This window comes from Paenibacillus sp. FSL L8-0494, assembly GCF_038003695.1.
Lineage (GTDB): Bacteria > Bacillota > Bacilli > Paenibacillales > Paenibacillaceae > Paenibacillus_AQ > Paenibacillus_AQ odorifer.
Genome location: NZ_JBBOPQ010000001.1, coordinates 1,730,145 through 1,960,830, shown reverse-complemented (window position 1 = coordinate 1,960,830; position 230,686 = coordinate 1,730,145). Strand labels below are relative to the sequence as shown.

Below are 230,686 nucleotides of genomic sequence, written 5' to 3'. Positions count from 1 at the left end.
CCAGCCCTTTCGATGAGCGTAAATAGCCAACTGGGTACGGTCATCAAGCTCGCATTTCATCAACAGATTGCTGACATGCGTCTTCACTGTCTTGATGCTGATATGCAGCTCCTCACCGATATCCTTATTGGTCTTGCCCTCAGCTATAAGCAGCAGGACTTCCTTCTCACGCTCTGTTAAACCGGAGGAATCACCTTGCACGGTGCGCTGGCGTATACCACGGGTCAGCGCCTGTGACACATCACCCGTCATGACGGGCATGCCGCGGTAAGCCCCTTGCAGTGCGTAGATTAACTCTTCTGCCGACACTGTTTTGAGCACGTAGCTGACAGCACCAGCCTCTATAGCATCTACAACAAGATCATCCTCCAGAAAGCTGGTGAGGATCACGATTTTGAGGCCAGGAAATTCAGCCAGCACTGCTCTTGTGGTCTCGGCACCATTCATCACAGGCATCATCAAATCCATCAGCACGAGGTCAGGCAGACCTTCATGTCCACCAGCACGCAGCATCTCCAGCGCCTCTTGTCCATTCGCCGCCTCACCGATGACCTCGAATGTAGGCTCCAGCATTAGATAAGTTTTGAGGCCCATCCGTACCATATCATGATCATCTACGAGCAACACTTTTATGACACTCATGCTCTACTCCTCCTCGTCCTGTGTATCTGTTCCTAACGATCTATTCTGCTCTAATTCTGGGTTCCCTTGAACAAACTTAGGAATATGTACACGGATCGTCGTTCCCGCACCCTTGCGGCTAATAATCTCCACTTGCCCACCCAGTTTCTCCGCGCGTTCGCGCATGGTGGTGAGACCGTAGGAGCCTTGTTTTTGCTGCACATGTTCAAAACCTTGACCGTCATCACTAATACTCAGCACAACTTGTCTTGATCCTTCACGCAGTGATAGGCTGACCAGTCTAGCTTCAGCATGCTTCACAATATTCGCCATCGCCTCTTGAATAATTAGGAACAGCTGATGTTCGATCGCTTCCGATAACTCGCCCTGAAGTTCGAGCTCCTTCATTCCTTTTAAGCCATTCTGGCGACAATAATCGGGAAACCATTTTTCCAGCGCCTCGAACAGATTTCGACCTTCCAGCTCCACTGGACGCAGTTGTGCAATTAATGCTCTCATTTGTTTTTGTGCCATCTGAGACATTGTAATCAACTGGTCCATGACCATTTGACCTTGAGCTTCATTGACCTTCAGAACTTTAGGCAGCGAAGAAGCGGACATATGGATGGCAAAAAGCTGTTGGCTCACCGTATCATGCAGATCCCGGGCCATACGCCTTCTTTCCTCCAACACCGCACTCTCCGCTGCCTGTTCCTTCTCAATAACCTCTTGTTCACCCAATCGCTGTAGAAGCTGCATCTTATTCTCAACCGTATCCATCATGACATTAAACTCGTGATACACTCGGGCAAAAGACTGATCGTCACTTTCTGGCATCCGTACGGACAGATTTCCTTTGGCTACCTGCAGCATATTCAGATCCAGATGATCAATCCGGCGCTGAATCCGCTGGCCTGCCATGTAGCCGATAACTACAGTGAACAACACAATCCCGAGACATAAGTACAGCCACATCCGATAATCCTTCACTTCGATATAACCAAGGCAAGTGCCTGCATACATCAATCCAGCGCTTACCGCTCCAGTGAGCAAAAAGTAAAACAACAGCAACCATTTGGTATTACTGAAGATTGTCCCCATCTAACCCACCGTTTTAACTTTAATGTCACCTATAAATGCACTTACATTTATACGGACTTTTTTGCCTGCTTCTTTATAATAAGGAGTCTTGCACTGTACACTGCTCATAAACCCACTGCGAGACTGATCCAGAACTTCCATATCCCCGATAAAAGAACTGCTGTTCACCGAGATGCCAAGATCCATATCATTCGGAATGTACACTTTAATGTCGCCTATAAAAGCGGAAATATTAATCCTCGTTTCGCCATAAGCAATTTGTGCATTCGTCAGATCCAGTACGGTATCGCCGATAAACTGCGAGATATTCGTGTTCTTCAGTTGGAAATGCTCGCGCCCCATGTGGACATCTCCGATAAAAGCAGAGCGATTGGTCGATTCCTTTTGATTATTTGATTCATGGAATTCCTCATGCCATTCACCATGTCTACGAGCATGACGCTCATGACGTTCCTGACGTCTGCGCTCGTGTCGTTCCTGCTTCTCTTGCCAACGTGCTTCAGCGCCGGACTTATAAGATCCTGTTTCGTCCTCATCGTCTTCTTCATCTTTTTGAAGATAGTCCTTCCAGTCGCGTTGACCAGAAGCCTTGCCGAATTTTTGCTCAAATTGTTCATCAAGTGTGGAATCCAGCGGTTTGGGCGGCTCCACATCTAGTGAGCTTTTTCCTGAAGGAAAGTGATCTGGTGGTGACGGTGGAGCTGGTGGCACAGGTGGTACTGAACCGCGTGGTTTAAAAATCACATAAAGTCCGCCGCCAATCAACATGACTGGAATGAACATTTTGAAAAAATCCCCGGCCGAAATATCAAACCAATCTAAATTCCGTCCAAGGAAAAACACTCCGATCGCCAGAAAGAAAAAGCCGCCGATAGGTGAAGAACCTTTTGATTGCTCCTCCCCTGTACCTAAAAGCCGTTTCATTCCCATTAGGATCAAGATAACCGGCCAATAATTCGAAATCAGGTAACCTAAGCTGAAATCAGTGTAACCCAATTGTCTCAGTAGAAACATAGCTCCAATCCCTATCAGGATCAGGCCGCCTAAAACCTGGCTGGTGAACCTTCTTTTCATGACTCATTTCCCCTTTAAAGTAGTGGAACGCTCTCTTCTTCAATCTTATAGCCTTAGTCTACAGGAATGAAGTGCTGAGAAACAGCGGCGAGAGAAGGAACTTCCCCTCAGTCTCTAGACTGAGATGAATGGGATAAAATTCTATTTACTTCATTATATATGAAAAAAGACTGTCCCTCAGTAATTAACTGATTTGGACAGTCTCTTTTTTTCAGCAGTCTTCTGCTTCAGTTAGCGCATTATTGTTGCGGTTTCTGAGCTGGTTTAGAAGTATTTCCACTTTGCTTAGTAGCGCCGTCATTCTCAACAGCAAACTCAGCATTGTATTTTTCATTTGGTGTTTTGTAATTTTCTTGTACTTTAGATTTCTTGTTATTGGCCACGGAATTCACCTCCTTTTCTCTTATGCAGCATAGAATATGCTTACTAAGAGAACATCTCGGAAGAGGCAATTGCTTTGCCCCAGTCCGTATTATGGCAAGGTGATGTCACTATTATGCATGACCAAGTGAAAATAAGTTCAATCCCATTAAATGGATTCTTCGAGCAGGGATTGCGGCACTGCTTTGTAAGTCTCAATCGCTTGGCTCAGCTTCTTCAGCATGACTTCCGTGCAAGTCCCGTTACCACGCTTAATGAGTTGAACTACAACCGATTTTTTGCCCCATTCCTTATACACCTGTTTCGTAGTAGCAAAATACAGATCAATTTTCCGCCCTTTAATAGCCGAGCCCGTATCAGCAACTATGGCGTATCCATAGCCCGGTATATAAAGAATACTACCCAGCGGCAAAACCTTAGGGTCAGCAGCAATGGTTGAGACTGTATTCTTATCTCTGCGCACTTTTACACCTGAATAAGTGATTCCATATTCGGGATGCTTAGATGTTTTACCTGTAGATTCATAACCCGCAGTATAGCCAGTCGCCATTACTTTCATTGAAGTAATAATCTGGTCTTCCGCGGGAGCGGCTACAGGAATAGAATTTGGTAACTGTTTTGAAGATCCGCTGCCACCATTTGTTTTAGTGGTTGGAGCTTTGGTGCTCTGCGGTGCCTTTGTCGCTGCTGGTTTATTTTTTGTTGTTGCAGGTAATACAGGTGCGACGGAATGCGCCTCGTTTGACATTAGTGTGGCGCGGCCAGTCGCAAGAACGACCTTATCATCTGTGGTTCTCATAAACACAGAATTAGCCTTGGTATATTGCAACTCGTTCGATAGCGTTTTGTTAATACCCGTGTGCTGTAAAGTGTCTCCTGTCCCAATGGCCCCTACTGCCTGTTGCTTAGATTCTGGAATGATTCCAGCAGCGGTCAATAGCAAAACGATGGTGACAAAAAGACACCAAAACCTCTGAAATATGCCCATTTTGTTCATGTGATAAACCTCCCCCTTATTAGCGAAGGTTTCCCGATTCACAAAATTTTATACATGAAGATCAGAAGTTGATCCTCATGGGCATATAACAGAGGTCTTATTTAGACGTAATTTTGGTGTTGTTAATTACAAGAAATTAGGAAATCACACGATCAGCAATTTCCTGAGACAAGAGCTCAATCACTTCTTGAAGCGGCTTAGCTCCAATGTCGCCTTCCCCGCGTTTACGGATGGAGACCGTCTGAGCGTTCATCTCATTCTCGCCAACTACGAACATGTATGGCAGTTTCTCAAGCTGAGCTTCGCGGATCTTATAACCCAGCTTCTCATTGCGGAGATCTGCCTCAGCAGAGATACCACGGCGACGCAGCTTGTCTGTAACTTCCTTGGCATAATCGTCGAACGCTGTCGATACAGGAATTACTTTAACCTGCTGTGGAGATAACCAAAGCGGCAGCGAGCCCGCAAAGTTCTCTAACAGGAAGGCAACGAAACGTTCCATAGTACCCAAGATTCCGCGGTGCAGAACGACTGGACGGTGTTTTTGACCATCATCACCGATATATTCCAGTTCAAAACGTTCAGGCAGCAAGAAGTCGATTTGTACAGTAGACAGAGTCTCTTCTTTACCTAATACAGTTTTAATTTGCACATCAAGTTTAGGACCATAGAATGCAGCTTCGCCTTCTGCTTCGTAGAACGGCAGTCCTGCTTCCTCTACTACCTCACGCAACATCCGCTGTGCAGTTTCCCACATTTCGTCATTCGCATAATATTTCTCTGTATCCTTAGGATCACGATAGGACAACCGGAAACGGTAGTCATTAATACCAAAGTCACTGTATACCTGTTTAATCAATTCGATTACACGAATGAACTCGCCTTTAATTTGGTCCAGACGGCAGAAAATATGGGAGTCATTAAGAGTCATCGAACGTACACGGTGTAAGCCAGTCAATGCGCCTGACATTTCATAACGGTGCTGGATACCAAGCTCAGCAATACGGATCGGCAGATCACGGTAGCTGTGCATCGAGCTCTTATAAATCATCATGTGATGCGGGCAGTTCATTGGACGAAGAACAAATTCTTCATTGTCGATAGTCATCTTAGGGAACATATCCTCTTGATAGTGCTCCCAGTGTCCTGAAGTTTTGTACAGTTCAACATTACCCAGAACTGGTGTGTATACATGCTGATAGCCAAGACTTGCTTCCAGATCTACGATATAACGCTCCAGAATACTGCGCAATTTGGCACCCTTAGGCAACCAGATTGGCAAGCCTTGTCCTACCAATTGATTAAATGTAAAGATTTCAAGCTCTTTACCAAGCTTCCGGTGGTCGCGTTTCTTCGCTTCTTCAAGCAGGCGAAGATGCTCATCAAGCTGAGCTTTTTTAATCCAAGCTGTGCCGTATACGCGTTGAAGCATCTTATTCTTGCTGTCGCCGCGCCAGTAAGCACCAGCTACATTCATCAATTTAAAGACTTTGATCTTGGCAGTCGACGGCACATGCGGTCCGCGGCATAGATCGAAGAATTCACCTTGTTCATAGATAGAAATCACGCTATCTTCAGGCAATGCCTCGATCAATTCCAGCTTGTAAGGATCACCTAGCTCACCGAAAATTTCAAGTGCTTCCTTGCGGCTAACTTCTTTGCGCACGATCGGCAGGTTCTCCGAAATTATGCGGTCCATTTCCTTTTCGATTTTGAGCAAATCTTCAGGATTTAGAGGATGTTCCAGATCCATATCGTAGTAGAAGCCATCTTCAATGACCGGACCTACACCAAGCTTAACTTCTTTTGTTCCGAACAAACGTCTGACAGCTTGAGCCATCAAGTGAGCTGTACTGTGACGCATAACCTCCAGACCTTCAGGTGAATCCAAAGTTACGATCTCTACCAGTGCGCCCTCTTCAAGGGGAGTAGATAAATCTACAACGATACCGTTCATTTTCCCCGCTGCTGCATTTTTGCGCAGGCCACTGCTAATAGAAGCTGCTACATCATCAATACTGCTACCCTCTGCGTATTCACGGACAGAACCGTCCGGAAGCTTAATACTTACTGACATTGCTAATTCCTCCTTCATATAATTAAGCCTAACGGCCCTTTAACCTTTGCGGAACAATAATATCCACGCACACAAAAAAACGCCCGTCCCGCAAAGGGACGAGCGATTACACCCGTGGTTCCACCCAAATTCGATTCTCTCTAGCCTCCCTTGAAACCTCAAGCGGAGTGAAGATAGAATCCTTCGTAAGCATGGAGTAACGACCATGAACCGGCAGTTCTTACTATCCCATTGCAGGGAGTTCAAAACGGCAGCTACAAAGGGGTAAATCGAAAGCAGGATGCCGGAGGAAATTTCAGCCTAAGTTTCCTCTCTCTGAACGGTCCAGAACAATCAACTCATATCTTCGTCAATGCTGTTAACGTGAATTATGGAGTAATTATAAATCTGTCCTCTCTGACAGTCAAGTCAGAAAAGGGTCCAAAATGATAGAAACTCAGGCAGAAGACACACATAAGGACTGTTCTGGCAGCCAATACATGGATACCGAAACAATCCTTTTGTGGTTATTCCTCTCGCCGTTTTTTTTCAGGTAAGCGGCCTGCACGTTTCAAAGACTCACGCAACAAGTATTCGATATGTCCGTTTACGCTGCGAAATTCCTCTCCCGCCCATCGTTCCAGCGCCTCATGCAGATCCGGATCGATCCGCAGTGGAAAGCTTTTCTTGGCCGCCATGATGCACCGCCTTAGTACAACGAGCCGGCGTTAATGACCGGACTCGCTCCGCGCTCCGACACGATCGCAACCATCAGATTATTGATCATCGCCGCTTTGCGTTCCTCATCAAGCTCAACTACGCCACTCTCTTTAAGCTGTTTAATCGCCATATCGACCATGCCCACGGCGCCTTCAACAATGATTTGACGAGCGGACAGAATTGCAGATGCTTGCTGACGTTGCAACATTGTACTGGCAATTTCTGTGGAATAAGCCAAGTGTGTAAGCCGCGCTTCAATGACCTCGACACCAGATATCGACAAACGTTCTTGCAGCTCGGTTGCCAATTCTTTAGCAATCTCATCTGCATTGGCCCGCAGGGACATGCCCGATTCATTGAAGTTATCATACGGGTATTTACTGGCCACATGACGCAGCGCTGTTTCACTTTGAATTTCCACAAACGCCATATATTTATCTACATCAAAAAGCGCTTTTGCAGAGTTAATTACCTTAAATACGATAACTGCAGCAATTTCAATCGGATTCCCTTCCACATCATTAACCTTCAGCTTGACACTGTTAAAGTTACGCACGCGGAGGGAAACCGTCTTGCGCAAACTGAACGGAATGACTGCAAACAAGCCACTTGTCACGATAGTCCCTACATATTGCCCGAAAAAGGTAACTACGACCGACTTATTGGGCTGCACAACCGTAAAACTTGTACATAGAACTCCAGCTACAACGAACAGAATGACTGGCACTGCGACATACTCCTGAACAGCACCATAAATTCCTCCAGCTAAACAAACTGCAATCAATGCGAGAACCCAAAATCCACTGACAGGACGAAGCGTTTTCTCTTTCATAAAAGCACCCCCACTAGATATTCTTTTGATATGATTATGATATCACTTTTGGATAATAATGTGAATAGGTAAAAAGAAATTAAAAATGCTTTTCTGTTCATATTTCATATACTGCAGCTCTATCGGACCCCACAGTCGCTATTGCGCTAAAAACCAGCCTATATGAGGCTCTTTTCAAGGATACCGTCGCTGGGGTCGAACACCTGCTCAAAAGACGCTGAATTTACGAATAAGGTCCACTGGGTCCATACGCCTAACGGATGATATAACAAGCGAAGATTCAGATGTGTTCTGCAATGAGGCTTGCTAATGATCGTGATCCTAACCTTACAAAAAAACGCTTGATGCTCATTAGTCCACTGAAGGATTAACAAGCATCAAGCGTTGATTAATTAATATATATTAGTTCTGCATTACAAAATCATTATCAATCTTCGCATTAGGATCATCGAACACCCGCAGAATATCATAACGTGTATTCCGCTGCGCTGGAACTTTGCCTGCTTCGCGAATCAGCTGAGTAATCGACTCGATGTTTACCTTGTAAGTCGCACCCGCCGAAGATACTACGTTCTCTTCAATCATTGTGCTGCCGAAATCGTTGCAGCCATATTGCAAGGAGAGCTTGCCGACCTCTGGTCCCATAGTGACCCATGAAGATTGGAAGTTCTTAATATTATCCAGCACAAGGCGACTGATCGCCACCGTCTTCAGATACTCCTCAGGCGTTTGTCTGTCCAGCTTCAGGTTGGTATTGTCCGGCTGGAATGTCCATGAGATAAAGGCCAAGAAACCTTCAGAATCATATTTGTTGGCAATACACTCATCCTGAGCCTCACGCACACGTAGTAAGTGCAAAGCACGTTCCTCCATACTTTCCCCAAGCCCAATCACCATTGTCGCTGTGGTATTCATACCCACTTTATGTGCCGTCTGCATTACATCCATCCACTCGCGCCACGAGCCTTTTAGTCGGCTGATTTTGCGGCGTGTACGGTCATCAAGAATTTCTGCGCCTCCGCCTGGCAATGAATCCAGACCCGCAGCATGAATTTCACGAACCACTTGTTCCAGTGGTAATCCTGATACTTCTTTCATCTTCATAATCTCCGCAGGAGAGAAGGAGTGCATTGTAATCTCAGGGAACCGTTGCTTAATTCCGCGCAGTATATCTGTATAGTAGCTAAATGGAAGGTTAGGATTAGTTCCACCTTGCATAAGAATTTCTGTACCATTAACAGCAATTGTTTCAGCAATTTTTTGATAAATCGCCTCATCTGGCAGCACATAGCCTTCATCCGAGCCTGGTCTGCGGTAAAAAGCGCAAAAACGGCAGTACACATCACATACATTCGTATAGTTAATATTACGGCCAATTACAAAAGTGGCTAACGGGTCCGGGTGCCAGCGTTCCATAATAGTGTTTGCAGCAGCACCCATTTTCTCAATTTCGTTGCTCTCGAATAGTCGGATGGTATCTTCCAATTGGAGACGGTCGCCCCGCAGGGCTTTATCCAAAATAAGATCTATCGCACTCATCGTTCGCATCCTCCTTTTAAACCCTTAGGGATATGGTAGATTCACAAAATCACAAGAAAAAATAACGTTGTCGTCCTTTAGAGATAACAACCGTTTCTCGTAGTAACATAAGGATAAAGTATAGTATGTAACTTATACCTTATATTTTAATAAATGAACAGTTCATTTCCTCATCGTATCACAATCTGAACAGCTTGAAAAACTTTTTACTTTCTCAGCAAGATACCATCCAGCAGAAAGAGTCCTTACATTGCTGCCTGCACCCGTTGAATCAAAATTCCCTGAGGCTGTCGGACACAGATGACGTTATTTGCAAGTTTTTAGCCTTTAGAGCATAGTTATGGACTCCATGGACCTCTGTCAAGAAAGTGGACAGTCACGCAACAGACATTCTAGTCAATTGCTCAGCAAAACGAACTGGAGAAAGATACCCCAGCGCGCCATGCATTCGCTTGCGGTTATAATAAAACTCAATATATTGAAAAAGTGTCTGGTAGGCTTGCTCCTTAGTTTTGAATCGTGGATTACAATAAATGAGCTCCTTTTTCAAAATGCTGTGCCACGACTCGATACAGGCGTTATCATAACAGTTACCTCTGCGGCTCATGCTGGACTCCATGCCATACGCTTTCAACTGCTTCGTGTATTCATGAGAAGTATATTGAGAACCTCTATCGGAGTGATGTAATAGACCCTTTTCCGGTTGTTTAGCTTCGTAAGCATCTTGTAAGGCGCCCGAAATCAAGCTAGTTTCCATATGGTTCTCCAAGCGCCACCCCACGATTTCACGCGTGCAAAGGTCCATCACACTAGCCAGGTACAAGCGCCCTCCCCGGCAAGGAATGTACGTAATGTCGGTAACCCATACTGAATTGGGTTTGAGTATTTTAAATTGCTGGTTCAGCGTATTCGGGGCAATCGGATGGTCATGATTGGAGTCAGTGGTCTGTACGCGATACGTTTTGGAGACAATGGAGCGAAGCTTCATATGTCGCATGTACACACTCACCGTGCGTTCGGTAACGGTATGACCTTCTTGATGTAACAGGCGGGTGATCTTCGGACTCCCATACCGCTTTTGATGGTCTGCAAAATGATACTGAATTCGCTTCATTATCGCAGCCTTACGAAGCATATGCGTACTGTTTTTTTCTGTCCGCCACTTGTAGTACCCGCTCCGTGACACATGTAGGGTCATGCACATCTTCTCCAAGAGAAACTCGGAGCGATGTTTTTCAATAAACTGGAATCTCAGTTCCTTGGTTTGCTGAAGATGTGCACTGCTTTTTTTACGATCGCTAATTCCTCTTCCACATCGGCAATCTTGTTATCTTTTTCTTGAAGTTGACGGCTCATTTCTTTCAACTGTGCCTCGAGTTCCCGTACTCGATCCACGCTAGCTGCCGGTTCATTCTTTAGTTCTCGATACTGGCTCATCCATTGATGCAGGGTACTTTTTGGGATGTTGAGCTCTTCCGCCAAGTCGCCCACTGTCTTTGTTTGCTCTTGAATGAACTGCACTGTCTGTTTTTTAAATTCTTCGTTATACCGTTGTCGATGTTCTCCCATGTGAACACACCTCCGTGGACTCATTATCGCCAGTCTGTTAACTACTGTCCACTTTTTATTCTAGCTTCACCAGTGATGCTATTCCATGAAAAGAGCCTCATGAAAGCTGGTTTTAGCGCAATAGCTGCTGTGGAGGCCGTTAACATTCCAAATGTGTAATAATGCTGTGTCTAAGGTCAGCTGTGTCCAATAGCGAAAAGTCCAAAAAGAAGAGCTATCCCAGCAGCCAATTCCCGGCTTATGAGACAGCTCTATTTCATCCTCAGTCTAACACCAGCTCTAAATCAACGGTGAGATAGATCCTCGATATTTTCCAGCAATTCGGTGCCGATCTGGGTTGCCGTTACTTTTACTTCGTTTCGATTTCCGCCCGCGCAGCCTCCAAAGCATGACCCAGATCAGCAATTAGATCCTCCGCATGTTCAATGCCCACCGAGAAGCGCAGCAACCGATCATCTACACCCACCGCATTCCGAATTTCCACAGGAATGTCCGCATGCGTCTGTACTGCAGGATAGGTCATTAACGATTCAACCCCGCCGAGGCTCTCCGCGAAGGCTATAAGCCGGATATGACGAAGCAGAGGTTCTACGTATCTGGCATCTTTTAATTTGAAAGAAAAAATTCCGGTATTGCCCGAGGACTGGCGACTCTGAATTTCATATCCCGGATGATCCGGCAGGCCTGGATGGAACACTTCCGCAATCGCCGGGTGCTCTTGTAGATAGCGGGCAATTGCTAGTGCATTACTCTCGTGCCGTTCCATACGCAGAGCCAGTGTCTTCATGCCTCTCATCAGCTGATAACTGTCTGTTGGCCCAAGCACAGCGCCAATAGAGTTATGTAGAATCGCTATTTCAGCGGATAATTCAGCCCCTTTAGATACAATAAGACCAGCAAGTACATCATTGTGTCCGCCCAAATATTTGGTAGCACTATGGACTACAATATCCGCACCTAATTCCAGAGGACGCTGGAAAAATGGAGTCAGCAGTGTATTGTCTACAATTGTGAGCAGCCCATGATGACGAGCCCAAGTAGCAACGGCTGCAATATCCGTAACCATCATCAAAGGATTCGTTGGCGTTTCAATAAATATCGCCTTTGTATTTGGAAGACGGGAAGCCTCAAGCGCATCCAAATCATTCGTATCTACATAGGAAGCAATGATTCCAAACTTGGACATAATTCGTTCCAACAAACGATAGGTCCCGCCGTAAAGATCCAGCGAAACGATCAAGTGATCGCCTTGCCCAAACAGGGTAAATATGGTTTGAATAGCCGCCATCCCAGAGCTACAGGCAAAACCTGCATCACCAGACTCCAATTCCGCAGCCGCATTCTCCAGTACGGAACGGGTCGGACTTTTGGTACGGCTATAATCGAAACCTGTGCTCTGCCCAAGCTTCGGGTGACGGAATGCCGTAGCATTATAGATAGGAAAATTAATGGCTCCGGTAGCCGGATCTTCTTGTGAACCTATTTGTGCCAGTCTGCTTTCAATCCTAAGTTTGTCGTCCATGATAAATGCCTCCTAAATTATAATGTAGCGCTGATCTTAATAAACAATCGGGTCGATATCGTAAGGTGTCTCTTGATATACATAGTAATTGAGCCAATTAGAGAATAATAAGTTGGCATGTGCACGCCACACTGCAGGAGGTGTCCGTTCTGGATCATCTTTAGGGAAATAGTGTTTCGGCAAGGCCATCTCCATGCCCCTCTCCAAATCACGATCATATTCCCATTTCAGGGATAGAGGATCGTACTCGGAATGTCCGGTCACAAATATTTGTTTGCCGTCGGTCGTAGCTACTAGATACATACCAGCTTCTTCGGATTCTGCCAGAATCTGCAGATCTGGATTGCTCTCAATATCTTCGCGGGAGACATCGGTATGACGGGAATGCGGTACATGGAATACCTCGTCAAAACCGCGCAGCAATTTAATGTTATTTTGATTAATCGTATGGGAGAATACACCAAAACATTTTTCAGGCAATGCCACTTTACGAACACCAAAATGATGATACAACCCTGCCTGTGCCGCCCAACAGATATGCATGGTCGAGGTCACATTATCCTTGCTCCATTCAAAAATCTCTTTTAGCTCTTCCCAATAGGATACTTCCTCAAACTCCATTTGCTCTACGGGTGCTCCTGTAACAATAAGGCCATCCAAACGGCGGTGGCTGATCTCGTCAAAAGTTTTGTAAAAGCTTCTCAAATGCTCAGCAGAAGTATTCTTAGAAGTATGTGAGCGTGGATGCAGCAAGGTAACATCAACTTGCAGCGGTGAATTTCCTATTAAACGCAGCAATTGAGTCTCCGTCGTTTCTTTAGTCGGCATGAGATTCAGAATAGCAATCCTTAGTGGACGGATATCCTGATGGAAAGCCAAACTTTCATCCATCACAAAAATATTTTCTCCGGATAGTACTTCTTTTGCTGGTAAACTGTCGGGAATTTTAATTGGCATTGTCTTTCCACTCCTTAACTGTATTTAGGTTATGTTGTCACATCGCGGCTTTCTGAACAATAAAAAGACCTTTCTCGGAAAACGAGAAAGGTCATATCTACAGTCATATGCGCCTCTCTCATCTGCCAGAAACTTTTGGACGGGGTTTAGTCGTCAGCAAAGTTCCGCAAGAATTAGCACCGTGCGTTCACACGCCGGTTGCCGGGTTTCATAGGGCTAGTCCCTCCACCTGCTCTTGATAAGATTTAGCTGTATTCAATTAAATTTCTTTAAAATTTACTTTAAATCATGAACCTCCTTTTCGTCAAGTCCATACAATGCTGAAGTAGCCTTAAAGTAACAATAAATTTGCTTGAAAGAGGCATACTCCGTTGTTATACTAGACAAGTATTTCATACCTGAACGAAAAGAAGAGGTGAGAAGAAGAATGGAAGGCGACCCGAGCTCGCAATTAAGTGTACAAAATGAGCAACCACACAGGATAATCATCAGCTTGCCGGCGGCGGGAGCAGTTCTTCTTCATGCCCTCGAATCGTCATTCGGCCTCTTGTATTGATTGTAACGCCGGCCAAGCTGATTTTTTTCTCTGTGCTTAATTAGCAGTCCCTGGTGAAGACCCGGGGATAGAAGGAGTGGAATCAGATGAAAATCCGGCTGGTGAATGCAGGGGTTTTTACACCTATTGATGAAATTGATGAAACATTGACACCCCCAACAGAAGGGTTCTATTGGATTGATGCAGATGTGGAGGATTTGGAGCTGCTTCAGCCCCTGTTCAACCTGCATGATCTCGCTGTTGAGGATTGCCTTAGTGAAGAGGATCAACGTCCAAAGATCGAAATATACGAAAGTCATTACTTTATTGTTGTAAACAGCATCCGCTTTGATGATGAGGAAATTTTCCTGCGGGCACTCAATATATTCTTGGGCAGACATTATATTATTACTGTAACGAAACAAAAGATCCACGAGCTGCGCATCCTGAAGCCCATGTTATGGGAGCAAGAGGTTAGCGAACCCGACCAATTCCTTTACCTGCTTATCGACCTTGTCGTAGATAATTATTTCTCCGTAGGTGACCGAATTGAAGCCCGGATTGAGAAGCTTGAAGAGGATATTTTAATGCATACCAAGAAATCTCATCTGAGTGAGATTATCGGTCTGCGAAGTGAGATCTTATGGTTAAAGAAGATGCTGGGACCACAGAAAGAGGTTATCAATACCCTGAACAAAAAAGACCTCCGTCTGATTGATGATCAGCTGCAGAAGTATTTTAGCGACATTTATGAAAATGCAGTTAAAATATCCGAAACCTTTGAGACGTACCGCGATCTCATGGGCAACTTACGTGAGGCCTACCAATCCAGTATCGCCAACCGCGCCAATGAAATTATGAGAGTATTTACCGCGATTACAACGATATTCATGCCTTTGACCGTAATTACCGGAATCTATGGGATGAACTTTGATCATATGCCTGAGTTGCATACGAAATACGGCTATTTTGCCGTTATAGGTCTAATGTTGACGTTAGGCTGTGGGATGCTGTATGTATTCCGCAAGAAAGAATGGCTATGAAAATAAACGGACGAATAGGCAAGACGAAGGCCCTTTAACCCTATGGTGTAAGGAAGCCTTCGTCTTTTTGATATGAGGAAAAGCTACTAGAAACTGGTCGCCACGCCCACTTTAGGAGCTTGCTCCCGCCGGAAACGAATGCGGATCAGCCGCAGACGTTCATAATAGCTATCCAGCCCTTCTGCTGCTGAAAAATCCTCCCCATACACCTTATGCAGCACTGGCTTTAGAAAAAGATCTCCTGCCTCTACATAGGCATTCCATATCGCTTCCTGTTCATTCTGCGGCATATTTTTCAGTTCTACCTCGATCAGTTTCTCCACGCAATAACCTTCTCTTTCCAGCTCCTCTACCGCTTCAATCAGTTCGCGACGGTTCACTCCACTGTTCACCTTAAGCTGTTCTAACCCTAACCCATTCTCGATCCCTTGCAGCAGAATTCGCCGTAATCGCAGTCTTTCTAGCTGTTTCTTATATTTGACCTCTTTCTGTTTATAGAGCCAGGATACAAAAGAATCCTCCTCAATTTCTTGGTGAACCCAGTTCAAAGGGAAGGAATGTTCCCTTGCAGCCGTAGAGGTTATAGCCAACCAATCCGTGCCATATTGGGCTACCTTTCCTTCCCCTACACCAGGGATCTGCAGCAGCTCCTCTGGTGTATGCGGCAAGAAAGTGCTTATCAAACGTAACAAACGATTGCTGGCAAGAATGTAAGGGGCTTTCCGTTCACTAGAAGCTCGGCTGCGGCGCCAAGCACATAACTCCTCATAAATAGCTTCGTTCCCATTATATTCACTGTAATATTGCAGCCTTAGCTGCTCCTGATTGCGCCCAGTAAGGCCGTCTTCTTCATGAAATACGCCATCAATCAACGGCCGATAGCCATCCCCCATCTTCACCGCCAGCTCATGCCTGTAAACACAGAGCATTTCATTCCAAGAACCACCCGCATACCACAAATGCTCCTGCGTCTCCTCACCGTCTGAAAAATCACGCCAGCCCAGGCTCCACACTCCTTCTTCCTCTCCAATCCATAGCTGAGCGAACACCTCTTGATCCACCCCAGATATTCTGGATAAGCGATTCATAAATACAATTTGCATATTCATCCCTGCCTTTCTAGTCTTCAGCAAGCACTATACCTACCGGGTCTGAACTACTCTTCGCTGGTGTGAATCCCACACTGTCAGACTCGGAAAACGCAAAAAAGCACCACTCTCACGATAAACGTGAAAGAGGTGCTCCCTCATTAAATGCTATACTGTTAGATCCTACAATACCATATATTTCCTAACAGTCAATATCTTTTTATACTAGTTTCTTGCCAAAGCTAAGGTTGCCAGTCCAATCGCACCTGCAAGTCCTGCATTATCTCCAAGCTGCGGTGGCACAACGTAATTATCAATATCGGTATTGAGCGCTGGATGCTGAACATAACCTTTAAGCAGCTCCTGCAGCTTGGTACGGATTAGCGGGAACAAGTGGCTTTGCTTCATGACCCCACCGCCCATTACGATTTTTTCGGGAGACAGAATCAGCACGTAATTCATAAGTGCATGTGCAAGATAATGAGCTTCCATATCCCAAGCTGGATGGTCAACAGGCAGCTCGCCTGCTGGTTGTCCCCAGCGTTTGCCAATCCCCGGACCTGCGGCTAACCCTTCAAGGCAATCGCCATGATAAGGGCAGTAGCCCTCAAACGTGTCCTCTGGATGTCTGCGAACTAGAATATGTCCCATCTCAGGATGAGACAATCCATGCACCATCTGACCTCCAACAACTGCTCCCGCTCCAATACCTGTCCCAACCGTAATATAAAGGCAGCTGTCCAGACCTTTAGCCGCTCCCCATTTACTTTCCGCAAGCGCTGCACCATTCACATCCGTATCAAAACCGATCGGCACGTTAAATTGCTCAGCCATTGTACCTACCAGATTATATTGTCCCCAGTGAGGTTTTGGTGTCGTTGTTATGTAACCATAAGTAGGGCTGTCCAGCACGGGATCAATCGGTCCAAACGATCCAATACCAAAAGCTTCTACATTCTTCCCATTAAAATAGTCGATTACGAGTCCCATCGTTTCTTCCGGTGTTGTTGTCGGAAAGCTAACTCGGTCCAGAATGGTACCGTCCTCATAACCAATCCCGCATACAAACTTCGTTCCGCCTGCTTCAATCGCTCCCAATAACTTCATAGCAACTATCTCCCTTCTCCAATAAGCAATAATCCGCCATCCAGTGTGAAAATAAAAAACAATATAAAATAAAACAATCAACAGCCCTTATTATACGTTGGATGAAGCGCTATCACAATAATAAAACTCCCTTCATGCTATTTTGCATGAAGGGAGTTTTATTATTGTTTAATTATTTAAGTCATCAAACATAGAGCCTTTTACCGTAACCTCAATTTGATCCAGCGGCTTAATGCCGACAAGCTTGCCCAGTGATTTGTATGCGTTGGTACTCTTGGAGAGCTCCACATCTGCCAACCAAGCCTTAACATAGTACTTCCCATCTGGCATTTCAGCTGTAGTATAGACAGGAATATGGTCCTTATTAATCGTAATCGTCACCGTAGACTTTTCCGTGATCTTGTACATATTCTGATTCAAGCCCACATATTCACGGTATTTGAAATTGTCGAAGCTTCCCAGTGTACTAGACTGTGAGTAACCCTCTAATATATTCTTCCAGAATTCATGGGTGCCATTATCACTTTCTCTTTCTTGTGAATATGGGATCTCTTCCACATCTTTAGTAAAGCTGTTCTCCACCGTCAACAATTTCGCATCATTCACTCCGGTGTTATCCTCTACGGATAAAGCTGCTGGCTTTCTTGCAAAGTTATTCCCGTTTTTGCTCAGTGGTTCATTCCGCAGATTGACCGCAACTTTATCATTATTGATATACATAAGATCAGTTTCATATCGGAAAGAATTCGTAAGTTCCTCAACAAGATCCTTATGGTCCTTCGTGTCTTTATCCGTATCTTTAAACGTAACTGTCTCCAGTGTAAAGGTATACGTTCCAACAGGATTAAAATAATATCCGGATTTAATCGGATAATCATACCCTTGAAGTTGCTTATCCGTCGCAAACACGGCGGTATCATAATTAGATTTGTCGTTAAGCATTTTTTTAGCGGTAGCTCTGGCTTTCTTATAAGCTTGAGCCATGCTATTCTCTACCTTCCAACCGATGTCTCCGCTTGCCTGTTGTGTGAAGATTCGTTCGAATTGCCCCTTTACTTTCGTCCAATCCTGTAAGTTCTTATTCTCATCTTCATGAGCCATCCAGCGGATTACATTATAATTGTAAGGCTCACTTGTCCAGAGGAGCTTTCGAATCAAAGAATCCGCTTTATTCTTGTCTATTGAATTCTTGTACAGCTTAGGTGCTATTTGTTTGGCCCCGTTATAAATATAGGTCCGAATGGTTTTGACATCCTCACCTGGTGTAAACGGAGCTGAAGTGCTGCCGCTCTCCGTATACGTTTGACAAGATTCAACATCTTTACCTTGCCCGTTCTTAGTTGTGCTGCACACCTGATAATTACGAGTGAAATTTCTGCTCACAGTACCCTGGAAACTGATATTACCTGACTTTTGATTAGGTGTATACGGAGCCGGATTAATGTACCACTTACCGTTAACAGGATCATCACCAAAATCAGGACGCTGTAGACTAGCTATGATGTCAGGTTGCCTAACTATAGTACTGGCGGCATCGTTAACCAGCGGATTATTCTCCACACGGAAATAACGATAGATAGTATCCGAATTATTGATTACTTCCAAAGCGCCTGTAGCATTCCCACTCCAAGTAAAATCAGAATATTGCGGTTGTAGAACAGCCTTTATAGCAGCACCATCGGCTAACCCGAATTTCACTTTTTTCGATAACACATTATAATCCAGATCGAAGGAGCCTTTAGTTGTTGGCATCGAGTTGACCTTCTTAATCCATCCGTAAATCTCATTATTTCCGTAAAAGACTTCATTAGGTGACTTCAACCTGTTCAGATTAAACTGGATGTATACGTCCTCATCAGGCATTGTAAATGTCGCGAAAAGAATATTGTCAGCCGTATTAGCCGCAAGCATAATTTCACCTGCTAACGTTGACGCATGACCATGGTATCTTACAGGGATTTCCTTTCCGTTACTCGTGATCTTCCAAGCGTAATCTGTTGTTTTCTGCGTGGCGAAGCTGGATCTGAGTCTGATTCCAACGGTTACCTCTTGTCCAGCTACCGCGCCGGTTGGCAAAGTTTCGAAATGAGGGGATAAATCATTTACCTGCAAAATAAACGGTGCGATAGGAATGCCTAAGTAAGTAATATTTCCGTTGGAACCTTGGATGTAAATCCTGCCTGATCCCCAAGACAGATAGGTAGGCGGTTGCAAGACGTGAACATAATCTATCCATCGCCCTCCCTTAGACGGTGTAGTATTCTGAGTGTATACAACCCTGTCTTTATACTCCTTGTCTTGATTGTTATAGATGAACCGTTCATATTTCTTACCGGCATAGCTCAGGTTTAGTCCAGTAAGAATCGCCTGCTCAAAAGTCCCGCCGGAATTTGCTAGATACTCAATATCCCGACCTACAAATGCATCAAAATCATTTTTTCTAATTTTGTAGCTTGATTTTACGCCAGAGTCCTTCCAAGGTTCCTTTATCATATTAAAATTCTGAATTTGAATCCCGCTCCATCCAGCATACCATGGAGCTCCCTCAGTTGAGACCGAGTCCCCATCAATCGAATACCCGGAAAAAGCAAACATATTGCTATGCTCCAGCCATTCATGATTTCCACCATAGACAATCTCAAAATTACTATTGTTAGATTTTATCTGGTTTTGTAACAAATCCTCTCTTAACTTTCCTTTATTAGTCTCCATTGTGTAATAATTAGATTTTTTATAGAGCTCCGCCATATCTTTATTGATCTTCTCGATAACAGCTGTCGCTGTTTTTGGAAGATTGTTAGAAGTATCATTCACTGACTCTTCAGAGAAAACTGAAGAAGCTATAGATTGGAATAAGAATATTGTCACTATACTAAGCCATATCGATTTTTTCATACCTTCACCTCTCCTACTTCGGCCATACTGCGATTCCTATATCCCCCATACCAGGAGAATCTACATCAATTTTATAATCTTTGCTTTGGAAGACTTTATAATCTAGCTCATCCATTCTTTTTGTTTTTGTTCTAACATACTTCATAATCGAATCTACGACATCGCCCTCAATGTTTTGTCTAAGAATATTCTCCGCTTCCTTCGCTTCCAGTGCAGGGTCAGAGCCTATATTAGTAAATGTAATTGTAATTTGAAAAAGATACTGACCTGCTTTCCGATCATCATTGTTGTATACTGTCAGCTGTGAATCGGTAATATAAGTCGACTCTAGATTAGCCCCCAGATGGGTATACGGGATTTCAAACCCATGAATCGTTACCGTCTTCGCTCCATTCGTTGATTCTCCCGTAGCAGGCTTATCAGAGGTAGCTATTTCACCTGAAGGAGTAGTGATGTAGACCGTCTTCACAGCATCATCCCATTTCACGTTTACACCGAGTCCTTCATATACAAATCGAAGTGGGACAAAAGTTCTTGACTGTTTGAACAATGCTGCCGTGTCCATTTGTTTTGTTTTTCCATTGAGCTCATAACTCTTTTTCCCGATATAGACACCCATTGTTTTGCCTTCAAGCGAGATTGTTGCCTTTTTGGCCTTACTGTCCCATAACACCTTAGCTCCAAGCGCTTCACTTATAAAACGCACGGGTAGCTGTACTCTTTGCTGCGCATCGATAAAAGGCTGGGCGTCTGGAAAAATAACTTTTTCTCCATTTACTACTACCCTCAATGGAAGACTTGCTGCAAAACCTGAGAATGTAGAAGTCATCAGGGATACCATTAGTAATAAAAGTAGAGAACTGATTAATTTTTTCATATAATTACTCCTCTCAATTTATCTTTCTATTTCCTGATATAATTAGTTAAGATGTATTGTGGTAGTACTTGCACGGGCAGCTGCAACAATTTTGGATTCAATCTCTCGATATTTTGTAACTGTGTATCTTAAACCTGCAGTTTTTCCGTTAATCGCTGTTGTTACACGATTTTTCTGTGTCCGGACTTCATTGCTTAAACGTTGAACTTCTCTTAATTGAGCTTGAACATAAGATTCACTGTAATTCCTGCCCACGTTAGAACTGACTCCTGAAGCTATAGATAATATCCTCTCGACGGCTTCAGCAATGCTCTCTTCCTTACGCACCAGACTTTTCTGCAGACTCTCCAGTTTATCCATATTCGCCAAAATCTTGGCTCCTTGAATGACACTAGCAGATGCAACTGCAATCTTCGTTATGGTTTTCGTTACGGTCGATTTGACTTTGCTGATCGCTGAATCTTTAATCGTGCGTACGCCAACGATAAATTCTTCCTTAGTTTTCTTAATTTTAGATTTTACACTTTGGAATATATCCCCCATTTTCTTCATTGCTTTGTCTTTTACACTAATCCAATATTCCTTCTGAGCTTCAATATACTGAATGGCATTCTCTACAAAACGATTAAAGCCCTCTTTTAATTTCGTCATAAAATCAGAGACTGCGTGCTTTACCTTTTGTGAAAACTCCTCAATTTTATCACCGATCAAATTAGTCACTCGGACAGCTTCTGTGACCATATTCGTTACAAATTCAACACTTTGATTATAAAAGGAGACCACTCTCTCCTTGATATCCTCCACCTTTTGCTCAATCCAGGGAATCACACTGTCAATTACAAAACCAATCACATAAAGCGCAACCAGAGCTTTTATAGTGATAACGAGCGCAGCTAACGCTGCAGTAATCGCCGCAGTAACAACTGCAACGGGCCCAACAGTCACCATTAAAAGCCCAACTACGGCTATTCCCGCAAACGCTAATGGTCGCAGATCTACTTCCCCATCCAATACTTTAAAAATCCCTTCAACCAATGCTTCCTTTAGTGGCCCCGGCACAATTTCTAAACCAACTGTAATATTATGCACAAGGTTAGGAACCAAAGCCCGAGTCTGTGACTCTGAACGTTGAAAGGACTCATTGTTCCCGTCGATCTTCAGTGAGAATAAGGAATGATGTGGCAGCACGGTATTCCTTTCAGATTCAGTGTCAATGTAAATACCTGCTGATGGATTTTGAAATAAGGCCGGAACGATGTCATTTTTATTTCTGAACTCTTTAATTTTGTCATTCTCATTCAATTCATCTATAGTGGCCCTGTGTTTATCAAGCAAGGTTCCATTAAATCCCGGTGCATTAAACGTTGATGCGGAAGTTAGCTGATTCCGTAAATTCTCAGGTAATATAAAAGAGGAATATAGGGCTAGATTACCTCCTAGCGAGTGTCCAGTCAGAAACAATTCATAACCCGCATCTATTTTGAAATTATCCATATATTCTTTAGCTTCCGCCTGTTGTAAAGATTCAAGGGCATATGCAGTTGTTCCGTTGTTTTTCCAGTCATTATGGTAAAGCGGGTTATCCATTGGTTCACTACCCCGGAACGCCGCTACCTTTGCCCCGTTCTTGGTATCTACTGTAAATGCAACAAAACCTGATTCCTCTTTTTTATTATGAGAGACGATATTGGAGATTTCCCAATTCTGATAATCAGATATATTCATCTGCTCTATGAGATCATTCCACTGCTTGTATTCTTTGACTCCGTTAAGATCGTCAGGAAAGCGTTCTTTTAATTGTTGCTGACCTGCGGGAGAAGCGTAGAAGTTGAGAACTTCGCCGAGAGTGATTTTTTTATATAATGCATATGTTTTTTCCAAATCCTTAATGTTGAGTATATCTAAATAAACAAGTTGCGAGATCTGCTTTAACTCTACCTCTGTAAGCGTATCGTCCATTACAATCCCCCTCTTTGTTCCATTCTTTTTATTCTGTCCTCTTTCCATATATCAAAGAATTCTCTAATCTTGTCTTGAGATTCTACAATCTTTCCATCAACTCCTAATTTGAATCCAGCCATTGTAACTATATTAATAATTCCTGTTTTTTTAGTTTCGTCACTAAAATATATGTCAACACTTTCCTCTGCCTTTTTGACCTCTTCTAATCGACCATAGGCCTCTGGAGTGAGGTATCCTATCCCTATCAGACTACTCACATATTTATTTTCTGCTAGTATTTTTGCAAAATCCATATATTTTCTCATTTCTGCCTCTTGGTCCATATCTCCATTACCATCAACATAGTTATCACTATTTAAATAGACTGAAATCACCAGCGTATTCGTTGGATATAACTTCAGAAATTGCTCGTAGGAAATCTTTGTATCGTTATGCTTGGGGTAAACCAACCCCGTTTCGTTGGCAACGATAATTTTACTGTCAGGCCAAATGCTAGCAGCGATTGCTTGAATCATTGGTTCGTCTTTTTTTGCTACCACCTGGTTTAAATAGTTGTCATACACCTTTTCCAAATCCTTCGTGATTTCCACCCGTACATTAATCGTGTCATCCTTCTTAGGATGCACAGTCGCCTTCAATGTATTGTTGTTCATCGTTCCCCAACCGCCGCCTATGCCATCAAGGATGAATTCCTCGCCATACTTTTCCTGCAAGGAGCTCAAAATTTTCTTTTCACTTTTCTCCTCTCTAGAGCCACATCCCATAAAGCTGAACATTGATAATATCAACATCAGAGTCAACACCTTCCTTGTATAAATCTTTTTCATGCTGGCTTCACTCCTTTTTGATCGCGATTCCAGTTAGTAATCAGAACTCAAAATCCAGCTTCAATTCTGGAAATTTGAGCATTTGATTCATGGTTGTTTCAACCACCTTATCGAGATGTAATGTCATTTGGTTCGTTAGTTTCTCCATACGTTCCATGAGGGCATTTGTCAGTTTATTCAACCATTCCTCTACATGGTCCATCAGCTTATCCCCTACCGGACTGCAAATCAGCAAGATGGATAAGACAGCTTGCGTGATTTCATTAAGCTCTTCTGCTATTCCCGCTGCCTCTAGCATGGCTGCTTCAGATAGTTGTTCAAATTTCGCACGGATGTCATCGAATAAGAAGGATTCCGGAATATTATTCATTTCGGTTCTCCACTCGCTGAACTTCGCATCCAACATTCGTTCATATTTGTGGGCAATTTCAATCAGTGCACCTCGCACTTTTCCTACATCCAACTGATCTATTAAGGTAAATATCACGTAACCCAAATGATCCGATGCAGATTCTGTTAGTCCGACGGTATCCCCAAATCCACTCATAACAGCATCAAAAACAGGCGTATGCTCTTCCGTTAGGATATTAATCTTGGATAGCAAAGCATAGGCATTCCCTTTTTCACCTATAATCACATTCCCCTCAGAGTCAAAGGTATAGCGCTGCCAAAGCGAATCAGGAATTAGAAATTCCGTTTCTTCTATACCCGATTTAGCAAATACAATCTCTTCGTTGTGTTTGCCTAACGCGGATACAAGACTGTTATAAGCCACAATATTTTTAACCTGAAGCTTTCCCCTTTGCTCCGCAGTCAGAATGTTTGCTATACCTGGTGCGTCGAATACCACACCACCAATCCCCTCATTAACCGCTGCTGCATAAAGAGCTAAGGCACCGCCCATGGAATAACCAGTAACCTGGCAATCCTTCTCCCCTTTGTTTTTTAATAAAAATCTTGATGCTTCCTCCGGCATGCTGCTCTGACCGCTTAACAGAGACTGCAGATCCGCAAGCCAATCTTTTCCTTTATATGTAAAGATAATTAATCTATCATCATGCTCATCTCTATAGGCATAGGCTGCTGCACCAGCAAAAGCCAGACTATCCGTCAGTTCGAGACCGTCTGCTGCTTCTACAACTGATGCCAGTGTTATGTATTGTTGTTCGGTCAGCTTCACTTACAGATCCCCCCAAATAAATTCACTTCATACTTACTTAAAATCATACTAACAAGGCAGATAGCTCAAAATCTGCCTTGTTATGTATGCCAGCATTATTTTCCACGCAGTTTACTTGCCATTTCTTGCTCGGCTTGTTGCTTGATGTTAGCAATTTGCGTTAGGTTCTTACTGATGTTCTCTACACAGAGAACCATTTCCTTAAAACTAGGCATAAGTCCATCGAATTGTTGTATAAAAGCAGTTTGTGATTCTCCTTGCCACCAACCGCTAACAGCATGAATTTCAGATTGCAATTGTTTGATAAGAGTATCTGCATTGTTTGCTTTGGTTTTAATAGACTTAGCTACACCTAGTGCCTGATCCGGATTAAATGTAAGATTGTTTCCCGCCACATTATTCACCTCCTTTCAAAGCATTTCTATCTCAACACCCCTGTCATTACTTCTGGCTTTGCTTTTGCTTTTGCTTTTCTAATTGCTTTTGTTTCAGTGCCTCTTGCGCCGCTTTCTCTGCTAGTCTTCGCTTTTCTTCTCTTTCCTGTTCAGCACGGATCACTTCTGAAGCCACTCTTTGGACCCCACTTTCGAGCCTATCCAGCATTGTAAGCAGGGTCTTCATTTCGCTATCCAGCTCGTTGTATTCACTTTGAAATGCTTTAGAAGCCGTACCGGTCCAATAGCTGGCCGATTGTGTATAATCACTTTGCAGTTTTTTTGAAGTACTGTTCACTTCATTGATTAGACTATGGATTTGTGAAGCGTTTCCCCTGATTTCTGATGGACTAACTGACACTAGCTGCACCTCCATCCTAAACTCCTACTCCCGCATTAACTCGATTCTCCTTACTCCATACGGCACATCTTAATCCGGTATATTTATTCTTTACAATGAGATAGCCATCACCTTGCTCCCCATCTTTCTCCTGGCTTCCGTAAGGTAAGGACACATTGTAAAGATTTTGTTCTTTCATTCTACCTAGCAAGATCCCGGTCTGTTCTTCTCGGATAGTCTTGCCCAAGGAATCCCAATTAGAGGTAAGATCATTTGTGTTATCTGCCGCTAGAACAGCTACCTTCATGCCGCGTTCTTGCTTCACAATTCGTTCAATCAGCTCATGCAGCATATACTTGTCTCCGCTCGTAAATTCACTTAGACGATCAATAACGAAGATTATCTGCTTCCACTGTTTCATCAGAGCGCCAACGTCACCACCGGACATTCTGCATGAGAGAAGCTCACTGCGTCTAGTTTCCAATTGTTCTTTGATCCCATCAATGAAATTGTCCAAATCATCCACGTTCGATAAATCCGTTACGTAAGACTGTTGTATCAGTTCATAAATGCCCATAGCAGATGAATCCAGCGCATATACCTCTAGACCCTGCTTTTCGCTCAGCAGCTTCATCCACGATACAAGTAAAGTGCTCTTTCCTGACATAGCCTCTCCAGCTATCATCAGCACTGGTGTTGCAACAAGGTCTATAAACACAGGCTGTAAATCATTGTTGCCCAAGCCTATTGCCAGTTGCTCTGAATTATTATTGAGCTGCCGCAGATCAATCGTAGAAGGCATCACCGGAATTGGTGCGGCTCCAGTTAGATTCAAAGCCTCCATTCTCTTCAAGATGAGCTCGGTAGCGGTATGTTGATATTCAGGAAGCGAAGTCTGAAATTCCAAAGGCGGCTTGCCTCTTACCAATCCTCTGCCTGCAACCTTTGCGGGTTCCAAGCCTTCCGTTCGTCCTACAATACCATCATATTCACTCTTCTCAGTCATCTGGAAGCTGATCGCCATTTTGAAGTTAACCGAAAATTTATATCTGACCAAAGCACTATTGGTTGCTGTAGCGACCATATAAATACCGTATTTAAAACCTTCACGAGCCAGCAGCACCATTTGAGCGTCAAAATCTTCGTAGGTCTCCGATAAAGCAAAGTAGTTGTCAACTATGACTATAAATGCGGGCAGTTTTCGTCCACTTCTACGGTAATCATTGAACCCTTCACTTTCATTATTTTGAAACAGCGTTCTTCGATCCTCCATAACCCTGAACATAAAGCGCATAAATTGGTCAATTTTATCTTCTTGCTCCAGTGTCATTACCCCACCGACATGAGGGAGTTTCTCCATAGCTTTGAGTGAGCTTCCGCCAAAATCCATAATATAGATATTGACGTCATCCGGCGGATACATTAGAGCCAGCGATAAACATAACGTTTTGAGGAACACGGTTTTACCTGTACCCGGCGTTCCATAGATAAACAGATTCCCCTCAGATGCAAAATCTATCTCCAGCGCTTCCTGTCTCTGTCCTCTTGGATCATCCATGATCCCCACTGGCACACTGAGCAGTTTCTGCTGCTGCGGCCATCTACCATCTGCTAAGCTATTCGGCAGCAATAAATCGAGGTAGACTACTTCAGGCAGTGGCGGTAGCCAAGGCCCTTTCATTGGAGAAATCCCATATTGCTTGGCAGTTTCTGTAATGTATTCAACCATGGCATGCAGTTGGGAAGCAGACTCATTTTGGGAGAATTTCTCTTCCTCAAGCGGAAAGATCTGCTCGCTTCTACCATTCAGAGCTACCTTATAGATTCGTTTGGTCTTGTTCTCCTGTTTCTGCAGTTCGCCTTTCGGATCATAATCAGCACCAGAATACGCAGATTGGAACAACTCAAAGATCTCATCATTTCCGACCTGTATATACGCCCTTCCCGGTTCCTTAATCATGGCCGCATCAGGACGTTTAATAACATCCCGACTGTCAGCCTCATCCTGCACTTTAAGACATATTTTAAATTTCGAGTTACTCCATATCTGGTCATCCACTACGCCGGCAGGCTTCTGGGTGGCAAGGATCAAATGGACGCCAAGGCTTCGACCTACCCGGGCCGTACTTACAAGCTCTTTCATGAAATCCGGTTGATCCTGCTTAAGCTCCGCGAACTCATCCGCAATCATAATCAGATGGGGAATGGCTGGCATGTCACCTTTTACATTTTTGCTATAAAATAATTTCTGGTATTTATCAATATTGTTCACGCCATATTCCGAGAAGACACGTTGCCGCCGCATGAGCTCACTTTTGATAGATAGCAGTGCTCTCGTCGTTTGATTCCCATCCAAATTCGTAATGGTACCGACCAGATGGGGCATTCCCTTGAATACATCTGCCATGCCGCCCCCTTTATAATCAATAAGAACAAAAGCAATATCATGCGGATGGTAATGAATGGCTTGGGATACGATGATACTTTGTAATAATTCACTTTTGCCAGAACCTGTTGTCCCGGCTACAAGACCATGGGGCCCGAACCCCGTCTCATGCATATCTAAATATAAAGCTTCTCCACCAGCCCTCACCCCTATAGGTACACTCATGCCCATATAGGTTTTGTTGCGGGTCCAGTTCAACATTACATTTACTTCAGATACCTTTTCGTTCTGTAGCATTTCCATCAGTGTGATGGAGGATGGAAGTGAGAAATTAGCACTTGAATTTTTGATTCGTAGCGGTGCGAGCTTTCTGGCGACTAGATCTAAATCTTTTATATCTGCCTGATCCGGAGTAAATACGATCTTCTCCCCGGTTAATCGATTGGCCATTTCACCGCTTTTTCCGTTTAAATGAATAACCGTTTTACAGTTCATGGGCAAATAAGCGGAATTCTTGGCGATAAAAAGGGTTGATACTCCAAGCTTTACACTGCCGTTGTACAAATATTTACTGATTAGCTCATTCTCAAGCAAGGAAGCGTCCTCTACAATAAAGAGATAATGGGGCAATACACCACCGCTCAAAGACCTCATCTCCCGCTCCTTCAAAGAGCCATAAATCTCGGACAAGGTCTGATGGGCAATGACTTTACCACATAAAAGAAATCTGATATTAAAACCGTCATCCCATAGGTGGGGTACAAATTTCAGCCAATCCCATTTCTCCAATTCATCCTCTGCGGCAAGAACAATAACCCTGACATCGTCATAACCATGATGAGTCACAAGCTGTAGCAGCATCAGCTTTATTAGCACAGCTGTTTTATCGCTTTCACCGGCAATCCCGCATATTTCGGTAGTCAACAGATTAACCGTTATAGGAACGTTCGGGACCTTCTCAAATTCCATGGCCAATCTCTGCGGCTCCATCAGCAGCGGGTCCGTTTCAAGGATGATCGCCTGTTTGGTGTATTTGATGTGCAGTTCCAGGGGTACACTTCCCACCCCGATCCGCAGAGCCAGAAAATCATTATGTGAAGGCGTTTTTTCCCATAGCTTGTTATCCCTGCGCGAGATTCGTTGCACACATTCCGCAGGATCCGGGCTCATTTCATTCATGGCTTTCACCTGTTGTTCGCGAGCTATCGACAATTCGCTGCGGACATCGGTTATAAATTGAAGATATTTTTCTTCCCGTTCCTTCTTCTTTAGCTTATATTTCCGAATCTGAGAAGTTGCTCCTGTCAATGAGCCAATCAGTGTCATTACTGTGGTCGCAACTGAGATCAGTAAATAGATGGACTGTGAAGTCATTGCGATTAATACGGTAATAATCAACATTACGATAGGTGGAAGCAATATTCCGAACCAAGAGATCTCTGGTTTCTCGTTAATCATAGGTGGATTAGGAACATCAATTTCTCCCCGGGGCATATCCGGTAGAAAACGGGGCTGACGACTGAATTCATAGCTCATTATATCTACCTTCCTATAAAGGTTATTGTCTCCGCCTCTCCACCAAATAGAGAGATTCGATGCCATTCACGACCACTGCAAAAATAAAGATCATTGTCCAGAACATGTAAATAGTCCGCGCTTTCCCCAGATATTCGAATACTCCCTCCATGCAATGGATCTACGCGATATATACTGTTGTCATTTAATCGGTTAGCACAATAAATATATTTGTCATCCGTGCTTATACTAAGGGCAACTATATTGTCTACCATAGTTACCGTATGACGCTCCACATCAAGTAGCGTCAAGCGATGTCCATTCTCGGCATCTGAAAAACACAGCTTATTTCCTATCCGAATCAGTAAACTTGTAACCAATTCACTAATCTTTTCACTTGCCTCACCGGATTCTGTGCTCCTCTTAATCCCATTTGGTGTAGCATAGTAGATTTGTCCTTCGTACAAGAGAAAACTCTCCACATGCTCATCAATCAGCCTCATATCACGTTTACCACTAGTAGAACAGCGATATAATCGATGGTCCTCCTCGTGAATATAGTAGATCCAATCTTCATGTCGCTGAAGCTGATAACAAGGTTTGTCTAACAATACTTCTGAATGTTGCTTTACAATATCAAGCTTACAGAGCACATTTCCCTTTAACTGATCACTGTAATAAAGGAAATTGCCAGCCTCATTCATGAACCAGAACAAACCCTCATAATGAATAGGCACAGCTTGATCATTCGCTCTGTCCAAAGAATAGGTTCCTGAATAGTTTTTAATATCCGTAATAAAAAGAGATTCATCAGCCTTTAGGATTAATCCGCCACTTTGCAGGTTGCCATTCATTTCATTGCCCCTTCTCAGATAAGTGTGAGCAGTGCGCCTTGGGCTACACCTTCTTGATCCAAGGTTTTACTATTACTTAATATTCTGCCTAATGGCTCAGCCTGAAGCTTAGCCCCGCTTCTCTCCTTTAAGCTCAAGGACTCCGTTAACATGTCTAACAGTTCTTCTATAGTCACAAACACCGGGACTTTTAGGTCCATTCTTAGACCTGTATCCGTTTGAAAAGTAACCATGATATAGTCCATTCTGATTATTCCTTTCATCAATTCTTAACGGAGAGAATATATTTCCTCTCGCTAATTAACTGATAATCTACTTCTTTGTCTGCTTCTTCAGCGAGCTTTAAGTATCTGGTTTTAAATTTGTATGTTGCCTGTGCTTTCACATTAACTTCTGATACCCATTGGCTGGTTTGGGTGTTCTCTATGTTAGAAAAATCTAAATTTACCGTAAAATCATTGTATCTATCATCATTGGAGGTAAATGTAAGCACGTTGCCATTATCGGTCTGTTCCGATACATTTAGAGCACTTTCGAACGCATCTGAAAAGTATTCTTTGAACCTCTCCTCGTTAATCACCGCATCCAGTCCACGTAGCAGTTCATACTCTAAACTCCGATCCTTGGCTGCCCGGCAAGCATTAGAGATCGCAGTGCTCAGCACTACCTTCTCTCTAAATACAATGCCCATCTCCACCAAAGGCTCCACAACAATTGACACTAGAATAATCAACAATACTCCTACTGCAATATTTTTCACACAAAGTCATCCTATCAATCTATATAGTAGTCCAGATCCTTATAATGTTTCAGGCCTGTCGTTGACATGGAGAAGTGGACCGGAATTTCACGCTCCAGCTTCTTTCCCCATAAAGTGATAGAGAAAGGATATACAGCTTTAATCTCAACCGTAAGCGGTTCGCCTCTTTGCCGATAAGGTTTATTCCATTCGTTCCCTTCATCGTAATATGAGGTTTCATCATCATTTCCAATCGCATTATCATGATCTGCATTAGTGACCGTAATGACAATATCATCGGCTTTATCTCGGTAAATAGGGCGCTCCTGTAATCTCTCCATAACATCCTCATAATACGATTCCTTCAAGTAGTTATCACCAGCTACAATCTGCGAAACACTATACGTCTCTGTGACCAGCGTTAAATACCATGGGAAAAAGAAAGCCAAATTTACAAACAGCAAAATCGTAACCGAGGTCAGAATGGTAAGTAATACTGCCTTTGCTATCCCTTGCATTGTGTTTTCACCCCAAATTAGCTAACCATCTTTCCAATCAAATCATCGAATAAGAATTCCCAAACATCATCGACCCATCCTGTCAGTACTCCACCCTTTAGATAGGTCACTACCACTCCAATTAAAATAATAACGCCAACCGTGATGGCAATTTGCTTGATCCCTACTTCTCCTTTTTCCTCCACTAGCAATTCCTTAAGATCTGTCTTCATTCGTTTATCCCCCTATAAATAAATTTGGCTTATTGAAACATCTTCATTGAACTCAGAATGGTAAACAAATAGTACATAACGATATAAATAGCCAACACTATAATAAGTAGAAACTGGATCCTTGCGCTGCTGCGCTGCCTACTCTCCAGCTCTTCTTCCAAAGCCCTGATTCTGAAGCCATCTAATTCATTCTTGAGATATGCCATCTGAGACACATTATCGTATCCTTTAAGCCTCGTCTCCATAATGTCGCAGAACTTGATCACGTAATGCATCGGAATCCGTTTCTTCAGCTGCTTAAAAGCGAATTCTTCTCCGTAATCAATATTGTCCAGCATCACACCGAGCTCCTCGGCTATATCAGGATTTGCACTAGGAATGTAGTCCTTAAGCACATCTGAGAAATGAATGTTAACCGACTTTATATACTGGTAATAGACCATACTATAAAAGGCTGGGAAATCCAGGGATATATTTTTGTTCTTCTTATCGATAATCTTCTCCAACTCGACCACCGGATAGAGCCAGCCCAGCATGATGAAGATGGCAGAGATACAGCCAAGCAGGATGTTCACCTTCCATAGCAACAACATAATCACAATAGCACTTAGCGTGTACATGAATTGCTCGGTCCGTATTTCCTCTGGAGTCTTTTGTAGATCAAGTCGGTCAATGATTTTCTTGAATCTTAATCTTTCAGCACTTCCCAATAACCCTTTAACATATTTCATTGCAATTCTTCGTTTATATTGGTTGAACTTCTCTTTTAGCGCCGCATTTTTACGCTGCTTGATATATTGACGTGCACGTTTTTTCTGTTTTCTGCTCACAGGCTTGAAGAAGGGGTATAACAATATCTTGATCAAATAAAGGATGGAGAGCATGGCTATCAGCTTAACTAGGAATATCATTTGCGCTCACCACCCATGCCGACGTTCCCTTGGAGTACCTGACTGCGTGCAAAGCTTAAACAAATGACACTAATCAATATCGTGTTGATCAATTTCCCAACATTGCTTTCAAGCATAAATTCTCTAAAATCCTTTACAGTTAATGCGTACAAGAAAAAAAGCACAATGATTCCGGTTTTAAACATAAAATCTCGATTCATCTTTCTAAAAATCCGTTCCTTTTTAGAGTTAATCTCGCGCAGCACGGCATTTTCATCTACAATATCGAGGAAAATGTCTGCCATACCTTTTCTTTCGTTATATTCGAAGACCACTGCTTTTTTTGTGAAATTATCAAATTTGGGACCAAGCTGTCTATTTAATAGCGTAATAGCTTGCTTAAAGGAATAGCCGTTGTTGTCGCAATTATCTATAAATTGCTGAAAATATGGCCTAAGATTAGGACTGATATATTCATCGCTCTCCATCACCTTTTTAATGGCTACTAGTACACCTTCACGGGCTAACGGACAAATCACATCTTCGGCATCCATTATATTTTCAAGCCGTTCTGCTTGGATGGCTCTAGACTGCATCACGAAAAAAGTAAACAATCCTACAAAAATTGAAATCGTAATCACAAGCGAAAGCGTAACGCTTTTCATAAGCAGAACCACTAGCAGAGCTATAATCGCAAAGCAAATGCACAGCATTGAGGTAAAGCTCTCCAGCGTAAACGGCATATTAAAGTCTAAAATCAAACCCTCTACCATTCGATTGTATTTCGCATAAATATTTTCCTTCTGCCTGACGATTCGCTCCTTCTTGATCCGGTCAACATAACGCTTCGTGTTATACTTGCCTAGGTACTCTGCGAGGGTATCCATAACGTCGAGAACATATCTTACAGAACCCTGAAAAAACTTGACCTCAAAGATGGCGTTAAATAGTACAAATGCAGCCATACCAAGAAGTAGACTAATGATTAAAGTTGTATTCATCGAATTCGTACACCTCTGTTTCGCCCTCCAACGGATCCTTGGTAAAGAACTCAAACCTGCTTTTCTTAATTCCGGCCTTGAGCATTAGCTGCTGTACATTCTCCGAGATCTTTCCTACACGTAAATGTCTGCCAACAATTTTGATCATCTTCTTGCCTTCAATCATCTCTTCAATCACATCATCACAATCAAATCTATAGATTTGATTAATCAGTGGATTCAAGCCATCTGAGCCCAAAATCTCTGAAATTGAAGTCACTTTACGAGTACCATCTGCCAGTTTCTCTTGAAAGATTACAAATTTCACAGCACTGCAGATATTTCGTAGAGCAAGTTCCGCTGGCTCATTAGAGGCCATTAGATAGGCCGTTAGAAATCTAAAGATCGCTTCCTTATCCCCCTCTGCATGAAGTGTGGAAAAGAAATAGTGTCCCGTCTGTGCTGCTCGAAGCGCTGTGGCGAATTCACCGGGTGTTCGAAGCTCCCCTGGTCCAATCCAGTGAGGTGATTGTCTCATCGCATTAATAAGCAAATTTTCCATAGTCGCTGGGCTTGAGTCATCATCATCAGGGACCGACTCGTATTGCAACACATCATTCAGCACTCTACCGTGTTCGCTGTTATCTTCTCTTTGAATCAATCTCATCTCTGAAGGATTTTCAATGGTAATGATCCTTGATAGAGGATTGATCTCCTTCACAAGAATTTCATTTAGCGTTGTCTTTCCGCTTCCTGTCGGTCCCACTGTAATCCAGGATAAGTCTGATTTCGGGATCAAAGACAATAATTTATACATGTTTGAGGAGAAGGATTTATTCTCAATGAGCATTTTCGGAACAATACTCTTCTTGCTGAACTTTCGGATCACAAACGCCGGTTGGTCATACGGTGAGATCTCAGCATGAGTGGCATTCACACGATATCCCTCAATCGTTCTGGCATTTACCATGGGTATCTTTGGAATCAGCCGAACCTTGGAGATACCTATAAGCTTGGCGATAATCCGTTCCATATGATCACGATCTGTAAAATTTTGATCCCACTGCAGGCTTCTTCCGCCGCTTTCCACAAAGATTTGATCAGGCCCGTTGGCTCTGATTTCATCTATACTAGGGTCCTCCATAGCCTTGGTAATGGGACCATAGTGAGTGATTTCATTGGTGAGTGCGTTTTTCAACTCTGCTAGATCATAAAATCCCTCGACAGAAGGTTTCTGCGCGTCTACAAATTCATTTATGTATGCCTTAGTCATTTCGCGTTTTCGAGCAGGGTCGTTTTCTCGCCTATAGGCATGTGTCGTTATTTTCGTAATATATTTTTGGCATAACTCCAAAGCCTCATCAAAGCTTATGGTCGTATATTTACTAGCCAGATCCTCCATGTTCTCCTTCGGCCCTACCTGATGCAGTACTTTTTGCTGCATATCGCTAATTTTCGCACGTGTCAGCAAGTCGCTCTCCCCTTTACTGATCCGCCAACCGATCGGCCAGCTTTTGGATCTCTTTTTTAAAATATTTATTAATTAGGGGGTTATCTTTTATGTACAGCCTGCCCTCATGTGCACGAACTACGGCATCCTTCACAAGTGGCAGTACAGAAACTATGTTAAAACCCATGTCCTTCATAACCTTATAATCAAATTCAATATGCTGAATATTCATCATCACCACACTGGTGAACTTAGCCGTACTTATCCCCACCGATTTAGCATAATCCAGCAGCTTCACCATATTTATGGTAGCTTCCATCCTCTCTGTTGCCGTAAAGAATCCTATGTGACAATACTTCATGGCACCCAGACAAAATTCCAATGGAGGGTTGTTGGGAATGTCGATCAGCACAATATCAAACATCTGCTTAAGTGTAGTAATTACACGCTCTAAATTTCCAAACTCAAAATCAAAATACTCCTCCATTAGATCCTGTGGACTAGCTGATAACAGGAACAGCTTCTCGTATTTGGTCCGCTGCAATTCATCTCGGAAATCTACCTTGTCGCTTTTTAACACCTTAATTAATCCTTGCCCCTTCTTATGTGCAGGGACATCTAGAAATTGATATAAGTTCGGATAAAACACCTTAAGGTCAACCACACAAGTATTTAGACCCTTTTGAGATAATAAATATCCTAAGTTGCTTATGAGCATGGCATTATCTACACCATCACAAGCAGGTATAAAACCTACTACACTATAAATCAGATTATTCTCTTGAAGTTCGGCACCGACGAGATCCTTAGATGATATTTTCTGAAAAATGCTGTCGATTCCTAATCCTCTTTTCCGATCCACGATTCCACCTCTTTCTCCAAAGTGGGCAGTTGGTCAATGATGACATCACTACTTTTTCTGCTCAGTATGGTAATCAGAAATGAATTTCCATTAAGTCCTTTGTATTTGGCATAATTGTTAATTTGTGCACTCGTCCCCTCGAGGAGTAATGCTTTAGGTTGAATGTTCTTTAAGAAATCCTTACTCTTCATAACATTTTGTTTCTTATCCTCATCCAGTTTCTGCACCTCTTTATATACTTCGTAGATGGAATGACTACTTGCGTTGAGCATATCCTTCACAACAATGCTTTCAAACAATACTTCAGTTTTTTTGATCGTATTCGTGGACTCGGAATAAATAGCGTTTGGATTGCCACCCGGGGCATCCTTCTCCTCTACCTCATAGGACACACGGATACGAACACGGTCTCCTGGCATTAGAATATCTCCACCAACCTCCAGAAAATTATAAGGAAGCGTCAAGACCTCATTTTCCTCATTCACTTGATACAGCCATTCATTTTTTTGCGGTTTTTCATCCAGCAACTGATCTTTGTAGAGCACGCTGTTTTCTCGAAGATAATATGCGGACAGTTTATCCTTCACCGAATCTATATCTTCAGACAACACCATGTCCTCGGTGTATTCTTTTTTGATAATATTGTATTTCTCAATCATAGGCTCCGTAATGACTACGTAAGCCGGAATACCATCACTCTGCTTGACCCGCAACACCTCTACCACATCGCTGGCATCTTTGCTGGCTTTCGTAATGAACATATAAGAAACCACGATGATCAATAGACTAAAGAGCAATGCTGCAACCCGCTTGAACATTTGCTTATTGGGTGTCGCGTTTTTAAGCCCACTTAAATCCATTAACTACTCCCCTCCAGTAATCTAAGAAGTATATTTCCATATGCCCGCTCATGGTCTTTGTTTGAATATACAAGCGGCACATCGGTTTCAATCTGAGTATCAAAGTCCGTGTCATAAGAGATATGACCTGCCACTTTCATTCCGTATGTAAAGCTTTCTAAAAGACCGGATGTAGCAACTGCACTTACCTTGTCTGGTACGAAAATTTCACCTTGAAATCTGGAACGGTCATTATATTTGGTGACAATTACTTTTGATTTAGCATTCAAATAGGCCGTATTTTCCTTATTCAGTGTCTCTTCCACATTCCTCAGAGTGCTTAAAACAGCATATAGATTATTGGGAATACAGAGGCCAAAGCTGTCGATATGGATTAATGCTTCTCGAAATCTGTCTAATACGTTCAGTGGTAGATCCAATAGGATCAAATTAAATTTGTTTCGGAGTAAGGACAACAGACCGACAAGTTTAGAGCTGGTGTAAAATTGCTGGATTAACTTGGGATCGGAAAAGCTGTAACCCAGTCCAGCCAGCCATAGGTTTTCTTTCAAATGAAAAGCCGTAGTCAAATAATCCTGAGGTCTTGCTAACGTTCGGATGAGAGATGCATTTATATCTTCATCCCGCTTGGTTCGTTCATGAAAGCTGCTAAAATACATATTCGTACTTCGATATTCGATATCCATATCCACGATTAATACATTCAGCCCCCGTTTACTCGCTTCACTTGCAACATTGATAGTTGTGCTGGTAATTCCGCATCCACTATGCCCGGTTATCGCTACAATACGACTAATCCCTCGGCTAATCTTATCAAGCTCCCTAGTAAGGGTATCCGTAGCCTGTAATTCAGTTGGGGCTTTCGGTTTCGGTTTAAAGCGATCCAGAAACGACCCTTTTCTGTCTGTACTCTTTTGGTGATTACTCTTATCGTCGTGAGGTCTGGAATGTTGTTTCAATTGAGGTTTGGTATCGGATAAACGCTCAAGAGCTTCCTGAAATAGTACTGGTGTAATGCGTATGTATTCGTAATTCTTAATTTGGAGATTCGGATATCTATAGCTGAGATTCTCCCATTCTGTATCTTTCCTTATGTACCTGGTGAGGATTAAAATCTTTACATTTGACTTTTGATTAGCTACGAGCCAATTGATTAGGTTATTTAAATCACTCCTGTTCTGTTCCATCCTCAGAGATAATGCATCATCTGTTATTAATATGCTATCTATAGAAGGATTGATGTTTTGCAAAAACTCCAAAACACCTCCAAGGACTAATTCAGACTCGTTCACTACGTCCATGGTCCGACTGCAATAATTACCTACTATCTTCTGAAACTTGTGCGTGACCAAAAGTATCTTCATCTCATCATCACCTACTATGGAAAATAATCCCTATGTATTTCCTTTGAAATTTCATTAAACCAATATCCATGATTAGAAACCTTAATTTGTAATTCAGTAAAAAAAAGACATATATTGATAAATTTCCACATGAATTCGACAACAAAAAAAAGCAGGTCAAGGATAGTAACCTTGACCTGCCATTATGTTTATTCACATTTTCATCAGAAGAGAACCACTCTCCTTAACCCAGATCACCTAACTCAATCTGTACAATTCCCCGTTCGTCCTGCACCTCAGCGATCAAATGCATCAGGCTGCCGAATTCCAGTTCTTGAAATTTACGCGCGGCTGTTTCCCGCTGTAATTGCCATAAAGCTTCTGCCAGCTCACAGACCACAGGCACATCACAACGGATTTCAGCCAGCTCCCTTGATAGATGCAGCATATCTAGGTCGGCTTCAATTTTGGACCGTACACCTTTAGGAAGCAAGTGAAGATTCTCAATTACACCTTCAACTGTACCGTACTCTGTTAACAGCTTCAGCGCGGTTTTCTCACCAATCCCTTTTACACCAGGGTAATTATCACTTGTATCGCCCATAAAGCCCTTCAGGTCAATAACCTGTCTAGGGGTTAGACCTTTATCCTCAAGCAATTCTGCAAGGTCATAAACTTTATAGTTGGAGCGTCCTTTTTTCATAATGACGACTTTAACATTCTCATCAATAAGCTGCAGCATATCATGGTCACCCGTCAGAATGTAAACCTCAGAATTATCGCTGTAACAGGATGCCAGCGTACCTATGCAATCATCTGCTTCATAGCCGGCAAGACCAATGTTTGGCACACCTAGCTCAGCCACCACTTCTTTTACTAGGTCAAACTGCGGAATTAATTCCAGCGGAGCTTCGATCCGGTTGGATTTGTATCCATCATATTTCTCGGTGCGGAACGTTCCTTTGCCCATATCCCAGCAGCATACGACGTGAGAAGGCTCAAACGTACTTACTGCATCAAAAAAATACTGCAAAAATCCATATACCGCATTCGTTGGCAATCCATCTTTTGTCTTGCGAATATATCCTCCATAAGAGGTCGCATAAAAGGCCCGGAACAGCAGAGCCATTCCATCTACAAGCATTACCCGGCCCATTGTTTCTGTTCTCACTTATAAACCTCTCCCTTGATCGTTGTATTGATATTAAACATTAGTCCAAGTATCGGCATATTGGTCTTCTTTGAATCCCACCGTAACTTTAACTCCATCGGTGACAATCGGACGTTTGATCAGCATCCCGTGGCTTGAGAGCAGCTCTAACTTCTCCTGTTCCGTAAGCTGGGGCAGCTTGTCCTTCAGACCTAATGATTTGTATACTTCACCGCTTGTATTAAAAAACTTCTTCAGCTCAAGGCCGCTGTTCGCGAGCAGCTCACGCAGCTCGTCCACCGTAGGTGGCTGCTCTGCGATGTGCTGAAGCTCCAGCTCATGACCTTGTCCCTGCAACCATTTAACTGCGCTGCGGCAGGTGCTGCATTTGGGATATTGATATACTTTTAATTTGCTCATGCTGTGCTCCTTTAATAATCGGCTAATAATACCGTAACTACGGGGAATGTTTGGACTTCCGGCCGCTGTTGTCTACAGATTTCCTCAATTTTACCGTTAAACACGGTTGAAATCCGCAGACAAAGGCGGTCGCTATCGTTCCTACAGTTCCAAACTTCCCCTTCGCCACTCTATCGCCTGAATCATAATTTTATCACAAATTCGCTGTCAGACCTTGCTCCAATATTTTCTCCAAGACTGCCATGTCAGGTGGCAACGGGGCTTCGAATATCATTTCTTGCAGAAGCACCGGGTGCTTGAACGTCAGACGCACTGCGTGCAGTGCCTGACGCGGTATGGAAGCATCGAGTGCTGCAACGGACTCCAACTGCTCGCTTTGCGTTGAAGTAAATTCTGCTAGATTGTACAGCTCATGACGATACATGCTGTCTCCAATCAGTGGACAGCCGATAGAGGTCATATGGACCCGAATCTGATGCGTACGTCCACTCTCCAGCTTTAGTTCAACTCTGGAGCCGGCCGAATACACCTGCTTAACCTCATAGCGGGTTAGAGAAGGATATCCATCCGGTGTCACGATACGCCGATGTGGCTCCTCAGGATCACGGTCGATAGGGCCGTCGATATCACCGGATAGCTCCGCAGGAATCCCATGAACAAATGCAGCGTAACGCTTATCCACAGTACCGGCGATCATCTGCTCGGAAATATGCTGATGGCTGTATGGATTTTTGGCGATCACTAACACACCGGAGGTTTCCTGATCCAGGCGGTGAACAGGCCGGAAACGGAAGCGTTCATTCTTCTGCGCCCAATAATAAACCACGCCATTGGCAAGCGTGTCGGTGTAATGTCCATGTGTTGGATGAACTATAATTCCCGCTGCCTTGTTAACCACTAGCAGATGTTCATCTTCAAATAGAATCTCGAATGGAATCGGCTGCGGTAAAATATCATCCGAAGTCTCCGTTTCCATGCGGATCTGCACGGTATCTCCTGCCTTAACATGCACACTAATGTATACACGTTCACCGTTTAATGTAATGCCTTGTTCCGTCTGCTTCAGCCGGGAGAGTAGCTTGCGTGAGACATCCATCCGTTTGTGCAGGATTGTCTTCAGCAGGAAGTCATCCTCTTCTGGCGGTATGATATAAGTAATGGGTGAATAATAGCTTGTCATATTAGTCTCGAAACACCTTTTTACTACGGATGTATTCTACATCAGTAATCCCTGACCGTGTATTAGACGTTCTAGCCAACGCGAAAAAATAATCCGACAATCGATTGAGATAAATCACCGCTTCTGGGTTTATGTCCGCATTTCGCCCTAAGGTAACTGCCCGGCGTTCCGCACGACGGCAAACCGTGCGGCATACATGTAGAACCGAAGCCAGCTGACTACCTCCTGGCAGGATAAATTTCTCAAGTGGTGGATTCTCCTCTTGTAGAGAATCTATCCAGCCTTCCAGCCGCTGAGCCATCTCACTTGTCACCATATATTGACCACCGTCAGCAAGTTTAACAAATGCTAAATCCGTGCCGCAATCAAACAGCTCATGCTGTATTTCGAGCAATTGCTCGCGGACATCGTCGAAATTATCACTTTCCATCAGGCTTCGTGCTTGCCCTACAAAACAATTCAGCTCATCGATCGTTCCGTAGGCCTCGACGCGGACATCATCCTTGCCGACCCGGCCGCCAATCACTGAAGTCTGACCTGCATCACCCGTACGTGTATAAATCGCCATGGTTTAAGCCTCCTATCCATTCTTGAAATCACATACTGATAGTTTAAGCTTTCTGCTATAAGGAAGACAATAAAGATAGCAAATTAAGAGTATACACAATAACACCGTCATTAGTAAGAGTGAACAACAAAAAGAGGACCCTAGGGTCCTCTCAAGAGCATTCAGCAGCACTATTTTCCAGCCGGACGCCCCTTCATGTACTCATTTATTTTGAGGTCCAATAAACTGCTAATTTCAATCACATTATCCGAAGTGAATGATTTTTCCTGCAGGAAAAGCTGCTCCATCTTGCTGCGGAGTATTCTAATTTCATCTTCCAGAGAGAGTATGCGAGCAGAAGCATCACCCTTGGGGGGTATTTTCCCATTTCCAGAGAAACATTTCCCACCATAGGAAGGTAAGTAATAATCGGCGCTAAGCACAATCATCCCTCCCAAAAGTATTATTGAGCGCGTGCTGCAAAATAGCATGAAAGTTAAATAAAGCAACTTCAAAGCAACGCTTAGTTCCAGAGTAAATGGATCCTTGTAAGTTCTATTATAGGGGCTAATTACTCTCAAAGTAAAATAATACCATAGGATTGTATGATCGGCTATAGTTCAATTTTCACTAATCCGTTCTCTCACGTGTAAGCTTTGTGACAAAAGCACCAATGCGTTCTACTGCTTCGTTCAGTTGGGATACTGATGTGGCGTAGGAACAGCGCAAGTAACCTTCTCCACCTAATCCAAAGACACTTCCAGGCACAGCCGCAACCTTGTATTCAAGCAAAAGCCGCTGAGCAAATTGATCAGAAGTCAGCCCTGTCTTGCGCACGCTTGGGAAAGCGTAGAAGGCGCCCTGCGGCTCATGGCACTCCAGCCCCGCATCGCGTAGGCCTTTGACGATCAACCTCCGCCGTTGATTATAGGAATCTACCATCCGGTCCTTCTCTTCCATACCATTGGTCAGCGCTTCAAGTGCAGCCACCTGTCCCATAGAAGGAGCACACATGACAGTGTACTGGTGAATCTTAAGCATTGCAGCGATAAGATCCGGGTGACCACAAGCATAACCCATCCGCCATCCGGTCATTGCAAAAGCTTTGGAGAAGCCGCTAACCAGAATCGTACGGTCTATCATGCCTGGTAAAGAGGCAAAGCTGACGTGATTAATGCCATAAGACAACTCTGCATAAATCTCATCTGAAATCACTATAAGATCATGTTTCTCTACTACCTTAGCAATCGGCTCCCAATCTTCTCGGGTCATTACACTTCCCGTAGGGTTACTTGGGTAACACAAAATCAGAACCTTGGAGCGCGGAGTGATTTTGGCTTCCAGGCTTTCCGCAGTAAGTTTAAAGTTATTCTCACCAACCGTTTCAATACCTACAGGTATCCCTCCACCAATCGCGGTAATCGGCGAGTAAGAGATATAACAAGGCTCCGGAATCAGAATTTCATCCCCCGGTGAAATCAGCGCACGTAGCGCCAAGTCGATGGCCTCACTTCCGCCAACGGTTGCAATAATTTGATTGGCAGGATCATATTCCACAGCAAAACGGCTGTGTAAGTAATTTGCGATCCCTTCCCGCAGTTCAGGCATCCCTGCATTGGATGTATACCCTGTAAACCCTCTTTCCAGCGAATAGACACAAGCCTCTCTAACATGCCAGGGGGTCTTAAAGTCAGGCTCTCCGACTCCCAGAGAGATGATATCCTTGCTACCTGCAGCCAGATCAAAAAACTTGCGGATACCCGAAGGTTGAATTTGCTGTACCAACGGGGCCAAATAAGAATCCATTGATTTGCTGTCTTCTCCAGTTAGCTGCGATTTATTCGTGATCATATGATTACTTCCTTTATGGAGAGATCATCAGACGGTTGTCTTCTTCATGCTCTTCGAAGATGATCCCGTCCTGTTTGTATTTTTTAAGGGTAAAATTCGTTTTGGTTGAAAGTACTGAATCGATTGGAGACAGCTTCTCAGATACGAAATTGGCTACTTCACGTAAATTCCGGCCTTCCACTTCCACCAGAAGATCATAAGCACCAGACATCAGATAAACTGATTTGACCTGTGGATACAGGTAGATTCGCTCGGCAATTCCTTCAAAACCACGCCCTCGTTCAGGCGTAATCTGCACCTCAATCAGTGCGGTTACCTTCTCATCGTCCACTTTATCCCAGTTTACAACGGCAGCATATTTTACAATGACATGATCTTTCTCCAACTGCTCAATTGCAGTCTTCACATCTTCTTCCTCCGCGCCAAGCAGCGTTGCCAAGAGTGCAGTAGATCTTCTCGCGTCTTCCTTAAGCAGTTCCAGCACTTTCCTCTTAAGCTCGTTCATTTCCTTCATGCCTTCCCTCCGGATAGTTCGCTAATGACGGTACGCTATTAATGCGTCGCCCCGCGAAAAGAGTTTAATACTAATATGACATGAAATGTGCATCTCTGCAAACAAAATAACCCTATAGGAGCTCCCATGAAAGGCTGAGTTTATATAGAGCATACTCACAAATATAGAAAAAACGCCCGTTCTACCGGATTTAACCAGTAAAAACGGGCGTTAGCTCCACACACATGAAGCGATTTGCTTCATTCGCCAACCATCATGGTTACATTAAATGAGAAGGCTGATGTTGTCCGTTAGCCGGAATATGAGCATTCTGAGCGTATGCGCCAAATTGCCCTGTTTTTTGTTGAACGAATTGCCCTGTTTGCTGTTGCATTTGCTGTGCGGTTTGAAGCTGCTTGTCCACATCTTGGCGCAATGCTTTTGCAGGTGCAGGATACATATTCAATTGAGACATATGCGTGTATAAATCACCTTGGAGTTGCAGTGTGTCCATGGTCATAGTATTAAAAACCCTACGAACCGCTGGACATGCTGATTCTGTAGCAGCTGTAGCATATTCGCGTACGGTCCGCTTCAAATCACACAAAATGGTGTTTAGTAAATCCTCATCCGGCATAAATGCTCCAGTATTTTGCGCGTTCATTAAATAACCTCCTTAGAATTAATATTGCAATTATTGTGGGCTTGTTGGCGCGTATTGTTGATGTTGTTGGATTAACTGAGTGAGCTCAGTCATGTGCTTGGTGTGATTTTGCATATGCTGCATACAAATTTGACGAACCTGTTGATTCTGTGTTGTCGCAGCCGTTGCTGCACATTGCTTAAGAAGCAAGTCCTCATTGGAGATGGAGTCAGCGATATATTCCAATTCTTTACCACTTAGCGCTTGCATTTGCGTTGATTGCATTTGTTGTAGTCCCTCCTTGTAGTTGATTCAAACAGGCATTAGTATGCCGCTTAAGCGCGCTATTTATTTGCCGAAAAGCACTAGAGAGTTATGACAGAAATAAGAACACGCTGCGAATGAGTCGATAAATTGCCGCCAATACTAATCACGGCACGAATGAAGGAGCGAACAATTCATGAATTTAAATAGTGGAAACACACCTTGGTCTAGCACTTTACAGAACCCTCCGACTTACCCCACTCTAGAAGGTACTATTCATTGTGATTGTCTGGTTGTAGGCGCGGGAATGGGTGGAGCAATGGCTTCCTATCGTTTGTCCTTAAGTGGAGCGGATGCTGTTCTGATTGAAAAAAAACGGGTCGGTAGCGGCAGCTCGCATGCTAACACAGGGCTCCTGCAAATTTCCAACGATAAATCATTAACCTCATGTATGAACACTTTTGGGCAAAAGAACGGTTTGCTCTTTTATCAGTTATGCCAAGCTGGGGTTAGGAACATTCTGGACCTGCCGGACAAGCTCGATATCGATCCACAGATCATTCCACGCAGCAGTCTTTTATATGCCAGCACATCAGAGGATGTACCTGCATTGCGGGAAGAATATGAGAATCTCGCAGCTAACGGTTTCGATTCTGAATTCTGGGATGAGGAAAAGATTGCAGCTCTATACTCTTTTTCAAAACCAGCAGGACTTTATTCACGTGGGGATGCCGAAGCGAATCCTTATCGAACGGTGCACAGCTTAATCGCCAAGGCAGCGTCGAATGGTGTACGCGTCTTTGAACAGAGCGAAGCGAAACATTATGAGTTTACTAAGGATGGCGTGATTTGCCACACAGAAAATGGCCGGATTATTGCCAAGGATGTTATTTTTGCAATGGGTTATGAAACACAAGAGTTCAAAAAAGACCGGGGCGCTGAGCTGATCAACACGTATGCAGTGATGACCAAACCTTTAAAGGATCTTCCAAAATGGCATGAGCGTAGCCTGCTGTGGGAGACAGCCCGCCCTTATTTATATTTTCGGACAACTCCTGAAGGCAGGATTATTGCGGGAGGCAAGGATGAGCAGCTGACAGACCCTGAACGTCGTGAGGTCCGGGTAATCTCTCAAGGTCAAAAATTGCTTGAGGAGCTTGAGGCCTTATTTCCAGAAATCAAAGGCATTGAGCTGGAGTACTCCTGGGGTGCTGTGTTCGGTTCTACTCGTGATGGACTCCCATATATCGGCCCCCATCCAAAGTTCCCTCACTGTTATTTCATCGAGGGCTACGGAGGCAATGGGACTGTGTACAGTATGATCGCTGCGGAGTTGTTAACGGATACGATTGCCGGCAAACATCGGCCTGAGTTAGATTTATTCTCACTCACCCGGTCAGCCAAACCCTCTCCTTCTAAGAATTTGGACGTGATGAAACAAAGCTGATTAGCATAGAAAATAAAAAAGGGACCCTCCCACGTAGCCGCTCACGGCTTTTGGGACAATCCTGCTTTTAATTGCCTGCTTTAATCGTAAATCCATCATTCCATGAGCTTGCGGACTCAATTGACGTTATTTACATGTTTTTAGCCTTTAAAACAAGGTTTCGGACTCCAGTGATACTATCCTTGGAAAGAGGCCCATATTTAGGCGTTTTTCAGACCAATAGCTGCACTGGAGTCCGATAGCATTCCAAATATCGAATAATGTGGCGCTTAAGGTCGGCTGTGTCCGTTTGCGGGTTACTATGCGCATCCGTCAGTGATTACATATACGCACGCTTTCGACAACGGTCAAGTAAGGTCCAAAAAAAGGAGCACGCCCCAGCAGCTATAAGCTTATGGGACAGCCCCTTTTTTTATATGCTTAACCTTACGCCTGAGCGTTGCTCAAATTGCGTACGAGCTGAATACGATCTTCCTGTGCCAGACTGTGCTGAACATGGAAGCATGAAGGACACACGTAAACATTGAGTGAGAATGGAGCGGTTAATACCGATTTACCTAATGTTGCTGGAGCAGACGGCTCAAAGCTGCTCACAGGCTGCTTACCCGCAAGGATCGTAAGCTCATGGCATTGAGTACATTCCGGAGCCTCCTCCTGAATGGCTAGAATAGCTGAAACACTCTCTTCGTACTTGTTCAAATCATAATCATCGCCGAATTGATTAAGCGTATTATAAATTGGAACTACGCTGTCTTTATCAGGCTCTCCCCAAAGATCATCGTCATTAACAACCTCTTGTTTGGGTTCTTCTACGACTTCCTCTACTTCTTCTTCTTCGATGCCGTCAATCCCAACAGTGACCGTGCGGTATCCGCTAAGCTCATTGTTACAGTGAGGACAATTCTCCTCAGGTCCAAATTCCTCATCCCATACAATTTCAGTATGACACCAAGGGCATACAGTTGTTTCCATCTTTTTAATCTCCTTCATACTTTCACTTTTAAATTTAATTCATCATTAAATAAATAATACCGGCTGCTATAAAAGCAATCGCTGACAGAAACAGAACTCGGGTGAGAATCTTCATGATTTCCTCCTAAGATACCCCACAAAGAGTGGGACTGCTCATTTCAAAGCTTGTCCAGATCATAATCCTTTGCAGGGTGTCCTTATAAGGACGGATTTAAAAAATAGCCGCACCAATTACATAAGACAACGATACCGAGATCAGCATGGCAATAAGTCCAACAGCACGGTTATCCGCAGCGATCTCCTCGTCAATAGAGAATACAGGGGTCAGAAATTCAAATAAAAAATAGGCAAGCAGCAGCAGCAAAAAACCGACGACGGACCACTTCATGGTCTCATAAATTGAAACACCAGCTTCAATGCTGAAACGCAGTACGTTGCAAATCCCGAAGATTTTACCACCTGTGGCCATTGCCACTGCCAGGTTTCCCTTACGTATTTCTTCCCAGCAATTATATTTCGTTACCATTTCAAAAAAAGACAGAAATACAACTAGCCCAAGAATCGCCACTGCGAAGTAGCCAAGCAAGGCACCTAGCGGATGACCCAGCAAAAGATCAATATCTTCTTGCACGCTTTCCCCTTCTTTCTGCCGGGAAATCCCGCTATTGCAGCTCAGCCACAGTTACGCCCGCGCCGCCTTCGTTATAATTCCCGAGCCGATAACTCTTCACATGCTTGTGCTTACGCAAATATTCCTGAATTCCTGTGCGCAGCACACCCGTTCCTTTACCATGAATGATGGCGATTTGGCCCAGATTACCTAAAAAGGCTTCATCGATAAAACGATCTGTCTCCATGATAGCTTCCTCCAGGTTAGTGCCGCGCAAATCCAGTTCACTGCGAATGTTCTCATCACGGGAACGTTTGACGGTTGTCGCATGGCGAAGGGCCGTTGGCGCAGCTGTTGCCTTCGAGGAGAGCAATTCCAAATCATCCAGCCTTACCTTCATCTTCATAATGCCAAACTGCACCAGCGCCTCTTTAGTACCGCTTAGCTCCACCACAAAGCCCTTTTGGTTCAAGCTGTCGACTTTCACTTCATCTCCAGGACCAATTGTCCGTGGGGCCTTGGCAGTCTTGCGGGTAGCAGCCTTCTTGCGCGGTGATGGCTCAGCTTCATCCAGACGTCGCCGCGCTTCAATCAGCTTATGCTCTTTAACTGAAGCTCCTTCTTCCATAGCCAAGCGGCGCAAATCACTGATAATTTCCTCAGCTTCCTTACGCGCTTTGTCCAGGATCGCGCTGGCGTCCTTCTCTGCCTTCTCGAGGCGTTTCTCGCGCTGGCTTTCCAGCTTCTCAAGCTCTTGCTGTTGTCTGCTGCGCAGCTCCTCCACTTCACGGCGGATGCCCTCTGCACGTTCATGCTCCTGTTCCGCTCCCAGCCGATTCTCTTCGAGAGAAGCAATCATATGCTCCACGCGCAGATCTTCTTCCTTCACTTCACCGCGGGCATGCTCCAGAATCTCATGAGGCAGGCCTAGACGCTCAGCAATCGCAAAAGCGTTGCTTCGTCCCGGTACGCCGATCAACAAGCGATAGGTTGGGCTAAGGGTCTGGACATCAAATTCCATACTGGCATTGATGACTCCCTTACGCTCATAAGCGTAAGCTTTCAATTCGCTATAATGTGTTGTTGCGACCATCCGGCATTCGATCCGGTGAATATGCTCCAGAATGGCAATTGCCAGCGCAGAGCCTTCTGCCGGGTCGGTTCCAGCACCCACTTCATCAAGCAGAATAAGGCTCTTAGGAGTCATTCTACGCAGAATGGAGATAATATTAGTCATATGACTAGAGAAGGTACTCAGACTTTGCTCAATGCTCTGTTCATCGCCAATATCAGCATAAATGGCATCAAATACACACATCTGGCTGCCTTCCTCTGCTGGAATAAACAAGCCGGACATCGACATTAAGCTTAACAAGCCGATGGTTTTGAGGGTAACGGTCTTACCACCGGTATTCGGTCCGGTTACGATAATTGAGCTGTATTGATTGCCCAGCTCCACGTCCAGAGGAACCACATGCTCCGCTGGAATAAGCGGATGCCGCCCTTTGCGCAGCTTAAGATAACCGCGGTCATTCATACGCGGCTGAGTAGCCTTCATATCACGAGCAAGACGCGCCTTGGAGAAGATGAAGTCCAGTTCTCCCAGAATATCAATATCGTAGGTCATTTCTTCCGCAATGTCGGCTACAAGTGCCGTCAGCCTGTGTAAAATGATCTCGATTTCCTGTTCCTCACGCAGCCGTGTTTCACGAAGTTTATTATTCATCGCCACAATAGACTCTGGCTCGATAAATAAAGTCGCTCCTGATCCAGACTGATCATGTACGATACCGCCGAAATGGGCACGGTACTCCGCTTTTACAGGAATAACAAACCGATCACCACGAATGGTTACCAGCTGATCCTGCAGCATTTTTGCTACAGAAGACGAACGAATCATCGAATCCAGCTTCTCACGAATTCTGGTCTCTCCTCCGCGCAATTCACGGCGAATGTTAGCCAGCTCAGAACTAGCTGTATCAAGTACATCAGCATTCTCGTCTATACATAAGCGGATGGCATCTTCCACATGTTTTTGCTCCGATAAAACGTCGCTCAGTGAGAACAGGAGCTCAATCTTTTCTTCCTCATGCATAGCTGCCAGGAAACGTTTGACTCTGCGTGCGCCGCCAATGGTATTTCCAACGGCCAGCAGCTCAGTTGTTCCCAGCATTCCGCCTATAGACGCACGTTTTAGTGCAGCTCGAATATCGCTTACCCCGCCGAACGAAGGAATACCCTTCAGGCGGTCCACATTAGCCGCTTCATCCGTGGCTTGAAGCAGCTTCTTCACGCCTTCGAAATCGCCGGAGGGTCTTAGCTGCTCAGCAGCCAATCTCCCCATGGGGGTTTGCGTATATTGCATTAATTTATTTAAAATCTTGCGATATTCAAGCGTATGCAAAATTTTGTCGTCCAATTACAGTCACAGCTCCCTTCATAGATGTTTCCATTATACAGAATTCAGGTCAATTTCGCTATTTGGGTCTTATTTTTAAGCATAGAATCACGTAATAAGGTCACAATAAGAACTGCACATATCCTTAGCATGGGCCAAAGGAGGTTAGTACAGTGAATTTCTTAAGTCATGTTGGTCGTTTTGTGGTCGCAGCGCTTGTTCTGATGGTTGTTGGCTGGATTGTTCCACAGTTCACGGTTGGTGGGTTCTGGAGCGCTCTAATCCTTGCACTGGTGATTGCGCTACTCGGCTGGGTAGTCGAAGGAATCTTCGGCAAAAAAGCAACGCCTTTCGGTCGCGGTATCGTCGGCTTTATTGTCAGTGCGGTAGTTATCTGGGTCGCTCAATTCGTAGTCAGCGGAGTCAGCGTATCCATTCTGGGTGCCATTTTAGCAGCTCTGGTCATTGGGATTATCGACTTGTTCCTGCCGGTATCCACTCCATTTGAGGCCGCTAAGTAACAAAAGCTCTTCACAACACAGAACCCCTTATTCCCGGTTCTTCTCCGGCAATAAGGGGTTCTGTGTTGTTTTTATGCAAAAGACACAATCTCCTCTTTATGACTTTCAGCACAGTTGACCACTCTGTTCTTGCCTTGCTTTTTAGCGGTATAAAGCGCCTTGTCTGTTTTACGGAAGAGAAGCTCTTTCCCATCCCCAAGCTGATAATCACAAATTCCAATGCTAACGGTGATCGGCTTGTTCCCAGCCTGCAAATGTTCAATTTGAGCAATATTTTTCCGTAATTTTTCTACTGCTTCATAGGACTCCGAGAAACTTTTATCTGTAAAAATCACAGCGAACTCTTCCCCGCCATACCTAGCCGCAAAATCATTTAATTCAATCATACCGCCTACCTTGTCCGCTATCACCTTAAGCACAAGGTCTCCAACCCTGTGTCCGTAGGTATCATTCACTTGCTTGAAGTTATCAATATCGAAAAGAGCCAGCTGCAGTTGAAGGTTGTTGCTTTCACATTGCTCCAATAATGAATCCAAATATTCATGAAAGGTTTTATGATTATAGAGTCCAGTAAGTGCGTCAATCTTCAGCAGCTTATCCGAAATAGCCCTCTCCACCATTAGATCTTGGCCCGCCTTCGTTAATCTCTCTAAATTTATACGCGCTTCACGAGCACGAATAATTACTGCAATAGCCATCAGCACAAATACCAAAAATACACACTCTACCATCAAGAATTCAAGCAGCGGTTTATGTAGGAATGGCCGTTCCAACCCAAAATATACCCCAGCATAAAACACAATACTAAATAACCCCATTATGTACAGGAGCTTACGATCAAAATAAATAAGAGCAACCATAATCGGCATCATAAGTGTCATCTGAGCACCGTCAACAAAAGGCTCTAATACAAAATACATAAGGTAGGACACTAAAAAACCACAGCTAACCACCCCATATTTAGGGGACTGTTTACTATAACGCAGCCACAGCTCCGCAGTAATCATAAGGACCACAATTAGTAAATTACAGGCTATAAATAAATGCCACAGGTTCGTGTCCATTGTTGTTTTTATTTGGAGTCGGTCAATATTCGACAAAAACAGCAACTGTGAGATTAATAAAAGAATGACTACCATCCAATAGCCTTTTAAGATTCTACGGTGCCAAACCTCCGTACTTAGCGCATCGTTAATACTTGTAATATGTATCCCCTACTTTTAGACGTTAATGTAATAGCTTTCATTATAATAAATTTTAGTTATATTTTCATCATTTTTTTGCAATTTACGACAAAGTTTGAACAGTCTGCCTGTTCACAGATTTTTCACATTTAATCAAAGCGCTTTCTTAAATTTTAAGTTATGATGTCTACATAATTGTCACATTTTCACTATGCTTGGACTTCTTGGGAGGGGATTTAGATCATTAAAAAATTTGCAATTCTACTTTCAATGGTGTTCGTTATAGCACTTACAGCCTGTGGGAACAGCAATGATAGTGCTGCTGGCAATGCTAACACATCGGAGCCGGAGATCGAGGCAGAAACAGAACTCATAATTACAGCTACGAATTACAGCTTTGATCAGGAAGAATATCATCTAAAAAAGGGTGTGCCCGTCAAAATCATTTTTAAAAATGATGACGGCAATCACGGTATCCTTATTCCTGAGTTCGAGCTGCAGCTTAATGAAAAAAAATCCTCAAAGGTGATCGTACCAGAGGAAGCTGGAACTTTCGAAATGACCTGTTCCATTATGTGTGGCTCCGGACATAGCGGAATGAGAGCTACTATCATCGTGGAATAGATTACACATAAACAGCCGATTATTAGGGATTCTCCCTGATATCGGCTGTTTTTTTTTAATCTGAGCTCATTAATAAAGAGTGCTGACCCGAAATAGATCTCTCTACTCATCAGGTCAGCCCTCTTACTTGCATCCGGCATTCAACTGTCCTGCTCGATCAGTTGAATCCATTCATTATATTCATTTTGCAGCTTGGCATATTCCTCTTTAAGGTTACGATGCTCGTCCGAAAGCTTGTCAAGCTCTTCCTGACGCATTTCAAACTGGACCTGCAACAAACGAAGCTGTCCTTGAACCATTTCATAGCTTTCACCAACTTCACCTAACTGCTGAAGCACCTCGCTACGTTCACGATCAATAGCTTCCTGCTTCATCTCAGCCTCGCCGGCTTCCTGCTGCCAAATGTCGATCTCCTCGCGCAGCTTCGCTTCGAGATCCGTCCACTGCAGCTGCCGATCGGATAGCTCCTCGTACTTGTGCTTCCAAGAAGCTCCGTACGCCTCTGCTTCCTTCAGCACTTCCTGTTGCTCAGCAACAGTAGCAGCGGCTTCACGACTAGCTTCAGACAGCTCTTCTAAGCGTCGTGTTGCCTCTTCTCCTTCTTCCTGCAGCAGTTGATATCTTTCCTGCAGGCGTTCTCCTTCTTGCAGTACATCATCGTATTGAGCAATCAATTCCTCATAACGCACACGAAGCGCAGACAGCTCCTTCTGAACCTGCACACCTTGCTCCCGAAGTGCCGCTGTTTCGCGTTCTGCATCTGTACGAAGCTGAACCTCCTGATCCAGCTGCTGTACTAATCCATCGGCTTGCCCACGTAGCGTGTCGATCTCTTTCTGAAGCAACACGGATTTCTCCTCAGACTCCAGCAGATTCATTTCCAGTTCACCAATATCTTCCATACGTTTATCCGAAAGCTCCTGCCAGTTAGCCGCCTCTGCTGCTGATCCCGCAAGTTCTTCCTGAACACGGTGCAGATTCTCACTCGTCTCCTGTAGAGACGCTCTTAGCTCTGTCGCTTCATTCTGTGACTGTTGATAACGCTGGCGTAACTCTTCCAGCTCCTCATTCAACAGTGTGCCCAGCTCAGTAGCCGTGCGCAGCTCTTCACTGAGCTGTTCTTCACGTTTAACAATCGCTTCATATTGTCCAAGCAGCGTCTGTCTTGCATCTCGCTCACTCTTAAGACTGGCTTCAGCCGCCCGTAATCTGGACTGAAGTTGCCCGGTCCCACCACGAAGCTCCGCCAGCTGTTTCTCCAGCTCTTGAATGCTTTGCTTATGTCTATGCTCTTGAGTGCCTTGTGACTGCCGCAGTTCCTTATTCTTGGTTTGCTCCCGCTGCAGTGCTTCACGTTCTTCCGCCAGCTCTTTGCCCAACTTCGCTTTGGTACTCTCAAGCTCTTTACCTAAGGTCAACTTGGTATCCTCAAGCTCCTTACCCAGCGTCAATCTGGTATCTTCGAGTTCTTTACCTAATGTAGACTTGGTAACCTCAAGCTCTTCCTCCAGTGTTGACTTGGTCTCGGTCAGCTCAAGCTGCAGAGCAGACAGCGTGTCTGTCTTCTCCTTGGTCAGCGTCTCTCGGATGTTCTCCAGCTCTTGCAGATGAGCAGCCTTCTGCTCCTCCAGCTGCTGCAAGCGGATGGCTTCCGCCTTCGCCAGTTCCTGCCGCTGTTGTTCACGACTAGCTGCCCGCTCTTCTTCGTAGCTTGTCCGCAGTTCTTGCAGCTCTATCTCGCGCTCAAGCAATTCTTCTTCCAGCTTCTTGCGTGCAACTTCCACAGCTTGCACTGCCTCCTGAAGCTGCTCCGCATGTACCTTGCGTTCATTCTCCTGAATCTCCAAATGCCGCTTACGTTCTTCCTCAGCAGCAGCAATCAGTCGCCCAGCCTCTTCTTTGGCCGCAGCTTCAAGTCGCTCAATTTCTTCTTGCCGCTCCCGCTGTACCTCCAGCAGGCGAGATACTTCCAATCGCAGTTCACTGCGTTCACCTGTCATCATGTTTAGTTCATTTTTGAAGTCCTGAACCTGAATAGCCTGCTCCGCCATATGTACAGCTGCAAGCACCGCTATACGCGGTGTGTCCAGTCTGGTGTGTGATTTAGAAATCGTGCGCATATGTTCATCAACATAACGGGCCACTTGTTTCATATATTCAGTACTGCTTCCGACGAGTTTATAGGAAGTTCCGTATATCTCCACGGCGACACGTGTCCGGTCCATAGCCACAGTTGTGCCCTCCTTTGTATGTGTGCGGATTCTAAGCTAGTTTCACTTCTTCTATTGTAGCTTTTTTGGTAAGCATTTGGCAAAATCCCTAATATTCAATAGATTATGGCTGATATTCTCCGCTTTGCACTCTACCTAGAAAAAACCGCAGCGAATCTCAGTTTCTAAATGGATTCGCTGCGGCTTTACACAATTCCTGCTACTTTCTTAATTCTGCACCAAAAGTTTGTTGAAGAGATGCTAATACCTTCTCATGCACCTCTCCTACTTCTTCATCAGTCAATGTATGTTCACTATGACGATACAGCAGTGAGATCGCGATGCTCTTCTTTCCACTCTCCAGCTTACCGCCAGTGTACACGTCAAATACCTGTACGGACTGGAGCAAAGTACCTCCGTTATCACGGATGGAAGCCAGCAGATCGCCCGCTGGTACAGCGGAATCCACGACCACAGCAATATCCCGTTCCATTCCCGGGAAACGCGGAAGCTCATTATATTGCAAACGGCTTTGCGCACTTTCATATAACGGCTGCAATAAAATTTCTGCCGCATAAGTATCCACCAGATCCAGCTGTCTTTGCAGATCCGGATGAATCTGTCCCATCGTTCCGATCTTCACATGGCCCTCGTTCCCGAGTAAATATACCGATGCGGAACGCCCAGGATGAAATCCTTCTGGACTGTCTCCCACATAGACGATTTTATCAGTCAGCCCTAAATGAGCAAATACCGTTTCCAGCGCACCCTTCAAATCAAAGAAGTCCACAGGTTGTGCCGAAACATTCCATTGCTTCACTGTTAAGCTTCCGCTAAGCAACAGCCCCAGCACTGGCAGTTCGCGTGGTTGGCGAGTCAGCTGTTCTTCATCCGTGAAGAAGACGTTGCCGATTTCAAACAATGCCAAGTCGCTTTGACGACGATTGGTATTGTAGCTGGCAATATCCAATAGTTGCGGAAGAAGGCTGGTACGCAGTACGCTGCGTTCTTCACTCATCGGCATAGCCAGCTTCACCGCTACTGCTCCTTCTGATAACGCAGGGAACATTGTGCTTTGTTGCGGCTGGATGAAGGAGTAACCCATCACCTCTTGGTAACCGCCATGTGACAATAAGCGGCGCAGTTCACGACGGAGCGCTTGCTTGTGAGTTAGTGCTCCTGGCGTTGTAATTCCTTCAATTAGAGTCGTTGGAATATTGTCATATCCGTACAGGCGGGCAATTTCTTCAATAAGATCAACATCATAGCTGATATCGCCACGTCTGGTTGGGACTTGAACTTCAATCAGCCCTTGTGCGGTATCTCCGCATTTGAAGTGTAGACGGCCAAACAATGTCTTCACTTCCAGCAAGGACAAATCCGTTCCCAGATAACGATTCAGTTTCTCTAAGGACAAGGTGAGAACCTTCTCTTGAACAGCGTCAGTTCCTGCTTGCACGATGCCTTCATGGACCGATCCGCCAGCATAACGTGCAATCAGCACTGCTGCACGGTTCAATGCAGGAATAACTGCACTTGGATCCACTTCCTTCTCGAAACGAAGGGAGGCTTCAGAGCGAAGTCCCAATTGACGCGAGGTTTTACGAATCGTACCACCATCAAACTTAGCAGATTCCAGAACAAGGTTTACCGTCTCAGCAGTAACCTCTGTATCCCGTCCACCCATTACTCCGGCCAGACCTACAGCTTTAACTCCATCAGCGATAACGAGCATTTGCGGCTCTAGCTTACGCTCTTGACCGTCAAGTGTAACCAAAACTTCACCTTCATGGGCAAGACGAACGCCGAGTTCTCCACCTTGCACTTTATCTGCATCAAAAGCATGCAGCGGCTGTCCATATTCCAGCATCACGTAATTGGTAATGTCCACGATATTATTAATTGGACGAACCCCAGCAGCCATCAGACGATTCTGAATCCACAGCGGTGATGGTGCAGGTTTAACACCTGCAATATAACGAACTGCATAATGGCTGCAGTATTCTTCATCTTCAATCTTGACGGAAATGGAATCCGCAGCAGGACCACTGATCTCAATAATTTCGCTTTTTGGATCAGGCAATTTAACTTCACGCCCAAGAATCGCACTTACTTCATAAGCAGCACCAATCATACTGAGGCAATCCGAACGGTTCGGAGTCAGATCGAATTCCAGAATCTCGTCATCTAAGCCGAGGACCTTGGAAATATCCTGACCAATCTCTGTCCCTTCAGGCAGCACAAGAATACCTTCTTGTTGCTCTTTTGGAAGCAATTTATCATTCAGTCCCAATTCTTTGGCCGAGCAGATCATCCCTTGCGATAGGACGCCGCGCAGCTTGGCTTTTTTGATATCCAGTCCTGGCAGCTTAGCACCGACCAGTGCTACAGGTACAGTTTGACCTGCAGCTACATTTTTTGCGCCGCAGACGATTTGTAGATCCTCATCTTGGCCCGCATCCACGATACATACGTTCAGCTTGTCGGCATCAGGATGTTTTTCCTTTGATTTCACATAGCCGGTTACGATGCCGGAAATGCCTTTATTGCGGCGCTCTACGCCGTCAATCTCAATGCCGGCAGCGGTAATCTTCTCCGCTAGCTGTTCGGCGGTTACTCCTTCAATCGATGTATAATCAGCCAACCATCCGGTTGATACTTTCATATCCGCTCACTTCCTTTATGTTTCAGATGTATTTATTTCACTGTCGTTCGTGCTGCTTCCTGTGGGAGAACGGATGAAGTGCACTCAATTTCAGCTACACACTATTAAGGACGGTCCCTACAAGGAAATCAGATGCTCCAAAACCCATTCTCCAGCCACTATCAGCCAGCGCACCACAATAACTAAACGCCCTTGAACTGCTTCACAAAACTCATATCATTACTATAGAAATGACGGATGTCATCGATGCCGTATTTAAGCATTGCAATCCGCTCTACACCCATTCCGAAGGCGAAGCCGCTGTATTCAGCAGGATCATAGCCACCCATTTTCAGTACATTCGGGTGTACCATACCTGCGCCAAGGATTTCTAACCATCCACTTTGCTTGCATAGTCTGCAGCCATCGCCACCACATTTGAAGCAGCTTACGTCTACTTCAACACTTGGCTCCGTGAATGGGAAAAAGCTCGGACGAAGACGAATGCCTGTATTCGGTCCAAACATCTCCTGCACAAATTGTTGCAGGGTGCCCTTCAGATCACTCATTCGAATGTTACTTCCAATGACCAAACCTTCGATTTGGTGGAACTGGAAGGAATGCGTTGCATCATCATCATCACGGCGGAATACTTTACCCGGACAGATGATTTTAACAGGAGCTTCACCGTTCATAGCCTGCATAGTACGAATCTGTACTGGCGAGGTTTGAGTGCGCATTAGCAGGTCATCTGTTAAATAGAAAGAATCCTGCATATCACGTGCCGGGTGATTCTTAGGCAGATTTAGAGCTTCAAAGTTATAATAATCGGTCTCCACTTCCGGACCTTCAGCTACACGGTAGCCCATGCCGGTAAAAATATCCTCAATCTCCTGTACGACTCTGCTAAGCGGGTGAATGCCCCCTTGCTGTAAACGGCGACCCGGTAAGGTTACGTCTACTTTTTCAGCCTGCAAACGTTGCTGGGTTTCCTGCTCTTGAAAAGCCTCCTGCTTCGCGCCGATAATCTCCTCAATAGCACTGCGAACCTGATTCGCCACTTGCCCGATTACCGGACGCTCCTCAGCACTAAGTCCTCCCATACCGCGCAGAACCTCTGTAAGCTCACCTTTTTTACCGAGATACTTCACTCTTAAATCATTTAGTACCTGCGGATCCATAACCTCCTGCAGCTTAGCCAGCGCTTCAACCTTCAATGCTTCCAACTTCTCTTTCATGGCCGTGTACAGCCCCCTTCAATCATTGTCTAGTTCAACAAAAAAAGGCCTTTCCTCCCGGTAAGGGACGAAAAGACCGTGGTACCACCCTTGTTAGACAAGCTGATCTGTTCCCCTTAAGAGCTTCATTCCCTCTTTTGGCTGGACAGATACCTATCTCACTTTATACAGAAATAACGGTCTGTGACCGGTATCCCCTACCCTTCCCTATTAGACAGCTTAAGGAATTCAGGGAACTGCTCCGGAGTGAACTTCGACAGCTCTGCTTCTTAGAAACGCTCTCAATCCGCGGCGTCTCCTCCCTGTAAGTCAGGCACTGTGTACTCTTCTCCATCACTGCATTTCACAATTCATGCTAATTGTCAGGTATCTCTTACTACAAGAGATATGTCTCTTTATTATATGCAAAATCTGTCGTTTTGACAAGCTGGATTGGCATCGGGGCGGGCAGGCGTGATTTTTGGAATGATGCCTGCGAACAAAGCCGCACGACTTCACCCCATTCACGCACTGCGTAACGAATAATGAATGATTAGCTTTCCTGTAGTCATTATGACTAAGGGCAGTTTTTTTCAGCAGCTGTAAGCCGTATCATTTATGGTCGAGTGGGGTAATAGGATCCATCGGTTTGAATATAGATAATTCAATAGGCCCATACATTAAACTTTAAATTTTGTCTTTTGGATTATTATGAGTAAAGATTGCTCTATAAGCAGCACGTCCTATATACTTGATATACTAGAAACTACCATTTACTCACACGTACACTTTCCTATGTTTTCCCACTATGTATACAACACCTCTTTTATTCCCAAAAGCACCTTCAAACATCAGTGACTGAGTTAAATTACGCCTGACCATAGATTGACTTCTGCAGGTTCTACTTAAGCAGCAATAGATTTACTTAATCATCTTATACAGGGAGAAGATGACTGTGGCAGGGTTCTTCGAATTCAAGGTAACACGCAAACTATTCTATGTCTTCGCTGCAATCTCCGTCCTTCTGGTCGGGATCAGCGTGTCCTCGCTACTCTATTTAAATCACACTATTAATAGATTGTCAGATTCTCTTTATGATGATATATATCAGAACTCTAAGCTCATACTAAGCGCCGATCGTGATCTGCATCAAGCTGCTGTAGCCTTGCAAATCGCAATGGGTCCAAACCTAACAGCCGCAGAAGGTGAACAGTTCACTAAGGAGTTTATAGATAATAATCTTCAAGCGCAGGAACGAATAAGTCTAGCAAGAGCAAATATCAACGCTATAAAAAAACCTTACAGTGATATGAAACAAAGTGTAATTATCCTTTCCGAATTAAAAAACGAGCTGCACTCCTTCGAAACTACCATTGTCATGTGGAAAAATTCAGGGCATACGCTAATAACGGAACGGACGAAGAGTAGCTGGAATCCGGATTCATATTCTGCGCTCACCCTAAACTCGCAATTCAATGAAGCTAGAGCACATCTCGATCAAGCAGAGGACTTGATTGGCAACTACGCCTTGCAAGTAACGGACGGTTTTAAGGATAAAAAAAGCGCTTTGTTCTCCCTATATTCGCTCCTCTTACTTGTGTTTCTCCTGGTCATTATTTACCTTGGACGCAAAATCATCTGGCTCCAGAATGAAATGCTGGAAGAACAAACACTTTATCAGCTAATCGGTGAAACCATGTCTGATTTCATTATTTTGACGGATCCTAACGGGTTGATTCTATACGCTTCCCCCTCACACTCCAGTATTCTAGGCTATGTGCCTAAAAAAGGAGATCCGTTATCCAACTACATACGTGAACCGGAGATTGCCTGGGCTAAATTAAAGAGCGTGGTTCAGGGAACCCCGCGCATTTCAGAACTGCGCATGCGCGGAGCAGAAGGCCAATGGGTATGGCTTGAAACTAAGGTGTCACCTGTTCTCGGCAGCCGTAAATTCCCAGCACAATTCATGCTGTTATCTCGAGAAATTACCCAGCGAAAACAATACGAAGAACGACTACATAAGCTAGCCTTCTATGATCATTTAACAGCGATTCCCAACAGGGCTCATTTCAAAATGTATATGGAGAACCTTATCACACAACCCGAAGAACGGAAGCAAAAAATTGCACTGGCCCTGCTGGATTGTGACAGATTCAAGCAGCTAAATGATACCTTAGGCCATCTGGCTGGAGACGAATTTCTTCAGCTGCTCTCCCGTGAACTTCAGCATACAGTCAAAGGAATAGGTCAGGCCTTCCGGATCGGCGGAGATGAATTCGCAGTTGTACTGCATCGATTCACTTCTCCAGAGATGCTTGATGAAACGCTGCAGCGGTTACTTAAACTGTTCAATAAGTCTTGGTCTGTTGATAACGGGTCCAGCTTCCACACCTCCGCGAGTATCGGAGTAGCTTTATTTCCTGAACATGGAAGCAGTATCAATGAACTGCTGCGTGCCGCCGATTTGGCGATGTACCGCTCCAAAGACCATGGTGGCAATAAAGCCAATCTTTACTATGAGCTTGTGGACGAAGAGTTTGCTGACCAGACCATTGTAAAACCATAAAACCAAATAAAAAGCTGTCTCAGGATACAATCAACCCTGAAACAGCTTTTTTTGTATTGCCACTAACTGCTTAACCGAAGATGATCCTCTGAAATTCCATCAATCTCCTGATCACGATCCCGAACTAAGACCTTGGTTAACTCTCCATTCGTAGAACAATCAATGAAGCGGTCTCCGTCTCCATCTTTTTCTTCCCAATCATTAAGCCGCAAAATATATCCGATGGATTGGGTATCTGGCAGCACTTCGATGCGGGCTACTGCACGCCCGTTCTCCATATATCGGAAATCGCATTGTCCATCCTGGATTCCTGTATCCCAAACCCAAAGATTCCAGCCTTGGTAATTCTGATCAGGGCGTTCATAGTGTATTTCGATGATTTTAGAGCGTGGGGCTGGCTCACCACATTCATCATAAAGGACCATCATCGACAACCCTTCCACCTCTACCTCATTGCCTTCGATCCTGCGGAGGGCTTCTGTACCTGCATGGGTATGGTCTACTACTATACTCCACCCGTTAGAAATCTCAGGAAGAGCCACCGTCATTCGATCATTATTAGCATTGAAGATAACGGTTATATTGTTCCAAAGATCGCCTCCTGCATGGCCTCTAAGCAGATACGATACTATTCCGCCATCACATCGCAGAAATTCCAACGAACGTTCAATTTCCTGGCGGCCATGCAGACGAAATGCCGGATGTGTACGCCGCAGCTCGATCAGGCCTTTATAATATTGAAATACGGGCTTAAATACGCTTTTCATATTCCAGCGGATCGAGTTGATCGCGTCACCGCTGCGGTAGCTGTTATGATCTCCAAATTTACTGCGCAGGAGCTCATCTCCAGCATGCAGGAAAGGTATCCCTTGCGATGTCAGAATAATTCCGTTAGCAAGCAAGGAACGACGTACAGTTTCATTACCGAGAATGTTCTCCGGATCTACATTCACGTATGGATTGGCAAGGGCCACTGCATCTTCCAGATCCTCGTTATCCATGTTGGCGATTACCGGAAAATCAGCTTTCTGGCTCCCCCCTTGAACGATAAGCAACTTATCCCATAAATTCAAATTATCATGGGCAGTTACATAGTTCACAGATTCCACAGGCGAGTCCGTAAACTCATGAATTGCTCCTTTAATTCCGGCTGCAATAGCACCTTCTTTGCCGTATTCGCCTGTCACGAACCCTCTTCCGAAGCCATCACTATCCCCTTTGATCGCTGAACGAAAGTTATCGTTGAAGACAGCATAACCCTTGCCCCGTTGTACACCTTTTAGCGTTTTAGTGGCCAGCGGAGAATCTCCACCCGTCCAAGGTTCACCGTAAAGCAACAGATTCGGATTCACTTCTAGACGGAGCTCTTCCGTAATCTCCCGCATGGTAACACTGTCCATCAGACCCATCAGATCAAACCGGAAACCATCGATATGATATTCCGCAGCCCAATAAGATAGGGAGTCTTTAATAAATTTACGGACCATCGGACGTTCTGTAGCCAGCTCATTGCCAACCCCGGAGCCATTCGACAAACGTCCCATAAAATCGCGGCGATAGAAATAATCTGGGACAAGCGGCTCAAAAGGTCCATTCTCCACAGCATAAGTGTGGTTGTAAACGACATCCATAATTACCGCGATCCCGCGGCTGTGCAAGGCCTGCACCATCTCTTTAAATTCACGGATCCGCAAGCCAGGATTGGCAGGATCGGTGCTGTAAGATCCTTCAGGTACATTATAATGCTGGGGATCATACCCCCAATTGTAGTCCACATTAGCTATGGAGGAACCCCGATTAACCACCTTCAGCTCATCCACGGTCTGAAAATCAAATACCGGCATCAGATGAACATGGGTAATCCCTAATTCAGCCAGATGATCAATCCCCACTGTATTTCCTGCCGGATCCTTTAATCCAAATTCGGTAAATGCTTTGAATTTACCCTTATAATACATACCAGAGCTCTCATGTGAGGAAAAGTCACGAACATGCAGTTCATAAATCACTGCGTCGGCAGGATGCTGTAACGGAGGCGCTACATCCTGATCCCAATGTTCTGGATTCGTATCCTGCAAATTAACGATTGCCGATCTTAAACCATTAGCTGATACGGCTGTTGCATAAGGATCTACTGCTTCTGTCACATTACCATCTGCAAAAACAGCACGGTACATATAATATTTCCCTTTTAGATCACCTGATAACTTGGTCTGCCAGACTCCGCCATTACTACGCTGCATATATACAATCCGACCACTGTCCACAACACTCTTATGTGACTCAGCATTCAGTCGATAACCACCTGTTTCGTACAGGACAAGGGACACAGCAAGAGCCGTAGGTGCCCAGACTTTAAAGACACTGTACTCCGTTGAATACGTCAAGCCTAAATCCTTACCCTCATAGACTTCCATCATCAATTCTGCATTTATATAATTTTTACTCATGAATTAACACCATCCTATGGCTCCCCACCTAACCTGTAGGGTTGCTTATAAGTCCATATATTACCAATTCATTACATATTAATACTTGCACAGCGCTGCAAGTCGGCAAATGGAGTATAAACTTTCTATGGATCCTTACTATTATATGTACGACATATTTATAGGTTTGGGTTCCTTATCGACTTTATGCTCATTACTAATACTATCGGTATAGACATCTGCGCAATAAAGAAAATAAACAGTGAACAGGAAATGAGGTCGAATTATAGAAAATTATAAGTTAAAAAACATAAAAAAGCCGACCTCCAGCCATCGGAAGTCGGCAATAGTAGTTGGAAAAACAGTAGAACGCTAAAACGGATTAATGCATGCGTAAAAAGTTACTTAGCGATACTTTGAACAAGTGCAGCTACTTCTTCAGCCGTGCCAAGCTGCAAAGCTTTTGCAGCCAAATCCTTCATGTCGGCAGCCGACAATTTAGAAATTTGACTGCGCGCTGGCAGAATGGAAGTTGCACTCATGCTGAATTCGTCAAGACCAAGACCCAGTAGCAGCGGAATAGCTGTTGCGTCACCAGCCATTTCACCACACATCCCTGTCCATTTACCTTCTGCATGGGCTGCATCAATTACATTTTTGACCAAACGCAGGATGGCTGGATTGTAAGGCTGATACAGGTAAGATACCTGTTCATTCATACGGTCAGCAGCCATTGTATATTGAATAAGATCATTCGTACCGATACTGAAGAAATCAACTTCCTTAGCAAACTGGTCAGCCAGTACAGCAGTTGATGGAATCTCAACCATTATGCCGAGCTGAATGTTGTCTGATACTTCCTTACCTTCTTCCCGAAGCTTAGCTTTCTCTTCGAGCAAAAGATCACGCGCAGCACGGAATTCACCAAGCGTAGCTATCATAGGGAACATAATGCGAAGATCCCCGTGAACACTTGCTCTTAGTAATGCGCGTAGTTGAGTACGGAAAATATCCTGACGATCCAAGCACAGACGGATCGCACGGAAACCAAGGAAAGGATTCATTTCCTTCGGAAGGTCCAGATAAGGCAGCTCTTTATCGCCACCGATATCCAGGGTACGTACGACTACCGGCTTACCCTTCATGTTCTCAAGTACAGTACGGTAGGCGTTATATTGGATTTCCTCAGAAGGCAGCTTATCGCGACCCATGTAAAGGAACTCAGTGCGGTACAGACCTACACCTTCGCCACCATTCTCAATTACACCATTCACATCATTTGGTGTACCAATATTGGCAGCTAGCTCAACATGTTTACCGTCTGCTGATACTGTTGGTTCGTCGCGAAGTTTCTTCCATTCTGCGATTTGCAAGTCGTAAGCTTCCTGCTTGCGAGTGTACTCTGCCACTTCAGCTTCGCTAGGATTGATCAGAACGTCCCCATTCAGACCATCGACAATCACCAAATCGCCAGAATTCACTTCGGACAGAACCGTTTTAGTTCCAACAACCGCTGGAATTTCCAAAGAACGTGCCATAATCGCAGAGTGGGAAGTCCGTCCACCAATGTTCGTTGTGAAGCCTTTAACGAACTTACGATTAAGCTGTGCTGTATCCGATGGTGTTAGATCTTGAGCAATCACGATTACTTCTTCACTGATTTCTGCAGGACTTACATAATGAATGCCCAGCAGGTGGTTCAGCAAACGCTTGGTAACATCACGCATGTCAGCTGCACGTTCCTGCAGATAGGCACTCTTCATATTTTCGAACATTTCAATAAATTGTGTAGCCACTTCGTTTAGCGCATAGTCCGCGTTAACCGATTCCTCACGGATTTTATCAATTACGGGATTGATCAGCTCTGGGTCATCAAGAATAAGCAGATGTGATTCGAAAATCTCAGCCTTTTTCTCTCCCAGCTCTGCCAAAGTACGCTCTTTAATCGTTTGCAGCTCCACTCTTGATTTGGCGAGTGCATCATTCAACTTAGCGACTTCTGCTTCAGTATCACTGATACCTGTCTTCGTAATCGTATAATCCGGATGTTTCAGGATAAAAGCACGGGCTACTGCAATCCCTGCTGAAGCCGCGATTCCTGAAATCTTATTCATGGATTTCCCCTAGCCCTTCTTTAATCATTACTTCTTGAAGAGCGTTCAAAGCTTCTGCTTCTTCGCTTCCTTCAGTAATCAAAGACAAAGTATCTCCAGCTTCAAGACCCAATGACAATACGCCAAGAATGGATTTCAAAGTTACTTTTTTACCTTTAGCTTCTGCAAATGCTTCTGTACCTTTGAATTTTGTTGCTGTATTTACCAAGGCAGTTGCTGGACGTGCGTGAATTCCATCTTCATCGACAATTCTGAATGTTTTTTGCATAATATTATCCAACTCGCTTTCTGTTATTAGAGTATTTTAAATTTATAGTGAAAGCTTCGCTTCCTTGTATGAACAAGGAAGCATCGGCCCTTGCACTTTTACTGAATCGTAATGATGTCTTGGTCTCCTATAGAAACCTTACCCGGCTTCTTCAATGTTACAGAAGAGCCTTCTGGTAAATTCGAGAAAATAACAGGTGAGATTACAGAAGGTGCATGTGCTTTTACATACTCTAAATCCACTTCCATAATCGGTTGCCCAGCCGCTACAAGATCGCCTTCTTCAACTAATACCGTGAAGCCTTGACCTTTAAGCTTAACCGTATTAACCCCAATATGAACGAGCACTTCCTTGCCTCCGTCAGACATAATACCGATGGCATGTTTGCTCGGGAACACGTTAAATACCTTACCGTAAACCGGTGAAGCAATCTTCCCATCTTCGGATAGGAACGCGAAGCCATCGCCCGTCATTTTTTGGGAGAATACTGGATCTGGCACCTCTGTGATATCCAACAATTCACCGTTTACTGGAGATACGATATCTTCCTTGATAATCGCTTCACCAGCTTCACCTGCCTGTTGTTCTTCTTCTGGCTCTGGAGTAACCACTACTGGAGCTGCTGAAGCCGCAGGTGTCTTTCCGTTAATCACATCTTGAATCTGCGATTTAATCGTATCTGAACGTGTGCCAAAAATCGCTTGAACGTTATTACCCACTTCCAGCACACCTGATGCACCAAGTTTCTTAAGACGGTTCTTGTCTACGCCTGCCTTATCTTTAACTTCAACACGAAGGCGGGTAATACAAGCATCTAGATGAGTGATGTTTTCTTTACCACCTAGAGCGGACAAAATGTTCCGCGGTAGATCATCACCGGCTCTGGAGACAGACTCCGTATTCACTTCTTCTTCTTCATTCGTATCTTCTTCACGACCCGGTGTCATAAGATTGAATTTCCGAATTACAAACCGGAAGCCGAAGTAATAAATTAAGGCAAGGGCCAGACCTACCGGAATAACCAGCCACCAAGCTGTACGGTTCGGGATAATACCGAAGAGCACAAAATCGATAAAACCACCCGAGAATGTCATCCCGATTTTAACATCAAGAATATGCATAGTCATAAAGGACAGACCTGCAAACACAGCATGTACAGCGAACAGCAATGGAGCCACGAATAGGAACGAGAATTCGAGCGGCTCAGTAATCCCTGTCAAGAACGATGTCAATGCCGCGGAAATCATCAAACTTCCGACGATCTTTTTATTCTGTGGTTTAGCTTCATGATAGATAGCCAAAGCCGCTGCTGGAAGACCAAACATCATGAATGGATATTTACCCGTAGTAAATGTCCCTGCTGTGAAGTCTACTCCATCGCGAAGCTGCTGCATGAAGATCCGTTGGTCACCACGTACCAATTCTCCAGCTTTATCAACGTAGGTACCAAATTCATACCAGAATGGAGAGTAGAAAATGTGATGCAGTCCAAAAGGAATGAGCGAACGTTCGATCGTTCCGAAGATAAACGCTGCAAGCGTTTTGTTCGTATCAATCATACTTTGTGACACATAGTTCAGACCATGTTGAATAGGTGGCCATACTATTGTCAGTAACAAGCCCAAGATTAGAGCTGTTACCGCCGTCATAATCGGTACGAAACGTTTACCTGCGAAGAAACCTAGGTAAGAAGGAAGCTCAATTTTGAAGAATCGCTTGTACATGGCCGAAGCCAATATACCGACGAGTATACCTCCAAACACCCCTGTTTGCAGTGTTGGAATCCCTAATACGCTGGCATACGAGAAGTCGCCTTGGCTTAGAACGTAATCATTAACACCAATAACTGTACCCATCGTAATGTTCATTACGAGGAAACCGATAATGGCAGCTAGACCCGCAACACCTTCACCCCCGGCTAAACCTATCGCAACCCCCACCGCGAAGAGTAAGGCTAGATTATCAAATACAATTTGTCCTGAATTCATCAATACGTTGGCAACAGCCTGAACAACATGGTTCTCCAGTGCTGGAACATATTGCAGGAAGTCTGGGTTTACCAGCATGTTTCCTATTCCAAGAAGCAAACCTGCCGCAGGCAGAATAGCTACTGGAAGCATCAGAGCTTTACCAACTCTTTGTAAAACACCAAACAACTTTTTAAACATTTAGGTTACTCCTTTCATTAATTTCACTAAAACAGATGCCAAAAAAGGCATGAGCAACACAGTATAGAAGTTGTAATCTAACGCTATCGTTAGATTGCCCCAAGAAGGGGGTTAACAACCAAAATACTGTAATTCACTCATGCCTGATCGAATCAGTTACACGCTCGATATTCTGTTTTGTTGATGACAGTGAACATTGTAGCATCGTTTTTTTTAAGTAGCAAGCGTTTTTTTTGAAACCATGATTTGTTACAACTTTTGCACTTTAAGGAGCTTCACCATTCTTGTCCATATCTTGTTCGTCCACTTTTTTCTGGGCAATACGCTGCAGGTGAATCGTCAAATAACTTACCTCAGCTTGATACACGGGAATTCGCACACGCTGTTCGATAATTTTTGTTAATTTCCAAGCCAACGAATACATCTCAGGATACTCCCGTTTCATGAGTCCATCCAGGGTTGAGGTCTCTTGTACCGCCTCTCCACGGCGTAATCTTTCTAGAACAAATCGCAGATGGGTTACCAGTCTTGAGTAATCAAGTGAATCCCGTGGGATTCGATAGTCCAGATAATTCTCGACTAACCCAACCAGCTCTCCAATCAAGAGAGAATGTTGTCTAACCTCGGAAATTTGCCTATTACTAAGTGCGCTGACAATATGAAGAGCCACAAAACCTATCTCATCCACCGGCAATTCCACGCCCATAGCCTCATTGATCCGTCCAATCGCATATTCTGCCATCTTATATTCCTCAGGATAAATCTCCTTAGTTTCATACAAAAATGGATTATGAATTGGGATATCTTGTTCAAAACGACGGATAGCAAAAGAAATATGGTCGGTAAGTGCAATGTGAATATGCTCATTAAGCGGCTGACGGCTACAATGCATAATATGTAATACTATTTCTTGAACGACCTCAATCAACTTCTCATCCACTTGGGGAAGAAGCTGTTTATATTGTTCCTGCTCCTCCTGGCTACGAAGAATAAACATCTTCTCCACAGAGGATAGATTAATCTGATCACGCAGCTTGCGGTTAAACCCTATCCCTTTACCGATAACTACAACCTCAGAATATTGAGGATGCTGGGCAATGATAACGTTGTTATTTAACACCTTCGCCACTGTTATGCTACTCATTTTTGACACCTCTTTTATTTCTAAACACCTAACTTCCAGCAGCATTCGCAATAAGAAATCGTACGATAAATACAAGCTTTGCTACCATCATAACACCAAGAATTGCATATTAGAAGAACACTCTGTGTCCTTACTAAGCTAGTAGATCAGAGTGAACAGCCTTAAAGGCTTTTATTTTACCTGAAAAAATCTTTAAACACCAGTGAAAGCGACGATGTCCATTTATACAATAATTCCCATGGTATTTCGATAAGCTATAAGCCTTCACCAAAAATCACCTGTATACGCACGAGCTGTTTATCATGTTGTCTGTTTTAGATCAACACATAAAGATTAAGGTATGACCAGCAGCTTTGCCAGTCATACCTTAAGTAAATTAAATCAATATAATTTGCATTAAACTATTTTTCCTTTTGTTCAGGCAGAGAAGTTAAAGTCTCGCTGGCTGCACTGGATGTTACTGATGGCTGAATATAAGTTGCAGGGGCAACTGCTGCGGTTGGTGTAACTGATGCTCCTTTGCTTCCGGAAGCTTTAGTAGTCAGCCTCTTGATCAGTGCCTCTACATCAATCCCTGAGACGCTCTTCAGCATCTCTGGAGCGGTGGACATTAGCTGAGTCACATAATTGCTGACCCGGGCTGCACCTTCCCCATTACCGGTATCTACAACGGTAAGTTTATCAATAGATGCCAGCGGCTTCGCAATTTGGCCAGCCAAATCAGGCAGCATTTTGACGATGATGTCGAGCACCGCTGCTTCGCCGAATTTCTGGAAAGCTTCCGCCAGTTTCTCTTTGGCTTCTGCTTCCGCTAGACCGCGCAACCGGATAACCTCAGCATCCGCTGTACCTTTAGCCAGCTCTGCATCCGCCATCGCTTGACCTTCAAGACGCTTCTGCTCAGATGTCGCTTTTGCTTGCGTTTCAATACTATATTGCAAGGCATCTGCCTCACGCATTCTCTTCGCCTTATCGGCTTCCGCCGCTTGTTCTACTGCATAACGATCCGCTTCTGCTTTTTTCTTCACTTCAGCATCATACTGCTTCTCGCGAACTTGAATTTCTTTGGCTTGCAAATCGATTTCACGTTCCTTACGTACCAGCTCAACCTTCATCTGTTCTTCAACAACGGTCTGCTTTGCACGTGCCTCTTGAATATGATAAGCCTGGTCGGCTTCCGCTTTCGCTGTATCCTGATCCCGTTTAAACGCAGCCACCTTAAGCTGGTTTTCCTTGGAGGCTTCGGCAATATTCGTATCCCGCAGCAGCTCAGCTTTTTGCCCTTGCTCTTCTGCGTTTGCCTTTTGAATTCTCGCATCCCGCACTGCTTCTGCTTCAGCGATCTCTGCATCCCGCTTCACAGCAGCTATCCGCGGTTTACCCAGTGCCTCTAGATATCCATGTTTGTCTCGCACATCCTTGATGGTAAAGGAAACAATTTGCAGACCCATTTTCTTAAGATCACGTGCCGCCACGCCTTGAACCTCTTGCGCAAAGCGGTCACGGTTACGATATACTTCCTCAACGGTCATCGAACCGAGAATGGCCCGCAGATGACCTTCAAGAACTTCTTGTGCTTCGCTCTTCAGTGCTTCAATCGGTTTGCCCATAAATTGCTCAGCAGCTGTCGCCACATCTTCCGTTGAGCTACCCACTTTAATGATCGCTACGCCGTCGGCAATAACCGGAACCCCTTGTTCGGTGTATACTTCCGGGGTCGTCACATCGAGTTTATGAGAAAGAAGCGACATAAATTCAGCCTTCTGAAAGACTGGGAGTATAAAGGCACCGCCCCCGCGTACAATCTTTATTTTACGACCAGAACCATCGTCTGAAATATGATTTTTCCCTAAGAACGACCCCGTTACGATCATCCCTTCATCGGGTCCAACCGTTTTGTAACGTGCCCAGAATGCGATACCTAGCACAAACAAAACAGCAACGACAACAGCAGGGACTAACAAATACTCAGGAATACCGAACATTAAAGATCCACTCCTCTTCTCTTTTCGAATTCTGACACCAATGCAACGCCTTCTCTAACCTCCACTACAACAACTTTAATCCCTGCCGGAAGCAGCTCATGATCAAAGCTTGCTGCCGTATGCAGGCTATTGCCGGCGCCAAACTTTACCATAATCTCACCATAACCAGTGGCGGGAACAGGAATTGTGATTTCCCCGATCTTACCAGGCAGATCACTCATTGAGAAACCATTGGACATTTCGCTTTTTTCCATGGGCTTAACCACCCCTAGATACATAAGTACTCCCAAAAAAGCGGCGGCTAACAAAGACAAAGCAATGATCGCCCCAGCTTCCAGAGCGCTGTACCGGGTTAGAAGAATGCCCGCTCCGCCGAACACGGTTATTCCTCCTGCCAGCACGGTGGGATTCAGAAAATCTACAGATACGAAATCAAAGGCCCCATGCAAGGCATCTCCGATCACATCGCCCACCAGGACGCTGACTATGGCAAATATGACGCCTAGCGCCAAGCAGCCTAAATACAGCGTTTGCATTTTTGTTTCCTCCTGTCTTCAATCAGGACTGTCATATTACATTAAACGTACAAAGTAGGTCCTTGGTTTCACAATCTTTGGATATTCACCCAAATAAGTTCCATTCAGAGGATAAGCATGCGCACATTGACACTGTTTTATTACATACGATGGGGTTGTCCCAAAGCCGTCCAATAGTTGCTGAGGCGCTGATTTTTGTTGGAAAGTTACTTAATCTAAACAGCAAAATTTGTAGTGTCTCTGGTGTCCGAAAACTTGCTCAAAAGGCTGAAAATTCGTAAATAACGTCAGCTGGGTCCGTAGGTAGGGCGTATATTGGAAGAAGAATCAGTCGTGAGGAGATCTCACAAACACTAGTTGGTTGAGTAACACTCTCGCGCGTATGAAGAGGCTATGCTGCTTACGCGCCTCGGCCCATCGGACTCAGCAGACCCTATTCGCCGATTTTTCCGACATTTGTTATGCTATCGGACCGCATAGTCTCTATTCGCATGAAAACCAGCAAATATAAGGCCATTTCGAAGCAATAGTGTCTCTGGTGTCCGAAAACTTGCCCAAAAGGCTGAAAATTCGCATATAACGTCAGCTGGGTCCGTAGGGTAGGCGTGTATTGGTAGAGGAATCAGTCGTGTGGGGATCATACAAACCCTAGTTGGTTAGGTAACACTCTCGCGCGTATGAAGAGGCTATGCTGCTTACGCGCCTCGGCCCATCGGACTCAACAGACCCTATTCGCCGATTTTTCCGACATTTGTTATGCTATCGGACCGCATAGTCTCTATTGGCATGAAAAACAACAAATATAAGACCATTTCGAAGCAATAGTGTCTCTGGTGTCCGAAAACTTGCTCAAAACGCTGGAAATTCGCAGATAACGTCAGCTGGGTCCGTAAGACTCCCGAGGACGGTCGACGGATTAGATTACGGGTGCGAACAGTGATTGATGAGGTGCGATCAGCGGCAATGGGTATCAGTCAGCGGCAGCGGAGGCGCGGGCAGCGGCAGCGGCAGCGCGGGCAGCGGCAGCGGAGTTTACGGTCAGAAGCATAGGAGGCGCAGTCGGCGGTAGCGGAACTTGGGACGTGGGCGAGTGAAGTTGTGCAAGAGGAGCAAGTCACACTAGACCATAAACACAAAAAAGCGGATCCTCCATTAACGGAGGATCCGCTTCTTTGACATTCTATTGCGGCTTCTTGAATAAAGACAAATGGTCTCTTTCCGTAGAAGAGTTACTTACAAAGCCATTTTATAAATTTCAACTACATCTTCACGCTCAAGCTTGCGGAAATTACCAAACGCTCCGAAACGAACAGCCTTGTCAGCCATACTGCCGATCTCGCTGTCATCAATATCATAATCACCAAGTGTCTTCGGCGCACCGATGGAATCCCAGAAATTACGCAGAGCCTCGATACCCTCCAACCCGATTTCTTCATCAGTCTTGCCAGCAGGATCAACTCCAAACACATTTACCGCAAGCTTGCGAAAACGTGCAGGGTTTGTGCTGAGGTTATATTTCATCCATTGCGGGAACAAAATCGCCAAACCTCCGCCATGCGGAATATCGTATACAGCCGATACTGCATGCTCGATATTATGAGTCGCCCAATCTCCGGCAAAACCCATGCTGACCATTCCGTTAAGCGCCATCGTACCGCAGTACATGATGGTCTCACGCAGCTCGTAGTTATTCAGATCTTCGATAAGCTTCGGCGCGGTTTCAATTACAGTGCGCAGCAAAGTTTCACAGAAACCGTCTTGTACCGGTGTATTGCCGTCTGTATGGAAATAGTGCTCCAGAACATGTGACATGATATCCACCATGCCATAAACGGTCTGATCACGTGGCAGAGAAAAAGTGTTCTCTGGATCAAGAATCGAAAATGCCGGGTAGGCATGCACGCTGCCCCAGCCCATTTTTTCCTTAGTAACCTCGTTTGTGATTACAGAGCCGTTATTCATTTCAGATCCCGTAGCAGCCATTGTCAGCACTGTGCCCAGTGGAAGCGCGTCTTGGGCCGCTGCTTTACGCTCTACAAAGTCCCACATATCACCATCATATTTGGCTCCAACAGCAACAGCTTTTGCGCAGTCCAATACGCTTCCGCCCCCTACTGCGAGAACAAGGTCAATATTATGCTCCCGGCACAGCTCTACGCCTTTATGTACTGTGGAAAGACGTGGATTGGGTTCTACTCCAGAGAGTTCAGTCACTGTAGCGCCTATTGAACTCAGCTCAGCAACTACTTTATCGTACAAACCACTGCGCTTGATACTGCCACCACCGTACATCAAAAGCACATTTTTACCGTACTTAGGAACCTCCGTCTTCAAGGCTTCAAGGGTACCCTGTCCAAAAATCAGCTTGGTAGGATTATAAAATTCAAATTTACGCATATGTGTAAACCTCCAGTAGTTAATTCATAATGTCTTACTCCTTCGTATTATAAACCTCTGATTACCCGCATTCAAATTAGGTGGCTGGATTTCGTCATTCCGAATAAAAAAAGATGCCCCAAGCCCATAGGCTTGAGGACATCCTTAAATCTAAATTCACTTACTACAAAGCACCGAAGCTAGTTACAAAACGGCGGAAAGCCGCTTGACCTTCTGGAGTCCGTTTGTAAACGCCAGCGTGTTCAAGAATATGCGTAAACTTGATGCCAACTTCGTTCTGCACAATCTTGAGCGCTTCCTCGTGTTGCAGTGCAGTTCCGAATCGCTCCACCAGCTCCTGAATCCAAGCCGCATGCTGCGCAAGAGAATGACTAGGGTCATTCTTCACCGCTTCTAACAGCGCTTGATCTCCTGCAAGAATACCTGCGATGGAATCAAGTTCTTCCTTCAAACGGCCTGGCAGAATCGCCAGTCCCATAACTTCAATCAAGCCGATGTTTTCTTTCTTGATATGATGCATTTCCCGGTGCGGATGAAAAATCCCTTCAGGATATTGCTCATTAGTCCGGTTATTCCGCAGCACAAGATCCATCTCGAAGCTGCCGTCCTCGGTCCGGCGGACGATAGGAGTAACGGTATTATGAGGTTGTACTTCACCGTCAACCTCACTAAAGGCTAGCACTTCCGCCTCTGGATCGCTGTAGGCTTTCCAAGCTTCATAAAGCGCATTTCCGCATTCCAGTAGAACCGCAGGATCTTCACCATTTAAGCGCAATACGGACATCGGCCATTTTACGATATTAATGCTGACACCCGGATAAGAAGCATGTGTAAATGTATCTTCCTTAGGCGCTTTTTGAATCGGGAACGTGTGGCGTCCGCCCTGAAAATGGTCATGCGTCAGAATAGAGCCGCCAACAATCGGCAAGTCTGCATTTGAGCCAATAAAATAATGCGGAAATGATTCCACGAAGCTAAGCAGCCGCTTCAAGGTATCCTTGGTAAGCTTCATTGGCACATGATCATGATGGAATACAATGCAGTGCTCATTGTAATAAACATATGGCGAGTATTGGAAGAACCATTTTTCATTATTCAGGTTAAGCGGAATGATACGCAGGTTCTGGCGCGGCGGATGATTGATCCGTCCGGCATAACCTACATTCTCACGGCACAGCAGACATTTCGGATAGACTGGCGGCGGGAGCAGCCGAGCCATCGCAATTTCCTTCGGATTTTTCTCAGGCTTGGACAAATTGATCGTCATTTCAATGTCTCCGTACGGCGAATCCTGCAGCCAGTAGACATTCTTGGAGATCCGATCCATCCGAATATAGTTCGAATCAATGCTCAATTTATAAAAACGGTCTGTAGCCGCGGAGATGCCTTTTTCAGCAGTCAGACTATAGAATTCAGCATTTACATCCGAAGGACGGGCCATGAGAAGTCCCATAATCTTGGCGTCCAGCAAGTCACGGTAAGTGTCACTATTCTCTGGGATCAATCCGATTTCAAAACCATAATCAATCAGTGCATCGAGTGGAGCCTGCGGCCCTTCCAATGCACTTTGATCGATGTCACCTACAAGCGGCTCACTGAAACCAAACTGTTCGAGCAGCACATTACGGCTATAATCTTCATCGGATGGAGCTATAAGCTGCTGGCGCAGTGCGAACAGAACAATCTGCTCAATCGCATGTAATGCTTTCTGGCCAGCAGGCGTAATCTTATTCTCGTTGTGCATTTTAATTCTCCTTAAGTAGGGTCTCAAGTTCAAGATAAGCTAACCTAAAGTCCCTTATTCTCCGTATCCTTGCGGATTGGCAGAGTGCCAGTTCCATGCACTTTGAATGATATCTTCCAAATCTGCATGCTGCGGGTTCCATCCAAGGACGCTACGCGCTTTGTCGGAGGAAGCTACCAGCACAGCAGGATCGCCGGCACGGCGTTCTTGAATGACTACAGGAATTTCAAGTCCAGTAACCTTCTTCGCCGTTTCAATCACCTGTTTTACCGAGAATCCAAGTCCATTGCCCAGGTTGAAAATATTGCTGCTGCTTCCGCTGCGCAGGTAAGTTACCGCACGGACATGGGCGTCAGCCAGATCGCTGACATGGATGTAGTCGCGCACACAAGTACCGTCTTCTGTAGGATAGTCATCTCCGAAAACAGCGATACTGTCACGTTGCTTCAAAGCCGTTTGCAATACCAGCGGCACCAAATGACTTTCTGGACGATGGTCTTCACCGATTTTGCCACTGGCATGTGCGCCAGCTGCATTGAAGTAACGCAATGCTACATATTTGATGCCCAGTACTTTATCAAACCAAGCCATCATCCGTTCCATGGTCAGCTTAGTTTCTCCATACACATTGGCCGGTTCAGTGCGATCTGTTTCTTCAATCGGCACCTTTTCCGGTTCGCCGTAGGTTGCAGCTGTGGACGAGAATACGATCTTGTTTACGCCAGCTTTTTGCATAGCTTCCAAAAGACACTGTGTACCATATACATTGTTGTCGTAATATTTTACAGGGTCCTTCATGCTTTCTCCGACCAGCGAGCTTGCGGCAAAATGGATAACCGCTTCAATCTCATTTTCAGCGAACAGCTTACCCAGCAGTTCTTTATCACGCAGATCACCTTCGTACAGCTTGCCACCCAGCAACGCCTCACGATGCCCTGTTAGCAGATTGTCGATGACCACCACTTCTTCGCCACGATCCAGCAGCTCCGCTACAGTATGAGACCCAATATACCCTGCTCCACCTGTTACTAAAATCGCCATCTGATTACACTCCCTTCAATTCTTGGACACCATTACCGATGCCGCAAACGTAGAACTCGCCAACCAAACCAGATCTTGTGGTATAGGCTTCACCAACTTCACGAATGAAACGTTCTATATCATCTTCATGTACCAAAGATACTGTACAACCTCCGAAACCCGCGCCAGTCATACGGGAACCGAGTGTACCTGGGATACGTCCAGCTTCTTCAACCATAATATCAAGCTCTGCACAGCTAACTTCATACAAATCGCGCAAGGACGCATGCGAATCATTCATGAACTGTCCAAACTGCTTCAGATCATTGTTTTTTAATACCTCAACGGAATCCAGCACGCGTTGATTCTCTTCCACGACATGGCGAGCGCGGCGTCTTACAATTTCGTCTGTGATTTTATCTTGATGTGCTTCGAACTGTTCACGATTGAGCTGTGCCAGATAAGCTAGCGAAGGCACTTCTTTTTGCAAAATAGCCAATGCCTCATCACACTGCTGACGACGTTCATTGTACTTGGAATCTACAAGCCCTCTGCGTTTGTTCGTGTTGCCGATAACCAATTTGTATGAACCTGTGATGAATGGTACCAAATTGTACTCAAGTGTGTCGCACATCAGCAGGATTGCATGATCGCGTTTGCCGTTAGCAACTGCGAACTGATCCATAATTCCGGAGTTTACACCTACGTACTGATTCTCCGCACGCTGGGACAAAAGTGCAATCTCAACAGTGTCTGTATCGCCGCCTTCGAGAGTCAGGAACGCATAAGCAGTAACGACTTCAAGAGATGCCGAGGAGGACAAGCCTGCTCCATTCGGAATATCGCCATGGAACAGCAGATCGTACCCTTTGGATACCGGGGTGCTTTTCTTATCCAGCTCAACCATTACCCCAATCGGATAGTCAATCCATTCACCAGTTTTGGACTTGCCAATTTCGCTATAATCAATAGAAGCTTCGTAAGGAAAATTAGTCGATGCAAAATTCACTTTGCTGTCACTACGTGGACGCACAATCAGCGTTGTACCGAATTCCAAAGCTGCGGGAAGTACATATCCGCCGTTATAATCCAAGTGCTCTCCGATGAGATTGACACGACCTGGTGCATAAAACACCTTAGCCTCTTCCTCGCTCACCCCATATTTTTCAATAAATTTGTTGTTAAGTTCCTGCATGCTCATTAATACCACTCCATCCTTTCGCTGCTTCAGCCAGTGGGAATTAGTAAAGCGTTCTTTATGTACTCATTATAATAGATTCACTCATCCTCTGATAATGCAATCATGTGTGTAATGTATGGATAAATGTGACTTCCCATAATATAATAATTACATATATTACTGTTACTCTCTAAACTATAAGCCATTAAATGACATTAACACAAGAAAGGCTGTCCCAAATGGAGCATACTTATTCCGTAGGATCCAATCCCGTGTATTACGATAAACAGAACCTTCATGTACTATTTGCCGGCCAGAGTCAGACACTGCCCATGCATCAAGCTGGACCCAAGATCTATGATTATTATTTGCTGCATTTCATAGAATCTGGCTCGGGTGTTTTCCGTACAGAACATCATAAATATGAGTTGGGTAAAGGAGACTGCTTCTTGATCCATCCGGGACAATTAGTCAGTTACGTCTCTGATAAAGATCAGCCCTGGTGCTATCGCTGGGCAGCATTTACTGGCAGCGAAGCTGACGATCTGGTGCTGCAGACGGGGTTCACACCACAACAACCCGTGGTGACCACAACAGGTGAAAGCCTCATTCCAGGTGCCCTGTCCAGCATCATGCAAGCCTTCAACGCCAACAAAGAAAGTGCCCATCTGACTTCGCTTGGGTATCTCTATCTCATTGTCGGCGAGGCAGCTGATTTGCTCTCTTCCTTCTCCCGTCTTCCCGGAACAGAATCACAGGTTAAGCGTACTGTGAAGCAAATGATCCACTATATGGCTTCTCAATATGCGCACCCGGTCTCTATTGAACAAATGTGTGATACGCTGGGTTATAATCGAGCCTACCTGTCCCGTGTATTTAAGCAAGAGACCGGATTATCTCCGGTGACCTACTTGCTAAAGCTGCGTATTGAAAAGTCCAGACAGCTGCTGCGTGAACGACCGGAGCTGTCCGTGGAACAGGTAGCAGCATCCGTGGGGCTCACCGATGCTTTATACTTCTCTCGCCAATTCAAACGGTTTTGTGCCCAGTCACCGACGGCTTACCGGATGACTACAACGAGACAAGCAGAGAAACCTGAACGTTAGTTTGACCTTTAATTCATAAATCCACCTTACAACAACAGCCCGTCTTCCTTAACTTAAGGAACCGGGCTGTTACTGTGTTCAATACGCTATAGTTCTGTCTTTAGAATCGTTTCAATCCGCTCTAACTCCTCTGGACTGAAATCAGGCTTAGCTAAAGCAGCTATATTCTCTTCAATCTGATCCACTCTGCTTGCTCCAATTAGGGCAGAAGTAACCTTGCCCCCCCGGAGTGTCCAAGCCAGTGCAAACTGAGCCAGACTCTGTCCTCGCGAAACCGCAAGCTGATTAAGTGCGCGAATCCTCCGCTGCACCTCCGGTGTAATCCGGCTCTCATTCAAGGCGGCAGACGGCTTGGCAGCCCTTGATCCCTCTGGAATACCATTCAAGTATTTGTTGGTTAACAAACCTTCAGCCAGAGGTGTAAAAGCGATGCTTCCTACACCACTTTGTTCCAGTACATCCTGTAAGCCGCCCTCAATCCAACGATCGAGCATAGAATAACTAGGCTGATGGATTAAGAGCGGTGTGCCCAGGCTTTTTAGAATGCTGAGGGCTTCAGCCGTCTGCTCCGCATTATAGTTGGATAGTCCTATATATAAAGCTTTGCCAGAACGTACCGCATAATCCAGTGCCTGCATGGTTTCTTCAAGCGGTGTTTCCGGGTCTGGACGATGAGAGTAATAAATATCAACATAATCTAGGCCTAGCCGTTTCAGGCTCTGATCCAGACTAGCCAGCATATATTTACGCGAACCCCATTCGCCATAAGGGCCGGGCCACATGTTATACCCTGCTTTTGTAGAGATCACTATTTCATCACGATAAGGAAACATATCATTAGCAAGAACTTTACCGAACAGCTCTTCTGCTGAACCAGCGGGTGGACCATAGTTATTGGCCAGATCAAAATGGGTAATTCCAAGATCAAAAGCACGAGTGATCATTTCTCTGCCGTTCTCGTAATTATCGATCCCACCAAAATTCTGCCATAATCCTAATGAGATTGCTGGGAGCTTGAGACCTGAGTTCCCGCAACGATTATAACGCATGTTGTCATACCGTTTATCGTCTGCTACATATACCATTGCTTATCCCTGCCTCTCATTACACGCTGTTGTGAGCCTACCTTATCTTTAAACTTCTGAGCGTAATAATAATCTGGCAAGAGAAACCAAAGGACAGCTTTTTCCATCTAGCTTAATAGATCCTTGACACTGCCCATTACTTTTCCAATTCGATCTGTAATCAGCAGATCCGCCCGGTCATCATAAGGTGTGGGATCTCCGTTCAGCAGCACCGTACGTTTGCCCCGGAAATAAGTCACCAAACTGGCCGCAGGCTGAACCGTTAGCGAGGTTCCACCAATAATAAGCATATCTGCAGAGGCAATCGCTGCGACAGAGCCCATAAGCACGGAATGATCCAATTCTTCTTCATATAAAACCACATCCGGCTTGATAATTCCGCCACATTCCGGGCAGCGAGGAACGATCTCAGTCATTTCCAGCAGTTGATCCAGCCCGTAATACCGTGAGCAGTCCATACAATAGTTGCGATGGATCGAACCATGCAGCTCAAGTACACTACGGCTACCCGCCTGCTGGTGCAGGCCGTCAATATTTTGCGTAATCACCGCCTTCAGCTTCCCCTGCTGTTCCAATTCCGCTAGTAGCTGGTGCGCACCATTCGGACGGGCCTCTGGATGAATCATTTTACTGCGGTAAAAATCAAAAAAAATGTCCGGTGAGGACATGAAAAAAGTGCGGCTCAGCATCACTTCAGGTGGATAAGGTGAATTGTGCTGAGTTTGATATAATCCAGCTGCGGAGCGGAAATCGGGAATTCCACTCTCTGTCGACGTACCCGCCCCTCCGAAAAAAACGATGTTGTCACTTTCTTTGATCCAAGAAGCAAGTGTCTGCAATTGATCCATGCTAAGTAGCACATCCTTTCCTTTTATTAGCTGATCAGTAAGTGATCCGAAGCTCATTAAAACCGGAAATGATTACATCTGCGTCTATAAGGTGCTCCCCATCACCACTGGCGGAAATCCCAATTGCGAGGCGAAGCCCTGCACCTTTACCTAATTGCATATCGGCATTACTGTCCCCAATAATAATCGTCTCTTCAGGCGAAAGCCCTAGCTCCCGGCAGGCCAATTCAGCCATTTCAGGAGCGGGTTTTCCGTTTTTTACCCTGTCCCTAGTAACTACCGAATCAAAATAGCCTGCCACATTAAGCCATTCCAAATGCTCACCGGTGGTCTTTGCCCCGTCGGAGGTAACCACGCCAAGCTTAAGGGATGCCGCAGAGCATTGCTCCAAAAAAGAATGAAGTCCCGCTAAAGGCTGTGCCATACGGCGTCGGCGTAATTCATACATCGCGTTTTTAGTTATGCTTTTCACACGGGTCAGCGCTTCATTCCAAGGAACTCCTGCTGCATATAGCTGCCACGCGAGTACACCGTAACTTTCTTCCTCTGTAGCCATAGTAAGCGGCCCCGCCGGGTCGTACCCTATTAACTTCCCTTGCGGATCATGTTGCGTACCCAGCACCTTGCTGCGCTCTACAATAAATCCCGCTCCCATGATCGCTAGTTGATCTTCCAGTCCGCGCAGCACAAGCTCCGCCCAATTCCCCCAGGTGGCTAATAGATCGAGTAATGTCCCGTCTTTATCAAACAATATTCCAGAGCAGGGAACGCATTCATCGTTAATGTGTAATACTGGCATGAATTGTTTCCTCCCTCTGTTGAATGACCCGTAACTACCTCAAATTTCCCAGCCAATCCAACAGGGCACTTACTGTGCGACCCTGCTGCTCTTGCTCGGATATTGTGGCTTCGCCGTCCCCCTTCTGAGGCCCGTAGCTGCCAAATTGCGCATGATTCCCACCTACAATTGAACTATAAACTGTATTATCTGGCAGATAGGAGCGCCCTTTGTTGTAGCTGTCTCTGTCAATCACTTGATCCTCAGTACCCACAACCGATAACACTGACAAAGTAGTCTCTCGTAGACTGCCCTTTTCATCTGGATAAGAGGCTAAGAAAAATACACCTTCCAGCTGGTCCGTATGCTCAATTGCGTAACGTGAGGCCATGACACCCCCAAGTGAATGTCCACCCAGCACAAAAGATTGCTTCGGATGTACACGAATAATCTCTTCTGCGGCATCCCCCTTCGTTACGGCTAAATTAAACGGCATTTTGGCGATGTAGAAGGGATGCCCTGCAGCAGCGACGCTCTTCGCAAGAGGGGAGTAAGCTTCCGGTTTAACCAAAGCCCCAGGATAAAATATAATCGAGGCGCCTTTAGTAATGGAAGGTTCAAACGAAATCCAATTATCATTCTGTTCGACGGTAACTCCACCACTTGAAATCAGTGCGGTTTCGGCTTCTTGAGCCGGTGCATATGGCGTTAAATACTTCCATAACAGCAACCCGGCTACAACTAAAATAATCAATACAAAAATAGCGACGCGACGCTTAGTTATTCTTCTCTTCAACATGTTCCACTCCCAGATGTTAATGCATATAAAAATTATAGTGGAATCCCTCTATTCTAACAACCTTCAACACATCGCCACATTTCGCACACATGATAACGCTTTCTATTGTGACTTAATTCACAATTAAATCAAAGAAAATCTAGTATTTTAAAATTAAATTAATTTGCATACAGCATAATTTGGAGGCTAAATCATGGTAGGGGAAAACTCGCTGGAAACGCGCGGAGAAACCTTTTTTCTCAACCTGCGTTTTATGCTTATTATCACTGTTTTTGCCGGTAATGCAATTGAACCTCTGATTAACAAAATGAGTGGAATACACGGATTATATATGTGGATTTTCAGCTTTCACATGCCACTGTTCGTACTGGTGACCGGCTATTTCGCCAGAAAAAGCCTTGCCGGAACTACCGGCCGCAAAATGCTGCTGCAAATTGGATTGCAATACCTCATTTTTCAAAGCTTATATTCCGCACTCGACGTTTCCCTCTTTCATGTAAGCAACATCCAGCATTCCATTTTCGCACCCTATCTGCTCCTATGGTTTCTGGCCAGTCATGCCTGCTGGCGCCTCCTGATGCTCGGAATGAGCAGATGGTCAATAACCGCTAAGCTCCTCTTCGCTGTAACAGCGGGGGTGGCTGTGGGATATCTCCAGCTGGACGGTGTATGGTTTAGCATCAGCCGTACCTTTGTATATTTGCCTTTTTTCATTATCGGCTATCATTTCTCCTTCGAAACCTTCGTCAAGCTCTATCAGAAATATATCAAAATCTTTGCAGCAGCAGCCTCCGTTCTACTCCTTGCCATCATGGCTACATGGGGAGCAGGATTTCCCTTTGGCTGGTTATATGGCAACATGACCTATATGCAGCTTGATGCCAATGTATGGTATGCAGGCGTATACCGCCTGGGACTGTACGGACTACAAATTGTCGCTTCACTCGCTTTCCTCGGTCTTGTACCTTACGGAGCGAGCCGCATGACCGACTGGGGACGCCGCACGTTGTATGTCTTCCTGCTTCATGGTTTTATCGTTCGTCTGGCTGCCGTTTCTGGGATTTACACCTATATTGGCAATGCTGCTGGGGCAGTAGTCCTGCTGCTCACCGCCGTATTATTCACCGTATTGCTGGCTCAGCCGTCAGTTAAACGGCTCTTTCACCCGCTGGTTGAGCCGTCCGTTGACTGGATGATCACCCTTCAGCGTGCCGCCCTACGCCGCACACTCTGATTTTACATCCAGAACAAACAAAGCAAGGCGGTTCCCTGGATACGAAGATTCGTTTCCGAGGCACCGCCTTGCTTTGTTCATCTCCTAAGCTAAAGTTCTACTTCATCCTGATCCATTGTATATTTTACCTTCATCATAATATGTTGTTCATAATCGCCAAACTGGCGCCCGAACAGGTTAAGTCCACCTTGATGAACTGCATCGGGATTGATTCCAATGCGCAGCCGCAATTTGGGGCTCCGGTTAATCAGAAGATCATTTAAGGAAACATTCGACACCTTCTCCATATCAAGCGTCGTCTTTTCATGGTCAACACGCCAGGTCTTGAGAAACCCGTATTGTGTGGATCCATCCCACCACCAGTTCGGATTCAGCTTGCCCCGCCGGTCACCGAAATCACCGGGACTGGTCCACATGCCGATCTCCGATCCATTCACCCACACGGAAATGTTCGAAGGCCAGTTCTGGTCATAATTCGGAGCTTCCGAACAGATCTCCATGGATAATTCCAGCGATTCAATTTGTGCTCCGGAGGGGATATCCATAGGCAGCAAATATTCCAGGAATCCTTTGCGGAGCCAGATCAGCTGAGCGTTGACATGTTTAGGGTGATAGAAGCTCGACGGTTCATCTTCTTTGATAATAAGACCCTCGCTATTAGCCATTCCGCAAGTAGGAGATACCTCACAGTCGCTATAATGACCGATCGGCATCTCTACTTCATAGACATGAGTTAATCCCTTTGGCATCGGCTCTTTTAAATTCAAGGCAATATGAAGATCATCATAATTCCGGCTGCAAACTTTCATCGCCCCGCGTGAAGCCGGAAGCAATTCTGTATGAATTAACTCTGCTGCTTCTAATACTTTAATATTGCTTGCTACCGTCGACACTGGAAGCTTCAGCCTCTCAGCGATTTCAATAATATTTAAGTTTTTGGAGTTTAAGAGCCGAAGTATATCAACCCTAGAACGGGTTGATAAAGCATGCGTTACTGTGACTAATTTTTCCGGGTCGTTTAAGCTAAGTTCCAGCACAAATCAGCTCTCCTTGTATCCTAATAATTATCCTAATCTTACTTCTTAATGAGATGAAAAACAATTACAACTACAGGCCCTTTCACCTAGAAATGACCTCCGGAAAACCGGAAGCCATCTCGTAGGTCTCTTAGGTTTGTTCGATTCACAATGGCTTAATATCAATGAAATCAATTTCTCCGTAACCTTCGCCTTTGGTAAAACGAAGCTTGTTTATGCCTGCCTTCAGTTGAATCCGGGCTGTGGACAGCCCCCAATTCTCCCACCCTTTATTGGTGATATAGAATGGTCCGGAAGGTCCTGCATTGACACTAAGCTGAAAATTCGACCAATTCCCGCCAGCCGTTCCATTCGCCGTTCGAGCCAAAAGAATATACTCGCCTGCGGCTGCCGCATCAACCGAAAATTCTACGTAACTGTCCGGCGTATCAATATGACCCGCCTTAAGCCCACCCGAGCCCTTGGGACTCGAAGAGGCATAGGCATCGCCGCCAAATGTCCCTTTTTCCGCTTCGTAGCGGGTATGCATGGTTTCACCTGAAGGCAAAGTTATCGGAAGATTAGGGTCAACGGGAATGCCCAGATTAGGTGTATGATCAGCATTCCAGCTGAATTTCTGCATCCGCACCTCGCGGTTCCAGCCAGCGTTATTGTATTTGGCGACATGGTACATGATCCAATCCTCTTGGCCGTCAGGAGACTTAGTAAACGAATGGTGTCCAGGTCCGTAAAGTCCATTGCCCGAGGAAAAGATAGGCTGATTGCGTTTATTCCATGATGCCGGATCTAACAGATCACTGGAGATGTCTGCGGTGATCAGTCCCAGACAATAATCATTGGTCCAGCTTCCACTTGCCGAGTAGACCAAACTAATGACTTCTCCATTTATAATCACCTGCGGTCCTTCATTCACATTTGGGGAATGAATCGTTTCCCAGCTATACGTTGGTCTTGAAATCTCTACGCGTTCGGAATCAATGGTCCAGGGATTACTCATATGCGCGATATAGAGATTCTGCCGCACATTAACATTCCCCTCCCAGCCGGACCAGATAAAATACAGCTCGCCGTTCACTTGCAGCACAGTACCGTCTATAGCCCACTTATTGCTTGAATCTGTGATCTGGCCTTTGTACTGCCAAGTTCCCTGCATCGGGTCTGCCGCTGTGTTCTCCATTACATACATGCGGTGGTTTACGTTATCTCCGTCGTCCATCGCATAGTAGATATACCAAGCTCCGTTTATATAATGTAGCTCAGGCGCCCAGATGCCGCTACCGCCCGTGTTGATAACTTTAGTAGGCGCTGCATCAATAGTGGTCAACTGGGCTGACTTCCAGAGAGTAACATTGCCACCTGTTGTTTTGGTGAAATAATAGAAGCCATCTGTATGTTTATACACCCATGGGTCCGCCCCGTCCTGCATAACCACGTTGTAAAAGTCATTATGATCAGAGACTGCAAGGGTCACCTTCCCCATTGGAAGAATAAGAAGAACACTTAAGGCGACCAGACATTTTTGCCGGAAATTCACTTTCATAATCTATCACATTCCTTTCGAATGAATAGTTACGTAGCGCCTCTAATCTTCAATTGCAGCCTTCCGTGCATTGATGCGGCGGATACGGTCAGGATCGAACTTCGGCTGTCTGTCATAAGTATACAGTCCATTAACTTCCTGCTCCACATCGTACAGCTGGGTATAGCAGAATCCAAACATCAGCGGATGATCTAATAGAACATTCGTCAACCCCTCGTAGCGTTCGATAAACATTTGCTCTGAGGTCGGTCTGTCCCCATACCCCCATGATTTTTCATCTTTCTGCTGTGGGTTCCACCAAATTCCGCCATATTCGCTGATGAAGTAAGGTTGACCTTCATACGTTTGGCGATCCGGGAAGGTATTGAATACTTGGCCGCCATGCTTCATCGGTTCATATCTGTCCCGGAACGTCTGCGGATTCTGGTCATAGTCATGAAGATCGAAGATATCTGTAGCCACATGGAAGTTACCGCTTGTATCAATTACGGGACGTGTTGGATCCATACGTTTTGTTACGTCGTAAACAATCTGTAGCACGGCGTTATGCTGCTTCACACCGTCCCGATCCCAGGTCTCATTAAAAGGGCACCAGCCGATCAGCGCGGGATGATTGAAATCACGCTGCATACCTTCGAGCCATTCCGGCAGGAAGTGAGACAGGCTATCCGCTCCAGTAATATTCAGCCCCCAATTGGCATGTTCTCCCCAGACAAGATAACCTAATTGGTCAGCCCAATAAAGATAACGCGGCTCAAATATCTTCTCGTGAAGTCTCGCGCCATTGAAGCCAAGCCCCATTGAGATTTCGATGTCTCTGCGCAGATCTTCATCAGTAGGAGCGGTATAGATTCCCTCCGGATAAAAACCTTGATCCAGTACTAACCGCTGAAATAAGGATTTCCCATTGATCCGGAATGCCATCCCATCCAGTCGTACCGTGCGGAGTCCAAAATAAGAATGGACCACATCACTCTCCCGTCCCTGACAATGCAAGGACAACTTCAGGTCATACAATCTGGCGTTTCCAACTTCCCATAAGTGAATCTCTGACAGTGGAATCGTAAGTTTTATAGAGGGCCCGGAAACAATCACACTGCTGTCCCCGACGGGTTTGCCGCCATAAAGAGCAGTAGCGCTAAGCGTGTCCCCCGCAACGTTCCCTTGTACCTTCATTTCGAGGTGCACACAGCCATTGTCGGGATCAGCGACAACTTTCAGATTAGACAGATAGGTCTCAGGCACTTGCTCAAGCCATACCGTCTGCCAGATTCCTGTAGTGCGTGTATAGTCGCAGCCGTGCGAATGGAACTGTTCACTCTGCTTGCCCCGCGGCTGTCGCCCCGATCGAACGTCGTCTTCAGCATATACAGTAATCACATTACCGCCCGCTAAAAGATCAGAAGTAATATCAAAGCTAAACGGAGTATATCCTCCGCGATGCGTACCTACAGATACGCCGTTCACCCAGACCTCCGCCATATAATCAACGGCGCCAAAATGAAGGATAACTCTGCCATTTGTCCAGTTCTCCGGCACGGTAAACTCCCTTTTATACCATACAGCAGCCATAAAATCTTTGTATTCTACGCTGGACAGCCTGCTTTCCGGACAGAAGGGCACAGTAATTGTCCCTGAGAGATTATGTTCGTTAACAGGGTATCCGCGTTCCTTCCCACTTTTGCCATGATCAATTTCGAATTGCCACTGGCCGTTCAGATTGATCCACTCTGGTCGAACAAAGTCAGGGCGGGGATATTCAGGACGCGGAAGCGTTGCTTGTTGTGTCATGGTGTAACTCCTTTTAATAAATGTTATTTATTTAATATGCATCATGATGTTGCGGATCGCTTCAAGCGGAGCTTTGGGCTGTCTATCATAGGTGAGCAGTCCGTTGATTTCCTGCTCGACATCCGTCAGCTGGGTATAGCAATAACCTTGGATCACCGGGGAAGTGAACATCGGGTCAACCACAGCCTTGAGCTTCATCAGGAAATCCTCTTCGTTCTCTGCCCCAGAATAACCCCAGCCCTCCCACTCACTTTTCTTGAAGGCAATTCCACCAAACTCGGATACGAGAATCGGCTGGCCTTGATACGAAGCTCCACCGACAAATATTTTGCGGTTGGCCGGCATCGCATTTACAGAAGATTCAGCCGTGGCGTATCTATCCTCCAGCACTTCCTGATGGCTCTCATAGTCATGAATAGTCACCAAATCTGTAGTCATATGCTCCCACCCATCGTTATACACAACAGGTCTCATCTCATCCAAGGATTTCGTTAAATGATACATTGCCAATCCGTGCTGCTGCTGGCGTGTATCAATCTGGACATTGGGAACCCCCCAACTCTCATTAAGCGGAACCCAGGTCACGATACAAGGATGGTTATAGTCGCGCTCGATGATCTCCTGCCATTCCTTCGTGAAGTGGCGGACATACTCCTCGGAATATTCGTAAGCATTGGCTGCCTCACTCCATACCAGCAGGCCGAGCTTATCACACCAATACAGGAACCGGGGATCTTCTGTCTTCTGATGTTTCCTCACCCCGTTAAAGCCCATTTCCTTCGTCAGCTGGGCATCACGTTTCAGCTCTTCGTCTGTAGGTGCGGTTAGTATCCCGTCAGGGAAGTACCCCTGATCCAGCACCAGTCTCTGGAAATATGGGCGGTTATTCAAGCATAGCTTGCCATTTTCAATCGACACCTTGCGCATGCCGAAATAACTCGCCGCTTCATCAATTACTTCCTCATTCCGAAGCAATTGGAATTGAATATCATACAAATTCGGATGCTCAGGGCTCCATAAACGTCCAAGACCATGATCCGCAAAATCCCCCAAGCCGATAGCCCGCAGCTGCTCTGCATTCTTGATCATATATTGATCCTCTGCGATCACTTCACCGTCATATGATACCGTTATGCGCAGCTTGAGCGGATCAGCAGACTTAAATCCTTGCAGAAAGGTCCGAAGCCGGATTTCATTGCGGTCTATATCAGGTGTCATCATAGTTTTACTCAGATGCACTGCAGACAGCGGTTCAAGCCAGACACTCTGCCAGATTCCGGTTGTGCGGGTATAAAAGATGGCAGCAGACTGCTCCAGCCAATATTGCTTGCCCCGCGGCAAGGTGACATCGCGGCTGAAATCCTCTGCGCGCAGTATAATGGTATTATTTCCTTTGATCAGCGAAGGAGTGATATCGGCCTGAAATGGCGTATGTCCGCCTTCATGCACGGCCACCAGCTGACCATTCACCCAGACTTTTGCCAAATAATCAACGGCGCCGAAATGGAGGACAATCCGCTTCCCGTGCCAACCCTCAGGAACTTCGAAAGTTCTTCTATACCACACAACATCATGAAATGAAGGATCTTCAATTCCGCTCAGCTTGCTCTGAAACGCAAAGGGCACTTGAATAACCCGTGAAAATAAACCCTTTACGTCCGCCCGATACCATTGTTCTTCCTCACCGACATCTTCATCATCAAACGTAAAATCCCATTCTCCATTTAGGCTAAGCCAATCCTTACGGGCAAATTGGGGTCTTGGATATTCTGGACGTGGAACGGATGTGCTGCTTGCTTCTGTCAACATGGTGTACTTCACTCCTATTAAATAATTTCTATATAAGATGAACTTGTTTTTTTGCCCGCTATCCTTTAATCGAACCTACGTAAACACCTTTAACAAAATATTTTTGCAAGAAAGGATATACCATTAATATAGGAAGCGTAGAAACGACAATCGCGCAATACTTAACCAGCTCACGGAAAGCCGTCTGGCTCTGGGCGCTATCGATGACTACCCCGCCTGCACTGCCGATCGAGGTTGCGGTTGCATCATTAGCTACTAATATTTCCTTCATTAATAGCTGCAGCGGGAACAGCTGTCTGTCCTTCAACAACACCATCGCATTAAACCATGAGTTCCAGTTCCCAACTAAATAGTATAAAAAGATTACGGCCAGCGTAGCTTTGGACAGCGGTAGAATCACATTCGTTAAAATATGGGCCTGACTTGCCCCGTCAATAGTAGCCGCCTCTTCCAATTCCTGCGGAATGGCTTGAAAGCTAGTTCGTAAAATAATAATGTTCCATGTGCTTAAAGCACTTGGCAAAATCATGGCCCACAAATTATTGTACAAACCAATATCCTTCATTAATAAGAACCAAGGAATCAACCCGCCACCAAAGAACATGGTGATTGTAATCAGGATCATGATAAAGTTTTTGAAATACAAACCTCGTCTGGACAATACATAAGCTCCCAGAATGGTCATGATCATGTTGACTAATGTGCCTAACCCTACATATATAATCGTGTTTTTATAGCCGTTGATCAGACTGTTATCTTTAAACACCAGCTTATAGCCATCCAAAGTGAACCCCAGCGGTTTCAGCAAAATCCCTTTATGAGCAATCAACATGCCGGGGTCGCTGACGGAAGCAAACAGGATATGCAGGATCGGATAAAAACACACCAAGGTTAATGCGGTCAGCAGAGTATAAAGCGTGCCGTCAAACACTCTGTCGCCGATGGATTTATGTTTTCGTCTTTTTTTCGTTTTACGCTGCAAATTATCTTTCATAGCTGTCCCTCTTTCTTACCATAAGCTGACCTCGGACCTGCGTTTGGCTATTGTATTGGTCATCCAGAGCAGCCCGAAGTTAACGATTGAGCTGACCAAGCCCACAGCCGTAGAATAACTAAGACTGGCTTCTCTTAAACCGCGACGATAAACATAAGAGGCAATAACATCCGCCGTATCATAGATCAGAGGATTGTACAGCAGGATAATCTTCTCGTACCCGGATGACATCAACCCGCCGATGGCAAAAATAAACAGAATGATGATAACTGGGCTGATCTGCGGCAGCGTAATATGCCACATTTTTTTAATCCGTCCCACTCCGTCAATTTCAGCAGCTTCATATAATGAAGTATCGATGGAACTCATCGCCGCAAGGTAGATGATGCTATCCCAGCCGATGCTCTGCCAAATGCCGGAGAAGGTATAAATCGGCCGGAAGAACGAAGAGTAGCCGAGCAGTGAAGAGTACTCTTTTCCGGTAATAAATTGCAGGATTTGCGTGATAATCCCTTCATCTGCGGCAAAGATATGAATGATCCCGCATACCACCACCAGGGAAATAAAGTGCGGCATATAGGTGATCGTTTGGACCACTTTTTTAAACTTAACCCCACGGATTTCGTTCAGCATCAAGGACAGAATAATCGGGGCTGTAAATCCAAAGGCAATCCCCCAAACATTGAGGAGAAGGGTGTTTTTAACGACCCGCCAGAAATAAGGCCCTTGGAAAAAATCAATAAAGTGCTTAAACCCTACCCACTCGCTCTGGCCAAACCCCAGCAGGGGTTTAAAATCCTTGAAGGCGATCATAACCCCCCACATCGGCCCGTAGCAGAAAATCAGGAACCATGCTACAACAGGGACGGCCAACAGATAGACAAACCAGTTCTTTTTCAAATCCTTCTTAATCACTAGCTTGGTATTTTTAGGTTTGGCGTCCTGAGGAATGGGCTTTATCGCTCTGTTTTTTCGTAATATTTCCATAAAACAACCACCTATCGTTTGTTATATCGATCTAAGGCTGCCTGATGGATACTCAAAAACTCTTCCAGTCCCATGCTCTGAGCTTCTTTCAAAAATTTATCATAGGCATCTACCGGCAGGTCTCCCATTATGATTTTTGCAAAATACTCTCCGCGCAGTGTCGACAGCTGGTTTCCAAGCTCGGCTTCCCGCGAAGCTTCATCCTTGGTAAAGGAAATAGGTGGCATAGCCATACTGGTGTCCATATTTTCTGTCCAATTCTTGCGAATGTCTCCCGAATAACTTCCTTTGGCAGCGATCAGCGGGTTGGAATGATGCTCATCCCGGATATCCGGCCAGTTGTGCATCCGGTATTTCCATAAGGTTGTCGATACGGGCTGACCTTCAGGGTCTTTAAAGATATAACTGTTCTCTGGATAATAAGGCATTCCCGTGTCATCAATCAGGTGGACCGTGCCGTATTCACCAAAGTTAATCAATTCCCAGCCCTTTTTACTGTAATTAAAATCAAGCCAAGCCATTGCCGCTTCTACATTTTTGCTTTGCGTTGTGATCGCAGCTTCGATCCCCGCTCTTTTGAAATTTTTGTACGTGGTTGCGGACTTATCTCCTTTGTTTAGAACCGGGTTCAGTGCCCCCACAAAGTCGATACCGCTTTGCTCTTTCCAATAACTCCACATCGTATCCGGAGAGTCCATCATCATCGCGGTATCTCCCGAAATGGCACTCGCCATTCTCTGGTTAAAGTCTGCCGTTGCCCAGTCCGGGTTCAGTAATCCTTCTTTGTTCCATTGCTGCATGGTGGTCAAATATTCCTTAGCTTTCGGCTGTGCTGGCCCCCAGGCCACTTTGCCATTCTCATCAAGGAACGTCCAATCCCATACTCCATATGCGCCATTTATGATGCCGGTAAAAATCTGGCCGTAAGTAGAGCCGTAATTAAGTGGTGCTTTGTATCCGACTTCCTTTGCTTTTGTCAGGAAGGTATGCCATTCATCAATCGTATTTGGAACTTCAAGCCCTGTTTTATCCAGCGCCTCTTGCTTAATCAACGTTCCAAACCAAGTCCACTCTGAATATGGGGCGATGCCATAAAAGCCAAGCAGCTTGCCGTCATCCGTGACCGTGGTTTTTCTTCTTGATTCATCCGAATTGCGCCACTTCGTATAGTTCGGAGCATTTTTCTCCATCAGATCTGTCAGATCGATATAAGCGCCGTCATTTACGCCCGCTTCAAAACCTCCCGGATAACGTCCCGGCTCAATGATAATGTCAGGCAGTTCACCGGAGGAGATCATCAGCGTGAAGGCATCCGCTTCCTGGCCGATTGGCGGCGTGATGAAGTTTACTTTGATTCCCGTTAATTGCTCCACCTGCTTCTGGACAGCATGATTGTTCATATCCGGAATATTGGAATTCGCAGGCATCCATACATCCAGAACCACATCACCTTTAACAGGATAAGCTGAGTAATCATTTGGAATGACTTCTTCGAAAACGTCGCCGAGGTATGTATCATTCAAGGAATGATTAACTTCGTCGATTTGCTCTTGCGTTGGGGCTGTATTGCCGCGTATGTCTGCGCTGATATCTGTAAACTCAACCGGGTCTTTGGCTGTGCTCTCGTTCTCTTTGTTGTTGGAGCCACCGTTATCAGCCCCATTGTTTGCACTGTTGCCACTACATGCTGTTACAGTCGAAATGATCAGTATTAACACAAATAAAAGACTAAAAAAACGCTTTGCATTGTTCTTCATACTTAACCTCCCACTATAAAATATTTGCCACAACGCCTTAAGCAAATCCAAAGCTTGGAACCACGCTCCTTTTTGCCCTGTAGATAACTCCCCTTGATTAATACAGTTTTTCTGTATCTCAGATCGAATTATAAGCATCCAAAATCCATATGTCAACGCTTTCATACAATAATTTTGTAATCTTACGAACTTTTCTCAAACAAATATATGGCTACACCAACTACAAACCTATTAAAAAAACGTACTAAACACCCTGTATTTTGGCGAAAAAACCCTTATAACACAGGCGTTTTTCGTCAATTATTATCGACAGCGAATAAAAATATCTGCATTACATGAAAAGGCCATTCATTACAGTTTTTCTGTAATAAATGGCCTTTTCAATCTTGTTTTTCTGTTTTATTCTTATTCTCCCGACGGTACGGTCTGAGCAAGCGTATCCCTACAAGGAACCCCAAAATCCGGTGTCCCATCCACCTTCCACCCAAATTTCTGGATACGGGTTGCTCGCAAAGACACATCCGCTCCAGCGGAAGGAAGCGCATGATAGACTATCCAATCTTCCTTGCCATCAGGAGATCGTGTGAAGCTATTGTGCCCCGTGGCAAAAATCCCGTTCTCTACACTTTTGCAAAATACAGGCGACATTGATTTTTCCCATGACAGCGGTTGCAAAGGATCTGCCGCTTCGCTCATGGTGAGCATCCCTAGTGCATAATCCTCAGACCAAGTCGTACTTGCCGAATAAACCATGAAAATACGATTGTTGCGCCGCAAAATTACCGGACCTTCGTTAATCGCCATGCCACCTTGCTTCTCCCATGACAGAGTTGGAGCGGTAAGCAGGTGATGTTCCCCTTCCAAGGTCCAAGGATTACTCATTCGCATAATGTAAATAGCCGACCCATAATCAGGGAAATGACCATATCCCGCATACAGAAAGTACAGCTGATCCCGCAATGACATTACTGTTCCATCCAACCCTGGGACAGGTGTCTGCAAAGCACCTCTCCATACCCACTGCCCTTCCAGCGGGTTTGCCTCTTCATTCTCCAGCACGCAAATCCGTCGTGAATCGTCGCCTCCTCCGTCATTCGCAGTGTAGTAAATGTACCATTTGTTGTCCAAATGATGAATTTCCGGCGCCCACAGATTGTAACTGTAGCTGCCCCCCGGTTCGGGAGACCAGATCACTTTCTTGTCGCCCTCCGCAAGGCCGGTCAAGGTTCTAGATCTCGTCAGCTCCAGACATTTAGCTTTTGTGGCCATAAAGTAATAATAGCCATCGGTATGTTTGAATACCCATGGGTCTCCTGAGCTTGCTACAATTGGATTTAAATAAGTTGTACGCTGTGACATTCCCTTTCCCTCCTTAGCTTTTCATCCCCGTAAAAACGATCCACCGCGGCGATAATAATACACAAATCCCGATTTTCCAGCACCTCCCATAAAATAATAACTCCCATCATACTCAGCTCTCCTAAAGTTGTCTAGAGTGGTAAATAGATACATCCGAACCCTGATCCATTTTCCAAATAAAGCACTTTCCTTTCGAAAATGAGCTTTTCCTCCACTTCCCACGCTTTGCGTCAATCGACAAACTTCACATTGTCCGGTAGAAAAAACGTGCTCTTTGTGATAGACTCACTAATAACAATGACTTCTCCGTTCATTTTAGGCGGTAACTGTTTATACCAAAACAGCGGCTTTTTTTATAGAAACGGCATCGCTTTTCTTATTCAGGAAGCAGGTCCCCGTTCTTTCTATAAACCGTATATACGCAGGTCTTTGGAGTTCATTGCGTTAATGCGACACTATATTTGATTGAAATTCATTTAGGGGGGAATGTCATTATGGCAGCCAAGAAAATGCGTTCAGACATGATTAAAAAAGGCTTTGACCGTGCTCCACACCGTAGTCTCCTGAGAGCAGCCGGAGTAAAAGAAGAAGATTTCGGAAAGCCGTTTATTGCGGTCTGCAATTCCTATATTGATATTGTTCCAGGGCATGTGCATTTGCAAGAGTTCGGTAAAATCGTTAAGGAAGCGATTCGCGAAGCTGGTGGCGTTCCTTTTGAATTCAATACGATCGGCGTAGATGACGGAATTGCTATGGGACATATCGGCATGCGTTATTCACTGCCAAGCCGCGAGATCATCGCTGACGCCTTGGAAACCGTAGTTTCCGCGCATTGGTTCGATGGCATGGTCTGCATCCCTAACTGTGATAAAATTACACCGGGCATGATGATGGGCGCACTGCGTGTTAACATCCCAACCATGTTCGTAAGCGGCGGCCCAATGAAAGCCGGCGTAGATAGTAAAGGTAACAAGCTCTCTCTGACCTCGGTATTTGAAGGCGTTGGTGCTCACCAAGTCGGCAAAATCAACGATGCAGAGTTGCTTGAATTAGAACAATTCGGTTGTCCAACCTGTGGATCTTGTTCCGGAATGTTCACTGCCAACTCCATGAACTGCCTTGCAGAAGCACTTGGACTGGCATTGCCAGGTAACGGTACAATTTTGGCTGTTGCTGATGAGCGTAGAGAATTTGTTCGCAGATCCGCAACACAACTGATGGAATTGATTAAGCTGGATCTTAAACCAAGAGATATCGTAACTAAAGAATCCCTTGATAACGCATTTGCACTGGATATGGCAATGGGTGGTTCTACTAACACAGTGCTGCACACCCTTGCATTAGCTCAAGAAGCAGGTATCGATTATCCGCTTGAACGCATTAACGAAGTTGCAAACCGTGTTCCATATCTGGCTAAGCTGGCTCCAGCTTCTGATATCTTTATCGAAGATGTGGACCGTGCGGGCGGCGTTAGTGCTGTATTGAATGAACTGCTGAAGAAACCAGGTGCTCTGTTCGGGGAATGTATGACCGTTACCGGCAAAACATTAGCCGAGAACGTAATCGGACACGAGATCCAAGATACTTCCGTAATTCATACTATCGACAACCCTTACTCCGAAAGAGGCGGTCTGGCCGTACTTTACGGAAACCTGGCTCCTGAGGGTTCTATCATCAAGGTTGGTGCAGTTGATGCTTCAGTAGGCGGATATCATAAAGGTCCTGCGATCTGCTTTGATTCCCAAGAAGCTGCACTGGAAGGTATCGCCAACGGTAAAGTTAAAGAAGGCCATGTAGTCGTTATCCGCTATGAAGGTCCTAAGGGCGGACCTGGAATGCCGGAAATGCTGGCGCCTACTTCACAAATCGTGGGTATGGGGCTGGGTGCTAAGGTCGGTCTGATTACAGACGGTCGTTTCTCGGGGGCTTCCCGCGGAATCAGTATCGGTCATATCTCTCCAGAAGCAGCTGAAGGCGGTCCGATCGCTTTTGTTGAGGATGGAGATATCATTGAACTGGATCTCAACAACCGGAAGATTGAATTGCTGGTTGAAGAAGAAGTATTAGCAGTTCGTCGTACAGGTTGGAAAGAATTCGAACCTAAAGTTAAAACTGGTTACCTGGCTCGTTACTCCAAAATGGTTACCAACGCAAGTAACGGCGCTGTGCTGAAGATCTAATCCCTTTAGCAGAAAAGAATATTAAAACAAGCAAGAGCAGTCCCACCTTAGTATTTTACTGGCGGGCTGCTCTTTTTTTAAATTATCCCAACAAAAAAATGTTCCACAACCCATCGCTGGATTGTAGAACATCTCTTTACACGTCCACTGTATAATATTTATCAATAAGATCATGAATCAATTTGTTACTGTCGCACCTGGCATTTCTACTTCCGCAACCGAATCATTAAGTGACAACGATTCTTCCTGTTGCGATTTGCGTTTTTTTGCAGTTTTCGGATGATGAGGCAGCTGTTGATTCATCTTTTTGAGCAGCTCTGAGACAGGCATCAGGATAAGCTTCGGCACAAGGACCTCGCTCCGTTCTTTAAGCCTTGCCCCACCTGCTGGATGAATCACACTTAACAGGATCCTTAAGTAAAATTTGGAGGAACGTGCGAATAAGCCATCCGGCAAATCACGTACGGTAAAGCCGAATTTCTCCGGTCCCCGGTTAATCATGCTGACTCCGTAAAGCGCTTTGGCTTCTGCAAGATCCACATCTTTGGCAATGATCTCAGCAAGAATGGGCAGATCCTTTTCCATTCTGCGGATCATTCGAATCGCTAGTTGAGCGGAAGAACGTGAATGAATTCCTAATTCGAACAACTGTTTATTATCGATGTGCAGCTCAATGACTTTGTCGCCTTTACGCAGCAGTTCTCCACCCTCGAGTTCAACCGGTTCGCCCTGATATTTCCGCATCCGATAATGCAGGAAAGGATCTGACGGAGTAATCGTTTGGAGATGAAAAAGAGCTTGAAATACCTGTTCCCAAGCTAACCAAAGTCCTACAAGCACCCGTTTACCAAAAGATAAGCGCCGGATAGGTGACGTCTCAGCCATCTTAATCATTTCGTCAATCCGAATGCTGCGGAGTCCCCGTTTACGGGCTTCCTCCAGTGTCTGCTCAAGAGCCACCAGCATATTCCCTGGAGCATCCGCATCTGCACCCAGCGTTGTGCCGCTATCATGCAACAACATCACTTCCCCGGGATTTAGACGGGCCAGCATCTTCTCAGTAAGTTTTTCGGCGCCGAGCTTCTCACGCCAATCGCCAAACATTGCCGACCAAAGCACAATTTCAACTTGGCGTCGTTTGGAAATATCAAATAAATTGACAATGCCCCAAGGTGGACGGTAATACGTACTGCGTTCGCCAATAATATTATAAATAATATCATTCGTACGTTGAATCTGCCGGCGGACGGTTGCTGGCCGCATGAGCCAGTTCGTCTTGTGAACATAATTATGAATCCCGATGAGATGTCCCTCATCATGGATACGCTGAATAAGATCAGGATAACGTTCAGCATTAGAGCCTACTACAAAAAAGGTCGCTTTTGCATCATACCTCTTCAGTAATTCCAGCAATAATGGTGTAAATCGAGGATCAGGTCCATCATCGAAGGTCAGAGCAAATTCATTTCGCCCAGTTCCTTTACGAAAGACACGGTAACCAAAAATCCGGCTGATCATACCAGGGATAAAAGCATAAAATGATGAGATGTAAAATAACCAGAGCAGCAAAGTCTGCATATTAATTCCCCGCTTTTCCAGAGTTGACTTTGGCTCGCCTAATGTCTGCAAGCAGAACCTGTGAAACGGCCAAGTGAAGTAGAATAAAAAAAACGTTACCCCCTATTTTAACACATGTATCAAAGAAATAGACGCTTTTAAAGTAAAATCATGTACAATGTAATCAACCTGGCATATCCACTTATAAAAAAAGGGAGTTGTTTATATCTATGCTGCCGTTATACAAAAAATATTGGCGCACATTTTTTGACATCGGATTAATTGTCCTCACGGTTTATTTAATTATGTTCTCCTTTAGTAAACTGTATCAGTTAGCTGCACCTGTATTCCTGTCTTTTTTTGTATTTTTGCTTATAGAACCCTTGGCCCGCTTCTTGAACCGCCGTGGTCTTGGTAAACCTTTCGCCTCCGCTATTTCAGTGTTGCTCTTTCTGATTGTGCTGTTAGGTACATTATTTGGTGCCGGTCTACTGATTACGATCCAGGCCCTTCACTTCCAAGAGAACCTCCCTAAATATACATATGTGGTGCAGCAGCATTTTGTGGAGACCACGACCTACCTGCAGCAAAAAATAGATAACTTGCCACCCGATATTACGAACAAGGTCAACAGCTACTTTAAAGATGCCACGGATGTCCTAACAGGATGGCTGATTACTTTTCTAAAATATATGGCCGGTATTCTTGGCTCCTTCTCCACCTTCATGGCCAATTTCGGGATAGCCATCATTTTGGCATTTTTCCTTAGCATGGAGATCAAAGATTGGCGTAAAATCGCGCATGACAAAATGCCAAAAACTTTTAAGAACGCCTTTGCCTTTTTACAAGGCAATGTTTTTAAAGCCATCGGGTCCTATTTAAAAGCACAACTTATTCTGATCAGCATTACTTTTGCCATAGTTCTGGTCGGCTTATTTATTCTGCGAACCGGCAACGAAATCACAATGGCGTTAGTCTGCGCTGTATTTGATGTTTTGCCGCTTCTTGGCGTGACGACAATTTTAGTCCCTTGGATCATCTATTTGTTCATCGTGGGCAATACTTCACTGGCTATCGGATTAATTATCCTCCTTGCCATTGTACTAATTGTTAGACAGCTGCTTGAGCCGAAGATTACCGGGAATTCGATTGGCGTATCCTCAGCTTTCCTTATGCTGTCGTTCGTCATTCTGTCCACATCTGCTTTCGGTATGGCCGGTCTGATCCTGTCGCCGATTCTGCTTATTCTGATAAAAGAACTGATTCAACAAGGGTATCTTCAGAGCTGGATCTATCTTCCGCAAGAGGAATTTATCGTTTCGCCCTTTGCTGCTAACGGTCCAGCTTCCAATCATACCAGCTCTGCGCCACCACCTGAACCTCAAGCTCCAGAGGGAACCGATGATAGTAAATCCAACACTTGACCAAACAGCTTAACCGCTAGATGTGAACTGTCCGGAGCAACGTTCTCAACCGCTACCGACACAGCATATCTGGGATGATCCACCGGCCCATAGCCGATAAACCATTGATTGTTACGCGGCACACCCTTAACAAGGGTTTGTGCCGTACCTGATTTCCCGGCAACCGGCCATTTCGTACTCTGCAGACTTGTGCCGGTTCCATCCGTAACAACTTTACGCATCCAGGACAGCAGCTGGCGGGCTGTAGATTCTGAGATCCTCCCTGCAGTTGAAGGGGAAAGATGACCCGGCAGATCCTCTAGCTTTTGACCATTTGCAAAGGTCACACGCTGGAGAATTCTTGGCGCTCTCACTTCCCCTCCATGCAGTAACGTCACTACCAGGTTGGCTGCCTGAAGTGGTGTCACTTGCACATCTCGCTGCCCAATGGCCGTCTGCACTCTGGCGCCTGGATCATCCGGCAGCAAAGAAGTGAAGATCGTCCCCTTCTGCTCACCGGATAGTGGCTTAAGAACTGGAAAACCAAGCGTATTCTCCGCTTGCCAGCTAATATCTCTTCCGAGCCCCAGCGCGAGTGCTGTCGCTTGAAGCTGCGCCCCACTTAAGCGCTCTGCCAGCGCAGCAAATACTGTATTACAGGACACGGCGAACCCTTGCGCCAGCGTGAGGGCGCCGTGTCCTTTTCCTTTTAGACAAGATAATCCATATTTCTCATATTGCCCTGAACAATAGAAGAGCTCATCCGCTGAGGTGACCTCGGCTTCTAGTGCCGCTGCTGCTGTGACGATTTTGAAGATTGATCCAGGTACAGCAGCCTGCAGCGCCCGGTTATTCCACTCTCCCCCTTCAGGGGATATCTTCTCTGGGTCGTAAAAAGGTAAAGATACCATGGCTTCAATATCTCCCGTTCCGGTGTCTAACACCACCACGGCTCCTTCCTCCATTCCAGCTTTGACAGCTAACTCCTCTATTTGTTCCTGAAGCTTTTTATCAATCGTTGTATATAAAGACAGCGGATAATACGGATTGCCCGGGGTTCGTACTTGAATGGGACTGCCCGGGACACGTTGCCCGTGCGCATCAACCTGAGCGTATGCCTCAGTATGCCCGACGCCTCGAAGCAACGGCTCCAGGGTCTTTTCTAACCCGTCCGTTCCTGTCATCGGAATTCTCAGCCCCGATGGCGAAGCCTTCCCACCAGTGTTTGGGACCGCTTCCGATAAATATCCAAGCCACTGCCGTCCAGTTGCGTTCCCATCATATCTGCGAGCAAAAGGAAGCACGCCTACGCCCTCGATCCCCAATGCACTCACTTCTTCCGCTTGTGCGGATGTAAGTGCGAGCGGTCCTTTTCCCACTGAGGATGGCCAAAGCAGAGGTTCTTTAAGGGAAGAGCGCTTGTTTAGCAATTGCTCATAACTCACTCCAAGGATAGCTGCCAATCGGTGCATGGACTCAGCTTCTTCGTATACAACCTTCGTCACGGTATTCCTAGCCTTCGCCTCTTGAGGAAAAAAAGCAGCCGTCCAAATGGTTTCCCCGGCAAGGGGTTCACTCTTTCGGTCATACAGGCGCCCCCGCCCAGTATCCAATACAGTCTCCCGTTCGCTTTGAATTTCCGCCATCTTTGCAAGTGTATATTTCGTTCCAGGGACCGTCTGTTCCTTCATAAACAGTTGAATCCACGCCAGCCTAAGGACCAACACGGCTACCACTGAACATAAAATAATCAGTCCGCCGAGTATGCGTCTGTGGACATTATTGTGCAATCCCATTCCTCCTGACTGACGTTCATAGCCTTTATTATGTCCCACCCGCTGGATTATTTACACTCATGCTTAGTTAGCTATTTTATAACCTTTTGAATAGCACAAAGACCAGTCCCAAATAATTGGAGACTGGTCTTTGTATTGAAAATAATTACTGAGGTTATGCAAGGTTACAAATTAAACTTGGACAGTTTTTCTTGCAACTGCCGGGACGCATGCTCAAGCTGCTCAGACAGCTCCACTAAATGATCACTCACACTTTGTTGCTCCCCGCTAAGCGAAGCCACTTCTTGCGAAGCTGCTGATGATTCTTCTGCAATGGAGCTGATATTGCCCATGGAATTTGACAGCACCTTTTGGGATTGGCTCAAGCTATCCATCGATAAAGCAACAGATTCCAAACGTGTAATAAAATGACGCATCTGATCCTGTACAGATACGAAGATATCGCTAGTGCTCTCCACTGAAGTCACCTGCTGATTAAAAAGAGGGGCTACTTCCGAGAGAACACCTACGGTCTCGTTCATATCCTTCATAATGGTGTCTGTTATATTAGCCACCACAGCAATGGAATCTTTGGACTGATCTGCAAGCTGGCGTATTTCATCGGCCACTACCATAAATCCACGGCCGGACTCCCCTGCCCTTGCCGCTTCTATCGTTGCATTTAGAGACAAAATATTCGTCTGCTGTGTAATATTCTGCATAACATCAAGCACCTTCATCACTGATGATGTGGTGTCTTGCAGCTCATTCACTTTCAGCACAAGTTTATTCGTCATATCGCCCGTCTTATTGGTCTTGCCAAGCAGCTCTTTTAACTCATTAAAACCTTCTTCACTAAGCACGCCGATACTATGTGCGGTATGATCCATCTCATGCGTAGCTGAGTTCACTTTGTTCATTTGCACCGAAATTTGCCCCGTAAGCTCGTTGCCCTGGTCCGCCTCCAAAGCCAGGCTGCCTGAACCTCCGGCAATTTCTTCTGTTGCAGCGGCAATCTCTTTGGCTGCCATCGCTGTCTTACGCGATACTCTACTAAGCTCATCGGCAGTTTCCATTACCTTCCGAGCGGTTTCATTAGTATGGATTACCAGTTCTGTGATCCGTTCCATCATCCTATTAAAGGATCCCGACAACTGACCAATTTCATCTCGTGAGGTAATATCCGTGCGTACTCCAAGATTTCCATCTGCCCCCTTAGACATTAAATCTTTAAGCCGGGTCAAGGGCTTGGATACCATTCTGTACATCCAGTAACCAATTAGAATGGCGACAATAGCAGCCACCGCAACAATAATATATGTAGTTTTTAGAATACGAAGGGCGTCCTTCGTAAGATTCTCAGCCGGAACAACACCAAGCAATCTCCAGCTGGAGCTTTCCATCGTCCCATACACAGCTAGTATGGATTTCCCTTTCTCATCCTTCGTTGGCAATGACCCCGCCTCATGCTCCAAACCATGAAGAAGGGTCCCTCCCAGACTGAGATAAGTATCTGTTCCTACTTGCTGGGACGATGCGATCAATTCATCCTTATCCGTCAGCAATTGCATGTAAGAGCTGGGTCCGAGATCAACTTTACGAAGCTGATTTTCTAATTCACTAATTCTAATATCACAGATAATTATGTATCCCGGGCTTTGTGTATCCCCAGCTATCGATTGTGCCAAATGAAACATACCCGAAGTATTTCCTTCTTGTTCTTGTACTGTCCGGGGAATCCACAGTGTTTGTGGTTCCTCTTCAAGCTGCTTGAACCATGATGATTCTCTGAATTCCTTGATAAAAGCGTTGTCTTTTGATCCCGCTGAAGAAGTGGGGACTTCCTGATTCATCGGGATGAGGTATACAGCTTCTACCCCCTTTGATGCGGTCAGCCAGGCATTCAGCTCGGCGCTAATCTGGTTAGACTGCAAATTACGTTCCTCATTACTTGTAGTGGGATTATTCCCTTGTTTGAGTGCATCCTGAATCTCATTGTTGTAAAGAATTCTTCCTAGGCCGTCCTCATAACGCAATAATTCAACATCAAACTTCTCTGCAGCTTGGACGACTGTCTGTTGATTGGCTGACAGCGCGTTATTCTCGATCGTTTGCTCAGCTACGGAATAGGAAATGTAGCCAAGTGAGAGAACGAGCACCATTGTTGAGATGAAGAAGATGAGAAAAAGCCGCACCCCAATCGATTTGGCAGGGTGCAGCTGGAAATGCGCCTTTTCTTTTTTTGCTTGCGACTTCATCAATTGTTCACCACCGTTGTCTTCAGTTATGCCTGCTGGCTTATCTCTTACAAGGTCATGAACAATTCCAACGCCCGATCGGCAAGATATGGTAAATACTCATGACCGTACTCATAATAAACCATAAGCTCTTTGGACGCTAGTATTTTATTGTATGCGGCAAATTGAGTTGAAGGTGGACAAATCGTATCGGATAACCCGGTAACCCACAGTACTTTAGCCTGAATTCTTTCCGCAAGATTCTGAATATCGATATAGCCGAGCCTATTAAAAATCTCATCCTCACGCAAATGATGGGGATCAAAAAACCGGAAATAATAGTTGATCTCCTCATAAGCTGAGGTGGTAATATCCAGTTCCCAAGCACGTTTATAATCTGAAAGGAAGGGATACACAGGCAAGGCTATTTTTAAGCGAGGCTCTAATGCTGCACAAGCGACAGTAAGCGCTCCACCTTGAGATAGTCCAAAGGCACCTACACGCTCAGGATCAACTTCATCCATAGACATCAGAACTCGGGCAGTCTGTGCCGTATCCAAAAACACATTGCGATAATAAAGGTTATCTGGATTAGGATCATCAATCCCTCGAATGATATGTCCACGTATCGTGGTGCCCTTTACGGTAAGATTATCTTCGGAGAGGCCGCCCTGTCCGCGACAATCCATCGCCAAGACGCTAATCCCGTGGGCAGCATAAGCCACCTTCTCCATCCAATCCCCGCTGTCACAGGAGTACCCATGGAACATCACTACACCGGGGCCTTTTTTATGTACGTTTTTCTTCGGTCTTACATATTTGCAATGGATTCTTGCACCGCCAACTCCGGTAAAATACAAATGGAAACACTCCGCAAGCTCACTGACAAACTCCGCCGGCTCCAGCTCATAATCCAGCGGCTGTGCATCCAGATCACGTAATGCCCGCTCCCAAAACTGCTCGAAATCACCCGGCTTTGGACTACTTCCGTTATATTCCTTTAACTGTGACAAATTCATGTCGCTTCCCAAAATATTGTTCCTCCTTAAGTTATGTAACGATATTGTTCGCTTACTGTTCGTAACCGCGAAGCATCGTTACAGTTACTATGCTAGATAGAAACGGAAAACCCAATATGGGTTTTCCGTTGGTGTATGGATATTTGCGATGGGATAGTGGGACGGGATAGTGGGATGGGTTAGTTGCGTTTTCTGCGACTGAATAGTTTAATTGCAGCTCCGAGGCTGGATAGTTGCACTTTGTGCAGCTATATTTCAGCTGAATATGTGTGTTTTCCTCTTAGTTGCACTTTGTACAACTAAAAAACAGTAAAAGGAGCTTTTGGAGGTTACTTGGCTGATATAGTTGCACGAAGTGCAATTATATCGCCTAGCACCCTAGGTATAGTTAGTTTAAGTGCATAGAGTGCAACTATTTACGTCAGAGCCATAGAGTAACTAAGCAACAGACTGACTGAGTCGCCAACAGAGATACTTTTCCCTCTCATCTGCTACTTTCCCATACCTTAACAACTAATCCCAATCCATATACCTACTACCTTCTTATTACCTCCACAACCACTCACATTCCACTTACCCGCTATCTTCCTCTTACCTCTACAACTAATCACAATCCATGTACCTACTACCTTCTTATTACCTCCACAACTACTCACATTCCACTTATCCGCTATCTTCTTATTACCTCCACAACTAATCACATTCCACGTACCTACTACCTTCTTATTACCTCTACAACCACCACATTCCACTTGCACGATACCTTCCTATTGCCTTCACAACACCCACATTTTCCACCTTGCCCATTAACTTCTTTATAATCGGCACAGTAACAGCTTCTGGCTGGATAGTTGCACTTTGTGCAGCTATTACAGCTGAATATGTGTGTTTTCTCTCTTAGTTGCACTTTGTACAGCTAAAAAACGGCAAAAGGAGCTTTTGGAGGTTACTTGGCTGATATAGTTGCACGAAGTGCAATTATATCGCCTAGTAACCAAAGAAATGTTAGTTTAAGTGCACAGAGTGCAACTATTTACGTCTGAGCCATAGAGTTGCACTTTGTGCAGCTATTACAGCGGAATATGTCTTTTTCCCCTTTTAGTTGTACTTTGTGCAGCTAAAAAACAGTAAAAGGAGCTTTAGAAGGTTACTTGGCTGATATAGTTGCACAAAGTGCAACTATATCAGCCAAGTAATCAAAGAAATGTTAGTTTAAGTCCACAGAGTGCAACTATTTACGTTAGAGCCATTGAGTAGCAAAGCCATGGAGTAACCAAGCCACAGAGTAACTAAGCAACAGACTGACAAAGCCGCCAACAGAGACGAATTCCCCCTCACCTGCTACTTATCTATTACAAGCAATATTGAGTTGTTCTGTTGCACATTCTGCAACAGAACGGAGGCCGCACATGGCAACCTCCGCACTGAGCACACTTAACAACACCAATCCCAACACTTCTTTCGAACTCTACGCTACGCAATTCTCCGGACAAGCAAGCTCCCTGCAAATATAGGTCATTAAGTCCAATTAGATTTTGCCTAAACCTGCATCATCGCCAACCTCTTCATGAGTTTCGATGACATAGTTGACGATTTCATTAACCGTTGTATAAGCAACGCCTACATAAGTATCAGCAGCGCCATAATAAATGGCGATACGGCCGGTTTCTGCATCATGCAGTGTGGCACATGGGAACAGGACGTTATTCACAAAACCTCTTTCCTCATACCATTCTTCTGGCGTTAATACAAAGTTTTTCGAGCGATATTTTACTTTCGAGGGCTCATTGATATCCAAAATAACCGCCCCCATGCTATACACAAGACCGTTGCAGGTTCCAGTTACGCCATGGTAGAACATCAACCAGCCTTCAGTAGTTTCAATCGGTGCTGGTCCGCCACCAATTTTGACACTTTGCCACCAGCCTTGACCACCCTTGGTCATTACATGGCGATGTTTTCCCCAATATACGAAGTCAGGGCTCTCACTAAGGAACACATCACCAAATGGCGTATGGCCACTGTCACTTGGACGGGACAACATCACGAAGTTATTGTTGATTTTTCTAGGGAACAGTACGCCGTTCCGGTTGAATGGCAGGAATGGGTTTTCCAAGCTGATAAATGTTTTGAAATCTTGTGTTTTAGCTACACCAATAGCTGCGCCGTAGAAATCTGTACACCAGATAATATAAAATGTATCTTCAACCTTCACCAGACGTGGATCGTAAGCATAACGCGGCTGATAAGGATTACCTTCTTCATCTATAAATCGGATCGGCTCATCATCGATTTTCCAATCCAAACCATCCACACTATGTCCCATACGCAGATGCGGACGAGTCGTGTTATCTTCTACACGAAATACACCAATAAAACTGCCTTCATACGCAGCAACCGCACTATTGAAAATACGGGCTACACCTTTTGCAGGATTTCTTTTGATAACCGGGTTATCATTATGTCTCCAAATCGGATTCTCGTAGCCAGCAGGCTTTTCTTGCCAAGGCATGTTCGGGATGTTAATTGCACTTGCTCCAACCAATTTTACTTCACTCATTAGTTTTCCCTCCAAATGTATGCAACTTTTCAGTATGCTATTTTATCTAGTACTGTTATTAAATTTACTGTTGAGCTCACTTTACAGAACCTTGCGAAAAACCATTGTAGATATATTTTTGCAAGGCGGTAAACACAACCAATGTAGGTATAATTGCGATCATAATCGCCGCACATATTACTTCCCACTGCGATCCATATGGACCTTTAAACTTAAAGAGTGCTGTGGAGATCGTTTGCAGATCTGTTTTCGGCATATAAAGGAAAGGGGTGTAAAAATCGTTATAAATATTAACACCCTTCACGATCACTACAGTTACAATCGCCGGCTTCAACAATGGCAAAATAATTCTCCAATAAATCGTCCAATACGAAGCTCCGTCCAGCATCGCGGATTCATCCAGTGACTCGGAGATCGAATCCAAAAACTGCATGAAGATATAAACAGCGATAATATCCGTGCCCAAGTACATAACGATTGGCGCCCATCTGGTATTAAATAATCCCAAGTGATTGATGATTTGGAAAGTAGCCACTTGTGTAGTTACGCCTGGAATCAGAGTAGCAATCAGGAACATACTAATTAGGATCTTACTGCCTTTAAATTTGAAGCGCGATAAAATATAAGCCATCATCGAACCCGTCAACGTGGCACCCGCAATAGAAATCACAACGATAATGACAGTATTTTTAAAACCGAGCAGCATTTTCCCGTCTACAAAAGCCTTTGTGTAGTTGGAGAAATTCAACCAATTCTCTGGCAGCGTTAACGGTCCGGTAGAAGCATATTCCGTTCCGGTCTTTAATGAAGCGAAAAACACGACCACGATAGGTATCAAAGCTACAAGTGCTCCCAAAATCAAGGTGAGATATTTGAATATACTAGCAGTGGTATATTTTACAGAATGCATAGTTTATTTCTCCTCCTTGATCAGAACGCGCTGCAAAATAGTAACTATGATAACAATACCCAGCAATACCACGGCCATCGCCGATGCCAAACCAACCTTGCTGTATTTGAAAGCTACATCGACCGTCTGAATAACGAATGTACTACTTCCGTTTGATCCGCCTGTCATGACGTATGGAATTTCGAATACCCCAATGGCGCCACTAACCGCAAGAATCAAGTTCAATTGCAGAATACGTTTAATGCTTGGCAAAATAATATGCATAAACTGATGCCATCTGTTTGCACCGTCAATTTCAGCGGCCTCATAGATATCCTTACCGATAGAAGAAATAGCTCCAAGGAAAATCAGGAAGTTCATTCCCATGTATCTCCACAGTGATGCACCTGCGAGCGAGAAGTTAATCAAATTAGGATTCAGTAGCCACTTCTGCTGCAGACTGCCAAGCCCAATCAGATTAAGAATCGTATCTAGCGTTCCATCTGGTTTGAAGAAGAAGAGAAAGATAAAACCGATCGCTACACCGTTTAGCAAGGTCGGGAAGAACAAAATCCCTTTAAACAAGTTTTTCATGCGAACACTAAAGCTCAAGATGGTTGCAAAATACAAGGCAAGTGCCATCTGAATAAAAGTGGTAAAGAAATAATACAAGCTAACCTTAAACACAGAAAAATACTCAGGTTTTGTAAAAATGGTCTTGTAGTTTTCTAAACCGACATATTCCATATTTTTGCTCAATCCATTCCAACTGGTGAAGCTGTACCGAAACATACTGATGACTGGATAATAAGCGAATGTGAGCAGCAATAATATCGGCACTAATGAGAATAAGATGATGATAGCGATTCTTTGATTTTTATAACTCAAATTTGAAAACTTAAACACCCGATACACCTCCAGAAAAAGCATCCTCATTTATTTAAGACTCGTTTAAATGTGAAGGGGGAAATGCTTGTTAGCATATCCCCTCCCACATTCACTACCGCCTATAGCATTTAAGAAGCTTATAGTTGTTACTGTGCTGTGACTTTAGCGCGAGCGGCTTTCCACTTGTCGTTCAGGTCTTTCATGATGTCATCATAGGATTCTTTTCTGTTGCCAATCGCTGCTTCAATAATCCGTTTCTTGAAGTCTGGCTGCCAAGCACCGATCTCAGCTTGTTTGTCGATTTCATCAGACCAGCCTTCTTCACCAGCTTTAGCAGGAGCAAGAGTATCAAAGGTTACATCTGTACCTTCATATTGTTTCAGGATTTCCGGAAGCTCTGCACCGATAGCCGGGCTCATACCGCCGCCTTCAGTTGTAGGGTAATTAGATTCGTTGATGAACCAATCCACCCAAGCTCTAGCAGCTTCTTTGTTCTTACTGTGAATGCTGACACCCAGATTGTAGTCACCAGCAAGCGGCACAAGGATTTTATCCGCATTGGTTGGGAAAGGCATAAATCCAACATCGTCTGGATTTGTAGCCAGGCCTTTGATTTGGCCAATCGCCCAAGATCCAAGCACCATAGTCCCAATTTTTCCGTTGGCTAGATCAGCTTTGGAAGATTCCCAGTCTGTTGTAGTTGGATCTTCTTCAATCAAACCTTTTTGTGCTGCATCGTACAGAATTTTGTACAATTCATAGTGTGGTTGACCCGCTACATAGTTGTCGTCGCTAGCCACTTGAGCAATGTTCACATAATCACGGTCACCAGCTACTGTAGCCAGATCCGCTTCCCATTGTGTCAATGTCCAGCCTGCTGCGTAATTTGTGTAAAGAGGAACAGCTTGTGTTTTGTCTTTAATAGTCTGCAGAGCAGTCAAGAATTGTTCAGGCGTTTTGGGAACCTCTGTAATTCCGGCATCTTTGAAGACTTGTTTGTTATAGATAATGCCGTTAAAGTTGATGGTCATCGGAATACCATAGGCAACTCCGTCTACTGCACGTTCTTCCAGCCCTGTGTATTGTTTGCTCATTTCTTCAAGCTTGCCAAGGGGTTCGAAGAAATCAGGAATATCTTTTACAGCTATGCTAGTAGGTAACAAAAGAACGTCGCCATAATCACTAGTGCTCATACGAATTTTAATTTGGTCTTCGTAAGTAGCGAGCGCTTCAAAGTTCACCTTTACATCAGGATATTTCTCATTGAATTTAGCCGCATACTCTTTGAATACGGTATCAACAATATCTGTTCTTTGCGTTATGACTGTGATATCCCCTTTGATATCCTTGGCTGCTGTACCATCAGCTGGAGCAGTTGCCTCTGCTGAAGAACCATTGTTTCCTGTGTTTTTAGCAGCTTCATTGTTAGTGTTGTTGTTTGAGGAACAACCGCTAAACAATCCCGCCACAAGTGTTAGTGCCATCAAGCCCATCATTGTTTTGCCTTTTTTCATGCTGTTACGACCCCTCTCTTCAATTCAACTCTAGTTTTAGGTAAATAACAAATATAATAACTTTTATCATCGCTTATAACTTGAAAGAGTAGTCATTAATACCGGATTATCTGAATTACTCTTGAAAACAAGTGATGATATCGCTTACAAACCCATTATAAATCTATTTTCGACGCAAAACGATGGTTTCAATTGCTTTTTCTGGTCTTATATTTGTTATTTTTGTTTTACTTATAATAATTTTGTTATCTAATTTATAAAAATATCTACAAAAAAAGAGAGCTTTTCGCCCTCCTAATAAATAGCTTCCTATATATGCCTAAAACTCTCGTTCAATTTTCGGGAATTTACAGCCGCTTTTATAATCCTTAGGTGTCATACCACACATTTTCTTGAACAATTTATTAAAATATACCGGATCGCTATAACCCACCTTCTCGGCAATTTCATAATTCTTCAGGTCAGGATGCTCCATTAGCAGTTCCTTAGCTTTAGAAATTCTAATCCGAATCAGATAGTCTGTGATCGTCTGCCCCGTCTTTAATTTGAACAAACGGCTGAGATAACTCGCATTCATGCCCACCATCTCCGCTAGGCGTTCTAGCTCGAAGTTCTGATCATACTCTCTCTCCAGAATGCTTTTTGTCTGCTCAACTACATAATGTTCCCCACCATCCGCAGCTTGTGAGAAAATCTCCTCATGCTCCGTCACGTTCTTTTTCTTTACATCCTCTACTCTCTTAAGCAGCTCATATAGCTGAGTCTTATCAATCGGTTTAAGCAAATAATCCATCACCCCATGGCGGATCGCTCGACGGGCATATTCAAATTCACTAAAACCGCTAAGGACAGCAATAGGTATATCCTCCATATGGTCTCTAACCTGTTCAATCAGCTTAAAACCATCCATTCTAGGCATTTTGATATCTGTAATAAGCAGATCTATATCCTCTCGGGATAACTTTTCTAAATGTTCCCAGGCTTCCAACCCGTTTCCGTAAGATCCAATTACATGTACGTCTATTTCCATTCTGGATGTGATTTTTTCGAGTCCCCTGCGAATGACTTCCTCGTCGTCCGCAATCATAACATTTATCATTTAAGTAATTCCCTCCAGTTGTATCCGCCAGTTATTATGATTGCGCTATCATCACGAATAGTATCTCCCCATGCATTACGTCAATGTACGATTGCGCCCTTTTATAGTCTTATATTTACTATAACTAAAGTTATTCAAATTTCCCAGCTCCAACTACAAATTGTCCTTGAAATCATCTACGAAAAAGTATATAACTAAATTAAGCTGTTATTATAAACTAACAAAATAATAATAACTATCTAACAAAATTAATTTTGCTAATTTATCTATTTCCATTTGTAAAGTGAGGATCCTCGATGATGTTAAACAACGAATACATTGCAGGCGTAACCTGGGGTTTCTCAGGTAGACGTGGTTCATGGACAACAAAAGAAGCTGAGTGTTCGCTGGAATTAATGTCCTCTGTCACCGGAGCGAACTGGACGGCCATTGCGCTCAGTGCGCTTCAAGCTACCGCTCATTCTACGGAAATTCCCTACTGGGAGGCTCCAACCGTTAGCGACGAAGAAGTGAAATGGGCTATCAGCAAAGCGAAGTCACTCCAGCTAAAAGTATGCCTGAAGCCGATTGTTAATTGTGCTGACGGAACTTGGCGTGCCCATATTAACTTTTTTGATAAGGATGTCCCTTGCGAGCCTAAATGGTCTGAGTGGTTCAGCTCTTATACTAAATTTATTCTGCACTATGCCGCTATCGCTGAGGAAACAGGCTGTGAAATGTTCTGTATTGGCTGTGAGCTTGTACAGACGGATAGACGCGAAGCCGAATGGCGTTCGCTTATTGCCGAGGTGCGGAAGGTCTACTCAGGTATTCTTACTTATAATTGCGATAAGTATCAGGAGGATAACGTAACCTGGTGGGATGCGCTCGATGTGATTTCTTCAAGTGGGTATTATCCAGCTAGTGATTGGGAGGCTCAGCTCGACCGGATTGAGCAAGTGGTGAGCTCACAGAATAAGCCGTTCTTTTTCATGGAAGCGGGTTGCCCAAGCCGGAGCGGGAGCGCTGCGATTCCCAATGATTGGACCTTAAAGGGCGAACCAAGTCAAGAAGAACAAAGTAAATTCTATCAGGCAATGTTTCAAGGCTGTGAGCACAGAGATTGGGTTCAGGGCTTTATGCTCTGGGATTGGCCTACTCATCTTTATCCAATTGAAGAAGCAGCACAGAATGATGATTACTGTATGTACGGTAAGCAAGCCGCTGGGATCATCAACAAATATTTCACCTCAAAAATCACCAAATAATGTGAGGAGTGACTGATTACAATGATTAATTCACCAGAATTATGGTTGACCCAACTTGAGGATGAGCTGCAGGATAATATTCTTAGTTTTTGGATGAAACAGACGAAGGACGAAGTAAACGGCGGTTTTGTAGGTGAGATCGACAATCAGCTGAACATTACTCCTAACGCAGAGAAAAGCCTTGTGCTTAATGCCCGGATCCTTTGGTCCTTTGCGAGCGCTTACCGGATCTACGGTAAACCGGAATATCTGGCGATGGCAGAACGTGCTTATACCTATCTGATGGAACACTTCATTGATAAAGAGTATGGCGGATTATACTGGATGGTGGATGCTGAGGGCAGACCTTCTCAAGAGAAAAAGCAGATCTATGGCCAATCCTTTGCTATCTACGCACTGGCTGAATTCTACCATGCGACCGGACGTCCAGAAGTCTTAGAGGATGCGATTCAATTATTCCAGCTAGTTGAGAAATACGGCTATGATTTTATTTATAAAGGTTATGTCGAAGCTTTATCACGGGAATGGCAAATCACTGATAACCTCAGTCTCAGCAGCAAGGATATGAATGAAAAAAAATCTATGAATACCCATCTGCATGTTCTGGAAGCGTATACCGGTCTCTATCGAGTATGGAAGTCGGAGGAGCTAAAGAGCACGCTAACTGAGCTAATCGAAACGATGCTGGATCATATCATTGATCAGAAAGGCCAGCATTTTCATCTTTTCTTAGATGAGGGATGGAATGTGAAATCAGATATTATCTCCTACGGACATGACATCGAAGGAAGCTGGCTGCTGGTGGAAGCTGCTGAAACCCTTGGAGAAGAGCTGCTGCTGCAGCGTGTGCGAACAGTCGCTGTCTCCATGGCAGAAGCCGTTCTTGCGGAAGGTATAGATAGCGATGGTGGGATATGGAATGAAGCTGACCCAAGCGGGCTGCTGAGCAAAGATAAAGATTGGTGGCCGCAAGCTGAGGCGGTTGTTGGATTCTATAATGCTTATCAGCTGACTGGTGACAGCAAATTTAATGAGGCTGCCCAAGCCTCCTGGACTTTTATCGATAAATACATGGTGGATCACAAGCTCGGTGAATGGTACTGGGGCGTGGACGAGAACCTTCAGCCCCTGCCTCACGGATCAAAGGTTAGCGCCTGGAAATGTCCTTATCATAACAGCAGAGCCTGCTTCGAAATGATCGCACGACTGAAATCAACTATAAAGGAGACTGTCTAATGTCATCATTATTCCAAGAACGCAAACAACAATTAACAGAACGTTATGAAGCCCTGATCGCCCGCAAGAACGAAAAGCTTCCTTATGGAAACGGCATTTATGACCGTTATACTCATCCACTGCTAACTGCTGAGCATGCGCCCTTAATCTGGCGTTATGATTTTAACCCAGACACCAACCCTAATTTTGCCGAAAGAATTGGCGTCAACGGCGTCTTCAACCCGGGTGCTATTGCACTGAACGGCAAATTCTATCTTGTTGCTCGGGTTGAAGGCAATGACCGCAAATCTTTTTTCGCTGTAGCAGAAAGCGACAATGGCGTAGACGGCTTCCGCTTCTGGGATCATCCAGTTGTGCTGCCTGAGACAGAAGTTCCTGATATCAACGTCTACGACATGCGCCTCGTAAGCCATGAAGATGGCTGGATCTACGGCCTCTTCTGTACAGAACGCAAAGATCCAGAAGCTCCACATGGTGACCTTTCTAGCGCAGTAGCACAGTGTGGTATTGTTCGCACCAAAGATCTGAAAACCTGGGAACGTCTGGCGGATCTCAAAACAGGCTCTGCTCAGCAGCGTAATGTCGTGCTCCACCCTGAATTTGTAGATGGAAAATACGCCTTCTACACTCGCCCACAAGATGGCTTTATCGATGCAGGTTCCGGTGGCGGTATCGGCTGGGGACTCTCGGATACAATTGAAGATGCCGTAATTACTAGTGAGACCATCATGGATGAACGCCACTACCATACCATCAAGGAAGTTAAAAACGGCCAAGGTCCGGCTCCAATCAAAACTGCAAAAGGCTGGCTGCATATTGCTCATGGTGTACGCAACACAGCTGCTGGACTCCGATACGTACTATATGCTTTCTTGTCTGATCTGGATGAGCCAAACAAAGTCACTCATTCACCTGGCGGTCATTTCATCGCACCAGATGGTGAAGAACGTGTCGGCGATGTCTCCAATGTCGTGTTCTGTAATGGCGTGATTGCACGTGATAACGGTGAAATCTATATTTACTACGCATCCTCCGACACTCGTATCCACGTGGCTACAACTACCGTTGACCAAATGTTAGATTATGTGCTGAACACTCCAGAGGATCCACTTCGCTCTTATGCTTGTGTACAGCAACGTATTGCTCTTATTGACCGTAATTTAGCATTGTAAATAAGGTTTCATAAACCCTAGAAATCAACAGAGCAGCGATTCTCCTATTATTGGAGGATCGCTGCTCTGCGTTTTAATCATTCACTGTTTGCTTCAAGCGAATATCAATCATCTAAAGTATCTTAAGGACTCAGATGACGCTATTCACATATATTTAGCCTTTAAAGTATGTTTTCGGACTCCAACGACGCTATTCCCTGAAAAGAGGCCCATTTGGGGCGTTTTCTAGGACGATAGCTGCTCTGGAGTCCGTTAGTATTGCAAATATCGGATAATACTGCATATAGGGTCAGCTGTGTCCGTTAGCGGGTTACTATGCGTATTTGATTGCGTATTTGATAGTATTTGCAGTTTGCCTTTTCGACACAAAAAGCCATTTACATGACGCACATCCATACTTTTCAACCCATTCATGAGTAATTCCTATAGATTAAGCTCAAAATAGCTCAGTAACCCCTAACCTCAAGGAGGCTGAGATATTAATGTTCAAACGTATGGATGAAATCATGATCGAGATTCCTGAAGTTGAGAAGCCCGATCCCAATGCTGCTGCCGCTGTTCAGGAATTGCTTGGCGGAAAGTTCGGAGAAATGTCGACCCTTAACAATTACCTCTTTCAATCCTTTAATTTCCGTTCAAAAGACAAACTGAAGCCCTTTTATGATTTGGTGATGAGCATAACAGCGGAAGAGCTTGGCCACGTCGAGCTGGTTTCGCATGCCATCAACAAATGTCTTCGAGGGTCAACAAGTTATAAAGAGCCCGATTCCACCCCTCTAGGGTCCGCAAAAGATGCGCGTCTATCCTATCACTTTCTGGCTGGTGCACAAGGGGCTATGCCTTTTGATTCAACGGGGAACCCGTGGACCGGAGCAAACGTATTTAATAGCGGCAACCTAGTGGAAGATCTGCTACATAACTTCTTCCTCGAATGCGGAGCCAGAACACATAAAATGAAGGTCTACGAAATGACAGACCATCCAGCTGCACGCGCTGTAGTCGGATTCCTTTTAGTCCGTGGTGGTGTCCACGTGGTCGCTTATGCCAAAGCAATCGAAGTGGCAACAGGTGTTAATGTAACTAAGCTCGTGCCGATTCCTTCGTTAAATAATAAATCATTCAGTGAAGCAAAAAAATATGAAGAAAAAGGCGTGCACACCAAGCTATACACCTGGAGTGAAAGTGACTTCGGCGCCATCGATCAGATTTGGAAGGGAACCCACCCGGAGGATAATCTTCCGCTTGAAGTCATTCAGGGAGCCCCTAAAGGTTTTCCGATCCCCGTTGCTCCGGCAGTCGAAGAGGAATTCGCTCCAGGAATCTCCCCCGAAGACTTTAAAGAAATTGCCAAACGCCTCAAAATGGCTGGAAATATTACAGACTAATATTCATAGTGAATCTGGTGAGGAAGTTACTTACAATCTTCCTTACCGTAGATTCACTTTTTTTAATTGTACAAACTGCGGAACTCCTCCTCAAGCATGGACATCAGAATCATGTTATGAAACTCTCCGTCTACATAAAGAGCATCCCGCTCCACACCATCGCGTTGAAAACCAAGCTTCTCATAGACATGAACGGCTCTGGGGTTAAAAGGATATACGCCGAGATGGATGCGGTGCAGCTTCAAAGTTTCAAAGCCATATCGTAGCATTTGAGTCATAGCTTCAGTACCGTAACCCTTACCCCGATGTTCATGTCCACAAATGCCGATTCGGATATTTGCACTACGATTGTCCGGATCTATTTCATTTAGTACCACTTCTCCAATGAGCTCACCCGTGTCCTTTACTATAATCATAAGATCTACACGATCCTCGGCTGGAACACTAATCTTACGAATCCAAGCTGCTGTTTGCTCACGGGAGAAATCTCCTTGTGATCCTGTTAATTGCCCCATCTCAACATCAAGCAAAAAATTATAATAAGCCTCCAAATCGGATACTTGTACACCTCGTAGTTGAATCTGTTCGCCTTCAATCCTTGGCATGACAACTGGTTCTGTCATAGCTAAGCTCCCCCTTACTCAAGCAAATCACAACATAGTTCTAGTCTCGCGGCTTATCCACAGAATCACGATGAACAATGTCCGCTGCGATAAGAATTTTCTCAAGCGGCGCAGAAGGATTATGAATACGGCTCAGAAGTTTCTCCACTGCGGCTCGGCCCATCGCTTCTTTAGGAACATGAACAGTTGTAAGCGGTGGAACTCCTCTTAAGGCATCCTCAATATTATCAAAGCCTGTAACTGAGATATCCTCCGGAATATTAAACCCTTCTTCCTTAAGAATGTCACTGACCGAAAGGGCTGTGGAGTCGTTAGCGCAGACCAAGGCTGTCGGGAGTGTTTTGGCTTTTTTACGCTTATTCACCCAGCTTTTAAAATCCTCCTGAAATAAGTCTTCCTCCACCCCTTCCAGAAAAAGATTCGCATCATCTTCCAAAGGCAGTCTTATTCCGCTCTCCTCCAGCGCACTCCGGAAGCCAATCCACCGGTCGCGGAAACTGCGTGAGAATCCAATATTGCCGATAAAATGCATTTGGGTATGGCCTGTTCCCATCAAATGATTCGTAAGTCGAGCCATGGAATCCACATTATTTGCAAACACGGTATCACTTGGAATTAGCGGATCTTCATGGTCAATCAACACCATCGGCAGACCAATACGATGCACCTCAAGCAGTAAGGAAGTAGAGATTTGTCCCACACCTACTAAGCCAAGGATTCCATTTGGATTCAAAATATTGACGAAATTATCCGCACGATTCTCAGAGATAATGACCATCCCAAGCCCTTCCTGATCCAGCGCAATAGCAATACCATCCACAATTTTCCCCCAATACAAGGAATCCTGCGTCTGAGAACGAATATTCGGCATTAACACCAGCACGGATTGCTTATTCCGATCACCGCCACCTACCGGAGGGGTGCGTTTTATGCCTTGGACAAAAGCATTTTTTTGCGTAAAATAACCCAGCTGCGATGCCGCTTGAATCACTCGTTCTCTTGTCGTCTCATTAACGCCGCCTTTACCCGAAAGTGACTTGGAAACAACGAATTTGGATACGCCGAGATGATCAGCGATTTTTTGCATAGTGACCTTTTTAGCCATATATAACCCTCCAGAGAATGTCATCAAATTTATGTAGTACTAACTTTAAGGCTGAGAAGTTTCTGATGTTCCTGCCCGCGCTTCCTTCCATTTTGCATTCAATTCGTCAAAAGCCTTTTGTAAATCAGGCGCAGCCAGTAACTCCTGAATGTAATCCCCGGACCAAAAGGACAGCTTGGCTCTATTCGCCAGATCGATGAACGCATCACTTTGTACGGTAGCATCAAGTAGCTTAGGCTTATAAGATAAAAACTCACGGTACTGCGACATAGAGGAATTCAAGCTTCCATCAGCCGGAAGGAATCCCCAGTCATCCCGATAGGAAGTCTCCTTTACAAAAAAATTCAACCACGCCATAGCAAGCTCTTTGTTCTTGGTGTATTTACTAACCCCCATGAACCAATCTGGATTGATCGGTGCATAATGAGTGCTGCCATTATCATAAGGAAACGGGAAGAATCCTATATCATCCGGTTCAGCCCCCACATCAAGGACTTGTCCAATCGTCCAATTCCCCAGTAAATACATTCCTGCTTGACCTTTAGCTAGCCTAGTCTTTGATATCTCCCAATTGTTCGAGAATAGTTCATCTTCTACGTAGCCTTTACCAATTAAGGTTCGAGCAATGGAAATTGATTTCCCCCACTCATTATCAAGCTGCCATGGGCTATCCTCATTTACCATATTATTTAGATACTCTGGATTGCCTGTCATATAGTTAACCAGACTGTTCCCCCATTCACGTAAAGGCCAGACGGCCCCATAATTCATATATAGGGGGATAATACCCGCTTGTTTTAATTTCGCACAAGCTTCGTAGAATTCATCCAGTGTCTTCGGAACAGTAGTTATCCCTGCTTTTTCGAATGCCCTTTTATTATAGACAATCCCAACCGTAGTAGTCCCAGTGGACAGCCCATAACGTTTCCCGTTATACGTAGCAAAAGAAGTGAAACGCTCACTAGCAGCGGTTTCTTCATCCAGCGGTTCGAAAAAATAATCCAGCTCCTTTGCTGGAAGATTCACCGGAAGCAGCAGTACATCACCGGCATCTTTCGTGGACAGCCGTACCAGAATATCCGTTGCATAATTGGACAAACCTTCAAATTCCACATTGGCTTCGGGGTATCTCTGTTTAAACTGGTCCGCGTATCCTTGAAAAGTTCCGTTCTCAATCAGATCTATTCGATTGGTCATCATGACTATGGTGCCGGACAAGTCAGACATCACCTCGTCTCCAACTGGAGGCGGAGTGGATTGCGCCTGCTTATTGTTATTGGCACAGCTACTACTCAATAACACCAAGAGAAGTAACAGTATGGTTCGCAAAGTCCATTCTAATTTCAACCCCTTCAACGGACAGCCCCCTCTTATTTCGTTACTCAGGTAAGCCAATCATTTCCGGCTCCAGTAATGGCAGCGACAAAATAACATCGGTCCCTCGTCCAAGCTCACTATATACCTGGATCCCAAATGCCGCTCCATAATGAAGACGCACTCGCTGCTGTACATTTTTCATGCCTATGCCCCCGTTAATGCTTTTCTTAGGAGGACTTTCGTTCTGCAGCCCATCATTCAATTTCTCCAAAGTCTTCTCATCCATTCCGATACCGTCGTCTTTGATATGAAACAACAGCATTTGCTCTGTAATCTCACAGTGGATGCTTAAATGCATTTGCGGCTTATTATCATCTAAGCCATGATAAGCAGCATTCTCAATGATGGGCTGGAAGACCAGCTTGATAATAGAGTAATTATCTAACGCCTTCGGCACATCAATATCCAGCAAAAACCGGTTAGGATAACGATAGTTAAGCAGCTCAACATAATTACGCACATATCCAAGCTCTTGCTTCAATGTCGTATTACCGCTCAGATCACTTGTACTATACCGTAGCAGTTTGCCCAGAATAGAGATCATATCCGCAGCTTCGACATCATCATTCAGCTCAGCGGTCATTCGGATGGACTCCAGTGTGTTATAGATAAAATGAGGATTGATTTGACTCTGCAGCGCATGAAGCTCTGCTTCCTTTTTCTGTTCTTCTATGCGGTAGATATCCTGAATTAACTGCCTGATTCGGGCTAACATACGGTTGAATTGATGCCCCAGCAGACCAATTTCATCACGCCGCTTAACTCTGAACATCACATCCAGATCGCCGCCCTGAACTTTTTTCATCAATTGAATCATCTGAGTCAGAGACTTAGTAAGGGCAACGGAAAGAATAATCGAAATAATTAACGCCAGTACAATGATACTTAATGTAGCAGCAAGTGTTGTATTACGGGTCACCTTCACATCACGCATCAGTACATCAACAGGTATAGAGATAATTACCTTCCAATTGGTTTTGGCAGAACCAGAGTATATATTTAAGCGCTCTTTTCCGTTGACTGTATCATAGAAACTTCCAGAAATTCCCCCAACTCTTTTGAACAAGTCTGAATCAGAAATATCTGTGGCCAGCAGCTTCTTGTCGCTGTCGTAGATGACCATTCCTTTCTCATCCACAATCAACGACTTCCCATGGGTGACTTTATCCAGCTCCGTAACTTGATTCTCCAAATTGCTAATATTCGCTTCAACCGCAATCAGCCCGATTGGATTTAACAAGCCATCCACGATTTTGCGAACAACGGTAAAAGCATATCGGGTGCTCTGCAGATTACTTGTATACGCCTGAGTACCGAACAATAATGCTTCTCCGCTGGAATCCTTAGTCTGCTGGCTCCAGTATTTATAGCTTTGCTCGAGATCGAGCCGTACGCCACCATCCTTCGCAGAATAATAACCATTTCCGTAAGCGTCAAAAATATAAACCGAGTTCGCGCCTCGCTTAATATTGTTAATAAACGAAATGTTGCCCTCTATCCCCCGTTGAATGGACAACAGTAGATCAAAATCACCGGGTGATAAAGTAGCACTCCCAGTTGCGCCTCCCATAATCTTTTTCTGCTCATGGTAGCGGTTTGAACGTATTAAATTAAGTTTGATATCATTCACATAGGCGGGCATAGATGAAATACGCTTCATATCTTCGATATAATCGTCTACTCCATCCATCATTTGATCGATTAATTTCTCAGAATAAGCAATAGTGTTCCCCTGAATAGATTCTGAGTAGCTCTTGAAGGTAAATACACTGATGAAGGATAACGGGAGGGTAATGATAATTAAAAAGACGAGGAGCAGCTTGCGTTCCATGCTCATGTCCCCGATAACGGACCACCAGCCAGAGATGCGTCTACCTTTCATTTGGTCCTTCTCCTTAATACTTTTTACCTAACTTGTTATTAAATTATAACAAATACCTAACAAAGTTATTATACGGTGTAGTTCTTCATTACACAACAACAAACCGCCTCTTCATGTTGAAGAAGCGGTTTTGTTAGGTAAACAATTTAGAGATTAGTGATGAATCCACTCATTTTATAGTGAATAATGACAGCTTGTCCTTCAATTGACCTGAAGCACTTTCCAGCTTGCCAGATAATGAAACGAGTTGATCACTTACATTTTGCTGTTCATTACTGAGGGAAGCTACTTCTTCGGAAGTTGCTGAAGACTGTTCTGCTACGGCGCTAACATTCCCCATAGCCTCTGACAACACACCTTGTGAATGATTCAGACTGCTAATCGCTGTTGTTACCGATTCTAAGCTTGTTATGAATTCATCCATCTGTCCTTTTACGGACAAGAAGATATCACTTGTACTCTTCACAGAGCTTACTTGTTCTTTAAACAGTGGTGCTACTTCGGATAATACAGCTTCCGTTTCGTTCATTTCCGCCATGATCTTATCCGTAATTCCAGCAACAAGGGCAATAGATTGCTTCGATTGGTCAGCAAGCTGCCGCACTTCACCCGCAACTACCATAAAGCCCTTACCAGCTTCTCCTGCACGAGCGGCTTCTATTGTCGCATTTAATGATAAAATATTCGTCTGCTGCGTGATACTCTTCATCACATCCAACACCTTAATTACGGAGAATACGGTCTCCTTCAGGTGGTTGACACGTTCGACAAGTGCACTTGTTTTTTCTCCAGTGCGGCTGGTCTGATCCAGCAGGTCCGTTAATTGCTTAGCACCTTGAGCACTAGCTTCACCAACCCCACGTGCTGCTTCATCCATCTCAGTGTTGGCATAAATCACAGTCTGCATTTGCGTAGCTATCACATCTGTAAGCTCATTACCACGTTCAGCTTCGAGCGCCAGGCTGCCTGCCCCACCGGCAATTTCTTCCGTAGCGGCTGCGATTTCCTTCGCAGAAATAGCTGTCTTACGTGAGGCTTCACCAAGCTCACCAGCGGTCTCCAGCACATCCCGAGCGGTTTCTGTCGTTTGCGATACAAGCTCAGTAATACGCTCCATCATCACGTTAAAGGAAGCTGACAGCTGGCCAATTTCATCCTTAGATACATATTCTGTACGTACACTAAGATCACCACCTGCACCTTGTACCATAAGATCCTTCAAGCGAGCTAGAGGACGAGCAATCATACGCACCATCCAAATCCCGATTACTATGGCTAGAAGAGCCGCGCCAGCAGCCGCAATAAAAGTAGTCAACAGAATCGGACGTGCTTCTTTCACTAGCTCATCTGTTGGGACTACCCCTGCCAACTTCCAATCCGCCCGAATCATTGGATTAAAGACAGCAAGGATTTCTTCCCCGTTTGTATCTTTTTCATCCAAACTCTTGTTATCTTTTTTACTTGCCTGAATAAAAGCAAACTCTGAAGGTTTACCATCGTCTTTTGAATCCGAAGAAGCTACTACGGTTCCATCAGGAGTGACAAGTTGAATTCGAGAGCCATCTCCCAGCTGGACACTTGCGAATGATTCCTCCAGCAATGTATTCTTCAACACAAGGATGACTATGTATCCTGTACCTGAGCCCAGGGTTTTGAGAGATCTTGCCATAGCAATATTTTTGTCTCCATCACCTTGAACAGCTGTAGAGAACCATATGTTCTTGGCCGCATCACCATCACCTTTAGAATAGTAGGATTCATAAGATGCAGTGTTGTCGACAATCTTTTTATACCATTCTTGTTCTCTAATGTTATCTAACTTAATGCCGCCACTGCCACTTGTAACAATGTCTTGATCAGGTGACTCCGGGATCAAAGAAACACTAAGAATATTAGAATCCGTTGTAATCTGACTGGACAACTTTTTACTTACTGCGCTTGTAGCTTCAAATTTCTCATAGGAAGATTGTGCAGTCACTAAAGACTTCAAATCTTCTTGCATCTGCGCATCAAAATAAAGCTGTAAAGCCAAGTTCTCGTACTGCTTCAAAGTAATATCTAACTTCTCTGAGGTCTGAATAATAGTCTGACGGTAGGCTTCCGATACGTTGTTCTTAATTGTCTTCTTGGCTTTTGAATAAGATAGCAGTCCAAGTGCCATTACCACAATTACAATTGCACACAAAAATATCAGGAATATCTTCACGCCAACAGATTCCATAGGATTAACTCTTTTGATCTGTCCCCGTAAATCTATTCCATTCTTCAAATTAAACTTAGGTGTCTTGCCTGCCCCTTCAATCTTGCTTGTTTCCTTGTTTCCTGTAATCGCCGATTTCTTATTCTTTTTATTCATGCTAAACCTTCTCTCATTATGCTTTTCACTAATACTATCTTGATCAGGATCCCCCATCTTGATCACCTACCCGCTAATATTAGAATACGCATGAAAGCGTTAACCAATATATATATCGGCGTATTAGGTCTTTTTCCTTAGCTTTACGAGACTTTTTTTACAACTTTTAACCTATGTATGTTTAATCATAATAAATAGCTTGTTGGACCTCCTCCCTTGGATATATTTGTTAATCCCTAATATATATAACTTATTGTTCGCTTTGTCAAAAAGAAAAACAGGGAGGCTCTTGGATGACCAAAAGCTTCCCTGTTTTTTATTAAAACTTCTTCTTACGCATCATATCAAAGTATGCAACTGGTTGATCTACCTTCATGCGAATAGGTTGCAGTGGATGACGGGCGGCATCAAGCGAATTGCCTTTCTCATCCCATATTTCGCCAACCGTTTGCTTGAAGAACGTATCGTTAGGTCCAAAGAATTCTACTTCCTGACCTGGCTTAAAGTGATTGCGCTGTTGAACTAGTGCCGTACCACTTTCAGCATCGTATTCAATTACAAGTCCGGCAAAATCATACGGAGCTGCTTTTTCTTCAGGCTCATAGATATGATCTTCATGATCCGGAGTATCATAGAAGAATCCTGTGTTTAGCGGACGGTTAGCCGCTTTGTTAAGCTCATCCAGCCATTCCTGCTTCAATTCATACCCTTCCGGATCTGCCATATAAGCATCAATGGCTTTACGATATGCATTTACGACAGTAGCCACATAGTGGATTGACTTCATTCGCCCTTCGATCTTGAAGCTGTCGATGCCCACTTCAATCAGTTCAGGTATACTTTCCAGCATACACAGATCCTTAGAGCCCATGGAGAAGGGATTATCTCCTTGCTGATGCAGTGGAATCTGAGTTACACCTGGAAGCAGAGGAGCTGGAGATTTCGCTTCAGCCTGCTCTTCCTCAGACACCCAAGTCCCTTCCGGACGTGCATCCTCAAACAAATCATATTTCCAGCGGCAAGACTGGCAACAGCCCCCGCGATTGGAATCACGGTCGGTGAAATGGTTGGACAATACACAACGACCCGAATATGAGGAGCACATGGCACCATGGATGAAGCTTTCGATTTCAATGTCGACATGTTTTTTAATCTCAGCAATCTCTTCCAGGCTTGTCTCACGGCCCAAAACAACACGCGGAAGCCCCTCTTCTTTCCAGAAGGACACCGCTTGCCAGTTCAATGTAGACTGCTGTGTACTCAAATGCACTTCAAGTCCAGGCACTAACCGGCGTGCTGTATCTACAATGATTGGATCAGCTACGATAATAGCAGCAATGCCAGCTTCATATAAGTTACGCAGGTATTCTTCAATTCCCGCGACATCTTCATTGTGAGCATAAATGTTTGTTGCAACAAATACCTTAGCGCCATATTTCTTGGCGAATTCAACACCTTCGCGCATTTCCTCGAAGCTGAAATTATCTGCGCCGGAACGCAAGCCGTATTGTTGTCCTCCGATATAAACAGCATCCGCACCATAGTGTACTGCGAACTTCAATTTTTCCAAATTACCAGCCGGAGCGAGGAGCTCCGGTTTGTCCAGACGGTAACGTTTGCCCTTATATTGCGGCTTTGTCATGGTTCCCATTCCTGTTCTCCCCTCCATCGCCCCACAAAGCTAAGTCACATGCTATAAATGCTGTCCTAATCTTCGTGGGGACCTATAACCTCTTTATTTTTGTCAAACTTAATATACTTGCTCTTTATAGAAAAATCCGAAGCTTAACTCCCGTTCAGGGTCCTGCACCGTTCTGATTACATCCATCCATTCCTCATCGAAGGCATAACCTTCCGGATCAGCCGCATAAAGATCTATCGCTTTACGATAAGTCTTCACAACCGTCACATTATACGCTATCGATTTCAAGAGTCCCTCAATCTTAAGGCTGTGTATACCTGCAGCCATCAGAATATGCAGATCCTCCAAAATACAAATATCATCCGAGCTCATAATATGAGTGCCGTTCTCGTCTTCATAAATCGGGAATTTCTGGTCATCTCGTTCTTCCTCAATCAGAAATAGTCCGCGTTCCTTCCCGAGACTTCCTCCATCACTAGGACGGCCTTGATGTGACATATAGCTTTCAACAAGCTTCCGCTTGGAATGGTATATATTGGTCATTCCATGAACCTGCACCTGTGCCTCAATCTCCAAAAGCGGAACCATTTCCGTCATTTCATCCATATTCAGCTCACGGGCCAGCACGACACGAGAAGCCCCCTTGCGTCCCCAATAATTCGCGGTCGCATAGTTGGTGGAAGTCATTTCCGCATTCCAGTGCAGCTTCATTGCTGGCGCTTCTTTCTTCACTGTGGTTAACACAGCTGGATCCCCGAATTCAACACCATCAATGCCAAGCTCACCTAAAGCCTTCACATAGTCAGGAAGCTCATCCAGCAGACGGTTAGACATCAGCCCACCCAAGCTTGCATACACTTTGCAGCCTCGCGAATGCGCCATTTCTACGACAGTCGCTGTATCCTCCAGAGAGAAATGTCCAGCAAGCCGCATCCCGAAACGGTCATCCCCAATGAGCAGCGCATCTGCTCCGGCATCCAGCAGAGCAGCAGCTTCCTCTAAGGACGCTGCCGTCACCAGCAATTCCGGTTTGTTAGTCATGTTGTACCTCCTACTTGTACAGTTATTTCAACCGCACCACTCTTCATTTTAATAGTTTATTTCGATTCTTGCTTGCTTTTTTCGATATTGGCTAAATGTTCCTTGTAGGTCTTAGCAAACAAATGGCCCTGTGTACCATCTTTTTTGGTCACATAGAAATAATATTCAGAAACTTCTGGTTCGAGAGCCGCCTGAATGGACTCCAGCCCCGGATTACTAATAGGTCCCGGAGGAAGTCCAATATTCTTATACGTATTATATGGATTATCAACTTCTAAATCTTTATACAAAAGTCTTTCCTTCTGCTTATTGAGTAAATATTGAACGGTAGCGTCAATCTCCAGCTTCTGTTCTTTCTTTAGGCGGTTATAAATAACCCCAGCCACAAGCGGACGTTCACTATCCACCACAACTTCCCGCTCTACCAGCGAGGCTACGGTTAACAGTTCATGCAGAGACAATCCTCGCGTTTCTAGCTTTTGCTGCCAGTCGGGAATCGTATCCAGCTTCTTCTGGAACTGATCCAAAAGTGCTTCTACAACTTCCTGGGGCGTGCTATCCTTGGTCAGTTCATAGGTTTCGGGAAATAAATATCCTTCAAGACGGTGGCGAAGATTCTTATCCTGCGGGATACCCAGAATATCAATCCCCTTCAAACCTGCACCAGTATCCATAATTTCAAGAAAAGTAGCCGCATCCTGATTCCAAGCTTCAGCGAGCTTCTTAGCGATCTGCTCAGCAGTATATCCTTCGGGGATGGTAAAGACCACAGTTTCTTCCTTAACTACATCACCTGCATTTAATCTCGCAATGAGTTCATCATAGCTGTCACCCGGCTTAGCGATATAAGTACCTGCTTTGAAGCTAGAACCTTCTTTAGTCCATTTCAAATATCCCTTAAAAAAAAGACTCTTACGGATAATGCCATTCTGCTCAAGCAGATCAGCAATCTCCGCACTTCCCATGCCCTTCTCTATCGTAAATGTTACAGCAGGACCTGCAGGCTCTACCGGCTGCATCCCGTTCCAAATGTACCATGCTCCCCCACCTCCTGCTGCTGCCAGCAAAAGAATAATGATTAACACAGTACGGATTGCGGATTTCAAGTCTGGTTCCTCACTTTCCGACTATAAAGTATAAAAGTGTATTGCCTAAAATTCAATATATATTTCCTTAAATTGATGTTTATACAGGATATTGCTCGCATTTCAAGCAAAAAGAGCGCGGAATTCTCCGCCCTCTTCCGTGCCCATCATAAATGTAACGTACATGTTTAAGATTTATTCAGCGCCATCTGCTGGAAAAGTCATCTCATCGTATAGCTCAGAGATGTCTTCCCACTCTTCATCGTCCATAATGCTCTCCAATTCCGGAAGTCCGTCAGAAGAGACAACGATACGCAGGATTTCATACTCCACGTCTTTGCCAGAGCCTTTCAGCACCGCATATCCGCGATCACCGACTTCAAATTCGGCGATAATATCGTAAATGGAAGATTTGCCTTGCTCATCTTCCAGTTCTACAGTTTCTCCGTATGCTTCTTTAAGCCGTGAAGTCCACACCGCTTGATCAGCGGATATCTCAGTCATTCTCCGATCCTCCGTCCAACTCGTCGACCAGTGTGTTGAAAGTCTCTTCGACAATCGCCCACTCCTCATCATTATCGATCATGAACAATTGAAGATCGTCGCCTTCTTCCACATAACGGAACGCGTATACCTCATCGGTTTCCTCGTCCTCGGAGTCTAGCGGAACCACCATCATATACTTAGCGTCCGAGCCATCAACCTCAAACTTCATAATGACCTCGAATTCCTCTTCATTACCTTCCTCATCGGGAATATAGATAATTTCCGGTTCTTCCTCTTGGCCAATCTGTTCGTTTGTCATATCCTCGCACCCCTCACCTTTTACTGTTAGCATCCAAAAAATTTTGCAAAATCAGGGCTGCAGCCATTTTATCCACAATCCCCTTGCGTTTCTTCCGGCTGACGTCCCCTTCAATCAGCACCCGCTCTGCGGATACCGTCGTCAGACGCTCATCCCAAAGGTGTACGGGCATTTCTAACTCTTCCCGTAGCTTATCAGCGAACTCAATACAGATTTCGCCCCGGGGTCCTACTGAGCCGTTCATATTCTTCGGCAGACCAACTACAATCTCTCCAATTTCGTGCTCTGCAACAAGTTCACGAATGCGTTCGAACTCATTACCCGTACCTCGGCGCTCAATCGTTTCAAGAGCTTGTGCCGTCCAGCCAAAAACATCGCTTGTGGCTACACCGATTCTACGGTCGCCGTAATCTAAACCTAACTTTTTCTTCATTTCGGATTGTCCACCCTGTGATTGACGAGATAGAATCTAACCAGCTCTTCAATCAGCTCATCACGTTCTTTTCTCCGGACCAAACTTCTCGCATTGTTATGGCGCGGAATGTAAGCCGGATCTCCGGAAAGAAGATACCCTACGATCTGATTGATCGGATGATACTCTTTCTCCACCAGTGCATCGTATACTGCTAGCAATATTTCCTGGGGAGAAGCTTCCTTTTCGTCGCCCTTCACATTGAATTTGACCGTTTTGTCCATGGAGTCCATTTGTGACACCTTCCTTCTGCAAAATCGCCTTTTGGGACGGCTTCGCAAAGTTGCTACTGTGCAGCTCGCTTGCTTCCTTTATCATAACATATTCATGCCCCAACGAGGAAATCCTGCCCGTTATTAACGCTTTTTTTGGCATTTTCTCTACAAAAATTATGATATTTTTGGCTTTTAAGCTATTGTCAAGCACAATTCTTCATGAATAATCTAACATCCTGCTAATAAAGAGTAGCGGTACTGATATCAAACTCTCAGTACCGCTATGTTTTCTCGTAATACGTTTAGTTAGAGAAATGGTTTCGTAATTTTAACTTAGGCTAAGGAAGCTACCAATTCTTCAGCCTTTGCCAATGCTTCGTTTAGCTTAGAAGCATCTTTACCGCCGGCTTGCGCCATATCTGGACGCCCGCCACCGCCGCCGCCGCAAACCGCTGCGATTTCTTTAACGAGTTTACCAGCGTGGAAACCTTTCTTCACAAGGTCTTGCGGTACAGATACTACAAAGTTCACCTTATCATCCATCGCCGCACCTAATACAAGCACTGCATCCGGAAGCTTGGATTTCAATTCATCCGCTGTAGAACGCAAAGCATCCATATTGCCTGCTTGAACAGCAACAGCCAGGAGCTGCGTACCTGCGCCAACTGTCTTCACACTGCTTGTAAGTTCAGCAGCAAAAGTAGCGCTCAGCTTGGATTGCAGAGATTCATTCTCACGTGAAAGCTCACGCACCTGGTTATGCAGCGCTTCGATCCGTTTCGGAACGTCATTCAGAGAAGACTTGAGAAGGCCTGCTGATTGTTTGAGCAAATCTAGCTGGCTTTCAGTGAACTGGTAAGCGTAACGTCCGGTAACTGCCTCGATGCGGCGCACTCCGGATCCAATGCCACTTTCGCTAAGCAGCTTGAAAATTCCGATTTGCGACGTGTTGGATACATGACAACCACCGCAAAGCTCAAGACTGTAATCGCCCACTTGAACGACACGGACGATATTACCGTATTTTTCACCAAAGAGCGCCATTGCTCCCATTGCTTTAGCTTCATCAATCGGCTTGTTCTCAATCACTACATCTAGACCGCGCCAGATTTGTGCATTTACGCGATGTTCGATATCGCTCAGTTCTTCTGGAGTAATCGCTCCAAAATGGGAGAAGTCAAACCGCAAACGAGCACCTTCCACTAAAGATCCCGCTTGATTAACATGCCCGCCAAGAACTTCTTTAAGCGCTTTGTGCAATAAATGGGTAGCTGTGTGGTTCTTCACGATATCTTCACGCTCTGCACGATCCACTTCCGCGCGAACGGATTCGCCCACTTTCAATTCTCCCGCTTCCACAGTTACCAAATGTACGTGTTGGCCGTGCGGCGCTTTAAAGAGTCCTTTTACCTTAGCCGTAACTGAACTCCCAGTAAGCACACCGGTGTCACTTACTTGTCCGCCGCTCTCAGCATAGAACGGTGTTGCTTCAAGAATAACTTGGCATTCTGCGCCTTCGCCGGCGACATCTACCAATTCATCACCCACAACAATAGCCAGGATTTTCGACTCTGTTACCGAGTCATTATATCCAACAAATTCACTTTTAACCGTCAGGTCTGCTAGTGCGCCTCCCTGAATCTTCATGCTGCCGCCATCATGACGTGCAGCTCTTGCACGGTCACGTTGCTCCTGCATAGCCGCATCAAAACCTTCACGGTCTACAGTTAATCCTTGCTCCGCTGCGAAATCTTCGGTCAAGTCAAATGGGAATCCATAAGTATCATATAACTTAAATGCATCGGCTCCAGCAATATTGCTGAGACCCTCTGCTTTTGCTTTAGCACTGATCTCACCCAAAATAGCCAATCCGTCAGACAATGTTTCGTGGAAACGTTCTTCTTCAGTACGAATAATCTTTGCGATATATTCGCGGTTGTCCACAACGGATGGATAGTAGACACCCATAATTTCGCCAACGGTTTCAGTCAGCTCATACAGGAATGGACGATCCAGACCCAAGGTCTTTCCGTACCGAACAGCACGGCGAAGCAAACGGCGGATAATATAACCGCGTCCTTCATTAGAAGGAAGTACTCCATCCCCTACTGCAAAAGTAACGGTACGCACATGGTCAGCGATTACTTTAAGCGCGATATCCTGCTCAACGTTATCTTTATAAGTTACACCCGCGAGTTGTGCTGTCTTTTGAATAATAGGTTGGAACAAATCAGTGTCGAAGTTGGAATCTACATCCTGTAGAATGGATGCAAAACGCTCCAAACCAGCACCTGTATCAATGTTTTTATTCGGAAGCGGCGTATAGCTGCCATCCTTGTTATGGTTAAATTGTGAGAACACCAAGTTCCATACTTCCAGCCAACGTTCATTTTCTCCGCCTGGATACATTTCCGGATCGCTCATATCACTGCCGTAAGCTTCTCCGCGGTCATAAAAGATTTCCGAGCAAGGACCGCATGGGCCTTCGCCAATATCCCAGAAATTTTCGTCGCCCAGCTTAATGATGCGTTCAGCAGGCAGGCCAACCTTTTCATTCCACAGCTTAAATGCCTCTTCATCCTCTGCGTACACCGTTACGGAAATACGTTCCGGGTCAAAGCCGATCCACTCTTTGCCGGTTAGGAACTCCCAAGCCCATGTGATAGCTTCTTCTTTGAAATAATCACCGATGGAGAAGTTACCCAGCATCTCGAAAAACGTATGGTGACGGCGTGTCTTACCCACATTCTCAATATCATTGGTACGAATACATTTTTGTGAGTTGGTCAGGCGCGGATTTTCTGGAACCTCCCGGCCATCGAAGTACACTTTCAAAGGTGCCATACCCGCATTGATCCACAGAAGCGAAGGATCGTTGTGAGGAACGAGGGACGCGCTTGGTTCAATCTTGTGACCTTTACTTTCAAAAAACTTAAGCCATTTGGAACGAATTTCACTTGCTTTCATAATTTACAGCTCCCGTCTCATCTTTTTACTTCGGCATTTACACCGGAAATTACAAAATACCTAAAAAATAAAAACAAAAAAACGCCCCTGAATAATTCAGGGACGATTAATATCGCGGTACCACCCTGGTTATCGCCTTGACCCCACTCATGGGACAATTGCAGACGATCGCCTTGTCGCGGCTGATAACGGGCGCCCCCGGTGAGCATTGATCTCACACTCCGAAATTAGCTTTCCACCGGCCTGTCTTCAAGGTTCTCACAGCCATTACGAAACGTTTCGTAAAGGAACCTTTTCTCTGACCAAGCCATCCTCCGGTGTACTTCATTTTCATCAACGATTTGTCCGATTTGCATTTTAACATTTCAAGTATAGCCAGTGCCCTTGCTTCTGTCAATCTGGGGATGGGCGAATGTGAAGAATAACACATGATTTTTGTAACAGTAAACTTGGCCTCAAAAAGGATATAGTGAAATCTAAGGTTAATTTGGAATATTTTGTATTCAGGAGGACTGCCGTTGATGCTTCACTCCAAGGAGTTCAATCCATCATCGATTTTTGAAGCAAAGCCTACACACTACCTTTTTATAGCGAGCCTGATTTTTATTCATATTATCTTTACTCTTGCGGTTAATCTTATCCTTTTTGAGCATGGATATTTAAGTTTTATCGCCAAAAACACAAACCACTGGATCAATGAAACGTTAGCCGCCAATCTAGTTGGGCTTCTCTTAGAAGTAATTATTTTTTTGATTCTGATAGCTAAAGTTTCGCCCCGGGATTTTGGGTTAAAAATAGAAAAATTACGAGCTGGACTGCTGGGCACCTTTCTGTTTTGGCTCGCTATAAATATAGTAGATTTGTGTATGATACACTTGAATCACTCAGAGCTAACGCTTAACAATAATATCTTCAGTCATTCAAATTTAGTTTTCGGTGAAATTCTAGGTCAAATCTTCGGAAATGCTTTATTGGAAGAAATCTTATTTCGCGGCTTCCTGCTCGTTCAAATCTATTTATGCTTAAAAAAAATCAACAACAAGACTACACGGATGATCTCGGCAATGCTGATTTCACAATCGATCTTTGCTGCCATACATATCCCAAACCGGATTTACTCAGGATTAGTTGGAATGGAGTTTGTTTATGATTTTATCATGCTTCTAATTCTAGGAGTTATATTCGCTCTACTCTATATCTTAACCAAAAATCTATTTTTCGTGATCGGCGTTCACTCATTAATGAATATTCAGATAGTGTTTTGGAATAGCAATTTCACGTATACGGCAACTTTATTATGTGTGTTATTACTGACCTGTCTTTTGCTTTGTATAAAAAGGAAAGAGTTTCGCGCGCAGCAACATCAGGCGGATATGGAGCTCTGATAATTAGAACTTTAATTACTCACAAAAAGAAGTTCCACCTTTAAGCTGGAGGAACCTCTTTCATTATTATATTATTTCTATTAATTCGCACCCTCTGCAATAGCCTTATAAGCAGCTAAATCCGTATAAACTTCCTCTTTAAGCGGATTGCGTTTATGCTTGATAATTTTATAGAAATGATAACCAAACACTGCAATATTAGCAGCTAAAGATAATGCACTTACTACCCACAGAGCGGTTTCACTATGAGAGGATTGTACAGAGAACTTTGACTCGCCAACAAACGCCGGGAATGACATCGTAAACATCATCCAAATCGCCAAAGTCTGTGCACGATGCTGCAGCCATGCCCCTTTTTTGAAGAAGAACGCCGGGATGGTACAAGAAATCAACAATGCTGCACCTGCATAGAAGGAATGGTCAGAAACTGCATTATATACATAGGCAAAGTTCCAAATGTCATAAGCAATGATCCAGAACCAAAGCTGGTCAGGCCACAACATATCTTTACTCTTATCTTTACTGATCACAATTCCCATCCAACCAGAAATCGTAATAATGTTCAGAATACCTGCGATCCCGTTCATAATGTTCCAAGGACCACCTACCATCATTACGCCATCCACCATACCTTGCAAGCTGTACACTTGGAAATCACGAATAACTGCTTCAAGAATGTTAACTGCAAGGATAATAGCCGGGAACATTAATATATATTTATTTTTGTCCCATCCTTTAACATAACGGATAGCCATAAACCCTATACATCCTGCCAAAGCAGAATATACTTTTACCCAGTGAAACCATGTTCCAGTACTAGAGCCTTCGCCTGCCGTATTCGGCCAGACCGCTATGGTAAGAACAATAGGGACAACTATAAACAGAATGATTGAGAACCACTTGCTCTTCCGTGCGATTTCATTTACAAACATTAATCCTGCTAGTACTACTAACCACATTAGCGCAGAGTACCAGGGAATCGATTCGAATAAAAACATGTTTTACTCCTCCTTGTAGTTGGGTGTATATAATCTGTGTCTCAGGTCCAATATAGTACATCCCTCTTTGAACGATCAAATCGCTTAAAACGTTGATTTATCAGTGTTTTTTTAGTTTCATTTCAAGTTGAGTTTACACAACCATAGCACTAGGATTCGCCAAAGTTTCTACCTTTCTTCTAAGTAATCTATTAGAATGCATGTCTACAGAACTATATACTGCAAACCTAACTTGAATGTAAAAAAAACCTTGTCGACAAATTTCTTTGTGGACAAGGTTCCTCTTTACTATTATTTAAAAGAATCGTTCAACCAAGTGTTTCGCATATACAATACAATTCTCAAGTGTAGGGAAGTTCATGATTTCTCCAGCTAAATAGATATTGTTTTTCCCCTGCATCTGATCAACCCGTTCATAAAACCCCTCATGTAGCGCATCAGAATCCACATGAGGGAAATGCTTCCAACGCTTCATCATATACAGTCGAATGCTCTCTCCGCCCAGCTCGCGAAGTTTATTTTCTACCGTCTCTCGCATTTCCAGATCAGTCATAGCTTCATTCTCTGCTACATAAACCGTAACTAGATCCGTAGTTCCCATATCTGCCCACCGATAGTACCATGCCATCATATGCCCTTTACGTTCAGGGTACATATTCCGGGGGATATAGCCAGAAAGCTCCGGCAGCCCTTTCACTCTGTAGGCATATACCCTAAACCATTCATACGTTATACTCGCTAATAAGGTTTTGTCCTCACTGGACAGGCTAACTGTATCGCCCATTTGCTCTAAAGCTGCTGTATAAATGACCTTGTCAAAATAAAAGATGTCCTGACTCGTCTCTACTCGAACCTGTCCATCTTGTTCTTGCTCCATAAAAAGCACTTCACAAGTCAGGCGGAGATCGTTCACTTGGTCGGCCATTCGTCTTATCAGTTCAGTAACACCCTTAGGCCAGGTTATCATATGCGTAATTTCAATAAACGACAACAGATTATCATAGCTTAGAAATTTCAACACATATGCAGCGGGCACATTATGGATACTACCGAATCCAAAAGTATTAAAATAATGCATGTAGACCTGTTCAAGGACAGACAGCTTATTCTCTGCACACCACTGTGAAAATGGCTGACATAAATCTGGTGGTAAGTGAAGAAATCCCGGTTCTTGGAGAGACTCATAGCGTTTTAGAATATCCGGCAGTCGTTTGAATTCTTGTGTAAACGCCTCTATCTGCTCCATGGGAATCTGTGAAGTTTTCCTCCCATTATTATCAAAAAATCCACGTTCTAACAAGGGTCCCCTATCCATAAGATCAAAATCTCTCATTAAATCCATCGTATGTTTATAGGTGGGCAGGCCGATTAGCGTCCCCATTTCATAACTTTTTCCTTTGTACTCAATAGAATGACACTTTCCTCCTACTCTGTCCGACTTCTCCATGAGGGTAATGTGGGTATAACCTTTTTTCGCTAATTCGTAAGCAGCTGTAACCCCAGAAATCCCTGCACCGATGATCCCAATTCGGTCTTTATTCTTCGTGTTTGTCATCATCCGTTATCTCCTTGTAAATAACCATAATGGCAAAGTTTCTCGTTGTCCCGTATAGGCAAGTGCGACATCCGATGGTATTTTACCTTGATTAGGTCCATCTGTAATTTGCCTGCTGAAGTTGTAGGTTCTCAAGTATTCATGTAAGCGCTTTTCTAAAATTTCAAAAGAATCTATCGTATCATCTACCCAAGCCTGCTGGTAGAATTCTTTGGTCAACACCGCCGCAAATTGCTGCAAGGGCTGAAATATCTCTGTTTGGTCTACCGTTATAGCTACTTGATTAATATTGTTCTTATGTAAAAATTCACTATATTTATGTTTTCCTCTGTCCCAGTTCGTAATGAATTCACGGCTTTTGTTCGTAACCAGATTATCGATATGAAAATCTAATGTCTTCATCAATGGGAGAACTTTCAGATGCATAAAATCTATAAAATGAATGGTAGACTTACGATTGTATAGCTTAACTAGACCTAGTCTGGAGTAGGCATCATAAATTACATATTGATATACCTTTCCGACCCTCGGGAAAACTCCCAAATAGCTGATACTCTGCTGACACATATACCCGGGATGAGCATTTATCGGATTCTTCATCTTATAATCTAGTGTTTTCCGTTTCTCTTTAAATCCTTTAGTGAGAGTGGATTGTGCGCCATCCCTCTTCTTTGCTTTGATTTGATTGGCGTAAGCTTCACGCTCTATTCGTTTATTTAGTCCGTTTCGACGTAGTACATTATAAATACCCGATTCCCCTATTTGCATACCTTCATCTTGCAGTTCATAAAAGATGCGTCTAGGCCCATCCTCAGGAAATCTGGCGACGTACTGCAAAATCAATCTTTCCGTTTTCTTATCTACTTTATTAGGCATTACCGGCTTTTTTTTCTTCTCCCCAAGTCCATCCATTCCATGTTGTTGATAAGCTTTAGACCACTTATAATAGATCGTCCGGGAAATGCCAAACTCCTTACAGGTTTCGCTCACATTCTTGCTGATGGCCCCTTGCATGAGGATATGATATTTGCTGTTTGCATTCACCTATTTGCACCCCTCCTATCTTTATTTTATACATAGTTAACGTTTAATTCATTACTATTCTAAAAAAAATGGGAGAACGCTCAAAGCGTCTCACCATTCCGAACAAAATGCGTTATGTATTTCCCTGCGGAAATCTCCAAGCAATTTAGTCGTTGGCCATATGCGCAGCCACCATCTATGCCAATTTTATCTCCAAGTGGACTAAACCAAATTTCTTCTGAATCATGCAGATCCATCGTCGAAGTATGACCGAAAACAACCGTTTTGTTAGTGCTAACTACCGGATTCTTATAAAAGGGTTCTCTAATCCAGATAAAATCATAAGGGTCCTGCTGTTTCCAATCCTCAATTAATGGATTAATGCCCGCATGAACAAAAATATGTTCTTCCGTCTCATGATAAAGCGGCAATGTGCTTAGAAAGTCTATATGATGTCTATAGTCCCGCCTAATTTTTTCTTTTAGCTGCATATAATCCTTCCAGCCAAAATCCTCCTGCAAACCTTCGGAGCCCGCCTCACAATAACTCATCAGCGTATGAAATCCGCCGTTAGTAAGCCAATGGGTATCCAATTTATCATCTTCGCCGGTGAGCGCATCGCAAGCCATTTTATCGTGATTTCCTTTGAGAACTATAGCTCCACATTCTTGCTGCAGAGTCATCACTTGCTCCACAATTCCTTTACTGTCCAGCCCTCTATCCACATAATCTCCCATCAAGATAAGCTTATCCTCCGCTGGGCGATAATTCACTTTTGATAACAGTGCATTGAATTCTACATAACTTCCGTGAATGTCACTAATTGCTAATATTCTGATGATAATCGCTCCTTGCTCTAAGATGCAAAAAAAGATGTTCCCGCGGGTGTGCAGGAATATCTTTTGATGTTGGGCTTTTTATACTGAATCTATAACTAATGACTCTTCATCCGACTGTGGAAAAAAATGACGGCTTCTGACCTCATGCACCGCTTCTTGAAAACGATCGCACAAAAAGATCAGCTGGTCGATCTCTTCCTTACCGACCTTTTGCGTGATTTCACTCAAAATACCGGAATAGGATGCCATCTGCCTGCTATAAATCTGCTCTCCAAGCTCACTCAAACAGATATATACGACCCGACGATCTGTCTCGGATGTTGTACGTACTACGTAACCTTTTTCCTCCAAAGTATTTGCCATTTGCGTGGCAGTAGGTCTACTTATCTGGAGCAGGTCACTTAATTTAGAAATCATAACTCCCCGGTGCTGTTTGTCACCTTCGGTCGCTTTCTTTTGCTTCATTACAGTGTGAATGACGTACATCATAACAAACTCTCTATACGATACTACATCAATCGAGTAGGGGCGAGCAGTCAGACGCTTTATATTTTCAAGGGCTATGATAAGCTTCTGCTCTTGATTGTCATGGGTATCCATAGGGCACCTCCAATATACCTCAATCTAATTAGATTACTTACCTATTCCCAAAAAATCAAGTCAAATTCAAATTCTCTTTAAATTAAAATTTAATAATTAACCTGTTGTGCTAATTGATGAATTTGTGTATTATACATAAATGATAGTTTGGCTACCTAATTATTACGACATGAATTCCCAAACTACAATATATAGAAGTTAAAGGAGAGGAACTGCTCTGGAGCATGTCACTCAGAAAAAGAAAGTTACAATTATGATTGCTTTAATGGCGGCTATGTTTTTCGCAGCAATCAACCAGACAATTGTGGGCACAGCAATGCCCCGAATTATTGCGATGCTTGGAGGCATTGAACATTATACCTGGGTAATTACCATCTATATGCTCACCTCAACCATTGCTACCGTACTTGTCGGTAAGTTATCCGATATTTACGGAAGAAAGCCCTTCCTGTTATCAGGGATTGTCATTTTTATTATAGGTGCGTTCCTATCCGGATTGTCGACCAACATTTTTCAAATGATCACTTATCGCGGGATTCAAGGTCTAGGCGGCGGGATTCTCATGTCGGCTACCGTAACCGCTGTAGGTGATTTGTTCGCTCCAAGAGAGAGAGCCAAGTGGACTGGAATTATGATGGCGATATTTGGTTTCTCCAGCGTAATTGGTCCTACTCTTGGCGGATTCATGGTAGATCACATGGCTTGGAAATGGATCTTCTGGATCTTCTTGCCTTTCGGTATCGTGGCCTTCTTTATGATTTTGAAAATGTTCCCTAAAACAACGCGTTCTACATCTGAGTCCATTGACTATTTAGGCTCCATTTTCCTTTCCCTGACCATCGTTGCGCTCTTGCTCGGCTTTTCATGGGCAGGAACAAAATATGACTGGGGTTCTCCGGAGATTCTCGGCTTGTTTGGGGCTTCCATTCTGGGTCTGATTATCCTGATTCTGATTGAGCGTAAAGCTAAGAGCCCCGTATTGCCATTATCCTTATTTAAAAACTCCATCGTATCCATCTCAATGATTGTCGGTTTCCTGATGAATGCCGGTATGATGGGCGCGATGATCTACCTGCCCTTCTTTGTGCAAGGGGTAGAGGGCGTCTCCCCAACTAAATCTGGTTTTATCAATATGCCAATGTCACTTACTATGATTGTACTAAGTACTTTAGTGGGAAGATGGATCTCCAAAACAGGAAAATATAAACGTTATGCTCTAATGGGGATGCCATTCATGGTTGTAGCCATGATATTAATGGCCTTTATGAGTAACATTGCTACGGCTGTAGTCAGCATGATTATCTTCGGGGTTGGGTTAGGACTATCGATGCCCGTATTTACTCTAACCGTACAAAATGCTGTTGCTCCTTCAATGCTAGGTGTTGCTACTGCTACAAATACTTTATTCCGTAATTTAGGTGGAACCATAGGTATTGCCATCATGGGTACCATTATGAACTCCTCATTAACGAAAAAATTAGAGGCAGCGGTATCTTCAGGCAAAGGTCCGGATTTATCCAAACTCGATCCTGAATCCGCTAAACAGCTTTCTGCATTTATGAACCCTCAAATGTTGCTAGATCAACCTAAACTAAAGGAATTGCATGCAACACTGCCAGAGCAAATCCAGCCGCTCTTCAATCAATTGATTGAGATGCTGCGGAACGCACTGAGCGATTCCCTGACAGTTGTGTTCTTAAGTGGTACGGCGCTGTTAGTTATCGCAGCACTGCTCGTTCTGTTCCTTAAAGAGATTCCATTACGTAGTGGAGAGAAAAAAATGGAGGCACACGCAGAGGATAAAACCGGGAGTAAAAAACTCGAAAAATCTGTGCCTGCTGCACATTAATCACAAATAACCTTACATTAGAGATGTCCGTAAACAGCTTAGGCTGTGCGGCATCTCTTTTTGATAAGAAGGGCTAGGATTCGTTTGATTGATCATTCAATTCTTCGAAGTAAACGTAAACTCCGTTTAACAGCTCCATTAACGTATCCGTCTGTTCTTTGCCCATGTAATCAATCATACCTTTAAAGGTATTCCGGGATTTCGTTACGGCCATCTCAGCCAGATGCTCCCCTTTTTCCGTAAGCGTGATCTCACTAACTCGGCGATCCTGTGCATCGGAAGTACGCACCACATATCCTTGTGCAATCAGACTATTGAGCATTTGGGTAACCGTAGGAGAGGTGACTTTCAGAAACTTGCTAATCTCCGAAACCGTCTGTCCCTTCTTCCCTTCCCGTTCTTTACCAAGCTTTAAAGAAACCAACATCCGGACCTCACTTGGCTTCAAGCCCCAAATCGTGGTTTTACGCCAGTTCATTCTAGCGAATTGTTGGAAAGCCTCCATTAATCCATCAACATTCTGATATTTCTCTTCGTTCATCAGTACACCCCATAAAATCATTTAACACTAAGTATAGCCTAATATGACGTAAAAAAGAATTGATAGATGTCAGATTACCCATTTTCAAAAAATAACTAATGGGATGTATAATATAATAATCATCCTAAATTGAAAGTGGGTATTAATTTGACCTTTTCTTACTCTACCTATGACGCTCTAGGACTTGCTTCACTTGTCAAAGCACGTGAAATTTCACCTCGTGAGCTGGTCGAAGCCGCCTTTGCTCGGTTAGATGAGGTCAATCCAGTCATAAATGCGGTGGTGCGCACCCGCCGGGAAGCTGCTCTTAGAGAAGCCGACGAGATGCCTGTTCAGGATAACACTCGGCCGTTTGCTGGCGTTCCGTTTCTATTAAAGGATATTTCCCAATCTATCGCTGGCGAGCCCATCACTTGTGGGGCTATGCTGATGAAGAACAATGTCGCACGGTGGGATTCAAATTATGTTGCACGGATTAGGAAAGCCGGCTTCATTCCACTTGGCCATACGAACACACCAGAGTTCGGCTTAAAAAACATTACAGAGAATGTCCTCCATGGACCTGCTCGTAATCCTTGGAATCTCGAATATTCTCCTGGAGGTTCGAGTGGCGGAGCCGCGGCAGCTGTTGCTTCTGGTATCGTTCCAGTAGCAGGAGCCAGTGATGGTGGTGGGTCCATCCGTATTCCCGCCTCATTCACAGGCTTATTCGGACTTAAACCCACGCGCGGGCGCACACCAGTAGGACCCGGAGTCGGCCGTCAATGGCAAGGGGCTTCTATTGATTTTGCCTTAACCCGGTCCGTTCGCGATAGCGCTGCTATGTTAGATCTGCTGCAGGTTGTGCAGCCAGAAGCCGCCTTCCAGACTCCGTTATATCCGGGCGTATATCTGGATGATCTGTTTAAGCCTACGCAACGTAAACTACGAATTGGATTTACGACTGCTTCCCCAGTAGGTACGCCTGTCTCTGAAGAGGCCGTAAATGCTGTTCTCAAAACCGTGAAATGGCTCGAAGCTGAAGGACATGCGGTTGAAGAAACAGAAAGTCCTGTGAATGGCACAAGACTGATGGAGAACTACTATACGATGAATGCCGGAGAGGTAGCAGCCATGTTCGTCTCCCTGGAGAGAAATATGGGACGTTCCATAACTGCTGACGATGTCGATATCATTACGTGGGTTCTTGGTGAGACCGGAAAAAATGTTTCAGCGGCCGAATTCGTACATAGTCTTGATGAATGGGACGTTGCAGCCGCCCAAATGGCGGAACTGTTCAATCATTACGACTTATATATAACACCTACGAATGCAAACTCCGCTCCCAAAATTGGTGAATTAACGCATAAACCTGCAGAGATAGCAAAGCTGCTGCACGTAAACGAATTGCCAAAAGAAGAACAGAGCCGCTTAATTTACGAGATGTTTGAGCCAAGCCTAACCTATACACCGTTCACCCAGCTCGCAAATCTGACAGGCCAGCCAGCAATGAGTGTGCCCGTCCATAAGTCAGCAACTGGCCTGCCGCTAGGCGTTCAAGTCATGGCGAACAAAGGCCGTGAAGATTTGCTGCTTCAGCTTGCTGCCCAGCTTGAACAATCCGCTCTTTGGGTCGGCATGAATGGGAATCCGCTGTTGACCTGATCAATTAAGGGTGATGTTCACGCAGCTCAAGCTCCCTTACTCTTTCCCGCAAATGCCGTAGAAGAAAATATGGATGGCTTCCTCGATGAAGGCATCCATATCTTCCTGTTTGCTAGCTTCGTCTAGAAGTTCACCCGCATTACGCATATACATCCCCATTAGTGAAAGTATCCCTTTGGTGGATACTTTATTTGAGATTTCTCCCCGGGCTTTCCCATCCTCAACCATCTTCACCAGCACCGGCAAAATGTCATTCGCATATCGTTCTTCAATATAACGGAACATTTCTTGATCCTCAACCATAAGCTCCTTCACAGTCGCGGGAGATAAACCGCTGTAAGTTTGCCTTTCCATGGTTAGAATGTAACCAATAATCTCCTTTAGAGAATGCTCTTGATAAATGTAATCTTCAAACTCCTGAATTTCCTTCTGAACAAAGTCCTTAAAAGACTCACTAAGCAGCGCTTCCTTACTGCCAAAATAATTATAAATCGTCACCTGAGAGACTCCTGCTTCTTTCGCAATATCTGCGATCCGTAGACGTTTGGGTTCCCAGCTCTTGAGCATCTCCATAGTAGTTTTCATAATTTTGAATTTAATCTGTGCTGCTCTCTTCTCAAATCCATTCATAGCTTCCACCCTAACTTCGTTATTAAGTATGCGTATTTAAATTTAATGAAATATTCCATTTCAATTATTTCATAATTATATTGACTTCATTAACCACTAGGAATAATATAACATATGAAATATTCAATTCATATTAGTTCATTATTTTGCGGCGGGGGTGGCGGCATGCTGGTTGTAGAAGGCTTAACTAAACGATTTTCGAATGGCAAAGGAATCGAAGATGTAACATTTACCGTAAACAAAGGCGAGGTTTTTGGATTTCTAGGTCCTAACGGCGCGGGTAAATCGACAACTATACGGCATATCATGGGTTTTATGAAACCAGATCAAGGGCATGCGAGTATCCATGGGCTTGATGTATGGAAGGCACAAGGGACAGTCCAGAAGCATATTGGCTACTTACCCGGTGAAATTAACTTTTTTGATGGGATGACGGGCCTTTCTTTCCTTAAATTCATGTCAGCCATGCAGGGAATCAAAAATACTACCAAACGCGAGCAGCTGATTGAACGCTTGCAATTTGATGCCACAACTCCGATCCGAAAAATGTCAAAGGGAATGAAGCAAAAGGTCGGAATCGTCGCTGCTTTTATGCACAGTCCTGAAGTTATTATTCTGGATGAACCTACCTCGGGTCTCGACCCGCTCATGCAAAAGGTATTTATTGATCTGGTACTGGAGGAAAAATCAGCCGGAACTACCTTTCTCATGTCCTCACACAGCTTTCAGGAAATTGAACGCACCTGTGACCGCGCCGCAATTATTAAAGACGGACGGATTATCACCGTAAAAAATATTCATGAACTACAATCGATGCAACGGAAGCTGTTTGAGGTCATTTTTGCGAATAGTGAAGATGCAGTGGATTTTGCCGCCTCCGGCCTACAAGTGGAAGCTCATGAGGGAAATATGGTCCGCATAGCTGTGCAAGGCAATTATGATCGATTCATCCGGGAAACTGGAAAATACAATATCCGCAGCATCGACGTATTCACGCAGAATCTAGAGGACATCTTCATGGACTATTATGACCGCGAGGGGGCAGTGCAATGAATCTTCCGCTCTATAAGGAAATGATGCGAGTGAACCTGAAAGGAATATTGAATTACGCCTTTGGTTCTGCCTTCTATATTCTGTTTATGATCTGGCTTTATCCAGGGATTGCGGGGAGTACACAAGCAATTGATGACCTTATTAAGGCGATGCCAGAGGGTGTGGGTAAAGCCTTTGGGTTAAATAGCGGATTTACCAGTGCTGAAGCTTTTATCTCCGGAGAATATTATGGACTTATACTAGTTCTGATTCTTTCCATAGTTTGTGTGCAAATGTCAACGCAGCTAATGGCTCGACTCGTGGATCGCGGCTCCATGGCTTATCTGCTCATAGCCCCAACTACACGGAGAAAAGTCGCCACCACGCAGGCACTTGTACTCACTACAGCATTGCTCTTAATTATGGGTGTAACCACCCTCGCCGGATTATTAGGTAAAGCATGGTTTCTTGGCAGTGAATATGACTTTAACAGCGGTCGCTTCGCTCAGCTGAATACCGTGGCCTTTTTATTATTTTTTGCGGTAGGCGGCCTTACCTTTCTCGTGTCCTCTGTATGTAATGACGAGAAAAAAGCGCTCGGAATTTCCGGCGCCATCGCCTTCGGATTTTTCACTCTGGATCTACTCGGTAAAATAAGCGACAAACTTGAAGGACTGCGTTTCCTAACCTTATTCTCCTTCTATCAACCCGGGGAAATCGTTCAGGGCAACGTGGAGATTATTCAGGTCTCCAGTTGGCTGCTGTTGATCGGAGTGCTCACCTTTTCCTTGGGAGTAGAGCTGTTCAGAAGACGGGATCTTCCATTATAAGAGTACCTCACTTGATCAACTCGCTTTTACGCGTTCCCGAAGCAACTATCGGACACCGTTGACCTTAAATGCAACTTTATCACAAATTTGCGTACCTAACGGACCCTAAAGTCGTTATTGGCTTGAAGATCAGCAAAAATGAACCTTTTCTAAAGGAATAGCTGCACTGGGGTCCGCAACCTTACTCAAATGACTAAAAAATTGCAAATAGCGTCAGCTGAGTCCTTAAGCCTCAGGAGGGTTATAACTATGACTCTTATAAAAAACAACAGAGCAGTGTTTCTCCACCTCTGGGAGAATCATTGCTCTGTTGTTTTATGCGACAAATCCCTTTTTATTTCGTATCCGGTCTAGGTACACCAAAGTTTGGCGTTCCATCTTCATTCCACTGGATTACTTGCACACGTGCGTGACGATTCGGATCGTAAAGCGGATCTCCGACAATTTCCTTATAGCTTCTAGCATGGAAAACAAGGATATCCTGTGTGCCATCCTCAGAGACAGTAAAGCTATTATGTCCCGGACCATATTGGCCATTTTCCTCAGAAGTCGTAAACACAGGTTCAGGTGTCTTGACCCATGATTTTGGATCCATTAAATCACTATTCTCATCAGCAGTCAATAATCCCATACAATAGTTGTGATCTGTTGCACTAGCTGAGAATGTCATGAAAATACGTCCATTACGCTTAAGGATTGCCGCGCCTTCGTTCACCAAAAATCCGATTTTTTCCCAATCGTATTCAGGAGTAGTGATGCACACCTGCTCACCTTTTAGTGTCCAAGGGTTCTCCATTTCGGAAATATAAATATTTGAATTGCCAGGGATAGCAGGATCTTTTTGTGCCCAAACGTAATATCTAACTCCTTTATGCTCAAAAGTTGTTGCATCCAAGGCAAAAGATTCCCATTTTGTTTTTATTTGACCCTTTTCCACCCATTCACCCTCTAAAGGATTTGCGGATGGGTTTTCTAACGCAAACATGCGATGATCAAATAAACCGTCTTTCGTATCAGAGGTATGTGCAGCTGCATAATATACGTACCATTTTCCATCAATATAATGAATCTCTGGCGCCCAAATATTAGCACTCATCAAACCCGTTTCATGCTTAACCCAAATGGTCTTTCCTTCAGCCTCAGCCAATCCTTGAATGGATTCAGAACGGCGAAGCTCAATTCTATCGAACTCTGGAACTGAAGCTATGAAATAGTAGTAACCATCAGTATGTTTATAGATCCAAGGATCTGCTCGTTGCTCAACTAGTGGATTTTTTACATTAAATTCTCTCACAATGACAACTCCTATATTTATCTCTTTTTTTATATTTGCAGGTCACCAAAACACACCCTTCCTTATAAGAAGTCAAGGTGTATTTAAGTTTAAGTTCATTCGATCTAACCTTTGATACCCGAATTCAGGTTGATGGATTGAACGAAGTATTTTTGTGCAAAAACGAATAGCAGCAATGTTGGAATAATCGCCATGATTGCCGAGCCCATTAATTGTCCGATCATACGATAGTTTCCGTAGATGTCTTGCAATAAGAGCAAACCAGCGGTAATTGGCATTTTGTCTACGTCTGTGTACACGATAACCGGCCAGAGGAAGTCATTCCAAGATCCAGTAAAGGAGAACAATCCGCAAACAATTAGTATTGGTTTAACTAACGGCAATATAATTTGCGCGAAAATTCTAAAGTCACTTGCACCATCAACTTTAGCCGATTCATCTAATTCTTTTGGGATACCGTTCATAAACTGTCTGACCAAGAAGATATTACCCATACCCGCAAGACCAGGGATAATCATAGCCCAGGAAGTGTTCACCCAACCAAAGGAGTCAATGATTTTATACGAAGGAATCAAGTTAACAACACCCGGGAAGAAGGAGATCCCTAGCAAAGTAAAGAACAATGTGTCTCTTCCTTTAAACTTAATACGGGTGTAACCAAAACCTGTAATCGAAATAACAATAACAACCAGAATGGTGTGAGATGTAGCAATAAACAATGAGTTACCTAACCAACGTAGAATTGGAGCTGTAGAAGTATTGTTTAGGATCGTAACGTAGTTCTCAAAGACCCACTCTTTAGGAAATAGTCTAAAGCCCGAGGATACTACTTCCGTTTGTGATCTAAATGAGGTGGAAATCCCGAATATAACAGGAATGATCCAAATCACACATAGGATACCTAGAAATATATAGGATATATATTTTGAAATACTTACACTGGAGGAGCCTTTTATTTTGCCTGTTGTATTTACAACTGGATTTACTGCCTGGTTTGACATTTTAGTACACCTACCTTTTCCATTTCCTTGTTAGTCAATTAGTTTCTGCGAACCCTATGAAGCATTTCGGTTCATTACATAATATTGCAGTGCTGAGATCACCAAAATAACTAATCCCAGTAAAACTGCCATAGCTGATGCCATCCCGGCGATGGATTCACCGTTACCGAAAGCTAATTGACGAATATACATCATTAGAACGTGTGTACTTTGTCGAGGTCCACCATCGGTCATCATTAACGGTTGGCCGAATACATTAAAGGCACCCGCAGTTGTCATAACAAAGGTATAAATTAATGGAAAACGAATAGATGGCAAGGTAATACTAGTGAATCTTTTAATTGAACCCGCACCATCGAGCTCCGCTGATTCATATAACTCTTGAGCCACACCACTTAAGGAAGCACGATAGATAATCATGTTGCCCCCAATACCACCCCATAAAGTAATTACAATGATAATAATCCACGCATAGGGTTGATTTGCAGGCCAAGCAATTTGTGATCCAAACAGATTACCAGTGATCCCTAGTTGCTTATTAAAGATCAACAGCCAAATCAGTGCTGCCGCAGAAATTGAAATCAAGCCAGGAATATAAAGAATAGATTGAATTAAGCTCTTCATTTTAACTTTTTTATGCTCCAACGCCACCGCAACCATTAATGGAATAATAATCAGCAGCGGAACAGACAAAGCAACGAAAATCAATGTGTTTTTTAGGCCTCTGAAAAATTGAGTATGAAAGGTTGATCCGCCGTCAAAAAGAATAGCTTTATAGTTATCAAAGCCTACCCATACCGGATCACTCATTAAATTCCATTTTGTAAATGAAGCATAAATCCCATAAATCGTTGGCAATAAAATGAAGACAGCAAACAAAATGACATGCGGACCTACAAAGAAAGCAGGTGCCCAATTGATTTTCTTTTTCATAGGAATTCATTTCTCCTTTTGCACAAAGTAATGCACCATAACATGGCACATTACTTCGTACAATCTATTCTATTTTGCTTTATTTTGCTGCACTGCTGCTTTCCGCAATTTTATCTTCAACAAATTTTTGCATCGTTGCCAAAGTCTCATCAATATCAACGTTGCCACGAACGATATCCGCACAGTAAGTATCTACAGCTTCCGCAATGTATGGGTAGTATTCATATGTGTAAATGTAAAGGGATTCGATTTCTTTTTCATCAGATGTAAAGAAGGATTGCATATAGTCTTTGTACTCAGGGCTTTGGTTAACTACGTTACTAGCTACGTTTTGTCCAGCTTTTGCCCATTCCATCGAATTCGTACGAACATATTCCAAGAAGTTAGCAATACCTACTTCTTTTTCGTCTGTTCTCTTATCATTTTTCAACATAGCGAACAAGTGAGAAGAAGATCTGTTGGTGAATTTGTCAGGAGTAGGAGAATAAACATTGGTCACGCCAAAGTTCAAACCTTCAACCCCAGCATGTGCTGTAGAACTCCAAGTTCCGTCTGTCGAGAAAAGTACATTTTGAGATTGGAACATCAAGTAACCGTCTTCACCAAATGGAGTCATAAGGCCAGCATCGGCGATTTTCTTAACATTTTCAAACGCTTGTTTAAAGACAGGGGTGTTAACAGCCGGTTTTCCATCAACTTGGATATCGCCGCCCAAATCTTGAATTTGAGCCAAGATAACCCAGCCCAGCAAAGCATCATTAACTACGTAATCGCCTTCATCCAATTTACCTTGTAAGGAAAGCATTTCATCAATAGTAACAACGTTATCATCCAAGAAAGATTCAGCATTATACTTTTTCAGCAAATCTTTATTGTAATACATTACGTTACTATGAATATCAAGAGGAACTGTGTATTGAGTTCCATCGATATTACCAGTGTTCCAAGCTTGTGGTAAGTAATTTTCAGCTTTCAGTTCAGGTTGTGCTGGCAATACGGTATCTTGCATGGATTCCAGTACACCTTGTTTAACAAATCCAGGAACACGGTCAGCATGGATAATTGCTAAATCAGGAACACCTTTGCTAGATGCCAAAACTGTAGAAATCTTTGTGTACATATCAGCCGTAATAACATGTTTTACTTTAATTTCGGGATTCGTTGCATTGTAGTTTTTAACAATTTGATCCATATAAGCACCGTCATCACCGGTCAGCGGTGTCCAGAACGTAATCGTCTTACTATCATCTTTACCACCGCATCCTGCCAAAACTGTCGATAATGTTAGAACCGTTGCTAATAAAACTCCAAATTTCTTTTTCATTACTCTCTCCCCCTGCAGCTGTAATGTTAAGATAACCATTCATGTTCACTTTCTTTGAAAACGATTAACTTGAGATTAGTATACATTCATTGTGAAAGCGTAGTCAATAACATTTAAATAAACTTAATAGAATTTTTTTTCATTTAATTAACCTTTTGATTCATCTCTCGGAGATGAAAGCGATATTATATTTACTTCGGTTACCTTTCATGTTACTTTATATATAGATTAATAAACTTTACAGTATATGAAATAACTTTGAAAGAAGTGGGTAAAATGCAGTTGGAAATCGACAAATCCTCTCTTGTTGTTTACGAAGCTTTAGCGAGTGAAGTACGCATCAAAATTATTCAGTTGCTCTCCAAAAATAAGATGAACATCAAAGATTTGGCAGAAGAACTTAAAATAAGCAGTCCTATCGTTACCAAACACATTAAAAAACTAGAAGATGCAGGGCTCATAAAAACGGAAAAGGTGCCTGGTAAATCAGGAATGCAAAAAATTTCAATTCTTAGGGTGGATCATATTGAGATTAACTTCCCGAAGAAAATCTTTCACTCTTTTGCCTCCTACGAGACATCAGTGCCGATTGGTCATTATACCGATTATGATCTGAAACCTACTTGCGGACTTGCTACGGATAAGGAGTTTATCGGCAGAGTAGACGAACCTAAGTATTTCATGGATTCTAAAAGAGTGGACGCAGAGATTCTCTGGTTCACTCAAGGTTATGTCCAATATAATATCGCTAATTTCCTAAAAAAAGAGGAAACCCTACAGCAATTTGAGATTAGCTTAGAGCTTTCTTCCGAATTCCCCTTTGCTAATGACGTATGGCCTTCAGACATCACCTTTTCTTTGAATGGCTTGGAATTAGGGACTTGGACGAGCCCCGGGGATTTCGCTGATGCTAGAGGTAAATTCACACCGGAATGGTGGCCACACAATATCAATCAATACGGATTGCTAAAAACGATTAGAATTACAAACCACAATGGAACTTACATTGACGGTGACCCGCTGTCTCAGGTTTCGATTGAGGATTTAGATACGACTTGTGACCGTTGGACCTTTCGGATCGAAGTGAAGGAAGATGCAAAGCACGTAGGAGGAGCAACGATTTTCGGGAAAAAATTCGGAAACCATGATCAAGATATCATTTTCAAATTGTACTATCTGTAAATTTTTCTTTTATGTTCTAAGCAAAACTGGTTCTTTTTGCGGGGGTGAACAACTAATTAGCTATTCTTCCTTAGCTCCCCCCCACCCGTTATGCCCTACCCCCTCTCTTTATCCTTGCTGATATATCCCGCCTAGCCATCCATTCACCAAATTTCACTCTTATCCACTTCAGCATTAATCACCAGTAGTTAAATCATTTTCCTCTATTTTGAATTTATAATTTATAAAAATATAAAAAGATTCACGGATTTATAAATTTCTATTTGACTATTTGCTGATATCATGCTTAAAATGAGAGCATTATAAAACGTTTTCCTTGTTATGGTTTAGTAATACATAAATTAAAACCATTTTCATATACGAAAGCGTTTTTTTAGTAGCTATTTATGTAAGCGTTTTACATTTTTTTCAGTAAAGAAGGGAGGAATTGGAAAAATACGCGTGTACAAGCTCTACATCACTAGAATCGGAGGATCATACATTTGAGAAAAACTACTGGTAAACTAACCGCTTCCCTGCTTGCACTCACTCTATTAGTGCCTGCTCCATTAATTTCTGCAGCTTCTGCAAGCGATTCCAAATCAGCCGCATTATCCACTCAGCAACAAATCGCCGATTATTCCGGCCACTGGGCACAGAAGGATTTTCAATCTTGGGTAGATAAGGGCTTGATTCTGGGTTACGGAAACGGAATATATAAGCCAAATCAAGAAATCAACCGTGCAGAGTGGGTTACTCTGGTTAATCGGGTCTTTAATTTGCAGGAAAAAGCCGAAATTGGCTTCACGGATGTTTCCACGACAGGTACTTACTACAGCGATATCCAAAAAGCAACCGCTGCAGGATATGTGACAGGATACAGCGATGGCACCTTCCGACCCGCACAGCAAGTAAGTCGTCAAGAAGCTGCAGTAATGTTATACAGACTGTTCCAACTCAACTCATCTGTTGGCACTTCTGCACCAAAGGATGCTGCTGATTTGCCAGAATGGAGCCAAGAAGCAGTATTGTCTTTACTTGGTGAAGGTTATCTGCAAGGCTACACTGACGGCAGCTTTAAAGGAACTCAGGCTGTAACAAGAGCGGAAGCACTGCGCATGATTGAGAAGCTGGGCGGAGAAATCACACCTAAGAGCGGAAGCTATTCGGGGATTAACACTCGGAATATGGTTATCAGCAGCCCAGGCGTAGAGTTGAAAAACTCCACAATCTCAGGGAATCTCTACCTTACCGAAGGTATTGCTGAGGGCGATATCACACTGAATAATGTCACTGTTAAGGGAAAAGTATTCGTTGCCGGTGGCGGTGAGAACAGTGTCGTACTAAGCGACTCCAATGCTGGTGAAATGGTAGTAGATAAGCATAACGGCAAGCTGCGCGTCGTTACTAGAGGCACAAGTGCTGTACCAAACGTACGCGTACATTCCGGTGCAATACTAGAGGAAGATGCATTAACGGGGGCAGGTTTCAGCCGGGTTATTGTTGAGAATACGCTGCCTAAGGATTCCATCCTCAAGCTGAAAGGAAGCTTTGATTCCGTTGAGCTTCAAGCGTTGGGAGAGCCTACACTACATCTGACAGCAGGCAGTATTGCTGAAGTTACACTGAAGCAAAAGGCCAAGCTGCGTGTAGAGGCAGGTACGGAAATCAAGAATCTAATCCTTGGTTTCAACGATATCCTAACCATCCAAGGCACGGGTAAGGTTATCTTTGATAGCAAGTACAGTCAGCTAATCCATTTTGAAACACCAACTCCAACGGCTACGGCAACCACTGGTACTGGTGGATCTAACGGCGGTTCTGTTGCTACATCAGCTCCGGAAGTTACAGCTACTCCGGCTCCAACTGCTACACCAGATCCAACGGCTACACCAAATCCAACAGCTACACCAAATCCAACAGCTACACCAAATCCGACGGCTACACCAAATCCGACGGCTACGCCTAGTCCGACGGCTACACCTAGTCCGGGAGCAACTGCACCAGCACTCACCAATGTCTCGGTACATGATCCATCGGTGGTAGTGGATAATGGAACTTATTATGTATTTGGCTCCCATATCGATGCGGCCAAATCAGATGATCTGATGAACTGGACACAGTTCACTAATGGTTATACAACACCGGGCAACGTGATTTTTGGTGATCTGTCCAAGAATCTGGCAGAATCCTTTAAATGGGCTGGCGAGAACGATTCGGACAGTAAAGGCGGATTCTCCATCTGGGCACCGGACGTATTCTGGAATAACGATTATAAGAACGCTGATGGAACAACTGGCGCTTATATGATGTATTACAGCGCTTCTTCTACTTATATCCGTTCAGCGATTGGCTACGCCACTTCGCAAAATATCGAAGGGCCTTATACTTATGGAAATACCGTAATTTATTCCGGTTTCACCAAGGAAGAGGCTTATGACAGTGACAGTAAAGTAAATAAGAAATGGGACAATACAAATATCAAGGACCTTATCGGCAATGGAACGCTGGAAGGTGTCAATCCAGATTGGTTTAATGCAGGTGGTTTGTACCAAAACAAAACCTATACAAATGCAATTGACCCAACTATTTTCTACGACAAAGACAACAAGCTTTGGATGACTTATGGTTCATGGTCAGGTGGTATATTCATTCTGGAGATTGATCCAGCTACCGGAGAACCTAAATATCCAGGCAAAGATGGAAAGACCGCTGATGGACGTCTTATCGACCGCTATTTCGGAACCCATATTTCTGGCGGAATGACCAAATCGGGTGAAGGTCCGTATATCGTTTACGACAAGGATACTGGTTACTACTTCTTGTATGTAACTTACGGTGGACTTGACTCCAAAGGCGGTTACAGCATGCGGCAGTTCCGTTCAACAAATCCGGACGGCCCTTATACGGATGCAGCAGGACAGAATGCTGTTCTAACTACCGATGGTGACAACACACCATATGGTAATAAGCTATTAGGAAACTTCATGTTTACAAATCAAAATGCAGACCCGAATTTCCAAACGTATGGTTATGTGTCCTCAGGACATAACTCGATACAATATGATGATGAAACGGGTAAAATATTTAACTTCTTCCACACTCGTTTCCCACTCCGTGGTGAAACACATGAACTTCGTGTGCATCAAATGTTCACTAACGAAGATGGCTGGCCAGTAACTGCCGTACATCGTTACACGGGTGAAACTATTGGGGCTGTAGCACGGGATAATGTTGTCGGCTCTTATCAGTTCGTTAACCACGGCAAAGATGTTTCAGGCATCATCAAACCCACAGTAGATATCGAGCTGAAAAGTGACGGAACGATCGCTGGATCGTTAACCGGAACTTGGGAATTGAAGGATGAGTACTTCGCTCATTTGCTTATTAACGAAACGGAAAATGGAAACACCGTACAACATCTCTACAAAGGTGTATTTGTGAAGCAATGGGATTCCTCACGCCAACAGCATGTTATGACGTTCACCGCAATGTCAGATCAAGGAATCACTATCTGGGGCAGCCAGATGGAATCGATGAGCGTTGAGCAGATTTTGAACAATATTGCTGCAGGCTTGAGTATTGGTGACACAAGAAAAATATACGATGACATCACCCTCCCTACGGAAGGCTTGCGCGGAGCAGAAATTTCATGGTCCTCTTCCAATGAGGCCGTAATTGGTAACAATGGTAAAGTTACTCGTCCTGAACTTGGACTTGGAAACGCTACAGTTGAACTGACTGCTACAATTAAGCTGGGCGAAGTCGCAGTAACTAAAACCTTCACCGCCGTTGTTATGGAAAAAAAGAGCACGCAACTGGAAGACGGCTTAGTAGCTGCCTTTGACTTTGATGGCGACCTTGCAGAAAATGGTGATCGTACAGCTGACGGCATAGTCACCGGAAATCTGATCAACAACACTGAGGATGGAGACATCACTTTTGAGGCTGGTAAAGACGGTCAGGCAGCCAAGTTTGATGGCAAATCCGGTGTTCGTCTACCTGACGGATTAATTCAAAGTAGCGCATACTCGGTAGGGATGTGGCTGAATCCATCCGAATTAAAAGCTTTTACTCCTGTATTCTTCGGTGCTAAAACCGAAACGAACTGGTTCAGTCTCCTGCCTTATGGAAACGGTGGAGCAACCACTAGACTCTGGTTCGGTAGCGAGACTTGGCTGGATGCTGATACAGGCTTACAAATTCCAGTTAACCAGTGGACGCATGTAGCCTTCACTTACAATGCTGGAACAGTCAATATGTATGTAAATGGTGTATTGAAATCCTCCGGAAAAGGATTCACAGATATTTTTGATACAGAAGACGGCGTATTTGCTCTTGGTGTGAACTATTGGGATGCACCCTACAAAGGTTTGGTTGATAAATTCCGCGTGTATGATAGAGCATTGTCTGCGGAAGCTGTTGGCTGGCTTGTAAACGGTGAGCCTGATACGAACATCAAAGTAAGTAATATTTCATTCAGTGAAGCTGTTAAATCAGTAGCTGTAGGAAATACTTTCACCCCTCAAGTAAGTGTGCTTCCGACCAATGCCGGAAATAAGGCGCTAACTTGGAGCTCTAGCGATTCCAGCGTAGTGGCTGTTGACGCAGCGAGCGGAATAGTAACAGCACTAACTGTCGGTGGCCAAGCTGTAATTACTGCAACAGCGACTGATGGAAGCGAAGTTTCAGCCAGCTACACAGTAAATGTAACTGATGGAAAAGTAGCTCATTATGCTTTTGATGGCGACCTGGATGACTCCTTCCAATTGAACGGAAAAGGCGAAGTTACAGGAGCAAAAGTAGATAGCCCAACAGTAGGCAATATCACATACGGTAACGGTGTCCTCGGTCAAGCTGCAATATTCAACGGTACCTCCGGTATCCGTTTGCCTGATGGATTAATTGACAGCAATACCTACACCGTATCTATGTGGCTAAACCCTGAACAACTGACAGATGCAACAACTACTTTCTTCGGCGCTGCCACTAAAAATAGCTGGATTAGCTTCGTTCCTCAGAACGGTGGCGGTAAAACGTTGTTATGGTCCGGAGAAGCTTGGTATGATGCTATTTCTGCCATGAAGATTCCAGTAAATACATGGACACATGTTGCGTTTACGGTCAGCAATGGAACCGTAAAAGTTTACCTCAACGGAGTAGAGCAGTTCTCTGGTGAGGGCTTCCCGAATGTCTTTAAGAATAAGAATGGCGTTTTCGCTCTAGGCGTCAACTATTGGGATGCACCATTTAAGGGTATGATTGATGAACTGAAGATTTACAGCAGAGCGCTCAAATCAGATGAAGTACAGGCAGAGTATAGCTCGAACGTAGATTAAGCAAGACTTGATTTGAAAAGAGAGAGCGGAGCCACAGGCTCCGTTCTTTTTTTAAAGTCCCATATTGTAAAAAAAGTATTTAACTAATATAATCATTAACTATACGTCCGAGATAAACGTCGATTTTTATATTGTTATTAATAAATTTCTTAATCATCGGCGATTAGCCCATAAATTTTAATTGGAGGCCATTTATGAAACTTGACCTGTCGGAAGAATCCCTTCCCGTCTATGAAGCTTTAGCCAGCTCAGTACGCCTACACATGTTGCGTTTGCTTGCCGAAAATCCTATGAATGTTAAGGAATTGGCCGCAGCAGTAAATTTGAGCAGCGCAATTATGACTATGCATGTGCGTAAGCTGGAAGCTGCCGGCCTGATCCAGACGCATATGGCACCTGGTCGAAGTGGTCTGCAAAAGATCTGTACTCTAGCTGCTGAAGGAGCAGAAATCACCTTTCCAGGCAGACAAATCAATGAGCGCAAAAGTTATCGTAAGGAAATTCCGGTTGGACATTATTCCGACTTCCTGATCGAGCCAACCTGTGGTCTTGCAACTACTGAGAAAGTGATCGGCAGTTTTGATGATCCCCGCTATTTCTGGGATCTTGAGCGTATGAATGCGGGGATTCTTTGGTTCGGCAGAGGATTTATCGAATATAAAATCCCTAATTTCCTACTCTCCAGCCAACATCCTGAGGAACTGATTATAACCATGGAAATTGCTTCCGAAGCACCTTCCATTAATAATAATTGGCCTTCGGATATCACATTCACTCTGAACGGAGTGAAGCTTGGATTCTGGACAAGTCCCGGTGACTACGGGGATAGCCGTGGTAAATATACACCGGCCTGGTGGCCAGCACTCACGAACCAATACGGCTTGCTCAAGCAGCTGCGCATTACAGCAAAAGGTACATTTATGGATGGTTTGAAGCTCTCAGAAGTTACCCTTGATCAAGTGAATATCCGTGACAAACAGTGGTCTTTCAAGCTTTCCGTAGATGAAGATGCCGAGCATATTGGCGGGATTACTCTTTTTGGCAAAGGTTTTGGAAATTACAATGAAGATCTAATCGTTGAATTGTTCTATACGGATAACCAAGAATAAAGCCGCATTCACCTCCCATTGGAGAGTCGAATGCGGCTCTTATTTTAGCTTAATTCTTTTCGATAAAGGGGCCCCACAAGCCCCCCCCGGGTAATGGACAACTACGTTCCTTAAGCTTGGCTACTACGGGGATGATGCAACCGCAAGCGACGCAAGTTACCCCTTCGTGCAGCTTAGGGCAAGTCCCACAAAGGGCAACCCGTTCAGCGTAAACTTCATCTGGAACACAAAACTCTGGCTTAAACATGGAAGAAGACAAGATACGATTAATCTGCGTTGGCGTAACTTTATAATCCTCTCTGCATCCCTTGCATGTTGATGTTGTTGACATGGTAACACCACCTTAAGCCTTCGGCGTAATCTCCAGCACAGTTACTGACATTGGAGGCAGTTCAACATTAAGAAGATCGCCCTCCAGAGTAAAGGCAGTGAAGGCTTGCGGCACTACTGCCTCCGGTTGGCTGAAGGTATTGTGAGCATCAATTTTGTCACCGGCAAGTGTTGTGCCTGTCACTTCAACCTTCTTCCCGGAAAGACCACGAAGCTCGAGTGGTACAGTAGCAGAAGCTGCATGGTTCAAGTTGCAAAGGCTGACATGAATGATTCCAGAAGCAGTTACGGAAGCCGAAGCAGATACTTCAGGAATCTCACGGCCTTCAAAGCTGTAAGTGCCACTTTCCAGTGCCAAATCCAGCAACTCCGCATCCTGATGGACTTTAAACATATTGAACACATGATACGTAGGAGTCAGCACCATCTTTTCCCCTTCGGTCAATATAACTGCCTGAAGTACGTTAATCGTCTGCGCAATATTTGCCATCCGTACCCGGTCACTATGTTTATGGAAAATATTCAAGGTCACGCCTGCTACAAGAGCATCCCGAATTGAATTTTGTTGATACAGGAATCCTGGATTTGTTCCCGGCTCTACATCATACCAAGTTCCCCACTCATCTACGATAAGACCTACTCTTTTATCCGGATCATATTTATCCATAATAACGCCATGTCTGGTGATCAGCTCATCCATGCGAAGGGCTTTCTCTAATGTACTAAACCATTCACTCGTTTCAAAGCCTGTAGCTGCACCTTTATTCTCCCATGCTGGACCAGGGATTGTATAATAATGCAGGGTAATCGAGTCCATAAAGCGTGTTGCCTCACGCATCAGAACCTCCATCCAGTGATAATCATCCACGTTAGGACCACAAGCAATCCGGTGAATACGATTGTCCCCGTAATTACGTACATACGTCTGATATTGGCGATAAAGATCTGCATAATATTCTGGACGCATATTCCCGCCGCAGCCCCAGTTCTCATTCCCCACGCCAAAATAAGTCACAGCCCAAGGCTCTTGATGGCCATTCTGCTGGCGAAGCTCGGACATTGGAGATACGCCTCCAAAGGTTAAATACTCCACCCATTCGGACATCTCTTGAACGGTACCACTGCCCACATTACCGTTAATGTAAGGCTCACATTCCAGCATCTCACATAATTCCATGAATTCATGTGTACCAAAATGGTTGTTCTCAACCGTTCCGCCCCAGTGAGTGTTGATCATACGTTTACGACCTTCACGGGCTCCGATACCATCTTTCCAGTGATATTCATCCGCGAAACAGCCGCCTGGCCAGCGAAGCACAGGAATTTTAATTTCCTTAAGCGCTTTCACGACATCATTACGAATGCCGTTGGTGTTAGGAATAGTTGAATCTTCTCCAACCCAAATCCCTTCATAAATACAACGGCCTAGATGCTCAGAAAAATGTCCGTAAATATTTCTGTTAATCGTCCCTTTGCGAATGTCAGTATTAAGGATCGCACGTTCTGCCATGGTTAAATACCGCCTCTAAACGTTTATATTTTTATTAACTAATTAATAATTATATAAACATTATAAGACGCTGCTTAGGCATCCGTCAATCTCCAATATGAATAAAAGCTATTCTTTATCAATAGGTTTCTTTATCCCGTCTTCATAATAGTCAAAAATGAGCTGCTGCTGCGTTCCTCTTACCCCGTAAAACACATCAGAAATTTGTTTTCCCTTACGTCTTAACTCGTTCTCCAGCCACTCTTGGGTCAGGCCATTATCCTTAAGATTATCTGCGAGCATTATTCCATCCATAATCAATTCAACGGGAAAGCTCTGAGGAACGGACAACAGCTTTAGATCTTTTCGGGTAACATATTGGTACTCTTGTTTCTTTAATACAGATACCATTCCGTTATCTTCCAGCACAGCGTATTCTACTACCTCTAGATTAAAAATTTCCTTTTCTCTCAATGCCTGATCCAAAGAGTCCAACGAATACCTTACCTTTTTCATATTTTGCTCAAGAATTTTCCCATCCTCAATAAGTACAGTGGGTGAACCTGAAATCCAGCTTCTCATTTTACGACTTTTTAAAGCGATGATAGATAGTAAAAAAGATGTAACGGTAACGACTATAAGCGCCAGGATCATGTAGGAAGAATGCAGCTGTTTATTAAACGCCAAGTTCGCGGCTATTGAGCCCAATATAATACCCGTCACGAAATCGTGGAAGGTCAAGTTAGATAACGTTTGTTTTCCCAATATTTTGGCGATCAGCAAAAGCATGATCATAGCAACAAAGGCCCTAAGCACAATGTCCATATACACCTGCATCTCTAATGCTCCCTTCCTATTCAATCCCCCATTATTCACATACCAAGGTGAAATGAAACGTGCCCCGGAGATTTTTATAGACGTCAAAAAGGCTCTGGAAGGGTTCTAAAGAACCGCCCCAAAGCCCTAGCTGCGAATCTACAAGTTATCATCCTGCACAAAATTCAACACGGCGTCATCGACGGCCGAAGTTCTTCCCAGATCAGGAAGGTTCACAAGCTCAATCTCGCAAGTCTCCGCACGGCCATGCAGCTCCAAAAGAACAAGTTCATTGCGCCCCTTGCGCAGCAATGGGCCCGGGATATATAGGGCGCGTTGCGGCCCTGCGTTCCAGTAGCGGCCCAGATTAAAACCATTGATCCAGGCGACCCCTTTATTCCATCCATCGAATCGTAGAAAGGTATCGCCAATCTCCTCCGCCTCGAAGCTCCCCCGGTAGAATCCGGGCAGACCCGAAAGGGTCGCAGTTTGCTGCTTCTCCACCGGGTGCTTCTTGTACGCTAGTGAATCCAGCTGTTCCTGTTCCAACGGCAAAGTACGAATCGTCCAGTTATATTGCAGCTGGTTATCAATCCGAACCCCGTCCAGAATCCCTTTCGGATCGCGAATGAGCGGCCCGTAATTGATTCGTCCCATGTTCTCGACGAGGATATCCAGCTGCGCTCCCCCAGCGGGGATGGAAAGTTCCAGTGGCAGCGGATTCCAGCGCTCAATCACCCCAAGCACCTGTCCATCCAGGAAGACCTGCGCCCGATCGCGCACGCCCTCGATGTAGAGTTTCTGTCTAGAGCGCGGCCCTTTCACATAAGTGCTGTACAATATAAAACCATAGGATTGTCCGAGCTTCTCCATCGGCTGTACACACACGCTGTTCACCGTCTCTGATAACTTCTCCAGATTGGAAGCTGTGAATAGTTCCGCTCTTTCCGTCAAAGCGACTTTCCCGTAAGAAATCTTCGGAATCGGCTCAGGGAGTGGACAAGTCGGGGCAAATCCATGGTTGCTGAGTACCGACCGGACAGCTTCAAATTTCTCCGTCGTATCTCCCCATTCCGTGAGCGGGGCATCATAGTCATAGCTTGTAGTCGTTGGCTCGTAGGTGACGATATGATTCGCACCATTATAGAAACCAAAATTGGTTCCACCATGGAACATGTACATATTAAATGAGGAGCCCTGTGTCAGAATCTCATCCAGAACACCTGCTACATCCCCGGCATCGCGTACATGATGATCCTCCATCCAGTGATCAAACCAGCCGTTCCAGTATTCCATCACCATAAGCGGCTCTTCAGAGCGGTATTCCCGATATTTGCGGAAGGATTCCTCTGTACTGGAGCCGAAATTGACTGTCGCATGCACATCCTCCAGTGTTCCGCCGAGCAACATCTCATCGGTTGGCCCGTCGGAAGTAAATAGCAGCACATCGATCCCTCTGCTGACCAGTCCATCACGCATATAGCCCAGGTAGCCACTGTCATTACCATAGCTGCCATATTCATTTTCTACCTGAACGGCCAGAATTGGTCCGCCATGTGTGGAGAGCAGCGGAACCAGCCGAGGCATTAGCTCATCGTAATAACGGTCTACCTTGCTTAAATAAAGAGGGTCACAGCAGCGAAGCTGGAGTTCCCCGTAAGCTAGCAACCAGCCCGGCAGGCCTCCGAACTCCCACTCTGCACAGATGAATGGACTCGGTCTGACAATAACATGAAGCCCAAGTTCACCAGCCAGTTCGATAAAAGATACCACATCGGCCATGCCATCAAATACGAACTGCCCTTCTTTAGGTTCATGTATATTCCAGGCGATGTAGGTCTCCACGGTATTGAATCCACAGGCTTTCAATTTCAGCAGCCGGTCTTTCCAATATTCAGGCACAACCCGAAAATAATGAATGGCTCCTGATACGATACGATAAGGCTGTCCGTCCAGCAAATAGTGTCCGTCGTTCCAGGTGAGCAGGCTCATTATCGACAACCTCCTTTATTAATATTTATTCTAACGATTCCCCGCAGTGGTAGACGGCAAGCCGTCTAATCTTGGGGCTTGCGGCAGCTTCTGACACCCGTAAGCGGATTTTCTCTGCGACAACCGGAGGGAAGGCGTCGATTTTCTTATGGCCAATCGAACTGCCACGCTTCAACTCCAGCCACGCTCCGTTGCTGTACGCTTCCAGCATATATCCTTCTACTCTTTCGCCGTAAGCGATATCCTCCATAATCTCGGCATGATCAATCACAGTAGCTGCTGGCAATTCCAGTTCAACAATATCTCCAGTACCTGCTGTTACCGCCAGAGCCTTGTCAAATCTGCGTCTTATCTCCTTGCCGAATTCCAGCAGCCGCTGCACATCAGCCTCCGGAAACAGCCCGCGGTTGTCAGGGGCTACATTGAGCAGCAAAGTTGCCCCATGTCCAACCGAACGATAATAAATATCCATTAGCTGCTCCAGAGACAGCAGCAGATGCTCCTCCTCAGGATGCCAGAACCAGCGGTCTTTACGGATGGGCACATCGCATTCCGCAGGCACCCAGCTCGGCGTTCCGGGAAGCCAGTTCAATGAAGCTTCACTGAACATGCTACCCCGCGCAGAATTTGCAGTGTTCCAGCATGGATAAGGAGCAACGCCATCCTCATTGCCAACCCAGCGGATCGTTGGTGCCCCCATATTAAACACCATGGCGCCTGGCTGGTGGAGCTTGATCAGATCCATAATCCGCTGCCAATCGTAATTGCGACCCTCCGACCCTGCGCCGTCGAACCAAATTTCCGTAAGCGGACCATAGCCCGTAAGCAACTCTTGTAATTGCAGGGCATAGAAATCATCGTACGCTTGCGGATCTGCATAACAGGGCTCATGTCTGTCCCACGGAGACAAATAAATGCCGAAGCCAACTCCAAGTTCACGGCAAGCCTCCGCGCATTCCTTGACGACATCGCCGCGCCCTTCTTTCCATGGGCTAGAAGCCACAGAATAAGTACTTGTCGCAGTCGGCCACAAGCAGAAGCCATCATGATGTTTAGCTGTCAGTATAAAATAACGGAATCCAGCTTCTTTGGCTGTACTAACCCATTGGTGGGCATCCAAATGAAGCGGATTGAAGACCGCAGGTGAATCATTGCCTTCTCCCCACTCCTGATCGCAAAACGTATTGATGCCAAAATGGCAAAACATCCCCAGCTCCAGGTCCTGCCACTCCAGCTGTTCCCTAGAAGGCAGCGCCAGTTGCTCTTCCGGCTTGTTCTGTGAAAATCTGCTTTCCATCATTTCTACACTCTCCCATATGTTTGTGTAGGCCCAATATATAAATAAGGCTTTGGAAAGCCAGTTGATGACCTTCCAAAGCCCCGTCCACAACTTGTGATACTTGCTTATTCCCTATTTATTTGATAACACCTTTTTCGTTGATAATTTTTGTTGCTTCATCAACCATCCATTGCTGCACCTTATCAATCGATTCATTTCCAAGCATAAATCTGCTGAAGCCGTCATCGATTATTTTGGTCAATTCGGACGTTGCAGTCGTCATCACCTGCGCGCCATCAAGGAACTGAATTGCACTGTCAAAGAGTGTATATTTGAGTGAATCCATATCATACATATCCTCTTTGCCAGCTACCAGTTTGGTCAGCAAGGCTTCATTATCCGCTTTTTTATAACCGGAGAATTCCAGTCTGTTATCACTAACAGCCGTTGACATAAATCTCATCAGTTGGAAAGACGCCTCTTTGTTCTTCGAAGTTGCGCCCATCGCCAGCATATTGCCGCTGGTGAAGTATTTGCCCTCGTATTCTTTCGGTTCCGATCCTGCCGGAGGCACCGGTACCGGAGCAAAAGCTGTCTTGAAATCATGCGGATACTGCTCAGTATTGCCCGGATCAGCAATCGTCCAGTTACCAGCCAGAATCATAGCGGCTTCTTCATTAAAGAATTCCGTGCGGTAATTGAGCTTAGCCGCTAAAGCGTCTGCATAAGTTTTCGCAGATTTATCAGCAGACTCCATATCTTTGCGCAGCTGGAAGAAGTATTTATAGGTTGGATCCGCGAAAATGGTCGTCCCGTCATCATACACGAATGGATCTTTCATCATCGTTTGGGCCGGAGCGTTCATATACAACTCCCAGGTGTGGAAGTATGTGCCGTAACGTTTGTCTACGCCTTCACCTTTGGTCAGTTTTTTGGCATAATCGCGGTAGTCATCCCATGTCCAGCCAAAAGTAGGTACAGGCAGACCAGCTTCATCCAGTGCATCTTTGTTCAGCATTACATAGTTGCTGCTCTTGGTATATTGCATCCCATAATAGTTGTTGTCTACCTTAGCATTCACATAATATTCATCCTCAGGAACGAGGTTATCCTTCTCATAGAATTCATTCAGCGGGGCAAGTGCTCCCCGGGTCGCCCGTTCAAGTACGCCTCCAAGGCTTGGTACCTGAACAACGTCAATCGCTTCGCCGGATGAAATCAGGAAGTCGAGTTTCTTCAGCATCTCCACAGAATCACCGGGAACGAGTGTCACATGCTCTACCTTGATATTTGGGTTCTGATCCATAAATTCCTGCAGCATGGCATCCGTGCCTGCTGATTGGGCTTCATTGTCCCAGTTGTAATATTTGATGGCGACTTGCTTGTCCACCTTGGTGTTCCCGGCATTCGTACTGGCTTCAGCACCGCCATTCTTCTCTGAATTTCCGGAATTTCCACAGGCGCTTAACGTTAAGGAAACCGCCAGCATGGAGCCTAGTACAACGGATAATCTTTTTTTGCCCTTTGTTTTCATTTTACTTCCCCCCGCACTGAAATTTAAGTATAGTGCCTTGTTCATTTCTTATTATAGGCACCCGCTGTACAAGCCAAGTGCACAATTTTGCTGTAGTAGGATCACATTTTTGACTTTTACCCTCTTTTGCATACCCGCAAGTCAGCCCTTTACGCCCCCCAAGGAGATTCCGTTAATGACTTGCTTTTGCAGGGCAATGAACACGATGACCAATGGGATGATCGCCGAAACGGCTGCCGTCATCATAATCGCATAGTTGTTCGAATAATCGTCCCGGAACAGTGTCATACCGAGTGGGATAGTGTACAAATTCTTGTTTAGCAAGAAGATCAGCGGATTCTGGTAGTCATTCCAGGTCCAGATAAATTTGATGATCGCCACGGTAGCGAGCACCGGCTTGCAGAGCGGAACAATGATAGACCAGAATATCCGCAAATGGCCTGCACCATCAATTCGCGCCGCTTCAATATATTCGTCGCTGATACCAATCATAAATTGCCGCAACAAGAACGTGAAGTAGATGGAGAACATACTCATTAGTACGATAGCAGCATGAGTATCATAGAGGCCGAACCAACGAATCAGTAGAAAACGCGGAATCAGCGTGGCCTGGTCAGGAATAATCATGAACGACAGCAGCGCCAGAAAGACCATATTCCGTCCTTTAAACTTGATTTTGGTCAAGGCGTACGCCGACATAGATGAAATGATCAGTGTGATGCAGGTTGTAATAATCGCAACTTTAAAGGAGTTTAAATAGAAATGGGAGAAAGGTACCCGTCCCATCCAAACCATCTTGAAATTATACGCTACATTGATCTTCTCGGGAATCCATTGGATCGGGAAGCGCATTACATCTTTTTCATATTTGAAGGCTGCGGAAATCATCCAGATCAGCGGAATAAGAAATACAATGGACAAAGCCCCCATGATGCAGGTAGTGATCACTCTGGACATATTTTTTCTAATCAGTTGCATGTTAATCTCCCCCCTTTATTCTTCATTTCTCATTTTCCACGTGGCCGCGGTAATCAAGCCGATAACAGCGAATAGCAGCCAGGAAATTGCAGAAGCGTAGCCCATGTTGTAGTATTTGAACCCTTCCTCATAGATCCTGAACACAAGCACGGTAGAAGAATTATTCGGACCGCCTTCGGTCAAAAAGGCGATGATGTCGAACACCTTAAACGAGCCAATTAGCATGGTAATAAGCAGGAAAAATGTGGTCGGACGCAGCATCGGAACTGTGATGGCAAAGAATTTTTTCAGCGCGCTGGCGCCATCTATTTCGGCGGCTTCGTAGATTTCATCGGAAATATTCGTCAAGCCAGCCATATAGATAATAATGGTGTAGCCAAGACTTGCCCAAGAACTGATAATGGCAATGGATAACAGTGAGGTCTTTGGATCAACTAGCCATTTCGGAGGGCTGGAAATTCCAAACTCCATCAGCAACTGATTGATCGGTCCAAGAGACGGATGGAACAATGCACTCCATACGGCAGCTATCGCAATAATTGAAGAAATATAAGGAATAAAGAAAGCCACTTTAAAATAATTTTTGAGGAACACACTGTTTTGAATCAATGCCGCGAGCACCAGCGCAATCGCAATCGGTATCGGCACGGTCATAATCATATAAAAAGCATTGTTCTTCAAAGCTTGAATGATACTCGGATCATGGAACATTTTGATATAGTTATCCAATCCGATGAACTCGATTCCTTTGACTCCCGACAATAGATCCCATTTCGAGAAGCTCAAATAAAGTGAGAATCCAAGCGCAAATACATTAAGAAAAAGCATCCCGACAATTTCCGGTGCCAAAAACAGCCACCCGGTTAAAGCCTCTTTCCGTTGCGGAGTCCAGAATTTCCGCTTCTCTTGCAGAATTTTTGGCACAGGTTGTTTTGCAGCCTCCACGTTGTATCACCTCGACAATTTGATTTGTCATTATAGTAATACATCTGCCTTCCGCAAGAAGGAGTGATTATGACCCGGAATGTGCAAGATTTTGACCTTTGTCCGCCGACAACAAAAAACCGCCCTAGAGGGGCGGCGGGTCTGTTCATATCGTTAACAATTGTGCTTCTCAGCGTACCGAATGTTTGGATTTATATTCGCTTGGCGTAGTTCCTACATATTTTTTGAACACTTTTGAAAAATAGGTTCTGTCCGAATATCCCAGGCCGACGGCCAGCGACTCCAGGTTCTGGCTGGAGATTTTCAGCATTTTGGTAGCGACCTTCATCTTGTGCTGATGTACATAGTCCGTAAAGGTCAGGCCAGTCATGCGCTTGAAATAACGCGAAAAATAGCTTGGATCCAGAAACAGATAACGTGCCATATCAATTGAGGTGATATTATCGCCAAGATGCTGGTCGATATACTGCTGGATAAGCTGCAGCTTGGGCTCCTGCGGAGAAGCTCCTGTCACCTGCTGTTTGCTGCCTGTAATCTGTACAAGCTTTCTTTCCACCAGTTCCATCGTATCTTCAAGTGTGCGGGTCTGCACGAGATAGACGAACAGATCCTCATCGAACATCAGGCTCGTAAACATTAACTCGATGCCGCGGAGCATAAAGGATAAATCCCGGGCGAAATCGCCAGGATGAATAGACATAACTTTTGCAGTCCTAGCGATTTCCTGTAGAGTGCCACGGATGGCTTCAAGGTCTTTTTTAATCACGGCCCGTTCCATCTGCGGGATATAGCTGTCCAGAAATCCTTGGGGTGCAGGCTGGAAACGTGGAGAAGCGATTTGCAGAGTATCCAGAACCGTGTAATCCGCACTTGCATAGAACTCGCATTTGTCCTGAACAATCTGCCGATGGATCTGGCCAATCGCCTGTAGCTCCATTTTCTCTGTGACGGCAATAATGCCCGGTTGAATCTTTAAGAGATGGGAGCATTCGGAACACAGCCGCTGTAAATAATCGTGAAAATGAAGACTGGCATTCTGCGCGAGATTCACACGGTAATTATATAGAATCACAATATTCTTTTGCTCCAAGAAAGGCGTAATCCCTTCACATGTTTCGGACAGTTCCAAGGCTATATTGTAAATAGCATATAAAATAAGTGGATACTCACTCTGCTTGTATCGCTTGTCGAAACTGGAAAAATGAATACTAACCGTGCCCAGCATAAACCACGGATACGTCCAGGATATGCCGATTTGCGCCGCATAAGCCAGTGTGGTTTCGGGCGGAGCACCGCCAATCACCCTTTGCAGCAGGTTCTGCCGGAAGAGCTGGCTGTTGTAGCCTGTCTCCCCATGGCTGATCAACCCGATCTTCGACTTAAGCAAGTGTACGGACTTGGCAAGGCTTTTCTCCAGTTGCTCTTCTGTAAGCTGGTCCTTGATTAAATAATCATCTACTTTCAGCTTTACCGCCTGCTGAGCATAATGGAAATCCTCATGACAGGTCAGGAAAATAATTCTGACCTCCGGCTTCATGCGGGTGAAACAATCGGCTAGCTCAATCCCGTTCTTTTGCGGCAAACCAATATCCGTGATCACAATGTCAGGCTGCACTTCCTCAAACATTAATAAAGCCTTGGCACTGGAATAGGTGCTGCCGACAATCTGCAAGCTATGTGCCTCCCAGTCAATCATCTGCTGAAGCACTTTGAGCATAGGAACATCATCGTCTATGAGCATCACTTTATACATCAATATCCCTCTCTCTCTGACAGATTAACCTGATGATTGCCTTGCGGCAAATACAGAGAAACGGACACCCCACCCTGCGGCAGATTATGCAGCGACAAGCGGGTATCCTGCCCATAGGTCAGCCGCAGCCTTTGAACTACGTTCATTAACCCGACTCTTTGATAAGCTTCATCCTGTTCATTGTCCTTATACAGTAACCTGCGGTTCAGGCCCGCCAGAACTTCAGCCCCTGCACCGCAGCCATTATCTTCAACTTCAATCATGATCCCATCAGGGACCGTTCGCGAGCGAACGACAATACGCGGTGCCGGGTGGTCAACCAATCCGTGGACGATTGCATTTTCTACAAGGGGCTGCAAAATCAGCTTAGGGACGATGAGCTTCTCTGTATCCTTTTCCAGATCGACCTCCAGTTCAAGAGGGATTTCATTACGGATCTTCATAATATCGATATAATGGCCAAGCAGTTTGCATTCTTCCCGCAAGGTGGCCGGTTCATTGACCTTCAAATAGGCCCGGAGCAGACTCATTAATGAATCGATGATCCCGCTATGCAGCTTATCTTTGGCCAAAATAAGGCTACATTTAATCGAATTCAACGTGTTGATCAAAAAGTGGGGGCGAATCTGCATAAACAGCGCCTCCAGCTCCATCACCCGCTTCTGTTCCTGCTCCAGCTCGATGTCGTGAATTAGTCCTTGCAGCTGGTCCAGCATAGTATTCAACGTCTGCCCCAGCTCAGCGATTTCATCCTTGCCCTTGACCTCCAGCCTGACATCAAGATTCCCCATCCCGAACTGGCGCACAACGCGCTGCAGCTTCATGATCGGACTATGCAATCTTTTGGCAATCAGCATGGAGGTAGCCGAAAAGACAATAAATAAGAGGAGTACCAAGCCAATGCCACTATAAAACGTCCGCGAGATCTGGCCCGACCATTCTTTCTCCGAAGCTTCATAGATCAGCTGCCAATTAGATTTGTCGATAGCTCTGGCCGTACGAACGCTTCCTCTTGCTTCCTTGCCTTCTGGAGCCAGCTCAGAGTTCCCAGCAATCAAGCCTCCTCCAGAATCAAATAACGCAACCTTGCCAAATTCGACGGGTCCGAGCAATTTATTGAAATAGGATTCAGGAATTGAGATAAGCAGCACGGACACCTGCCGTTTCTCCCGGCTGTCATAGATAACTCTGGCAATATAATAGCTGCTGCTTTTACCGGAACCGCTATCAGCCATCCCAAGCCATTGCAAGGTCTCCGGTTCGTGAATATTGACACGGCTCATCAGCTTGTCCAGGTTGGCATTGATCACGGATAAATTCTCAGTCCCAGAGGAGATCACAAAGTGTTTCCGGTTGACCAAATACATGCGGATATTATTATTCAACGGCTTAGAGTTGATGAGCGAAAACACATCTTGAATTTGCGTAAAATGTACGTAATCCTGATAGCTATTCAGCCGCTCAGTATCCGCAAATGACTTCAGATTAGCGCGGAAATTGGTATCGTTTACAATAAAATGGGAAGCGAACGTCACATCATCAATAGTTTTGTTTAGTTCGTCAATCATAACGTTCAGGAAGTTATCGTTGCTGAGCTGCAGCTTCTCTACCATCGTATCCCGGATGAGCACGAAGGAAATGATCGATACTGCAATCAGCGGGATAAAAATCAGCAAAAGAAATGAAACCTGGATACGTCTATAGTAAGTGAATTTGAACATGTTTTCTCCGCGCCTCTCTCATGCTCTTTTCTTTTATTCTATCAGCCCGTTGTCCAGTATTCATACATTATCTGATTACCGTGACCTTCTTTTGACCGTCTGCAGAAACAATAAGCACTACTTCTCCAAAAATTTGTACGCCTTCCACTACATAGGAATCTAAGTGACTGGATGGAATCTCGTGGCTGATCACGATAATATGCTCCTCATTCCTTTCGGGGAGGATGATGCGGCAGGCCTCCGCGTGTGCAGCAGCCACCGGTTCACCCGTATGGCGGTAAATCGGCACCTGTTCGACCAGCGGACAGAACAACTCACCCGAAGACTGCGGGTACAGCACCTGCATGATCGAGACCGTTCCTTTCCCCTTTCGGGAGTACACAGCATACTGATTAGGTTCCAGCAGATTATATTCGCGGGAGATTACCCCAGCATCAACCCTGCCCTGAAGACCATCAACATGAACAGGAAGGATACAAAGATTAGCTTCCCGCTCATTTTTTGTACGGCATATTAGCGTTCCATCTTCCATCTGAACCGTTCCGGGTGCAAAATGAAAATGCTGGGAAAATGTATGCTCCTGCCGGGAACTGAAGCTGTCCACCAGAAGCCAGTAAAAAGGCTTAATAAATAGGATCCTCCTTAACGGGTAGACCGGATCATCCAAATGACGGTAGCCGTCATGGCTGCCCTCTACATAATCAAAGTCCGGATGGCTGATCCATTGACAGCCCGTTGGCTTCGCAATCTGAGAGAAGGACCATGTATCCGTGACTTCGGTAAATCCAATTCCGTCGACAGTGGTCGTATTATGGGCAGCGCTTTCTTTTAGCGCTTTTCTAAGTGGTGTATGATCACTATAGTTGTATCTGCCAAGATCGGTAAGCAGATCCCGCCCATAGGCATACAGATCGAAATGTAGCAGATCCGCGTGCCCATGTCCACCCCCAAGCGGTCCGCAGTGAAAATATAGGTACAAATCCTGCTCGTCCCAGCCCGTTCGCATCACATAATGGCCGGAAGTTGCATAGGAGCGTGACAAGTTTGGCGGTAGCTCCGCATTCAGCCGCTCATAGCCCTCAACTCCATTTATCCCAAACAACCAGGCATTGTCATAATCCATTTGATCGTATCCGCCAAAACGGAGTACAGCATCCTGAAATAACCAGCCCGCATAAGTCAAAAGCGAACGGATATCGCTGTCATCACTATCGCCAAGCATCGGCTGCCGGTGATTCGGCTTGGCCCAATATAATGAAGCGACAGCCATTTGCTGAACCTTTTGCTGAAATTCTTCCGGAAGCTCCAGTCCGTTCAATCGGGCTAAGCGGATGCAGTCGAGAAAACATACCAAAACCTCATGGTGATAGGTGGGCGATTGCTCCCAGTGGATGCCGTCCGCCATGATCTGGATTCGAGCCGTCTCACCCAGTCTCTCCTTACTGAGCTGTCGCCAGTTATTGGCGCTAGTGAACTCAGGGAAGTAGAGCGCAGTTTGGAACAAACCACAAGTCTCCAGCACCCCCCAGTTGCTGATCTTCTTCCAGCCCGTAAACGATAAAGCTAAATATTGGCCGTGTTCATGCAGAGATATCATCACTTTGGCCAGCAGCGTTGGTGTGAGCAGCGGACTATCCTGTATATAAGACAGCGCTTTAATCCAGTTAGCACAACGAAGGCCCGCTTCAATTGTGCGCCATGTCAGCGAATCATTCGTAGGCTTGTCTGGAACGGGGTTACGGTTTATCCAATCTTCAAGCTGGCAGCAAAACACTCTCGCATAATCCTCTTTACCTGTTATCGCATACGCTTGTCCTAATGCCACCCAGTAGCGGTGGCGATTCAGCATATAAGCCCATTCTACATCCTTGTCCGGAACATGACGCCAGTCAATTTCTTCCTCAAAGGTAACCGGAATGCGGCTGCGCTCCATATCCCAGGGAAAACGAAAGAGAAACGTCTGCTCCACAACTTCATCCGCTGTCTTCATTACAGCTTCCAGTTCGTCTGCACAATAAAGCCGTACATAGTCAATAAGCTGCTTCCGGTTATCCTCTTTACGCCAGCCCGGCGTGCTCCGTCGGGTCAAATACCGATGTAATTCAGTCAGCGCATCGTCCTGCCGCGCTTGGCTGAGCGCATTCTTCACTAGAGCTAAAGCGGGCAACTCAAGGTCGAGCAGCGCAAAGACGGCATAGGGGGAGATTTGTCTGACATCAGCGTTCATACCAGTACCCCTTGTTGCCTTTTTGCAGCCGCATCAATGCTTCAAGATAGAAATAATCTCCCCAGATCATGAAGTCATCTGGAGACAGATCGCCGCGCACATGGTAAGAACCGTGCTTCAGCAGCCCCTCCGCCTCTTCGCCGAGCGTGGAATAGTTCTGCACAAGCGAAGTCATCGACTGCACTAATCCCTGCTGAAAATAAGCCCGCTCAGAATCCTCCCCATCCATTAGCTCTAGCAGTTCCTGTAGTCCGGCTGCTACTATTGCTGAGGCCGAGCTATCCCGGTAAGTATCCGGAGATACCGGAGCATTAAAATCCCAGTAAGCGACATGATCCTGCGGCAAATGCTCCAGAAAATAGCGGGCCATCCGCTTGGACGTTTCCAAATACAACGGATCTTTGGTATAGCGGTAGGATAACGCAAAACCGTAAACACCCCAAGCCTGCCCGCGCGTCCAGGTCGATCCGTTAGTATAACCCTGGTGTGTGGCGCCGCCAATCGGCTCTCCAGTCTTCGGGTCGAAGAAAAACGTGTGGTAAGAGCTGTCATCTCCCCGTACCAGATACCGTCTCGTTTTCTCCGCCTGCAAGACCGCCACCTCCCTGTATACGGAATCACCGGTCTGTTCTTCTGCCCAATACAAAAGGGGAAGATTTAACAGACAATCAATAATGATCCGCCCGCCTTCCTGAGCATCCCCCTCCGGTCCCCATGCCTGAATAAAACCGCCAGCTGTACGCCAGCGCTTCAGCAGCAGGTCTGCCGCCTGCAATGTCAGTTGACGCGCTGATTCGTCTTTATCTATAATCCACTGGGCTTTAGAGGATAACGAATACAGGAAGCCAATGTCGTGATGATCAAGCACGGTCTTTGCCGCGAAACGGCGGCGGAAATCTTCTACGGTATGGGAGGCCGCAATACGGAAGCTGTCATCCCGCGTATATTCATAACACAACCACAACATGCCGCTCCAAAATCCGTTAGTCCAGTCGTCGTTGTTATTGAGCTGATAAGTTCCATTCCTGCTGACATGAGGGAAACTGCCCCCGAACCGGTCTATGTTCTTACGTACCTTCTCTATCGCATCTTCAATCGCACTGCTCCACATAAGTTCCTTGCTCCCTTCAGGCTCTTCGTTTCTTACGTTTCATGATAAGGAGAGTGAACAGGATCTAATAGGGGCGATTTTTGCTTTGATGTGCATTATTTTGACTTTTGAATGACGTGAAGTACTGTAAGTTTACTTTCCAATCATAGGCATCAAATCAATATAGTAACAAAAGGTATAACTGTTTATGGGAAAATACGTTAAAATCAGAGAGTGACTTACATCTTTCATTCTTTTTTAGAAACGGAGTGTCCTATTAATGAAAAAGCTAGGTGCATTATTTTTATCCATTTTCATGGTTATGTCTGTCTTTACCACTGCGCATGCTGCTGAAAAGCCTGTCGGTGTATGGATTGATGGAACCGAAATAAAGTTAGGCGATTCTAACCCTGTTGTAGAAAAAGGAACGACCCTAGTTCCTATGCGTCCTCTGCTAGAGAAGCTTAATGTAAATATTAATTGGAATAAAAAAACCCAAACCGTAACAGGGACCAAAAATGGACTGGCCCTCTCACTGACCATTGGCAGCACAACTGCAACGGTAAATGGGGAGAAGAAAAAACTAGAGGTGGCTCCTAAGACCATCAACAATGTCACCTATGTTCCTGTCCGCTTTATAGGAGAAACGATCGGCTATAAAGTGGAGTGGAGTCCAGCGCTGCGCACCATCACTTTTGTGGCCAATACTCAAGCTGCAGGAAGCACCGGATTCTTATGGAAAGTGGAGAACAAAGGCAACACCGTTTATCTGCTTGGTTCTATCCATGTGGCTAACGACAAAATGTACCCGCTGCGTCCGGAGATTGAAGCTGCTTTTGAAGCCTCGCAATATTTAGGTGTCGAAGTAGATATCTCTAAGATTGATCAAGCTGAGATCCAAAAGTTTATTTTGGAAAAAGGCTCCTATACAGATGGAACCAAGCTCAAGGATCATGTATCCGCAGATACCTATAACAAAGTGACTCAACTGCTAAAAGCAAATGGTCTGGCGGAAAATGCATTCGATTCCTTCAAACCGTGGGTCGTTACCCAAGGTGTCTCAAGTCTACAGATGCAAGTTACAAGTTATACGGCGGATACCGGCATTGATTTATATTTTTTACAAAAAGCAGGCAAGCTGAACAAACCTATTATTGAGCTGGAAAACACACAATTGCAGCTGAATATGTTCGACCAGTTCTCAGATGGATTGCAAGAAAAGCTTCTTGTCGACACACTCGGCAGCCTCAATCAAACGGACAATATTTCCGCAGCAGCTTCACTGGATGCACTATCCCAAATGTGGATGCAAGGTGATGAGCAGTCGCTCGTAGCGATGACAAAAGCGGTCGCGCAAGAGCCAGAGTATTATAAGGGCCTGGTTTCGGATCGTAACGTCAACATGGTGAAGCATGTAAAAGAATATTTGAATAGTGATAAAAAAGCGACTTACCTTGTCGTCGTTGGCGCGCTGCATATGCTCGGTGACGATGGTATCGTGACCCAATTGCAAAAAGATGGCTTTAACGTCGTCAAACAATAATTGCTTTAGCTAAAATAAACAAGGCTGTCTCTTAGTCATCTACGATGACTTTGGAGGCAGCCTTTTATTATACTTTTTTAGCTTAATCTAAAAGTAGAAGTTGGCTTAACGTGCGGACAGAGCGGAGGGCCCTCCTGGATTCTGGAGAAACGCACCCTCCGAACCCATAGCCGCTTGTTCATAAACGGGCTACTTCAATTTTATTAACTGATCTACCTTAACTGGAAGTCCAGTAGCTATTGAACGATTTGCCGCAATCCCGGTCATAATAGACAACGCCCCGTCCACATGGGAAGCCGCACGATTAAAGCGATCCTCTAGCGGACATTCAAAAATATCACGCAGCATCACAGGATCTCCGCCCCCGTGCCCCCCAACTCCTTCTTCAATCTCCACTTCATAAGGTGCTGCGAAATGAGGGAAGACCGTGATCCGCTTGTCTTTTAACGCCCCTTCATCTTCCTTGTTTCCTCCGGCATTTACATAAGACTGTTCGACGACCTTTACTTCCATCCGCCCCTTCGTTCCATTAAATACTACAATGAAGCCCTCCCAAGGCAAATAAGCATTAAGTGAATAATTCATAATCGTCTTATTTTTGTATTTGACCATAACCGCCATCGTATCCTCAATGCTGATATTATCACCGAACACACTTTGATCACGCAGGTAACCATCCTCATGCTCCGTATCCAGATACATCTGCTTTAACTGCTCGTTGTCTTTAAGATGCAGGGCAAACGGATCATTTTCTGCCGCGCTACTTCCATGAGCACGCTGATAAAACTCAGTCACCCCGCGCTTCTCCGCGTTTTCTCTGCCATAAAATCTTAGATCGCCCATCGCATAAATCGTATCCGGGCGCGAACCCAGCCAGAAATTCATCAAATCGAAATGATGTGTGGATTTATGAACCAAGAGACCTCCGCTGTTCCGTTTATCACGGTGCCATCTGCGGAAGTAATCCGCCCCATGCTGCGTATTCAGCAGCCACTCGAAGTTGACGGAAAGCACTTCTCCAATCGCGCCGTCCATAATGAGTTCACGGATTTTGGTGTTGTGTGGTGCATAGCGGTAATTGAAGGTCACACGCAGCTTTTTCCCAGTCCGCTCAATCGCTTCAAGAATTTCCTGACATTTCTCTTCATCCACTGTCATCGGTTTCTCCGAAATAACATCGCAGCCAAGCTCCATCGCCCGGATAATGTAACGATGATGCGTGCGGTCAATACTCGTGACAATTACCGTGTCAGGTTGGGTTTCCTCAATCATACGGTCAAACTCATGAGCTTTATAGGTAGGAACCGCTTGATATTTATATTTTTCCTCCAGCAAACGGTTCGCATAATCCATTCTTGCTCCATTCACATCACAAAAGGCTACAATTTCAGAGGTTTCACGATAATTCGTAGTGATCTCACCATAAAAAAACTCCGCTCGGCCGCCGGTTCCTACGAAAGCATATTTCTTGTTGGACATCAGGATCACTCCATCACTTATTGATTTAAAAGCGTTTTCTTCTTATAGTGTATAGTATAAAATACATCTGAATCTAAGCGATTCTTAGCAGAAACAATAAAAACTTTGCATATATTATCTACATTATCTGAAAGGAGCAGATTTAGCATGGAACAGGAGCCTCAGCCTCCTTTTATGATTGAGCAAATAAAAAGAGCCGGTCCATTCAGCATGGATTCCGACCATTATCACGATACTTACGAAATTTATTATTTACTCGCCGGGGAACGCAGTTATTACATTAACAATCTGATCTACACCTTGCGTAAAGGTGATCTGATTTTTATTAACAAGAACGAGCTCCATCGTACCACCTCTAAAGGCTCTGCAAGCCATGAACGGATCTTAATTAACTTTGAGGAAAGCTTTCTGCAAAAGACATTGGCGCACTTCGAGCTGCATTTTCCATTTATGGCTACACAAAGCTTGCTTTTGCGGCCCGGAGTACATGAACAGGGGGCCATTGAATATCTTCTTTTCAGCATGCTAAAAGAACAAACAGAACCACGGACACAGCAAATCTCCTATCTTCAGACGCTGCTCATCCAACTATTTATTGAAATGAACAGAATACAGGAAATAAGCCGCGAGCCCATTGCCCCTGAGAGCAGTGAGAAGCAGCTAAAAGTCTACGAAATTATCGATTTTTTACAAGCACATTATGCTGAAAAGCTTACATTAGAGCGGCTATCTGAGACTTTTTTCATCAGCAGCACCTATCTCTGCCGTGTGTTCAAGCAGACAACTGGCTTCACCATCGTAGAATATTTAAACTACATTCGGATCAAGGAAGCCCAACGTCTCTTGCAGAGCACCAACGCTAAAGTTACGAACATCGCCGAGGATACCGGCTTTGACAGCATCGCCCACTTCGGGCGTGTATTTAAACAAATCGTTAAACGCTCGCCTTTGCAATATCGCAAGCAAAACCGCTGATCCACAGCTAGAAATCACAACCGATTCTCTATGTAGCCGCTCCGTCGCCCGGAAGTATACATGTGAAATGTTGTCGGCATATGGGGGCATCGGGAACGGGGGCATCGGGAGCATCTGGCATCTGGCATCTGGCATCGGGGGCATCCGGAGCATTGAGGCAACAACAATACCCCGTCCCTAGATTACCTTTTCGCGCGAACAAAGTTCATGAGGCTATCGGACCCAGTGGACCTTATTCGCAGCATAATCGCTATTTTGGGATTTTATCGGACCCCATAGTCGCTATTGGTATAAAAAGCTACCTATATTGAGCGTTTCCGAAGGAATAACGTCACTGGAGTCCGAACCCCTGCCGAATAAGCAATAAATCTGCAAATAACTTCATCTGGGTCCGCATAACTTTGTCTCGCAGGAGTAATCGACGGTTTCGGGGGGGGGCCGGGGGGTTTCGGGGTTTCGGGGGTTTAGGTAGCACTGTAACGCATAACAAGAGCAGCGATCCCCACTAATGGAGTATCGCTGCTCCGCTGTCATTTTGTGATTAATACGGTCGTCTCATTCCTCATCATGCCATTCATTTTGCTTCGTTATGTGATTTCATTTCCAAATCTCGTACAAGCCTGTGAACCTCAATTCCGGCCAGCAGCACGATGCCAATCCCATGTGTATCGTTTAATTGCCAGGTCAATTCATCTTTATAATACAGTTTGTTAAACGAATAACCCGAACCGCGGCAGACACCGTAAACATTGCCTTGTTTGTCAATACAATGACGGGTTAAGCCGCTCCAGCCGTGGAGTGCAGAGGTTACGTATGACTCTGGTTCCAGCAGCCAACCGCAGCGGACGCCTCTAGCAAAAGCATAAATAAACATAGAGGTACAAGAAGCCTCTGCGTAGGACTCAGGATCTGTTAACACTTGATGCCATAGGCCCCGCTCATCTTGCAGCTTAAGATAGCCTTTACTAAGCTCGCGGAAATAATCAAGCAAATCAGATCGCAACGGATGTTGCTCAGGCATTACTTCAAGCAGCTCAGTCAGTGAGAAAATCACCCAACCATTACCTCTGCCCCAAGGCACACCATTGGGTTTATTAAACTTATAATCATATACATGATGCATAATGCCAAGCTCCGGCTGGAACAGCCGCTCCTTGTAATGTAAAAACTGCGCCGCCGCATCATCAAGATAAGCAGCATTTCCGGTCAATTCATAATATTTGCTTAGAAATGGCGTGCTCATATACAGATCATCACACCACATCGTCTGCTGCATGAAATCAACTGTGCCACTGGTCCGATACAGAGCTCCGTCAGGCAGCCTGCTCTGCACTTTAGTAATGTAATTGGCAATTTCAGCAGCAGCTTCCGGTGCACCCTGTAGTGGACGAAGCTTATTTGCTTCCAGCATCGTTGCCCCGAAGGATCCGCAGTCGTCCAGCGAATCCATCAGCGCCAGCTGATGATTGATGCCCGGAGCGCCATAACGTTCAAGGTCCCATAAGGCATATTCGTGCAGCGCTGTACATTGCTCAATATGGTGTTGTGCATATTCGGCATAATGGGGGGCCTTAAGCTCTACTCCTGTTCTCAGCAATCCGTACAGGGTTACGCCTAGAGGGTAATTCCAGCGCCCAAACATAACACTCTCCAAATAAGGCCTAACCCAGCTATTCGGTTGGTCCACCCGCCAAAAGGTTACTTCATCCGCTTCCCCAAATAAAGTATCCATAGAGGTCAGTTCTAAGACTTTCGGCGCTGTCCCCGAGGTGAATAGTCCAAGGTACAGCCAAGGATCAGTTAATCCTTCAACTGAATAAGGTTGCACGAGACTACTCTGAACACCACCAGACCGTACGTCCAGTTCAAATCCCCAATTCCCCTCTCCGCAGACGGACTCCACGACGAGATCATGTAGTCCATAACCAAGCTCCAGTTGGATATCCAGCGTGCCGTTCACGTTCTGGTGCTCAGCTACAAGTTCCCCATTCACATAGATAGAGATTTCAGCCATTCCACGATAGCTACCTTGCAGGCGTATGTCATCTTTCTGTAGGCTCTTAACTTCCAGCTTACACCAAGCAAACGCCTTGGCTCCTAGTAATTCCCCAAATATACGTGAACAGTTGCCAGATGCCTGTTCCTGTGGCGACCATTGCGGCGTCGGAAACCAAACGCAGCGAGCTGTCATTTGCTCTTCAGTGAATTCAGCTTTCAGCCAAGCTGCCCAAGACGTCTGTTGGGGTCCACTATATATCCAACCTTCACAACCGCTTAACTGCGCCGTTGGAGTAAGAAAGTGTACCGGTGCACCTTTGACACTGCCCGTTCCAAAAACCCCTCCGCAACCTGTACCTGTTGCAACATACTCCAGTACAAGATGGTTCCAGCCTTTATCCATGCCCGCCCGAAAAAACGTCCTCCGGTCCGGAAACACATCATCATTTAGATTGGAGCTAAACACCAGCCGTCCATTTATGTAAACCTTAACTGGACTGTAGCAACTAACTGAGAAAGGGGCTTCTACCTCATTGTCGCTCCACAGCTTTCCCCACACATATACGAACTGTCCTGCCTCTAGCTCCGGCAGTCGTTCTTCCAGATTCATATCATAACGGCAGTCGCGGAGCCGTTTGAAACCACTCTGCGAATGTACCCGGTAAACCGGAGGCTGCGGGGGATAGGCACCGATAAAACGGCTGGCCACAGCGGCCAGTACATTTTCGATTTTGCCCCCATTATATTTGGCAATACAATCAGGATCAGGAAAGTATTCTGGAATATAAGTACTCACTAAACGTATCCTCCTTCACACCGTTATTTCTCCACCCGGATACAGCGTCGAGTTGTACAATCTTTTAGGGTGAGGTAACGATTTCTCAGAAGCACATGTACTAATATCTATCCACTCGCTTGAATATACCGTTGCTGACTCATCATTATAAATTACAACCTGTTCCCTGCCACATCCCAGAAGATCGCCGTGAACGGCATAACCTTCCTCCTTGAATTCAGCTACAACCCTCATATGTCCATCGTACAAAGCAGGATATACCCCGCCTCCCCGGCGGTACGCGAGAATATAATCCGGAGAACCCACTTGCCAGTTGCTAACGGCTTCAACGATAGTCAGCCAACCGTCGGTTGTACGTTCTTCTTTCCACAGTTCCTTGCCATTACAGTCTAAAAGGAACAACGCATCCTTACCTTTTAGCCCTTTGCCGTCATCTTCGCGGATCATTCGGTCCAGCCCGGCAACCTGAAGACCAGGCAGTTCGGGCCGGAATCGGCCTAACGCCAGATGCTGTGACTCTATAGAACCGTCATAACGCCAAAGCTCTTGCCCGTCCCGGTCATACATCACCGTTACGCTTCCGCCGACAACCAGTTCAGGATAACCATCTCCATTCACATCGCCAACCCAAATACAGTCCGCGTGGTCATCCAGATCGTGGCAGCTCCATAATAAATTACCTTTAGAATCAAGCAGATCATAACCTGCCATCACTTGATCCTGTCCATTTCCATGAAGATCGTGAACCCACGGATAATGTCCTACATTGCCTGTATGCGTCCATAATAAATTGAAATCCTTATCCAAGGCCCACAGTTGATGATAACGGTCCTTCAGAATGATGTCGGAAGCATGTTTTTGCCCTGTTAGATTGGCAATGATAATACAATCATGTGCATGTTCAGCAGGTAAGTCGTATATGGACTTAACCGTTCCTGTTGAACCTTCAAAAATATGAAAACGTCCATCCATTACACATAATACTTCCAGCGACCCATCACCATCTATATCATAAACTTGCGCTGGATAGTCCGAGCCTTGGCTGCCAGCGTCAGGATCGGGTGTGCCCACCTGCCACAGCAGCTTGCCATCCATATCAAAAGCGGTCAGGCATTGCACCTGATGGGGAATATAACGAACATCCTGGCGATTATCCGGCTGGACCAGCAGCATTTCTGCACGTCCATCCCCATTCAGATCGCCAATAAGCATTTTACAGCGTGGACCGGCAGCGGAAATATCTACTTTTGCCAGCTGATAGACTGATTGTGTGTCCTTCGTTCTCACTAGAATCCTCCTGTCTTCTCTCTTCGATTAAATCTCAGGGAAACGGACGGTTTGTCCGCCTGCTACTTCTATAATCACACCGTCGATTTCCAGCCAGACAGATACCGCTCCCGGATTATATACAAAATCCCGAGCAGCGGAGAAAATAAGGGCTTCACAAGCCTTCATATAATGAACGAGTTCAATATTTGTCGCGTACCAGATTTCCTCTAGTCCTCCCACTGCTTCACTGAAGCTTTCTATCAACTCCCAGTTATTATCGTTATCAAATTCATAACTATGGCCCCACACATACATCAGATATAAATACTGCCGTTTATGCAGCTTCACGAACTGCTCCGCATGCTCCAGCAAATGATCATTATGATGGCAAGTCCCCCGCCATTCCAGCCAATCCTCCGGCAGCCCAAAGCCGCCGCCAGTGGTCTGTACCACACGGGCATATTCCATGCCTAAATGAGGCAAAAGCTTCTTTATCTCCTTGTTAAAGGAACCGTTAGGATAAGACATTCCCCGTATCGGCACCTGGAGCAGCGTCTCAAAATATTTTCGATCCTCCATAATCTCATGGATGATTTGCTCCTGCGGACAACGGGCCAGCGTCGGATGGTGTTGCGTATGGACAGATACTTCATGTCCCTGGTACAGCTCAGTTATTTCATCTGCCGTAATACGATCACCTTCACCCAGCAGGCCAGAATTGAGATGAAATGTTCCTCTAATCCCATGGCGGTTAAATAGTCCTACCAATCTTTCGTCAGCCCGTCTGCCGTCATCATAGCTCATTGTAAGCGCCTTATGTCTGCCCTCAGGGTAACAATAATAAATAATAGACATCAATCTGAAGCCTCCTTCGCATTACTGTCCAAAAACCGTCAGATTCGAGTAATCAGCAATCAGGGGTGCCATCTGTCGGAACCCAATTTTCCCGCCTGTCAGTAGCGGCCCATAGGTTTCACCATCATCTATCCATGTAAAAATCGGCAGTTCATTGATTGCAAAAGACAGCATAGGGCCACGTTTCACCACTAACATCCGGTAGGGCTCAGTCATGTCGCTGACGTCCGGAAGCGGATCGGCTGCCTGCGCAACCAGATGAAAACCATAACTTTTGCGCAAATTACAGGTGTGAAATTCACGTTCTTCCACCCAACGCCTGCGAAAATACGAGATATGATACGTGTCTATCTGCCCGTGATGGTATTGATCATATTCACCCGTACGGCGAGCAAGCGTGGAATCAAATAAATCCTTCCCACCCTCTCCTTTGGCCGCTATAAACAAAATCGCCAACCCCGGCTCACACAATGGGCGGAATTTCCACGATACGGCGAGGTCTGCCGGGAACTCCTCTGGACACCAGAGAACGACATTTGCTTGTTGTCCGGCCTCGGCATGGATAGTGCTCTCTAATCTCATTCGTTGCAAAGGGAAGGAAACCGTTCCCTCTCCCTCCATCTGGAATCCAGCGATATCACTAGTTGAAGCGAGGGGATTATGGTAGATTGGTTTCCATGCTTCAGGGATCAAACCACCTATACCCGTGTCCTGCATCGGCCTAGCCATAAATCATTCCTCCCCACAATGAAGCCTTCAATTCGCGAGTTCCGGTATAGCACTACCGATTAATTCCAAGGCAATGATCGTATTTAAAGACCACTGCGAGGCTTCATTTGTATTCATCCAATCGATCTCATTTAACTCAGTCATATAAGTGACCCGATCAGCTTCCTCCTGTAGATTCACACAACCAAACGGATTCTCCAGTAAAATCGACCAGCACCGCTCTGCCGTCGCTGGATCCTTGCGGTAATATGCTCCATATGCCGCAATGGCTACGCTGAGTACAGGATGCTCAAAACGGAGTTTTCCTGAAATCAACCCTCCTGTAAATGCGTCCTTCTCTTCTTGTGGCAAATTATAAAATACGCCGAACTCAGCCAGCATATCTTCCCAGTCCGGGTCCTCCAGCATTGCCGCCAGCTCGAACCACACCTGTGGACCTCCCATGCTAATCGCTAGATGACGCCCCCAGTTATCGTCGCCCATTCCCGACAATAGGCCAGTTGCCGGATCATACCCATATGTGGGACCAGATAATAGCCGTAAATTTGCCCTTTTGATGCAAGCCATGCCTGTTATAATCTTGTCACGATAAGCGGTATCCTCGAACCGCTCCCAGCGGGTCATCCAATTAGAGCTAAAGGCCGCCCAGTCCGGACCCACCCTAACATGAGTCGGGAATTCATCCTTCGGAAAATACGCCCGCATCGGGTCCAGAGTAACTGTTGAATAATCAGCATCCTTTACACTGTCCATAATATCGCCGACCCGCTCGTCTCCGGTCAGATAATAATAGTAGCGATGCAGACCCGCCATAGCGATACGAGCCTCTTTGCAGCCGCAGCCCCAGTGGATGACATTATGCCGCGAGCCTAGTCCGGCGTATTCGCCAAAATGATATACATCTACCTCACTCGTATGCCTGGTCATAGCTTCGGCCATTCGGAACACATCCGCTCTCCCGGACCGGAGAAACGTTACCCACAACCACATATTTGGCACCAGCTCGGAATTCTGCCAGGCACAGCCACCGAGATCATAGTTCCATACATGTCTGACCGGATCGTAGCTGTGCATGAAATCTCCGTAGTCCCAAAAACCGTACCATTTGCGCTGCTCGATCTCTTCCTTGTAAAAGGAGATGATCCCGTCCAGCCGCTCTTCCAGATACACCTTGGCTGGCGTGCTCCGATCAGGCAAACTCCAGAAACCAAAAGCACCCGCTTCATGATAATAAGTTGGTTCACAAACCAGCAATGAAGGTTCTTCAGCTTCTGCCTGCATCCGCTGCAACAATTCAGGCCCGGGAGTCTGCGCCGTACACCAGAATGTTAGCTCGCTAGTATTAGCGATACCAAATGGAGTGGCCCGTAATTCTTCTGCACCTTCATACGAGGATTCCACATGTGTTTTTGTATCATAATGCCGCAAGTCCATAGCTGCCGCATCAGGTGACCAGAACCAGACAGTAAGAGCTGCCGCGTCTGTGGCAGTGGATCCAATCTCCATTCCTGCCGGATGCTTACGCCAGAAATTCTTCATCCCGACGGCTAGCCCTCCACCCTCTGCTCCAACATAACCAAGCCCACCTGCCCGGCGGCCTTCTGCTGCCTTGATCCAAGCGCACCCATCCTCTGTCCACTTCCAGATCCCATAATGCTCGGAAGAATCTTGAACCAGCCGAAAGCTGCCCCAAGTCGCGGAGTCATCCAATAAACTAAGGAAATAGGCATCCTCTTCTGGATCAAATTTCACAGCACATCCTGCTACCTGATCGACGAATAAATCACGGTACTTACCTTTGGTTCGCCGTGTATGCAACGTCTTAGGAGACTCGCTAAACAAGCCGCTATCTCCGGCAAAACGAACATGGCGGTTGTAAAGCGGTCCATGCAGCGGCACTGTGAATTCTATTCCTAATCCTTTAATAAAATCCTGCTGTGGATTACCGTCATAATGAAACGTATGAACTAATCGAATAGACTCCAGCCCAGCATAAAAATATAAACGTAACGTATAGGGAAGCCACTCACGAGCATTGTGTGAAGCTTGGTGAAGTCCCTCTAGCTTCACCACTGCGCGAACAGGTCCGTCCTGTTCAAGGATGGCACTTAACGTTCGTCCTGTGAATCGCTCCTCACGTATGCTCAGGGTGCCAGCACCCTCATCTCTCTGTTCACGTATACATACAAGCTCTCCATTACTGCATACTTCGGTTCCTTCCGTGTCCGCCGGATTTCTGCGCACAATACTGCGGATAAGACCCTTCCCCTGCTTGTTAACCGTGCAAATAATAACACCTGTATCTATAATGAAAGCTTCCTCTGTTTCCTGCACAGTTAGTCGCTCAGTCATTTCCGTAGCTGGAGCCGCTTGATTTATTGTCATTGTCGCTAAGGAATCCTGCTGAATATCCGAATTTTTGTTTACTGCCGAGTGCGTGGACCATTTGATGCTCCCGTCAGGCCAAAAAGCTGCCGGCCAGCTTTGCAGCGGCACAAGCTTTTCGTTCTTCGGCATACTTAAGCAGAGATTCTTTAACGATTCCCTGTTGAGCGCTCCTTTTTTCCAAGGAACCCCCCAGGTAACACCCACATCAATAGCGGGCTTTTTTAGCCAATGCAGGCTAATCGGCAGAGCCGTAGGCACAACAACCATCTCCTTTATACCTTCTTCGCCGCACGTCTTCTTACTTTTAAAGAGCTTCATTATTATGGCTTAGCTCTCTATAGCGGCTTGGGGTTATTCCCTCTTGTTTCTTAAAAATCCGGTTAAAATAGCTATGCTGATAACCCACCTGTTCAGCTACATCGTTAATTCGCAGCGAGGTATCACGCAGCAGCTCCTTGGCTTTATCAAGCCGCAATTCGGTCAGATAATCAATGAAATTTTTCCCGGTGACCCGTTTGAATGATTTACTCAGTAAAAATGGGCTGATCCCTGTATAATCCGCACATCCATCCAGCGAAATATTATCCATATAATGCTCATTGATATACATCATGGCATGCTCAATCGTCCGTTTGATTCCGGCATCAGAACGCTCGCTCAGCTCCGTCAGATACGGTGCGACTACCTTTTCCTGAAACCAGGCAAGGATAAGCTTCGGCTCATGAATTTGCGACAGTGCCGCGTACAGATTAGCCCCTTTGAACAGTTGGTTTGGATGAATGCCTGAGACCATAATGGCGTGCTGAATACTGCCTAACAAATGAAGCATGCCCTGCTGCACATCAATCACTTTTGCCCCATTGGCACACAGTGCCTCCAGAAATTCCTCCAACAGCCGGTAAGCCTCTTCCGCTTCTCCTGTGCGCAGGGCCTGAATCATTCCGCGCTCCAAAGTGAACGAATATTGCGGTTCAGGCGTACTTTGCCCCTCACGATCCAGTAGCTCCATATTAATAATCTGGTTCTCACCACCAAACTGGCGATAACTAGCGGCTTGCTTCGCAGCCTCGAACGCTAGCGGAATACCGGATATCCTTCCAACCGGTGCACTAAACGCCACTGTTACCCTCATTTTTAACATGCGATTAATCGTTCCTGTCAGTTCTTCGCTAAAGGCTTGCACCGCTTCCAGCGATGGATTCGCAACGGGTTCGATAAGAAGTAATCCTGCCGTGAGATCATGGAAATTGATAATATCAGCCTGCTTAAAGTGCTCGGCAGACAATTCTCCGATAATATTGACGGCGGCGAATGATACAAGACTTTCATCACCGTTGCGGAACTTCCCCTCCTGGCTGGAGATGCCTGTAAGCTGAATATAAAGAATAATATAATGACAATCCTCTACTTCCCACTTAAAACGCCGCATCCGGCTTTGCAGATCCTGCTCAGAATAAGAATATAAATATCCCTGAAACAGCTGATGCAGGAAGCTTTCCTTCACATGTGGAAGTTGCTCGGAAAGAGTGTACTTCAGGGCATGGCTCTCCCCGTGCAAGTTCTGCCAATGTCGTTCAATCAGAATAAACTCATCCTCCCTACTCGCAGCCGCCGCTTGGTCAGGCAACAAAGTCTGCAGCAAACGTCCTATCGGTGAATAGATTTTGCGGGAAGCAAACCAAGACAGAATCGCCGCCAGCAGCAAAGCACTGAAGCTAACTAAAAATATCAGTCTTGAAATGAAGACGACAGGTGAAGTTATGCTGGTTATCGGTGAAGCGGACACATAGAGCCAATCTGCGGAGAGTCGGGAAAACTCACCATAAGTCACTGCATATGTAGCCTTACCCCAGTCGAAGAGAAAAGAGGACTCAAGATTTGACTCATGGTTCGCGCCCCGTTCCACAATCTCATTATGCAATGCGGTAAGTAAGGGAGAATCCTCGGCACTGTCTCCAACAGATACGTACAAATCCCCCGTCGTCTGCAGCAAAAATGTCTCGCCGCTATTATAAGGTGTCATAGTTCGTAGCATCGCAGCTACTTTCTCCGTATCCATGCGGAGCAAAAGAGCCCCGAAGGGCTTCAAGCTTCCGCCCGGAATATGATGGACAAGCGTTAATTCTTTGACATTTGGTTTATTGGGATCGAATGCCCACTGCGTCCAATAGGTGCTTTGTTCAGTATCAATCAATTTGTCATATTGACCCGATACCGCGCTGGAGTCAATCGTGCCATATTCGGGATTAAATAGTAATGGATGATCTCCTGATAGATAGAGTTCAACGTTACTCGTCATCGTGTTTGAGCCCTGCATCACTACGAGTGTCTTCGTAATATCCCAAGCCCGCTCATGATCCTGAATAAAATCAAGGCCATTCAAGCTGTAATCAAACTTGGGATCAAAGGCCCAATGTGCCAGCATCAGCTCCAGATTGGACAGTTGATCATCAATATTAGCCGCCCGCTGTTCAATCTGCCTGTTATGCATCTGCAGCAGCTCGCTCTCCAGGCGTCCCCCTGCCATCCAGTAGACAAGCGCACCAATAATAAACCCCGGAATGGATGACACCACCAGCATAATGATCAGATTTTTACGATAATATCGGCCCTTACAGCCTGACCAGCCTTTTGTATAACGCTTCCATTTCGCCACATTTCTCATCACTATGCTCTCACCAGCCGAATCAGATAAATTTGAAGTGCAATCGAACCACATTCGTTTTGCTCCTCAGATCCTTTCCAGCCGGATAAAAGCACTAGGAAGGATCTAGCGGTCAGCCTTAGCGTATAACTCGTTCATTTCCTTAACTAAATCATCTCCACCTGTTTTTCTCCATACATCAAATGCTGATTTCAATTCAGCTTCATCAATTTGTCCTACAATATATTTTATGCGTGCATCATTAATTACATTGTCAAGTTGAGCGCCCTTTTGCGAATATACTGTGGAAATAAAGGCCTCTGCCGGATTAACCACGATCGAAGCTTCATTTGCTTTCTGAACTTCGATTTGTTTAAGCCGCAGCGGTGTCTGAGCTACAGTCTTGGATTTGTCCTCAGGTATAAAGGCCAGAATTTGGTTTAACCCTTCCACTTCTGACTCCAGAAGGACAGTGTCTTTGGAGCGTTCAATAAAACCATCCACCATAGTGTAGTGAGTACCTTCCAAACCAAAACCTAACATCGTTTGTAATTCCGGATTATTGATTTGATCTAGAAAAGCCAGTACCCGTTTCAGTTCTTCTTCACTCTTCACAGATGATTTTGGAATAGCCAGCATGCCCGAGAAACCAGAGGTCGGCAATGTATGTAGCTTGCCATCCGTACCTGTTACGCCCCCGCTTACATCTACATAATGTTTATCCGGTTCGTCTTTGCCTTCTTTTTCTAGCGCAGCGTGAATTTTATCATCCACCCGGGCGCCTGTATCGACCACATCGACGATTACTCCTGCCTTATTGTTCACGATCGGATCTGTCCATTTGGCACTATCCATAACTGCGAAGTCGGAGTTGATCAATTTCTCATCATACAGCTTCTTCATGAACTTAAGCGCTTCCAAATATTCTGGATATTCATGCTCAGGCACCAGCTTGCCATCTTGCACGCCCCATTTATTCGGTGTTCCAAACCATAACTTAATGGTATCAAAACCGCTGGCCCACTGGCCGCTCCATTTGACCAGCACCATGCCATAAGTATCCTCTTTACCATTGCCGTCTGGATCTTTTTCCTTGAACGCTTTCAGCATATTGTAGAAATCATCTACCGTCTGCGGTGTTTGCAGCCCCACCTTCTCCAGCCAATCCTTACGGAAAACCATACCGTTACGGCCGAGTACACGCCCCCGATAGATTCCGTAATTCTTCCCATCAATAGCCGAGTTTTTCAGAATAACCGGGTTCGCTTGGCTTAAATTCGGATAATCCTTAAGATAAGGCCCTACTTCCCAGAATGCGCCCGATTTGGCAGCGTTCACAAAACTAGAAGCCTTAACATCCCCCACGTAGATAATAGTCGGCAGCTTCCCAGAAGCTAGCGTAATATTAAATTTATCTGCATAAGATGCGTTCGGGACCCACTCAAAGTGGATTTTTGTGTGGGTCTGTTTCTCCAGTTCAGCAGCAACCGGACTGCCATCCTTCGGATAATTTGTTTTGAATATCGGCAGCATGAGGGTCAGATCCAGCGGGGACTCGCTTTTCTCTTCTCCAGTATTACTACTCCCCTCACTTTTGCTGTTAGAACCTGCAGATTCATTACCTGAGCAACCTGCAACAACAGTGGTAACCATCATAGCCACAAGTAAAAGTAACAACCAGCGCTTCTTTTTTACCGAACGATTAGCTTCCATTATTATACCTCCAAATTGGAATAAGTTAAGTTTGCTATCCTTTAACAGAACCCAGCATCACCCCTTTAGCGAAATGTTTTTGCAGAAATGGGTACACACATAAAATTGGTAGAGTACCTACTACAATAACCGCCATTTTAATCGACTGCTCCGGTGGCTGTACAAAGCTCGGATCCATAGAACTCATATCACCAGCCGCAGATTGGGACAACATTACGATCTGTCGCAGCATCACCTGCAAAGGCCATTTTGTCGGATCCGTAATGTAGAGCAGTGCCGAGAAGAAATTGTTCCAATGTCCCACAGCATAGAACAACGTAAATGTAGCAAGAACCGGTTTGGATAACGGAAGGACTATCTTCCACAACAAGCCCAGCTCAGAACAACCATCAATACGCGCCGCTTCTTCCATTTCTATAGGCAGCTCCTGAAAAAAGTTTTTGACAATAATCAGGTTAAAGGCGCTAATTGCTCCCGGTAAAATAAGAGAATTGAGCGTATCCAGCAGATGCAGTTCCCGAATGACGAGATAGGTTGGAATCATTCCTCCACCGAACAGCATCGTAAAAATAACAAGGTTGAGTACCAAATTACGGCCCATCAGATATCGTTTTGCCATCGGATAAGCCATTGTTACCGTGAAGAATAAATTAACGACAGTTCCGATTACCGTAACATAAATAGAAACCCCTATACTGCGCATAATCGTATCTGTTGAAAAGATAAATCGGTAGGCGTCAAATGAAATCGTGGTCGGGATCAGGAATACGGCACGTTTAGTAATTTCCGCATCTGTAGCGAAGGAGCCCGAAACCACAAAGAGGAAAGGGAGAATCGCTACGATTCCGATAATCCCTAAAAATATATAATTGAATACATCAAATGCAGTTCCACCCGTACTCTTGTATTGTTTGGCCACAGCAAGCTACTCCCTTCTCAATAAAGTCCGGATTCACCAAATTTTTTGGCGATCCAATTCGTCCCGAGCACAAGCGTCACACCGATTATTGATTTGAATAATCCAACAGCTGTACTGTAGCTAAAAGCTCCCTGGGTGATTCCCAGTGCGTATACATAGGTATCGAACACCTCACCTACTTCACGATTAAGAGCATTCATCATTAAATAAATTTGTTCAAAACCGTTATCCAAAATCGTTCCCATCCGAAGAATAAGTAAAATAACGATTGTACTGCGGATAGCAGGCAACGTAATATGCCAAATCTGCCGCCACCTGTTCGCACCGTCTACTACCGCAGCCTCATATTGCTCCACATCTACACCGGCCAGCGCTGCCAGAAATATAATCGTCCCCCAGCCGCACTCCTTCCAGATCGTCTGGAGAATAATCAATGGACGGAACCAGTCGGGATTAGCTAGAAAGTCTATTTTCCTGCCTGTAAACGTATACAAAAACTCATTTACAGTCCCGCCTTCCGTAGTTAGAAATACATAGCTCATACTGGCCACAATGACCATGGATATAAAGTGCGGAACATAAATCATCGTTTGTATCGTCTTTTTATAGAAGGAAAGCCGTATTTCGTTTAGAAGCAGTGCCAGAATAATCGGCGCCGGAAAAAAGAAAATCAAATTATAAAACGATAACAATAACGTATTGCGCAGCAGCATAAAGAAATCGGGATTCTGGAAAAAAACACGAAAATGCTCAAAACCTACCCATTCACTTTTCTGAAAACCAAGAAACGGCTGGTAATTCTTAAAAGCCAACAGCACGCCCCACATCGGAACATATTTGAAAACAAGAAAATAAAGGACTCCAGGGAGCAGCAGAATATATAACCATTTATCACGTTTAAAACGTTTCCATCTTCTTACCCGGATATTTCGATAGGTCTGCGGCTTTGGCTGTTGTTCTGCAGTTCCCGGAACTGTTACGTGCTTCATCCTGTTCACCTCCATTTGTCATGTACAGCTCGCGATTACTGTAGCCATGGATTACTGCAATCACCCTTACTGCGACTCCTATTATGCTGCTAGTGATTTTTTCCAGCAATCGGACTTTTTTGAACGCTCTATATAAGCTAAAAATCCCATTTTATCTAAAAAGTCCAAACCGCGCAAAAGTTTACTATTGCCCGCAAGACCCTAACAACCTATGATTCCAAGTGATGATTTCCAGCAAATGTTTGCCTTAAAGGGGGAGCTGAAATGAAGAACAAGTTATACTATGGTGCTGCTTGGTATCCCGAGCTATGGAGTGAAGAGGTGCTTGAGCAGGACATCCTTCTAATGAAAGAAACGGGGATTAATATCGTACGAATCGGAGAATTCATTTGGTCTGCCTTGGAGCCAGAAGAAGATAAGATTGATATCCGTCCCGTCGTGAAATATATCGAAAGGTTACATAGAAACGGAATTGACACAGTAATGTGTACGCCGACACCTACACCCCCCATTTGGCTTACCCATGGACATCCTGAGCGCTGTTATGTGGATGAGAGCGGAACGGTAATGGGACATGGAGCACGGCAGCATATCTGTACGAACAATCCTTATTTTCGTGAGCGGGCTACCATCATTACGGAGCATATTGCCAAGGAGACCGGAGCACTTCCGGGGTTAACCGCCTGGCAGCTCGATAACGAATTCAAAGCGCATGTGGCGGAGTGCATGTGTGAGACCTGTAAAGGCTTATGGCATATCTGGTTGCAGCAGCGCTACAGCTCCATTGAAAAGTTGAATGAGGCATGGGGAACAGCCGTCTGGAGCCAAACTTATCAACGTTTTGATCAGGTGCCACAGCCAGGACCCGCACCTTTCCTCCACAATTCATCTCTGCGGACGATGTACCGCTTATTTTCAATGGAAAAAATCGCTGAATTCGCCGATGAGCAGGCTGATATTATCCGCCGCCACTCCTCTGCACCAATTACCCACAACAGCAGTGTCGCTTTTCATCTAGATAATGAGCGGCTATTTCAGAATCTCGACTTTGCCGCCTACGACACTTATGCCTCACAGGAAAATATGCATGCTTATCTGCTTAACTGTGATCTATGGCGAAATTTCAAGCCGGGAAAAGATTTCTGGATAATGGAGACAGGACCCTCGTTTGCCGCATCTCTAGTAAGTTTTGGTGTGCCACATCCGAACGGATATCTGAAGGCAGAAGCGGTTGCCGCCTATGCGCTGGGTGCAGGTGCATTTTGCTATTGGCTCTGGCGCCAGCATACTTCCGGAAGTGAACAAACACATAGCTCGATCCTTAGTGCCTGGGGAGAACCCGCTCTAGGGTACGATAATGTGCTGGAGGCCAATCAAGCACGGCAAGAAATTGAACAAATTATGCTCTCCACCCGGCCCCTTCGGGCAGATGTTGCGATTACCTATTCGGACAGAACCAAAGCTTATCTCGCAACTGAACCTCATCGGAAGCTAAATTATCGTAGTCTGCTGGGCGATTTCTACAAAAGAATTCTACATATGGGTATTCACCGGGATCTGCTGCCCGAAGGCGGTGACTTAACCGGATACAAGCTGTTATTCACTCCATTCGTACATTATTTGTCCCCCGAGTATGTGGAAAGTGCGCTGGCCTTCACAGCAGCTGGCGGGATTTGGATTGTCGGTCCTCTTACCGGAGGACGAACGAAGGAGCATACCCTTCATAGGAATGCCGGACTTGGGGAATTGGAGCGATTAGCAGGAGTCAAAACTAAGTTTATCTATCCGCTGGAATTAACAGGCACGATTGGACACGCTTTTGGGGTATCTGCTCCCTTGTCCATGTGGAGTTCTGTTTTTGAACCCGTTTCAGAGTCCGCTTCCAGTCTCGGAATGATTACGGAGGGGGTGACACCGGGTTTGTCCTTCCTGACGGAGCAGCCTTACGGACAAGGTACTATTGTTATGCTGGGTTCAATGCCTGCCGGTGAAGAAGGTGACCTAATGTTATGTAAACTTATTGATCATTATGCAGAACGTACTGGTGTTACCGTACGCAGTGATGTCACTAAGGGAACCCTTGTCTGCCCTAGAAGCAATGACCAAGGTACCGAAGTGTGGACCATTGTAAATATGGATGGACACGGGGGAAGTCTCACACTCCCGCGGGACGGACATGATGTTCTCTCAGGCAAATCCGTGGCCTGCGGCCCCCTCTCCCTTGGTGCATATGAGTACAGGGTAATCCGGTTATAAATACTTATCCTTACAGCATAAAAAGCCGCTAACTCCTTGGTCACCCAAGCGGTTAGCGGCTTCATTTCCGTTATTTTAACTTTTAATAACGCCTTTTTTAAGAATAACATTCCCATACAATGCTTCTTCACCAGTAACTATAACCGCATAACTTTGCTTAGAACGGTTATAGAAATCAAAACGTTCCTCATGTTTAATCGTCGCTTCAGCATCATGTTTGGCAATGATAGTCTCGTATGTGGACCAGATGACCGGTACAGTTGGATCTCCAGCCACCACTGCCATAAAAGCCACCTGTTGCTCTGCATAATGATCCAGAGGTAACAACTCTAAGATGGCATCCAGCAGATCAGGAATACCGATGCCATCATATCTCAGTACCCTCGGATTCAACGAATGTCCGGGATAATTCGCATCAGCCAATACAAGCTCATCCCCATGACCCATTTCCATCAGAATGCGCACCAGCTCCGGAGACAGCAGCTTAGGAATTCCTTTTAACATAAGGCACCTCTTTACTTCCCATAAAATGATCGCAACGCTACCAGCTCATCAATCCGATGCTGCGGCAATTCTCTCTCCCCGCCAATCATCCGGGTAATGAAGGTGAGCTTGGCGGTATACTCAAGCCGCTCCATGTTCAGATATGCTTCCATAACATCTTCTCCCCAAGTAAGGGCTCCGTGATTCTCGAGCAGGACCGCAGTTTTTTTGCCCAGGAAAGGCATCAGTGAATCTGGAATTTCTTCCGTCGATGGTGTTCCATATTCCGCCAATGGAATATCTCCGATCATGATCACCGACTCTGGCATCATCATCTTGTCGAGCGCCTCACCTTTTATGGCAAATGCAGTAGCATACGGGGGATGTGCATGGACCACACCCTTCATCTCTGGCAGCTCATTATAAATTCTTAGATGCATTTTCGCTTCCGTTGAGGGTCTGTAGCCTTCAGCTGCTTCAAGGACTTCACCTTGCAGATTCACTTTTACAAGCATATGAGGCTCTAAATATCCCTTACTCACCGCTCTGGGGGTAGTCAGAATTACATTCTCTGATAAGCGAGCAGAAATATTCCCATCATTAGCCGCGATAAAATCTTTATTAAACAGGTTTCTCCCGATATCACAAATCTGCAAACGTAATTTTTGTTCCAATGTATCCATAGGGCTTCTCTCCTCGCATCCTATTTTTCACAAACCTTCACCAAAGAAGGCTGATATGTCTTAAAGGCAAAAGATCTTTCCACTACCTGCTTGCCTTCGGAGATTTCCAATTCCCCTAGGGCAGCCAGTTGAATAATTATATTGCCAATTGCACTAGCTTCCACAGGCCCTGCTACAACTTTTCTCCCCGTAATATTAGCGGTAAGCTGACAGAGCAGTTCATTCTGAATCCCACCACCGACCATATGAATGATATTGATTTTTTTGCCGGTGATCTCTTCCATTTCGTTAATCGTATGGCGATAGGACTCTGCTAAGCTCTCAAGTATGACGCGAATAATCTCAGCTTTCGTGTAGGGAGCTTGCTGGCCTGTTCGTTCGCAATATTCTCTAATCCGTTGGGTCATCACACCGGGTGTACTAAACAGTTCATCATTCGGATCAATAATTGCTGGGGCATGATTTATGGTTTCAGCTAGCTCAACCATTTGGCCTTGGCTGACGTATTTTCCCGCTTCTGCCCAATTCCTTTGCAGCTCCTGCAAAATCCATAGTCCCGTTATATTTTTGAGCAAACGATTAGATTGGCCGTAACACTGCTCATTTGTGAATCCGTATTCATAGCTTTTCTCTGTAATGACAGCTTCAGGCGTCTCCATGCCCACTATCGACCATGTTCCACAGCTTATAAATGCTGCATTATCCTTAAGAGAATACGGAATGGAAGCTACTGCTGAAGCCGTATCATGAGAAGCACCCGCAATTACCTCCATTGGACCAACGCTAAGCTCCTCTTGAATTACCGGAAGGATAGGACCAATGACCGTCCCCGATTGAACCTGTTGTGGCACTAGGCTAACCGGGATACTAAGCCTGCTAAATACTTCAGTAGAGACTTCACCAGATACAGCGTCCATTAAGCCACTTGTACTCCAAATCGTGCTTTCTGCTGCCGCGATACCAGAGAACAAATAGTGGAACAGGTCTGGCATCATTAAAATAGTATCTGCGACCTCTAGCAGAGAATCATTATCCTGAAAATCAGCAAACAGCTGATAAACCGTATTAATCAAGCTCGGTTGAATACCAGTAACGCTAAATTGCTCCCTTGGCGGAAGCAGTACCTCCAACCCTAGACGATGACTTCCCATTCTCTTATCCCTATAATGATGGGGGGAATAGAGCAACATCCCTCTTTTATCAATAAAACCGTAATCGACTCCCCACGTATCCACGCTTAGAGACCTCAATTTTCCACGCGCCCTATAAGCTCTCTGGATTCCTTTTTTCATTTCGTGAAAGAGCTTCAAAACATCCCAATACAAATGCCCGCCAATATACACCGGGGTATTAGCAAACCGATGAATTTCTTCCATGCGAAGGGTGTTACCGTCATACAATCCCAACATCACTCTTCCGGAGCTGGCGCCAAGATCCATAGCCAGAAGCTTAATCGTATCACCCATTTCACGCACACCTGCTTCACAAGAAGATTTTAATATAGCGGTCCGAAATTCTGACAGGCTCTGTAATCTGCTCCTTCCAGATTCTCCGTCCCAAATAACGACCACACCCGTGGTCTGAAAATACGTGATTCCTCAACGTTATGCATACTTACTGGAATACGCAAAATCGACGCCAGCGTAATTAGATCCGCCCCGATATGGTCATAACTGATCGCCCCATGATTCGCGCCCCAATTATTCATGACATCATATACCGATTGGAATGAACCACTGTTAGTTAGCTTAGGAGCGAACCAGGTCGTCGGCCAGGTCGGATCTGTTCTTTGATCCAAAATATGATGAACCTCTTCAGGCAGCTCTACAGTGTAACCTTCAACAAGCTGAAGAACAGGTCCAAGCCCCTTCACCAGGTTCAAGCGAGCCATAGTAACCGGCATTCCGCCTTTGGTTAAATAATCGGTAGAGAAGCCGCCTCCTCGGAAATATTCTTGAGAAGCTGGCCGGAATTGTGTATTGCTTAGACAAGCCTCAGCCTCTTCGTCTGAAATCTCCCAAAACGGTTTGATTGCAGGCTTACCCTCTATCCTCTGCTCACCTGTGCCATCAAGCGCTGCCGAACCAGAGTTGATCAGATGCAGTATTCCGTGAGCTGCTTCTCCCTCCAATTGATGACCCGTCACTCGCTTAACGGCATCGGGACTCCAGAAGGTTCGGACATCAGCAAAAATTTGTGCTGTATTCGTAAGCAAATAATTGAACAACATCGTTACCCCATTCAGGCTGTCATTCTCTGTCGCTACGAGATAAGGTGCCCGTTTGCCGTTCCAGTCAAAAGAAGAATTCAACATCGTCTCCATGAAATCGCCGTTAGGGAAATGGTCCGTCCATTGTCTCTGGCCTTGGAAACCGCCAACAATTGCATTGTGGCCGTTAGCTTCCTCCTCAAAACCAAGCTCAGCGAGAACCGGATTGCCGATCATCAGGTCGCGGGCGATCAATGTCATTTTCACACAAGTCTCCCACTGCTTCTCTTTCTCTTCTGCACTGATTTGCAGATGCTGCGGATTATTATCAGCGCCAACTTGGCAGTTTTCTTTAGTCCAGGCAAGCGCCCGCTTAAATTCCTCTTTATCATAAATCTCTTCTTCAAAGCGCCGGACATATTCAGACATATCTATATATTCATTGCGCATGCCCAGATACTCTTGGAAAAATTGTTCATTCACAATGGAACCCGCAATCCCCATCGAAACAGAACCCATAGATAAATATGATTTCCCCTTCATTTGAGCAACTGCTAAGCCTGCTCTAGCAAACTGTAGCAATTTAGACTGCACATCCACTGGAATCTCTTCACTGCTAGACTCTTGAACATCTTCACCATAGATACCAAACGCAGGAATTCCCTTTTGAGCATACGCAGAGAGAACAGCAGCTAGATACACAGCACCCGGCCGTTCCGTTCCGTTAAATCCCCACACGGCATGCGGAATGGATGAATCCATATCCATTGTCTCTGAGCCATAACACCAGCAAGGCGTCACGGTGATCGACACCCCTACGTTAGCCCCGGAGAATTTCTGAGCCGCCGCAGCAGCTTCTTTAACACCACCGATCGTAGAATCGGCGATGATGCACTCTACAGGACTCCCATTTGGATACCTTAAATTCGCTTCAATAAACTTAGCCACCCGCTGAGCCATGCCCATCGTTTGCTCTTCCAGTGATTCACGAACGCCTCTTCTTCTGCCATCAATGGTTGGGCGGATACCAATTTTCGGATAGTTTTCTATCAATGCCGTTCCTCCTCAAGATCATCTTAGAGTCATCGTTAATAGATCTATTTCTCCTTCATCATAAAATCTGCAAGCGCTTTAGTCAACACAAAACAACATATTACCTAAACAAAAGTGTGGTTTTATGTGATATAATTATTATATATTGTGGTTTTATGTGAATATGTAATTATTTTTAGATTTAAACAACAATGTAGTACACTAGAAAGCAGACTTATATATAAAGGTGAGTGAACGAATGAAAGCATTTGAACGACGGGATCTAATTATTAAAGAGCTTTACAGACAGAAGAAGGTCCATGTCGCAGAGCTAGCGCAAAAATTCAACGTCTCGGAAGAGACCATTCGGCGGGATCTAGATAAACTGGACAAAGAAGGTCTTGCCAAAAAAAATTATGGTGGAGCCATTCTCAACGCCCATACCAATGAAGATCCTTCCTATACCAGCAGGCATCAGGTCAATATTGAAGCGAAGCGAATCATAGCCGATAATGTACTGCAATTAATCAATGATGGAGACAGCTTGGTGACGGATACGAGCTCAACGGTGTTTGAAGCCTTGCGTAGAATTATTGAGGAGAAAAACAATCTGACAATTATTACGAACTCTCTGGTGGTATTATCTGAATTTCAACACTCCGGTCAAAAGCTGATTTCCACAGGTGGAATTTTAGGCCCCGAGACCAGCTCCTTTGTTGGAAATACCGCTTCACAGACAATTCGAAAATATAATGTGGATGTAGCCATATTCAGCTGTAAAGCATTGTCCATGACAGGCGGTCTAAGTGATTCAAATGAAGAAGAAAGCGAACTGAAGGTGCTTATGCAGCAGCAGGCGAATAAAGTGGTTCTGCTCGTAGATCACTCCAAATTTGACCGGACCGCGTTCATTAAGTTGTTCAGCTTTGATAGAGTGGATTATATCGTTACAGATCAGAAGCCTTCTAAGGAATGGATCGATTTCTTAAATAATTACCATGTATCTCTTATCTATGCGCCCGCTGAGTGATCAGTAGGTGCATAGATAAAGAGAGATAATGACTTTATAACTTAATTGTTTAAAAGACCACTTTCCAAAACGACCTTCAGCCATTCCCCAGCAATCAGATCATGCCCGGCAGTCGTCGGGTGAACGCCGTCCCACAGCCAATAGGCTGCCTCTGCTCTCTCTGCAGCTGCGTTAAAAGCATCCTGTAGAGGTACATAAACTGTATCAAATTGCTCAGACAGCTGCTTAACCACTCCCTGATAATGTGTAATCTTCGCTTCCCATTCTGTCCACTGTTCAGCTGGAGCTCCGGTATTTAAAATAAAAGGCTCACATAAAACCAGCTTCGTATGTGGCAGAACTTCACGTGTTTCTTCAAGTACGTGACGGTAAGCGCGTTCAAAACGGTCCGTAACTCCACTTGGTTCCCCTTTCATCATTCTCCAAATATCGTTTACCCCAATCAATATACTAATGATGTCAGGCTGCAAGCTAATTGCATCTTCATTCCAGCGTGCATATAAATCGGAGATTCGATCTCCACTCACTCCGCGGTTATAGAATACCAGATTTTCTTCTGCCCGCTCATTCCCTAGCTTGCCTCCGATGATATACGCATAGCTATGTCCAAGAATATGATTCGGGTCTTCATCACGACCTCGATTCCCATCCGTAATGGAGTCACCCTGAAATAAGATCACTTTTGATTTTTTAGTAGCTGGATTAGTCATTGTATCTTTCATCTCCTTGATTACTAGTATATTAATCATTCAACTTGAATGTCTCCTATAATACAAGTAAAGTTATCATATAGAATACAAGGAGGAAAGAGAAAAATGAAATATAGAAGACTAGGCAATTCAGGGCTCAAAATCAGTGAGATCGGACTAGGCAGTTGGCTTACATATGGAACCGCAGCAGAGCAAAAGGCAGCCGATGCTTGTATAAGCAAAGCTTTTGAATGCGGTATCAATTTCTTTGATACGGCTAATGCATATAACCGTGGCGAAGGCGAAAAAGCGATGGGTGCTGCTCTACGTTCCTATGAAAGATCATCTTATGTGCTAAGCACAAAGGTCTTTTTCCCCATGGGAGACGATGTTAATAACCGTGGCTTGTCCCGCAAGCACATTATGGAGCAATGTGAGGCCAGCCTCCGCCGCTTAGGCACTGATTATATTGATGTATATTATTGTCATCGCTTCGATACAGAGACCCCTGTAGAGGAGACTCTACGCGCACTGGATGATCTCACAGCTCAAGGCAAGATTCTCTACTCCGCTGTTAGCGAATGGAGCGCAGCCCAAATCTCTAATGCTGCTGGTATCAGCCGCAGACTGAATCTGCGTCCACTGATCTCCAATCAACCCATCTATAATATGTTCGAACGTTATATTGAAGACGAGGTCCTTGAAGTATCCCAGCGTGAGGGACTGGGCCAAGTGGTCTTCTCTCCACTGGCGCAAGGAATTCTGACTGGCAAATATAAACCGGGACAACAACCTCCAGCAGGAACCCGTGCTGCGGATAATTCAGTTAATGGTGTAATCTCCAGCTACCTCCGTGATGATGTGTTGTCTGTGGTTGGACAGCTGGTTGAACTCGCTCACAGTTTAGACCTGAAGCTGTCGCAATTGGCATTGGCTTGGATCCTGCGCCAGCCTGGTGTAAGTTCAGCATTAATTGGTGCCAGTAAGCCAGAACAAGTTACAGAAAACGCCAAAGCTGTAGATGCGGTACTCTCCGCTGATACTTTACAGCAGATCGAGGAGATTCTTAAGCCAGTAGCTGATTTTGCTCCTGCAAGATAACCTATTGCACACTTGCCATATAGTACACAAAAGAGGTTGTGCCAAAAGCCATCACCATGGCTTAGGCACATCCTCTTTTTCTTTAAGAAATCAATTTAGACTCTTCGGCTTGTTCAGAAGCCTTATGGATAAAAGGCTCCAGTGGTTTCTTGAGGAGTAATGCCAGCAAGAGTGCCAGCACACCGAAGATAATCAGATAGATCACATCACGAATCGCCACTTCTGGCAGAATTCCCCCAACCGCCTCCCGCATCAGACTAATTGCATAGGTAAACGGCATATACGGATTTAATATTTGAAAAAAACGCCCTGTCGTACTAATCGGAAATGTACCGCCGGAGCTAGAGAATTGAAGCACCATGAACACGATCGCTATTCCTTTTCCCAGGTTGCCAAATACAGCGACAAGCGTAAATACAATGGTTACGAACACGATGCTGATTAAGACTCCAAAAAGTACAAACCACACCTTATTCACCACATAACAGTGCAGAATAAAAATGTTGCCAAGGACAGCCACCAGCCCCTGAAGAATTCCCACCGTAAGGAAGGTCAGCAGGCGGCCAAAATACAATTGATATCTTTTGTACGTTAGCCCACCCGTATCCACACCTGTGCGGAGAAGGGAGACAAGCAGTGTGCCTCCGACCCATAAGGAAAGTACGACATAAAAAGGAGTCATTGCCGAGCCATAATTCGGAATGGGATATAACTTATTCTCTTTTAACACTACCGGATTGGCCAAAAAATCACTTTTGCTCTTAATATCTCCTCCGAGCAGTTGTGCAATCTCCCCCAGATCAATCTCCTCTTTAATTTGGCGGATCGTGGAAGCGGCTTTTCGAATCGAGTCTTCCAGTACTGGAAGATCATTTCTCACCAAATCTGCAGCAAGCGCCACTCCTTTATCCGCACGGGGGAGTCCTGTACGAATCAACTCCGAGACCTGATGAACCCGCTCTTCTACAGTAGGCAGATCCTGACGCACGAAGTTCGCAGCTTGCTGTATCTTTTCCCCTGCAGTAGGCAAGCTACTCTCCAATAGCGGAAGTGTATCTCGGATGAAGGCACCAAAGCCCTGGGTCTGATCGGCAACCCCACTGGCTGCTGTGTGGACCGCTTCGCGTATAGCTGGCAAATCCTGCTGCAGACTAGCTAAGCTTGTCTGCCCAAACTCAATCGCCGACACTGTCTCTTCCAGCAGGGTACCCAGCGCGGGTAAGCGATCTGGCACCTGCTGCAATGCGGTGGCTGTGACATCTGCCGCCGAAGTTATTTGCTCCAGTGTATTTTTTATGGCAGGGATTGTCGACGAATCATACCCTGAGATAAGCTTCGCAATCGCCAGCTTCCCAAGACCAGACTTTAGGAACAATTGGTTAATTGCACTGGAATCAGCGTTATCCTTATTCTGAACGTCAGCCGCCATAGCATTTACCAAGGACTTCTGACTGTTCAAAACACTGTCTACACCTTTCAATGCTGCAAGATCAGCAATAGACACTGTTTCAGGTGAAAATGTGTTCAATGCATTTAACATAGAAAGTGTGTGTTCAATCACGCTGCTTCCTGCAGCCAACTGTGCTGAGAGTACCTCCAGCTGCTCACGTACAGCTTGCGGCTCGTTATCCTCTCCCTTTAACTGTTCAGCAAGTTTGACCACCGAGTTCTCCGTTTGCTGTAGGAGATTAAGATTCTGTTTGATAGCTGCTGGAACAGCTTCAAATGCAGCACTGCTCTTCTCCAAAAATTGTTGAAGTTCCAGAACAAAATCATTTCCGGCAGTGGCAATCTTTTCTGCCTCAGGCAGTGCTGTTAAGGCAGCATTAACGATTTTATGCGCTTCCTTAAGACCTTGCGAGGCCTGAGCCATGATCTGTTCAACTTCACCATAATGGTTATCAAGTTGAACGATTAGCTGTGCCGCTTCTTCAATCTTGGGCAGCTTGTCCTGTAGCCCTCCTAAATGATCTAAGGCACTCGCGATTTGCGGCCAATGCTCAGCAATTTTCTCTAAAGCCTCACCCGCTTTTTCCACCTCTGGCAGCTTATTCTCCAATGTGGAAATACGCTCTGCTGAAGCATGAATCTGCGGCCAATTTTCCTGAATTTTCAATACACGTTTACCTGCGGTTTCAATTTCTGGCAGGCTCGCCTCTAATTTAAACAATCCTTTTTCTACCTTGCGTATAATGGGCAATTCAGATTGAAATTCCTTATCGATTTGACTTAAAACAGTAAATACCGTCTCACTAATCGTTTCCGTGAAATTCTCACTGATCTGTGTGGTGATTGAAGTGGCGCCCTTATCCGTGATTTTAGGAGCAATCGCATTTATTTTCTCATTGACGGTATATTCGATCTCTGGTTTCACAATCGTTCCTTCAAGAATTCCAGTCATTCGTTTGGAGAAATTAGCAGGGATAACAATACTGGCATAGTAGTCTCCGCGTTTGACACCATTATGTGCAGTCTCTGCATCTACAAAGGTCCAGCCCAGGTTTTTATTGCTCCGAAGACTTTCCATGACCTCATTGCCGATATTAAAATCCTTCTCCTGCACCTTAGTACCTTCATCTAAGCTGGTAACAGCAATTTTAATGCCAGAAGTATTGCTATAAGGATCCCATACTGACGCAACGTTCACCCAATCATACACGGAGGGCAATACCACCAAAGCGGCAACCAGCAATACGGCCACAGGAACTCTGAATAAGTTACGCCAATCGTTCCTATAAATCCGTAGTATTCCGCCCATTCGCTGCTCCCCCTAATCTGCATGTTTTGATATTTTAATATGCCCGAGGAGATAAGCTTTTACTATTCATTTTAGGGAACTCGTGACTTCTCATTGCTTTTTAAAAAAACTTTTAAAAAAATGCAACAAAAACTGCTCATTTCACGTAAAGAGTAATATATAACCCGTTTAAGAAAAAACGGAGCGGGTAATAAGTTTTATACAACGTCTTACATATCTCAAGGGGGAGATTAATAATGTTTAAGAAAAAGTCAGCGTATGTGTTACCGGTTGTTGTTCTGTTGTTTCTTTCCCTCATTACTTCTGCAAGTACCGTTGGAACACGGGTAGATGCGCAAGATAGTGACAAGACCCAGCATCAAACAGTTTACTTTCATACTATTGAATCCGACCATGGCAAGCTCTCCGGTACGACCGATGAAATAAACTGGTATCAGGGTGCTGATGCCGATCGAATCTTTGCTGAAAGAGATCCAGAAGCTGCAGCAGAAATCGGCGGAGCTCCAGACAGTTATTATATTGTAAATGATGTTGATACTCTAACAACTTATCCGATAGCGGATAACGCCACAGTGACGTTGCAAATTTTTGATCACACTGGCAACATGGAAGACTTGGATATCAACTGGAATGAGTCCATCACCTTACAGCAATTTATGGATCAATTTAATAATACGGATGTCATCGACTTGAGCCAGTTCCCGTATCACATCACTATTCAGGACGGCGTAATTACTTCGATCGTTCAACAATATATACCTTAAGGTGCAACATAAGAAAGAGGGTTACTCAGCAGCCATCTACATGGCTTATGAGTAACCCTCTTTTTTATATACTCAACGAATTATTGTTTAGCAGCATCCTTAACGGGAACCCCAAAATTCGGCGTACCATCTTCATTCCAATGGAAGACTTGAGCACGAGTATGACGGTTCGGATCATACAACGGATCGCCAGTAATTTCTTTATAATTGCGGCAGTGGTAGATGAGTACATCTTCCCCATTTTCATTTACAGTAAAACTGTTATGACCTGGACCATATTGTCCATTCTCTTCGTGGGTCTGGAATACCGGTTCCGGCAGTTTGGTCCATGAAGCGGCGTCCAGCAGATCGCTGTCTTCATCCGCAACCAAAAGTCCCATGCAGTAATTGAAATCCGTAGCGCTAGCCGAGAAGCTGATAAAGATACGGCCGTTACGTTTAAGCACTGCAGCTCCTTCGTTTACCTTGTACCCAATAATTTCCCAGTCATATTCAGGAGTAGCAATCATCGTCTGAGCACCCGTTAGCGTCCATGGATTACTCATTTCAGAAATATACAGATTAGAATTCCCCTCAATATTCAGGTCCTTCTGTGCCCATACATAATACAATTTTCCTTTGTGCTGGAAGGTGGTTGCATCCAAAGCGAAGGATTCCCAAGCGGTTTTCACCTGGCCTTTTTCTACCCATGTTCCTTCTAAAGGATTGGCAGATTCATTCTCAAGAGCAAACATACGGTGATCGAATAATCCATCCTTCGTCTCCGTAGTACGCGCCGCTGCGAAATAAATGTACCATTTCCCGTCAATATAATGGAGCTCTGGTGCCCAAATGTTTGCACTAAGCGGACCCGTCTCATATTTACGCCAAGCTACAGCCGGTTCTGCAGCAGCCAATCCCTCGATTGTTGTTGCTCTCCGCACTTCGATCCGGTCGTATTCTGGAACAGAAGCAATAAAGTAGTAATAACCATCTGTATGTTTATATACCCATGGATCAGCACGTTGCTCCACCAATGGATTTTTATATTCTACACTCGTATTCATAATCTCTCTCCTCTATTTAAACTTTAACAATACAGAACCATGCTGTGGAAGAGTTTGAGAAATACCTTCGTTAACTACTTCCAAATCGCGGCTCTGCCATAGATCACGTATAGTATTAGGAATTGAAACATTAAGCTGCTCGAATGATACCTTAAGCGTTAATGTTTCATCGCTAAGATTAAACAAAGCTACATAATGGTTTCCTTGTTCATCCTCAGATGTCCAGATCGCATGCTCCTCATTTAGCGCTACCTGTCTGCCGCCTTTACCATAACGATGCAGATGAAGCACTTCCTTATTGGTCAATAAAGATAATGTCCAATCATCATTGTCCCGAAGTTCTCCTCCAAACATTAACGGGGAGCGGAAAATACTCCAAAGTGTCATCATGGTGACCTGCTCGTCATGAGTAAACCGCGTGAACCGGTCTCCCCCGCCATCTACAGAACGAATGCCCAGATGACCTAACGGCAGCATGTCACAATCCGGCCAATGGCCCGGCTGAACATAAGGAGCCCATTTCTCACAGCGCTCAAACATCCCGCGCAGCAGATGCCAATGATCCCAGTAATCATCGGTCATTCTCCAAAGGTTAGCGTGTCCGGCTAAGTGTTCAGCCTCTTCCACTGGAGCAGGTCCAGGCGAAAGACTGAGCACCATCTCGCGACCACTGCGGTCAATAGCCTTACGGATCATAGCAACTTCTTCTTTGTGGTATCCATAAATGCGAGAAGCGGCAATATCATCCACTTTCACATAATCCACGCCCCAACTGGCATACAACTGGAACAGCGAGTCATAATACGCCTGACTGCCTTCTTTTGAAGCATCTACTCCATACATGTCCGTATTCCATGGACAAATAGAATTTGGGTGAGCCACATCGCGTGCGGTTTGCTCAGATCCTAGTATGGCACTGGCCGCATGAGCAGCCTGACGCGGGATTCCGCGCATAATGTGTATGCCGAATTTCAAACCCAATCCATGCACATATTCAGCGAGTGGCGCGAACCCTTTGCCTCCCGCTGCGGAAGGAAACCGGTTCTCAGCAGGTTGAAGTCTGGAGTACTCATCCATTACCAGCGGTACAAAGTTGCGGTACTGCGAAGAATTCGCTCCAGGCTCATACCACTGAATATCCACAACTACATATTCCCAACCAAAGTCCTTCAAATGGGTAGCCATATATTCTGCGTTGCCTCTTACTTCTTCTTCATTTACACTGGCTCCGTAACAATCCCAACTATTCCAGCCCATCGGGGGCGTAGCAGCTAACAAATTTTGTGTGATGATTTTCACGTCCTTTTCAAAAACTTAGTATTCACTCCCAGCGAGGTGCCGAGGGATAAGGGCAAGTAGAGTCCTGTAATCTTGTTCTCACCTCTACGAGGCAGCCACAATAACGGCAAGTGCTACCAAATTGCAGGCCAGAGCAATCTCGGCAATGTTCAATACGCTGCAAATATTGCTCCTCCGGCGCTAAGGGTCTTTCTCTAGTGGCTATTTCTATTAAACGCTCCAGTTTTTCTGGGCTTATTCTCATGTTCTCATCACAGCTTTTGCAGCGACGGTTTTTTTCTTGATTCTCTGACATGATATTATTCCAGAGTCAAGACTACTACAGAAGCAGGTGGAAGCTCGCAGCTCAGCTTTTCACCCGATAAAGATGCACCCTCAAAAGCTACTGGAGTAACTGTATCCGGTGCCTCAAACGTATTGTGCGCACCCAGCACGGAATGCGTTAAGATCTGACCTGTCACTTTGCTAAAGGTAACCTCTTCAATACCAATACTTAGCGATGCGCTGTCATTATGGCTCAAGTTACAGAGAGAAACATATACTTTGCCATTCGTATCGCGAGAAGCAGAAACGCTAATCTGTGGAATTGTTAGATCCCCAAACGTATAATCAGGGCTCTCAACAGTTACTTCAAGCAGTTCATTATCCTGATGCTCTTTGTACATTTCAAATACATGATAGGTAGGCGTTAGAATCATCTTGTCGCCCTCCGTCAGGATAAGAGCCTGCAGTACATTGACCACTTGAGCCAAATTCGCCATTTGCACACGACTGCTATGCTTTTGGAAAATATTCAGCGTTACCCCTGCTACCAATGCATCCCTAAGTGTATTCTGCTGATACAGGAACCCTGGATTCGTACCAGGTTCATTTAAGAACCAGGTTCCCCACTCATCTATAATCATTCCAACCCGCTTATCCGGATCATATTTATCCATTACCGCTGAATGTTTGGTAATCAGTTCATCCATATGCAAGGTTTTTTGCATAGTCTCAAACCATTCGGCTTCGTCAAAACCTAAAGCGTAACGTTTCTCTTCCCAGCTTCCAGGAATCGTATACGAATGAAGACTGAGACCATCCATAAACCGTCCAGCTTCGCGCATTAGCACTTCTGTCCAATTATAATCATCAACGTTGGCGCCACCAGCGATTCTATAGATCTGATTTTCACCATAATTACGCACATATGTCTGGTAACGTCTGTACAAATCCGCATAATATTCTGGACGCATATTGCCGCCGCAGCCCCAGTTCTCATTACCTACACCAAAATACTTCAACTTCCACGGCTCTTCACGCCCATTTTCACGACGCCAATCCGCCATCGGTGATTCGCCTTCAAAGGTCATATATTCAACCCACTCCGACATCTCCTGAACAGTGCCACTGCCAACATTCCCGCAGATATATGGTTCACAATCCAGCAACTCACATAATTCAAAAAATTCATGAGTCCCAAAATGATTATTCTCGACGACACCGCCCCAGTGCGTATTCACCATCCGCTTACGGGTTTCTTTTGGACCGACGCCATCCTTCCAATGATACTCATCGGCAAAACAGCCCCCCGGCCAACGAAGGACAGGAATATTAACTTTTTTGAGTGCTGCTAGGATGTCGTTGCGAAAGCCCTTGGTGTTCGGAATCGGCGAATCTTCCCCCACATAGATCCCATCATAGATACATCTGCCCAAATGCTCGGCAAAATGACCATATAGATACTTGCTAATCATATTAATTCCTTTACCTGCATGTAGCTTGATAGTAGTCATCTATTCTCTTCTCCATTCTTTTGCTTACCCCAGATGGAAATTCCATTTTCATTTAATCCAGTAAATACAAGGGTCTGAGTTTCTTTCTCCCAATCCCATGACGGAAGCAATTGCACCTTCTCTATCCGGCCTTTACCCTCGATAACGTCATTCCAGACCAAGGTCAGGACTCTGCGTCCATCAAAAGACCAGCTTCCTTTTCCATTCGCACCTTCCAGCTTAAAGTCAGAGGATAGACTTATGAGGGCAGACTGAATCTGGCCATCCACTGAGGGGTCCATTACAATCCATTCCCACTGTCCTGCGATTAGCTGTTCTGGAATATCCTGTTCCACTTCACCCGCATACCGTTCTGGAGATACAACAGGCCAGCCATCCTCTGTCCACAGAATTCGACGAATCTGTAGATAGGACCAATGTTTATCGATTTCACCACGTGCATGATGAACTATATAATAGCTGCCATCCTCATGAAGAACTGAGTTATGGCCGGGAGCAATCCAACCTGGATCTTGTCCAAAGCGATAGCCACCCAGTATTTTATTGCCGACCTCATATCGTGGTTGATGCGCACTATCACTCATATCTCGTCCGTTATAATCCACATATGGGCCGGTAATAGTATCTGCACGAGCGACACGAACGTTATAATCCTCAAACAGGGAGTCATAGGAGACGAACAAATAGTATTTTTTGAATTGCTCGTTATACACTATGTACGGTCCTTCAACTGCTCCATCTTTAATGGTGTTATCCCGTTTAGCGATCAGCGTACCAAAACCTTCTTGCTTCGGTTTGCCCGTTTCCGCATTCAGCTCAATGATATGAATTCCACCAAAAAAAGAACCATACACCATCCACATCCGTCCATCTGCATCCGTAAGCACATTTGCATCAATCGCATTCAGTGAATCTTCAGCACGCGTCTGAATCACCACACCTTCATCGGTCCAAGGTCCCTCAATAGAAGATGAAGTTTGAAGTCCGATTAGCGATTGTCTACTTCCAAAAGATGAGGCCGAGTAATACATTCGATACTGATCACCGTATTTCACCACATCTGGTGCCCATAAATTAGTAGCCCCTGCCCATTCCTTCGCAACTCGGGGAATTCCCGGCAGCGCATAATGAACCCATTCCCAATGGATAAGATCCTGTGATTTTCGAACCATTACGCCTGGTCGTAATTCTCCTCCGACTCTTATGTCGGTAGAAAAAACATAGTAACCCTCATCTGTTTTAATAATGCCTGGATCATGTGTGTTGTGAAGCGTCCATAAAGACTCAATATCAATCACTGATAGATCATACATTGGCATGTTCCCTGGGGAACTTGGAAAGACAAGATCTGTTGTTTTTTTTACCATTAAATTATCACCTCAGAAATAGCAACAGATTGAGCAGCAATAAATATTAAATTTAAAATGAAAAAATATGTATTCGCTTACAATATAAAATAACATATATAAAAAGCCTTGTAAATATATTTCTATAAACCTTTTCATATTTATATGAAATTAAACTCGAAATAAATGAATTATGGCGAAATAATCGTCTTTTTCTTTAGTTTAATCCTTTGTTTGTTTAAATTTTACTAAATTAAAAGAAAATCATGCCAAAAATCCCTCTTATATTTGACCATTCTACAAAATAAGGAAGTATACTTTATTTATATGCCTTATTAGTTTATAATTTTATAAAATAGTATAATTTATGACGTAATCGGAAGAAGGTATTGATAAAATGATCTATATTAAAGATTTAATGAGTGGATTAGAAATTTTCAAGGCACTAAGCTCAGAAATCAGAATCCTCATTTTAGAGCTCCTTGCCACCAATCAAGCCTTGAACCTGAATGAAATTGCCAAAAAACTGAACCTCAGCAACGGCGCCATTACCATGCATATTAAAAAGTTAGAAGAAAGCGGTCTCATTGAGATAAACACATCAGTGGGCAAACACGGTATTCAAAAGGTCTGCTATTTAAATAAGGACAAGCTTATTGTTGACCTTCGCAGCAAGGATGTTGATAATCTTTACGAAGTAGAAATTCAAGTAGGTCATTACAGCAACTATCAGGCTGTTCCAACTTGTGGACTGGCTACCAAAGATAGCATCATCGGGGATTTCGACGAGCCGCGTTATTTTGCAGATCCGCAGCGAATTGAATCCGAAATTATTTGGATGGCTGAAGGGTTCCTCGAATATAGAATTCCAAACTACCTTAAAGCCAACCAAACGTTCCGCGAAATTCAGTTCTCGATGGAGATCGGCTCTGAAGCTCCTGGGTCTAACGATAACTATCCGTCCGACCTTTATTTCTATTTAAATGGAATTGAAATCGGATTCTGGACTAGCCCTGGCGATTTCGGAGATACCCGGGGAACGTTTAACCCCGATTGGTGGCCTCCGCACCTAAACCAATACGGCATGCTGAAGCTGATCCGTATCAATAATGAAGGCAGCTTCATTGATGGCTGTCGGATTTCTGATGTGACCCTTGATGATATCCAATTGGATTACAAAAGTGAACTCACATTCCGTATCGCAGTAACCGACAAGCCTACAAACAAACGTGGACTCACGATTTACGGAAAACATTTCGGCAATTATAGCCAGGACCTACTGGCACGTGTGTTGTATGATGTACATGAAGTTGGAGAGGGCCTCCCTCGTAACGCTGTTATAATAGCAGAGTAACCAACCCTGATTTAAATAAAAAGACCCTAAATTCAGCTAACGCTGATTTAGGGGTCTTTTTGAGCTTCGTATATTTTTTCGATATTGAACCATAATAACTTTGTCTCCCAAACCACCGAGAAGGAGTGTTTCGAATGCGTGAAGGTCTAATTCCCGCTGTTCTTGGAACCGTCGTAACCGCTTCTAGCGCCGCTTTTCTTGGAAGCAAGTATAAGATGGCAGCAACAGGCGTACTTGGATTTGGTCTGGCTCATGTCGTATTGGGTGCCATTGATCTGTTTGAGCATCGGTAAGGATTGGAAGATGCCGGGTGGTATGAACACTGCCCGGTTTATTTTGTATTTATTATGTTGGCGCAATTACAAGCTGCTCCAACGAATGAAGTCATAATAACAGCGATTCTCCTGATATCGGAGTATCGCTGTTTATGTTTGGGTCGCTGGCTGGTTGCTCCAACCTTATCTCCATCATCTCACGTGTATCTCACGTGGCTTACGTATCTCACGTGGCTCACGGACCCAGATGACGTTATTTGCATATTTTTAGCCCTTGGAGCATGTTTTCGGACTCCAGTGACGCTACCCCTTGGAAAATGACCAATATTGGACGTTTTTCAAGCCAATAGCTGCACTGGAGTCCGATAGCACCCAAAATATTGGAAAATACTGCGTATAAGGTCCGCTGGGTCCGATAGCTACTACTAATACGTATATCTGATGGTAGTTGTGCATGCATGTTGTTGGATAGTGAAAACCTACACGCATCCGTAAAGGGCGATGCATGAGCATTCGAGAGCGAGAACCTACACGCTTCCGCAAAGCGGCAATATATGAGCTTTCGAGAGCGAGAACCCACACGCTCACGCCAGCGGTAATGCATGAGCATTCGATAGCGGAAACACACTTGTTTCCGGCAGCGTCAACCTAGGTGCTTCCAACAGCAGCATTCCACTCGCTTCCCCCAGCAATCAGCTAAGGTCAAAAAAGGGGCTGTCCCAGCAGCTATTTTCATAGCTTATGGGACAGCCCCTCTTAGCATTTTGAATATTTATTTTATAGCTACATAAAATAATCGTTCAGCATCATCTTCTGCCTCTACCCACTCGAAATCGGCATAGATCTTCACATCACTAAACCCAGCCTTAAGCAGCTCTTCCTTCATCCAGTTAGGATCGTAGGCACGCTGAATATGGGTCTCTTCGAATCGGCGATAGCGATCGCTGTGTCCGTCTTCACGGGCAAAAATGGACAGATGATGTTCAATTTCGCGGCGTGGAACATCCATCTCACAAGTCCAAATATAAGACACAGATGGCTCGTCCAGAATAAAGGGCTGTTCTTCTTCATAACGAATTAGTGTGTTTGGATGATGCACATCGAACAGAAAGGTTCCGCCTTGCTTTAACCCTGCATAGGTACTGGCAAAAACAGCGCTGATGTCATCCTCTTCCAACACATAATTCAGACAATCACAAAAGGAAATCACAGAATCCACCAGCTCCGGAAGCTCCCATTCCTTCATGTTTTGTCTAATCCAACGAACACTGCCTTCACGCAAAAAGCGCCGTCCCTGGGGATGCTCCTCCATTTTGCGCTGTGCCACTGAGAGCATGTCAGAAGATAAATCGATTCCGGTCATATGATATCCTGAACCCGCCAAAGGAATTGTAATACTCCCTGTACCACAGCCAAGCTCGGCTACAGTTAACGGCTTGCCGTATTTACTCCATGCGGCTTCAGCAAAGGATATCCAATCTGGATACGGCATATCTGCCATAAGCTCATCGTATACATAAGCAAATTTCCCATAGGAAGACACAATTACACCGCTTTCTATAACAACATTTTATAAATTACGTCTATTGAATCGTAAGCTTAATCCGTCGTTTCTTCTTGTCCTTCGGTTGTTCCTTCTTCATTATCCTTAGCAACAAGATAAGTCCAATTCTCTTTTTGAGTAATATGGCCTTCCTTCATCAGCTTCCCAAGTGCACGCTTGAAGGCGGATTTACTGATTCCGAACCGTTGTTTGATAATATCTGGCGGCGTAGCATCCGAATAAGGCATCGCTCCACCTGGACGAGCATTTAAGAACTCCAAAAGTGCGGCAGAATCTACATCCATCCCCACTTCTTTACGGAGACCCATAGAAAGGTTAACACGTCCATCCTCACGGATATGAGAGACACGTGCTTCAAACTGCTCACCAAGACGCAGCAGACGGCTCCGCTCAGATGAATGGACCATACCGATAATCCCAAAGCCTAGAACACCCGCATCCACAAGTACAAAAGTACCCATTTGCAGCGGCTTATACACTCGGGCTGTTACAGTCTGTCCCATCCAAGATTCAGGTGCAGGCAGAGCTAGTGGAGCAAGCTCCTGTTCTCCGGCCAGCTTGGCACGCAGACGCCCTTGTTTATCATGCTCCATGATCGCAAACACATAGTCTCCAACCTGCGGACGCAGCTCTGGAAGTTCTGGAAGCTCACGAATAGGCAGCAGCAGCTGGCGTCCAAGGCCCATTTCCAAAAAGCAGCCCAGACGCGGATGAATATCAGCCACTTCCAATAACGCCATCTCGCCCAGCGTCAGAAATGGTTTTTTCATCGTTGCCGCAAGACGGTCCTCGGTATCAAAGAAAATGAAAACTTCAACTTTATCACCGGCTTTTACCTTCTCTGTCAGCTCCGTATAATGCAGCATAACATCTTGGTCTCCAGCATTTAAAAAGAATCCGTATGGGGAAACTTCCCGCTCTACATGAAGTGTAACCGTAGTTCCTGCAATCAGGCTCATACAGTCTCCACAACCTTGGCATCGGACCACAGACGCTCGATATTGTAATATTCACGCTCATCGCGGTGGAATATATGAACGATAACATCGCCAAGATCCATCAGCACCCAGCGTGCTGAATCCATGCCTTCAATCCCTTTGATGACTCCGCCTGCTTCATGAACTACTTTACGGACTTCGGTAGCGATCGCCTGTACCTGAATATCCGAGTTACCGTGACATACGATAAAGTAATCACTGATTGGTGAAACATTACGTAGATCTAGTGCCACGACGTTCATTGCTTTTTTATCTTCAACAGCCTTAAGGGCCAGTTCTAACAGCTTGCTTGGTTGTACACTCATATTTTATCCTCCAATATTCTAACTAAATCATTACGCGCCAGTACCGTTAAGGGGAAAATCACCCGGCGTTTCTCCAGTAACAAACTAATCGTAGAATCGAACCCAGCGACTAATCCTTCTTCCAAACTTACTTGTGCCTTCTCGCGTATCTTATCAACCCCGGGAAAATCACGCCCAGGCTCGATGTAGTCAGCTAGGCAGACGATTTTTTCAAGTAAACTCATGTCTTCACGGCCTGAGGTATGGAAACGAATCGCATTGATAATATCAGGATCCGTAATCCCATAGTCTTTCTCAGCTACAAAGGCGCCTACTTCCGAATGCCACATCTGCTTGTCATACACCAGAAGATCCAAATTCAAATGATTTTGTTCAATGATCTCCTTCATTCGCTCAACCGGCCAATACTTGGCCACATCATGCAGAATCGCTGCTGTCTCTGCACGTTCAGGGTCAGCACCATATTGCTTCGCCAGTTGAATAGATGTCTCCATCACGCCGAGTGTATGCTTCCAGCGCTTATCAGGCATCTGTGTGGAGACCGCCTCAATCAGCGCTTCGCGGCCGTATGCCATACAATCCACTCCTTTGAACATAATCGAACACTGCCTCTGGAACCATATAACGAATAGATTTACCTGCTGCCGCCCGTTCTCTTAACATCGTTGACGAAATATCAACCAGTGGCATATCTGCAAGCAATACCTTTTTTGCTATAAAGTCTGGCAATGCATCTAGATCAAGAGGTGTTCCCGGACGACCCACACCAATAAATGTAAGCCGCTGCACCAGTTCTTCAATCTCGTTCCATTTCGGCAAATACTGGACCATATCCGCTCCAATGATGAAATAAAGATCGAAATGCGGATACTCCTCTTGCAGACGTCTTATGGTCTCATAGGTATAGGAGACGCCACCTCTGACAACTTCCCAATCTAATGTGCAAAAAGCTTCGTGATTCTTCACCGCTTCCTGCACCATTGCTAGCCGGTCTTCTCCAGATACACCTGCCTCATGTTTATGAGGCGGGATATGTGAAGGCATAAACCATACCTCTTGCAGACCATAAGTATCTCTTGCGGCTTCCGCTGCCATCATATGACCGATATGAAGAGGATCAAAGGTACCTCCCATAATTCCAACTTTCAAGAGGACGACCTCCTCGGTAAGGTATACTTACAGCTATTAACGCGGCAGCTCAATGGTTTTGTTATCACGTGATTCTTTGTATAGAACGACAGTCTTACCGATCACTTGCACAAGCTCAGAACCCGATTGTTCAGCCAGAGCAGCACCGATTTCCTTGGGATTCTCAATATTATTGCTCAGTATACTAATCTTCATAAGCTCGCGCTTCTCAATAGCTTCTTCAATATGGCGTACGAGGTGATCGTTTACTCCACCTTTGCCCACTTGAAAAATAGGATCGAGATGGTGCGCCAATGAACGAAGATACCGTGTTTGTTTACCAGTTAACATAAATGAATAACTCCTTAATTAACATATATTATTACCTATTATTACCCTAACTTAATGAATCCATTTCTTACTCATTTCCACCCAAACAATCCAGAATGGTCTGCCGCATGATTTCCGTAGGAGCAGGCTGCCCTGTCCAATACTCCAGAGCATAAGCTCCCTGATAGACAAACATACCAAGGCCTCCATGAATCATGCAGCCCCGTTCGAGTCCTTCCAACAATAGCCGCGTGCGCAGCGGATTATAAATCAGATCGCTTACGACCATTCCTTCACGAAGCAGTCCAGGATCTATCGGTGTCTCATCCATATGAGGATACATACCTACGGAGGTAGTATTGATCAGCACGTCTACACCACTTAGCATTTCTGCTACTTCGTTCATGCTAATCCCGATGACATTCCCTTTGCTCCGGCACTGTGTCGCCAAGTCCTCTGCCTTCTCAGCGCTGCGATTAGCAATAATGATCGAAGAAGGTTTCTCTTGAAGTAGTGCGGCAACAATTCCTCTTGCTGCTCCACCGGCCCCGATAACCATAATCTTCGCACCAGACAAATCAGAAATAGCTTCCGCTTTGAGCGAACGCACATAACCGATTCCATCCGTATTATATCCGGTGAGCACTCCGTTATCATTAACAATCGTATTGACTGCACCAACGGCTACTGCACTCTCATCTAATACATCCAAATACTCCATCACCGCAACCTTATGCGGAATCGTCACATTCACTCCACGGAAACCAAGCGTACGGATCGCTTGCACCGCATCGCCCAGCTTCTCCGGGTGGATATGAAGCGGTACATAAGCACCCGGAATTCCCAGCGCTCGCAGCGCTGCTTCATGCATAATTGGAGATTTGGATTGTATAATAGGATCTCCCATTACACCGAGTAGAATATTACCGCTATTGTAGCCTTCGACTGCTGTTGTAGACAATAGATTATCCTCCCTCGTTAAATCATCGAAGGGCGGGTAAGCACCTTCACCCCACGCGGAACGTGAATGGCCACAACTGCACCTTCAGTTCCATTAACCTTAATCCAGCCCAGACCCGAAATGTACAGATCGGTTCGACTGCCCCGATTAATCCGGAACTCATGCCGCTGCCAAGGTGGCAGCTTGTCCATCCGGTCACTTCCCGGTGGAGACAGCATTTCACCGCGATGATCCTGATAGAGGGAATCTGCGCGTTCCAGCTTCGTGCGATGGATTTTTAAAGTACCACTAATAAAGCAAGTGAAGGATTGATGCGGGCCTTGTACGAAATCAAAACGTCCCAGTCCACCGAAGAAAAGAGTCTGTCCTTCGTTCAACTGATAGACTGTTGGCTTCAAAGGATTGGCAGGCATAACTGCATCCAGATCCTGACGCTCTACTAATTCACTATAACGCCAAGGATACACAATCCCTGGAGTATCTATAATGTAGTGGCCATCATCCAATGGAATTTTGACCGTATCGAGTGTTGTGCCAGGGTAACGTGAAGTCGTTAACTCCTGCTCCAAATCGCTATAGTCCGAAATCAGACGATTAATAAGTGTGGATTTGCCCACATTGGTAGCACCCACGACATATACGTCACGTTGGCCGCGCAACTCCGTTACGGCTTCCAGCAAACGGTCAAAACCTTGATTGCGTTTCGCACTGCAAAGTACGATTTCAGCCGTCCGCAAGCCTTCCTCTTTACAGCGCTGCTGCATCCAGTTACGCAACTTGTTCCAGTTTGTAACTTTCGGCAGCAAGTCACATTTATTCACTGCAAGAATAACAGGGTTATTGCCAACAAAGCGCTGCAGGCCGGAAATCAGACTGCCTTCAAAATCGAAGATATCGACAATATGAATAACAAGCGCATTCTTCTCTCCTACTCCACTCAGCAGGCGAAGAAATTCATCCTGATTCACCGAAACAGATGAAGCCTCATTATAATTTTTAATCCGGAAACAGCGTTGGCAAATCACCGGGTCCCGTTCAAGTGCAACCTCCGGAAGGTATCCTGGTTGATCCTTATGCTCCGTCTGAAGCTTGATGCCGCAACCGCTGCACTTCTCAGGACGCTGTGTTTCGCTTTGTTCGTTCATTACTATTTTTCCTCCTCGTGCCACAATCCTTTTTTGCGAAGCCGTGTCAGAGCAACCCGCTCTACCCGGCGATTAAACCTTGTGCCGAACCCCTCATCCTTGACGGAGATTGGCAATACCAAAACAGTATACAGGCCAAGGCGATTGCCGCCGTATACATCTGTAAGCATTTGATCTCCCACCACAATCGTTTGTTCAGGTGGCAGCTCCATCTGCTTCATCGCTTTGAGAAAAGGAGCATTACTCGGTTTACGAGCCTGGTGCACAAATTCAATATTAAGCGGTGTTGCAAAGCGTGACACCCGTTCCATGTTATTGTTAGATACGATGATGAGCTTAAAGCCCAGTTCCTTCACCTTTTCGAACCATAACAACAGCTCCGGAGTAGCCACAGGCGCTTTGGCACCGACCAGTGTGTTATCCAGATCCGTGATGATTCCGCGATATCCCTGTCTATACAGCTCGTCCAGAGCAATATCGAATACCGTATTCACCCGGAGTTTGGGAACTAACATTTCAAACAATACGTTCACCTCGATTTCATACAAAAAACTATAACATACTCCTTGCGCATCGCAAATAAATCTGTATCTATGCTTTCACGCAAAGTGTTATTTCTTGGATCTCATTTTTCTCCGCACCCACAAAGTTTCAGTATACACGCTCTGCCAGTCTTTGTCTTCAATAACCTCAGGGCTATATTTCGCCTTTTCGAACATTGCTAGTAGTGAGGATAGATGATCAGCCACTGCCGGACGTTCTCCACTCCAGCGATCTACGGCTTCACGCAAAGTTTCGTGCTCTTCTTTTAGCATTCCCTTGCGGTGCAAATACCTTACCCAACGCTCAGTTTCCGCCACTACTTTCTGATCTGGCGTTAAAGGCCGGCCATTGCGCAGCTGCTGCATGAAGAAGCGAAGCTTAAAGCGTCTATGCCAAATTATAAAAATCGTCCAGGACAGCAACACCACTACAGCTGCCACAACAACCCAAAGACCTACATGAAACCCTTGATCTTCTTGTGCGTTACTCACAGGCGCTGGTGTAGGTTCTGCCTGTTCTTCTTGATCTTCTGACTCGACCTCAGGGGTTTGCTCATTCTGAGTTAAAAGCGGAATATTAAATCCAGGTGTAGCTTCAACTGGAATCCAACCATAATCACCAAAGTAAACCTCAGCCCAAGAGTGGGAATCCGCATTGGTAATTGTATAGTTATTATTCACTGTGCCTGATTGCTGTTGTGCCGGATTCATTGGGATTTCTGGCTGTTCCCCAGGTGCGTACCCCTTAACCCATCGTGCAGGGATGTTCAGAGAGCGCGCCATAGTAACCAGTGCCGTAGAATAATAATCACAGTAACCTTCCTTTAACTCAAACAAAAACCCTTCTACAAAATCGTTGCTTGTGACACGTGATATATCTGGATTATTGGTATATGGAAAGGTTTGTTGTAAGTATTGTTGCAAAAGCGCTGTTTTTTCATACGGCGTTTTTCCTTCAGCCGTGATTTCCTCAGCCAGCTCCCTGACTCTTTTAGGAAAATCGTTAGGCAGTTGAAGAAACATTTTCTCCAAATCGTTCCCTTTATATAGCTCCTCATACGTCTTTGTTGTCAATTCTTGAACAGGAATTACAGGAACCTCAGACGTCACCTCAAAGGTAGACGGATAAGCGAGTTTCTTCCCATCCACATCCCAGATCAGCTCGCTGTCCCGGCTTCTCCAGGAGAGTCCATTTCCAGCTTTTTCCCCATTTAAAGAATCCACCGAAGATACTGAATAAGTGCCAAACAGCACAGGAAATTCATTATTATTAAGCACGGTTACTGTTTGTTTCAGTGTTCGTGTATTCACTTTAGAACCCACACTGCTCTCTAAAGATTCACCTACATCCACCGCTTCTAGAGGTCCCCGATTTAACCGATCTCTATCGACCCAGCCTCTTCCGGAATATAATCTGCGCGTTTCTCCCCGCATATAAATACGCAAATCAGAAACCACTGTCATCACCGGTGTATAATCGAAGGTAAAGCCGCCGCCTAGTTGATCATCATTCAGACTGTAACCTGACGAAGTATTGTTAGTAGGGGAGACAGAACCCATCTCAGATTTCGTGGTCCCAACTGTGCCCTTCCCAGAAGACTTCCCAATCCCATTCCATTCTTGCCAAGCGGTATAAGGATCGGTTAGGGTAGGCCTTACCCCAGGCATATTCACTCCAATTAGGATGACCAAAGAGAAGACGATGGCAATATTAATGACAATTTTCGTGGGATATTTCAGCAGATGCACCCAACCACGCGGATAATGTAGCTGGAAGCTTCTCAGATGATGGCTGACCAGCCAGCCCATCCCCGCAAATACCGTCCAGGCTACTTCCTGCCACAAAACGATAGATGTAAAGGAATCCAAGGCAGCAAAAGCCACTATGTTCATTCCTATAAACCATAAAATACGTCTTTTTGAAGATGCCCACCAAGACGACAACAGCAGCAGGGCTGAGGCCCCGAGAGCAAACCAGATATAGGGCACCATATGAACTGCAATATCCTGCAGTCTGTCCGGGAGGGTTGTTGCCCAAGGATCAGCGACGTATATACCATAATTGATAAGTATACGATAAACGATATAAATAATAGCTGCCGCTTCAATAAAGAGCCTTATTTGAACTTTAACAGGAATTATGATTTCAATAACAGTGATCGTTATTAATGCAGCCCACACAACAGCAGTTGTCTGTCTTAACCAGATAGGCTCCGTATAAGAGACCCACTGGTGGGCTATAATCAAAAGCCACAATAGACCTAAAGAACGGTGCCAGGAGAATTTCATCTGATTCCACCAGTTTTTCATATCAGACTTCCCCTCCTAATACTATGGGAAGCTCTTGCAGTGAATTAATGCTGTAGCCTGTAATCCCCCGAGATCTTAGAACGTCTGTCCAATCTGTGCTGCTGTTCGTTTCTGATAAATTCCCTATATGAATGTGAGACGGAGTCATCCCTCTGCTGTCAGCCCAACGTAATGCATCCAGTACAGGTTGGCCACTTTGAGGACTAATTAGCACGAAGTATGAGCCTTTAGGGAACATACGATATCCTTTTTCCAAACGGGAAATGAGTGGACCATGCCCTTCGGCGTTAAGATCGATCAAATATTGAATCATTTTCTGACGTTCAGCAGCACCTTCAACTGGTGCAAATACCTTCGTGGTCTTATCCAAGCAGCAAAGACCGATCCCTATCCGCTCTCGAATACCGAATCCAAGAAGTGAAGCTGCTACAGAGACTGCGAGTTCAAATTGATTCGAATTCATATAAGCAGAAGCAGAGCCGTCCAGAACTAGAATGGTTTTGGGAATCGACTCATGCTCGAACTCTTTGGACTTCCACGAGCCTGTCTTTGCCGTTGCATTCCAATGTATGCGTGTTAGGCGGTCGCCGTATACGTAATCGCGTACACCGTTAATTTGGGTGGTCTCACGACGTGATTGAACAACAGAGGTCTGTGGTCCAGAAAGACGGGATTTTCTTTCATATAACTGCCAGCGCGGAACATAGATTGCACGAGGCAACACCTGAAACTGTCCTTCAGCCAGAAAAGTACCTTTATGCTCGACAAGGCCAAAAATATCTTGGCTGATGATATCCGTATCTGAAAATGTATAAGTGCCCCGCTCCAGAACCGGTGTCTGAAACCGCAGTTCCCCATGCCCTCTGAGGCTGGGAATCAGGCTTTCCTCAAATACCCATGATTCGCCATTATGCCGTTTCAGAACTTCCCTTACAACCACATAAGGTAAAGGCAAAATCCCCGGGATTGTGACCTTCAGACCTACACGAAGATACCCACCGGCAGAGAGCAAATCTCCCTTATCCTGTTCGGCATAAAAACTGCGAACACCCTTAGCCCGCCGAACGCCTCCTAAACCTCCAGCAATCAGATATGCAATAAGTACAGAGACCATAATAAACAACATAAATGCAGTTTTGCCGCCCTGAAATAGTACATATAAGAGAGTAATACTCCAAATTACAAGGATGCTGGCGAATTTGGTAGGCTGAATGTGAGCTGCCACCGTAGACAAATAACGTCTCATATTATTGCCTCATCGTAACAGGCACATGAATGCTCTGCAGAAGCTTTTGAAGCAGAGAATCTACGCTAATATTATCTAGGCGCGACTCTGGACGCAGCAATATACGATGACCCAAGGCAAATGGAGTAAGCACCTTTACGTCATCCGGAAGAACATAATCCCTTCCCTGTAGGAAAGCATAAGCTTTACAAGCCAGCATAAACGATAACGAAGCACGTGGACTTGCACCTAGCAATACAAGCGGATGCTCTCTTGTCTGGCGTACAATATCTAACAAGTAATTCAGTACAGGATCACTCATATAAATCTCACGAATCTCCTCTTGAATACTAGCGATCTGCTCCATACTAGTGACAGCTGTAAGCCTGTCCACTGGTTGACCTTCTTGATGGCTCAACAATAGATTTTTTTCGGTTGCTGCATCAGGATAACCAAGACTAATTCTTAGCATAAAACGATCCAACTGAGCTTCCGGCAGCGTGTAGGTTCCCTCAAAATCTATCGGATTCTGGGTGGCGCACAACATAAATGGATGCGGAAGCGGATAGGTCTCCCCATCTACGGTTACATTACGTTCCTCCATCACTTCCAGAAGGGCGGATTGTGTCTTTGTCGTGGCTCGGTTAATTTCATCGGCCAGCAGGATATTCGTCATCACTGGACCTGGGCGGAAATGAAACATCTCGTCCCTCGGATGATACACAGATACACCGGTAATATCACTCGGAAGAATATCAGGATTACATTGTATCCGGCGATACTCTCCGGACATTGATCTGGAAAGTGCGCGAATAAGCTGGGTCTTTCCTGTTCCCGGTACATCCTCGATCAGAACATGACCACCGGCAAGCAGCGCTGTTAGCAGCAATTGTATTTCAAATGATTTTCCAAGTATGCAGGATTCTAGATTATTACGGACAGCATTCATGATGTGCATTGATTCTTGACGAACGGGCATATATGATCCTCCTAGGTCAGAATAAGCAGTAATATTTATATTTTACATGATTAGGGGACCCAAAGTACATTGTTGAAGCTTACGAAGTGTAAACAAACCAAAAACCCGCAGGACACAATGTCCCGCAGGTTCTAATCTAAAGCGCTAGAATCCCATTATCCTTTAGGCCGGACAACCAATGCAGCCAGGAAAGAGAACACAATCGCTGACGAAATCCCTGCGCTCGTGATATCAAAAATCCCTGTAACTACACCGATCCAGCCATCCCGTTCCAGCTCTGTCAATGCCCCATGGACCAAAGAGTTACCGAAGCTTGTGATTGGAATGGTTGCGCCTGCACCCGCAAATTTCACAAGTGGATCGTAGATGCCAAAAGCATCAGCAATCGCTCCGGCTACAACTAATGTACTCATCGTATGTGCAGGTGTCAGCTTCAATACATCAAACATCAGCTGGCCTATAACGCAAATGGCTCCTCCGATCAGAAAAGCCCATAAGTAAATCATCATTAAACTTCACCTCCACTTTCTATAGCAACAGCATGAGCCACACACGGAATGCTCTCTCCCTGCTGGTATGACAATGGGGATAATAAGGCTCCAGTTGCCACAATCAGCACCCGTTTAAGCTCACCTTTTTTAATACGCTTGAGTATATGACCATAAGTCACTACCGCGGAACATCCGCAACCACTTCCTCCGGCGATCACATACTTCTGTTTCTCCAAATCGTAGATAAGCAAACCGCAATCATCAAAGGTTGTTTGCTCCATTGGAATCCCTTCTTTAGCTAATAAGGTTTTCGCAATGGGCAAGCCTACAGATGCAAGATCGCCTGTTACAATTAAGTCATAATGCCCGGGGGATAGTCCGGTATCCCGAAAATGCGCAGTGATCGTATCCGCCGCCGCCGGTGCCATCGCTGTTCCCATATTAAAAGGATCTGTCAAACCGAGATCCATTATTCGTCCAAGGGTAGCCGAGACCACTACCGGATTGTTGCCAGTCCCATCATTCTGACCTACTACAGCACAGCCCGAGCCTGTGACCGTATATTGCGCTGTTGGCGGCTTCTGTGAACCGTATTCGGTAGGATAACGGAATTGCTTTTCCACCGTACAGTTATGGCTGGATGTTCCCGCGAGCACGTATTTGCTCCCTCCGGAATCAACGATCATAGAGGCAATCGCCAGGCTCTCCATGGAAGTGGAGCAAGCACCAAAGACTCCAAGATAAGGCACACCTAATTTTCTTGCCGCGAAGGAGCTGCTGATAATCTGGTTCATCAAATCTCCGCCAACAAAAAATTCCAGCTTCTCCTTATCGAGGTTTGCATTAATCAGTGCCAGTAGGGAAGCTTTTTCGAAAAGAGCCCGCTCGGCCTTTTCCCATGTTTTTTCTCCCATTTCCAGGGAGTCAAATATAAAATCAAAATCTGACGTTAATGGACCCTCTCCCTCTTCAGGACCCACTACAGCGGAAGAGCCTAAAATAACGGGACGGCTCGTGAACTCCCAAGTCTGACTGCCAAGCTGTTTCATGTATGTGCACCTCCACCTACGCCTAAAAAGAGATAGACGATACCAATTATGAAAGCAGCGACAGCACCAAATACGATGACTGAACCCGCCAGCTTGAACATATTGCCGCCTACACCGAGCACAAGTCCTTCCGCACGGTGTTCCAGAGCTGCTGAACACATACTGTTCGCAAAACCAGTAACCGGAACCGCAGTTCCTGCGCCGGCCCATTGGGCCATTTTGTCATAAACGCCAAAGCTGGTCAGGATTACAGAGAGTAGAATCATCGTCGCTACAGTTGGACTTGCGGCTTCTTTGGAGGTCATATCGAATATGGCCATATAAGCCTCCTGAATCCCTTGTCCAATTACACAGATTAGGCCGCCAGCAAGAAATGCTCGCACACAGTTTTTGAATACGGGCCTAGCGGGTACAAAGGGCTTGGACAATTTCTCGTAATCTTGCGGGGTCAGGGTATCAAGCTTCAGCTTGACACCCGATTTTTTCGTTTTCGCCGGCATTGAGAGCACCTCCTGAAAGTTAGGCGAAGGGGGCTGACAAGCATCATAGTAGTACTCACTTTGAGCCCCTCAAGTTGTTTCTTCGCTTAGAAGTTTTCCTTATTGTTTGCCATACCCCGCTTCGTTATGTCCCTCCAATTCAGGAAAAATACAGTAACACAACAATCAGCAGCAGGAACAGCACAAGAATAAGCACCGCTTCCTTTTCCAGAGAATTGTGGCGCCAGTAACGTCTGCGCGCTCCGCTAACCTTTAGGTTTCTTTTGGAGTATCCTCCCTGCACCCTTCTTTTGGGTACACTACCTGCTACCCTCATTTCCTTCGCATCCTTTCTAAAGCTCCTGCCACCAGAGCCCCTATTGCATTGTATTCGCGGAGCGTTCACCGGGTGTTCATTTGTCTCTTTAGCATGGACAAGTGAGCTCACAATGTTCATACTAAGTGGCAGGAAGAAATAACGTTGTCGTCCATTTTGGATGGCAACCGTTTCTCGTAGAACTATAAGGATGATGTATAACGCAAAGCTTATACGTCCTTATATTTTAATAAAGGAGTGATTTCAAATGAATCAAGAAACATTGGATCTATTCAAAACACTTACCGAATTCCCTGCAGCCCCGGGCTTTGAGCGCGAACTCCGCGCTTACGTCAAGGATGCTATGACACCTTATACCGAAGAGTTCGTGCAGGATCGTCTCGGAAGTCTGTTCGGCGTATTGCGCGGTGAGGAAAACGGGCCAAAAATTATGGTCGCTGGACATTTTGACGAAGTGGGCTTTATGGTCACCGGAATTACTAACACCGGGATGATTCGTTTTCAACCGCTAGGCGGCTGGCTTGCTTCTGCTGTTGCTTCCCAGCGTCTCCAAATCATTACACCAAAAGGCACATTGACTGGTGTTGTTGGCAGCACCCCTATCCATCTACTAAGCGCTGAAGAACGCGGCAAGACGGGCGAAATCAGCAAAATGTATATTGATATCGGTGCAGACAGCCGTGAAGAGGCAGAAAGCTTTGGCGTCAGACCAGGTCAACAAGTACTGCCAATCTGTCCGTTCACCCCGCTTGCCAACCCTAAAAAAATCATGGCTAAAGCGTGGGATAACCGTTACGGCGTAGGTCTCGCCATTGAGCTGGTTAAATCATTACACGGCAAAAAGCTGCCTAATACTGTTTATGCTGGAGCTACCGTACAAGAGGAAGTTGGACTTCGTGGAGCACGTACAGCCGCTAATCTTCTGTCCCCAGACATCTTCTTTGGCTTGGATGCGAGCGCTGCTGCTGATATGACCGGTGATAGCCAAGCCTTTGGCCATTTGGGTAAAGGCGCTCTCCTGCGCATTTTTGATCCAACGATGGTTACACATCGCGGCCTGATCGAATATGTACAAGACACAGCGGATACTCACAAGATCAAATACCAGTATTTTGTCTCCCAAGGTGGAACAGATGCAGGTCAGGTTCATGTAAGTGGAATCGGCGTTCCTTCCGCAGTCATCGGAATATGCTCCCGCTACATTCATACCTCTTCATCAGTTATTCATAGCGATGACTACGAAGCTGCTAAAGAGCTGTTAGTTAAACTCGTAGAAGGCCTCGACCGCACTACACTGCAAACGATTATCGAGAACAGCTAGGTTCTTATTTTTAAAAGAGCAGCAATCCTTTTTGAAGGATTGCTGCTTTTTTTTGGGGTCGTGGCTTACGGACCTGTGTCACTTGCGCCCCAGTGGTGTTTACAAACCCCGATATTACTTCTAAAAAACAATTGTGCTTATGCTTATGAACCCCATTGCCCGCTGATCCCGCTATAGGTACTACGACGGACCCATGATGCTTACGAACCCACGTTGTTTATTGTTTACGCTCCCAAGTTGCTTGCTTACGGGCGACACGTTGTTTATTGTTTACGCTCCCCAAGTTGCTTGCTAACGCACCCATGTTGTTTACTATTTACGCCCCCAATGTTGCTTCCGACCCCAGTGACACTATTCCATAGAAATGGGCTCATAATTGGTGTCATTCATGCTAATAGCGACTATGGTGTCCGATACTCCTCCAAAAGTGGCATATTTCTGCGTTTAAGATCATCTGTGTCCTATAGATACTCCACTATCCCCCTTCCCATATAAAAAAAGCCCGCCTCACGGCGAGCTCTTTGACCATTCTCAAACAGCTATATCAACTCATATCCAGTGGCACTTTCCACGAAGGTATCGGGAAAGCCTCATCCAGCTTCCATCTTTCTTCTTCACTCAGCGTAATTAAACCTGCAGCAGCATTCTCAATTACATGCTCACGTGAAGAAGCTTTCGGAATCGTAATAATGTCCTCCTCGTGGATCGTCCAAGCTAACATTATTTGCAGTGGTGTTGCGTTATGAAAACGGGCAATTTCCTGAACCGCCTCACTCTCAATAACCCCTTTGCGGAGCGCGCCTGCTTGTGCAAGCGGAGAGTACGCCATTACGGGCATGCGGTGACTTTTCTGCCATGGCAGCAATTCAGCTTCAATGCCTCTCGACCCTAAATGATACAGCACCTGATTCATAGCACAGTGAGTTCCCCCAGCTATACTAAGCAGCTCTTTCATATCGTCGACATCGAGGTTCGATACACCCCATCTTGCTATTTTACCTTGAGAGACCAGTTTCTCCATGCCTTCCACAGTCACTTCAAACGGAATATCTCCCCGCCAGTGCAGTAAATAGAGATCCAGATGATCCGTATTCAGTCGTTGCAAGCTTTCTTCACAGCTGCGAATAAGATTCTCGTTGCCGGCATTATGTGGGTATACTTTGGACACCAGGAAAACGTCATCCCGAATTCCTTTAATAGCGTCACCTACTAAAAGCTCTGAGTTTCCTTCCCCATACATCTCAGCCGTATCTATCAAATCCATGCCTAATTCCACGCCTAATCTAAGAGCAGCAATTTCTTCCTCTCTACGGGAAACATCATCACCCATATTCCAAGTTCCCTGTCCTATTCTAGGCACAGAGGTACCATCTGGAAGAAGCATGCGGTTAGCTCGGTTCACTTTCACAATTTCAGCCAAATGCTCGATTGAATCCTTAGTCATTGTAAAAATCTCCTTACCGATAAATTGTATACTTACTTTATACGACCTTTATGACCCTTTCGAAACATCTGAATCGTGTCTAATTTATAACTTATCTTTCCTTTAGGAGAGAAAAAGCAACAAATTGATTGCTAACTACGCTATCAACTTCAGCCCCACTGCGGCTCCCAGTATCATAAAAATACAGATAACCCGCCGCCAATCTTTGGCCTCTCCATATAAAAGCATCCCCAAAATCGCCCCACCAGATGCACCGATCCCCGTCCATACCGCATAAGCTGTACCCATAGGCAAACTTTTCATTGCAAATGATAGAAAAAGAAAACTTCCACCAAAACCAAGGAAGAGCAGCAAAAACGACTGCAGATTCCGGTGTTTATTCAACCTGTTGATCATAGCCACTCCGAACATTTCAAACAATCCAGCAACAACCAAAAATGCCCATGCCATTTAAGACTCCCCCTTTATTTCAGTTTCTTTGATATCTTTGGTTTCGTTAGTTACCATTTTCAGACCTATTACTCCTGCCAGCAAAATAACCACCAGTACCAGCTTCATTAGCTTGAAGGGTTCACCGAATAAAACCATGTCCGCAATTACTGTTCCTGCCGTCCCCAGCCCAACAAATACAGAATATACGGTACCCACCGGTAATTTACTGCTTACTGAAATAATGACATAGAAACTTATTATTATGGCTACAACTGTGATCAGCCACTCCCACACGCTTGAAGCATGCTTTAGACCTATGACCCACATGACTTCGAAAATCGCAGCGCCAACTACCTTCAGCCACTCTGAATTCTTTTTCATTTCAAGCCCTCCTTCAATTCACCATATCTTATGATTGCCCACGGACAAACAAATAAGCCCGGAAGGTCATCGCCAAATGGCGATACCTCCCGGGCTTTTATCCCTCCGTGTAGACACAAACTTAATGTTCGTGCGTTTTCCCTCGGACCAGACCAGCTGTGCACTCGCTGCGGAACCCTAGAAAACAAATAAATGATTAAGTTACATCGTATGGTAGCAAATCGGGCGTATAAAAGCAACCTTTTCTATTCCGAGAGTAATTAAATCATAGTATAAACTTCCATAAAATTATAAAATAGATATAAATTTCATTCGATTATCTAGGAAAAGAGGTTAATTTATGTTTCATTCCAGACATTTTAACTGCGTCCCTCTAGTGGAAGGCATTTATTACCTTGAAGCGAAGGAGCAAGGCGGAGCCATGAGCAATGCCGGTTTGATAGATATGGGTGATTACACATTAATCTTTGATACATTCAACACTCCACAAGCTGGCAAAGATCTTAGGGATGCCGCTCTGTATTATTTTAATAAACCTATCAAATACGTCATCAACAGCCATTGGCATGGAGACCAC

At 44.9% G+C, this 230,686-nt stretch carries 190 protein-coding genes, 2 riboswitches and 1 other annotated feature (2 of these 193 only partly in view); of the genes, 32 read left to right on the top strand and 158 right to left on the bottom strand.

Annotated elements, in window-relative coordinates:
* The 13 genes from NYE35_RS08645 to metA form a co-directional block, all read right to left on the bottom strand.
* Window positions 1-642: the 5' portion of a response regulator gene (locus NYE35_RS08645; protein WP_036684464.1), read on the bottom strand. 12 nt of this gene lie to the left of the window's left edge; the window shows 642 of its 654 coding nt (coding positions 1-642); the start codon lies at window positions 640-642; the stop codon falls past the left edge of the window.
* Window positions 643-645: 3 nt separating this feature from the next.
* On the bottom strand, window positions 646-1,722 hold the full coding sequence (locus tag NYE35_RS08640) for a HAMP domain-containing sensor histidine kinase (RefSeq protein ID WP_036684466.1): 1,077 nt from the start codon (window positions 1,720-1,722) through the stop codon (window positions 646-648).
* On the bottom strand, window positions 1,723-2,796 hold the full coding sequence (gene liaF, locus NYE35_RS08635) for a cell wall-active antibiotics response protein LiaF (protein ID WP_036684468.1): 1,074 nt from the start codon (window positions 2,794-2,796) through the stop codon (window positions 1,723-1,725).
* A gap of 239 nt (window positions 2,797-3,035) precedes the next feature.
* Window positions 3,036-3,179 carry a hypothetical protein gene (locus NYE35_RS08630; protein WP_156113077.1) on the bottom strand — a complete coding sequence of 48 codons (144 nt, stop codon included), beginning with the start codon at window positions 3,177-3,179 and terminating at the stop codon, window positions 3,036-3,038.
* Window positions 3,180-3,325: 146 nt separating this feature from the next.
* A complete protein-coding gene (locus tag NYE35_RS08625; RefSeq protein ID WP_170914212.1) occupies window positions 3,326-3,925 on the bottom strand; it encodes a 3D domain-containing protein in 600 nt (199 codons plus the stop codon).
* A gap of 385 nt (window positions 3,926-4,310) precedes the next feature.
* Window positions 4,311-6,251 carry a threonine--tRNA ligase gene (thrS, locus tag NYE35_RS08620; RefSeq protein WP_036684469.1) on the bottom strand — a complete coding sequence of 647 codons (1,941 nt, stop codon included), beginning with the start codon at window positions 6,249-6,251 and terminating at the stop codon, window positions 4,311-4,313.
* Between the two features lie 506 nt (window positions 6,252-6,757).
* The gene (locus NYE35_RS08615; RefSeq protein WP_036684471.1) at window positions 6,758-6,928 is read right to left on the bottom strand and encodes a toxin-antitoxin system HicB family antitoxin; all 171 of its coding nucleotides are present in this window, start codon (window positions 6,926-6,928) and stop codon (window positions 6,758-6,760) included.
* 11 nt (window positions 6,929-6,939) lie between these two features.
* On the bottom strand, window positions 6,940-7,782 hold the full coding sequence (locus NYE35_RS08610; protein WP_038569553.1) for an SPFH domain-containing protein: 843 nt from the start codon (window positions 7,780-7,782) through the stop codon (window positions 6,940-6,942).
* Between the two features lie 402 nt (window positions 7,783-8,184).
* A complete protein-coding gene (mqnC, locus tag NYE35_RS08605; protein WP_036684474.1) occupies window positions 8,185-9,321 on the bottom strand; it encodes a cyclic dehypoxanthinyl futalosine synthase in 1,137 nt (378 codons plus the stop codon).
* A 376-nt stretch (window positions 9,322-9,697) separates the two neighbouring features.
* Entirely contained in the window at window positions 9,698-10,561 is an 864-nt protein-coding gene (locus NYE35_RS08600) for an IS3 family transposase (protein WP_341122440.1), read from the bottom strand.
* An 11-nt stretch (window positions 10,562-10,572) separates the two neighbouring features.
* Window positions 10,573-10,890: a transposase gene (locus tag NYE35_RS08595; protein WP_036683594.1), complete on the bottom strand. Its 318-nt coding sequence runs from the start codon at window positions 10,888-10,890 to the stop codon at window positions 10,573-10,575.
* A 349-nt stretch (window positions 10,891-11,239) separates the two neighbouring features.
* Window positions 11,240-12,412 (bottom strand): PLP-dependent transferase, encoded by a 1,173-nt coding sequence (locus NYE35_RS08590; RefSeq protein ID WP_341120674.1) that lies wholly within the window; start codon window positions 12,410-12,412, stop codon window positions 11,240-11,242.
* A 36-nt stretch (window positions 12,413-12,448) separates the two neighbouring features.
* On the bottom strand, window positions 12,449-13,369 hold the full coding sequence (gene metA / locus NYE35_RS08585) for a homoserine O-acetyltransferase MetA (protein ID WP_036684477.1): 921 nt from the start codon (window positions 13,367-13,369) through the stop codon (window positions 12,449-12,451).
* 115 nt (window positions 13,370-13,484) lie between these two features.
* Window positions 13,485-13,614: riboswitch (SAM riboswitch) on the bottom strand.
* A gap of 397 nt (window positions 13,615-14,011) precedes the next feature.
* Between metA and corA the strand changes: the two genes are divergently transcribed.
* Window positions 14,012-14,947, top strand: a complete 936-nt coding sequence (gene corA / locus NYE35_RS08580) for a magnesium/cobalt transporter CorA (protein ID WP_038569550.1) — start codon at window positions 14,012-14,014, stop codon at window positions 14,945-14,947.
* Between the two features lie 86 nt (window positions 14,948-15,033).
* On the opposite strand, the gene NYE35_RS08575 is transcribed toward corA, so the two are convergent.
* The 30 genes from NYE35_RS08575 to NYE35_RS08430 form a co-directional block, all read right to left on the bottom strand.
* The gene (locus tag NYE35_RS08575) at window positions 15,034-16,050 is read right to left on the bottom strand and encodes an HRDC domain-containing protein (protein WP_036684572.1); all 1,017 of its coding nucleotides are present in this window, start codon (window positions 16,048-16,050) and stop codon (window positions 15,034-15,036) included.
* Window positions 16,051-16,260: 210 nt separating this feature from the next.
* Window positions 16,261-17,142: an ROK family protein gene (locus NYE35_RS08570; RefSeq protein ID WP_051491338.1), complete on the bottom strand. Its 882-nt coding sequence runs from the start codon at window positions 17,140-17,142 to the stop codon at window positions 16,261-16,263.
* Window positions 17,143-17,310: 168 nt separating this feature from the next.
* A complete protein-coding gene (locus NYE35_RS08565) occupies window positions 17,311-20,037 on the bottom strand; it encodes a hypothetical protein (RefSeq protein WP_076297590.1) in 2,727 nt (908 codons plus the stop codon).
* Between the two features lie 13 nt (window positions 20,038-20,050).
* Entirely contained in the window at window positions 20,051-20,914 is an 864-nt protein-coding gene (locus NYE35_RS08560; protein WP_052096890.1) for a copper amine oxidase N-terminal domain-containing protein, read from the bottom strand.
* Window positions 20,915-20,956: 42 nt separating this feature from the next.
* A complete protein-coding gene (locus NYE35_RS08555) occupies window positions 20,957-22,873 on the bottom strand; it encodes an Mbeg1-like protein (protein ID WP_341120671.1) in 1,917 nt (638 codons plus the stop codon).
* Entirely contained in the window at window positions 22,873-23,703 is an 831-nt protein-coding gene (locus NYE35_RS08550) for a hypothetical protein (protein ID WP_076103994.1), read from the bottom strand. Before NYE35_RS08550 ends, NYE35_RS08555 begins: the two co-directional genes overlap by 1 nt.
* A gap of 40 nt (window positions 23,704-23,743) precedes the next feature.
* A complete protein-coding gene (locus tag NYE35_RS08545; protein ID WP_076103995.1) occupies window positions 23,744-24,883 on the bottom strand; it encodes an Mbeg1-like protein in 1,140 nt (379 codons plus the stop codon).
* 95 nt (window positions 24,884-24,978) lie between these two features.
* Window positions 24,979-25,278: a WXG100 family type VII secretion target gene (locus NYE35_RS08540; RefSeq protein WP_036684485.1), complete on the bottom strand. Its 300-nt coding sequence runs from the start codon at window positions 25,276-25,278 to the stop codon at window positions 24,979-24,981.
* A 46-nt stretch (window positions 25,279-25,324) separates the two neighbouring features.
* Window positions 25,325-25,678, bottom strand: coding sequence for a WXG100 family type VII secretion target (locus NYE35_RS08535; RefSeq protein WP_326047040.1), 354 nt, complete (start codon window positions 25,676-25,678; stop codon window positions 25,325-25,327).
* A gap of 16 nt (window positions 25,679-25,694) precedes the next feature.
* On the bottom strand, window positions 25,695-29,579 hold the full coding sequence (gene essC, locus NYE35_RS08530) for a type VII secretion protein EssC (RefSeq protein WP_341120669.1): 3,885 nt from the start codon (window positions 29,577-29,579) through the stop codon (window positions 25,695-25,697).
* 5 nt (window positions 29,580-29,584) lie between these two features.
* Window positions 29,585-30,412, bottom strand: coding sequence for a DUF5050 domain-containing protein (locus NYE35_RS08525; RefSeq protein ID WP_036684488.1), 828 nt, complete (start codon window positions 30,410-30,412; stop codon window positions 29,585-29,587).
* A gap of 14 nt (window positions 30,413-30,426) precedes the next feature.
* Window positions 30,427-30,657 (bottom strand): EsaB/YukD family protein, encoded by a 231-nt coding sequence (locus NYE35_RS08520; RefSeq protein ID WP_162164278.1) that lies wholly within the window; start codon window positions 30,655-30,657, stop codon window positions 30,427-30,429.
* 17 nt (window positions 30,658-30,674) lie between these two features.
* On the bottom strand, window positions 30,675-31,172 hold the full coding sequence (locus tag NYE35_RS08515) for a hypothetical protein (protein WP_036684491.1): 498 nt from the start codon (window positions 31,170-31,172) through the stop codon (window positions 30,675-30,677).
* A 14-nt stretch (window positions 31,173-31,186) separates the two neighbouring features.
* On the bottom strand, window positions 31,187-31,669 hold the full coding sequence (locus NYE35_RS08510; RefSeq protein ID WP_036684493.1) for a hypothetical protein: 483 nt from the start codon (window positions 31,667-31,669) through the stop codon (window positions 31,187-31,189).
* A 17-nt stretch (window positions 31,670-31,686) separates the two neighbouring features.
* Window positions 31,687-31,881 (bottom strand): hypothetical protein, encoded by a 195-nt coding sequence (locus NYE35_RS08505; protein WP_036684494.1) that lies wholly within the window; start codon window positions 31,879-31,881, stop codon window positions 31,687-31,689.
* Window positions 31,882-31,910: 29 nt separating this feature from the next.
* Window positions 31,911-32,792 (bottom strand): hypothetical protein, encoded by an 882-nt coding sequence (locus NYE35_RS08500; RefSeq protein WP_036684496.1) that lies wholly within the window; start codon window positions 32,790-32,792, stop codon window positions 31,911-31,913.
* On the bottom strand, window positions 32,789-33,772 hold the full coding sequence (locus NYE35_RS08495) for a hypothetical protein (protein ID WP_036684498.1): 984 nt from the start codon (window positions 33,770-33,772) through the stop codon (window positions 32,789-32,791). The genes NYE35_RS08500 and NYE35_RS08495 overlap by 4 nt, the downstream gene beginning before the upstream one ends.
* Entirely contained in the window at window positions 33,750-35,222 is a 1,473-nt protein-coding gene (locus NYE35_RS08490) for an ATPase, T2SS/T4P/T4SS family (RefSeq protein WP_036684499.1), read from the bottom strand. Before NYE35_RS08490 ends, NYE35_RS08495 begins: the two co-directional genes overlap by 23 nt.
* 13 nt (window positions 35,223-35,235) lie before the next feature.
* Window positions 35,236-36,063 carry a hypothetical protein gene (locus tag NYE35_RS08485; RefSeq protein ID WP_036684503.1) on the bottom strand — a complete coding sequence of 276 codons (828 nt, stop codon included), beginning with the start codon at window positions 36,061-36,063 and terminating at the stop codon, window positions 35,236-35,238.
* Window positions 36,042-36,923, bottom strand: coding sequence for a hypothetical protein (locus tag NYE35_RS08480; RefSeq protein ID WP_036684504.1), 882 nt, complete (start codon window positions 36,921-36,923; stop codon window positions 36,042-36,044). The genes NYE35_RS08485 and NYE35_RS08480 overlap by 22 nt, the downstream gene beginning before the upstream one ends.
* Window positions 36,923-38,287 (bottom strand): nucleotide-binding protein, encoded by a 1,365-nt coding sequence (locus NYE35_RS08475; RefSeq protein ID WP_036684506.1) that lies wholly within the window; start codon window positions 38,285-38,287, stop codon window positions 36,923-36,925. Before NYE35_RS08475 ends, NYE35_RS08480 begins: the two co-directional genes overlap by 1 nt.
* Before the next feature lie 223 nt (window positions 38,288-38,510).
* On the bottom strand, window positions 38,511-39,422 hold the full coding sequence (locus NYE35_RS08470) for a 5'-3' exonuclease (protein ID WP_076101643.1): 912 nt from the start codon (window positions 39,420-39,422) through the stop codon (window positions 38,511-38,513).
* 48 nt (window positions 39,423-39,470) lie between these two features.
* Window positions 39,471-39,836, bottom strand: coding sequence for an arsenate reductase family protein (locus NYE35_RS08465; protein ID WP_038569540.1), 366 nt, complete (start codon window positions 39,834-39,836; stop codon window positions 39,471-39,473).
* Between the two features lie 193 nt (window positions 39,837-40,029).
* Window positions 40,030-41,016, bottom strand: a complete 987-nt coding sequence (locus NYE35_RS08460) for an RluA family pseudouridine synthase (RefSeq protein WP_341120662.1) — start codon at window positions 41,014-41,016, stop codon at window positions 40,030-40,032.
* A gap of 1 nt (window position 41,017) precedes the next feature.
* Window positions 41,018-41,584, bottom strand: coding sequence for a cob(I)yrinic acid a,c-diamide adenosyltransferase (locus NYE35_RS08455; RefSeq protein WP_341120660.1), 567 nt, complete (start codon window positions 41,582-41,584; stop codon window positions 41,018-41,020).
* A 170-nt stretch (window positions 41,585-41,754) separates the two neighbouring features.
* Entirely contained in the window at window positions 41,755-41,943 is a 189-nt protein-coding gene (locus NYE35_RS08450; protein WP_232061510.1) for an aspartyl-phosphate phosphatase Spo0E family protein, read from the bottom strand.
* Between the two features lie 250 nt (window positions 41,944-42,193).
* Window positions 42,194-43,414: an aminotransferase class I/II-fold pyridoxal phosphate-dependent enzyme gene (locus NYE35_RS08445; RefSeq protein WP_036683526.1), complete on the bottom strand. Its 1,221-nt coding sequence runs from the start codon at window positions 43,412-43,414 to the stop codon at window positions 42,194-42,196.
* Window positions 43,415-43,427: 13 nt separating this feature from the next.
* Window positions 43,428-43,928: an Lrp/AsnC family transcriptional regulator gene (locus tag NYE35_RS08440; RefSeq protein WP_036683529.1), complete on the bottom strand. Its 501-nt coding sequence runs from the start codon at window positions 43,926-43,928 to the stop codon at window positions 43,428-43,430.
* Window positions 43,929-44,187: 259 nt separating this feature from the next.
* Window positions 44,188-44,571 carry a spore coat protein gene (locus tag NYE35_RS08435; RefSeq protein WP_076126401.1) on the bottom strand — a complete coding sequence of 128 codons (384 nt, stop codon included), beginning with the start codon at window positions 44,569-44,571 and terminating at the stop codon, window positions 44,188-44,190.
* A gap of 30 nt (window positions 44,572-44,601) precedes the next feature.
* The gene (locus tag NYE35_RS08430; RefSeq protein ID WP_036683535.1) at window positions 44,602-44,835 is read right to left on the bottom strand and encodes a spore coat protein; all 234 of its coding nucleotides are present in this window, start codon (window positions 44,833-44,835) and stop codon (window positions 44,602-44,604) included.
* Between the two features lie 175 nt (window positions 44,836-45,010).
* Between NYE35_RS08430 and NYE35_RS08425 the strand changes: the two genes are divergently transcribed.
* Window positions 45,011-46,261: an NAD(P)/FAD-dependent oxidoreductase gene (locus NYE35_RS08425; RefSeq protein ID WP_036683538.1), complete on the top strand. Its 1,251-nt coding sequence runs from the start codon at window positions 45,011-45,013 to the stop codon at window positions 46,259-46,261.
* A gap of 426 nt (window positions 46,262-46,687) precedes the next feature.
* On the opposite strand, the gene NYE35_RS08420 is transcribed toward NYE35_RS08425, so the two are convergent.
* The 3 genes from NYE35_RS08420 to NYE35_RS08410 all read right to left on the bottom strand — a co-directional run bounded on the left by NYE35_RS08420 (window position 46,688) and on the right by NYE35_RS08410 (window position 50,262).
* Window positions 46,688-47,233: a hypothetical protein gene (locus NYE35_RS08420; protein WP_051491295.1), complete on the bottom strand. Its 546-nt coding sequence runs from the start codon at window positions 47,231-47,233 to the stop codon at window positions 46,688-46,690.
* Window positions 47,234-47,444: 211 nt separating this feature from the next.
* Window positions 47,445-47,864, bottom strand: a complete 420-nt coding sequence (locus NYE35_RS08415) for a DUF350 domain-containing protein (RefSeq protein ID WP_036683543.1) — start codon at window positions 47,862-47,864, stop codon at window positions 47,445-47,447.
* 31 nt (window positions 47,865-47,895) lie between these two features.
* Window positions 47,896-50,262 carry an endonuclease MutS2 gene (locus NYE35_RS08410; protein ID WP_341120658.1) on the bottom strand — a complete coding sequence of 789 codons (2,367 nt, stop codon included), beginning with the start codon at window positions 50,260-50,262 and terminating at the stop codon, window positions 47,896-47,898.
* Window positions 50,263-50,414: 152 nt separating this feature from the next.
* Here NYE35_RS08410 and NYE35_RS08405 point away from each other — a divergent pair, with 152 nt between their 5' ends.
* On the top strand, window positions 50,415-50,762 hold the full coding sequence (locus tag NYE35_RS08405) for a phage holin family protein (protein WP_036683548.1): 348 nt from the start codon (window positions 50,415-50,417) through the stop codon (window positions 50,760-50,762).
* A gap of 71 nt (window positions 50,763-50,833) precedes the next feature.
* Here NYE35_RS08405 and NYE35_RS08400 read toward each other — a convergent pair whose 3' ends face one another.
* Window positions 50,834-51,901 (bottom strand): GGDEF domain-containing protein, encoded by a 1,068-nt coding sequence (locus NYE35_RS08400; RefSeq protein WP_038569534.1) that lies wholly within the window; start codon window positions 51,899-51,901, stop codon window positions 50,834-50,836.
* A gap of 315 nt (window positions 51,902-52,216) precedes the next feature.
* On the opposite strand from NYE35_RS08400, the gene NYE35_RS08395 reads away from it, so the two are divergent.
* Window positions 52,217-52,570 (top strand): cupredoxin domain-containing protein, encoded by a 354-nt coding sequence (locus NYE35_RS08395; RefSeq protein WP_235219496.1) that lies wholly within the window; start codon window positions 52,217-52,219, stop codon window positions 52,568-52,570.
* 140 nt (window positions 52,571-52,710) lie between these two features.
* Here the strand turns inward: NYE35_RS08395 and NYE35_RS08390 are convergent, their stop codons facing one another.
* The 3 genes from NYE35_RS08390 to pheS form a co-directional block, all read right to left on the bottom strand.
* Window positions 52,711-54,801 (bottom strand): hypothetical protein, encoded by a 2,091-nt coding sequence (locus NYE35_RS08390; protein WP_036683556.1) that lies wholly within the window; start codon window positions 54,799-54,801, stop codon window positions 52,711-52,713.
* Window positions 54,802-55,000: 199 nt separating this feature from the next.
* The gene (gene pheT / locus NYE35_RS08385; RefSeq protein WP_341120656.1) at window positions 55,001-57,445 is read right to left on the bottom strand and encodes a phenylalanine--tRNA ligase subunit beta; all 2,445 of its coding nucleotides are present in this window, start codon (window positions 57,443-57,445) and stop codon (window positions 55,001-55,003) included.
* A 182-nt stretch (window positions 57,446-57,627) separates the two neighbouring features.
* On the bottom strand, window positions 57,628-58,662 hold the full coding sequence (gene pheS, locus NYE35_RS08380; RefSeq protein ID WP_036683561.1) for a phenylalanine--tRNA ligase subunit alpha: 1,035 nt from the start codon (window positions 58,660-58,662) through the stop codon (window positions 57,628-57,630).
* A 60-nt stretch (window positions 58,663-58,722) separates the two neighbouring features.
* Window positions 58,723-59,008 (bottom strand) — a binding site (T-box leader).
* 588 nt (window positions 59,009-59,596) lie between these two features.
* On the opposite strand from pheS, the gene NYE35_RS08375 reads away from it, so the two are divergent.
* Complete coding sequence (locus tag NYE35_RS08375; RefSeq protein WP_038569530.1) at window positions 59,597-61,210, top strand: sensor domain-containing diguanylate cyclase; 1,614 nt, start codon at window positions 59,597-59,599, stop codon at window positions 61,208-61,210.
* A gap of 62 nt (window positions 61,211-61,272) precedes the next feature.
* Here the strand turns inward: NYE35_RS08375 and pulA are convergent, their stop codons facing one another.
* From pulA to NYE35_RS08340, 7 genes are all read right to left on the bottom strand, one after another.
* A complete protein-coding gene (pulA, locus tag NYE35_RS08370) occupies window positions 61,273-63,660 on the bottom strand; it encodes a type I pullulanase (protein ID WP_341120654.1) in 2,388 nt (795 codons plus the stop codon).
* A gap of 380 nt (window positions 63,661-64,040) precedes the next feature.
* On the bottom strand, window positions 64,041-65,753 hold the full coding sequence (gene ptsP, locus NYE35_RS08365; protein WP_036683566.1) for a phosphoenolpyruvate--protein phosphotransferase: 1,713 nt from the start codon (window positions 65,751-65,753) through the stop codon (window positions 64,041-64,043).
* Window positions 65,746-66,021 (bottom strand): HPr family phosphocarrier protein, encoded by a 276-nt coding sequence (locus NYE35_RS08360; protein WP_036683569.1) that lies wholly within the window; start codon window positions 66,019-66,021, stop codon window positions 65,746-65,748. Before NYE35_RS08360 ends, ptsP begins: the two co-directional genes overlap by 8 nt.
* A gap of 98 nt (window positions 66,022-66,119) precedes the next feature.
* A complete protein-coding gene (gene ptsG / locus NYE35_RS08355) occupies window positions 66,120-68,189 on the bottom strand; it encodes a glucose-specific PTS transporter subunit IIBC (RefSeq protein ID WP_036683572.1) in 2,070 nt (689 codons plus the stop codon).
* A gap of 265 nt (window positions 68,190-68,454) precedes the next feature.
* The gene (glcT, locus tag NYE35_RS08350) at window positions 68,455-69,333 is read right to left on the bottom strand and encodes a glucose PTS transporter transcription antiterminator GlcT (protein WP_076126370.1); all 879 of its coding nucleotides are present in this window, start codon (window positions 69,331-69,333) and stop codon (window positions 68,455-68,457) included.
* Window positions 69,334-69,734: 401 nt separating this feature from the next.
* Window positions 69,735-71,318, bottom strand: coding sequence for a flotillin family protein (locus NYE35_RS08345; RefSeq protein WP_341120652.1), 1,584 nt, complete (start codon window positions 71,316-71,318; stop codon window positions 69,735-69,737).
* A complete protein-coding gene (locus NYE35_RS08340; RefSeq protein ID WP_036683577.1) occupies window positions 71,318-71,854 on the bottom strand; it encodes a hypothetical protein in 537 nt (178 codons plus the stop codon). Before NYE35_RS08340 ends, NYE35_RS08345 begins: the two co-directional genes overlap by 1 nt.
* A gap of 940 nt (window positions 71,855-72,794) precedes the next feature.
* On the opposite strand from NYE35_RS08340, the gene NYE35_RS08335 reads away from it, so the two are divergent.
* The gene (locus NYE35_RS08335; RefSeq protein ID WP_341120650.1) at window positions 72,795-72,923 is read left to right on the top strand and encodes a hypothetical protein; all 129 of its coding nucleotides are present in this window, start codon (window positions 72,795-72,797) and stop codon (window positions 72,921-72,923) included.
* A gap of 164 nt (window positions 72,924-73,087) precedes the next feature.
* On the opposite strand, the gene NYE35_RS08330 is transcribed toward NYE35_RS08335, so the two are convergent.
* From NYE35_RS08330 to NYE35_RS08315, 4 genes are all read right to left on the bottom strand, one after another.
* Complete coding sequence (locus NYE35_RS08330) at window positions 73,088-74,251, bottom strand: iron-containing alcohol dehydrogenase (protein ID WP_036680996.1); 1,164 nt, start codon at window positions 74,249-74,251, stop codon at window positions 73,088-73,090.
* 163 nt (window positions 74,252-74,414) lie between these two features.
* Window positions 74,415-75,995, bottom strand: coding sequence for a UDP-glucose--hexose-1-phosphate uridylyltransferase (locus NYE35_RS08325; protein ID WP_341120648.1), 1,581 nt, complete (start codon window positions 75,993-75,995; stop codon window positions 74,415-74,417).
* 54 nt (window positions 75,996-76,049) lie between these two features.
* Window positions 76,050-77,036 carry a UDP-glucose 4-epimerase GalE gene (galE, locus tag NYE35_RS08320; RefSeq protein ID WP_036680993.1) on the bottom strand — a complete coding sequence of 329 codons (987 nt, stop codon included), beginning with the start codon at window positions 77,034-77,036 and terminating at the stop codon, window positions 76,050-76,052.
* A 4-nt stretch (window positions 77,037-77,040) separates the two neighbouring features.
* A complete protein-coding gene (locus NYE35_RS08315) occupies window positions 77,041-78,216 on the bottom strand; it encodes a galactokinase (protein ID WP_036680992.1) in 1,176 nt (391 codons plus the stop codon).
* 218 nt (window positions 78,217-78,434) lie between these two features.
* Here NYE35_RS08315 and NYE35_RS08310 point away from each other — a divergent pair, with 218 nt between their 5' ends.
* Complete coding sequence (locus NYE35_RS08310) at window positions 78,435-79,301, top strand: AraC family transcriptional regulator (RefSeq protein ID WP_036680991.1); 867 nt, start codon at window positions 78,435-78,437, stop codon at window positions 79,299-79,301.
* Window positions 79,302-79,387: 86 nt separating this feature from the next.
* Here the strand turns inward: NYE35_RS08310 and mgrA are convergent, their stop codons facing one another.
* The 4 genes from mgrA to NYE35_RS08290 all read right to left on the bottom strand — a co-directional run bounded on the left by mgrA (window position 79,388) and on the right by NYE35_RS08290 (window position 82,811).
* A complete protein-coding gene (mgrA, locus tag NYE35_RS08305; RefSeq protein WP_036680989.1) occupies window positions 79,388-80,386 on the bottom strand; it encodes an L-glyceraldehyde 3-phosphate reductase in 999 nt (332 codons plus the stop codon).
* Window positions 80,387-80,493: 107 nt separating this feature from the next.
* Window positions 80,494-81,234, bottom strand: coding sequence for an NAD-dependent protein deacylase (locus NYE35_RS08300; protein ID WP_076104932.1), 741 nt, complete (start codon window positions 81,232-81,234; stop codon window positions 80,494-80,496).
* A 34-nt stretch (window positions 81,235-81,268) separates the two neighbouring features.
* On the bottom strand, window positions 81,269-82,033 hold the full coding sequence (locus tag NYE35_RS08295; RefSeq protein ID WP_036680986.1) for an HAD family hydrolase: 765 nt from the start codon (window positions 82,031-82,033) through the stop codon (window positions 81,269-81,271).
* A gap of 34 nt (window positions 82,034-82,067) precedes the next feature.
* Window positions 82,068-82,811, bottom strand: a complete 744-nt coding sequence (locus tag NYE35_RS08290; RefSeq protein WP_036680984.1) for an alpha/beta hydrolase — start codon at window positions 82,809-82,811, stop codon at window positions 82,068-82,070.
* Window positions 82,812-83,004: 193 nt separating this feature from the next.
* Between NYE35_RS08290 and NYE35_RS08285 the strand changes: the two genes are divergently transcribed.
* Complete coding sequence (locus NYE35_RS08285; protein WP_036680982.1) at window positions 83,005-84,045, top strand: acyltransferase family protein; 1,041 nt, start codon at window positions 83,005-83,007, stop codon at window positions 84,043-84,045.
* 89 nt (window positions 84,046-84,134) lie between these two features.
* Here NYE35_RS08285 and NYE35_RS08280 read toward each other — a convergent pair whose 3' ends face one another.
* The 8 genes from NYE35_RS08280 to NYE35_RS08245 form a co-directional block, all read right to left on the bottom strand.
* Complete coding sequence (locus tag NYE35_RS08280; RefSeq protein ID WP_036680981.1) at window positions 84,135-85,082, bottom strand: ArsR/SmtB family transcription factor; 948 nt, start codon at window positions 85,080-85,082, stop codon at window positions 84,135-84,137.
* Between the two features lie 145 nt (window positions 85,083-85,227).
* A complete protein-coding gene (locus tag NYE35_RS08275; protein ID WP_341120645.1) occupies window positions 85,228-86,622 on the bottom strand; it encodes a family 43 glycosylhydrolase in 1,395 nt (464 codons plus the stop codon).
* A gap of 42 nt (window positions 86,623-86,664) precedes the next feature.
* Window positions 86,665-88,413, bottom strand: coding sequence for a glycoside hydrolase family 2 protein (locus NYE35_RS08270; protein ID WP_341120643.1), 1,749 nt, complete (start codon window positions 88,411-88,413; stop codon window positions 86,665-86,667).
* A gap of 27 nt (window positions 88,414-88,440) precedes the next feature.
* Window positions 88,441-90,222 (bottom strand): glycoside hydrolase family 2 protein, encoded by a 1,782-nt coding sequence (locus NYE35_RS08265; protein WP_341120641.1) that lies wholly within the window; start codon window positions 90,220-90,222, stop codon window positions 88,441-88,443.
* Window positions 90,223-90,280: 58 nt separating this feature from the next.
* A complete protein-coding gene (locus NYE35_RS08260) occupies window positions 90,281-91,216 on the bottom strand; it encodes a carbohydrate ABC transporter permease (protein ID WP_036680976.1) in 936 nt (311 codons plus the stop codon).
* 15 nt (window positions 91,217-91,231) lie between these two features.
* The gene (locus NYE35_RS08255; protein ID WP_036680973.1) at window positions 91,232-92,203 is read right to left on the bottom strand and encodes an ABC transporter permease; all 972 of its coding nucleotides are present in this window, start codon (window positions 92,201-92,203) and stop codon (window positions 91,232-91,234) included.
* An 11-nt stretch (window positions 92,204-92,214) separates the two neighbouring features.
* Window positions 92,215-93,960, bottom strand: coding sequence for an extracellular solute-binding protein (locus tag NYE35_RS08250; protein WP_341120639.1), 1,746 nt, complete (start codon window positions 93,958-93,960; stop codon window positions 92,215-92,217).
* Between the two features lie 405 nt (window positions 93,961-94,365).
* Window positions 94,366-95,319 (bottom strand): glycoside hydrolase family 43 protein, encoded by a 954-nt coding sequence (locus tag NYE35_RS08245; protein WP_036680969.1) that lies wholly within the window; start codon window positions 95,317-95,319, stop codon window positions 94,366-94,368.
* Between the two features lie 494 nt (window positions 95,320-95,813).
* Here NYE35_RS08245 and ilvD point away from each other — a divergent pair, with 494 nt between their 5' ends.
* Window positions 95,814-97,499 (top strand): dihydroxy-acid dehydratase, encoded by a 1,686-nt coding sequence (gene ilvD / locus NYE35_RS08240; protein WP_036680967.1) that lies wholly within the window; start codon window positions 95,814-95,816, stop codon window positions 97,497-97,499.
* A 177-nt stretch (window positions 97,500-97,676) separates the two neighbouring features.
* On the opposite strand, the gene NYE35_RS08235 is transcribed toward ilvD, so the two are convergent.
* On the bottom strand, window positions 97,677-99,077 hold the full coding sequence (locus NYE35_RS08235) for a polysaccharide deacetylase family protein (RefSeq protein WP_036680965.1): 1,401 nt from the start codon (window positions 99,075-99,077) through the stop codon (window positions 97,677-97,679).
* A 209-nt stretch (window positions 99,078-99,286) separates the two neighbouring features.
* On the opposite strand from NYE35_RS08235, the gene NYE35_RS08230 reads away from it, so the two are divergent.
* Window positions 99,287-100,480 carry an AI-2E family transporter gene (locus NYE35_RS08230; RefSeq protein WP_341120637.1) on the top strand — a complete coding sequence of 398 codons (1,194 nt, stop codon included), beginning with the start codon at window positions 99,287-99,289 and terminating at the stop codon, window positions 100,478-100,480.
* Here NYE35_RS08230 and NYE35_RS08225 read toward each other — a convergent pair.
* The 8 genes from NYE35_RS08225 to NYE35_RS08190 form a co-directional block, all read right to left on the bottom strand.
* A complete protein-coding gene (locus NYE35_RS08225; RefSeq protein WP_370510597.1) occupies window positions 100,438-102,249 on the bottom strand; it encodes a peptidoglycan D,D-transpeptidase FtsI family protein in 1,812 nt (603 codons plus the stop codon). The genes NYE35_RS08230 and NYE35_RS08225 overlap by 43 nt on opposite strands.
* 170 nt (window positions 102,250-102,419) lie before the next feature.
* The gene (locus tag NYE35_RS08220; RefSeq protein ID WP_341120634.1) at window positions 102,420-104,492 is read right to left on the bottom strand and encodes a methyl-accepting chemotaxis protein; all 2,073 of its coding nucleotides are present in this window, start codon (window positions 104,490-104,492) and stop codon (window positions 102,420-102,422) included.
* A 47-nt stretch (window positions 104,493-104,539) separates the two neighbouring features.
* Window positions 104,540-105,502 carry an acetylxylan esterase gene (locus NYE35_RS08215; protein WP_339211677.1) on the bottom strand — a complete coding sequence of 321 codons (963 nt, stop codon included), beginning with the start codon at window positions 105,500-105,502 and terminating at the stop codon, window positions 104,540-104,542.
* Between the two features lie 1,516 nt (window positions 105,503-107,018).
* Window positions 107,019-108,050 (bottom strand): glycoside hydrolase family 130 protein, encoded by a 1,032-nt coding sequence (locus NYE35_RS08210; RefSeq protein ID WP_036675546.1) that lies wholly within the window; start codon window positions 108,048-108,050, stop codon window positions 107,019-107,021.
* A gap of 76 nt (window positions 108,051-108,126) precedes the next feature.
* On the bottom strand, window positions 108,127-108,960 hold the full coding sequence (locus NYE35_RS08205) for a carbohydrate ABC transporter permease (RefSeq protein ID WP_036675551.1): 834 nt from the start codon (window positions 108,958-108,960) through the stop codon (window positions 108,127-108,129).
* A 3-nt stretch (window positions 108,961-108,963) separates the two neighbouring features.
* Window positions 108,964-109,845, bottom strand: coding sequence for a carbohydrate ABC transporter permease (locus NYE35_RS08200; RefSeq protein WP_036675555.1), 882 nt, complete (start codon window positions 109,843-109,845; stop codon window positions 108,964-108,966).
* Window positions 109,846-109,973: 128 nt separating this feature from the next.
* Window positions 109,974-111,341 carry an ABC transporter substrate-binding protein gene (locus NYE35_RS08195; protein ID WP_038569518.1) on the bottom strand — a complete coding sequence of 456 codons (1,368 nt, stop codon included), beginning with the start codon at window positions 111,339-111,341 and terminating at the stop codon, window positions 109,974-109,976.
* 319 nt (window positions 111,342-111,660) lie between these two features.
* Window positions 111,661-112,440, bottom strand: a complete 780-nt coding sequence (locus NYE35_RS08190) for a response regulator transcription factor (protein ID WP_036675560.1) — start codon at window positions 112,438-112,440, stop codon at window positions 111,661-111,663.
* Between the two features lie 296 nt (window positions 112,441-112,736).
* On the opposite strand from NYE35_RS08190, the gene NYE35_RS08185 reads away from it, so the two are divergent.
* The 4 genes from NYE35_RS08185 (at window position 112,737) to NYE35_RS08170 (ending at window position 117,480) form a co-directional block, all read left to right on the top strand.
* Window positions 112,737-113,687, top strand: a complete 951-nt coding sequence (locus tag NYE35_RS08185; protein ID WP_036675563.1) for a glycoside hydrolase family 113 — start codon at window positions 112,737-112,739, stop codon at window positions 113,685-113,687.
* Between the two features lie 21 nt (window positions 113,688-113,708).
* Entirely contained in the window at window positions 113,709-114,923 is a 1,215-nt protein-coding gene (locus NYE35_RS08180) for an AGE family epimerase/isomerase (protein WP_341120632.1), read from the top strand.
* Window positions 114,923-116,095 carry a glycoside hydrolase family 130 protein gene (locus NYE35_RS08175; RefSeq protein ID WP_038569513.1) on the top strand — a complete coding sequence of 391 codons (1,173 nt, stop codon included), beginning with the start codon at window positions 114,923-114,925 and terminating at the stop codon, window positions 116,093-116,095. The genes NYE35_RS08180 and NYE35_RS08175 overlap by 1 nt, the downstream gene beginning before the upstream one ends.
* A gap of 482 nt (window positions 116,096-116,577) precedes the next feature.
* Window positions 116,578-117,480, top strand: coding sequence for a manganese catalase family protein (locus tag NYE35_RS08170; protein ID WP_036675571.1), 903 nt, complete (start codon window positions 116,578-116,580; stop codon window positions 117,478-117,480).
* 62 nt (window positions 117,481-117,542) lie between these two features.
* On the opposite strand, the gene NYE35_RS08165 is transcribed toward NYE35_RS08170, so the two are convergent.
* The 13 genes from NYE35_RS08165 to alaS form a co-directional block, all read right to left on the bottom strand.
* Window positions 117,543-118,103 (bottom strand): GNAT family N-acetyltransferase, encoded by a 561-nt coding sequence (locus NYE35_RS08165; protein WP_341120630.1) that lies wholly within the window; start codon window positions 118,101-118,103, stop codon window positions 117,543-117,545.
* Between the two features lie 40 nt (window positions 118,104-118,143).
* Window positions 118,144-119,208: a LacI family DNA-binding transcriptional regulator gene (locus tag NYE35_RS08160; protein WP_076224454.1), complete on the bottom strand. Its 1,065-nt coding sequence runs from the start codon at window positions 119,206-119,208 to the stop codon at window positions 118,144-118,146.
* A 45-nt stretch (window positions 119,209-119,253) separates the two neighbouring features.
* Window positions 119,254-120,564, bottom strand: coding sequence for an ABC transporter substrate-binding protein (locus tag NYE35_RS08155; RefSeq protein ID WP_341120628.1), 1,311 nt, complete (start codon window positions 120,562-120,564; stop codon window positions 119,254-119,256).
* 22 nt (window positions 120,565-120,586) lie between these two features.
* Window positions 120,587-122,467, bottom strand: a complete 1,881-nt coding sequence (locus NYE35_RS08150) for a cache domain-containing sensor histidine kinase (RefSeq protein ID WP_036675579.1) — start codon at window positions 122,465-122,467, stop codon at window positions 120,587-120,589.
* Window positions 122,468-122,636: 169 nt separating this feature from the next.
* Window positions 122,637-124,823 (bottom strand): methyl-accepting chemotaxis protein, encoded by a 2,187-nt coding sequence (locus tag NYE35_RS08145; RefSeq protein WP_235219364.1) that lies wholly within the window; start codon window positions 124,821-124,823, stop codon window positions 122,637-122,639.
* Window positions 124,824-125,142: 319 nt separating this feature from the next.
* Window positions 125,143-126,474, bottom strand: coding sequence for a peptidase U32 family protein (locus NYE35_RS08140; protein ID WP_036675585.1), 1,332 nt, complete (start codon window positions 126,472-126,474; stop codon window positions 125,143-125,145).
* Between the two features lie 99 nt (window positions 126,475-126,573).
* On the bottom strand, window positions 126,574-127,506 hold the full coding sequence (locus tag NYE35_RS08135; protein ID WP_036675589.1) for a peptidase U32 family protein: 933 nt from the start codon (window positions 127,504-127,506) through the stop codon (window positions 126,574-126,576).
* A gap of 56 nt (window positions 127,507-127,562) precedes the next feature.
* On the bottom strand, window positions 127,563-128,612 hold the full coding sequence (mltG, locus tag NYE35_RS08130) for an endolytic transglycosylase MltG (RefSeq protein ID WP_254924546.1): 1,050 nt from the start codon (window positions 128,610-128,612) through the stop codon (window positions 127,563-127,565).
* Between the two features lie 174 nt (window positions 128,613-128,786).
* Complete coding sequence (locus NYE35_RS08125) at window positions 128,787-129,095, bottom strand: DUF1292 domain-containing protein (RefSeq protein ID WP_076104918.1); 309 nt, start codon at window positions 129,093-129,095, stop codon at window positions 128,787-128,789.
* Window positions 129,088-129,396: a DUF1292 domain-containing protein gene (locus tag NYE35_RS08120; RefSeq protein WP_038569507.1), complete on the bottom strand. Its 309-nt coding sequence runs from the start codon at window positions 129,394-129,396 to the stop codon at window positions 129,088-129,090. The genes NYE35_RS08125 and NYE35_RS08120 overlap by 8 nt, the downstream gene beginning before the upstream one ends.
* A 13-nt stretch (window positions 129,397-129,409) precedes the next feature.
* Entirely contained in the window at window positions 129,410-129,829 is a 420-nt protein-coding gene (ruvX, locus tag NYE35_RS08115; RefSeq protein ID WP_036675598.1) for a Holliday junction resolvase RuvX, read from the bottom strand.
* The gene (locus tag NYE35_RS08110; RefSeq protein ID WP_036675601.1) at window positions 129,826-130,101 is read right to left on the bottom strand and encodes an IreB family regulatory phosphoprotein; all 276 of its coding nucleotides are present in this window, start codon (window positions 130,099-130,101) and stop codon (window positions 129,826-129,828) included. Before NYE35_RS08110 ends, ruvX begins: the two co-directional genes overlap by 4 nt.
* A 315-nt stretch (window positions 130,102-130,416) precedes the next feature.
* Entirely contained in the window at window positions 130,417-133,050 is a 2,634-nt protein-coding gene (alaS, locus tag NYE35_RS08105) for an alanine--tRNA ligase (RefSeq protein ID WP_036675605.1), read from the bottom strand.
* A 521-nt stretch (window positions 133,051-133,571) separates the two neighbouring features.
* Between alaS and NYE35_RS08100 the strand changes: the two genes are divergently transcribed.
* Window positions 133,572-134,435: a CPBP family intramembrane glutamic endopeptidase gene (locus tag NYE35_RS08100; RefSeq protein WP_341120626.1), complete on the top strand. Its 864-nt coding sequence runs from the start codon at window positions 133,572-133,574 to the stop codon at window positions 134,433-134,435.
* Between the two features lie 80 nt (window positions 134,436-134,515).
* Here the strand turns inward: NYE35_RS08100 and NYE35_RS08095 are convergent, their stop codons facing one another.
* The 5 genes from NYE35_RS08095 to NYE35_RS08075 all read right to left on the bottom strand — a co-directional run bounded on the left by NYE35_RS08095 (window position 134,516) and on the right by NYE35_RS08075 (window position 139,450).
* A complete protein-coding gene (locus tag NYE35_RS08095; RefSeq protein WP_036675614.1) occupies window positions 134,516-135,433 on the bottom strand; it encodes a DUF5692 family protein in 918 nt (305 codons plus the stop codon).
* 295 nt (window positions 135,434-135,728) lie between these two features.
* Entirely contained in the window at window positions 135,729-136,991 is a 1,263-nt protein-coding gene (locus NYE35_RS08090; RefSeq protein ID WP_341120623.1) for an FAD-dependent oxidoreductase, read from the bottom strand.
* A gap of 3 nt (window positions 136,992-136,994) precedes the next feature.
* Window positions 136,995-138,032 carry a helix-turn-helix domain-containing protein gene (locus tag NYE35_RS08085; protein WP_036675621.1) on the bottom strand — a complete coding sequence of 346 codons (1,038 nt, stop codon included), beginning with the start codon at window positions 138,030-138,032 and terminating at the stop codon, window positions 136,995-136,997.
* Window positions 138,033-138,112: 80 nt separating this feature from the next.
* Window positions 138,113-138,844 carry a metallophosphoesterase family protein gene (locus tag NYE35_RS08080; protein ID WP_305953810.1) on the bottom strand — a complete coding sequence of 244 codons (732 nt, stop codon included), beginning with the start codon at window positions 138,842-138,844 and terminating at the stop codon, window positions 138,113-138,115.
* An 84-nt stretch (window positions 138,845-138,928) separates the two neighbouring features.
* Window positions 138,929-139,450, bottom strand: coding sequence for a MarR family winged helix-turn-helix transcriptional regulator (locus NYE35_RS08075; RefSeq protein ID WP_052096877.1), 522 nt, complete (start codon window positions 139,448-139,450; stop codon window positions 138,929-138,931).
* Window positions 139,451-139,667: 217 nt separating this feature from the next.
* Between NYE35_RS08075 and NYE35_RS08070 the strand changes: the two genes are divergently transcribed.
* On the top strand, window positions 139,668-141,299 hold the full coding sequence (locus tag NYE35_RS08070) for an MDR family MFS transporter (protein WP_445321967.1): 1,632 nt from the start codon (window positions 139,668-139,670) through the stop codon (window positions 141,297-141,299).
* A 73-nt stretch (window positions 141,300-141,372) separates the two neighbouring features.
* On the opposite strand, the gene NYE35_RS08065 is transcribed toward NYE35_RS08070, so the two are convergent.
* Window positions 141,373-141,840 (bottom strand): MarR family winged helix-turn-helix transcriptional regulator, encoded by a 468-nt coding sequence (locus tag NYE35_RS08065; RefSeq protein WP_036675630.1) that lies wholly within the window; start codon window positions 141,838-141,840, stop codon window positions 141,373-141,375.
* Between the two features lie 141 nt (window positions 141,841-141,981).
* Between NYE35_RS08065 and NYE35_RS08060 the strand changes: the two genes are divergently transcribed.
* Entirely contained in the window at window positions 141,982-143,484 is a 1,503-nt protein-coding gene (locus NYE35_RS08060) for an amidase (RefSeq protein WP_076104938.1), read from the top strand.
* A 36-nt stretch (window positions 143,485-143,520) separates the two neighbouring features.
* Here NYE35_RS08060 and NYE35_RS08055 read toward each other — a convergent pair whose 3' ends face one another.
* Entirely contained in the window at window positions 143,521-144,114 is a 594-nt protein-coding gene (locus NYE35_RS08055) for a TetR/AcrR family transcriptional regulator (RefSeq protein ID WP_036675633.1), read from the bottom strand.
* A gap of 165 nt (window positions 144,115-144,279) precedes the next feature.
* Here NYE35_RS08055 and NYE35_RS08050 point away from each other — a divergent pair, with 165 nt between their 5' ends.
* Together NYE35_RS08050 and NYE35_RS08045 are read left to right on the top strand one after the other, a co-directional pair.
* Window positions 144,280-145,167, top strand: coding sequence for an ABC transporter ATP-binding protein (locus tag NYE35_RS08050; RefSeq protein ID WP_094901742.1), 888 nt, complete (start codon window positions 144,280-144,282; stop codon window positions 145,165-145,167).
* Window positions 145,164-145,976, top strand: a complete 813-nt coding sequence (locus NYE35_RS08045) for an ABC transporter permease subunit (RefSeq protein WP_036675636.1) — start codon at window positions 145,164-145,166, stop codon at window positions 145,974-145,976. The genes NYE35_RS08050 and NYE35_RS08045 overlap by 4 nt, the downstream gene beginning before the upstream one ends.
* A gap of 334 nt (window positions 145,977-146,310) precedes the next feature.
* Here NYE35_RS08045 and NYE35_RS08040 read toward each other — a convergent pair whose 3' ends face one another.
* From NYE35_RS08040 to NYE35_RS08025, 4 genes are all read right to left on the bottom strand, one after another.
* Window positions 146,311-147,270 carry a glycoside hydrolase family 43 protein gene (locus NYE35_RS08040; protein ID WP_038569499.1) on the bottom strand — a complete coding sequence of 320 codons (960 nt, stop codon included), beginning with the start codon at window positions 147,268-147,270 and terminating at the stop codon, window positions 146,311-146,313.
* 104 nt (window positions 147,271-147,374) lie between these two features.
* Window positions 147,375-148,271: a carbohydrate ABC transporter permease gene (locus tag NYE35_RS08035; protein ID WP_036675639.1), complete on the bottom strand. Its 897-nt coding sequence runs from the start codon at window positions 148,269-148,271 to the stop codon at window positions 147,375-147,377.
* 54 nt (window positions 148,272-148,325) lie between these two features.
* Window positions 148,326-149,204 (bottom strand): carbohydrate ABC transporter permease, encoded by an 879-nt coding sequence (locus NYE35_RS08030; RefSeq protein WP_036675641.1) that lies wholly within the window; start codon window positions 149,202-149,204, stop codon window positions 148,326-148,328.
* A gap of 79 nt (window positions 149,205-149,283) precedes the next feature.
* Window positions 149,284-150,528 carry an extracellular solute-binding protein gene (locus NYE35_RS08025; protein WP_036675642.1) on the bottom strand — a complete coding sequence of 415 codons (1,245 nt, stop codon included), beginning with the start codon at window positions 150,526-150,528 and terminating at the stop codon, window positions 149,284-149,286.
* Between the two features lie 276 nt (window positions 150,529-150,804).
* Between NYE35_RS08025 and NYE35_RS08020 the strand changes: the two genes are divergently transcribed.
* The 3 genes from NYE35_RS08020 (at window position 150,805) to NYE35_RS08010 (ending at window position 158,137) form a co-directional block, all read left to right on the top strand.
* Entirely contained in the window at window positions 150,805-151,710 is a 906-nt protein-coding gene (locus NYE35_RS08020; RefSeq protein ID WP_036675644.1) for an ArsR/SmtB family transcription factor, read from the top strand.
* 482 nt (window positions 151,711-152,192) lie between these two features.
* The gene (locus NYE35_RS08015; protein ID WP_341120620.1) at window positions 152,193-157,028 is read left to right on the top strand and encodes a LamG-like jellyroll fold domain-containing protein; all 4,836 of its coding nucleotides are present in this window, start codon (window positions 152,193-152,195) and stop codon (window positions 157,026-157,028) included.
* 194 nt (window positions 157,029-157,222) lie between these two features.
* Window positions 157,223-158,137, top strand: coding sequence for an ArsR/SmtB family transcription factor (locus NYE35_RS08010; protein WP_036675646.1), 915 nt, complete (start codon window positions 157,223-157,225; stop codon window positions 158,135-158,137).
* A gap of 49 nt (window positions 158,138-158,186) precedes the next feature.
* Here the strand turns inward: NYE35_RS08010 and NYE35_RS08005 are convergent, their stop codons facing one another.
* The 12 genes from NYE35_RS08005 to NYE35_RS07950 form a co-directional block, all read right to left on the bottom strand.
* Complete coding sequence (locus NYE35_RS08005) at window positions 158,187-158,468, bottom strand: DUF6171 family protein (RefSeq protein WP_076100542.1); 282 nt, start codon at window positions 158,466-158,468, stop codon at window positions 158,187-158,189.
* Between the two features lie 12 nt (window positions 158,469-158,480).
* The gene (locus NYE35_RS08000) at window positions 158,481-159,977 is read right to left on the bottom strand and encodes an alpha-N-arabinofuranosidase (RefSeq protein ID WP_038569495.1); all 1,497 of its coding nucleotides are present in this window, start codon (window positions 159,975-159,977) and stop codon (window positions 158,481-158,483) included.
* A 108-nt stretch (window positions 159,978-160,085) separates the two neighbouring features.
* Window positions 160,086-160,793 carry a DUF421 domain-containing protein gene (locus tag NYE35_RS07995; RefSeq protein ID WP_076126261.1) on the bottom strand — a complete coding sequence of 236 codons (708 nt, stop codon included), beginning with the start codon at window positions 160,791-160,793 and terminating at the stop codon, window positions 160,086-160,088.
* Between the two features lie 138 nt (window positions 160,794-160,931).
* Window positions 160,932-162,764 (bottom strand): glycoside hydrolase family 35 protein, encoded by a 1,833-nt coding sequence (locus NYE35_RS07990; RefSeq protein ID WP_341120617.1) that lies wholly within the window; start codon window positions 162,762-162,764, stop codon window positions 160,932-160,934.
* Window positions 162,765-162,789: 25 nt separating this feature from the next.
* Window positions 162,790-164,064 carry an alpha-L-fucosidase gene (locus tag NYE35_RS07985; protein WP_341120615.1) on the bottom strand — a complete coding sequence of 425 codons (1,275 nt, stop codon included), beginning with the start codon at window positions 164,062-164,064 and terminating at the stop codon, window positions 162,790-162,792.
* 115 nt (window positions 164,065-164,179) lie between these two features.
* On the bottom strand, window positions 164,180-165,577 hold the full coding sequence (locus NYE35_RS07980; protein WP_076100552.1) for an ABC transporter substrate-binding protein: 1,398 nt from the start codon (window positions 165,575-165,577) through the stop codon (window positions 164,180-164,182).
* A gap of 141 nt (window positions 165,578-165,718) precedes the next feature.
* On the bottom strand, window positions 165,719-166,555 hold the full coding sequence (locus tag NYE35_RS07975) for a carbohydrate ABC transporter permease (RefSeq protein ID WP_036675652.1): 837 nt from the start codon (window positions 166,553-166,555) through the stop codon (window positions 165,719-165,721).
* A 15-nt stretch (window positions 166,556-166,570) separates the two neighbouring features.
* Window positions 166,571-167,500, bottom strand: a complete 930-nt coding sequence (locus NYE35_RS07970) for a carbohydrate ABC transporter permease (RefSeq protein WP_051490863.1) — start codon at window positions 167,498-167,500, stop codon at window positions 166,571-166,573.
* 169 nt (window positions 167,501-167,669) lie between these two features.
* Window positions 167,670-169,253: a response regulator transcription factor gene (locus NYE35_RS07965; RefSeq protein ID WP_036675653.1), complete on the bottom strand. Its 1,584-nt coding sequence runs from the start codon at window positions 169,251-169,253 to the stop codon at window positions 167,670-167,672.
* Window positions 169,253-170,974, bottom strand: coding sequence for a sensor histidine kinase (locus NYE35_RS07960; RefSeq protein ID WP_076141357.1), 1,722 nt, complete (start codon window positions 170,972-170,974; stop codon window positions 169,253-169,255). Before NYE35_RS07960 ends, NYE35_RS07965 begins: the two co-directional genes overlap by 1 nt.
* A 67-nt stretch (window positions 170,975-171,041) precedes the next feature.
* Entirely contained in the window at window positions 171,042-173,201 is a 2,160-nt protein-coding gene (locus NYE35_RS07955; protein WP_341120613.1) for an alginate lyase family protein, read from the bottom strand.
* On the bottom strand, window positions 173,191-174,312 hold the full coding sequence (locus NYE35_RS07950; RefSeq protein WP_340395223.1) for a glycoside hydrolase family 88 protein: 1,122 nt from the start codon (window positions 174,310-174,312) through the stop codon (window positions 173,191-173,193). Before NYE35_RS07950 ends, NYE35_RS07955 begins: the two co-directional genes overlap by 11 nt.
* 259 nt (window positions 174,313-174,571) lie before the next feature.
* Between NYE35_RS07950 and NYE35_RS07945 the strand changes: the two genes are divergently transcribed.
* The gene (locus NYE35_RS07945) at window positions 174,572-175,834 is read left to right on the top strand and encodes a TraB/GumN family protein (protein ID WP_341120611.1); all 1,263 of its coding nucleotides are present in this window, start codon (window positions 174,572-174,574) and stop codon (window positions 175,832-175,834) included.
* Between the two features lie 189 nt (window positions 175,835-176,023).
* On the opposite strand, the gene NYE35_RS07940 is transcribed toward NYE35_RS07945, so the two are convergent.
* Window positions 176,024-177,313, bottom strand: coding sequence for a Gfo/Idh/MocA family oxidoreductase (locus NYE35_RS07940; protein ID WP_076297614.1), 1,290 nt, complete (start codon window positions 177,311-177,313; stop codon window positions 176,024-176,026).
* A gap of 147 nt (window positions 177,314-177,460) precedes the next feature.
* On the opposite strand from NYE35_RS07940, the gene NYE35_RS07935 reads away from it, so the two are divergent.
* A complete protein-coding gene (locus tag NYE35_RS07935; protein WP_076104901.1) occupies window positions 177,461-178,288 on the top strand; it encodes an AraC family transcriptional regulator in 828 nt (275 codons plus the stop codon).
* 574 nt (window positions 178,289-178,862) lie between these two features.
* On the opposite strand, the gene NYE35_RS07930 is transcribed toward NYE35_RS07935, so the two are convergent.
* From NYE35_RS07930 to NYE35_RS07890, 9 genes are read right to left on the bottom strand one after another with little or no spacing between them, the layout of a single operon-like run.
* Window positions 178,863-181,082 (bottom strand): glycoside hydrolase family 88/105 protein, encoded by a 2,220-nt coding sequence (locus NYE35_RS07930; protein ID WP_341120609.1) that lies wholly within the window; start codon window positions 181,080-181,082, stop codon window positions 178,863-178,865.
* A gap of 15 nt (window positions 181,083-181,097) precedes the next feature.
* Window positions 181,098-182,369, bottom strand: a complete 1,272-nt coding sequence (locus NYE35_RS07925) for a rhamnogalacturonan lyase family protein (protein ID WP_445321948.1) — start codon at window positions 182,367-182,369, stop codon at window positions 181,098-181,100.
* A 27-nt stretch (window positions 182,370-182,396) separates the two neighbouring features.
* Window positions 182,397-183,206, bottom strand: a complete 810-nt coding sequence (locus NYE35_RS07920; RefSeq protein ID WP_036675667.1) for a polysaccharide deacetylase family protein — start codon at window positions 183,204-183,206, stop codon at window positions 182,397-182,399.
* 21 nt (window positions 183,207-183,227) lie between these two features.
* Window positions 183,228-183,935 carry a DUF1961 family protein gene (locus tag NYE35_RS07915; protein WP_341120607.1) on the bottom strand — a complete coding sequence of 236 codons (708 nt, stop codon included), beginning with the start codon at window positions 183,933-183,935 and terminating at the stop codon, window positions 183,228-183,230.
* Window positions 183,936-183,962: 27 nt separating this feature from the next.
* Window positions 183,963-186,581, bottom strand: a complete 2,619-nt coding sequence (locus tag NYE35_RS07910) for an exo-rhamnogalacturonan lyase family protein (RefSeq protein ID WP_445321947.1) — start codon at window positions 186,579-186,581, stop codon at window positions 183,963-183,965.
* A 46-nt stretch (window positions 186,582-186,627) separates the two neighbouring features.
* A complete protein-coding gene (locus tag NYE35_RS07905; protein WP_341120603.1) occupies window positions 186,628-189,042 on the bottom strand; it encodes a helix-turn-helix domain-containing protein in 2,415 nt (804 codons plus the stop codon).
* 51 nt (window positions 189,043-189,093) lie between these two features.
* Window positions 189,094-190,680: an extracellular solute-binding protein gene (locus NYE35_RS07900; protein ID WP_036675669.1), complete on the bottom strand. Its 1,587-nt coding sequence runs from the start codon at window positions 190,678-190,680 to the stop codon at window positions 189,094-189,096.
* Window positions 190,681-190,714: 34 nt separating this feature from the next.
* A complete protein-coding gene (locus NYE35_RS07895; RefSeq protein WP_036675671.1) occupies window positions 190,715-191,599 on the bottom strand; it encodes a carbohydrate ABC transporter permease in 885 nt (294 codons plus the stop codon).
* Between the two features lie 17 nt (window positions 191,600-191,616).
* Window positions 191,617-192,588 carry an ABC transporter permease gene (locus tag NYE35_RS07890; protein ID WP_036675672.1) on the bottom strand — a complete coding sequence of 324 codons (972 nt, stop codon included), beginning with the start codon at window positions 192,586-192,588 and terminating at the stop codon, window positions 191,617-191,619.
* Between the two features lie 264 nt (window positions 192,589-192,852).
* Here NYE35_RS07890 and NYE35_RS07885 point away from each other — a divergent pair, with 264 nt between their 5' ends.
* Window positions 192,853-194,844 (top strand): beta-galactosidase, encoded by a 1,992-nt coding sequence (locus tag NYE35_RS07885; protein ID WP_341120601.1) that lies wholly within the window; start codon window positions 192,853-192,855, stop codon window positions 194,842-194,844.
* A gap of 75 nt (window positions 194,845-194,919) precedes the next feature.
* Here NYE35_RS07885 and fucU read toward each other — a convergent pair whose 3' ends face one another.
* Genes fucU through NYE35_RS07865 form a run of 4 tightly spaced genes read right to left on the bottom strand, consistent with a single transcriptional unit; the run spans window position 194,920 to window position 199,269 of the window.
* Entirely contained in the window at window positions 194,920-195,348 is a 429-nt protein-coding gene (gene fucU / locus NYE35_RS07880) for an L-fucose mutarotase (RefSeq protein WP_036675675.1), read from the bottom strand.
* Window positions 195,349-195,359: 11 nt separating this feature from the next.
* Window positions 195,360-196,010 (bottom strand): class II aldolase/adducin family protein, encoded by a 651-nt coding sequence (locus NYE35_RS07875; RefSeq protein WP_038569477.1) that lies wholly within the window; start codon window positions 196,008-196,010, stop codon window positions 195,360-195,362.
* 20 nt (window positions 196,011-196,030) lie between these two features.
* The gene (locus tag NYE35_RS07870; RefSeq protein ID WP_326047074.1) at window positions 196,031-197,476 is read right to left on the bottom strand and encodes a rhamnulokinase; all 1,446 of its coding nucleotides are present in this window, start codon (window positions 197,474-197,476) and stop codon (window positions 196,031-196,033) included.
* A 29-nt stretch (window positions 197,477-197,505) separates the two neighbouring features.
* A complete protein-coding gene (locus NYE35_RS07865; RefSeq protein WP_445321966.1) occupies window positions 197,506-199,269 on the bottom strand; it encodes an L-fucose isomerase in 1,764 nt (587 codons plus the stop codon).
* A 241-nt stretch (window positions 199,270-199,510) separates the two neighbouring features.
* On the opposite strand from NYE35_RS07865, the gene NYE35_RS07860 reads away from it, so the two are divergent.
* On the top strand, window positions 199,511-200,281 hold the full coding sequence (locus NYE35_RS07860) for a DeoR/GlpR family DNA-binding transcription regulator (protein ID WP_076317273.1): 771 nt from the start codon (window positions 199,511-199,513) through the stop codon (window positions 200,279-200,281).
* Between the two features lie 41 nt (window positions 200,282-200,322).
* Here NYE35_RS07860 and NYE35_RS07855 read toward each other — a convergent pair whose 3' ends face one another.
* Entirely contained in the window at window positions 200,323-201,030 is a 708-nt protein-coding gene (locus NYE35_RS07855; protein ID WP_341120598.1) for an SGNH/GDSL hydrolase family protein, read from the bottom strand.
* Window positions 201,031-201,096: 66 nt separating this feature from the next.
* On the opposite strand from NYE35_RS07855, the gene NYE35_RS07850 reads away from it, so the two are divergent.
* Window positions 201,097-202,071, top strand: a complete 975-nt coding sequence (locus NYE35_RS07850; RefSeq protein ID WP_340889292.1) for an aldo/keto reductase family protein — start codon at window positions 201,097-201,099, stop codon at window positions 202,069-202,071.
* Between the two features lie 82 nt (window positions 202,072-202,153).
* On the opposite strand, the gene NYE35_RS07845 is transcribed toward NYE35_RS07850, so the two are convergent.
* On the bottom strand, window positions 202,154-204,829 hold the full coding sequence (locus tag NYE35_RS07845) for a YhgE/Pip domain-containing protein (protein WP_341120594.1): 2,676 nt from the start codon (window positions 204,827-204,829) through the stop codon (window positions 202,154-202,156).
* A gap of 236 nt (window positions 204,830-205,065) precedes the next feature.
* Between NYE35_RS07845 and NYE35_RS07840 the strand changes: the two genes are divergently transcribed.
* Window positions 205,066-205,593 (top strand): hypothetical protein, encoded by a 528-nt coding sequence (locus NYE35_RS07840; RefSeq protein WP_036675687.1) that lies wholly within the window; start codon window positions 205,066-205,068, stop codon window positions 205,591-205,593.
* Window positions 205,594-205,673: 80 nt separating this feature from the next.
* Here NYE35_RS07840 and NYE35_RS07835 read toward each other — a convergent pair whose 3' ends face one another.
* Genes NYE35_RS07835 through NYE35_RS07815 form a run of 5 tightly spaced genes read right to left on the bottom strand, consistent with a single transcriptional unit; the run spans window position 205,674 to window position 211,080 of the window.
* Complete coding sequence (locus tag NYE35_RS07835) at window positions 205,674-206,639, bottom strand: glycoside hydrolase family 43 protein (RefSeq protein ID WP_341120592.1); 966 nt, start codon at window positions 206,637-206,639, stop codon at window positions 205,674-205,676.
* A gap of 12 nt (window positions 206,640-206,651) precedes the next feature.
* Window positions 206,652-207,929, bottom strand: a complete 1,278-nt coding sequence (locus NYE35_RS07830; RefSeq protein ID WP_341122434.1) for a glycoside hydrolase family 27 protein — start codon at window positions 207,927-207,929, stop codon at window positions 206,652-206,654.
* A 31-nt stretch (window positions 207,930-207,960) separates the two neighbouring features.
* Entirely contained in the window at window positions 207,961-208,233 is a 273-nt protein-coding gene (locus tag NYE35_RS07825; RefSeq protein WP_076106144.1) for a DUF6171 family protein, read from the bottom strand.
* 4 nt (window positions 208,234-208,237) lie between these two features.
* Entirely contained in the window at window positions 208,238-209,713 is a 1,476-nt protein-coding gene (locus tag NYE35_RS07820) for an alpha-N-arabinofuranosidase (protein WP_094903235.1), read from the bottom strand.
* Window positions 209,710-211,080, bottom strand: coding sequence for an arabinan endo-1,5-alpha-L-arabinosidase (locus NYE35_RS07815; RefSeq protein ID WP_094903237.1), 1,371 nt, complete (start codon window positions 211,078-211,080; stop codon window positions 209,710-209,712). The genes NYE35_RS07820 and NYE35_RS07815 overlap by 4 nt, the downstream gene beginning before the upstream one ends.
* 376 nt (window positions 211,081-211,456) lie before the next feature.
* On the opposite strand from NYE35_RS07815, the gene NYE35_RS07810 reads away from it, so the two are divergent.
* Window positions 211,457-212,413 (top strand): ArsR/SmtB family transcription factor, encoded by a 957-nt coding sequence (locus NYE35_RS07810; RefSeq protein ID WP_036675692.1) that lies wholly within the window; start codon window positions 211,457-211,459, stop codon window positions 212,411-212,413.
* Between the two features lie 134 nt (window positions 212,414-212,547).
* The gene (locus tag NYE35_RS07805) at window positions 212,548-212,706 is read left to right on the top strand and encodes a hypothetical protein (RefSeq protein ID WP_036675694.1); all 159 of its coding nucleotides are present in this window, start codon (window positions 212,548-212,550) and stop codon (window positions 212,704-212,706) included.
* 754 nt (window positions 212,707-213,460) lie between these two features.
* Here the strand turns inward: NYE35_RS07805 and NYE35_RS07800 are convergent.
* From NYE35_RS07800 to NYE35_RS07725, 16 genes are all read right to left on the bottom strand, one after another.
* Complete coding sequence (locus tag NYE35_RS07800) at window positions 213,461-214,231, bottom strand: class I SAM-dependent DNA methyltransferase (protein ID WP_038569469.1); 771 nt, start codon at window positions 214,229-214,231, stop codon at window positions 213,461-213,463.
* Between the two features lie 56 nt (window positions 214,232-214,287).
* Window positions 214,288-215,211, bottom strand: coding sequence for a CvfB family protein (locus NYE35_RS07795; RefSeq protein WP_036675697.1), 924 nt, complete (start codon window positions 215,209-215,211; stop codon window positions 214,288-214,290).
* Window positions 215,208-215,555 (bottom strand): ribosome silencing factor, encoded by a 348-nt coding sequence (gene rsfS / locus NYE35_RS07790; RefSeq protein ID WP_036675699.1) that lies wholly within the window; start codon window positions 215,553-215,555, stop codon window positions 215,208-215,210. The genes NYE35_RS07795 and rsfS overlap by 4 nt, the downstream gene beginning before the upstream one ends.
* On the bottom strand, window positions 215,552-216,130 hold the full coding sequence (gene yqeK / locus NYE35_RS07785) for a bis(5'-nucleosyl)-tetraphosphatase (symmetrical) YqeK (RefSeq protein WP_076144513.1): 579 nt from the start codon (window positions 216,128-216,130) through the stop codon (window positions 215,552-215,554). Before yqeK ends, rsfS begins: the two co-directional genes overlap by 4 nt.
* Window positions 216,102-216,704 (bottom strand): nicotinate-nucleotide adenylyltransferase, encoded by a 603-nt coding sequence (locus NYE35_RS07780; protein WP_036675702.1) that lies wholly within the window; start codon window positions 216,702-216,704, stop codon window positions 216,102-216,104. Before NYE35_RS07780 ends, yqeK begins: the two co-directional genes overlap by 29 nt.
* Window positions 216,705-216,740: 36 nt before the next feature.
* Entirely contained in the window at window positions 216,741-217,034 is a 294-nt protein-coding gene (yhbY, locus tag NYE35_RS07775; RefSeq protein WP_036675703.1) for a ribosome assembly RNA-binding protein YhbY, read from the bottom strand.
* Between the two features lie 67 nt (window positions 217,035-217,101).
* Window positions 217,102-217,974 carry a shikimate dehydrogenase gene (gene aroE, locus NYE35_RS07770; protein ID WP_076297819.1) on the bottom strand — a complete coding sequence of 291 codons (873 nt, stop codon included), beginning with the start codon at window positions 217,972-217,974 and terminating at the stop codon, window positions 217,102-217,104.
* Between the two features lie 17 nt (window positions 217,975-217,991).
* On the bottom strand, window positions 217,992-219,119 hold the full coding sequence (gene yqeH / locus NYE35_RS07765) for a ribosome biogenesis GTPase YqeH (RefSeq protein WP_076104718.1): 1,128 nt from the start codon (window positions 219,117-219,119) through the stop codon (window positions 217,992-217,994).
* A gap of 2 nt (window positions 219,120-219,121) precedes the next feature.
* Window positions 219,122-219,643 (bottom strand): YqeG family HAD IIIA-type phosphatase, encoded by a 522-nt coding sequence (locus NYE35_RS07760; RefSeq protein WP_076213420.1) that lies wholly within the window; start codon window positions 219,641-219,643, stop codon window positions 219,122-219,124.
* 87 nt (window positions 219,644-219,730) lie between these two features.
* Window positions 219,731-221,971 carry a transglutaminase domain-containing protein gene (locus tag NYE35_RS07755; RefSeq protein ID WP_341120589.1) on the bottom strand — a complete coding sequence of 747 codons (2,241 nt, stop codon included), beginning with the start codon at window positions 221,969-221,971 and terminating at the stop codon, window positions 219,731-219,733.
* A gap of 1 nt (window position 221,972) precedes the next feature.
* Window positions 221,973-223,217, bottom strand: a complete 1,245-nt coding sequence (locus tag NYE35_RS07750) for a DUF58 domain-containing protein (RefSeq protein WP_076317308.1) — start codon at window positions 223,215-223,217, stop codon at window positions 221,973-221,975.
* Window position 223,218: 1 nt separating this feature from the next.
* A complete protein-coding gene (locus NYE35_RS07745) occupies window positions 223,219-224,175 on the bottom strand; it encodes an AAA family ATPase (RefSeq protein WP_036675712.1) in 957 nt (318 codons plus the stop codon).
* Window positions 224,176-224,330: 155 nt separating this feature from the next.
* A complete protein-coding gene (gene spoVAE / locus NYE35_RS07740) occupies window positions 224,331-224,681 on the bottom strand; it encodes a stage V sporulation protein AE (RefSeq protein WP_036675923.1) in 351 nt (116 codons plus the stop codon).
* A 2-nt stretch (window positions 224,682-224,683) separates the two neighbouring features.
* A complete protein-coding gene (gene spoVAD, locus NYE35_RS07735; RefSeq protein ID WP_038569463.1) occupies window positions 224,684-225,715 on the bottom strand; it encodes a stage V sporulation protein AD in 1,032 nt (343 codons plus the stop codon).
* On the bottom strand, window positions 225,712-226,215 hold the full coding sequence (gene spoVAC / locus NYE35_RS07730; RefSeq protein ID WP_036675716.1) for a stage V sporulation protein AC: 504 nt from the start codon (window positions 226,213-226,215) through the stop codon (window positions 225,712-225,714). The genes spoVAD and spoVAC overlap by 4 nt, the downstream gene beginning before the upstream one ends.
* Before the next feature lie 139 nt (window positions 226,216-226,354).
* Window positions 226,355-226,531, bottom strand: a complete 177-nt coding sequence (locus NYE35_RS07725; protein WP_155288103.1) for a hypothetical protein — start codon at window positions 226,529-226,531, stop codon at window positions 226,355-226,357.
* Window positions 226,532-226,778: 247 nt separating this feature from the next.
* Here NYE35_RS07725 and NYE35_RS07720 point away from each other — a divergent pair, with 247 nt between their 5' ends.
* Complete coding sequence (locus tag NYE35_RS07720; RefSeq protein ID WP_341120587.1) at window positions 226,779-227,852, top strand: M42 family metallopeptidase; 1,074 nt, start codon at window positions 226,779-226,781, stop codon at window positions 227,850-227,852.
* A 544-nt stretch (window positions 227,853-228,396) separates the two neighbouring features.
* Here NYE35_RS07720 and NYE35_RS07715 read toward each other — a convergent pair.
* The 3 genes from NYE35_RS07715 to NYE35_RS07705 all read right to left on the bottom strand — a co-directional run bounded on the left by NYE35_RS07715 (window position 228,397) and on the right by NYE35_RS07705 (window position 230,109).
* On the bottom strand, window positions 228,397-229,236 hold the full coding sequence (locus NYE35_RS07715) for an aldo/keto reductase (RefSeq protein ID WP_445321965.1): 840 nt from the start codon (window positions 229,234-229,236) through the stop codon (window positions 228,397-228,399).
* A gap of 195 nt (window positions 229,237-229,431) precedes the next feature.
* Entirely contained in the window at window positions 229,432-229,746 is a 315-nt protein-coding gene (locus NYE35_RS07710; protein WP_036675721.1) for a DMT family transporter, read from the bottom strand.
* Entirely contained in the window at window positions 229,747-230,109 is a 363-nt protein-coding gene (locus NYE35_RS07705; RefSeq protein ID WP_341120582.1) for a DMT family transporter, read from the bottom strand.
* Between the two features lie 84 nt (window positions 230,110-230,193).
* Window positions 230,194-230,301: riboswitch (guanidine-I (ykkC/yxkD leader) on the bottom strand.
* 148 nt (window positions 230,302-230,449) lie between these two features.
* Between NYE35_RS07705 and NYE35_RS07700 the strand changes: the two genes are divergently transcribed.
* A protein-coding gene (locus NYE35_RS07700; RefSeq protein ID WP_341120580.1) for an MBL fold metallo-hydrolase crosses the window boundary here: on the top strand, window positions 230,450-230,686 show its start. Its footprint extends 702 nt past the window's final position; the window shows 237 of its 939 coding nt (coding positions 1-237); its start codon is at window positions 230,450-230,452; the stop codon falls past the right edge of the window.

Bases quoted from the DNA above. Each gene is read 5' to 3' on its own strand.
- NYE35_RS08640 (WP_036684466.1), bottom strand. From the start codon at position 1,722: ATGGGGACAATCTTCAGTAATACCAAATGGTTGCTGTTGTTTTACTTT.
- liaF (WP_036684468.1), bottom strand. From the start codon at position 2,796: ATGAAAAGAAGGTTCACCAGCCAGGTTTTAGGCGGCCTGATCCTGATA.
- NYE35_RS08625 (WP_170914212.1), bottom strand. From the start codon at position 3,925: ATGTCAAACGAGGCGCATTCCGTCGCACCTGTATTACCTGCAACAACA.
- thrS (WP_036684469.1), bottom strand. From the start codon at position 6,251: ATGTCAGTAAGTATTAAGCTTCCGGACGGTTCTGTCCGTGAATACGCA.
- NYE35_RS08615 (WP_036684471.1), bottom strand. From the start codon at position 6,928: ATGGCGGCCAAGAAAAGCTTTCCACTGCGGATCGATCCGGATCTGCAT.
- NYE35_RS08610 (WP_038569553.1), bottom strand. From the start codon at position 7,782: ATGAAAGAGAAAACGCTTCGTCCTGTCAGTGGATTTTGGGTTCTCGCA.
- mqnC (WP_036684474.1), bottom strand. From the start codon at position 9,321: ATGAGTGCGATAGATCTTATTTTGGATAAAGCCCTGCGGGGCGACCGT.
- NYE35_RS08595 (WP_036683594.1), bottom strand. From the start codon at position 10,890: ATGGGAGAACATCGACAACGGTATAACGAAGAATTTAAAAAACAGACA.
- NYE35_RS08590 (WP_341120674.1), bottom strand. From the start codon at position 12,412: ATGGACGACAAACTTAGGATTGAAAGCAGACTGGCACAAATAGGTTCA.
- metA (WP_036684477.1), bottom strand. From the start codon at position 13,369: ATGCCAATTAAAATTCCCGACAGTTTACCAGCAAAAGAAGTACTATCC.
- corA (WP_038569550.1), top strand. From the start codon at position 14,012: ATGAAAATCCGGCTGGTGAATGCAGGGGTTTTTACACCTATTGATGAA.
- NYE35_RS08575 (WP_036684572.1), bottom strand. From the start codon at position 16,050: ATGCAAATTGTATTTATGAATCGCTTATCCAGAATATCTGGGGTGGAT.
- NYE35_RS08570 (WP_051491338.1), bottom strand. From the start codon at position 17,142: ATGAAGTTATTGGGAGCGATTGAAGCAGGCGGAACGAAGTTTGTATGC.
- NYE35_RS08565 (WP_076297590.1), bottom strand. From the start codon at position 20,037: ATGAAAAAATCGATATGGCTTAGTATAGTGACAATATTCTTATTCCAA.
- NYE35_RS08560 (WP_052096890.1), bottom strand. From the start codon at position 20,914: ATGAAAAAATTAATCAGTTCTCTACTTTTATTACTAATGGTATCCCTG.
- NYE35_RS08555 (WP_341120671.1), bottom strand. From the start codon at position 22,873: ATGGACGATACGCTTACAGAGGTAGAGTTAAAGCAGATCTCGCAACTT.
- NYE35_RS08550 (WP_076103994.1), bottom strand. From the start codon at position 23,703: ATGAAAAAGATTTATACAAGGAAGGTGTTGACTCTGATGTTGATATTA.
- essC (WP_341120669.1), bottom strand. From the start codon at position 29,579: ATGAGCTATGAATTCAGTCGTCAGCCCCGTTTTCTACCGGATATGCCC.
- NYE35_RS08525 (WP_036684488.1), bottom strand. From the start codon at position 30,412: ATGAATGGCAACCTGCAAAGTGGCGGATTAATCCTAAAGGCTGATGAA.
- NYE35_RS08520 (WP_162164278.1), bottom strand. From the start codon at position 30,657: ATGGACTATATCATGGTTACTTTTCAAACGGATACAGGTCTAAGAATG.
- NYE35_RS08510 (WP_036684493.1), bottom strand. From the start codon at position 31,669: ATGCAAGGGATAGCAAAGGCAGTATTACTTACCATTCTGACCTCGGTT.
- NYE35_RS08505 (WP_036684494.1), bottom strand. From the start codon at position 31,881: ATGAAGACAGATCTTAAGGAATTGCTAGTGGAGGAAAAAGGAGAAGTA.
- NYE35_RS08500 (WP_036684496.1), bottom strand. From the start codon at position 32,792: ATGATATTCCTAGTTAAGCTGATAGCCATGCTCTCCATCCTTTATTTG.
- NYE35_RS08495 (WP_036684498.1), bottom strand. From the start codon at position 33,772: ATGAATACAACTTTAATCATTAGTCTACTTCTTGGTATGGCTGCATTT.
- NYE35_RS08480 (WP_036684504.1), bottom strand. From the start codon at position 36,923: ATGGATTTAAGTGGGCTTAAAAACGCGACACCCAATAAGCAAATGTTC.
- NYE35_RS08475 (WP_036684506.1), bottom strand. From the start codon at position 38,287: ATGAAGATACTTTTGGTCACGCACAAGTTTCAGAAGATAGTAGGTAAT.
- NYE35_RS08470 (WP_076101643.1), bottom strand. From the start codon at position 39,422: ATGGGCCGGGTAATGCTTGTAGATGGAATGGCTCTGCTGTTCCGGGCC.
- NYE35_RS08465 (WP_038569540.1), bottom strand. From the start codon at position 39,836: ATGAGCAAATTAAAAGTATATCAATATCCCAAATGCAGCACCTGCCGC.
- NYE35_RS08460 (WP_341120662.1), bottom strand. From the start codon at position 41,016: ATGACAAGCTATTATTCACCCATTACTTATATCATACCGCCAGAAGAG.
- NYE35_RS08455 (WP_341120660.1), bottom strand. From the start codon at position 41,584: ATGGCGATTTATACACGTACGGGTGATGCAGGTCAGACTTCAGTGATT.
- NYE35_RS08445 (WP_036683526.1), bottom strand. From the start codon at position 43,414: ATGATCACGAATAAATCGCAGCTAACTGGAGAAGACAGCAAATCAATG.
- NYE35_RS08440 (WP_036683529.1), bottom strand. From the start codon at position 43,928: ATGAAGGAAATGAACGAGCTTAAGAGGAAAGTGCTGGAACTGCTTAAG.
- NYE35_RS08435 (WP_076126401.1), bottom strand. From the start codon at position 44,571: ATGAACGCGCAAAATACTGGAGCATTTATGCCGGATGAGGATTTACTA.
- NYE35_RS08430 (WP_036683535.1), bottom strand. From the start codon at position 44,835: ATGCAATCAACGCAAATGCAAGCGCTAAGTGGTAAAGAATTGGAATAT.
- NYE35_RS08425 (WP_036683538.1), top strand. From the start codon at position 45,011: ATGAATTTAAATAGTGGAAACACACCTTGGTCTAGCACTTTACAGAAC.
- NYE35_RS08420 (WP_051491295.1), bottom strand. From the start codon at position 47,233: ATGGAAACAACTGTATGCCCTTGGTGTCATACTGAAATTGTATGGGAT.
- NYE35_RS08400 (WP_038569534.1), bottom strand. From the start codon at position 51,901: ATGGTAGTCATTCTTTTATTAATCTCACAGTTGCTGTTTTTGTCGAAT.
- NYE35_RS08395 (WP_235219496.1), top strand. From the start codon at position 52,217: ATGGTGTTCGTTATAGCACTTACAGCCTGTGGGAACAGCAATGATAGT.
- pheT (WP_341120656.1), bottom strand. From the start codon at position 57,445: ATGAAAGTATCAACCGGATGGTTGGCTGATTATACATCGATTGAAGGA.
- pheS (WP_036683561.1), bottom strand. From the start codon at position 58,662: ATGAAAGAGAAGTTGGAAGCATTGAAGGTTGAAGCGCTGGCTAAGCTG.
- pulA (WP_341120654.1), bottom strand. From the start codon at position 63,660: ATGAGTAAAAATTATATAAATGCAGAATTGATGATGGAAGTCTATGAG.
- ptsP (WP_036683566.1), bottom strand. From the start codon at position 65,753: ATGAATAAGATTTCAGGAATCGCGGCTTCAGCAGGGATTGCAGTAGCC.
- NYE35_RS08360 (WP_036683569.1), bottom strand. From the start codon at position 66,021: ATGCAAAAAACATTCAGAATTGTCGATGAAGATGGAATTCACGCACGT.
- ptsG (WP_036683572.1), bottom strand. From the start codon at position 68,189: ATGTTTAAAAAGTTGTTTGGTGTTTTACAAAGAGTTGGTAAAGCTCTG.
- glcT (WP_076126370.1), bottom strand. From the start codon at position 69,333: ATGAGTAGCATAACAGTGGCGAAGGTGTTAAATAACAACGTTATCATT.
- NYE35_RS08345 (WP_341120652.1), bottom strand. From the start codon at position 71,318: ATGTTCGGTATTCCTGAGTATTTGTTAGTCCCTGCTGTTGTCGTTGCT.
- NYE35_RS08340 (WP_036683577.1), bottom strand. From the start codon at position 71,854: ATGCAAACGCTGTATTTAGGCTGCTTGGCGCTAGGCGTCATATTTGCC.
- NYE35_RS08330 (WP_036680996.1), bottom strand. From the start codon at position 74,251: ATGCGTAAATTTGAATTTTATAATCCTACCAAGCTGATTTTTGGACAG.
- NYE35_RS08325 (WP_341120648.1), bottom strand. From the start codon at position 75,995: ATGCACAACGAGAATAAGATTACGCCTGCTGGCCAGAAAGCATTACAT.
- galE (WP_036680993.1), bottom strand. From the start codon at position 77,036: ATGGCGATTTTAGTAACAGGTGGAGCAGGGTATATTGGGTCTCATACT.
- NYE35_RS08315 (WP_036680992.1), bottom strand. From the start codon at position 78,216: ATGAGCATGCAGGAACTTAACAACAAATTTATTGAAAAATATGGGGTG.
- NYE35_RS08310 (WP_036680991.1), top strand. From the start codon at position 78,435: ATGGAGCATACTTATTCCGTAGGATCCAATCCCGTGTATTACGATAAA.
- mgrA (WP_036680989.1), bottom strand. From the start codon at position 80,386: ATGGTATATGTAGCAGACGATAAACGGTATGACAACATGCGTTATAAT.
- NYE35_RS08300 (WP_076104932.1), bottom strand. From the start codon at position 81,234: ATGGATCAATTGCAGACACTTGCTTCTTGGATCAAAGAAAGTGACAAC.
- NYE35_RS08295 (WP_036680986.1), bottom strand. From the start codon at position 82,033: ATGCCAGTATTACACATTAACGATGAATGCGTTCCCTGCTCTGGAATA.
- NYE35_RS08290 (WP_036680984.1), bottom strand. From the start codon at position 82,811: ATGTTGAAGAGAAGAATAACTAAGCGTCGCGTCGCTATTTTTGTATTG.
- NYE35_RS08285 (WP_036680982.1), top strand. From the start codon at position 83,005: ATGGTAGGGGAAAACTCGCTGGAAACGCGCGGAGAAACCTTTTTTCTC.
- NYE35_RS08275 (WP_341120645.1), bottom strand. From the start codon at position 86,622: ATGAAAGTGAATTTCCGGCAAAAATGTCTGGTCGCCTTAAGTGTTCTT.
- NYE35_RS08270 (WP_341120643.1), bottom strand. From the start codon at position 88,413: ATGACACAACAAGCAACGCTTCCGCGTCCTGAATATCCCCGCCCTGAC.
- NYE35_RS08265 (WP_341120641.1), bottom strand. From the start codon at position 90,222: ATGTTGACAGAAGCAAGCAGCACATCCGTTCCACGTCCAGAATATCCA.
- NYE35_RS08260 (WP_036680976.1), bottom strand. From the start codon at position 91,216: ATGAAAGATAATTTGCAGCGTAAAACGAAAAAAAGACGAAAACATAAA.
- NYE35_RS08255 (WP_036680973.1), bottom strand. From the start codon at position 92,203: ATGGAAATATTACGAAAAAACAGAGCGATAAAGCCCATTCCTCAGGAC.
- NYE35_RS08250 (WP_341120639.1), bottom strand. From the start codon at position 93,960: ATGAAGAACAATGCAAAGCGTTTTTTTAGTCTTTTATTTGTGTTAATA.
- NYE35_RS08245 (WP_036680969.1), bottom strand. From the start codon at position 95,319: ATGTCACAGCGTACAACTTATTTAAATCCAATTGTAGCAAGCTCAGGA.
- ilvD (WP_036680967.1), top strand. From the start codon at position 95,814: ATGGCAGCCAAGAAAATGCGTTCAGACATGATTAAAAAAGGCTTTGAC.
- NYE35_RS08235 (WP_036680965.1), bottom strand. From the start codon at position 99,077: ATGCAGACTTTGCTGCTCTGGTTATTTTACATCTCATCATTTTATGCT.
- NYE35_RS08230 (WP_341120637.1), top strand. From the start codon at position 99,287: ATGCTGCCGTTATACAAAAAATATTGGCGCACATTTTTTGACATCGGA.
- NYE35_RS08220 (WP_341120634.1), bottom strand. From the start codon at position 104,492: ATGAAGTCGCAAGCAAAAAAAGAAAAGGCGCATTTCCAGCTGCACCCT.
- NYE35_RS08210 (WP_036675546.1), bottom strand. From the start codon at position 108,050: ATGAGTGAAGTAAAATTGGTTGGAGCAAGTGCAATTAACATCCCGAAC.
- NYE35_RS08205 (WP_036675551.1), bottom strand. From the start codon at position 108,960: ATGCATTCTGTAAAATATACCACTGCTAGTATATTCAAATATCTCACC.
- NYE35_RS08195 (WP_038569518.1), bottom strand. From the start codon at position 111,341: ATGAAAAAAGGCAAAACAATGATGGGCTTGATGGCACTAACACTTGTG.
- NYE35_RS08190 (WP_036675560.1), bottom strand. From the start codon at position 112,440: ATGATAAATGTTATGATTGCGGACGACGAGGAAGTCATTCGCAGGGGA.
- NYE35_RS08185 (WP_036675563.1), top strand. From the start codon at position 112,737: ATGATGTTAAACAACGAATACATTGCAGGCGTAACCTGGGGTTTCTCA.
- NYE35_RS08180 (WP_341120632.1), top strand. From the start codon at position 113,709: ATGATTAATTCACCAGAATTATGGTTGACCCAACTTGAGGATGAGCTG.
- NYE35_RS08175 (WP_038569513.1), top strand. From the start codon at position 114,923: ATGTCATCATTATTCCAAGAACGCAAACAACAATTAACAGAACGTTAT.
- NYE35_RS08170 (WP_036675571.1), top strand. From the start codon at position 116,578: ATGTTCAAACGTATGGATGAAATCATGATCGAGATTCCTGAAGTTGAG.
- NYE35_RS08165 (WP_341120630.1), bottom strand. From the start codon at position 118,103: ATGACAGAACCAGTTGTCATGCCAAGGATTGAAGGCGAACAGATTCAA.
- NYE35_RS08160 (WP_076224454.1), bottom strand. From the start codon at position 119,208: ATGGCTAAAAAGGTCACTATGCAAAAAATCGCTGATCATCTCGGCGTA.
- NYE35_RS08150 (WP_036675579.1), bottom strand. From the start codon at position 122,467: ATGAAAGGTAGACGCATCTCTGGCTGGTGGTCCGTTATCGGGGACATG.
- NYE35_RS08145 (WP_235219364.1), bottom strand. From the start codon at position 124,823: ATGAATAAAAAGAATAAGAAATCGGCGATTACAGGAAACAAGGAAACA.
- NYE35_RS08140 (WP_036675585.1), bottom strand. From the start codon at position 126,474: ATGGGAACCATGACAAAGCCGCAATATAAGGGCAAACGTTACCGTCTG.
- NYE35_RS08135 (WP_036675589.1), bottom strand. From the start codon at position 127,506: ATGACTAACAAACCGGAATTGCTGGTGACGGCAGCGTCCTTAGAGGAA.
- NYE35_RS08125 (WP_076104918.1), bottom strand. From the start codon at position 129,095: ATGACTGAGATATCCGCTGATCAAGCGGTGTGGACTTCACGGCTTAAA.
- NYE35_RS08120 (WP_038569507.1), bottom strand. From the start codon at position 129,396: ATGACAAACGAACAGATTGGCCAAGAGGAAGAACCGGAAATTATCTAT.
- ruvX (WP_036675598.1), bottom strand. From the start codon at position 129,829: ATGAAGAAAAAGTTAGGTTTAGATTACGGCGACCGTAGAATCGGTGTA.
- NYE35_RS08110 (WP_036675601.1), bottom strand. From the start codon at position 130,101: ATGGACTCCATGGACAAAACGGTCAAATTCAATGTGAAGGGCGACGAA.
- alaS (WP_036675605.1), bottom strand. From the start codon at position 133,050: ATGAAAGCAAGTGAAATTCGTTCCAAATGGCTTAAGTTTTTTGAAAGT.
- NYE35_RS08100 (WP_341120626.1), top strand. From the start codon at position 133,572: ATGCTTCACTCCAAGGAGTTCAATCCATCATCGATTTTTGAAGCAAAG.
- NYE35_RS08095 (WP_036675614.1), bottom strand. From the start codon at position 135,433: ATGTTTTTATTCGAATCGATTCCCTGGTACTCTGCGCTAATGTGGTTA.
- NYE35_RS08090 (WP_341120623.1), bottom strand. From the start codon at position 136,991: ATGATGACAAACACGAAGAATAAAGACCGAATTGGGATCATCGGTGCA.
- NYE35_RS08075 (WP_052096877.1), bottom strand. From the start codon at position 139,450: ATGGATACCCATGACAATCAAGAGCAGAAGCTTATCATAGCCCTTGAA.
- NYE35_RS08065 (WP_036675630.1), bottom strand. From the start codon at position 141,840: ATGAACGAAGAGAAATATCAGAATGTTGATGGATTAATGGAGGCTTTC.
- NYE35_RS08055 (WP_036675633.1), bottom strand. From the start codon at position 144,114: ATGAATGGATTTGAGAAGAGAGCAGCACAGATTAAATTCAAAATTATG.
- NYE35_RS08050 (WP_094901742.1), top strand. From the start codon at position 144,280: ATGCTGGTTGTAGAAGGCTTAACTAAACGATTTTCGAATGGCAAAGGA.
- NYE35_RS08045 (WP_036675636.1), top strand. From the start codon at position 145,164: ATGAATCTTCCGCTCTATAAGGAAATGATGCGAGTGAACCTGAAAGGA.
- NYE35_RS08035 (WP_036675639.1), bottom strand. From the start codon at position 148,271: ATGTCAAACCAGGCAGTAAATCCAGTTGTAAATACAACAGGCAAAATA.
- NYE35_RS08030 (WP_036675641.1), bottom strand. From the start codon at position 149,204: ATGAAAAAGAAAATCAATTGGGCACCTGCTTTCTTTGTAGGTCCGCAT.
- NYE35_RS08025 (WP_036675642.1), bottom strand. From the start codon at position 150,528: ATGAAAAAGAAATTTGGAGTTTTATTAGCAACGGTTCTAACATTATCG.
- NYE35_RS08020 (WP_036675644.1), top strand. From the start codon at position 150,805: ATGCAGTTGGAAATCGACAAATCCTCTCTTGTTGTTTACGAAGCTTTA.
- NYE35_RS08010 (WP_036675646.1), top strand. From the start codon at position 157,223: ATGAAACTTGACCTGTCGGAAGAATCCCTTCCCGTCTATGAAGCTTTA.
- NYE35_RS08005 (WP_076100542.1), bottom strand. From the start codon at position 158,468: ATGTCAACAACATCAACATGCAAGGGATGCAGAGAGGATTATAAAGTT.
- NYE35_RS08000 (WP_038569495.1), bottom strand. From the start codon at position 159,977: ATGGCAGAACGTGCGATCCTTAATACTGACATTCGCAAAGGGACGATT.
- NYE35_RS07995 (WP_076126261.1), bottom strand. From the start codon at position 160,793: ATGCAGGTGTATATGGACATTGTGCTTAGGGCCTTTGTTGCTATGATC.
- NYE35_RS07990 (WP_341120617.1), bottom strand. From the start codon at position 162,764: ATGAGCCTGCTCACCTGGAACGACGGACACTATTTGCTGGACGGACAG.
- NYE35_RS07985 (WP_341120615.1), bottom strand. From the start codon at position 164,064: ATGATGGAAAGCAGATTTTCACAGAACAAGCCGGAAGAGCAACTGGCG.
- NYE35_RS07980 (WP_076100552.1), bottom strand. From the start codon at position 165,577: ATGAAAACAAAGGGCAAAAAAAGATTATCCGTTGTACTAGGCTCCATG.
- NYE35_RS07975 (WP_036675652.1), bottom strand. From the start codon at position 166,555: ATGCAACTGATTAGAAAAAATATGTCCAGAGTGATCACTACCTGCATC.
- NYE35_RS07965 (WP_036675653.1), bottom strand. From the start codon at position 169,253: ATGTATAAAGTGATGCTCATAGACGATGATGTTCCTATGCTCAAAGTG.
- NYE35_RS07960 (WP_076141357.1), bottom strand. From the start codon at position 170,974: ATGTTCAAATTCACTTACTATAGACGTATCCAGGTTTCATTTCTTTTG.
- NYE35_RS07955 (WP_341120613.1), bottom strand. From the start codon at position 173,201: ATGAACGCTGATGTCAGACAAATCTCCCCCTATGCCGTCTTTGCGCTG.
- NYE35_RS07950 (WP_340395223.1), bottom strand. From the start codon at position 174,312: ATGTGGAGCAGTGCGATTGAAGATGCGATAGAGAAGGTACGTAAGAAC.
- NYE35_RS07945 (WP_341120611.1), top strand. From the start codon at position 174,572: ATGAAAAAGCTAGGTGCATTATTTTTATCCATTTTCATGGTTATGTCT.
- NYE35_RS07940 (WP_076297614.1), bottom strand. From the start codon at position 177,313: ATGTCCAACAAGAAATATGCTTTCGTAGGAACCGGCGGCCGAGCGGAG.
- NYE35_RS07935 (WP_076104901.1), top strand. From the start codon at position 177,461: ATGGAACAGGAGCCTCAGCCTCCTTTTATGATTGAGCAAATAAAAAGA.
- NYE35_RS07920 (WP_036675667.1), bottom strand. From the start codon at position 183,206: ATGTCTATTATTTATTATTGTTACCCTGAGGGCAGACATAAGGCGCTT.
- NYE35_RS07915 (WP_341120607.1), bottom strand. From the start codon at position 183,935: ATGGCTAGGCCGATGCAGGACACGGGTATAGGTGGTTTGATCCCTGAA.
- NYE35_RS07905 (WP_341120603.1), bottom strand. From the start codon at position 189,042: ATGTGGTTCGATTGCACTTCAAATTTATCTGATTCGGCTGGTGAGAGC.
- NYE35_RS07900 (WP_036675669.1), bottom strand. From the start codon at position 190,680: ATGGAAGCTAATCGTTCGGTAAAAAAGAAGCGCTGGTTGTTACTTTTA.
- NYE35_RS07890 (WP_036675672.1), bottom strand. From the start codon at position 192,588: ATGAAGCACGTAACAGTTCCGGGAACTGCAGAACAACAGCCAAAGCCG.
- NYE35_RS07885 (WP_341120601.1), top strand. From the start codon at position 192,853: ATGAAGAACAAGTTATACTATGGTGCTGCTTGGTATCCCGAGCTATGG.
- fucU (WP_036675675.1), bottom strand. From the start codon at position 195,348: ATGTTAAAAGGAATTCCTAAGCTGCTGTCTCCGGAGCTGGTGCGCATT.
- NYE35_RS07875 (WP_038569477.1), bottom strand. From the start codon at position 196,010: ATGGATACATTGGAACAAAAATTACGTTTGCAGATTTGTGATATCGGG.
- NYE35_RS07870 (WP_326047074.1), bottom strand. From the start codon at position 197,476: ATGGGTGATACGATTAAGCTTCTGGCTATGGATCTTGGCGCCAGCTCC.
- NYE35_RS07860 (WP_076317273.1), top strand. From the start codon at position 199,511: ATGAAAGCATTTGAACGACGGGATCTAATTATTAAAGAGCTTTACAGA.
- NYE35_RS07855 (WP_341120598.1), bottom strand. From the start codon at position 201,030: ATGATTAATATACTAGTAATCAAGGAGATGAAAGATACAATGACTAAT.
- NYE35_RS07850 (WP_340889292.1), top strand. From the start codon at position 201,097: ATGAAATATAGAAGACTAGGCAATTCAGGGCTCAAAATCAGTGAGATC.
- NYE35_RS07845 (WP_341120594.1), bottom strand. From the start codon at position 204,829: ATGGGCGGAATACTACGGATTTATAGGAACGATTGGCGTAACTTATTC.
- NYE35_RS07840 (WP_036675687.1), top strand. From the start codon at position 205,066: ATGTTTAAGAAAAAGTCAGCGTATGTGTTACCGGTTGTTGTTCTGTTG.
- NYE35_RS07835 (WP_341120592.1), bottom strand. From the start codon at position 206,639: ATGAATACGAGTGTAGAATATAAAAATCCATTGGTGGAGCAACGTGCT.
- NYE35_RS07825 (WP_076106144.1), bottom strand. From the start codon at position 208,233: ATGTCAGAGAATCAAGAAAAAAACCGTCGCTGCAAAAGCTGTGATGAG.
- NYE35_RS07820 (WP_094903235.1), bottom strand. From the start codon at position 209,713: ATGACTACTATCAAGCTACATGCAGGTAAAGGAATTAATATGATTAGC.
- NYE35_RS07815 (WP_094903237.1), bottom strand. From the start codon at position 211,080: ATGGTAAAAAAAACAACAGATCTTGTCTTTCCAAGTTCCCCAGGGAAC.
- NYE35_RS07810 (WP_036675692.1), top strand. From the start codon at position 211,457: ATGATCTATATTAAAGATTTAATGAGTGGATTAGAAATTTTCAAGGCA.
- NYE35_RS07805 (WP_036675694.1), top strand. From the start codon at position 212,548: ATGCGTGAAGGTCTAATTCCCGCTGTTCTTGGAACCGTCGTAACCGCT.
- NYE35_RS07795 (WP_036675697.1), bottom strand. From the start codon at position 215,211: ATGAGCCTGATTGCAGGAACTACGGTTACACTTCATGTAGAGCGGGAA.
- rsfS (WP_036675699.1), bottom strand. From the start codon at position 215,555: ATGAGTGTACAACCAAGCAAGCTGTTAGAACTGGCCCTTAAGGCTGTT.
- yqeK (WP_076144513.1), bottom strand. From the start codon at position 216,130: ATGGCATACGGCCGCGAAGCGCTGATTGAGGCGGTCTCCACACAGATG.
- yhbY (WP_036675703.1), bottom strand. From the start codon at position 217,034: ATGTTAACTGGTAAACAAACACGGTATCTTCGTTCATTGGCGCACCAT.
- yqeH (WP_076104718.1), bottom strand. From the start codon at position 219,119: ATGAACGAACAAAGCGAAACACAGCGTCCTGAGAAGTGCAGCGGTTGC.
- NYE35_RS07755 (WP_341120589.1), bottom strand. From the start codon at position 221,971: ATGAAAAACTGGTGGAATCAGATGAAATTCTCCTGGCACCGTTCTTTA.
- NYE35_RS07750 (WP_076317308.1), bottom strand. From the start codon at position 223,217: ATGAGACGTTATTTGTCTACGGTGGCAGCTCACATTCAGCCTACCAAA.
- NYE35_RS07745 (WP_036675712.1), bottom strand. From the start codon at position 224,175: ATGCCCGTTCGTCAAGAATCAATGCACATCATGAATGCTGTCCGTAAT.
- spoVAE (WP_036675923.1), bottom strand. From the start codon at position 224,681: ATGATTTACTTATGGGCTTTTCTGATCGGAGGAGCCATTTGCGTTATA.
- spoVAD (WP_038569463.1), bottom strand. From the start codon at position 225,715: ATGAAACAGCTTGGCAGTCAGACTTGGGAGTTCACGAGCCGTCCCGTT.
- spoVAC (WP_036675716.1), bottom strand. From the start codon at position 226,215: ATGCCGGCGAAAACGAAAAAATCGGGTGTCAAGCTGAAGCTTGATACC.
- NYE35_RS07725 (WP_155288103.1), bottom strand. From the start codon at position 226,531: ATGAGGGTAGCAGGTAGTGTACCCAAAAGAAGGGTGCAGGGAGGATAC.
- NYE35_RS07720 (WP_341120587.1), top strand. From the start codon at position 226,779: ATGAATCAAGAAACATTGGATCTATTCAAAACACTTACCGAATTCCCT.
- NYE35_RS07715 (WP_445321965.1), bottom strand. From the start codon at position 229,236: ATGCTTCTTCCAGATGGTACCTCTGTGCCTAGAATAGGACAGGGAACT.
- NYE35_RS07710 (WP_036675721.1), bottom strand. From the start codon at position 229,746: ATGGCATGGGCATTTTTGGTTGTTGCTGGATTGTTTGAAATGTTCGGA.
- NYE35_RS07705 (WP_341120582.1), bottom strand. From the start codon at position 230,109: ATGAAAAAGAATTCAGAGTGGCTGAAGGTAGTTGGCGCTGCGATTTTC.